Source organism: Samsonia erythrinae, assembly GCF_004342665.1.
GTDB classification, from domain to species: domain Bacteria; phylum Pseudomonadota; class Gammaproteobacteria; order Enterobacterales; family Enterobacteriaceae; genus Samsonia; species Samsonia erythrinae.
Genome location: NZ_SMBY01000007.1, coordinates 1 through 230686, shown reverse-complemented (window position 1 = coordinate 230686; position 230686 = coordinate 1). Strand labels below are relative to the sequence as shown.

200 protein-coding genes, 6 tRNA genes, 2 rRNA genes and 2 pseudogenes (1 of these 210 cut by a window edge) are annotated in these 230686 nt (G+C 54.2%); 71 read left to right on the top strand and 139 right to left on the bottom strand.

Features of this window, described 5'->3' with window-relative positions; genetic code table 11:
* From rpsL to fkpA, 6 genes are all read right to left on the bottom strand, one after another.
* Positions 1-165 carry the 5' portion of a 30S ribosomal protein S12 gene (gene rpsL, locus EDC54_RS12850; protein WP_132456854.1) on the bottom strand. It extends 210 nt beyond the left edge of the window, so the window shows 165 of its 375 coding nt (coding positions 1-165); its start codon is at positions 163-165; its stop codon lies beyond the left edge, outside the window.
* Between the two features lie 131 nt (positions 166-296).
* Positions 297-584, bottom strand: a complete 288-nt coding sequence (gene tusB, locus EDC54_RS12845; RefSeq protein ID WP_132456851.1) for a sulfurtransferase complex subunit TusB — start codon at positions 582-584, stop codon at positions 297-299.
* Positions 585-604: 20 nt separating this feature from the next.
* Entirely contained in the window at positions 605-964 is a 360-nt protein-coding gene (gene tusC, locus EDC54_RS12840; protein ID WP_132456848.1) for a sulfurtransferase complex subunit TusC, read from the bottom strand.
* A 9-nt stretch (positions 965-973) separates the two neighbouring features.
* Positions 974-1363, bottom strand: a complete 390-nt coding sequence (gene tusD / locus EDC54_RS12835; protein WP_132456845.1) for a sulfurtransferase complex subunit TusD — start codon at positions 1361-1363, stop codon at positions 974-976.
* Positions 1363-2085 carry a helix-turn-helix transcriptional regulator gene (locus tag EDC54_RS12830; RefSeq protein WP_165904306.1) on the bottom strand — a complete coding sequence of 241 codons (723 nt, stop codon included), beginning with the start codon at positions 2083-2085 and terminating at the stop codon, positions 1363-1365. The genes tusD and EDC54_RS12830 overlap by 1 nt, the downstream gene beginning before the upstream one ends.
* 500 nt (positions 2086-2585) lie before the next feature.
* A complete protein-coding gene (gene fkpA / locus EDC54_RS12825) occupies positions 2586-3404 on the bottom strand; it encodes an FKBP-type peptidyl-prolyl cis-trans isomerase (protein ID WP_132456884.1) in 819 nt (272 codons plus the stop codon).
* 278 nt (positions 3405-3682) lie between these two features.
* Here fkpA and EDC54_RS12820 point away from each other — a divergent pair, with 278 nt between their 5' ends.
* On the top strand, positions 3683-3901 hold the full coding sequence (locus EDC54_RS12820) for a SlyX family protein (protein ID WP_132456842.1): 219 nt from the start codon (positions 3683-3685) through the stop codon (positions 3899-3901).
* Positions 3902-3995: 94 nt separating this feature from the next.
* On the opposite strand, the gene slyD is transcribed toward EDC54_RS12820, so the two are convergent.
* The 4 genes from slyD to kefG form a co-directional block, all read right to left on the bottom strand.
* The gene (slyD, locus tag EDC54_RS12815; RefSeq protein WP_132456839.1) at positions 3996-4574 is read right to left on the bottom strand and encodes a peptidylprolyl isomerase; all 579 of its coding nucleotides are present in this window, start codon (positions 4572-4574) and stop codon (positions 3996-3998) included.
* Between the two features lie 118 nt (positions 4575-4692).
* The gene (locus EDC54_RS12810) at positions 4693-4887 is read right to left on the bottom strand and encodes a YheV family putative zinc ribbon protein (protein WP_132456836.1); all 195 of its coding nucleotides are present in this window, start codon (positions 4885-4887) and stop codon (positions 4693-4695) included.
* A gap of 102 nt (positions 4888-4989) precedes the next feature.
* Positions 4990-6795: a glutathione-regulated potassium-efflux system protein KefB gene (gene kefB, locus EDC54_RS12805; RefSeq protein WP_132456833.1), complete on the bottom strand. Its 1806-nt coding sequence runs from the start codon at positions 6793-6795 to the stop codon at positions 4990-4992.
* Positions 6796-6808: 13 nt separating this feature from the next.
* On the bottom strand, positions 6809-7348 hold the full coding sequence (gene kefG, locus EDC54_RS12800) for a glutathione-regulated potassium-efflux system ancillary protein KefG (protein ID WP_165904310.1): 540 nt from the start codon (positions 7346-7348) through the stop codon (positions 6809-6811).
* A gap of 126 nt (positions 7349-7474) precedes the next feature.
* Between kefG and EDC54_RS12795 the strand changes: the two genes are divergently transcribed.
* Positions 7475-9388 (top strand): ABC transporter ATP-binding protein, encoded by a 1914-nt coding sequence (locus EDC54_RS12795; protein ID WP_132456827.1) that lies wholly within the window; start codon positions 7475-7477, stop codon positions 9386-9388.
* Between the two features lie 55 nt (positions 9389-9443).
* Here EDC54_RS12795 and EDC54_RS12790 read toward each other — a convergent pair whose 3' ends face one another.
* Positions 9444-10046: a LysE family translocator gene (locus tag EDC54_RS12790; RefSeq protein WP_132456824.1), complete on the bottom strand. Its 603-nt coding sequence runs from the start codon at positions 10044-10046 to the stop codon at positions 9444-9446.
* A gap of 107 nt (positions 10047-10153) precedes the next feature.
* Between EDC54_RS12790 and EDC54_RS12785 the strand changes: the two genes are divergently transcribed.
* The 3 genes from EDC54_RS12785 to EDC54_RS12775 all read left to right on the top strand — a co-directional run bounded on the left by EDC54_RS12785 (position 10154) and on the right by EDC54_RS12775 (position 12388).
* A complete protein-coding gene (locus tag EDC54_RS12785; protein WP_132456821.1) occupies positions 10154-11161 on the top strand; it encodes a hydrolase in 1008 nt (335 codons plus the stop codon).
* Positions 11158-11379: a YheU family protein gene (locus tag EDC54_RS12780; RefSeq protein WP_132456818.1), complete on the top strand. Its 222-nt coding sequence runs from the start codon at positions 11158-11160 to the stop codon at positions 11377-11379. The genes EDC54_RS12785 and EDC54_RS12780 overlap by 4 nt, the downstream gene beginning before the upstream one ends.
* Positions 11380-11518: 139 nt before the next feature.
* Positions 11519-12388, top strand: coding sequence for a phosphoribulokinase (locus tag EDC54_RS12775; protein ID WP_132456815.1), 870 nt, complete (start codon positions 11519-11521; stop codon positions 12386-12388).
* Between the two features lie 40 nt (positions 12389-12428).
* Here EDC54_RS12775 and EDC54_RS12770 read toward each other — a convergent pair whose 3' ends face one another.
* Entirely contained in the window at positions 12429-12836 is a 408-nt protein-coding gene (locus EDC54_RS12770) for an OsmC family protein (protein WP_132456812.1), read from the bottom strand.
* A 375-nt stretch (positions 12837-13211) separates the two neighbouring features.
* Here EDC54_RS12770 and crp point away from each other — a divergent pair, with 375 nt between their 5' ends.
* Positions 13212-13844, top strand: a complete 633-nt coding sequence (gene crp, locus EDC54_RS12765; protein WP_004090925.1) for a cAMP-activated global transcriptional regulator CRP — start codon at positions 13212-13214, stop codon at positions 13842-13844.
* Between the two features lie 99 nt (positions 13845-13943).
* Here crp and argD read toward each other — a convergent pair whose 3' ends face one another.
* The gene (gene argD / locus EDC54_RS12760; protein ID WP_132456809.1) at positions 13944-15170 is read right to left on the bottom strand and encodes a bifunctional acetylornithine/succinyldiaminopimelate transaminase; all 1227 of its coding nucleotides are present in this window, start codon (positions 15168-15170) and stop codon (positions 13944-13946) included.
* A gap of 120 nt (positions 15171-15290) precedes the next feature.
* Positions 15291-15866 carry an aminodeoxychorismate synthase component II gene (locus tag EDC54_RS12755; RefSeq protein ID WP_132456806.1) on the bottom strand — a complete coding sequence of 192 codons (576 nt, stop codon included), beginning with the start codon at positions 15864-15866 and terminating at the stop codon, positions 15291-15293.
* Between the two features lie 284 nt (positions 15867-16150).
* Here EDC54_RS12755 and EDC54_RS12750 point away from each other — a divergent pair.
* Together EDC54_RS12750 and EDC54_RS12745 are read left to right on the top strand one after the other, a co-directional pair.
* Positions 16151-16511 (top strand): annotated as a pseudogene (locus tag EDC54_RS12750) (type II toxin-antitoxin system RelE/ParE family toxin).
* On the top strand, positions 16495-16818 hold the full coding sequence (locus tag EDC54_RS12745; RefSeq protein WP_132456803.1) for a helix-turn-helix domain-containing protein: 324 nt from the start codon (positions 16495-16497) through the stop codon (positions 16816-16818). The pseudogene EDC54_RS12750 and the gene EDC54_RS12745 overlap by 17 nt, the downstream one beginning before the upstream one ends.
* Before the next feature lie 99 nt (positions 16819-16917).
* Here EDC54_RS12745 and EDC54_RS12740 read toward each other — a convergent pair whose 3' ends face one another.
* A complete protein-coding gene (locus EDC54_RS12740) occupies positions 16918-17817 on the bottom strand; it encodes a LysR family transcriptional regulator (RefSeq protein WP_132456800.1) in 900 nt (299 codons plus the stop codon).
* A gap of 92 nt (positions 17818-17909) precedes the next feature.
* Here EDC54_RS12740 and EDC54_RS12735 point away from each other — a divergent pair, with 92 nt between their 5' ends.
* From EDC54_RS12735 to EDC54_RS12695, 9 genes and pseudogenes are all read left to right on the top strand, one after another.
* Positions 17910-18398, top strand: coding sequence for a cyclophilin-like fold protein (locus tag EDC54_RS12735; protein WP_165904305.1), 489 nt, complete (start codon positions 17910-17912; stop codon positions 18396-18398).
* A 119-nt stretch (positions 18399-18517) separates the two neighbouring features.
* Positions 18518-19735 carry an MFS transporter gene (locus EDC54_RS12730; RefSeq protein WP_132456797.1) on the top strand — a complete coding sequence of 406 codons (1218 nt, stop codon included), beginning with the start codon at positions 18518-18520 and terminating at the stop codon, positions 19733-19735.
* Between the two features lie 16 nt (positions 19736-19751).
* Positions 19752-20801, top strand: coding sequence for an NAD(P)-dependent alcohol dehydrogenase (locus EDC54_RS12725; RefSeq protein WP_132456794.1), 1050 nt, complete (start codon positions 19752-19754; stop codon positions 20799-20801).
* Positions 20800-21009: pseudogene (locus EDC54_RS12720) on the top strand (alpha/beta hydrolase); the annotation flags it as partial. The gene EDC54_RS12725 and the pseudogene EDC54_RS12720, both read left to right, overlap by 2 nt.
* Before the next feature lie 25 nt (positions 21010-21034).
* Complete coding sequence (locus tag EDC54_RS12715) at positions 21035-22021, top strand: aldo/keto reductase (protein WP_132456791.1); 987 nt, start codon at positions 21035-21037, stop codon at positions 22019-22021.
* An 861-nt stretch (positions 22022-22882) separates the two neighbouring features.
* Positions 22883-24007, top strand: a complete 1125-nt coding sequence (locus EDC54_RS12710) for a polysaccharide lyase (protein WP_132456788.1) — start codon at positions 22883-22885, stop codon at positions 24005-24007.
* A gap of 613 nt (positions 24008-24620) precedes the next feature.
* Positions 24621-25748: a polysaccharide lyase gene (locus tag EDC54_RS12705; protein WP_132456785.1), complete on the top strand. Its 1128-nt coding sequence runs from the start codon at positions 24621-24623 to the stop codon at positions 25746-25748.
* A 259-nt stretch (positions 25749-26007) separates the two neighbouring features.
* A complete protein-coding gene (pelZ, locus tag EDC54_RS12700) occupies positions 26008-27276 on the top strand; it encodes a pectate lyase PelZ (protein WP_132456782.1) in 1269 nt (422 codons plus the stop codon).
* A gap of 402 nt (positions 27277-27678) precedes the next feature.
* The gene (locus tag EDC54_RS12695) at positions 27679-29346 is read left to right on the top strand and encodes a methyl-accepting chemotaxis protein (RefSeq protein ID WP_132456779.1); all 1668 of its coding nucleotides are present in this window, start codon (positions 27679-27681) and stop codon (positions 29344-29346) included.
* Between the two features lie 81 nt (positions 29347-29427).
* On the opposite strand, the gene ppiA is transcribed toward EDC54_RS12695, so the two are convergent.
* The 7 genes from ppiA to EDC54_RS12660 all read right to left on the bottom strand — a co-directional run bounded on the left by ppiA (position 29428) and on the right by EDC54_RS12660 (position 37060).
* Positions 29428-29997, bottom strand: a complete 570-nt coding sequence (gene ppiA / locus EDC54_RS12690; RefSeq protein ID WP_132456776.1) for a peptidylprolyl isomerase A — start codon at positions 29995-29997, stop codon at positions 29428-29430.
* A 448-nt stretch (positions 29998-30445) separates the two neighbouring features.
* On the bottom strand, positions 30446-31222 hold the full coding sequence (locus tag EDC54_RS12685; protein ID WP_196238457.1) for an ABC transporter ATP-binding protein: 777 nt from the start codon (positions 31220-31222) through the stop codon (positions 30446-30448).
* A 44-nt stretch (positions 31223-31266) separates the two neighbouring features.
* Entirely contained in the window at positions 31267-32151 is an 885-nt protein-coding gene (locus EDC54_RS12680) for an ABC transporter ATP-binding protein (RefSeq protein ID WP_380895495.1), read from the bottom strand.
* On the bottom strand, positions 32123-33004 hold the full coding sequence (locus tag EDC54_RS12675; RefSeq protein ID WP_132456875.1) for an ABC transporter permease: 882 nt from the start codon (positions 33002-33004) through the stop codon (positions 32123-32125). Before EDC54_RS12675 ends, EDC54_RS12680 begins: the two co-directional genes overlap by 29 nt.
* A gap of 38 nt (positions 33005-33042) precedes the next feature.
* Complete coding sequence (locus tag EDC54_RS12670; RefSeq protein WP_132456770.1) at positions 33043-34083, bottom strand: ABC transporter permease; 1041 nt, start codon at positions 34081-34083, stop codon at positions 33043-33045.
* A gap of 129 nt (positions 34084-34212) precedes the next feature.
* A complete protein-coding gene (locus tag EDC54_RS12665; RefSeq protein ID WP_132456767.1) occupies positions 34213-35823 on the bottom strand; it encodes an ABC transporter substrate-binding protein in 1611 nt (536 codons plus the stop codon).
* A gap of 82 nt (positions 35824-35905) precedes the next feature.
* Positions 35906-37060 carry a mandelate racemase family protein gene (locus EDC54_RS12660; RefSeq protein ID WP_132456764.1) on the bottom strand — a complete coding sequence of 385 codons (1155 nt, stop codon included), beginning with the start codon at positions 37058-37060 and terminating at the stop codon, positions 35906-35908.
* Positions 37061-37693: 633 nt separating this feature from the next.
* On the opposite strand from EDC54_RS12660, the gene nirB reads away from it, so the two are divergent.
* The 3 genes from nirB to cysG are packed head-to-tail and all read left to right on the top strand — an operon-like array spanning position 37694 to position 42048.
* A complete protein-coding gene (gene nirB, locus EDC54_RS12655) occupies positions 37694-40246 on the top strand; it encodes a nitrite reductase large subunit NirB (RefSeq protein ID WP_132456761.1) in 2553 nt (850 codons plus the stop codon).
* Positions 40243-40611, top strand: a complete 369-nt coding sequence (gene nirD, locus EDC54_RS12650) for a nitrite reductase small subunit NirD (protein ID WP_132456758.1) — start codon at positions 40243-40245, stop codon at positions 40609-40611. The genes nirB and nirD overlap by 4 nt, the downstream gene beginning before the upstream one ends.
* A 57-nt stretch (positions 40612-40668) precedes the next feature.
* Entirely contained in the window at positions 40669-42048 is a 1380-nt protein-coding gene (gene cysG, locus EDC54_RS12645) for a siroheme synthase CysG (RefSeq protein WP_132456755.1), read from the top strand.
* 58 nt (positions 42049-42106) lie between these two features.
* On the opposite strand, the gene trpS is transcribed toward cysG, so the two are convergent.
* The 12 genes from trpS to pilM all read right to left on the bottom strand — a co-directional run bounded on the left by trpS (position 42107) and on the right by pilM (position 52413).
* Positions 42107-43111: a tryptophan--tRNA ligase gene (trpS, locus tag EDC54_RS12640; RefSeq protein WP_132456752.1), complete on the bottom strand. Its 1005-nt coding sequence runs from the start codon at positions 43109-43111 to the stop codon at positions 42107-42109.
* 11 nt (positions 43112-43122) lie between these two features.
* On the bottom strand, positions 43123-43812 hold the full coding sequence (locus tag EDC54_RS12635; protein WP_132456749.1) for a phosphoglycolate phosphatase: 690 nt from the start codon (positions 43810-43812) through the stop codon (positions 43123-43125).
* Entirely contained in the window at positions 43805-44482 is a 678-nt protein-coding gene (gene rpe / locus EDC54_RS12630) for a ribulose-phosphate 3-epimerase (protein WP_132456746.1), read from the bottom strand. The genes EDC54_RS12635 and rpe overlap by 8 nt, the downstream gene beginning before the upstream one ends.
* Positions 44483-44601: 119 nt before the next feature.
* On the bottom strand, positions 44602-45414 hold the full coding sequence (dam, locus tag EDC54_RS12625; protein WP_132456743.1) for an adenine-specific DNA-methyltransferase: 813 nt from the start codon (positions 45412-45414) through the stop codon (positions 44602-44604).
* A 79-nt stretch (positions 45415-45493) separates the two neighbouring features.
* Positions 45494-46507: an SPOR domain-containing protein gene (locus EDC54_RS12620; RefSeq protein ID WP_132456740.1), complete on the bottom strand. Its 1014-nt coding sequence runs from the start codon at positions 46505-46507 to the stop codon at positions 45494-45496.
* A gap of 150 nt (positions 46508-46657) precedes the next feature.
* Positions 46658-47743 (bottom strand): 3-dehydroquinate synthase, encoded by a 1086-nt coding sequence (gene aroB, locus EDC54_RS12615; protein WP_132456737.1) that lies wholly within the window; start codon positions 47741-47743, stop codon positions 46658-46660.
* A gap of 53 nt (positions 47744-47796) precedes the next feature.
* Positions 47797-48318 carry a shikimate kinase AroK gene (gene aroK, locus EDC54_RS12610; RefSeq protein ID WP_005969451.1) on the bottom strand — a complete coding sequence of 174 codons (522 nt, stop codon included), beginning with the start codon at positions 48316-48318 and terminating at the stop codon, positions 47797-47799.
* A 349-nt stretch (positions 48319-48667) separates the two neighbouring features.
* Positions 48668-49918, bottom strand: a complete 1251-nt coding sequence (hofQ, locus tag EDC54_RS12605; protein ID WP_380895504.1) for a DNA uptake porin HofQ — start codon at positions 49916-49918, stop codon at positions 48668-48670.
* A gap of 114 nt (positions 49919-50032) precedes the next feature.
* The gene (locus tag EDC54_RS12600; RefSeq protein WP_132456731.1) at positions 50033-50407 is read right to left on the bottom strand and encodes a DNA utilization family protein; all 375 of its coding nucleotides are present in this window, start codon (positions 50405-50407) and stop codon (positions 50033-50035) included.
* Positions 50404-51000: a GspMb/PilO family protein gene (locus tag EDC54_RS12595; protein ID WP_132456728.1), complete on the bottom strand. Its 597-nt coding sequence runs from the start codon at positions 50998-51000 to the stop codon at positions 50404-50406. Before EDC54_RS12595 ends, EDC54_RS12600 begins: the two co-directional genes overlap by 4 nt.
* Positions 50993-51562: a PilN domain-containing protein gene (locus EDC54_RS12590; protein ID WP_132456725.1), complete on the bottom strand. Its 570-nt coding sequence runs from the start codon at positions 51560-51562 to the stop codon at positions 50993-50995. The genes EDC54_RS12595 and EDC54_RS12590 overlap by 8 nt, the downstream gene beginning before the upstream one ends.
* Before the next feature lie 2 nt (positions 51563-51564).
* Positions 51565-52413 carry a type IV pilus biogenesis protein PilM gene (gene pilM, locus EDC54_RS12585; RefSeq protein ID WP_132456722.1) on the bottom strand — a complete coding sequence of 283 codons (849 nt, stop codon included), beginning with the start codon at positions 52411-52413 and terminating at the stop codon, positions 51565-51567.
* Between the two features lie 108 nt (positions 52414-52521).
* On the opposite strand from pilM, the gene mrcA reads away from it, so the two are divergent.
* Positions 52522-55077, top strand: coding sequence for a peptidoglycan glycosyltransferase/peptidoglycan DD-transpeptidase MrcA (mrcA, locus tag EDC54_RS12580; RefSeq protein ID WP_132456718.1), 2556 nt, complete (start codon positions 52522-52524; stop codon positions 55075-55077).
* 76 nt (positions 55078-55153) lie between these two features.
* Here the strand turns inward: mrcA and nudE are convergent, their stop codons facing one another.
* A complete protein-coding gene (gene nudE / locus EDC54_RS12575) occupies positions 55154-55711 on the bottom strand; it encodes an ADP compounds hydrolase NudE (RefSeq protein ID WP_132456715.1) in 558 nt (185 codons plus the stop codon).
* A gap of 435 nt (positions 55712-56146) precedes the next feature.
* On the opposite strand from nudE, the gene EDC54_RS12565 reads away from it, so the two are divergent.
* The 5 genes from EDC54_RS12565 to pckA all read left to right on the top strand — a co-directional run bounded on the left by EDC54_RS12565 (position 56147) and on the right by pckA (position 62301).
* Positions 56147-58294, top strand: coding sequence for an intracellular growth attenuator family protein (locus EDC54_RS12565; RefSeq protein WP_132456712.1), 2148 nt, complete (start codon positions 56147-56149; stop codon positions 58292-58294).
* A gap of 108 nt (positions 58295-58402) precedes the next feature.
* Positions 58403-59089: a GMP/IMP nucleotidase gene (gene yrfG / locus EDC54_RS12560; RefSeq protein ID WP_132456709.1), complete on the top strand. Its 687-nt coding sequence runs from the start codon at positions 58403-58405 to the stop codon at positions 59087-59089.
* 33 nt (positions 59090-59122) lie between these two features.
* Positions 59123-59533, top strand: a complete 411-nt coding sequence (hslR, locus tag EDC54_RS12555) for a ribosome-associated heat shock protein Hsp15 (protein WP_132456706.1) — start codon at positions 59123-59125, stop codon at positions 59531-59533.
* Positions 59534-59614: 81 nt separating this feature from the next.
* Positions 59615-60484 carry an Hsp33 family molecular chaperone HslO gene (gene hslO, locus EDC54_RS12550; RefSeq protein ID WP_132456703.1) on the top strand — a complete coding sequence of 290 codons (870 nt, stop codon included), beginning with the start codon at positions 59615-59617 and terminating at the stop codon, positions 60482-60484.
* A gap of 197 nt (positions 60485-60681) precedes the next feature.
* Positions 60682-62301, top strand: a complete 1620-nt coding sequence (gene pckA / locus EDC54_RS12545; RefSeq protein ID WP_132456700.1) for a phosphoenolpyruvate carboxykinase (ATP) — start codon at positions 60682-60684, stop codon at positions 62299-62301.
* Positions 62302-62498: 197 nt separating this feature from the next.
* Here the strand turns inward: pckA and envZ are convergent, their stop codons facing one another.
* The 10 genes from envZ to EDC54_RS12495 form a co-directional block, all read right to left on the bottom strand.
* Positions 62499-63857, bottom strand: coding sequence for a two-component system sensor histidine kinase EnvZ (gene envZ, locus EDC54_RS12540; RefSeq protein WP_132456697.1), 1359 nt, complete (start codon positions 63855-63857; stop codon positions 62499-62501).
* Positions 63854-64573, bottom strand: a complete 720-nt coding sequence (gene ompR / locus EDC54_RS12535) for an osmolarity response regulator transcription factor OmpR (RefSeq protein WP_005969424.1) — start codon at positions 64571-64573, stop codon at positions 63854-63856. The genes envZ and ompR overlap by 4 nt, the downstream gene beginning before the upstream one ends.
* 285 nt (positions 64574-64858) lie before the next feature.
* Entirely contained in the window at positions 64859-65269 is a 411-nt protein-coding gene (locus tag EDC54_RS12530) for a ParB N-terminal domain-containing protein (protein ID WP_132456694.1), read from the bottom strand.
* A 64-nt stretch (positions 65270-65333) separates the two neighbouring features.
* Positions 65334-66485, bottom strand: a complete 1152-nt coding sequence (locus EDC54_RS12525; protein WP_132456691.1) for an ABC transporter substrate-binding protein — start codon at positions 66483-66485, stop codon at positions 65334-65336.
* Positions 66478-67725: an MFS transporter gene (locus EDC54_RS12520; protein ID WP_132456688.1), complete on the bottom strand. Its 1248-nt coding sequence runs from the start codon at positions 67723-67725 to the stop codon at positions 66478-66480. Before EDC54_RS12520 ends, EDC54_RS12525 begins: the two co-directional genes overlap by 8 nt.
* Before the next feature lie 73 nt (positions 67726-67798).
* Entirely contained in the window at positions 67799-68941 is a 1143-nt protein-coding gene (locus EDC54_RS12515; protein WP_132456685.1) for an NAD/NADP octopine/nopaline dehydrogenase family protein, read from the bottom strand.
* Positions 68942-68951: 10 nt separating this feature from the next.
* Positions 68952-69968, bottom strand: a complete 1017-nt coding sequence (locus tag EDC54_RS12510) for a PLP-dependent cysteine synthase family protein (RefSeq protein ID WP_132456682.1) — start codon at positions 69966-69968, stop codon at positions 68952-68954.
* Positions 69969-69982: 14 nt separating this feature from the next.
* Entirely contained in the window at positions 69983-71386 is a 1404-nt protein-coding gene (locus EDC54_RS12505; protein ID WP_132456679.1) for a Y4yA family PLP-dependent enzyme, read from the bottom strand.
* 40 nt (positions 71387-71426) lie between these two features.
* Positions 71427-73622: a TonB-dependent receptor gene (locus tag EDC54_RS12500; protein WP_132456676.1), complete on the bottom strand. Its 2196-nt coding sequence runs from the start codon at positions 73620-73622 to the stop codon at positions 71427-71429.
* Between the two features lie 82 nt (positions 73623-73704).
* Positions 73705-75606, bottom strand: coding sequence for an IucA/IucC family protein (locus EDC54_RS12495; RefSeq protein WP_132456673.1), 1902 nt, complete (start codon positions 75604-75606; stop codon positions 73705-73707).
* Between the two features lie 250 nt (positions 75607-75856).
* Here EDC54_RS12495 and EDC54_RS12490 point away from each other — a divergent pair, with 250 nt between their 5' ends.
* Positions 75857-76744, top strand: a complete 888-nt coding sequence (locus EDC54_RS12490; protein ID WP_132456670.1) for an HpcH/HpaI aldolase/citrate lyase family protein — start codon at positions 75857-75859, stop codon at positions 76742-76744.
* 111 nt (positions 76745-76855) lie between these two features.
* Here the strand turns inward: EDC54_RS12490 and greB are convergent, their stop codons facing one another.
* Entirely contained in the window at positions 76856-77332 is a 477-nt protein-coding gene (gene greB / locus EDC54_RS12485; RefSeq protein ID WP_132456667.1) for a transcription elongation factor GreB, read from the bottom strand.
* Between the two features lie 166 nt (positions 77333-77498).
* Here greB and EDC54_RS12480 point away from each other — a divergent pair, with 166 nt between their 5' ends.
* The gene (locus EDC54_RS12480) at positions 77499-79232 is read left to right on the top strand and encodes a lysophospholipid acyltransferase family protein (protein ID WP_132456664.1); all 1734 of its coding nucleotides are present in this window, start codon (positions 77499-77501) and stop codon (positions 79230-79232) included.
* 138 nt (positions 79233-79370) lie between these two features.
* Here EDC54_RS12480 and EDC54_RS12475 read toward each other — a convergent pair whose 3' ends face one another.
* A complete protein-coding gene (locus EDC54_RS12475; protein ID WP_132456661.1) occupies positions 79371-80666 on the bottom strand; it encodes a citrate synthase in 1296 nt (431 codons plus the stop codon).
* A gap of 334 nt (positions 80667-81000) precedes the next feature.
* On the opposite strand from EDC54_RS12475, the gene EDC54_RS12470 reads away from it, so the two are divergent.
* Positions 81001-83328 (top strand): Tex family protein, encoded by a 2328-nt coding sequence (locus EDC54_RS12470; protein WP_132456658.1) that lies wholly within the window; start codon positions 81001-81003, stop codon positions 83326-83328.
* A 67-nt stretch (positions 83329-83395) separates the two neighbouring features.
* Here EDC54_RS12470 and EDC54_RS12465 read toward each other — a convergent pair whose 3' ends face one another.
* Together EDC54_RS12465 and EDC54_RS12460 are read right to left on the bottom strand one after the other, a co-directional pair.
* Positions 83396-83950 carry a carbapenem biosynthesis protein CpmH gene (locus EDC54_RS12465; protein ID WP_132456655.1) on the bottom strand — a complete coding sequence of 185 codons (555 nt, stop codon included), beginning with the start codon at positions 83948-83950 and terminating at the stop codon, positions 83396-83398.
* Positions 83947-84480, bottom strand: a complete 534-nt coding sequence (locus EDC54_RS12460; protein ID WP_132456652.1) for a carbapenem self-resistance protein CarG family protein — start codon at positions 84478-84480, stop codon at positions 83947-83949. The genes EDC54_RS12465 and EDC54_RS12460 overlap by 4 nt, the downstream gene beginning before the upstream one ends.
* Positions 84481-84707: 227 nt before the next feature.
* Between EDC54_RS12460 and EDC54_RS12455 the strand changes: the two genes are divergently transcribed.
* Positions 84708-85760: an asparaginase gene (locus EDC54_RS12455; RefSeq protein ID WP_132456649.1), complete on the top strand. Its 1053-nt coding sequence runs from the start codon at positions 84708-84710 to the stop codon at positions 85758-85760.
* Positions 85761-85863: 103 nt separating this feature from the next.
* Here EDC54_RS12455 and EDC54_RS12450 read toward each other — a convergent pair whose 3' ends face one another.
* The 9 genes from EDC54_RS12450 to bioH all read right to left on the bottom strand — a co-directional run bounded on the left by EDC54_RS12450 (position 85864) and on the right by bioH (position 95690).
* Positions 85864-87261, bottom strand: coding sequence for an FtsX-like permease family protein (locus tag EDC54_RS12450; protein WP_132456646.1), 1398 nt, complete (start codon positions 87259-87261; stop codon positions 85864-85866).
* A complete protein-coding gene (locus EDC54_RS12445) occupies positions 87258-87950 on the bottom strand; it encodes an ABC transporter ATP-binding protein (protein ID WP_132456643.1) in 693 nt (230 codons plus the stop codon). Before EDC54_RS12445 ends, EDC54_RS12450 begins: the two co-directional genes overlap by 4 nt.
* An 8-nt stretch (positions 87951-87958) precedes the next feature.
* Complete coding sequence (locus EDC54_RS12440) at positions 87959-88438, bottom strand: hypothetical protein (RefSeq protein WP_132456640.1); 480 nt, start codon at positions 88436-88438, stop codon at positions 87959-87961.
* Between the two features lie 12 nt (positions 88439-88450).
* Positions 88451-90196 carry an alkaline phosphatase gene (locus EDC54_RS12435; protein WP_132456637.1) on the bottom strand — a complete coding sequence of 582 codons (1746 nt, stop codon included), beginning with the start codon at positions 90194-90196 and terminating at the stop codon, positions 88451-88453.
* A 186-nt stretch (positions 90197-90382) separates the two neighbouring features.
* A complete protein-coding gene (locus EDC54_RS12430; RefSeq protein WP_132456634.1) occupies positions 90383-91699 on the bottom strand; it encodes an anaerobic C4-dicarboxylate transporter family protein in 1317 nt (438 codons plus the stop codon).
* Positions 91700-91778: 79 nt separating this feature from the next.
* A complete protein-coding gene (locus EDC54_RS12425) occupies positions 91779-92633 on the bottom strand; it encodes a fructoselysine 6-kinase (protein ID WP_132456632.1) in 855 nt (284 codons plus the stop codon).
* Positions 92634-92818: 185 nt separating this feature from the next.
* A complete protein-coding gene (locus tag EDC54_RS12420; RefSeq protein ID WP_132456872.1) occupies positions 92819-93796 on the bottom strand; it encodes an SIS domain-containing protein in 978 nt (325 codons plus the stop codon).
* Positions 93797-94050: 254 nt separating this feature from the next.
* The gene (locus EDC54_RS12415) at positions 94051-94764 is read right to left on the bottom strand and encodes a GntR family transcriptional regulator (RefSeq protein ID WP_132456869.1); all 714 of its coding nucleotides are present in this window, start codon (positions 94762-94764) and stop codon (positions 94051-94053) included.
* Positions 94765-94922: 158 nt separating this feature from the next.
* Positions 94923-95690: a pimeloyl-ACP methyl ester esterase BioH gene (bioH, locus tag EDC54_RS12410; protein ID WP_132456630.1), complete on the bottom strand. Its 768-nt coding sequence runs from the start codon at positions 95688-95690 to the stop codon at positions 94923-94925.
* 94 nt (positions 95691-95784) lie between these two features.
* On the opposite strand from bioH, the gene gntX reads away from it, so the two are divergent.
* Positions 95785-96486: a DNA utilization protein GntX gene (gene gntX / locus EDC54_RS12405; protein WP_132456628.1), complete on the top strand. Its 702-nt coding sequence runs from the start codon at positions 95785-95787 to the stop codon at positions 96484-96486.
* Between the two features lie 61 nt (positions 96487-96547).
* Positions 96548-97123: a Fe-S biogenesis protein NfuA gene (nfuA, locus tag EDC54_RS12400; protein ID WP_132456626.1), complete on the top strand. Its 576-nt coding sequence runs from the start codon at positions 96548-96550 to the stop codon at positions 97121-97123.
* Between the two features lie 61 nt (positions 97124-97184).
* On the opposite strand, the gene malQ is transcribed toward nfuA, so the two are convergent.
* The 7 genes from malQ to ulaG all read right to left on the bottom strand — a co-directional run bounded on the left by malQ (position 97185) and on the right by ulaG (position 106323).
* Positions 97185-99260: a 4-alpha-glucanotransferase gene (malQ, locus tag EDC54_RS12395; protein WP_132456624.1), complete on the bottom strand. Its 2076-nt coding sequence runs from the start codon at positions 99258-99260 to the stop codon at positions 97185-97187.
* 12 nt (positions 99261-99272) lie between these two features.
* The gene (gene malP / locus EDC54_RS12390; protein WP_132456622.1) at positions 99273-101801 is read right to left on the bottom strand and encodes a maltodextrin phosphorylase; all 2529 of its coding nucleotides are present in this window, start codon (positions 101799-101801) and stop codon (positions 99273-99275) included.
* 42 nt (positions 101802-101843) lie between these two features.
* Positions 101844-102602: a DeoR/GlpR family transcriptional regulator gene (locus EDC54_RS12385; RefSeq protein WP_132456620.1), complete on the bottom strand. Its 759-nt coding sequence runs from the start codon at positions 102600-102602 to the stop codon at positions 101844-101846.
* A gap of 24 nt (positions 102603-102626) precedes the next feature.
* Positions 102627-103460, bottom strand: coding sequence for a rhomboid family intramembrane serine protease GlpG (gene glpG / locus EDC54_RS12380; protein WP_132456618.1), 834 nt, complete (start codon positions 103458-103460; stop codon positions 102627-102629).
* A 438-nt stretch (positions 103461-103898) separates the two neighbouring features.
* Positions 103899-104222: a thiosulfate sulfurtransferase GlpE gene (glpE, locus tag EDC54_RS12375; protein ID WP_132456616.1), complete on the bottom strand. Its 324-nt coding sequence runs from the start codon at positions 104220-104222 to the stop codon at positions 103899-103901.
* A gap of 114 nt (positions 104223-104336) precedes the next feature.
* Positions 104337-105092 (bottom strand): HTH-type transcriptional regulator UlaR, encoded by a 756-nt coding sequence (gene ulaR / locus EDC54_RS12370; RefSeq protein WP_132456614.1) that lies wholly within the window; start codon positions 105090-105092, stop codon positions 104337-104339.
* A 166-nt stretch (positions 105093-105258) separates the two neighbouring features.
* Complete coding sequence (gene ulaG, locus EDC54_RS12365) at positions 105259-106323, bottom strand: L-ascorbate 6-phosphate lactonase (protein ID WP_132456612.1); 1065 nt, start codon at positions 106321-106323, stop codon at positions 105259-105261.
* 436 nt (positions 106324-106759) lie between these two features.
* Between ulaG and ulaA the strand changes: the two genes are divergently transcribed.
* The 7 genes from ulaA to glpD all read left to right on the top strand — a co-directional run bounded on the left by ulaA (position 106760) and on the right by glpD (position 112932).
* Positions 106760-108157 carry a PTS ascorbate transporter subunit IIC gene (gene ulaA / locus EDC54_RS12360; RefSeq protein WP_132456610.1) on the top strand — a complete coding sequence of 466 codons (1398 nt, stop codon included), beginning with the start codon at positions 106760-106762 and terminating at the stop codon, positions 108155-108157.
* A 16-nt stretch (positions 108158-108173) separates the two neighbouring features.
* A complete protein-coding gene (ulaB, locus tag EDC54_RS12355; RefSeq protein WP_132456608.1) occupies positions 108174-108485 on the top strand; it encodes a PTS ascorbate transporter subunit IIB in 312 nt (103 codons plus the stop codon).
* Positions 108486-108516: 31 nt separating this feature from the next.
* Entirely contained in the window at positions 108517-108987 is a 471-nt protein-coding gene (gene ulaC, locus EDC54_RS12350) for a PTS ascorbate transporter subunit IIA (protein WP_132456606.1), read from the top strand.
* An 11-nt stretch (positions 108988-108998) separates the two neighbouring features.
* Entirely contained in the window at positions 108999-109652 is a 654-nt protein-coding gene (locus EDC54_RS12345; RefSeq protein WP_132456604.1) for a 3-keto-L-gulonate-6-phosphate decarboxylase UlaD, read from the top strand.
* Positions 109653-109662: 10 nt separating this feature from the next.
* On the top strand, positions 109663-110523 hold the full coding sequence (locus EDC54_RS12340; protein WP_132456602.1) for an L-ribulose-5-phosphate 3-epimerase: 861 nt from the start codon (positions 109663-109665) through the stop codon (positions 110521-110523).
* 8 nt (positions 110524-110531) lie between these two features.
* Complete coding sequence (locus tag EDC54_RS12335) at positions 110532-111218, top strand: L-ribulose-5-phosphate 4-epimerase (RefSeq protein WP_132456866.1); 687 nt, start codon at positions 110532-110534, stop codon at positions 111216-111218.
* Between the two features lie 211 nt (positions 111219-111429).
* Entirely contained in the window at positions 111430-112932 is a 1503-nt protein-coding gene (gene glpD, locus EDC54_RS12330) for a glycerol-3-phosphate dehydrogenase (RefSeq protein ID WP_132456600.1), read from the top strand.
* A gap of 212 nt (positions 112933-113144) precedes the next feature.
* Here the strand turns inward: glpD and glgP are convergent, their stop codons facing one another.
* The 5 genes from glgP to glgB all read right to left on the bottom strand — a co-directional run bounded on the left by glgP (position 113145) and on the right by glgB (position 122600).
* Positions 113145-115592 (bottom strand): glycogen phosphorylase, encoded by a 2448-nt coding sequence (glgP, locus tag EDC54_RS12325; RefSeq protein WP_132456598.1) that lies wholly within the window; start codon positions 115590-115592, stop codon positions 113145-113147.
* A 75-nt stretch (positions 115593-115667) separates the two neighbouring features.
* Positions 115668-117107 carry a glycogen synthase GlgA gene (gene glgA / locus EDC54_RS12320; RefSeq protein WP_132456596.1) on the bottom strand — a complete coding sequence of 480 codons (1440 nt, stop codon included), beginning with the start codon at positions 117105-117107 and terminating at the stop codon, positions 115668-115670.
* 28 nt (positions 117108-117135) lie between these two features.
* Positions 117136-118413, bottom strand: coding sequence for a glucose-1-phosphate adenylyltransferase (gene glgC / locus EDC54_RS12315; protein WP_132456594.1), 1278 nt, complete (start codon positions 118411-118413; stop codon positions 117136-117138).
* Positions 118414-118445: 32 nt separating this feature from the next.
* Positions 118446-120422 (bottom strand): glycogen debranching protein GlgX, encoded by a 1977-nt coding sequence (glgX, locus tag EDC54_RS12310; RefSeq protein WP_132456592.1) that lies wholly within the window; start codon positions 120420-120422, stop codon positions 118446-118448.
* On the bottom strand, positions 120423-122600 hold the full coding sequence (gene glgB / locus EDC54_RS12305; RefSeq protein WP_132456590.1) for a 1,4-alpha-glucan branching enzyme: 2178 nt from the start codon (positions 122598-122600) through the stop codon (positions 120423-120425).
* A gap of 868 nt (positions 122601-123468) precedes the next feature.
* On the opposite strand from glgB, the gene EDC54_RS12300 reads away from it, so the two are divergent.
* Positions 123469-125190 (top strand): sensor histidine kinase, encoded by a 1722-nt coding sequence (locus EDC54_RS12300; protein ID WP_132456588.1) that lies wholly within the window; start codon positions 123469-123471, stop codon positions 125188-125190.
* 50 nt (positions 125191-125240) lie between these two features.
* Here EDC54_RS12300 and EDC54_RS12295 read toward each other — a convergent pair whose 3' ends face one another.
* The 3 genes from EDC54_RS12295 to asd all read right to left on the bottom strand — a co-directional run bounded on the left by EDC54_RS12295 (position 125241) and on the right by asd (position 128159).
* Entirely contained in the window at positions 125241-126509 is a 1269-nt protein-coding gene (locus EDC54_RS12295) for a type II toxin-antitoxin system HipA family toxin (RefSeq protein ID WP_132456586.1), read from the bottom strand.
* Positions 126499-126819, bottom strand: coding sequence for a helix-turn-helix domain-containing protein (locus EDC54_RS12290; protein ID WP_230514512.1), 321 nt, complete (start codon positions 126817-126819; stop codon positions 126499-126501). The genes EDC54_RS12295 and EDC54_RS12290 overlap by 11 nt, the downstream gene beginning before the upstream one ends.
* A gap of 236 nt (positions 126820-127055) precedes the next feature.
* Positions 127056-128159 carry an aspartate-semialdehyde dehydrogenase gene (gene asd / locus EDC54_RS12285; RefSeq protein ID WP_132456584.1) on the bottom strand — a complete coding sequence of 368 codons (1104 nt, stop codon included), beginning with the start codon at positions 128157-128159 and terminating at the stop codon, positions 127056-127058.
* A 234-nt stretch (positions 128160-128393) separates the two neighbouring features.
* Here asd and EDC54_RS12280 point away from each other — a divergent pair, with 234 nt between their 5' ends.
* Entirely contained in the window at positions 128394-128987 is a 594-nt protein-coding gene (locus tag EDC54_RS12280) for a YhgN family NAAT transporter (RefSeq protein WP_132456582.1), read from the top strand.
* Between the two features lie 286 nt (positions 128988-129273).
* Here EDC54_RS12280 and EDC54_RS12275 read toward each other — a convergent pair whose 3' ends face one another.
* A complete protein-coding gene (locus tag EDC54_RS12275) occupies positions 129274-130650 on the bottom strand; it encodes a GntP family permease (RefSeq protein WP_132456580.1) in 1377 nt (458 codons plus the stop codon).
* Between the two features lie 159 nt (positions 130651-130809).
* On the opposite strand from EDC54_RS12275, the gene EDC54_RS12270 reads away from it, so the two are divergent.
* Positions 130810-131322 (top strand): gluconokinase, encoded by a 513-nt coding sequence (locus EDC54_RS12270; protein WP_132456578.1) that lies wholly within the window; start codon positions 130810-130812, stop codon positions 131320-131322.
* A gap of 9 nt (positions 131323-131331) precedes the next feature.
* On the opposite strand, the gene gntR is transcribed toward EDC54_RS12270, so the two are convergent.
* The 5 genes from gntR to glpA form a co-directional block, all read right to left on the bottom strand.
* Positions 131332-132327, bottom strand: coding sequence for a gluconate operon transcriptional repressor GntR (gene gntR, locus EDC54_RS12265; protein ID WP_132456576.1), 996 nt, complete (start codon positions 132325-132327; stop codon positions 131332-131334).
* 170 nt (positions 132328-132497) lie between these two features.
* Positions 132498-133193 (bottom strand): pirin family protein, encoded by a 696-nt coding sequence (locus tag EDC54_RS12260; protein WP_132456574.1) that lies wholly within the window; start codon positions 133191-133193, stop codon positions 132498-132500.
* Between the two features lie 516 nt (positions 133194-133709).
* Positions 133710-134921 (bottom strand): anaerobic glycerol-3-phosphate dehydrogenase subunit GlpC, encoded by a 1212-nt coding sequence (gene glpC, locus EDC54_RS12255; RefSeq protein ID WP_132456572.1) that lies wholly within the window; start codon positions 134919-134921, stop codon positions 133710-133712.
* Positions 134918-136180 (bottom strand): glycerol-3-phosphate dehydrogenase subunit GlpB, encoded by a 1263-nt coding sequence (gene glpB / locus EDC54_RS12250; protein WP_132456570.1) that lies wholly within the window; start codon positions 136178-136180, stop codon positions 134918-134920. Before glpB ends, glpC begins: the two co-directional genes overlap by 4 nt.
* Entirely contained in the window at positions 136170-137840 is a 1671-nt protein-coding gene (glpA, locus tag EDC54_RS12245) for an anaerobic glycerol-3-phosphate dehydrogenase subunit A (RefSeq protein ID WP_165904304.1), read from the bottom strand. Before glpA ends, glpB begins: the two co-directional genes overlap by 11 nt.
* A gap of 311 nt (positions 137841-138151) precedes the next feature.
* Here glpA and glpT point away from each other — a divergent pair, with 311 nt between their 5' ends.
* From glpT to EDC54_RS18150, 3 genes are all read left to right on the top strand, one after another.
* A complete protein-coding gene (gene glpT / locus EDC54_RS12240; protein WP_132456568.1) occupies positions 138152-139501 on the top strand; it encodes a glycerol-3-phosphate transporter in 1350 nt (449 codons plus the stop codon).
* A 74-nt stretch (positions 139502-139575) separates the two neighbouring features.
* A complete protein-coding gene (gene glpQ / locus EDC54_RS12235; RefSeq protein WP_132456566.1) occupies positions 139576-140661 on the top strand; it encodes a glycerophosphodiester phosphodiesterase in 1086 nt (361 codons plus the stop codon).
* A 45-nt stretch (positions 140662-140706) separates the two neighbouring features.
* Positions 140707-140829 carry a hypothetical protein gene (locus EDC54_RS18150; RefSeq protein ID WP_268991107.1) on the top strand — a complete coding sequence of 41 codons (123 nt, stop codon included), beginning with the start codon at positions 140707-140709 and terminating at the stop codon, positions 140827-140829.
* An 8-nt stretch (positions 140830-140837) separates the two neighbouring features.
* Here EDC54_RS18150 and yigL read toward each other — a convergent pair whose 3' ends face one another.
* Together yigL and pldB are read right to left on the bottom strand one after the other, a co-directional pair.
* The gene (gene yigL, locus EDC54_RS12230; protein ID WP_132456564.1) at positions 140838-141638 is read right to left on the bottom strand and encodes a sugar/pyridoxal phosphate phosphatase YigL; all 801 of its coding nucleotides are present in this window, start codon (positions 141636-141638) and stop codon (positions 140838-140840) included.
* 48 nt (positions 141639-141686) lie between these two features.
* Positions 141687-142724 carry a lysophospholipase L2 gene (pldB, locus tag EDC54_RS12225; protein WP_132456562.1) on the bottom strand — a complete coding sequence of 346 codons (1038 nt, stop codon included), beginning with the start codon at positions 142722-142724 and terminating at the stop codon, positions 141687-141689.
* 131 nt (positions 142725-142855) lie between these two features.
* Here pldB and rhtB point away from each other — a divergent pair, with 131 nt between their 5' ends.
* On the top strand, positions 142856-143476 hold the full coding sequence (gene rhtB / locus EDC54_RS12220) for a homoserine/homoserine lactone efflux protein (RefSeq protein ID WP_132456560.1): 621 nt from the start codon (positions 142856-142858) through the stop codon (positions 143474-143476).
* Positions 143477-143510: 34 nt separating this feature from the next.
* Here the strand turns inward: rhtB and rhtC are convergent, their stop codons facing one another.
* The 3 genes from rhtC to pldA form a co-directional block, all read right to left on the bottom strand.
* Positions 143511-144134 (bottom strand): threonine export protein RhtC, encoded by a 624-nt coding sequence (gene rhtC, locus EDC54_RS12215; protein WP_132456558.1) that lies wholly within the window; start codon positions 144132-144134, stop codon positions 143511-143513.
* A 91-nt stretch (positions 144135-144225) separates the two neighbouring features.
* Positions 144226-146052 carry an ATP-dependent DNA helicase RecQ gene (gene recQ / locus EDC54_RS12210; RefSeq protein WP_132456556.1) on the bottom strand — a complete coding sequence of 609 codons (1827 nt, stop codon included), beginning with the start codon at positions 146050-146052 and terminating at the stop codon, positions 144226-144228.
* A 120-nt stretch (positions 146053-146172) separates the two neighbouring features.
* A complete protein-coding gene (pldA, locus tag EDC54_RS12205) occupies positions 146173-147039 on the bottom strand; it encodes a phospholipase A (RefSeq protein ID WP_132456554.1) in 867 nt (288 codons plus the stop codon).
* Between the two features lie 257 nt (positions 147040-147296).
* On the opposite strand from pldA, the gene EDC54_RS12200 reads away from it, so the two are divergent.
* Both EDC54_RS12200 and rarD read left to right on the top strand, forming a co-directional pair.
* Positions 147297-147767, top strand: coding sequence for a thioesterase family protein (locus EDC54_RS12200; protein WP_165904307.1), 471 nt, complete (start codon positions 147297-147299; stop codon positions 147765-147767).
* Between the two features lie 82 nt (positions 147768-147849).
* The gene (rarD, locus tag EDC54_RS12195) at positions 147850-148779 is read left to right on the top strand and encodes an EamA family transporter RarD (protein WP_132456550.1); all 930 of its coding nucleotides are present in this window, start codon (positions 147850-147852) and stop codon (positions 148777-148779) included.
* Here rarD and EDC54_RS12190 read toward each other — a convergent pair.
* The 3 genes from EDC54_RS12190 to ysgD form a co-directional block, all read right to left on the bottom strand.
* Complete coding sequence (locus tag EDC54_RS12190; RefSeq protein ID WP_132456548.1) at positions 148745-149803, bottom strand: AbrB family transcriptional regulator; 1059 nt, start codon at positions 149801-149803, stop codon at positions 148745-148747. The genes rarD and EDC54_RS12190 overlap by 35 nt on opposite strands.
* 171 nt (positions 149804-149974) lie before the next feature.
* Positions 149975-150925, bottom strand: a complete 951-nt coding sequence (gene corA / locus EDC54_RS12185) for a magnesium/cobalt transporter CorA (protein ID WP_132456546.1) — start codon at positions 150923-150925, stop codon at positions 149975-149977.
* Between the two features lie 167 nt (positions 150926-151092).
* Complete coding sequence (gene ysgD / locus EDC54_RS18260; protein ID WP_380895501.1) at positions 151093-151149, bottom strand: YsgD/CorL family protein; 57 nt, start codon at positions 151147-151149, stop codon at positions 151093-151095.
* A gap of 515 nt (positions 151150-151664) precedes the next feature.
* Here ysgD and EDC54_RS12180 point away from each other — a divergent pair.
* From EDC54_RS12180 to EDC54_RS12170, 3 genes are read left to right on the top strand one after another with little or no spacing between them, the layout of a single operon-like run.
* Complete coding sequence (locus EDC54_RS12180) at positions 151665-152144, top strand: Hcp family type VI secretion system effector (protein WP_132456544.1); 480 nt, start codon at positions 151665-151667, stop codon at positions 152142-152144.
* Positions 152145-152169: 25 nt separating this feature from the next.
* Positions 152170-152883, top strand: a complete 714-nt coding sequence (locus EDC54_RS12175) for a hypothetical protein (protein ID WP_230514511.1) — start codon at positions 152170-152172, stop codon at positions 152881-152883.
* Positions 152884-152923: 40 nt separating this feature from the next.
* Positions 152924-153220: a DUF2645 family protein gene (locus EDC54_RS12170; RefSeq protein WP_132456540.1), complete on the top strand. Its 297-nt coding sequence runs from the start codon at positions 152924-152926 to the stop codon at positions 153218-153220.
* Between the two features lie 319 nt (positions 153221-153539).
* On the opposite strand, the gene EDC54_RS12165 is transcribed toward EDC54_RS12170, so the two are convergent.
* From EDC54_RS12165 to lptM, 7 genes are all read right to left on the bottom strand, one after another.
* Entirely contained in the window at positions 153540-153989 is a 450-nt protein-coding gene (locus EDC54_RS12165) for a cyclase family protein (protein ID WP_230514510.1), read from the bottom strand.
* A 102-nt stretch (positions 153990-154091) separates the two neighbouring features.
* Positions 154092-156254 carry a DNA helicase II gene (uvrD, locus tag EDC54_RS12160; RefSeq protein WP_132456538.1) on the bottom strand — a complete coding sequence of 721 codons (2163 nt, stop codon included), beginning with the start codon at positions 156252-156254 and terminating at the stop codon, positions 154092-154094.
* A gap of 81 nt (positions 156255-156335) precedes the next feature.
* Positions 156336-157052, bottom strand: a complete 717-nt coding sequence (yigB, locus tag EDC54_RS12155; RefSeq protein ID WP_132456536.1) for a 5-amino-6-(5-phospho-D-ribitylamino)uracil phosphatase YigB — start codon at positions 157050-157052, stop codon at positions 156336-156338.
* Positions 157052-157981, bottom strand: a complete 930-nt coding sequence (gene xerC, locus EDC54_RS12150; protein ID WP_132456534.1) for a tyrosine recombinase XerC — start codon at positions 157979-157981, stop codon at positions 157052-157054. Before xerC ends, yigB begins: the two co-directional genes overlap by 1 nt.
* Positions 157978-158682, bottom strand: coding sequence for a DUF484 domain-containing protein (locus tag EDC54_RS12145; protein WP_132456532.1), 705 nt, complete (start codon positions 158680-158682; stop codon positions 157978-157980). The genes xerC and EDC54_RS12145 overlap by 4 nt, the downstream gene beginning before the upstream one ends.
* Positions 158679-159503 carry a diaminopimelate epimerase gene (gene dapF / locus EDC54_RS12140; RefSeq protein ID WP_132456530.1) on the bottom strand — a complete coding sequence of 275 codons (825 nt, stop codon included), beginning with the start codon at positions 159501-159503 and terminating at the stop codon, positions 158679-158681. Before dapF ends, EDC54_RS12145 begins: the two co-directional genes overlap by 4 nt.
* Before the next feature lie 76 nt (positions 159504-159579).
* Entirely contained in the window at positions 159580-159747 is a 168-nt protein-coding gene (gene lptM, locus EDC54_RS12135; protein WP_380895498.1) for an LPS translocon maturation chaperone LptM, read from the bottom strand.
* 77 nt (positions 159748-159824) lie between these two features.
* Between lptM and cyaY the strand changes: the two genes are divergently transcribed.
* Complete coding sequence (gene cyaY / locus EDC54_RS12130) at positions 159825-160145, top strand: iron donor protein CyaY (protein ID WP_132456526.1); 321 nt, start codon at positions 159825-159827, stop codon at positions 160143-160145.
* Here the strand turns inward: cyaY and EDC54_RS12125 are convergent.
* Positions 160142-161329, bottom strand: a complete 1188-nt coding sequence (locus tag EDC54_RS12125) for an MFS transporter (protein ID WP_132456524.1) — start codon at positions 161327-161329, stop codon at positions 160142-160144. The genes cyaY and EDC54_RS12125 overlap by 4 nt on opposite strands.
* A gap of 44 nt (positions 161330-161373) precedes the next feature.
* Positions 161374-163932 carry a class I adenylate cyclase gene (locus EDC54_RS12120; RefSeq protein ID WP_132456522.1) on the bottom strand — a complete coding sequence of 853 codons (2559 nt, stop codon included), beginning with the start codon at positions 163930-163932 and terminating at the stop codon, positions 161374-161376.
* Positions 163933-164242: 310 nt separating this feature from the next.
* Between EDC54_RS12120 and hemC the strand changes: the two genes are divergently transcribed.
* The 4 genes from hemC to hemY are packed head-to-tail and all read left to right on the top strand — an operon-like array spanning position 164243 to position 168268.
* Positions 164243-165184: a hydroxymethylbilane synthase gene (gene hemC / locus EDC54_RS12115; RefSeq protein ID WP_132456520.1), complete on the top strand. Its 942-nt coding sequence runs from the start codon at positions 164243-164245 to the stop codon at positions 165182-165184.
* A complete protein-coding gene (gene hemD, locus EDC54_RS12110; RefSeq protein ID WP_132456518.1) occupies positions 165181-165921 on the top strand; it encodes a uroporphyrinogen-III synthase in 741 nt (246 codons plus the stop codon). Before hemC ends, hemD begins: the two co-directional genes overlap by 4 nt.
* 23 nt (positions 165922-165944) lie before the next feature.
* A complete protein-coding gene (gene hemX, locus EDC54_RS12105; RefSeq protein WP_132456516.1) occupies positions 165945-167072 on the top strand; it encodes a uroporphyrinogen-III C-methyltransferase in 1128 nt (375 codons plus the stop codon).
* A 2-nt stretch (positions 167073-167074) separates the two neighbouring features.
* On the top strand, positions 167075-168268 hold the full coding sequence (gene hemY, locus EDC54_RS12100) for a protoheme IX biogenesis protein HemY (protein ID WP_132456514.1): 1194 nt from the start codon (positions 167075-167077) through the stop codon (positions 168266-168268).
* 687 nt (positions 168269-168955) lie between these two features.
* Here the strand turns inward: hemY and EDC54_RS12095 are convergent.
* Positions 168956-169606: a GntR family transcriptional regulator gene (locus tag EDC54_RS12095; protein ID WP_132456512.1), complete on the bottom strand. Its 651-nt coding sequence runs from the start codon at positions 169604-169606 to the stop codon at positions 168956-168958.
* 306 nt (positions 169607-169912) lie between these two features.
* Here EDC54_RS12095 and EDC54_RS12090 point away from each other — a divergent pair, with 306 nt between their 5' ends.
* The 7 genes from EDC54_RS12090 (at position 169913) to EDC54_RS12060 (ending at position 178058) form a co-directional block, all read left to right on the top strand.
* The gene (locus EDC54_RS12090; protein ID WP_132456510.1) at positions 169913-171265 is read left to right on the top strand and encodes an MmgE/PrpD family protein; all 1353 of its coding nucleotides are present in this window, start codon (positions 169913-169915) and stop codon (positions 171263-171265) included.
* A 62-nt stretch (positions 171266-171327) separates the two neighbouring features.
* Complete coding sequence (locus EDC54_RS12085; RefSeq protein ID WP_132456508.1) at positions 171328-172653, top strand: MmgE/PrpD family protein; 1326 nt, start codon at positions 171328-171330, stop codon at positions 172651-172653.
* A gap of 96 nt (positions 172654-172749) precedes the next feature.
* Positions 172750-173511, top strand: a complete 762-nt coding sequence (locus EDC54_RS12080; RefSeq protein ID WP_132456506.1) for a sulfite exporter TauE/SafE family protein — start codon at positions 172750-172752, stop codon at positions 173509-173511.
* Between the two features lie 221 nt (positions 173512-173732).
* Positions 173733-174785: an amino acid ABC transporter substrate-binding protein gene (locus tag EDC54_RS12075; protein ID WP_132456504.1), complete on the top strand. Its 1053-nt coding sequence runs from the start codon at positions 173733-173735 to the stop codon at positions 174783-174785.
* A 119-nt stretch (positions 174786-174904) separates the two neighbouring features.
* Positions 174905-176125: an amino acid ABC transporter permease gene (locus tag EDC54_RS12070; RefSeq protein ID WP_132456502.1), complete on the top strand. Its 1221-nt coding sequence runs from the start codon at positions 174905-174907 to the stop codon at positions 176123-176125.
* 10 nt (positions 176126-176135) lie between these two features.
* Positions 176136-177245 carry an amino acid ABC transporter permease gene (locus tag EDC54_RS12065; RefSeq protein WP_132456500.1) on the top strand — a complete coding sequence of 370 codons (1110 nt, stop codon included), beginning with the start codon at positions 176136-176138 and terminating at the stop codon, positions 177243-177245.
* 42 nt (positions 177246-177287) lie between these two features.
* A complete protein-coding gene (locus EDC54_RS12060) occupies positions 177288-178058 on the top strand; it encodes an amino acid ABC transporter ATP-binding protein (RefSeq protein WP_132456498.1) in 771 nt (256 codons plus the stop codon).
* A 59-nt stretch (positions 178059-178117) separates the two neighbouring features.
* Here the strand turns inward: EDC54_RS12060 and EDC54_RS12055 are convergent, their stop codons facing one another.
* The 24 genes from EDC54_RS12055 to trxA form a co-directional block, all read right to left on the bottom strand.
* A complete protein-coding gene (locus EDC54_RS12055; protein WP_132456496.1) occupies positions 178118-179275 on the bottom strand; it encodes a M20 peptidase aminoacylase family protein in 1158 nt (385 codons plus the stop codon).
* Positions 179276-179350: 75 nt separating this feature from the next.
* A complete protein-coding gene (locus tag EDC54_RS12050) occupies positions 179351-180112 on the bottom strand; it encodes an amino acid ABC transporter ATP-binding protein (RefSeq protein WP_132456494.1) in 762 nt (253 codons plus the stop codon).
* Between the two features lie 9 nt (positions 180113-180121).
* A complete protein-coding gene (locus EDC54_RS12045) occupies positions 180122-180793 on the bottom strand; it encodes an amino acid ABC transporter permease (protein ID WP_132456492.1) in 672 nt (223 codons plus the stop codon).
* Positions 180794-180910: 117 nt separating this feature from the next.
* Positions 180911-181702 (bottom strand): amino acid ABC transporter substrate-binding protein, encoded by a 792-nt coding sequence (locus EDC54_RS12040; RefSeq protein WP_132456490.1) that lies wholly within the window; start codon positions 181700-181702, stop codon positions 180911-180913.
* A complete protein-coding gene (locus EDC54_RS12035; RefSeq protein WP_132456488.1) occupies positions 181699-182241 on the bottom strand; it encodes a GNAT family N-acetyltransferase in 543 nt (180 codons plus the stop codon). Before EDC54_RS12035 ends, EDC54_RS12040 begins: the two co-directional genes overlap by 4 nt.
* Positions 182242-182250: 9 nt before the next feature.
* Positions 182251-183615, bottom strand: coding sequence for an adenylosuccinate lyase (purB, locus tag EDC54_RS12030; RefSeq protein WP_132456486.1), 1365 nt, complete (start codon positions 183613-183615; stop codon positions 182251-182253).
* A gap of 374 nt (positions 183616-183989) precedes the next feature.
* Positions 183990-184066 (bottom strand) — tRNA-Pro (locus EDC54_RS12025).
* A 42-nt stretch (positions 184067-184108) separates the two neighbouring features.
* A tRNA-Leu gene (locus EDC54_RS12020) sits at positions 184109-184195 on the bottom strand.
* Between the two features lie 22 nt (positions 184196-184217).
* Positions 184218-184293 (bottom strand) — tRNA-His (locus EDC54_RS12015).
* 108 nt (positions 184294-184401) lie between these two features.
* Positions 184402-184478: transfer RNA gene (locus EDC54_RS12010), tRNA-Arg, on the bottom strand.
* 139 nt (positions 184479-184617) lie between these two features.
* Positions 184618-186009: a bifunctional threonine/serine APC transporter ThrP gene (gene thrP, locus EDC54_RS12005; RefSeq protein ID WP_132456484.1), complete on the bottom strand. Its 1392-nt coding sequence runs from the start codon at positions 186007-186009 to the stop codon at positions 184618-184620.
* 329 nt (positions 186010-186338) lie between these two features.
* Complete coding sequence (gene wecG / locus EDC54_RS12000) at positions 186339-187088, bottom strand: lipopolysaccharide N-acetylmannosaminouronosyltransferase (RefSeq protein ID WP_132456482.1); 750 nt, start codon at positions 187086-187088, stop codon at positions 186339-186341.
* A complete protein-coding gene (gene wzyE, locus EDC54_RS11995) occupies positions 187085-188470 on the bottom strand; it encodes an ECA oligosaccharide polymerase (protein ID WP_132456480.1) in 1386 nt (461 codons plus the stop codon). The genes wecG and wzyE overlap by 4 nt, the downstream gene beginning before the upstream one ends.
* Positions 188467-189552, bottom strand: coding sequence for a TDP-N-acetylfucosamine:lipid II N-acetylfucosaminyltransferase (locus EDC54_RS11990; RefSeq protein WP_132456478.1), 1086 nt, complete (start codon positions 189550-189552; stop codon positions 188467-188469). Before EDC54_RS11990 ends, wzyE begins: the two co-directional genes overlap by 4 nt.
* Positions 189549-190799, bottom strand: coding sequence for a lipid III flippase WzxE (gene wzxE, locus EDC54_RS11985; RefSeq protein WP_132456476.1), 1251 nt, complete (start codon positions 190797-190799; stop codon positions 189549-189551). Before wzxE ends, EDC54_RS11990 begins: the two co-directional genes overlap by 4 nt.
* A 1-nt stretch (position 190800) precedes the next feature.
* A complete protein-coding gene (gene rffA / locus EDC54_RS11980; RefSeq protein WP_132456474.1) occupies positions 190801-191931 on the bottom strand; it encodes a dTDP-4-amino-4,6-dideoxygalactose transaminase in 1131 nt (376 codons plus the stop codon).
* 4 nt (positions 191932-191935) lie between these two features.
* Positions 191936-192667, bottom strand: coding sequence for a dTDP-4-amino-4,6-dideoxy-D-galactose acyltransferase (wecD, locus tag EDC54_RS11975; RefSeq protein ID WP_132456472.1), 732 nt, complete (start codon positions 192665-192667; stop codon positions 191936-191938).
* A gap of 37 nt (positions 192668-192704) precedes the next feature.
* The gene (gene rffG / locus EDC54_RS11970; RefSeq protein WP_196238456.1) at positions 192705-193778 is read right to left on the bottom strand and encodes a dTDP-glucose 4,6-dehydratase; all 1074 of its coding nucleotides are present in this window, start codon (positions 193776-193778) and stop codon (positions 192705-192707) included.
* The gene (gene wecC, locus EDC54_RS11965) at positions 193769-195031 is read right to left on the bottom strand and encodes a UDP-N-acetyl-D-mannosamine dehydrogenase (RefSeq protein ID WP_132456468.1); all 1263 of its coding nucleotides are present in this window, start codon (positions 195029-195031) and stop codon (positions 193769-193771) included. Before wecC ends, rffG begins: the two co-directional genes overlap by 10 nt.
* A gap of 123 nt (positions 195032-195154) precedes the next feature.
* Complete coding sequence (gene wecB / locus EDC54_RS11960; protein ID WP_132456466.1) at positions 195155-196279, bottom strand: non-hydrolyzing UDP-N-acetylglucosamine 2-epimerase; 1125 nt, start codon at positions 196277-196279, stop codon at positions 195155-195157.
* Between the two features lie 67 nt (positions 196280-196346).
* Positions 196347-197393: an ECA polysaccharide chain length modulation protein gene (gene wzzE, locus EDC54_RS11955; RefSeq protein ID WP_132456464.1), complete on the bottom strand. Its 1047-nt coding sequence runs from the start codon at positions 197391-197393 to the stop codon at positions 196347-196349.
* A 21-nt stretch (positions 197394-197414) separates the two neighbouring features.
* Positions 197415-198497, bottom strand: coding sequence for a UDP-N-acetylglucosamine--undecaprenyl-phosphate N-acetylglucosaminephosphotransferase (wecA, locus tag EDC54_RS11950; protein ID WP_165904303.1), 1083 nt, complete (start codon positions 198495-198497; stop codon positions 197415-197417).
* A gap of 359 nt (positions 198498-198856) precedes the next feature.
* Positions 198857-200116, bottom strand: a complete 1260-nt coding sequence (gene rho / locus EDC54_RS11945; protein ID WP_113866068.1) for a transcription termination factor Rho — start codon at positions 200114-200116, stop codon at positions 198857-198859.
* A 464-nt stretch (positions 200117-200580) separates the two neighbouring features.
* Complete coding sequence (gene trxA, locus EDC54_RS11940; protein ID WP_132456460.1) at positions 200581-200907, bottom strand: thioredoxin TrxA; 327 nt, start codon at positions 200905-200907, stop codon at positions 200581-200583.
* A 229-nt stretch (positions 200908-201136) separates the two neighbouring features.
* Between trxA and rhlB the strand changes: the two genes are divergently transcribed.
* Together rhlB and ppx are read left to right on the top strand one after the other, a co-directional pair.
* Positions 201137-202426: an ATP-dependent RNA helicase RhlB gene (gene rhlB / locus EDC54_RS11930; protein WP_132456458.1), complete on the top strand. Its 1290-nt coding sequence runs from the start codon at positions 201137-201139 to the stop codon at positions 202424-202426.
* Between the two features lie 6 nt (positions 202427-202432).
* Positions 202433-203929: an exopolyphosphatase gene (ppx, locus tag EDC54_RS11925; RefSeq protein WP_132456456.1), complete on the top strand. Its 1497-nt coding sequence runs from the start codon at positions 202433-202435 to the stop codon at positions 203927-203929.
* A 7-nt stretch (positions 203930-203936) separates the two neighbouring features.
* On the opposite strand, the gene rep is transcribed toward ppx, so the two are convergent.
* Positions 203937-205958: a DNA helicase Rep gene (rep, locus tag EDC54_RS11920; protein WP_132456454.1), complete on the bottom strand. Its 2022-nt coding sequence runs from the start codon at positions 205956-205958 to the stop codon at positions 203937-203939.
* Positions 205959-206117: 159 nt separating this feature from the next.
* Between rep and ppiC the strand changes: the two genes are divergently transcribed.
* Positions 206118-206399: a peptidylprolyl isomerase PpiC gene (ppiC, locus tag EDC54_RS11915; protein WP_132456452.1), complete on the top strand. Its 282-nt coding sequence runs from the start codon at positions 206118-206120 to the stop codon at positions 206397-206399.
* Positions 206400-206477: 78 nt separating this feature from the next.
* On the opposite strand, the gene putA is transcribed toward ppiC, so the two are convergent.
* Positions 206478-210440, bottom strand: coding sequence for a trifunctional transcriptional regulator/proline dehydrogenase/L-glutamate gamma-semialdehyde dehydrogenase (gene putA, locus EDC54_RS11910; RefSeq protein ID WP_132456450.1), 3963 nt, complete (start codon positions 210438-210440; stop codon positions 206478-206480).
* 196 nt (positions 210441-210636) lie between these two features.
* On the opposite strand from putA, the gene putP reads away from it, so the two are divergent.
* Complete coding sequence (gene putP / locus EDC54_RS11905; RefSeq protein ID WP_132456448.1) at positions 210637-212121, top strand: sodium/proline symporter PutP; 1485 nt, start codon at positions 210637-210639, stop codon at positions 212119-212121.
* A gap of 112 nt (positions 212122-212233) precedes the next feature.
* Here the strand turns inward: putP and ilvC are convergent, their stop codons facing one another.
* Entirely contained in the window at positions 212234-213712 is a 1479-nt protein-coding gene (gene ilvC / locus EDC54_RS11900; protein ID WP_132456446.1) for a ketol-acid reductoisomerase, read from the bottom strand.
* Positions 213713-213897: 185 nt separating this feature from the next.
* Between ilvC and ilvY the strand changes: the two genes are divergently transcribed.
* Positions 213898-214788: an HTH-type transcriptional activator IlvY gene (ilvY, locus tag EDC54_RS11895; RefSeq protein ID WP_132456444.1), complete on the top strand. Its 891-nt coding sequence runs from the start codon at positions 213898-213900 to the stop codon at positions 214786-214788.
* Positions 214785-215585: a lysozyme inhibitor LprI family protein gene (locus tag EDC54_RS11890; protein WP_132456442.1), complete on the top strand. Its 801-nt coding sequence runs from the start codon at positions 214785-214787 to the stop codon at positions 215583-215585. Before ilvY ends, EDC54_RS11890 begins: the two co-directional genes overlap by 4 nt.
* 12 nt (positions 215586-215597) lie before the next feature.
* Here EDC54_RS11890 and EDC54_RS11885 read toward each other — a convergent pair whose 3' ends face one another.
* From EDC54_RS11885 to ilvL, 10 genes are all read right to left on the bottom strand, one after another.
* A complete protein-coding gene (locus EDC54_RS11885) occupies positions 215598-216341 on the bottom strand; it encodes a DUF2461 domain-containing protein (protein WP_132456440.1) in 744 nt (247 codons plus the stop codon).
* Between the two features lie 223 nt (positions 216342-216564).
* Complete coding sequence (locus EDC54_RS11880) at positions 216565-217044, bottom strand: Hcp family type VI secretion system effector (protein WP_132456438.1); 480 nt, start codon at positions 217042-217044, stop codon at positions 216565-216567.
* 340 nt (positions 217045-217384) lie between these two features.
* A complete protein-coding gene (locus tag EDC54_RS11875; protein WP_132456436.1) occupies positions 217385-217825 on the bottom strand; it encodes a lysozyme inhibitor LprI family protein in 441 nt (146 codons plus the stop codon).
* Between the two features lie 188 nt (positions 217826-218013).
* Positions 218014-218412, bottom strand: coding sequence for a lysozyme family protein (locus tag EDC54_RS11870; RefSeq protein ID WP_230514509.1), 399 nt, complete (start codon positions 218410-218412; stop codon positions 218014-218016).
* A 157-nt stretch (positions 218413-218569) separates the two neighbouring features.
* Entirely contained in the window at positions 218570-220114 is a 1545-nt protein-coding gene (gene ilvA, locus EDC54_RS11865) for a threonine ammonia-lyase, biosynthetic (RefSeq protein ID WP_132456434.1), read from the bottom strand.
* A gap of 5 nt (positions 220115-220119) precedes the next feature.
* The gene (ilvD, locus tag EDC54_RS11860; RefSeq protein ID WP_132456433.1) at positions 220120-221970 is read right to left on the bottom strand and encodes a dihydroxy-acid dehydratase; all 1851 of its coding nucleotides are present in this window, start codon (positions 221968-221970) and stop codon (positions 220120-220122) included.
* 77 nt (positions 221971-222047) lie between these two features.
* Positions 222048-222971, bottom strand: a complete 924-nt coding sequence (locus tag EDC54_RS11855; RefSeq protein WP_132456431.1) for a branched-chain amino acid transaminase — start codon at positions 222969-222971, stop codon at positions 222048-222050.
* 25 nt (positions 222972-222996) lie between these two features.
* Entirely contained in the window at positions 222997-223257 is a 261-nt protein-coding gene (gene ilvM, locus EDC54_RS11850; protein ID WP_132456429.1) for an acetolactate synthase 2 small subunit, read from the bottom strand.
* 57 nt (positions 223258-223314) lie between these two features.
* The gene (gene ilvG / locus EDC54_RS11845; protein ID WP_132456427.1) at positions 223315-224961 is read right to left on the bottom strand and encodes an acetolactate synthase 2 catalytic subunit; all 1647 of its coding nucleotides are present in this window, start codon (positions 224959-224961) and stop codon (positions 223315-223317) included.
* Between the two features lie 139 nt (positions 224962-225100).
* The gene (gene ilvL / locus EDC54_RS11840) at positions 225101-225199 is read right to left on the bottom strand and encodes an ilv operon leader peptide (RefSeq protein WP_071531109.1); all 99 of its coding nucleotides are present in this window, start codon (positions 225197-225199) and stop codon (positions 225101-225103) included.
* Positions 225200-225603: 404 nt separating this feature from the next.
* Here ilvL and EDC54_RS11835 point away from each other — a divergent pair, with 404 nt between their 5' ends.
* Positions 225604-227130, top strand: coding sequence for a YifB family Mg chelatase-like AAA ATPase (locus tag EDC54_RS11835; protein ID WP_132456425.1), 1527 nt, complete (start codon positions 225604-225606; stop codon positions 227128-227130).
* Positions 227131-227189: 59 nt separating this feature from the next.
* Here the strand turns inward: EDC54_RS11835 and EDC54_RS11830 are convergent, their stop codons facing one another.
* On the bottom strand, positions 227190-227528 hold the full coding sequence (locus tag EDC54_RS11830) for a DUF413 domain-containing protein (RefSeq protein ID WP_132456423.1): 339 nt from the start codon (positions 227526-227528) through the stop codon (positions 227190-227192).
* Positions 227529-227647: 119 nt separating this feature from the next.
* On the opposite strand from EDC54_RS11830, the gene hdfR reads away from it, so the two are divergent.
* Positions 227648-228475, top strand: a complete 828-nt coding sequence (hdfR, locus tag EDC54_RS11825; RefSeq protein WP_132456421.1) for an HTH-type transcriptional regulator HdfR — start codon at positions 227648-227650, stop codon at positions 228473-228475.
* Between the two features lie 1469 nt (positions 228476-229944).
* Here the strand turns inward: hdfR and EDC54_RS11820 are convergent.
* The 4 genes from EDC54_RS11820 to EDC54_RS11805 all read right to left on the bottom strand — a co-directional run.
* Positions 229945-230020: transfer RNA gene (locus EDC54_RS11820), tRNA-Trp, on the bottom strand.
* A gap of 8 nt (positions 230021-230028) precedes the next feature.
* A tRNA-Asp gene (locus EDC54_RS11815) sits at positions 230029-230105 on the bottom strand.
* Positions 230106-230157: 52 nt separating this feature from the next.
* Positions 230158-230273 (bottom strand): 5S ribosomal RNA (gene rrf, locus EDC54_RS11810).
* 210 nt (positions 230274-230483) lie between these two features.
* Positions 230484-230686: ribosomal RNA gene (locus EDC54_RS11805) — 23S ribosomal RNA — on the bottom strand; the annotation flags it as partial.

Here is a 230686-nt window from a genome sequence, read left to right as displayed (position 1 = left end):
AACACGACATACTTTACGCAGTGCGGAGTTCGGTTTCTTAGGAGTGGTGGTATATACACGGGTACATACGCCACGTTTCTGCGGGCAGGCTTCCAGCGCCGGAACGTTGCTCTTCGCAACCTTCAGGGCACGTGGTTTGCGTACCAACTGGTTAATTGTTGCCATTCAAAAAGCTCCTGGTTTTTGCTTCGTAAACACGTAATAAATCACCTCGTATTTGCGCAAGGCAAAATACGAGGACGCAGAATTTTAGGACTGGCAGTGAAAGGAGTCAAGAAATATACAAAAATTCAGCGTTACCAGGCCAGTTGCTGTGCGTGTACCACCGTTAACTGAACAAATTCATTATAGTCAATGAGCGACACACTGGTCGAAATTTGTTCAGTCCCCCCCCTTGCGTCCGTATCGGGCCGGAGCGCGTAGAGAGGTAGCGCAGCATCAATAAGACGGTTGATAATATCGCCGCCTGCCAACGCCGCGATAACGCCATCCTGTAATAAAACTAACGCATCCCCGTCCCCCAAACTGCGTAACAACGCGTCGAGATCGGCGTGATAAGGCGAAGAGGAGAGTGTGTGCAACATATACTAAGAGAGTCCCATCGCTAGAATGAAAGGATAGAATGATAGCTGGCCAATTTGCTGCGCCAAACTTCCGGCACTAACAGCTCCACATCCAAAACCCAGTTCGTATCGATGTTCAATCCGCGCTGACGCACGGATGTTTCGCACAGATAGCAACAGTCGATATCGTACAGCGGCAACACGCCAAACGTTGAGATGTAATTACGCATCAAAATCTGGTCCGGCTGTTGCTGAGGCAGCAATTGAAGTACGCCATCGCCAACAAAAAATACGCCGATCTCTTCCGTCAGGGCTGACATGGCAAGCAGGGCATCCAGCCCCTCTCGTCCGGAAGCGCTCCCATGGGGAGAGTGCGTAAAAACAAATGCGACTCGCTTCATAACGCTACCTTAGAACTGAATCACTCGATCGCAGGTCAATACCGATTGCGCCAGCTCACCCAAGCCGTTCAAAACAAACCCGGGTTGCAGATTGGCGCCCACAAGATGGAGCTGGGCCGCTTGTTGCTCGTCAGTTATCCCACGACGCAGCGCGGCGGCAACGCAGACATTCAAGGCAACGCCGTGCATTTCACCCAGTTGCTGCCAAGCGCGCACAAGGTCAAATTCATCACTGGCGGGGGAAGTCAGCTGATTCGCATTCAGCACCCCCTCGCGGTAGAAGAACACGCTTTGCAGCTTATGCCCTTCAGACAACAACGCTTGTGCAAACAGCAACGCGCTGCTTGCTTGCTGTGTGCCATACGCCGGACCGGTCACTAACAGGCAGTAACTCAACATTAACGCTCATGCCCGCTGAAATCGCCGCTTTTAAACTGACGAATGTAAAGATAGACAGTGTGCTTGGAGATATTGAGGCGTTCTGCGACCTGATTGATCGCATCTTTAATATCAAAAATGCCTTTTTCGTACAAACTCAAGACGATTTGGCGATTTTTCGCATTATTGGATACGTTGCGATCCGCGTTGACTTCCTCAATCGAAAATTCAAGCGTCTGCGCCACAAGATCGTCCACTGATGACGCGAAGTTAACGGAAGAGGCGACATCATGCGTTTCAGGGGGGATAAAAGTCTGCACAATCTGTGAAAAAGGCACATCCAGATTCATATTGATACACAGCAGTCCGATCACTCGCTGATCGCGATTACGGATCGCAATCGTCACTGATTTCATCAATACGCCGCTCTTCGTGCGGGTAAAATAGGCCTTAGACACGCTGCTGTCTTCACCTGCCATGTCATGCAGCATACGCAATGCGAGATCGGTAATCGGTGAACCAATCTTCCGGCCGGTGTGTTCGCCATTCGCGATACGCACGGCGGAACATTTAAGATCTTCAAGCGAGTGCAATACAATCTCGCAGTGTTCGCCAATCAACATGGCCAGGCCATCGACCACGGCTTCATACGATTTCAGGATCTCATAATCCGTTTGACTGAACGGACGTTCATCCAGCAAATCCAGTTCATAAGATTCGCCAGACACAAGCGAATTAGACATGGCAGACACCACCCTCAGCATCATTTATCCCCTAAATAATTCGAGTTGCTTGGAAAAACATCAGCGTTTTGAACAACGCTATGTGTTGACCCTTTAGGGCAAGGCCCATTTATGACCTTGTAACGCGGCCAACGCACAAGCAGCTTGAAGTATGGCGGGTATCTTTATTTTGTATTGACAAGAGACATAGTCTAGCAAATGTCCACTCTCTCGTCCTTGAATTTCATGGGGCGCCTCTGAAGGCAGCCTGAATTTACTTACGCTGGCGTCAGCGTTTACCTTGTCTGTCTTAGTGAGGATCGCAAGAGAAGCACGTTGAAAAAAACCGATTCAGATGAGCCTGCGTAGCGTTCAGCATCCCAGCGGGAGCCCCGGATACAGCCTGAGTCGCGACGCTTGCAGGCGAACGTCATAAAAAGGCGGGGATCGATCGTGAAGGTCACGAAGAAAACATAAAAAACCGCAGACATCAAGCCTGCGGTCGCATCTTGTCACACGGGTTATTTCGCGCTCTTCTCCGCGGCGGCAGGCGCTGCCGCTTTGGCACCATCCGCTGCTTTCACATCCGCTTCAGATTTAATGTCCAACAGTTCAACGTCAAACACCAGCGTAGAATTGGCCGGAATACCCGGTACGCCATTCTCGCCATACGCCAGCGCAGGCGGGATCACCAGCTTGATTTTACCGCCTTTCTTAACGTGCTTCAGGCCTTCAGTCCAGCCGGGGATGACACCATCGAGGCGGAAAGAAAGCGGCTCGCCGCGTTTGTATGAGTTGTCGAATTCGTTACCGTCAACCAGCGTCCCTTTGTAGTTAACCACGACGGTGTCGCTGTCTTTCGGCGCGTTACCGCTGCCTTCTTTCTCAACCTGATACAGAAGGCCGGACGCGGTTTTCTTCACGCCTTTTTCTTTGGCGAAAGCGTCACGGTACTTGTCGCCTTTATCGGCATTGTCCTTCGCATCCTGCTTCATTTTGGCTTCAGCCGCGGCTTTCACTTTGCCCTCAAAGCCTTGCAGCGTTTTCTCAATTTCTTCGTCAGTCAGTTTGCTCTTATCCGCAAAGGCATCTTGTACGCCGGCAATCAGTTGGTCTTTATCCAGCTTGATACCTAATTTTTCTTGCTCTTTCAGAGAGTTATCCATGTAACGCCCTAAAGAGGCGCCTAACGCATAAGCCGCTGCCTGTTCATCGTTCTTGAATTTGGCTGCCGCAGTATTGTCCGAGGCCTGCGCCTTGTCTGCCGCCAGAGCCTGGCCTGCGTTCAGAGCCAGAGCCATCGTTGTTGCTAACAGCGTTACTTTAAACAGTGATTTCATCCATTTCTCCAGCATCTGGAGCGAGGTGCTCCAGCCATCATTAAAATACATTCGCGCCTACTATAACTGTGCGGACGAAGACAACACAACGACGCACTCGACAATCCGTTGATAAAAAACGTCAGGCGCCGTTTCAGGCCCCCTTACGTCGTTCCACGGTCATCCCGCAACGATAGGCTACTCAGATAACACATTGCGCCCTACTGCGACCGTTTTTACTACCAGAAGTTTCCGCTTTCTGACAAACTCGCGGGTAACAAGATGTAGGAGGAATACCGATGTCACCATCAACGCTTGAAGAACGACTCGAACAGTTGGAAAGTCGACAAGCTTTTCAGGAACTAACGATAGAACAGCTTAACCAAACGGTTATTCAACACGAGCGGGAAATCAGCCGGCTACGCGATAGCTTGCGTCTCCTTACCGACAGGCTGCGCAGCCAGCAGACATCGCTCGTCGCGCCACAGTCGGAAGAAACGCCGCCGCCGCATTACTAAAAGTTGTGCCCCGTATACCGCAGCGCACCAGAAATAAAAAAACCTCAGGCGACATTTATCAACCTGAGGTTTTTTTAGAGTGTATGACAGCCGATTAGTGGCAGCCGCATCCACCGTGGCCGCCGCAGCCGCCTTTACCGTGCTGGTGATCATGGTCGTGGTCATGGCCGTGACCGCCGCAGCAACCGTCGCCGTGTTCATGATCGTGTTCACCGTGCACATGACCGTGCGCCAGCTCTTCTTCCGTCGCTTCACGGATCGCAACCACTTCAACATTGAAGCTCAGGTTTTGGCCCGCCAGCATGTGGTTGCCGTCAACCACAACGTGGTCGTCTTCCACCTCGGTGATTTCAACCGGCACCGGTCCCTGATCGGTCTCAGCCAGGAAGCGCATGCCAACCTGCAACTCGTCAACGCCCATGAAAACATCTTTCGGTACGCGCTGAACCAGATTTTCATCATAGTTGCCGTAAGCGTCGTTAGACGCGATGTTGACATCAAATTTCTCGCCCGTTTCACGGCCTTCCAACGCCTTTTCCAGACCAGAAATCAGGGAACCGTGACCATGCAGATAGTCCAACGGCGCACTCACCGGAGACTCATCAACCAACACACCGTCTTCTGTACGTACCTGATAGGCCAGACTGACCACCAGATCTTTTGTTACTTTCATGATATCTCCTACCGTTGGAAATCAAACTGGCGCAAATTGTAGCTGAAAAATGTCCCTATGTACCGTCCGGAATCAAAAAACCGTCAGGCACATTTTTCAGCCGCGTCCTCTGCGTTCATTATTCCGGTCGAAAGATCCCGATAATGCCATCTGTCTGTTGGGCCGGCTCCGCCACGGCGCCCTCCTCGCGGCTCTGCCGGTATCCGCACTTCACACAAACGACAACCTCAACATCATGCTCACGCCCTACCGCCAGCGTATCCTGAGCCTGACAAGTCGGGCACACTGCCCCTGCAATAAATCGTTTACGCATGATCGCTCCTTCTGTCCCGACATAGAACCTAGCATAATAAGCGCTATCAGCGCAGCCGGTTTGCTTACTGGCCGCACGTAAAATAGCCGATGTCGTAACGATTTAATCCTCGTCCCAGACGTTGGGCCGACGACGCTCGCGCTGCATTTCGCGTTGGAAAATATCCTCCAGCTCTCGTCGCGCCTCCTTTACACGGGAGATCTGTGCGGCATCGCCGGTAAGCTGTGGCATCAGTTCACGTAACATGCGCATATCCAAACGGCGGAAATGCTGCTGTGCACGCGTCGCCTGATGCGGGTGCATCCCCAAAGTCATCAGCGTCTTGCGCCCTAAATCCAGCGCACTGGCGAAAGTTTCACGCGAGAAGTGTCTTACGCCGGCCTGCAATAATTCATGGGCTTCAACACGTCCCCGCGCCCGTGCCAGAATCTCCAGATGGGGAAAGTGCTGCTGACACAGCTGTACGATTTCCATCGTGTCTTCCGGCGCATTACAGGTAATCACGATCGATTGCGCTTTATCCGCCCCCGCCGAACGCAGCAACTCCAGATCCGTGGCATCGCCGTAGTAGACTTTATAGCCATAGCGACGCATCAGGCTAACGGCGCTGATATCGCGTTCCAGAACCGTAATCCGCATATTGTTCGCCATTAATAAGCGGCCAACCACCTGGCCGAAACGGCCGAACCCCACCACAATGACCTGCGGTTCATTATCCTCGACATACGGCTTCTCGTCCGGCACATCCTGCACGTTATAGCGACGAGTGAGGATATGGTCGATCACCAACATCAGCAACGGCGTCGTCATCATCGATAGCGTCACCGTCACCAATAACAGCGGCAGTTGTTCGCCTTTCAGTACATTGAACGACGAGGCGGCGGAAAAAAGGACGAAGGCAAACTCACCGCCCTGACTCAATACCCCGGCAAACTGCAACCGTTCCGAGCGGCGCATCCGGTTAATTCGCGCCAGGAAGTATAAAACGGCGCCCTTTACCGCCACCAGCACCAGTACCGCAATGATCACTTTCACGATGTGGTCGTAGAGAATCCCGAGATTCAGCGCCATCCCCACTGAGATAAAGAACAGGCCTAACAGCAAACCTTTGAACGGCTCAATCGCGATTTCCAGCTCATGCCGATACTCGCTTTCCGCCAGTAAAATACCGGCGATAAACGTCCCTAACGCCATAGAAAGCCCCAGCGTTTCCATAAACAGCGCAGAGCCAAGCACCAGCAACAACGCAGCGGCGGTGAACACTTCGCGCACGCCGGATGCCGCAATAAAACGGAATAGCGGACGCACCAGATAACGCCCGCCGATCAGCATGCCGAGAAACGCGGCGACCTTCAGCCCGATCCGTTCCCAGTCACCGAAATCCCCCTGAACCCCGGCCAGAATCGGAATCAACGCCAACGCGGGGATCACCGCAAGATCCTGAAACAGCAGGACAGAGAAGCCCAACTGCCCTGACTCGCTGCGATTCATGCCCTTTTCGCGCATCAGTTGCAGCGCCATGGCCGTCGACGACATCGCCAGCCCTACCCCGCCGATCAACGCCGATTGCCATGAAAAATCCGTCAGATACAAGGCGCCGCCTAAAATCAGCGTACTCAGGCCAACCTGTGCCGCCCCGACGCCAAAGATCGAGCGGCGCAGCATCCACAGCTTCGCCGGATTCAGTTCCAGTCCGATAATGAACATCAGGAAAACGACGCCCAGCTCCGAGAAATGCAGGATGGCCTCGACATCCCGGATAAAACCCAGTCCCCAGGGGCCAATGGCGATCCCGGCGATCAGATAACCTAATACGGCGCCAATCCCCAGTCGGGCTGCGATCGGTACGGCGACGACCGCCACAAACAAAAACAAGACACCGGCGGTCAGTAGCGCGGAACTCTCCATCTCTGCGTTCCTTTTAGGTAAAGGGGGAAGACAGCCAGTCGCCGTAAGCTTTGGCCTGACTTGATAACGCGTTGGGTTCTAAACGGCGAGCCCAGTAAACAATCAGGGGGCGCATCCAGTGCATGCGACACATCGCCGCCGTCAGCTCAAACGGGCGTAATAAATCGTCCATAGGGTAACGGTTGCTCCCATCAGGACGGTAGGTAGCTTCCGGCTCACCGGTCGTAATCACCGAGCGCCAGTATTTCCCCGCCAGCGCGTTGCCGCCAATCCCATTGGCAAAACCGCGTGATAACACCCTGTCGCACCACTCTTTGAGCAGCGCCGGGCAACTGTAGGTATAAAACGGATGTTGAAAAACAATGACCTGATGTTCACGCAGCAGTTGTTGCTCATGATAGACATCGATAAAAAAATCAGGATAGTGCGCGTAAAGATCGTGCACGGTTACATTCGCTAACTGCTGAGCCGGTTGTAGTAAAACCCGGTTTGCCACCGAGTCTTGTGGATCCGGATGGGCATATAGCAGCAAAATCTTCGGTGGCTGCGGCATCATTCCCCTCCAATAGCGTCGTCATAATAATCGTTTTCCGCTACCATGCTGCGCAACGACGATAAACAGGACGCGAGATGTCCTGATATATCCATAATTTAACATACTCTGAATAGACGGCGCTTTATGATTGTTTTCTCTTCGCTGCAAATCCGACGTGGTGTACGCGTCCTGATCGATAACGCGACGGCAACCGTTAACCCCGGTCAGAAAGTCGGTCTGGTTGGTAAAAACGGCTGTGGCAAGTCTACGCTACTGTCATTACTGAAGGGGGAAATCAGCGCCGATAGCGGTAGCGCGACATTCCCACAGAACTGGTCACTGGCCTGGGTCAATCAGGAAACGCCAGCGCTGGAAAAACCGGCTCTGGCCTACGTCATTGACGGCGACCGCGAGTTTCGCCAGTTAGAAGCGGCATTACAGACGGCCAACGAAGAAAACGACGGCAACGCCATTGCCACGCTGCACGGTAAACTGGATGCGATTCAAGCCTGGACCATTGAGGCCAGAGCATCAAGCCTGCTCAACGGGTTAGGATTTTCCCAGTCACAGTTACAGCAACCCGTCAGCGCGTTTTCCGGCGGCTGGCGGATGCGCCTGAACCTAGCGCAGGCGTTGATCTGCCGTTCAGACTTACTGCTGCTGGATGAACCCACCAACCACCTCGATCTGGATGCGGTCATCTGGTTGGAAAAATGGCTGAAAAGCTACCCCGGCACGCTGGTGTTGATTTCGCATGACCGCGATTTTCTCGATCCGGTGGTGACCAAGATCCTGCATATCGAACAGCAAACGCTGAACGAATACACCGGCAACTACTCGTCGTTTGAACGTCAGCGCGCTACCCGTCTGGCGCAACAACAGTCGATGTATGAGCACCAGCAGGAACGTGTGGCGCATCTGCAACACTATATCGACCGCTTCCGCGCGAAGGCGACAAAGGCCAAGCAGGCACAGAGCCGGATAAAAATGCTGGAACGCATGGAGTTGATTGCGCCGGCGCATGTTGATAACCCTTTCCGCTTTAGCTTCCGCGCGCCGGAATCGCTGCCTAACCCATTAATGAAGATGGAAAAGGTCAGTGCGGGCTATGGCGACAAGCTGATTCTGGAATCGATTAAACTCAATTTAGTGCCGGGTTCCCGCATTGGATTGCTCGGCCATAACGGTGCCGGCAAATCCACGCTGATCAAGCTGCTTGCCGGCACGCTCGCGCCGCTGCAAGGAGAAATCGGGCTGGCGAAAGGCGTGAAACTCGGTTATTTCGCCCAGCATCAGTTGGAATTTCTGCGTGCAGATGAATCGCCGTTGCAACATTTGACGCGTCTGGCCGAACGGGAAACCGAGCAGCAGCTACGTGACTATCTGGGCGGCTTCGGCTTTCAGGGGGATAAGGTCACGGAGATCACCGCGCGCTTCTCCGGCGGCGAAAAAGCCCGTCTGGTGCTGGCGTTGATTGTCTGGCAGCGTCCGAATCTCCTGCTGCTCGACGAACCCACCAACCACCTCGATCTGGATATGCGTCAGGCGTTGACCGAAGCGTTAATCGATTTTGAAGGCGCGCTGGTTGTCGTCTCGCACGATCGACACCTGATCCGCTCGACGACCGACGATCTCTATCTGGTACACGATCGGAAAGTGGAGCCGTTTGACGGCGATTTGGAAGACTACCAACAGTGGCTGGTCGGCCTGCAACGTCAGGATAACGCCAGCGATGAAGCGACCAAAGAGAATGCCGCCAACAGCGCGCAAGGCAGAAAAGATCAGAAACGCCGCGAAGCCGAACTGAGAGCGCAAACTCAGCCGCTGCGTAAACAGATCGCCAAATTTGAGCAGCAGATGGAAAAACTGGGAGAAACACTGGCGGCTCTCGAAGCCCGGCTGGCCGACAGCGCCATCTACGACATCAGCCGCAAAGCGGAACTCACCGACTGCCTGCAACAACAAAGCAAAGTCAAAACCGAACTGGAAGAAACAGAGCTGTCCTGGCTGGACGCGCAGGAGCAATTAGAGCAGATGATGCAGAGCGATTCGCCTTGACCCTGCTTGCCTGAAACAGATAGCGAGCGTTAAGACGCTCGCTATTTCATCCGCATTAATGCCAGATCAGCAGCACACAGGCGGCGGTCAACAACCCCATAGAGACATTAAAGATAATCCACGCTTTCTTACTACGCAGCAGCCGACCAATTATCGTGCCAAATCCAAGCCAGATCACGCCGGACACCAGATTCACCAGCACAATCCCGATGCTTATCGCCATTACGGAATGATTATATTCTTCCCCCGCCAGACTGAAACTGGCGACGGCGCCCAGCGCCATGAGCCACGCTTTCGGGTTCAGGAATTGCAGCAGCCACCCCTGATAAAGCCGAATCGGCTGTGGCGGAGCCACCGAGGTTTCCAGCCGTTCATAAGCCGCCGTGGCGATTTTCCACGCCAGCCAAAGCAGATAGGCGCTACCGAGGATCTTCAGGATAACATGCAGCGAAGGGTAAATCAGAATCAGCCCCCCCACGCCGAATGCCACCAGCAGCAAAATGCTCTGCATACCCAGCATGATGCCGATCATCAGCCACAGCGAGCGCATAAAGCCAAAATTCGCGCCCGACGTGGTCAACAGCATATTATTCGGCCCCGGCGTAATGGCCGCCACCCACAAAAAACCCAACATCGAGAGAAATAAACTCAGTTCCATTATTTGTAGGCGCTCCTAACCTAAATATCGAACCAACTGGCAGCATTGAAGCTAACAGTGTGATATTGATCGTACAAGGTCCGACAACAAGATTTTCATATCCTTTTATGCATGACCATTTTCGTCCGCTAAGCGGCGCCCAGAATCCACACCTGCAAACGATACTACCGCGCCTGATTCGCCGTCATGCGCAATTCTCGCCCGTCTGGCAGTCGCTTGAATTACCGGACGGCGATTTCGTCGATCTGGCGTGGAGCGACGCGCCTGAACAGACGCGGCACAAACCGCGCGTGGTGTTGTTCCACGGACTGGAAGGCAGCTTTCACAGCCCCTACGCCCACGGCCTGCTGCATGCCTGTAAACAGCGCGGCTGGCTGGCCGTCATCATGCATTTTCGCGGATGCAGCGGTAAGCCCAACCGGATGAAGCGTATTTATCATTCCGGTGAAACCAGCGATGCCCGCTATTTTCTGCACTGGATGCGCGAGACGCTGGGCGAGGCTCCAACCGCCGCCATCGGCGTTTCGCTTGGAGGCAACATGCTCGCCTATCTGCTCGCGCAGCAGGGCGAAGCCTGTTCACTGTCCGCCGCCGTCATCGTCTCGGCGCCATTGATGCTCGAACCCTGTAGCCGCCGGATGGAACAAGGCTTCTCCCGCGTCTATCAGCACTATCTGCTGCGATTGTTGAAACAAAACGCCGGCCGTAAGCTGGCCGCCTATCCCGACACACTACCGATTCAATTGCCGCAGTTGAAGCGAATCCGCCAGCTACGCGAATTTGATGACGTCATTACTTCACGTCTCCACGGCTTCCGCGATGCCGCCGATTACTATCGACGCTGTAGCGCTCTGCCGCTGTTGCCCCAGATCCGCAAACCGCTTCTCATCATCCATGCGAAAGACGATCCGTTCATGACGGAGGAAGTGATTCCCGACCTGTCACAGTTACCGTCTAATATTGAATATCAGCTAACAGAACATGGCGGACATGTCGGCTTCGTCGGCGGAACGCTGCTGAAGCCGAAAATGTGGCTGGAGCAGCGTATTCCTCACTGGCTCAGTCCATTTCTGGACCGCGCCGCCCCGTCTCTTTATTCAGGAAAAACAGCGTGATTATTCCCTGGCAACAGCTCGATCCAGAAACGCTGGATAACATCATCGAATCTTTCGTCCTGCGGGAAGGCACCGATTACGGCGAGCAGGAACGTTCGCTGGCGCAGAAAGTCGAAGACATCCGCCGGCAGCTCACGTCCGGCGAAGTGGTATTGGTGTGGTCAGAGCTACATGAAACGCTCAATATTATGCCGCGTGGCCAGTTCAATGCCGGATAAGTAGCCCCGTATCAATCATGCCGAAAGGCGTGAAAGAATGCGCCAAACATGCTAACAATAATAAAAACTGACGTCATTTTTGAGGATGCGCGCAGGCTCTCAGTCGATGCAGCATCGCAATCACGGAGTTAAGCGCCATATGTCACACCAGCATCCGATTATTGCGGTTACCGGTTCCAGCGGGGCGGGAACCACGACGACCAGTCTGGCTTTCCGTAAAATTTTCCAGCAGCTCAACCTGCGTGCGGCTCAGTTGGAAGGCGACAGCTTTCATCGCTATACCCGCCCGGAAATGGACATGGCTATTCGAAAAGCGCGTGATTTAGGGCGTCACATCAGCTACTTCGGCCCGGAAGCGAATGACTTCAGCCTGCTGGAGCAGTCGTTTATCGAGTATGGCCAGCACGGGCGCGGTCAGACGCGTAAATACCTTCACACCTACGATGAAGCCATTCCTTATAATCAGGTTCCCGGTACGTTCACGCCGTGGGAACCGATGCCGGAACCCACTGATGTGCTGTTTTACGAGGGCCTGCACGGCGGCGTGGTCACCGAACAGAACAACGTAGCGCGCCATGTGGATTTGCTCGTCGGCGTAGTGCCGATCGTTAACCTGGAATGGATCCAGAAGCTGATTCGCGATGTCAACGAACGCGGCCATTCCCGTGAGGCGGTGATGGATTCCGTCGTCCGTTCGATGGAAGATTACATTACCTACATCACGCCGCAGTTTTCTCGCACCCACATCAACTTCCAGCGCGTCCCGACCGTGGATACCTCCAACCCGTTCGCGGCCAAATCGATTCCCTCACTGGATGAAAGCTTCGTCGTCATCCACTTTCAGGGGCTGGATAATATTGATTATCCCTATCTGCTCGCCATGTTGCAGGGGTCGTTTATCTCCCACATCAACACGTTAGTCGTCCCCGGCGGAAAAATGGGGCTGGCGATGGAATTAATCATGGCACCGCTGGTGCAACGGCTGATAGAAGGGAAAACCCTCGAATAGCCAAAACCGGGCGCGGAAACGCCGTGCCCGGGAAGCGGGATTATGCCAACGCCCGGATTTCGTAGCTGTGCGTCACCTCAACGGTTTTACCCAGCATCAGCGCGACGGAGCAGTATTTTTCCGCAGACAGTGCGACGGCGCGCTCGACGGTCTTATCGGTCAGCCCTTTTCCCGTCACGATAAAATGCAGGTTAATATGGGTAAATAAACGCGGCGCTTCCAAGCGGCGTTCCGATGTGAGTTTCACTTCACAATCCGCCACATCATTACGGCCTTTTTGCAAAATCGAAACGACATCAATCGCACTGCATCCCCCGACGGACATCAACACCATCTCCATCGGGCTGGGCGCTTTATCGCCTGCATTGCCGTCCATCAAGACCTGATGTCCTGATGCGGATTCACCCAGAAACGTTAAACCCTCAACCCATTTCACCCGAGCATGCATAGTGCCTCTCCACTAAAAAATTTTTGAAAATTTATACCGTTACTGTACAAAAACCATCGAGAATCAGCGCCTTGTCATGCTGAAGCGAGACAACACGAGACACATCCTTAAACCTGTGTTAAAAACAAAGAGGAATCGACCTTTTCTGGCTAATCCCAGAGGCAAGGAAGATGATGACGTTGCCAGACATACCCCAATTACGTTCACGGTGCGGACAAGCAGCGCTCGAAAAATCACGGGTACAGAGGTTCCAGTATATTCCCTGACGTCATTCTGCCTAGACTGAATTTTGTTTTTTTAGCAGCTAAACACGCCGTACAGGGAACTCTGACCCCTGTAATTTGCGCAGTGAATTACAACAGAGGATGATAGCAAATGGTTCTCGGCAAACCGCAAACAGACCCAACTCTCGAATGGTTCCTTTCTCATTGCCATATTCACAAGTACCCATCGAAGAGCACGCTGATTCACCAAGGTGAAAAAGCAGAAACGCTTTACTACATCGTGAAAGGCTCTGTCGCAGTGCTAATCAAAGATGAAGAAGGCAAGGAGATGATCCTTTCTTACCTCAATCAGGGCGATTTTATCGGCGAGCTCGGCCTGTTTGAAGAGGGTCAGGAACGCAGTGCCTGGGTGCGGGCAAAAACCGCCTGCGAAGTCGCTGAAATTTCCTATAAAAAATTCCGCCAGCTTATCCAGGTCAACCCAGATATTCTTATGCGCCTGTCTGCGCAAATGGCAAGCAGGCTTCAGGTAACCTCTGAGAAGGTGGGTAACCTCGCCTTCCTTGATGTTACTGGCCGTATCGCTCAAACATTACTTAACCTGGCCAAACAGCCTGATGCCATGACGCATCCCGATGGCATGCAAATAAAAATTACCCGTCAGGAGATTGGGCAAATCGTTGGCTGCTCGCGCGAAACCGTGGGCCGTATTCTGAAAATGCTAGAAGACCAGAATTTGATCTCTGCGCATGGTAAAACGATCGTCGTTTACGGCACCCGTTAAATCCCTGTCGCGGTACTCTACCTACCCTACCAGCAAAAAAGCGTGAGGCGGCGGCCTCACGCTTTTTTATGATTCAGACGCCTATCATGCCATGCTCATTCAGTTCACCGCGTTAACCACCTGCGCGACCGCTTTGGCAAATCTCCCCATCCCATCCGCAATATCTTCTTCATCGATAATCAAAGAAGGCACAAAACGGATCACGTTCGGACCAGCCATCAACACCATCAGCCCTTGAGCGGCTGCGGCAGCCAGAAACTCGCCCGCGCGGCCATGCCATTGCGGCTTCAGCGCAGCGCCCAGCAACAACCCCATACCGCGAACCTGCTCAAATACGTCGTACTGCTGGTTAATTTTCTCAAGCTCGCTGACAAACCGATCGTGACGGGCAGCCACGCCTGACAGCACTTCCGGCGTGTTGATGATATCCAGCGCCGCTTCCGCCACCGCACAGGCCAGCGGGTTGCCGCCATAAGTGGTGCCATGTACACCCACCGTCATAACGGATGCGATCTCTTCCGTCGTCAGCATCGCGCTAATCGGGAAACCACCGCCCAGCGCTTTCGCCGTAGTGAGAATATCTGGCGTAATGCCGTAGTGCATATAGCTGAAGAGCTTACCGGTGCGCCCCATCCCGCTTTGCACTTCATCAAACACCAGCAGCGCCTCGTGCCGATCGCACAGCTCGCGCACGCCTTGTAAAAATTCAGGCGTGGCAGGCGTAATACCGCCCTCGCCCTGAATCGGCTCCAGTACGACCGCACAGGTGTGATCGTCCATCACCGCTTTAACCGCGGCCAGATCGTTGAAGGGAACGTGGACAATATCCGCAGGCTTAGGCCCGAAGCCGTCGGCATACTTCGGCTGCCCGCCCACCGACACGGTAAACAGCGTCCGGCCATGGAACGCATGATAAAAAGCGACGATCTTAGTTTTGTATGGGCTATGGCGTTTAACCGCATAGTGACGCGCCAGCTTAAACGCCGCTTCATTAGCCTCCGCGCCGGAATTAACAAAAAACACGCGATCAGCAAAGGTCGCATCAATCAGTTTACTGGCGAGGCGTAGCGCCGGCTCATTGGTAAAAATATTGCTGGTGTGCCACAGCTTCTCACCCTGCTGCTGCAACGCATTAACCAATGCAGGATGGCAATGGCCGAGCGCCGTCACCGCAATACCACCGGAGAAATCGATATATTCACGGCCATCCTGATCCCAGACCCGGCTCCCCTTCCCCTTTACGGGGACAAACTGTGCTGGTGCATAAACCGGCAAAATCACCTTGTCGTGAGTATCCCGTGTTACCGTTTTCTGCTCTGCTGCCATTTGCTGCCTCACTCTGCTGTCCATTACGCCAGAAATGAAAATATAGTCATTAAATATGCATAAAAAATCAATTCAGAGCAATATTAAATCCGTCTCTGAAGAAAATAACTTTCCAGACGATTAAATTTTAAGGAAATTCCCCAAAAGCTGATGCCCCTGCTGACTGAGAATGCTCTCCGGGTGAAACTGTACTCCTTCCAGCGGCAGCGAACGGTGGCGGATCCCCATAATCTCGTCAGGCTTTCCCTCACGCTCACTCCATGCCGTGATATCAAAACAATCAGGCAGTGATGACGGTTCAATGACAAGGGAATGGTAGCGGGTTACCGTTAAAGGCTGGGCCAGGCCGGCAAAAACGCCGGTATCGCTGTGCGCAATGACCGAGGTTTTCCCATGCATCACCTGTCTTGCCCGCACCACGCGCGCGCCGAACGCCTGCCCCATCGCCTGATGACCAAGACACACGCCCAGAATCGGCAGTTTATCGGCAAAATGACGCAGGGCGGCCAGCGAAATACCGGCCTCATCCGGCGTGCAGGGCCCCGGCGAAATCACCAATCTTTCAGGCGCAAGTCGCTCAATCTCATGCAACGTCAGTTCATCATTGCGCTTCACCACGACGTGAGCGCCAAGCTCACAAAAGTATTGGTAAAGGTTGTAAGTAAAGGAGTCGTAGTTATCGATAATTAGCAGCATAAATTAGTTAACTTATTGATAAATAATAAAAATGTTAATTGACTTGTCTTTCAATACCCGCATTAATACCCGCAATTTTTTTTGATACATTCTTATGGGCTAAAGCGATAAAGGCCATTGTACCCGTCTCCGGCATGAAAGGGATGACAAGAAATTGACGTTCACGGAACGTTAAAGATCTATATGGCTCGACAGCTTTGGCCGTCCGTGGGCGAATACCCTGCCAGAAAAAAAGAATGATCTAGCACCAGGTGCTATAGTTAGGGTTACAGGATGTCGGCCTGATGCGTGTATTCAAAACCAAATGGTTCACTAAGGCAGCTAAATCCCACGCCATCAAGGATAGCGAGTTATATGAAGCTATGGAGGCGGTAATGCAAGGGAAAGCCGACAATCTCGGCGGCGGCGTTTATAAGAAAGCGGCTGAATCAGAATTGAGATCGCGCCATCGTATTGGCGAAAGGTGGACAGCACTGGTTTTACACGTTCCCGTATGCCAAGCAGGATATGGCGAATATCGATCATCGTGAACTGGCCGGATTCCGCGAGTTGGCGAAGCACCATTCCGCCCTTGCCGATGAAAAAATTACGGCTTTGATTAAGAGTAAAGAACGGGTGGAAATTTGCCATGACCGCAAAAAGTAAATTCAAGAGTCCTGCATTTAAGGCTATCCATAGCGCGGCTTCTGGATTATTCAGCGTAGACGCTGTTCCACAGGAAACGATGCGCAACTTTGACAAAGCATGCCTCAGCAGCGTGGAGGATCTTCAACCCCTTGAGATTAAGGCTCTGCGTGAAAAGCTGAACGTCAGCCAACCCATTTTCGCTAGCTACCTGAACACCAGTGTCTCAACGGTGCAGAAATGGGAAAGCGGCGTAAAACGCCCTAGCGGGTTATCGCTGAAACTGCTTACCGTGGTGCAGAAGCATGGATTAAAGGTGTTGGTTTGAGTTATCGGACAGCTATTTTGGAAGATAGATTGACGGTCTGCTATTGCCAGAAGTGGACGTTCATATCCATTCTGAAAATATTGGCCCGATAATTCAGTGTTAAATTTTCCGGTTAATGCGCAACGCATCCACAACGAGTGAAAAGGCCGGGGAGGGTTGTTTACGGCTGGGGTAATAAAGATAGTAGCCCGGAAATGGCAGGCACCAGGGTTCAAGTATGCGAATCAGACGGCCTTCGCTGATATGCGAACCAAATTCCTCTTCAGGTAAAAATGCAATCCCGAGTCCGGCCAGTGCCGCGTCCACAACATGCTCAGAGGTGTTGAAAGTCAGTTGACCGTTCACCCTGACGTTCAGCTCCCCTTCTTCCTGCTCGAACTCCCAGACGTAGATCCTGCCGGACCGGATCATGCGCAGGTTGATGCACTGGTGCTGTGTCAGGTCATGCGGTGTCTGCGGCTCCGGATAACGGGCAAAATATTCAGGGGTGGCCGCCGCCGCCATGCGCAGTTTCGGGCCGATGGGCACGGCTATCATGTCCTTGTCGATGGTGTCTCCGAGCCTCACGCCGGCATCAAAACGATCCGCCACGATGTCCCGGAACCCGTGGTTGGCGTCAAACTCAATATGAATATCAGGATATTCGCGTAACAGCGGCGTCAGCTTTGGCAGCAGCGTGGTCTTCAGGACATTGGGTCCACAGGTAATACGGACGGTCCCCGCAGGCTTATCACGCAGTGCCGTCAGCATGTCCAGTTCGGCTTCAATCTCATCAATGCGATGGCCCACCGACTGCAGCAGGCGCTCCCCGGCGGCCGTCATCGACACGCTGCGCGTGGTCCGCGTCAGCAGGCGGATTTGCATCCGTTCTTCCAGTCCGGAAATCGCCTGGCTCAGTGCGGGCTGGGTCACCCCAAGCTGTGCGGCTGCGCGCGTAAAGTTGCCTTCCCGCGCCACGGTGACGAAAGAGAGTAAATCGTTGAGATTGCGTCTGGCCATGATTGTTTCCGGTTTATTTATAAATTTTACTTATAAGGTCATTAAGGATTCATTAGCTAGTTAACCCACCGCATATTGGTAACAATAATGTGATGAAAAAGTCAACGTTAACCCTTATGCAAAACGCTTACCGCAGAACGTCACTGCTGCACCTCTTAGCCAGTCTGCTTTTCATCACGCAGTCTGCTATGGCGGGTGACAACAACCGGGGAGTAGCGCAGGAGAATCTTATGAAAATTGAGATCATTGTGGACGGAGAGACTGCCACCGCCACCCTCTATGACACGCCGACAGGACGGGACTTTGCGTCAATACTTCCCCTCAGCCTGACGCTGGAAGACTATGCCGATATTGAGCGCATCAGCAACCTGCCCCGCGGGCTTTCCACGGCACAGGCACCGGACGGCATGACGCCGGAAGCTGGCGACATCACTTTCTATGCGCCCTGGGGCAACCTGGCGATTTTTGCCCGAGGCAGACCGTACGCCCGTTCACTGATCCCGGTAGGGAAAATCGATTCCGGACTGCCGGCCCTGCAGCGCCACGGACCGCTGGCTGTGCAGATCCGTGCCGCCAACTGACCTGCAACATTTTCCACTTTATATTACCGTCCCGTCCCCGTATGCCGTTCCAGTCTTCCTGCAGAGCTGGAGACTCCGGGGAGCAGATTTCATGTCACCCACTGAAAAGAAAGCCGTAAATGAGTAACAAGACAGACGGGAACAGAAAAAAAACCACCGGAAGCGGGAAACACCCCGCGCACTGGAGTGGTGTCTTTGCCATGACGCTGTGCGTCTTCGCCCTGATCGCCTCCGAATTTATGCCGGTCAGCCTCCTGACGCCGATGGCGCAGACCCTGCATGTCACCGAAGGCATGGCCGGTCAGGGCATCGCCATTTCCGGGGCATTTGCGGTAGTGACCAGCCTGTTTATTTCCGTGCTGGCAGGTACGCTTGACCGCAAAACCCTGCTGCTCGGCCTGACCTGCATTATGGCGGCTTCCGGTGTCGTCATTGCCATGGCCCCCAATTACCTGACCTATATGGTGGGCCGGGCGCTGATTGGCATCGTGGTCGGCGGTTTCTGGTCGATGTCGGCCGCGACGGCAATGCGTCTGGTACCGGTACACCGTGTTCCGCTGGCGCTGGCTATTTTCAACAGCGGTAATGCACTGGCCAACGTTGTGGCCGCGCCTCTGGGCAGTTGGCTCGGGTCGGTGATTGGCTGGCGGGGGGCCTTCTTCTGCCTGGTGCCGGTCGCCATCGTCGCGTTTGTCTGGCAGTTACTCAGTCTGCCTTACATGCCGGTTACCCGTCAGGGTGCGGGTAACCGCAACGTTTTCACGCTGTTTCGTCGCCGGGTGGTCACGCTGGGCATGCTGGGCGTCGGGATCTTCTTTATGGGGCAGTTCACCCTCTTTACCTACATCCGGCCTTTCCTTGAGACGGTGACGCGGGTGGATGCCTCAGCGGTGACCCTGGTCCTGCTGGTTATCGGTGTCGCGGGTTTCATCGGCACCACCCTGATTGGCCGGGTGCTGAAACATGGGTTCTACCCGACTCTGATGGCTATCCCGGTGCTGATGGCGATCACCGCGCTGACACTAATCATCTTCGGCAGTCAGGTGGCTATCGTGACGGCGTTGCTCGGGCTGTGGGGACTGGTTTCCACCGCCGCGCCGGTGGGGTGGTGGGCGTGGGTTCCGCGCACCTTCCCGCAGAATGCCGAAGCGGGCGGCGGGCTGATGGTGGCGATGGTGCAGTTGTCCATTGCCCTCGGTTCGACGGTGGGCGGCCTGCTTTTCGACCATCACGGCTACCAGAGCACCTTCCTGGCCAGCGCCGTGATGCTGATTATCGCAACCGTACTGATTTTCCTGACCTCACGCGCAGACACCTCTGCCGGAGACCCTTCATAAACCCAGGAGTTATGCCATGACAATTAAAGCTTACGGTGCCCATGCGGGCACACTGCCGCTGGAGCCGATGGATATCACCCGTCGCGCCCCCGGCGCCCATGATGTGCAGATTGATATCGCGTACTGCGGCGTCTGCCATTCGGATATCCACCAGGTACGCGCCGAATGGGCCGGGACGCTCTATCCCTGCGTGCCGGGACATGAAATTGTCGGCCGCGTGGTGGCCGTCGGCGATCACGTCTCCGGTTTTCGTGCCGGGGATCTGGTGGGCGTCGGCTGTATTGTCGACAGTTGCCGGCACTGCGGTGACTGTGACGACGGACTGGAGAACTACTGCGACCATATGACGGGGACATACAATTTTCCGACGCCGGATGCACCGGGCCACACGCTGGGCGGTTATTCGCAACAGATTGTGGTGCACGAACGTTATGTCCTGCGTGTCACTCATCCGGAAGCGCAGCTGGCCGCCGTGGCACCGCTGCTGTGCGCGGGGATCACAACGTACTCACCGCTGCGTCACTGGCAGGCGGGACCCGGCAAAAAGGTCGGGGTGGTCGGTATCGGTGGACTGGGTCACATGGGGATCAAGCTGGCGCACGCCATGGGCGCGCATGTTGTGGCTTTCACCACGTCCGAATCCAAACGTGACGCCGCCAGGGCGCTCGGTGCGGATGAGGTGGTGGTCTCCCGTCATGCCGATGAAATGGATGCCCATGCAAAGAGCTTCGATTTCATCCTCAACACCGTTGCTGCGCCGCATAACCTTGACGTGTTCACCGCGCTGCTGAAACGCGACGGCACGATGACCCTGGTGGGCGCGCCGGCCACGCCGCATGACTCGCCGGAAGTGTTCAGCCTCATAATGAAGCGCCGATCGATTGCCGGGTCGATGATTGGCGGCATTCCTGAAACGCAGGAGATGCTCGATTTCTGCGCTGAACACGGTATTGTCGCCGACATTGAGCTTATCCGCGCCGATCAGATTAATGACGCCTATGAGCGCATGCTCAGGGGCGATGTGCATTACCGGTTTGTCATTGATAACGCCACGCTGACGTCCTGATAGTGAAATACTTTCACTGCGCCCGATGCTGTTAAACACTTGCGATCGGGCTCACTCAAAAGAATCCAGTGAAGATGCTTATAAACGCGCCGGGCAGCCTAAAGATCTGTATGTCGTACCGGGCGCAGGGCATGTCGATCTGTATGACCGTACCGGCGTGATCCCTTTTGACAAACTAACCGACTTTTTCCATAAGAACCTGCAATAACACGTTCAGCTAAGGAGTATCAGAAATGAACTATAAACATCTTGGCCGTACCGGCCTGCGGGTGAGCCGCATCGGTCTCGGGACCATGAATTTCGGTGAGCTGACGGATGAGCCGGGCAGCTTCAGGATCATGGATGAAGCCGTGGATGCGGGTATCAACTTTTTCGATACCGCTGACGTCTATGGCGGGCCGCAGTCGCCGGATATGGCAAAGGGGTACGGGACATCCGAAGAAATCATCGGTAACTGGCTGGCGCGCAGCGGCCAGCGCGACCGGATAGTGCTGGCCACGAAAGTTTACCAGCCGATGGACACGGGCCCGAACGATAAATACCTGTCCGCCTACCATGTTCGCCGGGCATGTGAGGCCAGCCTGAAAAGACTGAAAACGGACCATATTGATCTCTACCAGATGCACCATATCGACCGGAGCACTCCCTGGGAGGAGATCTGGCAGGCCATGGAACAGCTGATCCGCGAGGGTAAAATCAGCTACGTGGGCAGCAGTAACTTTGCCGGTTGGGATATTGCCACTGCACAATGCACGGCTGGCGTACGCAATCTGCTGGGGCTGGCATCGGAACAGAGCCTTTACAACCTGACGCAGCGCACGGTTGAACTGGAAGTCATTCCGGCGCTGCGTCATTACGGCATTGGCCTGATCCCCTGGAGCCCGATCGGGATGGGGATGCTGGGTGGCGTGCTGAAGAAAATTGCCGGTGGTCGCCGGGCAACACCTCAGCTGCAGGCACAAATCAACCGCCTGCGGCCGCAACTGGAGGCCTGGGAAACACTGTGCGATGAGCTGGGGGAAACACCATCAGACGTCGCGCTAGCCTGGCTGCTGCAGAACCCGGTGGTTACCGCCGTGCTCAGTGGCCCGCGCACATCTGAACAGCTCCGGCAGAATCTCAATACCCTGACGTTGTCCCTTTCCGACGATACGCTTAAAAGGCTGGATACCATCTGGCCGGGGCCGGGCGGGGAAGCACCTGAAGCCTACGCATGGTAAAACGTTTATCTGAGTTAACAATACCCGACCTTCGGGTCGGTATATGTTATTTCAATCAAATTTATTCATTACCTGAAGATGTTGTTCTTTGCCTTAATAATTTGAGGTCCGTTTTTCGCTCATAGCAGTCGTGTTATGCATGGGCCTGTCCTCTCCGTGCCGAAACAGACGTGGCGTATAGTGCTTCTAGAAAAGCTCTCATGTAGTGGCAAATTTTTGTCGCCCACTACCCTCCACTAACATACATGAAATCCGCGTCGGGCATCCTATCCCTGTGACCATCAGAGACGCTACGCGTTAACCGGCAACGGAGCGGCCGATATAAATCATGTACTCCTTACACAGACACCTTGATTCATCGGCATAATACTTCGTCATACAATGAAGAATGACGATTTTCAATCCTTTTCAAAAAAACCAAAACCACGCACACATGAATAAACGACTATCAATAAAGGTGAGTCAGGGAGTGACCCATTTAATTAAGGTGAAGTTTCATTTTTGACCAAGATCACAACTATTCAAAATCAGAAAAAAAATGACATCAATAATAAAAGGAAAAATAAAGAAATAATTTTGGTTATGTTGAGGAAAATAAAAAACAACCACATGAATAAAAACAAATTTAAACAGAAATCAGTTTCTACCGCTGGCGGTCAATATCGAATTACATAAATAAATCAACATTATTTAATTAATCTATCGGCGTTTCCACCTTGAACTGTCCATTTTTTATGTTAACACTTATTCCGGCACCTCGACAAACTCACGTTTCATTTTTGTTGAAATAGCCGTTTTTATTACACAGGGTGTGTAGTGACAAATACCCCAATAAAGGTAAGATTCCAAGGAGAGTCCCCAATGAAATACTTACTGCCTTCTGCAGCCGCCGGGCTGTTACTACTTGCAGCAAACCCCGCGCTAGCCGCCAATACGGGGGGCTACGCCACCACCGAGGGGGGTGATGTTTCCGGAGCGGTAAAAAAAACCGCACATTCTCTGCAAGATATCATTGATATCATTGAAGAAGCGAAAAAGGATTCCAGCGGTAAGACGGTCCAGGGTGGGGCCTATCCGCTCGTCATCACTTACAACGGTAATGAAGACGCGCTGATTAAAGAGGCCGAAAACAACATCTGCGGTCAATGGAGCAAAGACGCCCGCGGTGTAAAAATCAAAAACTTCACCAAGGGGATCACGATCCTCGGCACCAACGGCTCATCGGCCAATTTTGGCATCTGGATAATCAACTCCTCTGACGTCGTGGTACGCAACATGCGCTTTGGCTATATGCCGGGCGGCGCACAGGACGGCGACGCCATCCGCATTGATAATTCCCCCAACGTCTGGATTGACCACAACGAGATCTTCGCTAAAAACATTGAATGCACCGGTACGCCAGACGGCGACACCACTTTTGAGTCCGCCATTGATATCAAAAAAGCCTCAACCAACGTCACGGTGTCATACAATTACATTCATGGCGTCAAAAAGGTGGGATTGAGCGGTTCAAGCAACTCGGATACGGGCCGCAATCTGACTTACCATCACAACATCTACAGCGACGTTAACTCTCGCCTGCCACTACAGCGGGGCGGTCAGGTACATGCATACAACAACCTGTATAGCGGCATCACCAGCTCTGGCCTGAATGTGCGCCAGAAAGGGATCGCATTAATCGAAAGCAACTGGTTTGAGAATGCGAAAAACCCGGTGACGGCACGTAATGACAGCGACAACTTTGGTACCTGGGAGTTGCGTAACAACAACATTACCAGTCCATCTAACTTCGCCAAATACAATATCACCTGGAGCACGCCTTCCTCTCCGCACATCAATGCGGATGACTGGAAAAGCACCGGCACATTCCCATCCGTGCCATACAGTTACTCCCCGGTTTCCGCACAGTGTGTGAAAGATAAACTGGCGGACTATGCCGGTGTGGGTAAAAATCTGGCCGTCCTGACGCAGGACAGCTGCGAATAACGCACACGACGGTGATGTAACAGGAAATCGGCGCAGCCCCTTTTCGCTCTGCATCTCACGCCGATCGGTCGCTTCATGAGCGAGCGCTAAAAGCTCGCTCATTTTTATCGTCACGTCTCCCCACCCACTGCATTTTTCATAGGAAGTATAAGTGGCAGAACATGAGAAAAGGAATCAGGGTATTATCACCCCGACACAGGCATACAATTAATTAACAATTAAGCGACCAAACGCTTTTACGTCATTATTTAATACCGACCTCGCCATTTATTTACTGACATCGATCACAATTAGCCTCCTCACATAAAAATGTGAAACAGGAAGGAAAATAGAAAACACTGTTAACAAACATAAAAAACAATAACACACTGGTATTATTTTATATAAAAAAGAAAAACACTATTTTTCGCACCTCTCTTTCTAATTAACAACATCGTTTATGTTACCTACATTATATATTTAATACCTGTACTTTGATTTATTCATCTTCTGTGGTAACACTTACCTCGACCTTCAACAAACCGTGATTTCATTTTTATTGAAACAGTATACATAATGAAAGACACGATTGGATGAACGCCAAACAAAAATTTATTCCAAGGAGAGTACCCAAATGAAATACCTACTGCCTTCTGCCGCCGCGGGACTATTATTGTTCGCTGTTAATCCTGCTATTGCGGCAAATACGGGGGGTTATTCCACGACTGATGGCGGCGATGTTGCCGGTGCCGTGAAAAAAACAGCACGCTCCATGCAAGATATCGTCGATATCATCAACGCCGCGAAAAAGGACGCCAACGGTAAAAAAGTCAAAGGCGGGGCTTATCCACTCGTTATTACCTATAACGGTAATGAAGATGCGCTAATCAAAGACGCTGAAAACAACCTTTGTGAGCAATGGAAAAAGCCCGCGCGTGGTGTGGAAATCAAAGAGTTTACCAAAGGTATTACCATCATCGGCACGAATGGCTCTTCCGCAAATTTCGGGATCTGGCTGACAAAATCCTCCGATGTCGTCATACGTAATATGCGTTTTGGCTATATGCCGGGCGGCGCGCAGGACGGCGACGCGATTCGCATCGACAACACGCCAAACGTCTGGATTGACCATAACGAGATTTTCGCCAAAAACGTTGAGTGTCAGGGCACCAAAGACGGCGATACCACGTTCGAATCGGCGATTGATATCAAGAAGGCCTCAACCAACGTCACGGTGTCGTACAACTACATTCATGGCATCAAGAAAGTGGGGCTAAGCGGGTTCAGCAGCAGCGATACCGGTCGCAACCTGACTTATCATCACAACATATACAGCGACGTGAACGCGCGTCTCCCGCTGCAACGTGGCGGCCAGGTTCACGCGTATAACAACCTGTATACCGGCATCACCAGCTCCGGCTTGAACGTGCGTCAGAAAGGGATTGCGTTGATCGAACGCAACTGGTTTGAGAATGCGAAGAATCCGGTGACCTCACGTTACGACGGTTCTAACTTCGGCACCTGGGATCTGCGCAATAACAACGTCATGAGCCCGTCCGACTTCGCCAAATACAACATCACCTGGGATAAGGATTCCAAACCCTACGTGAACGCCGAAGACTGGAAAAGCACAGGCACGTTCCCCTCAGTCCCGTACAGCTACTCCCCGGTTTCCGCACAGTGCGTGAAGGATAAGCTGGCGAATTATGCCGGTGCGGGTAAAAACCTCGCCGTGCTGACGGCCGCAGAGTGTAACGGGTAATGAGGTCATCACGGTCGCCGGCAAGCGAGACTAACGCCCGTTTCTTTTTCTCACGGAGTACAGCTCGCTGAGGTTGCTGACAAAGACCGCCAAACGGGATAACGGATAGATCGTCAAGGCGCGGTAAATACATCCCTGACGCAAACGCTTTACTCTTCTATTCCGTTACTCCCGTTTTCATTCGCAAAATCGGTTTATCAATGGTCTGAGCGAGCCTGATGGCTCGCTCATTTTTATCGTTAATATTCAAGGAAAGGAAATGAAACGTCATCTTCTGTTCGCCGCGCTCTTCAGCGCCAGTCTGGGGCTCGCCCCCGTAGTGACTGCCGCCACACCGGCTGCGCCGGAATTGAAAGGATTCGGAACCGATACCGTCGCTGGCAGTGGCGGTCGCATTATCCGCGTCACAACACTGGCTTCTTCCGGGAAAGGCTCACTCAGGGAAGCCCTCGCCACCAAAGGGCCACGCATTATCATTTTTGACGTTGGCGGTATTATCGACCTGAATAAAAGCGACCTCCGGTTAGCGGAACCATTCGTCACCATCGCCGGACAGACGGCACCTTCTCCCGGCATCACCCTCATTCGCGGCGGCATGAGCATCACCACGCATGACGTACTTATGCAACATATCCGTTTCCGTATCGGCGACGCTGGCATGGGCAAAAAAAGCGGCTTCGAACGCGATGTCTCGATTACCGGCCCAAATGCGTACAATGTCGTCATCGATCACGCCAGCTTTGCCTGGGGCACAGACGAGAATCTGTCCATTTCCGGTCCCCGTGATAATGGGCCGCAGGGCACCGCACACCGTATCACTCTCTCGAACAATATCATTGCAGAAGGGTTGTACGACTCGGCCCATACCAAAGGTATTCATTCGATGGGAACATTGGTGCACGACAACGTGACCAACGTGGCGATCGTTGGCAACCTGTATGCGCACAATAACGAGCGTAACGCCTGGTTCAAAGGCGGTTCAACCGGCGTTATGGTCAATAACCTGATCTACAACCCCGGTATTTGGGGGATCCGTGTCGGTCTGGTCGAAAGAGAGTGGGAAGGGAAGACCCGGCCTCTCAGCCCACAAATCTCCGTCGTCGGTAACGTGATGCATTACGGTGCCAACACCAAAACCGGTCTGGGGCTGGTAGGAAGTAACAGCAATGGTGACGTCTGGATGTCAGATAACCTTGCTTACGACATCAAGGGAAAAACCGCACCGCAAACCTCCGGAAAAGGCATTCACCTGCTGAAAGTGTCGCCTATCTGGCCTTCAGGATTAACGGCATCCCCCGCCAGCACGGTGACTCATCAGGTACTGCAACATGCAGGCGCTCGCCCCAACGATCGCGATGCCGTCGATAAACGTATCGTGGATCAGTTTAACCAACGTAAGGGTGGCTTCGTAAATAGCCAGGAAGACGTCGGCGGTTACCCTACAGCAACAGCAACCTATCGTCAGTTGAGCGTCCCCTCTACGGGCGTGGACGCCTGGCTACAGCAGTTGGCGAAGTCGCTGGAGTAACGTCGCGTCGTGTTCGTTAAGCGCGTGAAAGGCGGGAAATTTCAGTGCCGTATCGGAACAAAAACGTTAAAGCCTGAGCCGCGTTTTTGTTGACCCAAAGGGCGATTTTCGTTTATGGGGCACCGAGTTGCGGCACTGGCGATCCAAACCGCGTGCACCTAGCCCTACCCCGCACGACGACATAAAAGAAAACTTTTTGGAAACCAGACGCTTTATCCCGCCGGCTAAAATATATAAATAATTAAAAACAATTCAAGCCAATTTATAACACGCCGATAACACAGTCAGAAACACCAGTGACATTCCCGGACAGCCTGTTTTTTTCAGGTTAACAGCAAGGAGGCAAAAAACACCCCTCTAAAAAGGGAACTTAAAAATCATAACCTTACCAGGGTTTACACCATGAATTTTATTCGCAACACCAAAATCAGAACGATGATGATTCTGATCCTCGTCCTGTTTTCACTCCTTTGGGGCGGCGTTTCCACCTTCGCGCTCTATTCATTAAATCAGCTAACCTCTGAAATTGACCTCACTAACGTTCAGCAAAATAACGGCGACATTATTAACGGCGCCAGTGGACAATACTATCGCGCCAAAATCGCGTTGGATCGCGCGGTGGAGGTCGGGGAGCAAAACAATGCCGCCGCTTTTGCGCAGGAGCTACAAGCCGCAGCCATTGAAATCGACAGCCTCAGAGCCGGTTTGAAGGCGTTTCAGGCCGTCGATCACGGCAACATCGATCCAGCGACAATCGACAGTATCTACAACAGTTCTTATCAACTGTTCAGTCAGGCTGTCGTCCCCATGTATGATGCCGTAAAAGCGGAGCGTTTCGACGCGTTCCAGCAACTTTCCAGCGTACAATATCGCGAGCTGCGCCGGAATTTCACCACTGCGATAAATCAATACAATGGGGTGATCAGCCGGCTGAAAGAAGAGGCGCAATCCCGTATCGCCGCCTGGGTGAGCGGATGCCAGAAAATGCTGATTGCCGCGCTCGTCGCCGGATTGATCATCGTGCTGCTGACAGATCGCTATCTGGCGAAATTCGTCGTCCGCCCGCTCGATTTGATCAAACAACATCTTCAGGTGCTGTCTATCGGGCAATTGCACACCCATATTGAACAAAGTGGGAAAAACTGCGTGGGTAAACTGATCCCGTTTGTCCAGCAGATGCAGGAAAACTGGGTGAAAACCGTCTCCGACATTCGTTCAAGCGCCGAACAGATCTACCGTAGTGCGGGCGAGATCGCATCCGGCAATACGGACCTCTCCTCGCGAACCGAAGAGCAGGCTTCCGCGCTGGAACAAACCGCCGCCAGCATGGAAGAACTGAGCGCCGTGGTAAAACAGAATGCGGAAAACGCCGGTCAAGCCAGTACGCTAGCCCAAAATGCCTCTAAAACCGCTAACGAAGGGGGCGATATCGTTGAAAGCGTCATCAAGACGATGAACACCATTGCCAATAGTTCGCAGAAAATCTCCGACATCACCACCGTCATCAATAGCATCGCTTTCCAGACCAATATTCTGGCGTTAAACGCCGCGGTGGAAGCCGCCCGCGCCGGCGAACAAGGCAGAGGATTCGCCGTCGTGGCAAGTGAAGTGCGCAATCTGGCACAGCGTAGCGCACAGGCAGCAAAAGAGATCGAAGGGCTCATCGCCGAGTCGGCGAATAACGTCACAATTGGGTCTCAGCAGGTCTCGCTGGCGGGGAACTCGATGAACAACATCATGAAGGCGATCACCAACGTTACGGATATTATGGGTGAAATCGCGTCAGCCTCAAGCGAACAGAGCAAAGGGATTACACAGGTTGGCGCTGCCGTGGTCGAAATGGATAATGTCACGCAGCAGAACGCCGCGCTGGTCGAACAGTCTGCGGCCGCCTCTTCGTCTCTGGAAGAACAGGCGCGCCACCTGACGGAGGTCGTATCAATATTTAAGCTTTCCGCCGCAAGCGAGGCCTCAAGCCTGAAAACCGCCCCTCCCGCCAAGGCAGCGGCGGTTATTGCACCGCCAAAAGCTCTCGCTGACCAAAACGAGAAAAACTGGGAAACCTTTTAACTTCGCTGATAACTCACCGTTAATGCGATTTCAGCCGTCTCATGGCGGCTGAAATAGGCTGGTTTCCCTCTTGATTGAGCTTCAGGGCAACACTTTCGCGGATTGGATCACGACAGGCGTCGTCGGCACGTTCTGATAAGGCCCGACGTTTTTCGTTTGCACCTGCGAGATCTTATCGACGACTTCCATGCCCTTCACCACTTTGCCGAACACGGCATAGCCAAAATCACGCTGGCCGTGGTCGAGAAAAGCATTATCCGCGACGTTGATGAAAAACTGACTGGTCGCACTGTCTTTTTCCGCAGTACGCGCCATGGCGATGGTGCCGCGCTGGTTGCGCAGACCGTTGTCCGCCTCGTTTTTGATCGGCGCGTGCGTCGCTTTCTGGCTCATATCGCCGGAAAAGCCGCCGCCCTGTACCATAAAACCGGGGATCACACGGTGAAACGTCGTGTCGTTATAAAAGCCGCTGTTAACGTACTCGACGAAATTTTTTACCGAAACGGGTGCCTTTTGATCATCTAAAGACAGTTCGATATCGCCCGCAGAGGTCGTCAGCAGCACATGAGTCGATCCGGAAGCCGCAAACGTCGGAGAAAACGCCGCCAGTGAAATAAGGGCTGCCGCAGCAACCAGAGTACGCTTGAACATGAGAATTCCTTTTTGAAGAGGCCAACTACACAAAGCGTAGTGATTGTAAGTATCCCTACTCCTCAACGCTACCCATTTACCTTTTTTTACGTAGAAACGTCTATTCGTAACCAACTGTGAGCGAAAACCTGCATAAACGATAAAAAAAGGCCGATTACTCGGCCAGAGTTTGCTGACAAAGTCCGATATGCGGCGATAATGGATGGATCGTAAAGACGCTGCAAGTACGTCCCTGTAAGCTCGAACCGCGCAGATATGAATCTCATCCCTGAGATTCACCCTTTCAGGGCCGCCGCATGCGACGTTCAAAAGCGTTCCTGACGCTTTTGTCCCTGGCGCGGACGCTTTACTCTTCCATTCCATTCTCACCGTTCGATAAAAGGTGATGGGTTTGTCAACGGTCTGAGGACGATTACTCGGCCATCATGATGATTGTCTCGTAACCTATCTAGCCCATACGCTCCGAACGCACCGCCAGATCGCGACTGTACTGGCGGCTGGCCTCCACCAGCATGGCGGTGTACGCATCCTTCGGCACATCGCTGGTCAGGTCGTCGGTTTCCAGCGTTTCCAGTATCTTGCCGTACTGCATCACCGCCACCCGATGGCAGAGATGGGAAATGACGCCCAAATCGTGCGTCACCATCAGGTAGGTCAGCTGTTCCTGCTGCTGCAACTCCATGAGCAGATTGAGAATTTCCGCCTGCACCGAGACGTCCAGCGCCGACGTCGGCTCATCGAGCAACAGCACCCTCGGCTCAAGGATCAGCGCCCGGGCGATCGCCACGCGCTGACGCTGCCCGCCCGAAAGCTGGTGCGGATAGCGGCGACGAAAGTGCGTTCCCAGACCGACTTTCTCCAGCAGGCTATCGATACGATCGTCCCGATCGTCAAAGCGGTGAATCGACAGCGGCTCTTCCAGAATCGACTCCACCGTATGCCGGGGGTGCAGCGACCCATAAGGATCCTGAAACACCATCTGCACCTGACGACAGCGCGCCTGATCGATCCGATGCGCCAGCGTTTTTCCATCAATCACCAGCGTCCCTTCCCAATGATTAAACAGCCCGGCCAGACATTTCAGCACCGTGGTCTTACCGGAACCTGACTCCCCCACCAGCCCGAAGATCTCGCCATCGTTGACGGTCAGGTTCACATCGTACAACACCTGATTCTTCACACTGCCCTGACCAAAAGAGAGATTCAGGTTACGCACTTCGATCATCGGCTGACGCTGACGCATTGCTTCAGTTGCCATGATTATCTCCTCTATCCCTTGATCCAGGCCGGATCGCGATTCATTACCGGCAAACGGGGACGCCGATGGTCGATATCCGGCAGTGAATTCAGCAGCCCGCGCGTATACGGGTGCTGCGCGTTGTCCAGATCGGCCGCCGCAATGGATTCCACGATACGCCCGGCGTACATCACCAGCACGCGATCGCAGAAGCTGCGCACCAGATTGATGTCATGGCTGATAAAAATCAGCCCCAGCCCGCGCTCGCTCACCAGATCGTCCAGCATCGCCAGCACCTGCAAACGCACGGAGACATCCAGCGCCGAGGTCGGTTCATCGGCAATCACGATTTCTGGCTCGGTGATCAGCATCATCGCAATCATAATGCGCTGCCCCTGCCCGCCGGAAATTTCATGCGGGTACAGATGGTATACCCGCTCCGGCTGGCGAATACGCACCACGTCCAACATCGCCATGACTTTTTCCTTCGCCTCCCGGTGAGACACTTTATGGTGCGCCAGATAGGCTTCGGCGATCTGATCGCCCACGCAAACCACCGGATTCAGCGAATATTTGGGATCCTGCATAATCATGGATATACGCTTGCCGCGAATCTGGCGCATCCGCGCCTCGTCCGCTTTCAGCAGATCGGTATCGCCGAAGCGTAGTTTGTCCGCCGTAATCCGCGCACTGTGCGGGTGTAACTGTAACAGCGCCCGACCAACCGTTGACTTACCGGAACCGGATTCGCCGACAATCGCCAGCTTTTCACAGCCAAGGCGGAAAGACACGCCGCGCACGGCGTCCGTCACCGCATCGCGGTTTACGAAGCTCACCCGCAGGTTTTCCACCTCCATCAGGGGCAAACCTCCCGTCGCGGAAGAAACCTTATTCAGTTCTGGGATCGAGGATGTCACGTAGGCCATCTCCTAGGAAGTTGAACGCCAGGCTGTTAATTAAAATCGCCAGCCCCGGAAGAGTGACTAACCACCAGCACTCCATCATGTAACGACGACCCGCAGAGATCATCGCGCCCCATTCAGGATCGGGCGGCTGCGCGCCTAACCCCAGAAAGCCCAGTCCCGCCGCCGTCAGAATGATGCCCGCCATATTCATGGTGATACGGATAATCACCGACGGCAGACACAGCGGCACGATGTGGTGCAGCAGGATGCGGATAGACGACGCGCCTTGCAGCTTCACGGCGGAAACAAAATCCGCGTGGCGCAGCGACAGCGTCTCCGCCCTGGCCAGACGCGCAATGGGCGGCCAGGCCGTCAGCGTAATCGCGATCACCACATGTTCCAGACCGGGACCGAGCGCGGCAACGAACGCCAGCGCCAAAACCAGACTGGGGAAGGAGATGAAAATATCGGTGATACGCATCAGGATAGTGTCGACGATGCCGCCGAAATACCCCGCCACCACGCCCAGAAGAAGCCCGATAGGCCCCACGGTCACCGACACCAGCGCGACGATATACAGCGTGATGCGTGAGCCATAAACCAGCCGGCTAAATACATCGCGCCCGAATTCATCGGTGCCAAAATAGTGTGCGGCACTCGGCGCCTGTAACGCGTTGGCCAAATCCTGCGCCAACGGATCGTGCGTCGCGATCCACGGCGCGAAAATGGCGACCAGCATTAACATCAGTACAATCCCAGCCCCTATCGCGGTCAGCGGATTGCGCAGCATCATCAACAGGAATCCGCCGATACGCGCCCCGAGCTGTCGCAGGCGGCTCACGCGTTTTTCCGGCGAAGTCCGCATTACCGGTTGACGAATGACCGGCGGCTCAGAGGAAATATTCATGCGTTCGTCCTCGGATCAAAGATTTGATACAACATGTCCGACAGCAGGTTAAGCGTCACGAAGATCAACCCGACCAGCAGCACGCATCCCATCACCGCGTTCATATCCCCCAACAGCAGGCTCCCGGTCAGATAAGAACCAAATCCCGGCCATGAGAAAACCGTTTCGATCAGCACCGCCCCTTCCAGCAGCGAGCCATACGCCAGCGCGACCACCGTCAGCAGTTGAACCAGAATATTGCGAAACGCGTGCGCCCAGACAACACGGAACTCGGACAGCCCTTTCACCCGCGCGGTAATGATGTACTCCTGTGATAGCTGTGCCAGCATAAAGCTGCGCGTCATGCGGCTGATATAGGCCAGCGAGTGAAAGCCAAGGATCGTGGCCGGCAGCACCAGATGATTCAGCGCGCTGCGGAATACGTCCCACTCCCCCGCCAGCATGGAATCCAGTAACAGCAAACCGGTACGGCTTTCCACCAGACCGTCATAGGCCATGTCGACCCGTCCGGCCCCCCCGACCCAGTTCAGCCAGGCGTAGAACACCAGCAGTCCCATCATCCCCACCCAGAATATCGGCGTGGAATAACCGGCCAGACTGATAAACCGCACGACATAGTCCGCCCACTTACCGCGCCGCGCCGCCGCCAGCACGCCAAGCGGCACGCCAAGACCGGCGCCGACGATAATCGCCATCGTCGCCAGTTCGACGGTTGCCGGGAAAACGCGAATAATGTCATCCATAACCGGTCGCCCGGTCAAAAGCGCATTGCCCAAATCGCCATTCATGAGCGAGCTGAAATAAATGAAGAACTGTACATACAACGGCTTATCCAACCCCAACTGTTGGTAAACCTGCTGATAGGTACTTTGGTCAGCATCCTGTCCGACGATAGCCAGAACCGGATCGATTGGCATCACGCGGCCAATCACGAAGGTCAGGATTAATAACCCGAACAGTGTGACGACCACCTGCAACAGACGTTTTGCCAACCGACGCAGTACACCACCCGGCATAATCCAATCAGAGAAAACCATGTTCTTTCTCCCGATGTCCGGCTAACGGCGACAGCAAAACGCCACTCACGCGGTCATCTCTTTTTGACATTCCGATCGGGATAACGCACCGGTAGCAAGCCGGCGCATCATCCGGTTAAACGTGGAAAACTAGCGCTGCTTATACACCTCGCGCAGATGCGTCGTAGAGGACGGATGTGGCACATAGCCTTTGACGTCCTTACGCAACACCACAGAATCGATCATCTGCGACACCGGAATAATGGCCGGGAACAGCGCGTCATAACGATCCTGTACGTCGATATACATCTGCTTCTGTTTCTGAGGGTCTTTTTCCAACAGCGCCCGATCGATCATGTCGTTGAGCGGCTTATCGTAGAAAGACGTGCGCCAGCCCTGAAAGTTGGTCAGTCTGGCTTCGTCGCTGTTATCCGGGTTATAGGCAACAGAACGCAGGCTGGAGTGAGGATGCGGGTCGACGCCGCCGCCGCCGCGGCCAACCAGCATATCGAATTTACGATCGCGCATGGCGCCATAAACCTGATTACCGGTGCCGGAGATGATTTTGGCTTTGATGCCCGCCTGTGCCAGTGTGGACTGTACCGATGTCGCCAGATTCAGGAACGGCTGGTCGGACAGCACGCGCAGCGTGGTTTCAAAGCCATTCGGGTAGCCCGCTTCGGCCAGCAGCGCCTTGGCGCGCGGCACGTCCAGCGCGTAGCCGGGATTGGGCAGCGTCGCGTCCATCCCTGCCTGAATCGGACGCTGATGATAAAAGCCATAGCCCGGCATCACCGTCTTGTTGATGCCGTCGTAATCAATCAGGTAGCGAACCGCCTCGCGCACTTTCGGTTTGGCGAAAAACTCATTTTTCAGGCTCATCGCCACGTAGTACAGCGTGCCTTTTTTCACCTCATCAACCACAACGTTGTTGTCTTTTTTCAGCGCATTGATATCCGGCACCGACATCCCGGATGCCACATCAATATCGCCTTTTTCAATCATCAACCGCAGCGCCTGTGATTCGGTCATGTGGCGGAAAATCACGCGCCGCATTTTCGCCTCACCCTGCCAATAGTTCTCCACCTTGCTGATGCGCAGCACATCTTTCGCCTGCCACACGTCCAGCTTGAACGGGCCGGAACCGGCTTCATTGGTGGTCAGCCAGCCGTTACCCCAGTCGCCGTTTTTCTCGTGCTTCATCACCGTTTTGCTATCCAGCACCGAGCCGCTGCCCAGCGTGGCCAGCGAGTAGATCACCAGTTTGGGATCGTTCGGTTTCGGCAGTTCGATTTCCACGGTGTGGGCGTCTTTGGCGCGGATCATTTTCTCCACGTTTTCCGCGGTAAAGCCGTAGGATTTCCACGTGGTGGCCTGTGCCATGTTGAGATTAAGAAGACGCTTCATCGACCAGGCGAAATCCTGCGCCGTCACGGGGTTGCCGGAATGGAATCTGGCGTTGTCCACCAGATTGAACGTGATGATTTTCCCGTCATCGCTGACGCTCCAGCTTTTCGCCACAGAGGGCAGAATGTTGCTCAGGTTCGCCGGATCCAGTACCACCAGCGAGTCATAGAGGTTGACGATAATGCCCACCACTTCATTACCGGTCATGGCGGCCGGATCGAGTGAGAGCATATTGTTCATGTTCATCCCGACGATCAGCTGATCGTCAGGCGTTTTTGCCGATAGAATGGCCGGCGTTGCGGCCATGCAGAGTGAACCTAACAGCAGGGTACGAAGTATTGCTCGTGCTTTCATTATTCTTCTCCAGGTGTGGAAGCATGGAAGACGACAACTTTTTATTTTTTAGGTAAGGCTATCTGTCAGATCGAACAAACGGTTATTCTTTACTCAGGGTATGCTCCTCAATCCAGTCAAAATTGATATCTTCTCCCAGTCCCGGACGTTGCGGCAGATGCACAAAGCCCTCGTCATCCATCGGATCGACAATCGAATTCAGGTAGGCGGCAGGTTCGTCATAATTGAGGAACGGATGCAGCAGACCACGTTCATACCAGCGGCAGTTTTTGATCGCCCCAACGACGTTGAGGTTCGGCGCACCGTTGCCATGAATTTCGCAATCCATACCGAAGGATTCCGCCAGACTGGCGACCTTCAGACACGGCCAGAGACCGCCTACGCCCTGCACGCCCGCGCGTAAAATGTCGCATGCGCCTTCTTTAACCCAGTCGGCGCGGCTGAAATATTTCCCAGACAAGCTCTCCGGCCCGATGACATCGATATCCAGGCTCTTGGTCAGCCAGCTATAGGACGCCATGCTCTGCTCTTCCATCGGCTCTTCAAACCAGGTGAAATCAAGCTTTTGCAATTCACGACCGATGTATAACGCGTCGCTGCGGCTGTACCAGTGGTAACCATCCAGCATCAGACAGATATCCGGGCCGACCGCTTCACGCACCGCCGCGCAGGCTTTCACGTCCATCTTCGGGCTGGGCGCGAACGACACCGGGGGCATCCAGGTGTGCAGCTTGATGGCTTTATAGCCGCGCGCGACCAGCTTTTCTGCAAACTGGCCGTACTCTTCCGGCGTCGATAATCCCCCCTCCAGCTCATCGCCGCACATGGTGCTGCCGTAAGCCGGCACTTTTTCACGATAGCCGCCCAGCAGTTTGTGCACCGGCATATTCAGCGCACGGCCTTGCAGATCCCACAGTGCGGATTCCACAATCGACAGCGCACGGTCGGTCAGTTGATTGGCGCTACCACGCTGCCAGTGCACCAAATCCTGCCATAAGCGCTCGCGGTCGAACGGGTTTTGCCCGATCAACACTTTGCGAAAGAAAGCATTAACGATATGAGGACGAATCACTTCCGGCGGAGCGAAAGCGTAACCTTGCTGACCATCATCAGCCGTGATGGTCAGCAGCGCCATCCTGGCCTGATTTTCGGGACCCGGGTGTGAATGACCCGCACTGTCGGAAACCCGACGCGTGGGATAAGTGAAGACGGTGACATCAATTGATTCAATTTTCACGTTGTTACCTGCCTTGATGTTTAACACAACTCATGTACAAGATTTGCGAATATAGGCCACTCTAATTAAAGAATAACGCCACTGATTATGGTGAGAGGGGTCGTTAAAAGCACCGGAATCCTTCTGGTTCGACCCGATAAGGCGATCGTCATCACAAAAAGAAATCATGTGTTAATTTTAGAAAAATACCGTTTTATTTTTAATTATTAAGGTTGTTTCGACGTTAGTCATTAGGCAATTACTTTCATATGAAGAAATTATGTCGTGGATAACTGTGCAACTGCACATAAATCTGTGAGCATTATCACCAGAAAATCCGATATCCTTATTAAATAAAGGGATAATCACTAAGTTTTATTTTTGTCCCTGTTTACGGGCAGAAAATCGCCCGGGAGAATTGTTAGTCTGATAGCCGATTTGCCATGACCTCATCTCAGCGTCTGAACAAAAGCGTGCTATAGGTCTTATTTTTCACATACTCAAAACCTTAACAAAAACCAGCACTTAATAAAAAGTAAGCAAAATCATATATATACTCCCTAATGGGTATATAAAAGACAATTTGATGTACATCAACAAACGCGCTCTGTAGCACGATAAGGTAGCCTCAGAAGATGCAATTTTGAGGCAAAAATGAACAAAGTCAGACTCGCTGTTATCGGTAACGGGATGGTCGGCCACCGTTTTATCGAAGAGCTGTTGGATAAGGCCCCCCCATCCACCTTTGAGATTACCGTTTTTTGTGAAGAGCCCCGCGTCGCCTACGACCGCGTCCACCTCTCCTCTTACTTCTCCCACCACACGGTAGAAGAACTCTCTCTGGTACGAGAAGGCTATTACGAAAAAAATGGCGTCAACGTTCTGTTAGGCGAACGCGCTATCACCATCAACCGCAGTGAAAAAGCCATTTATTCCAATTCCGGTCGTACCCTGTATTACGACAAGCTCATCATGGCAACGGGTTCCTACCCCTGGATCCCCGAAATCAAAGGATCAAACGGGCAGGACTGTTTCGTTTACCGCACCATTGAGGATTTGAATGCCATCGAAAACTGCGCACGTCGTAGCAAGCGCGGTGCGGTCATTGGCGGCGGTCTGTTAGGACTGGAAGCCGCCGGGGCGCTGAAACACCTTGGCGTGGAAACGCACGTCATTGAATTCGCGCCGGTGCTGATGGCCGAACAGCTTGATGCGCAAGGCGGTGCGCTACTGCGGCGTAAGATTGAAAACATGGGTGTGCGTGTGCACACCAGCAAGAACACGCAGGCTATTCAACATGCCGGTCTGGAAAGCCGCAAGACGATGGTGTTCGCCGATGGCAGTACGCTTGAAGTCGATTTTATCGTGTTCTCTACCGGTATCCGCGCGCAGGACAAGCTGGCGCGTCAGTGTGCGCTGGAGATCGGCCCACGCGGCGGTATCGCGATTAATGACTGGTGCCAAACTTCCGACCCCGATGTCTACGCCATTGGCGAATGCGCCGCCTGGCATGGCAGGCCGTTTGGTCTGGTCGCGCCCGGTTATAAGATGGCGCAGGTCGCCGTTGACCACCTGTTGGGGCATGAAAATCGCTTTCAGGGCGCCGACCTGAGCGCCAAACTCAAGCTGATGGGCGTCGATGTTGGCGGCATCGGCGATGCGCACGGCCATACGCCGGGCGCGCGCAGCTATATGTGGCTGGATGAAAACAAAGAAACCTATAAGCGTCTGATCGTCAGCGCCGACAATAAAACGCTGCTCGGCGCCGTTCTGGTCGGTGACACGCGGGATTACGGCAACCTGTTGCAATTCATGCTGAACAAAATCCCGCTGCCGGACGCCCCCGAAGCGATGATTCTTCCCTCGACAGCCGGCAGCGCGAAACCGGGGCTGGGCGTTGATGCCTTGCCGGAAAGCGCGCAAATCTGCTCCTGCTTCGATGTTTCCAAAGGCGACATTATCAAAGCCATTAACGGCGGCTGCCATACCGTTGCCGCCATTAAGGAAACCACCAAAGCCGGAACCGGGTGCGGCGGCTGTATTCCGTTGATTACGCAAGTACTGAATGCGGAACTCAGCAAACAAGGGATTGAAGTCAATCATCATCTGTGCGAGCACTTTGCCTATTCCCGGCAGGAGCTGTACCACCTGATTCAAATCGAAAAAATCAAAACGTTCGATCAACTGCTGGAGAAACATGGTTCAGGTTACGGCTGTGAAATCTGTAAGCCCACCGTGGCTTCCCTGTTAGCCTCCTGCTGGAACGAATACGTCCTCAAACCGCAGCACACGCCGTTGCAGGATTCCAACGATAACTTCCTCGGCAATATCCAGAAAGACGGCACCTACTCCGTGATCCCACGTTCCGCAGGCGGCGAGATCACGCCGGATGGTCTGATCGCGATTGGCCGTATCGCGAAACAATATAATCTGTACACCAAAATGACCGGCTCTCAGCGCATGGCACTGTTTGGCGTGCAGAAAGACGATCTGCCTGACGTCTGGGCCCAGCTCATCGAAGCCGGGTTTGAAACGGGCCATGCTTACGCCAAAGCGCTGCGTATGGCAAAAACCTGCGTCGGCAGCAGCTGGTGCCGCTTTGGCGTTGGCGACAGCGTCGGCTTAGGCGTTGAACTGGAAAACCGCTACAAAGGCATTCGCACCCCGCACAAAATGAAATTCGGCGTCTCCGGCTGTACGCGGGAATGTGCGGAAGCGCAGGGGAAAGACGTGGGGGTTATCGCCACCGAAAAAGGCTGGAACCTCTACGTTTGCGGTAACGGCGGGATGAAGCCGCGCCATGCCGACCTGCTGGAAGCCGACCTCGATCGTGAGACGTTAATCCGCTATCTCGACCGCTTCATGATGTTTTACATCCGCACGGCCGATAAGCTTCAGCGCACGTCGGTCTGGCTGGAGAATCTCGAAGGCGGGATCGATTATCTGCGTAATGTGATTGTGAATGACAAGCTGGGCATTAACGATCAGCTCGAAGCCGATATGGCCCGACTGAGAGAAAGCTATGTTTGTGAATGGCAGGCAACGCTGGACGCCCCGGAAGCGCGGAAGCGCTTTGCTCATTTTGTCAACAGCACGGCGCGTGACCCGAATGTACAAATGGTCGGAGAGCGTCAGCAACACCGTCCGGCTCGCCCTGCCGAGCGCATTCCGGTTAAACACATCGAAACAGAGGGGCAAGACGCATGAGCCAGTGGACAACCGTATGTAAGCTAGACGACATTCTGCCCGGCACCGGTGTCTGTGCGCTGGTCGAGCAACAACAGATCGCGGTATTCCGGCCACGTAACGATGAACAGGTCTACGCCATCAGCAACATCGACCCGTTCGCGCAGGCCAGCGTATTAAGCCGTGGAATATTGGCTGAACATCAGGGGGAGCTTTGGGTAGCAAGCCCGTTGAAAAAACAGCATTTTCGCCTCAGCGATGGCGCCTGTCTGGAGGATAGCGCCAACGCCGTTTCCGCCTATGCGGTTCAGGTTATCAACGGTAATGTGCAAATATCCGTCGCAGACAGCGACACCGCTGTGGATAATAGCCAACTTTTATCTTGATCGTCATGCCCCGTCACCGCGGGGCGCTGACAAACCTGAGCTTGCAAGAGGCATTACATGGATTACCTACCAATATTCTGTCAGCTGCGCGATAAACCCTGTCTATTGGTAGGCGGAGGAGAGATCGCCGAGCGCAAAGCCCGGCTATTGCTGGATGCGGGGGCGTCCCTGACGGTCAATGCGCCCAACTTCAACGCGCAGTTTCTGGCCTGGGAGCAGGCTGCGCAATTGACGCTGATACGCGGAACGTTTGAGCCGACGCTGCTGGACTCGGTATGGCTGGTGATTGCCGCCACAGACGATAGCGACGTCAACAATCACATTTATGCCAGTGCCAATGAACGCCGCATCTTCTGTAACGTCGTCGACTCACCAGAGCGCGCCAGCTTCATCATGCCGTCGATCATCGATCGTTCGCCGCTGATGGTCGCAGTCTCCTCTGGCGGTTCCGCGCCCGTGCTGGCCCGTCTACTGCGGGAAAAACTGGAAAGCATTCTGCCGCAGCATCTCGGCAAACTGGCGGCGCTGGCGGGAACGCTACGCGGTCGGGTTAAAAAGCGTTTTCACTCGATGAGCGCTCGCCGCCGCTTCTGGGAAAAACTCTTCGTACACGATCGGCTGGCGCAGGCGCTGGCGAATGAAGACAGCCCGCGAGTGCAACAACTGACGGAACAGCTATTTTCCGCGCCGCTGGAGGATCGGGGAGAGGTGACGCTGGTCGGCGCCGGGCCGGGCGATGCGGCATTGCTGACGCTGAAAGGCTTACAGCAACTGCAACAGGCCGATATTGTGGTTTACGATCGGCTGGTGTCGGAAGAAATACTCAACCTGTCGCGCCGCGATGCTGAGCGCATCTTCGTCGGCAAAGCGTCTGGCTACCACAGCGTCCCTCAGGAGCAAATCAACCAGCTTCTGGCAGAAAAAGCGCGTGCGGGTCATCGGGTCGTCAGGCTGAAGGGGGGAGATCCTTTCATTTTTGGCCGCGGGGCCGAAGAGCTGGAACACTTGCATCAGGCGGGCGTGCCGTTTTCCGTCGTGCCGGGTATCACTGCGGCTTCCGGCTGTGCGGCCTACAGCGGTATTCCGCTCACGCATCGCGATCATTCGCAGGGCGTCAGACTGATCACCGGACACGTCAAGCACGACACCGACCTGGACTGGTCCAGTCTGGCGGCGGAAAAACAGACGCTGGTGTTCTACATGGGGCTTCAGCAAGCTGAATACATTCAAAGCAAACTGATTGAACAGCGGCTACCGGAGACTGTCCCTGTCGCCATTATCGAAAACGGCACCTCAACCAGTCAACGCGTTCTGAGCGGGCAGCTTTCACAGTTGAGCGAATTGGCGCAGCAGGCCAGCAGCCCCAGTTTGATCATCATCGGCAACGTGGTCGGGCTACGGGAAAAACTGAACTGGTTTGCCCCGTCTTCCGGCTAACCGGCAACGGGCCGGGAACAACATTATCAGGAGGCTACGCCTCCTGAGTTTTTATCCGTTACGGGCGAGCAACGAAGCCGACGGCGTCGTAGACTTTTTTCAGGGTTTCCTGAGCGCGTGCGCTGGCTTTCTCCGCCCCTTCGCGCATCACCTGATGCAGGAACGCCTCATCGTTACGGAAGCGGTGATAGCGCGCTTGCAGCTCGGATAACATGCCGGACACGGCATCCGCGACCGCGCCTTTCAGGTGACCATACATCTGACCGCTGAATTCCTGCTCCAGCTCAGGAATGCTTTTCCCCGTCACGCTAGACAGAATATCCAACAGGTTCGATACCCCGGCTTTGTTCGCCACGTCATAACGCACCACAGGCGGCTCGTCGGAGTCCGTCATCGCGCGTTTAATCTTCTTCACCACCGATTTCGGATCTTCCAGCAGACCGATAACATTGTTGCGGTTATCGTCAGATTTGGACATCTTCCGGGTCGGTTCCTGCAAAGACATGACGCGCGCCCCTGATTTCGGAATAAACGGTTCAGGCACCTTGAAGATATCGCCATACAGACTATTGAAGCGTTGAGCAATATCGCGGCTCAGCTCAAGGTGCTGTTTCTGATCTTCCCCCACGGGTACCTGCGCCGCCTGATACAGCAGGATATCCGCTACCATCAGCACCGGATAATCAAACAGACCGGCGTTGATGTTCTCTCCATAGCGCGCGGATTTATCCTTGAACTGTGTCATTCGGTTCAGCTCACCGAAATACGCGTAGCAGTTCAGTACCCAACTCAGTTGACTGTGTTCAGGCACATGAGACTGAACAAAAATGGTGCTTTTTTTCGGGTCGATGCCGCACGCCAGATAGAGCGCCAGCGTATCCAGCGTCGCTTTTCTCAGCGTCTGCGGATCCTGACGTACCGTGATGGCATGCAGATCCACGATGCAATAGATGCAGTCGTAATCATCCTGCATGGTAACCCACTGACGTAACGCCCCCATGTAATTACCAATGGTCAATTCGCCAGACGGCTGTGCACCGCTAAATACAATGGGCTTGCTCATACTAAGGGTTCCTAATTATGTGAAGAAAAACGCCCGATCAGGGGCAAAATATCGGCAAAACGATCCAGAACAACCTCTGGCTGACTCCGCTCGATCGCTTCACCATAGTTATAGCCATACGTCATACCGACACTGGGGCACCCCGCCGCTTTTGCCGCCAGAATGTCATTGCGGGAATCCCCCACGAATAACAGTTCGCCGGCGCGTAAACCCAGCTTGCCGAGCACCAGATACAACGGCGCGGGATGCGGCTTTTTCATGGTAACGTCATCGCCGCCGATGACCAGAGAAAAATATTCGCCTATCCCTAATCCTGCCAGCAGCGGCGCAACGAACGGCGTCGGTTTATTGGTCACGATCGCCATCGGGAAGCCCTGCTGCGCCAAATTCGCCAGCGTCTCCTTTACCTGCGGGAACAGCGCGCTCCCGCTCTCTACCGTTTGCGCGTAATAGCGATCGAACAACTCACGGGTTTCCCGTATGCGCGCCGCAGTCGGCTCAACGCCAGCCCAGCGGAGCGCTCGCTCAACCAGCACATCGGCGCCGTTACCGATCCAGGTCGCCACTCTCGTTTCACCCGCCGCAGGCAGCGACAGCGCTTTTAATGCCTCGTCAACGGCGGCCGCCAGACCCGGCGCGCTGTTGATCAAAGTGCCGTCCAAATCAAAAGCCAGCCCGCGAATCGCCGTTAATTCAGTCATGCTTCACCTTAGCGATTTCGCTACGCATCTGATCAATAATGGTATGGTAGTCCGGGTGACCAAAAATCGCCGAACCGGCCACAAACATATCCGCTCCCGCCTCGGCAATCGCGCCAATATTCTCCACTTTTACACCGCCATCCACTTCCAGACGGATGTCGTAACCGCTGTCGTCGATTAAACGACGCACCTGACGCAGTTTATCCAACGTGCCGGGAATAAAAGACTGGCCGCCAAACCCAGGGTTAACCGACATCAACAGAATGATGTCCAGCTTATCCATAACGTAATCAAGGTAGCTCAGCGGCGTCGCCGGGTTAAACACCAGCCCCGCTTTGCAGCCGTGGTCTTTGATCAATTGCAGGGAGCGATCGAGATGGTCCGAGGCCTCAGGATGGAAAGTAATAAAACTGGCGCCCGCGCTGGCGAAATCGGGGATAATACGGTCCACCGGCTTCACCATCAGGTGAACGTCAATCGGCGCGGTAATACCGTAATCACGCAGGGATTTCAGCACCAGCGGACCGATCGTCAGGTTGGGCACATAGTGGTTGTCCATGACATCAAAATGGACCACATCGGCTCCGGCAGCCAGTACCTTCGCCGTATCCTCACCAAGCCGGGCAAAATCAGCCGACAAAATGGACGGCGCGATTAAAAACGGTTTCATTGATCTCTCCAAACAATAAAGTCTGAGTGCCTGCAGGTACCGGCTCCCGAGGCATGACGCCTATAGGACGACATCAACCGATTCGCTGCGCGCTGTTTACCCCACGATACCAAACGGCATCACCGATATAGGGCCAATAATTCGTTGACTTTACTACGTCCTAAAATGTTACGGCTAATGGTGCGACGTGCTTTAACAACATACAGCACCGCCTCCTGATACCACTCGCGAGTCAACAACGTGTCGTGATTGGAGATCAGAACCGGGATCTGACTTTCAACCGACAGACGGTGCGCCAACTGAGCCAGACTCTGCTGGTCGGTTCGGCTGAAATTATTGGTGTGGTAGGCCGTAAAATTCGCCGTGGCCGACAGCGGCGCATAAGGCGGATCGCAATAAACAACGGATCCCTTCTCTGCCTTCTCCAGCGTGTCCTGATAGTGCTCACAGACAAAAGTGGCATTCTGCGCTTTAAAAGCGAACCAGCGAATCTCTTCTTCTGGAAAATAGGGCTTCTTATAGCGCCCGAAAGGGACATTGAACTCGCCGCGCATGTTGTAACGGCACAATCCGTTATAGCAATGGCGGTTCAAATAGAGGAACAACAGCGCACGTCGATAAGGATCTTCGCAAAGGTTAAACTCTTCGCGCAAGAGATAAAACATCTCGGATGTATTCATCTCTCCCGTAAAGAGCTTACGGGCATCTGCAACGAACTCATCGGCATTCGACTTGACGATGTTGTACAGGTTAATCAGGTCACTATTAATATCGGCCAGTATGTAGCGATCATATTCCGTATTCAGAAATACGGAACCTGCGCCAACAAAGGGCTCAATAAGACAATCTCCTGCGGGTAAATAGCGACGAATCTCTTCTACCAGCGGATATTTACCACCAGCCCATTTCAAAAAAGCGCGGTTCTTCTTCATGCCGTCGTTAATTACTCATACGTTTCAGAGCCGCGGATTGTACTCTGTGTCAGACAGCACATCAGGGCTAAAATTGGTATTACTTATTCAAGTCCTGCTTCACCTGGCGGATCGGCTTAACCCATGGTTTTTTCGCTTGTACCTCTGCAGGTAATGAGGCTATTGCCCGTTTCGCTTCAGCAGAAGATGCATAGACTCCAGTCACTAACACATACCAGGATTTTCCATCTCGTTTGGTTTCGTACACCCATGAATGGGTAAGATTCTGTTGTTTTGCGAACGCCTTCAGCGTATCCGGGCGTGAAGCGCTGCTCAGTTGCAACGTGAAGTGGTTAGCAGGCGCATTCTGTACCGAGCCGCTTTGCCCGGCGGTAGCCGCGCTTTTTGCGTTAACAGCCGGTTTATTGGTTGCCGGCGCTTTTTGCGTACTGTTCGCTGCGTGCCTGCTACTCCTCTGAGCTGCTGGCGTCGCATTGTGCGCGCTCTTGCCCGGTGCCGCCGCGGGCGTTTTACCGACTGACCCTACCGTTGCGGGCGCCGTCGGCAACGTCGAGTTTCCGGTCGCGCTCTGAGAGAAGTCGCTGACGTTCCCTTGCTGTTGCGACAGCGCATCGGTGATATTGCCCGGCAACTCAATACGCTGCTGGCCCGCCACCGGGGGTTGAACCTGTGCATCCGTCGGCGTACCGGAAATCGGCGGCGCCGTTAAAGTCTGGGGCGACATCGGCGTTTGAGGAGACGTCTGCTCCGGCATTTGACCATGCGCGGCCTCGCTGGAAAGCGGCGTAAGCGTATCCCCGGAAGAGGGAGACGGAGAATTTTGCGTCATGGAAGACGAAGATGAGAGATCAATGCTTCTCTCCCCGCCGGCCTGGCTCTGCGTCTGGGTCGTTTGTGGCTGAGAAGGTGCCTGCAAGGCAGAACCAATACCGATGATCAATAGCACCAGCACAACAATCCCGATACCAATCATCAGGTGCTGTCTGGATAATGCTATCTTCGGTATCGCAAAGCCGCGGCTTTTTTGCTGACGAGTGGGTCGACGGTCACTGGCATCAGGCTTCAGCTCATCTTCCGGCTTAAACTCATCCATTTAACATCTCCCAACTGAAAAGCTTGAATTCGCCGCAATATCGTCAGGACGAATCATTGAATCATAACGCATTATGTTTTATTAACCATAACCCATTGCGGCTTATCTGTCGTCAATACTTCGACTTCATTGCTCGACAGCGTCACCCAATCAGGCTAAACAATCTGCTATCGCTGCCAGTACGACGTCATAGGCGACGCCGCCACGAACTTCCGATTGGCCTATCGCCGTCGGCAACACCAAACGCAGTTCACCCGCCAGCACTTTTTTGTCACGCATCATGTGGGGAAGATAAGCGTCAGGCGCCATTTGCGTCGGACCATTCACCGGCAAACCGGCACGAACCAGCAGAGATGTGATCCGCTCAATGTCTGTAACCGAAAACTGCCCGAGCCGACGTGCGGTATGTGCAGCCATCATCATGCCTGCCGCCACCGCCTCGCCATGAAGCCAGTTGCCGTAGCCCATTTCCGCTTCAATCGCGTGCCCGTAAGTATGGCCCAAATTGAGCAATGCCCGCATACCGCTTTCACGTTCATCTGCCGCAACCACGGCCGCTTTAATTTCACAGCAACGTCGGATGCAGTAAGCCAGCGCATCATGCTGTAACCCGCGCACGGCCTCAATGTTCTCTTCGAGCCAAAGAAAGAAGTCGCGATCCAGAATAATGCCGTACTTAATGACTTCCGCCAGCCCGGATGACAACTCCCGCGCCGGTAACGTTTTCAGGCAGTTCAGATCGATCACAACCGATGCGGGCTGGTAGAACGCCCCGATCATGTTTTTACCCAGCGGGTGGTTGACGGCGGTTTTCCCGCCGACGGAAGAATCTACCTGTGATAATAGCGTCGTGGGCACCTGAATAAACCGAACGCCACGCTGGTAGCTGGCGGCGGCAAAACCGGCTAAATCGCCAATGACGCCGCCGCCCAGAGCGACAATCGTGGTATCACGGCCATGCGGCTTCGCCAGCAGCGCCGTAAACACCTGATCCAGTACCGCCAGCGATTTGTACTGCTCACCATCGGGTAAAATAACCTGATCGACGTGCACGCCGTTTTTTTCCAACACGCCACGCACACGATCAAGATACAGGGGAGCCAGCGTCTGGTTCGTCACCAGCATGGCCTGCTCCCCCGTGTTCAACGGCATAAAAGAAGCCGAATCATCAAATAATCCGGCGGCTATCGTAATGGGATAACTGCGTTCCCCGAGTGTTACGGTAAGTCTTTCCATGCTCGTTAAACAACCCGTTCAGGATCCGCGCAATGCGGGATTAAGGTATGCTCTTAGTTACTTTCCAGCATATTAATAATCTGGTTAGCAACGACCTTGGCGCTTTGTTCGTCAGTTCGGATAGTGACGTCAGCAATTTCTTCATACAGCGGGTTTCGCTCTTTCGCTAACGCCTCCAACACTTCACGCGGAGGGGTTTCAACCTGAAGTAACGGACGTTTTTTGTCACGCTGCGTGCGGGCCAACTGTTTTTCGATTGTCGTTTCCAAATAAACAACGACGCCGCGCGCGGAAAGACGGTTACGCGTCTCGCGTGATTTAACTGAGCCACCGCCCGTTGCCAGCACGATGCCTTGCTTTTCCGTCAATTCATTAATGACTTTCTCTTCACGATCGCGGAAGCCTTCTTCACCTTCCACATCGAATACCCAGCCCACATCAGCCCCGGTACGTCGCTCAATTTCTTGATCGGAGTCGAAAAACTCCATATTGAGTTGTTGAGCTAACTGCCGGCCAATAGTGCTTTTGCCGGCACCCATAGGCCCAACCAGAAAGATATTGCGTTTCTCTGCCATGTTTTTTGGTATTACTAAGACAATTCGTTAATGATAACCCGCCCCGCCAATCAACCCAGCGGCGGGACCTAAACTGAAACCTCATGAGCGATAGTGTGAGAATCAGACAAAAAATTATCTCAATACTCAGGGTAGTTTGGCAACCGAATATAATGTCACACCGACCACGGGGGTCAATGTAGTATGTTTTATCGACATTTTCGGTGGAACAACACTTCAGTGCTCAATTCGCTAACCCTTGTAAGCTAAATCCGCCGCAGCGTCAAACTCATAAGGGTCGAACGCGACAAAATATTGCTCCACACCCGAAAAAATATGGCGGGATAACCTAGGCCGTACCGGTCATCGCTCATGACGATGCAGGTATTAACGTCGGTGTAATGAAAATAACCAATTCTCGCCGCGTATGCTGCTGAGCATGGTTTCTGAACAAAGCGCCAACGAGAGGGACGTCGCCCAGTATCGGTACCTGCCTGCTCCCCTTTTTCTTTTGCTGCTGGAAAATACCGCCTAAGACGATCGTTTCCCCATCGGCTACCGTCACCTGAGTCTGGATTTCCTGTTTATCAATGGCCAACGCCTCACCGTTATCACTCTGTTTGATCGCCTGTCCCGGCATGTTCTGGCTGATTTTCAGGTTCAACGTAATGCGTCCTGCCCGCAAAATATCCGGTGTGACCTCCATACCCAACACCGCTTCTTTAAACTCTATCGACGTCGAACCGCTGGCTCCGCTGGATACCTGATAAGGAATTTCCGTTCCCTGTTTAATACTGGCGGTTTGCTGATGAGCGGTAAATAACCGGGGGCTGGCGATGATTTCGACCTGATTCTCCTGCTCCAACGCCATTAACTCCAAATCCAGCAGCCGCCCATTCAATCGCGCCAAATGAAACCCCATATTGATTGCCGGCGTATCCACCGGCAGGCCAACATTGAAATTATTCAGCCTGAGAGCTTTGCTTGCCGCCTCCCCCTCGCCAAGCCCCCAGTGAACGCCCAATTCCTGCAAATGCTCACTGCTGATAGTGACAATGTGCGCAGCCAGTTGAACCTGCGCCAACGGCAGATCGAGCGCCTTCACCCATGGCTCCAACTGCCTGAGCGCCTCTTGTGTGTCACGGATCAGCAGCGTATTCGTCCGTTTATCCACCGTGACGCTGCCGCGCCCGGAAAGCAGCGTCCCTCGCTGCGCCTGAACGCCGGCGGCCACTTCAGCGGCGTCAGCATATTGCAACGTCACCGAAAGATTGTGCAACGGCAACTGCTGCGCCTGTTGTGCCACTCGCGCATCCTGCTCCTGCTGTAGGGACGCAAGATCAGCCGCAGGGAAGACCAACAGCACGCGACCATTGCGTTCTATGCCGAGTTTTCCTATGCGTAAAACGCTATCCAGCGCCTGCTGCCAGGGAATATCTGCCAGCCTCAGGCTGATGTTTCCCGTCACGCCCGGTGCGATCACCAGATTGAGCTGCTGGTGATCGGCTAATGCCTGTAACACCCGCGACACCGGCGAATCCTCAAATGCCATGGACACCGGGCTCTCCGCATTAACCGGGTGCGGTATGGCGAGAACCAGCAGCCCGCTCCACAGGCTCATCCGACTTAACATCCAAATGTTCATTACTCTCCTTATTATCAAGAAAACGCGGTTGTCAAAAGGTCATGGCCCAAAACATCTGTCAGCAAAGATGCGCCGGTGCAAGAACATCGCTTATTCAGCAAGGCTATTGATAAACGGAGAAGGCAACTGCACCGCCGACAGACCATGACACCCCTCTGCACGCGTAGCTGGCACGAGTCTGGCTCCTGATTTATCCACGTGGTGGACCAGCCAATGCCCCGGCGGGATCGCCGCGCCATTTTTCAGTTGAAGCCAGCCGATCTCCGGCAGCGTCAGCCAACCTGCCCACTGGTCACCGGAGCCGATCACCCCTTTTAGCTGCCACTGCGGCAAAACCTTCGAAAGCGGACAGCGCAATGCCTCCACGGGCTGAAAAGGGTCGATACGCGCGACGGCCTTTTCTGCGTGTGCGCTGTGCGGCGCAAGCAGCAGCATTAACAGGATATGGAACATCGTTTTTTTCATCGCACGTCTTCCGCCGCGCTTAGCGATAACTCAACGCGTAGCCGCTGTGTTTTTGTCTGCTGCTCGTCGGAGGCGTCATCCGATTGCAGGGTCAACGGCCCGATTCGCAGTACATGCAGCACATAAGGCCACCCCGTCAGCTCACGAAGCACTTGCAGTACGCCCGTGTAGCTGGCACTAAAGACCAGTTGCCAACGCGCCTGCGAGAAAGAGTCCGTATGGGGTGGCGCGGGTTGCCAGGACAAGAGCATGGCACCGGCCTGTGAGAGAGGCTCAGCGATGCGCTGCGCCAGCCCGGCAGGCTGAAATGGGTTAGTTGGTGCGGTTTTTTGCGCGAGCTGCATTTGCAGCTCCGCCAGTGGCGGCATTGCGTCTATCTGCTGGCGAATTTGCTGTATATCCAGACGAACCCGGACGGTTTGTTCTTCTATATTCCAAACGGCTCGCCACATGCCGCCTATGAGTAGCCAGCAGGACAGCGTGCCCGCCGCAACGACCACGATCAATTGCATGACGATCTGTTGCCATAGCGGTTTGGCCATCAGCCCCGGCCAGCCCAGCACAATATCAATCATAGCCTGCTGTTTAATCATGGTTTTTTTCCTGCGGCGAAAGGGTCATACCGAACCAGTCCGCCCGAAAGGAAAAACTCAGCCGGGTCCCGGCGTCCCGCTCACGGGAGGTGTGCAGCAAGTGTACGCGTTCGACCGAAGCATGACGCGATAACGCGTGTTGCAACGCTATGATGTCGTCGTAGTTTTCACTCAGGCCTGAAAGCAACAGATGCGAACGTCGATCGACGATTTCCGTCAGCCACAGCCTCGCCGGCAACATGCTGACGAGCTGTTCGAAAAGCTGGAGATTGCGCCGATTGTCGCGCAGGATGATCGCCTCGGTGCGTTCTTTTTCCTGATAGCGCCGCAGTCTGTCTCGGACGCTATAGGTTTGTTGGTAATGTGACGTTAGCTGACGCTGTTCGGCCTCTGCGGCATTAAGCATCTCCTGCGCGCGCTGTTGTCTATGCTGCCAAAGAAAATAAAGCACGACGACCAGACACAGCATCAGCACCAACTGTAGCCACAACAGCCCTAACCAACGGCGAGCCTGCTGGCGCATCCGGTTTTTACGCCACGGTAACAGGTTAATCAGCAACATCGTCAGGAATCCTCAGGGCGTAATGCCAGGCCACAGGCAATGACAAAAGCGGGAGGAAATACCGGTAGCGGTGGTTGCATCTGGTTAAATACCGTGAAAGGCGACCACGATAGCAGATCGGTTTGCTGTAGGCAGGTGGCGTCGTCAACACCGGAGTAATAGGCGACACTCCCGACATCATGATGATAGCGAGTACTCACAATCGATAAAATATCCGCGCCCTCGTCAATCTCATCAAGGGGTATGACGCCCGACTGAAAAGCCTGGTTCAGCGGCGAAACCCACAGCCAGCCGTCCGGCAGGCGATGCAAGAACAAGCGGTCAGACGCCAGCCTCGCCAACTGTGCCATCGTGCGCAGCGCACACGTTGAAACCTCAAGAACATCCGGGCGCAGCCCTGCATTATTCAGGCACGCCAGCCAGACGTCGATTTCCTGCCGACGTGCCGCCGTTACCAGTAACGCCCCGGGCGAATGGGGATCTTCCCGATAGTCTATCGCTAGCGAACCACGGCTGACGGGCAGATTGCGCGCTGCCATCGTTTCGAGATACATGCTGTGCTCCGGCTCTTGCAAACGGCGATCGGGGAGCGGTAGTCGCTGCTGTAAAATCAACTGAGCGGGAAACCCTACCCGCAGTGAAATATGGCCGGGCAGTTGGCGGCGCCATTTGCGCAAGGCCTCACAAAGCGCGTCGGTATGGTGTAGACTACCCGCGCGTAACGTATCGTCCGGCAGTGGATATTGCCACCACTGACGAAGTTGCCAGCCATAACGACGGTGCTGAACCGCCAGCGCGCGCATACAGCCGTTTTGTATATCTAACCCAACCCGCCAGATGTGATAAGCCATGTTCAACCCGATTTCCTTATCTAAACGTATCCACAGTGCTGGCTTACCTTTATACTAGCGCTCAATTGTTTATAAACTATCCAAACGCTACTGAATGGAAAATCTCAGGTGAAGTTCGTAAAGTATTTACTCATCCTTGCAGTCTGTTGCATTCTGTTGGGAACCGCCTCGATATATGGTTTGTACCGCTATGTCGAACCCCAACTGCCCGACGTCGCCACGCTGAAAGACGTCCGTCTGCAAACACCAATGCAGGTTTACAGCGCCGACGGCGAACTGATCGCCCAGTTTGGCGAAAAACGCCGTATCCCGCTCAAGCTGAACCAGATGCCTCCTGAACTGGTACATGCGTTTATCGCGACAGAAGACAGCCGCTTCTACGATCACCACGGTGTCGACCCCGTTGGGATTATCCGCGCCGCCTCTATCGCGCTCACTTCCGGTCACGCTTCTCAGGGAGCCAGTACCATTACGCAGCAGCTCGCCAGGAATTTCTTCCTGAGCCCGGAGCGCACCCTGATCCGCAAAATCAAAGAGGTGTTTCTGGCTATCCGTATCGAGCAAATGCTGACTAAAGATGAAATCCTTGAGCTCTATCTGAACAAGATCTATCTCGGCTATCGCGCCTATGGCGTAGGCGCAGCGGCACATGTCTACTTCGGCCGCCCGGTTGATCAATTGACGCTGAGCGAAATGGCGATGATCGCGGGTTTGCCGAAAGCGCCATCAACATTCAATCCGCTCTATTCTTACGATCGCGCCGTTGCCCGCCGCAACGTGGTGCTTGCCCGCATGAAGGATGAAAACTACATCACGCAGGCGCAATACAATGAAGCGCGCAATGAAAAGCTGGTCGCAAATTATCACGCGCCCAAAATTTCCTTTTCCGCGCCCTATGTCGCGGAAATGGTGCGGCAGGAGATGGTGAAGCGCTACGGCGAAGATGCGTATAACGACGGTTATAAAGTCTACACAACCATCACCCAAAAACGGCAAATGGCCGCGCAAGAAGCGTTGCGCAATAACGTTCTCGCCTATGACATGCGCCACGGTTATCGCGGCCCAGGCAAAGTGTTGTGGAAAGTCGGAGAAAGCGTCTGGGATCAGGCAAAGATGATCGCCACGCTGAAAGCGCTGCCCGTCTATGGACCGCTCTACCCGGCCATCATCACCAGCACCACGTCTGAAAACGCGATTGCGCTCCTGTCCGACGGCAGCAATATTGCCCTGCCGATGTCAGGCATGCGCTGGGCGCGCCCCTATCGTTCCGACACTCAGCAAGGGCCAACGCCGAAACGGGTCACAGACGTGGTACAGGCAGGGCAGCAAGTCTGGGTGCGCAAAGTCAACGATGACTGGTGGCTGGCACAGGTGCCGGACGTCAATTCGGCCATCGTTTCGCTCAACCCTAAAGACGGGGCGATAGAAGCGCTGGTCGGCGGTTTCGATTTCAACCACAGTAAGTTCAACCGCGCGACGCAGGCGCTACGCCAGATTGGCTCCAACATCAAACCGTTTTTGTATACCGCGGCGATGGACAAAGGGCTGACGCTGGCAACGATTCTGAACGACGTGCCGATTACCCGCTGGGATGCCGGCGCAGGCTCTGACTGGCGTCCCAAAAACTCACCGGCGAGCTATGATGGCCCAATCCGTTTGCGGCAAGGGCTTGGACAATCCAAAAACGTCGTAATGGTCCGCGCCATGCGCGCCATGGGCGTCGATTACGCGGCGGAATACCTGCAACGTTTCGGCTTCCCTGCGCAGAATATCGTCCATACGGAATCGCTGGCGCTTGGGGCACCGTCGTTTACGCCGCTACAGGTGGTGCGTGGTTATGCTGTCATGGCGAACGGCGGCTATCTGGTCGATCCCTACCTGATTACCCGAATTGAAGATGAAACGGGCAATGCGGTTTTCTCTGCTACGCCGAAAGTCGTCTGCGATACCTGTAATCTGCCGCTGGTATATGGTGAAACACCGCGTTCTCCGGTGCTGGCAACCACGAATGTTGAAGATGTTGCTACTTCAAATGAAGCGCCGCCGCAAGGGCTGCCTCAGCCAGAGTTAGAGCCCGTCACGCCTGAGGCTGCGCAAAAAAACGTGGCGCAGCCTTACGCGCCTCACGTGATCAGCACGCCGCTGGCCTTTCTGATTAAAGATGCGTTAAACAGTAATATCTTCGGCGAGCCGGGTTGGATGGGAACAGGCTGGCGTGCAGGTCGTGATTTGAAACGCCGCGATATCGGCGGCAAAACGGGGACGACCAACAGCGCCAAAGATGCCTGGTTCTCCGGTTATGGCCCGGATTTGGTGACCTCAGTCTGGATTGGCTTTGACGATCACCGCCGTAATCTGGGCGCCAGCAGCGCATCCGGCGTCATTAAAGATCAGATCTCCGGCTATGAAGGCGGGGCGAAATCGGCCCAACCGGCCTGGGATGACTTTATGAAAGCCGCGCTGGACGGCGTGCCGGAACAACCGCTGTCGCCGCCGCCCGGTATCGTCAGCGTGGTGATCGATCGCAGCAGCGGCAAACTCTCCAGCGGAGGGGGAAACAGCCGTAGCGAATACTTCATTGAAGGCACCGAGCCGAAAGAGTATGAAGTGCACGAGGTCGGCACGACGTTGATGGATAACGGACAAAGCGAAGAGTTGTTCTGATTTCAGGAAGCGATTCGGTCATGCAAATAGGGCGCGGGAAACCGCGCCCTATGCGTAACGTGCGATAAAATCACCGTTAGCGGGTTTGGCGATGTAACCAGTCCTGGGCCAGAAACAGCGCGCTAACGTTGCGCGCTTCATTGAAATCAGGCTCCTGCAACAGCGACATCATGTTTTCTACCGGCCAGCGAACCTGCGGCATCGGTTCTGGCTCATCGCCTTCACGGTGCTGCGGGTACAATCCACGTGCAATCACAATGTTCATCTGGCTGGAAAAATAGGAGGGCGCCATGGTTAGCGTCGCCAGCAATTCCAGTCGTTCCGCGCCAAAGCCGACCTCTTCCATCAGTTCGCGGTTAGCCGCTTCAAAAACGGTTTCACCCGGGTCGATCAACCCCTTGGGGAACCCCAACTCGTATTCTTCAATGCCGACGGCATATTCGCGGATCAACAACAGCGAATCGTCAATGATCGGCACCACCATCACCGCCTGCCGGCCGCTTGATCGCATCCGTTCATACACCCGACGGACCCCGTTGCTGAATTCAAGATCGACTGACTCAACGTTGAACAGGCGCGAACGCGCGATCGTTTCCACCTTGAGGATTTTAGGTTTTTGCAGGTTATGACTCATTGTGGCCTCCCAGAGAATTACGACCAGAACAGCACCTTAGCCCAACCCACACGAGAAGTGACGTTTACCGATACCTGAATACGGCATGCCGTTGATGAGAAGAAATCGTAAAGAGTCTTGTGAATCCTGTCCGCATTGTGCGTTAACAGTCACCTTCGCTGCAACTGTCGTGACGATAAATTTACCTGTAAGCAACATACAGGATACACTCTGACTCTGTATGAAAAGCCGCCGCCCAAAGTCAACCATTTAAAAAAAATAGGATTATCCTCATTCAAGCCGTGTTTTTTACACGTTACAATCATCGCCTTGTGCGATTGATTTCAGTATCAATTTAAAAAACAACGTCATGCGGGTTATCATCAGCGATATAATTTTGTTAAACTCCGACAAAGACAAGGAGGATTAGCATCGCGTTTTGGAATTGGAGATAAGATGAGCACAATATCCACTATATTGGCCATATTGTTTGCCTGTCTAATCATTGCCGGGGGGGTTGTCGTCTATCGCATGCGCCGCCGTTTTCTATCCATTCCTCCTCTGCCTGTTTCGCAATCGTTACCGCGACGGCTAACCGAAGAAGAACGCTATGCCGTTGAGCGCTATCTGGCGCAGGAAAACAGCCAGCGAACCACGCCGCTTGATACCCCTAACGCACAGCCAAAACTGCCGCGCTCCCTGCAAAGCAATCGGGTTTATCCCATTACGCATACCATCACGCGCTATGGTCTGAGTACCGATGTTCAAAATAAATGGCGTTACTATATTGATCGGCAGGAAATCCACCTGCCTCCCTGTTGGGAACAATATATTACCGAAAATAATACGATAGAACTGATCAAAACACGTTCAATCCCGCTGGTTATCTCCCTGAATGGGCACTCATTGATCGAGTGCCTTGACGATCGTCCGCTAGCCCCGTTGCCGTCCGAAATGCCGGCGCTGAACGCGTCTATCCGTCAGGAGGACAGTGAACACGCGGAACTGGTCACTATCCGCAAAGAAACGCGTGAAGAGCACGCGATTCACCATTCCAGAGGGCTAAAGGAAACGGCGGTGCTCAGTCTGTCCTTTCTGCTTCTGTTCATCAGTCTCAATAGCCCTATCGTTCTGCTCCCCTGGCTGATTGGCACCGCGGCGCTGCTGGCAGTCTGGAGCCTGTGGCAACTTTTTCGTTCGCCGTCTAAGCAAGAATTGCGCGATGTGCACTGCCTTCACGGTACACCGCGGGGGTTGGGGCTGTTTGGTGAATCCCATCAGGGGCCGCTCGGTAATATTTCTCTCGGAAACATCGACCTGATCTATCCCCCGCACTGGCAACCCTATATTACGCAGAGTCTGGGGGAGAAAACGGACGTAGATATTTATCTCAACCGGCAGGTTATCCGCCAGGGAGAACACCTTTCCCTGCATGACGAAGTCAAGAATTTTCCGCTACAGCATTGGGGAAAAAATCTGCTGTTGGCCGCAGGTTCATTATTCTGCCTGATTATTCTTGTCATCAACGTGCCGCTTGAGCTGCCGTTAAAACTGAGTATGGCCTGGCTTCAGGGAGCACAGAATATCGAAGTGAAAAAGGTAAGCGATCTGGAAAAAATGTCTCTCAGGATTGGCGATACGCTGTCTGTGCGTGGTAACGGCATGTGCTACGTCCCTGCCGGTATTCATCCCGTTGCAACGCCGTCACCCTATGCGTTTAGCCCTTTCGACTGTTCCGCGATTTACTGGAACATAGCCGCACCGTTGCCGCTGCCGGAATCCGAGACGATTGAAAAAGCGTCCGCGCTGCTTAACGCAGTAAACAGCCAGCTCCATCCGCAAGCGAATCAAGAAGATCAGGTCAGTTCGCCCCTGGCCTCCACAATCCAGAAATCCGGGCTGATCCTGCTGAAAAATTTCGCAGAAGTCGTTCTGAAAACACAGGATTTGTGCGCACAGGAAAACGAGTGTTCCCGCCTCAAGAACGCGCTGGTCAACCTGAGTGACGTTAAAAACTGGAACACGCTGGTAAAAGATGCCAATTCCGGCAAGCTGAAAGGCATGAATGTGGTGCTGCCCCCCGTTAGCGCAGAAACGCTGGAAGCGCTGGTCAATAGCTCCACCGAGCTGTTTTTCTATCAGGAAATCAATAACGCGGCGGATTCGCTAAACAGTCCCCCGCCCGGCGGCTTCCTGATCCGCAGCGAGGAAGGCCGGCAGTTTGTTAACCATCCACTGCCCCCCATGCCGCTCAATGAGTATCGCCCATCCGAGCAGTGGCAGGAACTCCAGCGGCTTTCCGCGATGTTGTTACACACCCCATTTAATGCCACAGGCGTTATCACTCAGCTCAGCACCGACGCCAATGGGACACAGCACATCAGCCTGCATAGCGAACCGGATGTCATCACCGTGTGGCGCTACTTCGGCAGTTGCCTGCTGCTGCTGCTTTTCTCCACGGTTTTTATCGTCAATATGGTTCTGGTCAGCATTAAAATGCGCAAAAGCCAGCGGCGGGTTGCCAACATTCAGCGCTATTACGCTTCAAGATTCAATATGATGACAGATTCGCCACCGGAGAGTCGCCCGCTGTTGCCCCGTTAGCGCCATCGTGCCGCGCCCGCGGTTATGCTAACCTGCTCGTCGGGTTTCCCGTCATGACAGCGCGTTCGCTGCGTCACTCAATGCCAGCGCGCAACATCTGGAGTCGTTATGAATTCCCACATCAACTGGCGCAATATCGACACCGTCATACTGGATATGGATGGCACGCTGCTCGATCTGGCGTTTGACAACTATTTCTGGCTTCACTGGGTGCCGCAATCGCTCAGCGAAAAACGTCGCATCAGTCTTGAGCAGGCCCGGCAGCTTATCAAGCGGGAATATCAGGCCGTTCAACACACGCTAAACTGGTACTGTTTCGATTACTGGACAGCGTGTCTGGATCTGGATATCTATCAAATGACGACGGATATCGGCGCGCGCGCGCGTCTGCGTGATGACACCACGCCTTTTTTAGCCGCGCTGCGCGAGTGCGGCAAAGAGACCATCCTGCTGACCAATGCCCATCCTCATGGTCTGGCGGTGAAAATCGAACATACCGGGCTTGATCAGTACCTTGATTTATTACTTTCCACCCATACTTATGGGTATCCGAAAGAAAACCAGCGTTTATGGCAGGCCGTGCAGCAACAAACCGGCTTTGACCCGGCCAGAACGCTGTTTGTGGATGACAGCGAGCCGATTCTGGACGCCGCGAAAACCTTCGGCATCCGTTACTGTCTGGGCGTTCGCAATCCAGACTCCGGCCAGCAGGAAAAGACCTTTCTGCAACATCCGTCAATGAACGACTACCTTGCGCTGCTACCAGCCCTGCGTCATTCCGTTAACGCCGGATAATGCAGGTGGCCTGAGGGGGAATCAGGGGGATTTATGGTGAAATCAACCGAGCATAGCGACGACGCCGTTCGTCTGGACAAATGGCTGTGGGCGGCCCGTTTCTATAAAACCCGGGCGATTGCCCGGGAGATGATCGAAGGCGGCAAAGTCCACTACAACGGACAGCGTGGTAAGCCAGGCAAACAGGTCGAACGGAATGCCGAGATTCAGCTGCGTCAGGGAAATGATGAACGCACCGTGATCATTTTGGCCATCAGCGGTCAGCGCAGGAGCGCAACTGAGGCGCAGTCACTGTATCAGGAAACAGCTGAAAGCATTGAGAAACGCGAAAAGCTGGCGCGGGCGCGAAAAATGAATGCGCTGACGATGCCACACCCGGATCGGCGCCCTGATAAAAAAGAGCGGCGCGATCTGATTAAATTTAAATACAGCGATCGGGAATAACGCTTCGTCCTTCATGTGTTGGTCAGCAGACTGCTGGCCTATGTCACGTTGGCGATCGCTGCACCACAACGAGAAAACATTATGGCCCATGACCAATTACATCGTTACCTGTTTGAAAATTATGCCGTTCGCGGCGAGCTGGTGACGGTTAACGACACCTATCAACGTATTCTGACCAACCACGACTATCCGGCTGCCGTGCAGACGCTGCTGGGCGAAATGCTGGTCGCCACCAGCCTGCTGACCGCAACGCTGAAATTCAGCGGCGACATTACCGTGCAGCTTCAGGGCGATGGCCCGCTGAAACTGGCGGTCATTAATGGCAACCACCGGCAGCAGATGCGCGGCGTTGCCCGCCTGCAAGGGGATATCCCGTCGGGAAGTTCGCTGAAAGAGATGGTCGGCAACGGTTATCTGGTGATTACCATTACGCCGACGGAAGGCGAGCGCTATCAAGGCGTCGTCGGTTTAGACGGTGACACCGTTGCCGAATGTCTGGAGAGCTATTTCCAACAGTCCGAGCAGTTGCCGACGCGGTTATTTATCCGTACCGGGGAACACGACGGCGAGCTGAAGGCCGCAGGCATGCTGCTTCAGGTATTGCCTGCTCAGGATGCCGATCGTCATGATTTCGAGCATCTGACGCAGTTAACCACCACGGTCAAAGCCGAGGAGCTATTTACCCTGCCAGCCACCGAGGTGCTGTACCGCCTTTACCATCAGGAAGAGGTGACGGTTTACGAACCGCAGGACGTCGAATTCCACTGTCACTGTTCACGCGATCGCTGCGCGAATGCATTAATGACGCTGTCCGATCAGGAAGTGAATGAGATGATCGAACAGGATGGTGAAATCGATATGCACTGTGACTACTGCGGCACACACTACTCGTTTAACTCACTGGACATTCGCGCGATCCGGCAAGAATCATCAAGAAATCTATTGCATTAATGTTCTCTCGGGTACGCAAGTACCCGCTTTTATCGTGTTTACTCCCCCCTGCGTAGACCATATCGATCACTTTTTCAACGCTATGAATAAGCAAAGTTATTAATGAATTTATTTAATTTTATGATTGCTATCGCGGTTAAAATAAGCTCACTCCCTACAATGTTTATTAGTACGACTATCACTTGAGGAGTTGCAATATGCAGAGCACAGGTGTCACCTCACAAGCCTTAGCCGCTTATGGAATCCAGAATATCCGCGATATTGTCTACAACCCCAGCTATGAACAGCTTTTCGAAGAAGAACGCTCCCCAACCCTGCAAGGCTATGAACGTGGTATTGAGACGCAATTGGGCGCCATCGCCGTCGATACCGGCATCTTTACGGGGCGCTCCCCGAAAGACAAATACATCGTGCGCGACGACGTCACCCGCGATACCGTGTGGTGGTCCGATCAGGGGAAAGGTAAGAACGATAACCACCCATTAAGCCAGGAAACCTGGACGCACCTTAAGCAGCTAGTTACGACGCAGCTGTCGGGCAAACGATTGTTCATCATTGACGCCTTTTGCGGCGCTAACCCGGACAGCCGGCTCAGCGTGCGTTTCATCACCGAGGTCGCCTGGCAGGCGCATTTTGTTAAAAACATGTTTATCCGCCCGAGCGAGGAAGAGCTGGAAGGCTTCGAGCCGGATTTCGTTGTGATGAACGGCGCAAAATGCACTAACCCGAACTGGCAGGAACAGGGGCTGAACTCTGAGAATTTTGTCGCCTTCAATCTGACAGAACGAATCCAGTTGATCGGCGGGACCTGGTACGGCGGCGAAATGAAGAAAGGGATGTTCTCGATCATGAACTACCTGTTGCCGCTAAAAGGCATCGCTTCTATGCACTGCTCGGCAAACGTCGGCGAGCAGGGCGATGTCGCGATCTTCTTCGGTCTGTCCGGCACCGGCAAAACCACCCTCTCCACCGATCCGAAACGTCAACTGATTGGTGATGACGAGCACGGCTGGGATGACGATGGCGTCTTCAACTTTGAAGGAGGCTGCTATGCCAAAACCATCAAGTTGTCCAAAGAGGCGGAGCCGGATATCTTTGGCGCCATCAAACGCGATGCGTTACTGGAGAACGTCACCGCACTGGCAGACGGCAGCGTAGACTTCAATGACGGCTCCAAAACTGAAAACACGCGCGTCTCTTACCCGATCTACCACATTCAGAACATCGTCAAACCGGTTTCCAAAGCGGGCCATGCCACCAAAGTGATTTTTCTGACGGCTGATGCCTTCGGGGTGTTGCCGCCGGTATCCCGCCTGACGTCCGATCAGACGCAGTACCATTTTCTGTCTGGTTTTACCGCCAAACTGGCGGGAACCGAACGCGGCGTAACGGAACCGACGCCGACGTTTTCCGCCTGCTTCGGCGCAGCGTTCCTGATGCTGCACCCAACGCAGTATGCCGAAGTGCTGGTGAAACGTATGAAGGCCGTCGGCGCACAGGCGTATCTGGTTAATACGGGCTGGAACGGAACCGGGAAGCGTATATCAATCAAGGATACGCGCGGGATTATTGACGCCATTCTGAACGGCAGCATTGATGACGCGGAAATGCAGACGCTGCCGATCTTCGATTTGGCCATCCCAACGTCTCTGCCCGGCGTCAACCCTGACATTCTCGACCCGCGTGACACCTATGCGGACATCGCGCAGTGGCAGGAAAAGGCAGAAGATTTGGCGCAGCGTTTTATCACTAACTTTGAAAAATACACCGATGCGCCAGCAGGCGCGGCGCTGGTGAAAGCAGGGCCGAAGCGCTAAGCATTAACGAGAACCACAAAGAGAAAAGGCGCGGAATCCGCGCCTTTTCGTATTTTAGGACTTAATAAAGATGCTGATAACTCATGCTGGTAGCCTAAGTCTCATTTTAGGAGAAACACGGGGATGAAGTTCCCGCAGGGACACCTCACCCCGTGGTTGCTCCCTGTATCTCGGTTCTTAAACGATCGTCATTAATCCTATGACTCTTCCGCGACGCCGTTATCCGTCGGGGTGTCCGTCAACAGCGGCAAATAGGCACGGACACAAAGCCCGCCGCGCTCGCTGGCGCTGACATCCAGAATGCCGTTGTGGGCATCGATAATACGCTGAACAATCGCCAGCCCCAGCCCGGTGCCGCTGGTGGTTCTCGCGCTATCGCCGCGCACAAAGGGCTGGAACAGGTGCTTGAGCTGATCGGGGGCGATACCCTCCCCGTCATCTTCAACCTGAAACCAGGCTCGCTGTAACTCACGCCCGGTGCTGACTTTTATCCAGCCATCACCGTAACGCGCCGCATTCACCACCAGATTCAACGCCGCGCGCTTTATCGAAAGCGGGCTGACGCGCACCAGCAAATCGCCCGTGGCAAACTCGCTGTCAATCTGGCGTTCATAACCACTTTCCGATGCCACCACTTCACCCATAATCGCGTTCAGGTCAGTCACTTCCGTCTGCATTTCCTGTCCGGTACGCAGGTAATCAAGGAACTGCTCAATAATCGCATTACACTCTTCAATGTCCTTATTGATCGACTCCGCCAGATAGTCGTCTTCCTTGCCCATCATTTCGGTCGCCAGACGAATTCGCGTCAGCGGTGTGCGCAGATCGTGACTGACGCCCGCCATCAGCAGCGTGCGGTCATCGGCCAGTAATTTCACGCCGGAGGCCATCTGATTAAAGGCCCGGGTCACCGAACGGACCTCCGATGCGCCATACTCTCGCAGCGGCGGCGGAATAATGCCCTTACCGACCTGCAACGCGGCATGTTCCAGTTCCACCAATGGCCGGTTCTGCACCCGGATAAACAGCCACGCGCCGCCAATCACCAACAGCATAATCGCCAGCGTATAGCGAAAGAGCGGAGAGAAGTCGCCCTGATGAATTTCAGTAAGGGGAACGCGTACCCAGATATCCGGCGATAGCCAGGTTTTCAGCCACACCACCGGGGTGTTCTTGCTGACTTCAACGCGCACTTCCGTCGGGCCGCCAAGTTGCTGCGCCATCTGGTCGCTCAGAAACCGATAATGCTGCGCCCAACGCAGGCCACTTTCTTCCGCCGCGGCATTGGTATAGAGCGATATCCCCAATTCGCGGTAAATTTCACGCCGGAACGCGGGTGGCACCTCAAGCGTGGAACCATCCTCCAATTGCAGGCTGTCCGTCATCAGCATTCTTACTTCGTATGCCAGTACCTTATTGAACTGCTGTAAACTGGGTAAAATGGCAAAGTTGAGCACCACCAGATAAGTGGTGACCAGACTGACGAACAATAGCGTGACAATCAGTAGCAACGTCCGGGCAAAGGAACTGCGCGGAGAAAAACGCCATCGCATCATGCCTTACTGCCGTCCGGGACAAACACGTAGCCAAGGCCCCACACCGTCTGGATGTAGCGCGGGTGGGCCGGATCCTCTTCCACCATGCGGCGCAGACGGGAAATTTGTACGTCGATGGAACGCTCCATCGCACTGTATTCGCGGCCGCGCGCCAGATTCATCAGCTTATCGCGGGACAGCGGCTCACGCGGGTGGCTCACCAGCGCCTTAAGCACGGCGAACTCACCGCTGGTTAACGGCATAGGCTCATCATCGCGGAACATTTCGCGCGTGCCAAGATTCAGCTTGAATTTACCGAACGCGATAATCGCTTCTTCCTGCGATGGCGCTCCCGGCAGTTCGTTCGCCTGACGACGCAGCACCGCACGGATGCGGGCCAGCAGCTCGCGCGGGTTAAACGGTTTGGGAATATAGTCGTCCGCACCGATTTCCAGCCCGACGATACGATCCACCTCTTCCCCTTTCGCCGTCACCATAATGATCGGCATGGGGTTGCTCTGGCTGCGTAAACGGCGGCAGATGGACAACCCGTCCTCTCCCGGCAGCATCAGATCCAGCACCATGAGGTGAAAGGATTCACGCGTTAGTAAGCGGTCCATCTGTTCAGCATTCGCTACGCTACGTACCTGAAAACCCTGCTCGGTCAGATAACGCTCTAACAGCGCACGTAAACGCATGTCGTCATCGACAACCAGAATTTTGTAGTTCTCTTGCATTTTCTTTCTCCAAAGGCGTAATAGCGCCGATGCCACTATTGTTCAGAAACCGGTACATTACTGACAGCCATTTCTGGTATATATTCTAGGCAAAATTGTTACAAAGCATATTAAAATTCGTGGAATCAATCAGTTCCTGCGCTGTCGCACCATAAAAGCGGCAGGCAATACGTGAAGATTATAGTTGCGCCACCGTCAATAAAAAGACGGCGGCGCGGCAAAAACAGGAGAAAAACAAAGCGGGCGGATAGCGTCGTCCACACTCAGGGCGACGGCGTGAAGTGATTAACGCATGAGCGCGTCGAGCACAACGCTTACCGAAGGCAACGCTGGCTGGAAACAATGACGGGTCGTCTTGTAGGGAAACAGACTTTTCTCCGCCATAATCGTCTGCATAATCAGGCCCCTGCAAAAAGGCTGTCCGGTTTTCCAGTGAAAAACGGACACGCGCGGGTCGTCATAATCGAGCAGCGCACAGGGGATGCGCTTTAATCCCAACGCCGTTGCGGCGCGCAGCCGATGATTGCCGTCCATGATAATACCGGTTTCTTTCTCTATGGGTACGGGCGTTGTCCAGCAACCGCAGCGACAAATGTCCTCCATCAGGCATTCCACGTTCAACATATCAACGTTTTCAGAGGGACGTAGAAACTGCACGGGCGTAAGGGCAATGTGGTAAGTCATATCGTCAAACATTCTCCACCTCCTGACGTAACAATTGCGCGTCGTCCGGCGCGCTGCGCCGGCGTCGCTTCATCATTTACTGCGTAAGACTGACGAAATAGCCCGGTTGATAGTCAACCGGTAAAAACTGCTGATGAAGCTGACGGAAGGTCTTATCCGCATTCAGATCGTGAAACAGTGTCGGGTGGAACCACTCGGCCAGTTGCTGAATCGCGATAAAATCATAGGGACTGTTGTAAAACTGGTGCCAAATGGCATGGAACGCGCGTTTCTGTTTCGCGAGGGTGTTGGTATAGGCGGGTCGTCCCAGAAACCACTCAAGCCGCTGACGCCCTTCCGTCATATCCTGCCCCGGCCCCAGCCCGATCCAGCGGCCACCGGGAACAAAAGCGTCAAAGTTCCCGCTGGTGATCACCACGACCTCCGGGTTTTCCACAATCACCTGTTCGGGGTGCATCTGCATAAACGTACCCGGCGCGTTTTTCGCGGCCACGTTATCCCCCCCGGCCAGCTGCACGAATTTACCGAAGTTATCCGGGCCGAACGTCAGGCAACACTCGTCGGTATAGCCCCCCAGCCGCTCAATGAACACGCGCGGCGGACGCGGGTGCTTCGCGGCAAGCACGTCGGAAACGCGTTTCAGCTGCGCCTCGCGAAACGCGAGAAACGCTTCGGCACGCGCTTCCTGATGAAACAGCTTGCCGAACAGACGCAGGGTCGGCGCGGTATTTTCCAGCGGGTGATAACGGAAATCGACATACACGATCGGGATGCCGACGCTGTTCAATATCCGGTCATAGCCCGCATCGACAATCGCCCGCTGCGCCTCAATGTTCATAATGATCACATCCGGCTTCAGCGACACCGCCTGTTCCACGTCGAATGTGCCTTTCTCCGTGCCGTCGAACGTGGGGATCTGCGCCAGTTGAGGAAAACGATCGCGGTATTGATGCCATGTCGCCGGATCGGACTGGATCAGGTCGCGCCGCCAGGCGACAATCCGTTTGGCCGGATCGTCTCTGTCGAGCATCGCGACCAGATAGAGCTGACGCCCCTCCCCCAGCATGACGCGCTGTACCGGCGTGTTGACCTTGACCTCTCGCCCCAAAACATCCCTGATGACGGTTGGCGTTTGTTGCGCCTGCCCCGCCAACGGCGACAGGCAGACCATCAATAGCGCACTCAGTAATAACCAACGGCAAGGCTGCCGCGTCCAACAATTACACATTTTCGGTATTTCCCTTCGTCGAGAGAGAGTCATGTTTTTCCGCCGGTATCCGCAGCCGTCGCAGCAGCATCAGCGAAATCATAAATGTCACCAGATACGCCGCACTGACACAGAAGAACAGCGAACGGAGTCCGGGGGAGTAGAGAACGAGTCCGCCCAAAGAAATGCCCAGAATCGACGCAAACTGGCTGACGCTTTGCGCCACGCCGAGAATGTACCCCTGCTGCCCGGCGCCCGCCGCGCGGGAGATCAGCGCCATCAGAACGGGCGTCGTCGCCCCCAGCAATACCCCCCACAGGAAATAGAGCGGAATGAAAATCGCGATATTCAGCATCGTGGCGGCGATCAATGTCACCAGGGCGCAGGCCAGCATCACGAGGCACAGACGGCCCAGCGTCTGCGGCAACGTCAGGTTTTCAAAATAGCGCGCCCACAGTGACGCGGAAACAATCACGCCGGTCGCCTGCAAGCCATAGCACAGGCCGATAATCCACTTATCCACCTGAAAGACGCCGTCCATATACAGGGAAAACGGCGTTTGCGGGATCATGCGGCTGGTCAGCAGCAGGCCGGAAATCAGCAAAAGACCGGAGATCGGCGACAGCGCCCAGAGCCGTTTGCGGGGGGCGTCTTGCTCTTTCTTCTGCGCGTCCGCTGGCGGTGCCGCCGGTGCGACATAGGGCAGGAACAGCGCCACGGTAATGCCGCACAGGGCGCACAGGATCGCGGCACTCAGGTTAATCCAGAAGAAATTCAGGTAATCGAGAATCAACCCGCCGACAATCGCCCCCAGCAGCGATCCCACGTTGGTGGAAACCTGAAGCCAGGCAAACAGCCGCGTGCGCTGCAACGGGCTGACGACGGCGACACCGTAGGCCTGCGCCGGCGCGATATAGCCCGCACAGGCGCCCTGAATAAAACGCAGGGCGACGATCGTCCAGATATCATTTGCCCAAGCCAGCCCGAGCTGGGTCAACGCCAACCCGAACAGCGCGCGGATCATCATGGCTTTATTGCCCAGCCGGTCGCCCATGCGCCCCCAGAAGGCGCTGGTCAGCATAATACCCAACATCGGGCCGACGTACACGGCAATCCCCGCGATGCTCAGTTCAGCGCCGGACGACATGCTTTCCAGATGCAGCGGCCAGAACGGCCCGCTCATCTCCATCGCCCCCATCGCCACCAGCTGTACGACAAACATAAAGTGGATAATGAACGCGACCTGCCCACTCAAGCGCATGCGTCAATTCCTTCCGCTTTCACGGCGTTCCCCTGCCTCATTCCGGCCACGGTCATCATTGCAATCATTCTCATCACGTCAGCCAGTGTTGCGGGAAGTAGTCAGGGCGCGCCTGTGTGGACATGCCCATATAATCACTGCACCACCGGTAAACTTCTTCAATATACGGCACGCTAACGGCCAGGTTCTCCGCAATCGTCACCAGCAGACTCAGCCCGTAGGCGATATCTTCCTGAAACACCCGATGCTGCGTATCAAACTCGTACCCGCCTGCCTCCCGCTTTCGCAGCGGCAGACCAATACCGTGATAGGCTTGATTGGTGCGCAGCACGGAGAGCATCGTATGCGCATCGGCAATCTGATCGCCATAGGCATCGATAATCTCCTGCTTGAGCGGCAGCACCGACTCCAGCCGCACGCCAAGCCGCGACGCCAGCGCCGCACACAGCCGCTGGTTCTCTTCATCCATGCGTTCCAGATAATAGGCGCCGAGTTCCGGGCAATCATTCCACCAGCACAGCGGCTGCGAGAGCGGTCGGGCATACCACTGGCCATAGGGACCGATCAGACCGTAAATCACCGCACTGTGCATAATCGGGTTGCCCGGCGTCAGCGTGATCTCTAAATAGTCCGGCAATAACACCACCGGCGCGGCGTAGAGCCGCTGCAACCTAGCCACCAGCGCCTGTTGGCTCGCCGCATTTTCGCGTCGGTGCGTAGCGACATACAGCGTGGCCTTTTCGCCGCCCATTTTGACCGACTGGCCCGGCAGCAAATCGAACGCAATGTGCGCGACGTCCTTCATTCCCCAAATCACCGCGTTTGGGCGCGTGGCCAGTTCCCGCTCAGCCAGCCAGTCAAAACCGCAAAAACCGGGGATCGCCCCGACATAGACCGGCTTATCCGTAGGGAGATGCGCGGCGATGCGCGCCAGCAAGCCGGCGCGGAAATTGGCGGGAACGGTGATAATCACAACATCCGCATCGCGACAGGCTTCAGCCGGGTCGTGGGTGACGCAGTCCGGCGTCGCCGTCAGCGTTTTGCCATTGGGCAGTTGCGCGTATAGCCGTTTGCCGTGCTGCTGATAGATTTCCGGCAAACGGGGATCGCCGCCCAGTAACGTCACCTTGACGTCTGGTCGTTGCTTAAACAGTACCGTGGTGAGATGGCCGGTCTTCCCGGCCCCGCAAATCACCACGTTAAGCGTTCTAGTCATCCTTGACTCCTTAACTCGCCTGCTCCAGAGAAATCGCGTTGCCCAGCCAGCGATCCAGATCGTGCCATACGCCGCTATCCGTCAGATTACGCGCCGCCAGCCACTCTTCGTTAAACACCGTGTGCAGGTATTTTTCACCCCCGTCGGCGATCGCCAGCACCACATTGCCACCAATGCGATCCTGATAGATCAGCTCCAACGCTTTATAAATGACGCCGCCCGTCGAGCCGCCGACCAGCAGACCGTAGTGCCGTGCGACATAGCGCGCGGTTTCAAACGCCTGCGTATCCGACACCTGTTCGCCATAGTCAATGCAGCTGTAATCCAACACCAGCCCTACGGTGTCCCCCGCGGGCGTTCCCGTGCCGGACTGATAGTAGGGCTTGCCGGGATGGCCGAAGACAATGGAGCCGACCGGCTCGACGGCAATCGTCGTGATATCCGGGTTATGGACTTTCAGACCGTGCGAAATACCGGTCATCGATCCGCCGGTGCCCACGCAGCCGACAAAGGCGTCAATTTTGCCAATCTGGCTGAATAGCTCGCGCACAAAATCGGCATAGCCGCCAGCATTCGCCGCGTTGTCCGACTGGTTCATAAACACCGCGCCGGGGATCTCCTGCGCCAGCTGCGCCGCCGTACGCTGACGCTCCACGACCGCCACTTCATCTTCGCCGTAATCCCCGGAGACATAGCGAATCTCAGCGCCGAGCGCGCGCATGATGGCGATCTTGTCCTGTGCCGCGTGATGATCGACGACGGCGATAAAACGCAGGCCGAACTCAATTGACGCCAGCGCCAGACCGATGCCGGTATTGCCCGACGACGATTCGACAATGGTGCCGCCGGGACGGATTTTACCTGACTTTAATCCCGCGACGATCATGTTGCGCGCCATGCGATCTTTCATACTGCCGCCGGGATTATTCTTCTCCACCTTGAGTAACAAACGCGTATCCCCATAAGGAACCGGAATTTGTATAACGGGTGTATTTCCAATCAAGTCAGTTACTTTATTCAGGATCATGGGTTCTGCTCCATTCAGTTATCACTGGAAAAAATCAGCTCACCTTTCTTACCTTTGAAAGCACACAGGCGCACAGGCAGCGGATGCCGATGAAACGCGTTTTCCAGCAGGTCCATCTGGTATCCCGCCGTGTTTGCGTAAATCAGTAAATCGCCGGGCTGCGGCACGGTTCGAAAATGAATCAATCGGTTCGTAATGACATCGTCGTCCAGACAGCTGTGTCCGGCGATCCAGGCTTTGCCCGGCGTCGGACGCGCGCCTTTTTTGACAGAAAAAATATGCAGAGGATCGATCAGGAACTCAGAGTTAAACCAGGTTTCGCACGCGCTGAAGCTGCTGCCTTCGACAAACACCACGTGGTGACCATCAGGCTGACGGCGCGTGCGCGTCACGCGAAACACCGTAATCGCACTTTGATCGGCCAGACTGCGCCCCGGCTCCATCGCCAGAATCAGGCCGTGCTGCTTTAGCACATCCGCCACGCTGCCCTGCCCGATCGGGGCTGACAGAAATGCCTCAAGATAGTCGGCTGCCGAGCGCCAGCCGCCATACGGGTAAAACGAGGCCGGCACCTGACCGTGGCGGTAATCCGCGGCATTCTGTTTCGCCAGATAGTCCTGATAGCAAGAAGCGGAAAGATATTGGATCGGCAGCCCGCCGCCGATATCTATGACGACAGGCTGCAAACCCTGTTCCCGCGCACGCGCCAGTAACGGCAGAATCTCAGTGAATGCCGCCACGCGCGTGTCGGGTTCATAACCCCCCAGATGGAAATGGAACCCCTCCAGACGCAGCACATCCGATCTGGCGTCCAGCGTCGCCAGACAGCGCGCGATCTCATCGGCCAGCAGACCAAACCGGCTGGCCTGCGCGAACGAGGGGCGATAACGCAGCAGCACCCGCACCGGCTCAGTGACGCGTAACAACTGCGAAAGCGTCAGGAGTTCGTCGAACTCTTCCGGCGAGTCCAGCACAATAAGGGCGCGATGGCGTACCAGCTCCGTCAGAAACTCACGCGTTTTCGCCGGGCCGGTGGCGCACAGTCGCGCGCCATCACAGCCGGCGCGCAGAGCGTCCCGCAGTTCCTGCAAGCTGGAGACATCCACGCCGATGCCCGTATTGACAGCCGCTTGCACCAATCCCGGCGATTTGTTCACCTTCGCGCCGTAATACAGGCGGCAATCGACGTCATGACGTCGCAACACCGTTCGCAATGCAGCGACATTGTTGGCTACAGTGTGCGGCCAGACAATATTCAGCGGCGACCCATACTGTTCAACCAGCCATGACAGCCTTTGCGGCGAGTTGAAAAGAAACCGCTCAATCTCGCCATCCAGATAAGGCGTCAGTCTCTCAGGCCAATGGGCCTGCATAACAGTGGGGGAAGATACTGCTGCAAAGCGAAACAGGTTGCTCATCGCCATCTCCTTAACCTCTGGTTTCTTAAAACCCGGTTCCTTAGAAATCAACCGCCACGGAAAGCATCAGCGTGCGCGGCGTTCCTTGCGAGACCGTGCTGAATGACGTCACGCCAGACCAGTAATCGCGGTCGAAAGCGTTGAGAACATCCGCCCGGAACGTGGTGGGCGCGTTATAGATGCGTGTCTTGTAACGCGCCCCGAAATCAACGGTGGTCCAGGAAGGAATGGATTGCGTATTGGTGGTGTTGACATGCTGTTTCCCGTTATGGGTAACGCTGGCGTTTAACGTCAGATCGCGCAGGAACGGCACATCGTATTCCACCCCGGCGTTGGCCTGAAAACGGGCGGTGCCCGGCGCACGCTTGCCCTGCGCGCCCGGCGTCACGCTTTTGGTCAACTCGGCATCCAGCAACATGACGCCGCCGGTCAGGCGCAAATCTTCCCGCGGCGACCCGACCACATCCAGCTCGATCCCACGGTTGCGCTGTTCGTTGGCTTCCACAAAGGTGTTGTCAACCAGCGCGCCGCTGGGTTTGGTGATCTGGAAGACGCTCAGCGTAGAGATTGTCCCCAGCGCCTCCACCTTCACCCCAGCCTCATACTGTTTGCTCTTATAAGGCGTCAGTACCTGTCCGGCATTATTCGCCGTGGTGGGCGCGACATCCCCTTTACTCAGCCCTTCGATATAGTTGGCGTAGAGCGAGACGTTCCGCCAGGGTTTTACAATCACCCCAAGCATTGGGGTGATTGCGCTCTTGTCGTAGGAAGAGCGCGTTCCGCCATCCGGCGCGGCGAAATTATCTGAGCTGATCTGCTGATAGCGCAGCCCGCCCGTGACTTGCAGCGTGTCGTCCCAGAAGCCGAGCGTATCCGCCAGCGCGATACCCGATAACGCGGTGGAAGAACGCTTGTATGCGCTTTTCGGGGCGGCGATATCCTGCTCCGGGGAAAACACCGGGCGGTAAATATTCGAATCAATCGCCGTTCCGCTGACGACGCCGCTGGCCTGACGATCGCGGTAATAGCTGGTTTGCGCCGACAGCTTGTGTGTCACCGAGCCCGTTTCCACATCTGCACGAATGCCGGTCGCCAAATTGTAACGGCTGGTCGTAAAACGATAATTCCCGACGTTGGAACGAATATCGCCGTTGTTATTGATCACCTGCGGCACCTGTTCCGACAGGCGGCTGACGTGTGCGCTGGAACCGCCCAGATCGGTAAACCAGGTAACGTTATCCGCCAGATCGTATTCCGTGTGCAGCAGCACCGACTGATCTTTGGAATGCCAGTATCCCCACGGTTGGGAGATATTGTTATTGCCATCCGGCGCGTCGGGCACGGTCACATCAGCCGCAAACGAATAAGGCCGCGACGGCGCGCGCGTTTTCAGGTGTTGAGTAATGAGATCCAGCGTGGCGCGAAAACGCTCCGACGAAAAATCCAGCCCCAACGAACCGACCTGCGTGCGCTTGTCGCTGCCGTCCCACACCGTGTCGCCATAGCCATAGTTACCGTTAAAACGGATACCCAGCAGATTGTTATTTTCCAGCGCATAGACACGGGAAATATCCGCATGCTGTGTGATCTGGGAATCGGACTGCCAACGGGTGGTGAAGCGGGTCAGATTACCGACGGTGGTCGGACGTTTGGTGACGGCGTTAATCACGCCACCCACGCTGCTGTTCGGCGACAGTCCGTACAACAGCGCCGACGGCCCTTTCAATACCTCAACCCGTTCGATGTAGTCCGTCATTAACTGATAGTTGGGAGCAACGCCGTAAACGCCGTTCATGGCGATATCGCTCAGGTTCCCTTCATTCAACGGGAAACCGCGGATATAGTAAGAGTCCAGCAGCCCCCCTTGCGAGCTGCTCACCCGTACCGACGCATCATGCGCGACCACCTGTCCCAGCGTCTGCGCCTGTTTATTTTCAATAAATTCGGCGGTCACATTACTGACGTTAAACGGCGTGTCCATGACGTCCTTTTTCCCCAACAGCCCGGTACTGGAGGCGCGCGCCGACATGCCGCCGGGCACCATATCCTGCGCGTTCCCACTGCTGCGGGCTTCAACCACTATAGTGGCATCATCGTGCGTGCGCGTGTCGGCCTGCGCCGCCATGACGACATCGCTCGGTACGACCAGCGCAGCCGCCACGGCCATTGCCAACGTGGAAGGAGCAGGGAAATACGCTTTCCTGATAGACAAAATGAAGTTTTTCCTGGCGTTCATCAAAAAATTTATCCATCTCAACATGAGAACTGAAAAAAGATGCTTCCGTCACTCAGCCGTGAACAGGAGGCATCGCCAAACATCATGGCCCGACGCGGTGCCTTTCCTCTTCAATGAGGAAAGGGTTGCTCAGGCCATGCTGAATCCGATAGTCGCGGTATTCTTGGATATGCATGCGCAACAGCGAGCGCGTATACCAGGGCTGGGTCAAAAACATGTCGCGTTCGGTCTGCCACAGCTCGCTATCGACGCGTGATTTCACCGCGTCAAAAGCGGCGTCAGTTTCTTCTTTCATCACCTGCCATAACCGGGCATCGGCAACGCCGTATGCCGCGCTGAGCGCCAGCGCCAGCTCATGCAAGTGGCTGACAAAACAGGCATCGACAACAAACATCCGTACCGGCTCGATATCCTCTTCAAACACCGTAGGCAGAATGCCGGGCCAGATGTAGGGTTGCAGGTGATAACCACGCTGGCGCAGCAGCGGCGCGTAGGTACGCCCATCGCCGAAATCGCGGATTAACACCCCCTGTGCCACGCCTTCCGGCGAAAAGAGGATCTGGCTGTTCTGTTGATGCGCTTCCAACCCAATGCCATACAGCAGATAGATGGCGATAACCGGGCGGGTAACGGCACGCACGTATTGGCGGAACCAGTCTTCAACACCCAGTCCGGACAGCGTCACCAGCTCGGTAAACAACGGGCTATCGCAATGGGGCAACGCCGTAAACAACGTGGCGACGGTCACCGGCAACGCGCCGTTGGTGCGCTCATAGGCCTGGGCATCACGGAACACCACGGAGAGATGTTTACCCGGCGCATCATCCTGATGAACCGCGTGTTTATAGTGGAACGCCGCCTCTTCACGGAAAAAGGCCAGCCGCTGCTCAAACCCGCCCTCTTTTTCCAGAATCGCTTCGATAAGGGTGCTAATGCGTGGCCCCATATGAATCGATTTCGCCTGTAGGCTACGCATTTCACTGGTCATCCAGATGGCGACAGGCAGTTTAATAAAGGGGGAGGTCGGTGGCTCAACGGGTAACACGGTACGGAACGACATCCCCGGCAGAGTAAGGAGATCGGGGCCGTCGGTGAGCAAAATCCCTTCGGCGATCTCATCCGCGTAATGGGATTTCACCCAGTTTTCCAGATGCCAGCGATGAATAGGCAGCGGGAGCCACTGCGTCTCATCCAGCCCCTGTTGATTCAAGCGCTGCTTCCAATCCAGCCAGAGCGCAGGAAATGCCTGAGCAAACCACGGATGGAATTCCTCAACGTGCGGCATACACTCCATATAGGCCATATCACGGCGCAGCGCGGCGATACGCAGCGGCACGCGGGCGTTGAATTCCGGCGAGAACTGCCGAACGTCTTCATCACTCAGCCCCGGGCGAGATTTCCAGGTCGGATAGTAGGGGTGGCCTTCCAGCGAGCCCCATTGATCGAGAAACATGGCCGCATCGCGAATGCTTAACCGCCGGCGCAACCAGTATGTGAAATATTTTTGCCCTTCCTGCTGCATGGCATCAGCCACTTCGGCACGCCAATGACGCCGATGGCGCCGGGCGTTCGCATCATGATGCACACTGTTGCCGACATCTTTCTTCAGGCCGCGAATGCCGCTCTCTTCCGGCTGAAAGTCGAAACTCGCGCGAAGCACATCAATTAACTGGTCAGGCTGGGTAATCGGGGAGGACGTGCCATTTGAATGAATGAGATAAATATTTCCATTATTAATATATGTGTTTGCTGGTGCCGGGGAAATATCATCAAACTGCAATACATCCTTACTGCCGCGTAAAGTAAAGGTCGCCGACCGGGTATTAACCCCAATAAACTTCAGGTCATCTTTATTCAAAATACCTTCAGCAAAAAAGCAGCGGATCAATCGCCTAAATGCATTTTTATTTGAATAATCATAAAGAAAATCATCATTATCCTGTTGTATATCCCTGTGTATAACCGCGTCAACCTTGATATTCATAACCACTCCTCATACTGGCAAGAAACGTAAGAAATTATTGCAGTAACGTATAAAAAGTTGTCGCTAAGGCTCGGGTTAACACCGCCCGAAACTTAATAAAATGTCGTGATAGAGAGATTGAAAAATAATTGACGGAAAGCTAGCATATCACGAACGCCAATGTAAATAGATATCATTCTTGTTTGCGATAATTTAGTGAGTTTTTTATAAAGACATTGTTAATCAATTAAATAATCAACAGGAGAACAGCATGGAACACGCTAAGACCTATCTCTTTGTGCCTGGAAATGCGCCCCATCGCTTTCAACATGCCATGAGCTCTGGCGCGGACGCTGTCATATTCGATCTGGAAGATGCCGTTCATCCTGACGAGAAAAATCAGGCCAGAGAGAATATTCTCCAATGGTATGAAAATGATACGTTCGTCTCCAAAGTAAATTGCAAAAAATATATACGTGTGAATAAAATTAATTCACCAGCCTTCCATGAAGACATCGAATTCCTAAATAAACTCAGCAGTAAAGAAAAATTAAGAAATAAAACAACGGCAGAAGAGAGAATAATCACGCATGACATTGTTCTGCCAAAAGTAGAATCCGCGAAAATGCTGAATGAAGCGCGAGAAATGATAAATTGTCATAGATATAGATTAAGAAACGCCAACATTATCGCGATTATTGAAACGGCGCGCGGGTTACACAATGCGGAAGAAATTTGTGCCGCTGACGTAGAAAGGGTGGCGTTCGGCTCGCTGGATTTCTCACTCGATATCGATTGCGATCAATCTCTGCATGCCTTGCTGTATGCCAGAAGTCGCATCGTGCTGGCTTCCCGGCTGGCCGGGTTACCCCCACCCATTGATTGCGTTAATCCTGACTTCACCCATCACGAGCGGGTTTTGGCGGATGCGCTGCACGCCCGCTCTCTGGGCTTTTCGGCCAAGCTCTGCATTCATCCCTCCCAGCTCAACGCCATTCAACAAGCATTCGCGGCAGATCGCAGCAAAATAGACTGGGCAAAACAGGTGCTGAAAGCCGCCGAGCACAGCTACGCTTTCCAGATAAACGGCGAAATGGTGGATTTGCCCGTCATTGAACAGGCAAAACGGCTGCTGCGCGCGCAAAATTCAGGTGGCTGAACCGCGTCTACCGCAGCGTGCCGAGCTCGCTCTCACCGGTGAACATGATGAACGCCCAAAACGCCACAGCGCGACGGGCGTGCTACGGATTAATTACACACCACGCGGCTATCACTTAACATAGTCGATCGCGTTGACATACCACTCACGCGGACCGTCCGGCGTATTGACGATAAATTCCTCATCGACACTTTTTTTCAGCAATGCGCGCGCCATGGGGGAATCAATCGAGATGTAGTCTTTGTTGTCACCGTAAATTTCATCCGGCCCGACAATACGGAAACGCTTCACATCACCGTCACTATTTTCGATTTCCACCCAGGCGCCAAAAAACACTTTGCCATCCTGCTGTGGAGAGTAGTCAACGATCTTCAATTCCGTCAGGCACTTTCGAAGATAGCGCAGGCGTCTGTCGATCTGGCGCAACAGCCGTTTGTTATAGGTGTAGTCCGCATTTTCGGAACGATCCCCCAGACTCGCCGCCCAGGAGACAATCTTGGTAATTTCCGGGCGTTTTACATGCCAAAGATGGTCATGTTCTGCCCGCAGTTTATCGTACCCCTCACGGGTAATCAGGTTTGTTTTCAAGTAAATAACCCCGTCAGGCCCCAATGCGCGACGCAACGCGTTAATCTGCCCATATTAAAATATCTCATTACACAAACTTATTTATAGGAATAACAATTTACCAATAGACATAAATATGTCATTTCAATACCGTACTTTAGCCTCCGAGAGCTACGGAGGACGATTTATGTTTAGCTTAGACGCCATTCTGCAAGATCTTGCCCCGCACCGCCATACGCCGCCCTGGCAGAAAACCGTATTGCGCTCCCTGCTATTTGAAACTGAAATGCAGCAATTTGCGCGACGCTATCCCCATTTGAAAGGGCTGGATCTGGTTGAGCAGATTCTCGATCATTTCCACTTCAATTGTGAAATGTTCGAAGGCGATTTAGAAAATATTCCCAGTCAGGGACCGGTGGTGCTGGTGGCTAATCACCCGATTGGCTCGCTGGACGGTCTGGCATTACTGCGTACCGTTGCCAGCGTCAGACCTGACGTGCGCATCCTCGCTAACCAGTTACTCTCTTATGTCGCCCCGCTCAAAAATCTGTTTTTCTCCGTTGATAACTTCAATAACCGTACCAAACGCCAGCAAATCAACGCCATCCAGCAACATCTGAACGATGACGGCGCCATCATCGTCTTCCCGGCGGGAGAAGTTTCACGCATCAGCCTGCAAGGTATTCGTGACGGTCACTGGCACAGCGGATTTATCCGCATGGCAAGCAAAGCCCGCGCGCCCGTCGTGCCCATCCATATCAGCGGGCGCAACAGCATGTTGTTCTATCTTTTTTCTATGGTTTATCGTCCGCTGTCCACCCTGCTGCTGGTCAGAGAAATGTTCAGCCAGCACGGACATACGCTCAAACTGCGTATCGGCGCCAGAATTCCCTATGCGTCATGGAGCCAGGGGGAATGGAACGCCAACGATCTGGCGGCGCGTTTCCGACGTCATGTTTATCGACTGGGGCAAGGCAAGCCCGGTTGCTTCTGTGGTGAAAAGCCCATCGCCTTATCCGAAGATCGCGTGCTGCTGAAACGCGCGCTCTCAACGTGCGAAACGCTGGGCACCACGCCAGATGGCAAAACCGTTTATCTGTACCGTCGCGGCGCAGAAGATTATGCCCCGCTGTTACGCGAACTCGGACGCCTGCGCGAGATTGCGTTCCGAGCCGTCGGCGAAGGCTCCGGCCAACGTCGCGATCTGGACAGCTACGACGACGACTATCTGCACCTGATTCTGTGGGACGAATGTGAGTTGGAAATTGCGGGCGCTTACCGCTTTATACCTACCGCTCGTCAAATCGCGGAAAAAGGCAAAAACGGACTATACAGCCATAGTCTGTTTCAATATGGCGACGAGATGGCCCCGATACTGGCATCGGGCATTGAGCTGGGACGCAGCTTTATTCAGCCTAAATACTGGGGCAAACGCGGGCTGGATTACCTCTGGTTGGGCATTGGCGCCTATCTGGCGCGCTACCCGGAATACCGCTACCTGTTCGGCCCGGTCTCCTTGTCCAGTACGTTACCGCCTAACGCCCGTGATTTGCTGGTCGCGTTTTATCGGCTGCATTTCGCCCCCGTTAGGCCATTAGCGACCTCGCGCCGACCTTATCCGGCCTCGTTGCCCGACGTGTTAAAGCAGTTTGAAGGAACGGACTATCAGCAGGATCTCACGCGGCTCAAGAGTATGCTCAGCAACATGGGGTGTGCCATCCCAACGCTTTACAAACAGTACTCAGAGCTGTGCGAACCGGGCGGCGTTCAGTTTATCGACTTCGGTATCGATCCCGATTTCAATCACTGTATCGACGGTCTGGTACTGGTCGATCTGCAACAGCTAAAAAAATCACGTTATCAGCGCTATATCTCCCCTTTTGTCGATGATAACGCGTCGACAAGCGCCGTTTTCCCCTGATTCTCCGGTGCGTTGGCTCGCCCGCTAACGCACCGCATCCATGCTCAGCGGGCGACGCCAAGGGCGGCATACCTTTGTTTTATGCCCCCGAAAATGCACGATTTCCACCTGCGGGGAGCGCCGTCAGCCTGACCGCCTTTACGCTGGGGTGACATTGCGCCGGGAAACATAGTCCCGACGCGGCTGCCCGGTATAAACCTGCCGCGGGCGATAGATGCTGATTTCCTGCTGTTTGTGCATTTCATCCCAATGGGCAATCCAACCGATCGTCCGGCCCACGGTGGAGATCACCGTAAACATCGACGGCGGTAGCCCCATCGCTTTCAGGATGACGGAGGTATAAAAATCAACGCTCGGATAAAGCTTATTCTCAAGAAAGTAAGCATCGGTCATGGCGATATGTTCCAGCTCCATCGCCACCTGCAACAGACTGTCCTCCATGCCTAATTCATTAAGCACCTCGTGACAGGTTTTGCGCAGGATCGCCGCGCGCGGATCGAAATACTGGTAGATAGCGTTGCCAAACCCCATCAGGCGGAATGAATCACGCCGGTCTTTCGCGCGCCGTACAAACTCAGGAACGCGTTCAACGGTTTTTATCTCTTCCAGCATATGCATACAGGCTTCGTTCGCGCCGCCGTGCAGCGGCCCCCACATCGACGCCAGCCCGGCGGCGATACAGGCAAATGGGTTTGCCCCGGAAGAACCTGAAGCTCTGACCGCCATGGTGGACGGACATTGACCGTGGTCGGCATGCAGGATCAGGATCCGGTTCATCGCCCGCTCCAGCACCGGATTCACCTCATACTTTTCCGCCGGAATCGAAAACAACATATGCAGAAAGTTGCCGGTATAAGAAAGGGAATTACGCGGATAGACGGAGGGCTGCTCAATAGAATATTTGTAACACATGGCCGCCAGCGTCGGCATTTTTGACAGCAGCCTGACAGCCGCCAGCTCGCGGTGCGCCGCATTATGAATATCCAACACATCGTGATAGAACGCGGCCAGCGCCCCCACCACCGCACACATCAGCGCCATTGGGTGAGCGTCGCGCCGAAAGCCGCTGAACATCCGGGTAATTTGTTCATGAACCAGCGTATGGCGGGTAATATTATCGGCAAACTGCGCGTAGGCTTCCGGTGACGGCACATCGCCATGCAGCAGGATGTAACAAACCTCAGTAAAGTCACACTGCTCGGCAAGTTGCTCGACAGGGAAGCCCCGGTGCAGCAACTCGCCCTTCACCGCATCAATATAGGTAATCGCCGACGCGCACCCCGCCGTATTGGCAAAACCGGGATCGTAACTACACAGCCCATGCTGGCCGAACGGACGAATATCCACGGCGTCCTTTCCCAGCACGCTGGAACGTATGTCCAGCTTGATACTCTCCTGCCCTTCTGCCGTCAACGTAGACGTTCTGACTGTCATGAATCGTTCTCCTGCCCGAATGATAATCTGGTTCTCGCTGGCTGTCCGCCGTGCGTGCTTATGCCGTATCGTGCTGCGCTTGTTCATTTCACAGACACAAAACCAATCTATTTCATACGCTAAAATCGTGAGTGGGTTGCAAGAATCTGAAGGAATGTTGATTTAGGTAAATTTTGCTCCGTTCCTTTTCTTCTCTCCGACCCGCATTCGGCGAACAACGCAGCGATTGTCGCCGTATTCCAGAGGGTGACGGCTGGCATTTTTCACGTTCAATCCGTATAACTGTCCCTCTGTTTATTTAACCTCTTAATTGATGACGATTGATATCAGACCCATGAATGATTCATTAAGCCAGATTATCGCCGGCGAATTGCAGGCGCGCACGGAGCAGGTCGATGCCGCAATACGCCTGCTGGACGAAGGAAATACCGTCCCTTTTATCGCCCGTTACCGTAAAGAAGTGACCGGTGGTCTGGATGACACGCAGTTGCGCCAGCTCGGAACGCGCCTCGGTTACCTGCGTGAACTGGAAGACCGACGCCAGACTATTCTGAAATCCATCGACGAGCAGGGAAAATTAACCGCACCGCTCGCCACCGCCATTAACAGCACGCTGAGCAAAACCGAGCTGGAAGATCTCTACCTGCCGTATAAACCCAAACGCCGCACGCGCGGGCAGATAGCGATTGAGGCAGGGCTGGAGCCGCTGGCCGACAGCCTGTGGCAAGACCCAAGCCAGACGCCGGAGCTGGCGGCGCAGGCTTATGTCGATGCCGAAAAAGGCGTGGCGGACGTGAAAGCCGCGCTGGACGGCGCCCGTTACATCCTGATGGAACGTTTCGCCGAAGACGCCACGCTGCTGGCAAAAGTGCGTAACTACCTGTGGAAAAACGCCCATCTGGTTTCCCGCGTGGTGGAAGGGAAAGAGGAAGAGGGCGCGAAGTTCCGCGACTATTTCGATCATCACGAACCGATTGCTCAAGTCCCTTCGCACCGCGCGCTGGCCATGTTCCGTGGACGGAACGAAGGCGTACTGCAACTGTCGCTGAATGCCGATCCGCAGTACGAAGAAGCGCCGCGCGAAAGCGACTGCGAACAGATGATTATTGACCATCTTAATCTGCGTTTAGGCGATGCCCCGGCGGACAGCTGGCGTCGCGCGGTGATTAACTGGACCTGGCGCATCAAGGTGTTGTTGCACCTGGAAACCGAACTGATGGGCAGCGTGCGGGAAAAAGCGGAAGATGAAGCGATCAACGTCTTCGCGCGTAATATGCACGATCTGCTCATGGCGGCGCCTGCGGGCATGCGCGCCACGATGGGGCTCGATCCGGGCCTGCGCACCGGCGTAAAAGTCGCGGTGGTGGATGCCACCGGGAAGTTAGTCGCGACCGACACTATCTACCCCCATACCGGTCAGGCCGCGAAAGCGGCCGCCAGTGTCGCAGCGCTCTGCATCAAACATCAGGTTGAGCTGGTGGCGATAGGCAACGGCACCGCCTCGCGTGAAACCGAGCGTTTCTTCCTGGAGACACAAAAACAGTTCCCGGCGATCAACGCACAGAAAGTGATCGTCAGCGAAGCTGGCGCATCGGTGTACTCCGCCTCCGAACTGGCGGCGCAGGAGTTCCCCGATCTGGACGTGTCGCTGCGCGGGGCGGTGTCTATCGCCCGTCGTTTGCAGGACCCGCTGGCAGAACTGGTCAAAATCGACCCGAAATCGATCGGCGTTGGTCAGTATCAGCATGATGTGAGCCAGAGTCTGCTGGCGAAGAAACTGGATGCGGTCGTCGAAGACTGTGTCAATGCCGTCGGCGTTGACCTGAATACCGCGTCCGTCGCGCTGCTCACGCGGGTCGCAGGGCTGACGCGCATGATGGCGCAAAACATTGTCGCCTGGCGTGATGAAAATGGCCGTTTCCACAACCGTGAACAATTGCTGAAAGTCAGCCGTCTTGGACCAAAAGCCTTTGAACAGTGCGCCGGCTTCCTGCGCATCAACCACGGCGACAACCCATTGGACGCCTCCACCGTTCACCCGGAAGCCTACCCCGTCGTTGAGCGTATTCTGGCGGCGACCGAGCAGGCGTTACAGGAACTGATGGGGAATTCAAACGCGCTGCGTAACCTGAAACCGACGGATTTCACCGATGAACGTTTCGGGGTGCCAACGGTGACAGACATCATCAAAGAGCTGGAAAAACCGGGCCGCGATCCGCGTCCTGAGTTCAAAACCGCCAGCTTCGCCGACGGCGTGGAAACCTTAAACGATCTGCTGCCGGGCATGATTCTGGAAGGTTCGGTTACGAACGTCACCAACTTTGGCGCCTTTGTGGATATCGGCGTACATCAGGACGGTTTGGTGCACATCTCGTCACTGGCCGACCATTTCGTCGACGACCCGCACAAGGTGGTAAAAGCTGGCGATATCGTGAAGGTGAAGGTGCTGGACGTGGATCTGCAACGTAAGCGTATCGCTCTGACCATGCGGCTTGATGAGCAACCGGGCGACACGGCCTCTCGTCGCAGTGGCGGCACACGCGACGCGGCCCCTTCTGCGCGTTCGAGTGCGAAGCCGCGCCCCGCTCGCCCCGCCAACACATCATCAATAGGCAACAGCGCCATGAGCGATGCGCTGGCCGCCGCGTTTAAAAAACGCTGATCGCAACGGTCATAAGCGTAAAAATGCAACAGGGTGAACCATGTTCACCCTGTTGCTTTCGCCATCTTCAGTAATCCAGTTCAACCGGCACAGGGTAGTCCTGCAATTTCGCCGCGCCGCCCAGCGTTTCACGGATCGTCGCCGAATAACGCGTAGTTCCCATCCCGCCGACCAGATTATCCAACTCGCTGAAGGCAAAGCGTAACGAACGGTTATGCGCCCAGTTCTCCAGCGGCGCGAGGCGATAAGTAAAATACACGACCGTCAGTTCCTGATTCACGCGGTCTATTTTTTCCACCGCTGCCACCTGCATCCTGCCGTAACACAGATCACCATACTGGCGCCGGTTCTTCTCCCCGATGGGCGATAAACGATATACCGTCGCGGCGCCTTCCTGCGTCGCGTATGCCAGCCCTGCATCGACCAACGCGTGCAAACGCCCGCTATTCCAGGGAGCGTCACCTTTAGGGCTATGCACCGGCCACTGCTTCTCGCCAAGACATAACGGCGGCTCGGCATCAAAAAAATCTTGCACCCGCTGCCGGTAATCCTGCTCGCTAAGCTGAGCCAGCGCGCCGAGGGGCGACAATAGCCCTAATGCGATCAATAAGCGTATTTTCATTTTGCCAGCATTGCCTCATCCACTTCCTTGTAGGCCTCATCGACCGACTGATAGTTGTTCTGCGTCACGACGCTTTTCAGCGCTGACCATTCATAGAGCGGCACCCCCGGATCGTCCCGCGAGGTTTTAAACGCGTAAATCGTTAAAAGCACTTTTGTAGGATCAAAGACGTTTTCACCTTGCTTCCTTGCCGTCACCAAAAAATAATGCGCTCCAGACTGAAAGAGCCGATTATCCTGCACCAAAAAATCCGCAGCGGCGGAGAGCCGATAGTCAAACCAGGTAAACGTATTGCTGTTGGCCACTGGCATAATGCTATGACCGCCGTCCGGACGGCTTACAAAGAAGGTCATCCCAAGATTGGGATGCGAAGTATTGTTGTCAAATGCAGCCACAACAACATAGTCCTTCCCACCGTTCTGGTTAAGGTCGAGCCGGTTAATACCGTCTTTCAACGCCACGGGCGTCAGAGCGGCGACGCAATGACTGATGACGCAAAGCACTATCCCGCCGACGAATTTATTTATCATCAAGTGTCCTTACCAGTCGAAAACCGATATCCGGCATGAAAAAACCGGGCGTATGCAGATCGCCGTTCACCATTACGGTGCAGTATCGCTGCCCTCTGCCAAGGTCATGCACCAACAAAAAACAAAATCGCCTTTAATCGGCTGATAAACAAAGAAAAAAACCATAAAATATTGGTATGGGAATTGCTAGGGTTCTTGCTTTCCCATGCCAAAATAAGGACCTGCCAATGCAACTCTCATTCATCGCTCGCACCATCACCGTCGCTTGCCTGGTGCTGTCGTCTCATGCGCTGCTGGCCAATGATGCCAAACCTGGCGTCACTATCTATGCGACCGGCGGCACCATTGCCGGAAAGGCTGAATCCAATACGGCCACGACGGGTTATCAGGCGGGTGCTATCGGCATTCAAGAGCTGTTAAATGCCGTACCGGCGATTGGCGATGTCGCTACGGTGACAGGCGAGCAAATCGCCAATACCGCCAGCGGAAATATCGATCAAGCCATTTTGCTAAAACTCGCCAATGCGATTAACAAACAGTTGAGCGATTCCAATACTCACGGCGTCGTCATTACTCACGGCACCGACACGTTGGAAGAGACCGCATTCTTTTTAGATCTGACGGTAAAAAGCGAGAAACCGGTGGTTGTCGTCGGCGCAATGCGCCCCGCCACCGCCATCAGCGCGGACGGTTCCATGAACCTGCTGGAAGCCGTTACGTTGGCGACCAGCAAGAATGCGGAAAAACGCGGCGCAATGGTGTTGCTGAACGATCGCATCGGCTCCGCATTCTACACGACCAAAACCAATACCACTTCGTTGGACACGTTCAAAGCCAATGAACAAGGCTATTTGGGCGCATTCTACGGCGGCGTGCCGCGCTTCTTTTATCAGCCCGCCGCCCCCGAAAACAAACCGTTCTTTGACGTAAGTAATAAGGACACGCTGGCGAAAGTCGACATCCTCTACGGCTATCAGGATCAGGACAGCGGCCTGCTGAATGCCGCCATTGAACAAGGCGCAAAAGGCATCGTTATCGCGGCCAGCGGTAACGGCTCTACGCCTAAGCGTATCAAAGAAGACATCAAGAAAGCGGTGGCTAAAGGCATTCCGGTGGTGATCAGTACGCGCACCGGAAACGGCTATGTGACAGAGAAGAAGAAAGATGGCGCGATCGGCAGCGGATTCTACAACCCGCAAAAAGCACGCATTCTGCTTTCTCTGGCCTTGTCTAACGGCGACGATATCGAGAAAATCCGCACCTATTTCGAGCAGGAATAATGAGGTATCCCGCAGTGTTAATCTGTCGGGATACCTGTCAAATCTAACGTATTATTTTCACTATGAATGCAGGCGTGCCCGTCATTTCCGACGGTGCACGCCGTTAGTCGCCGCGCAGTGCCGCAGCGGGAGACTGACGGTAGGACAGCATCGCCGGAATAGTCAATACGACGGCGGCGACCAGCAGTAACAGCAGGACAAACCGGATGTCTTCCCACTCCAGCGTGACCGGCAGGACAAATCCGCTTTTTTCGCTCATCACGACGGCAATGGCGCGCGCCGCAACGTAGCCAATGCCCACGCCAAGCAGCACCCCGACGCCCACCAGCGACATCAACCCGCTCCAAATCAGCGTGAAGATGCCATAACGCGGCGCACCAAATGCACGCAGCGCGCCGATCTGTTTCTGCCGCTGCCGCAGGTGGATCACCGCCACCATCGCCACCGCGACGCCCACTAATCCCTGCGTCCCCAGAGAGATGTAAGTCAGCAGCTCACGGATATCGCCGAGCAGCGAATAGAGCTTGACCAACACTTCCCCGGGAAACACCGCCTGCGTCGTATTGCTACGGTACAACGAGCGCAGTTGATAGGCCCCGGCAATCGTTTTCGGTTTCACCACAATCGCGGGCAACCCCGCCTGATGTGCGTGTTCGTGTGCTTCTTCCTCACCGTGCTCGTCGGCGTGTGAAGCCGTTACCGGTTGAGCGGCATCCGCATGATGGTCATCACTTTCAGTGCGTTCCGCTGGATGAACGTCATGATGATGTTCATCGGCATGCTGTTCGCCTTCCCCATGTGCGGTTTCATCATGCTCATGGTCATGCTCATGGTCGTGGTCGTGGTCGTGGTCATCATGATGCTCGCCGTCCTCATCGTGCGGCGGATGAATGCCATGCACCCGCCATACTGCGTTCACCGGCACCAGAATCGCTTTATCCCATGCGCTGCCGTCAGCAGGCAACACGCCGACAACGGTGTAGGTGACATCATCATGTGCGTGCGCCCCCTCGGTGCCGACCTGACCATGCACCGGACTGAACGTGTCGCCCACCGCCAGCCCCGTTTGCGCACCCACCACAGCTTCAAAGCCGTCGTTAAACAGGCGTCCGGCGGTGAGTTGCCGCTTCCCATTATCCGTCACCAGCGGCGGCGTGGTGCCGACTATCGGCATTCCCTGATAGAAATCACCGAATGCGACCGGCGCGGCCCAGGCAACCAGCGGATTCTTTTCCAGATCGGCCAGTACCTGCGCGGGGATCAACGTCAGCGCGGACGGTTGCAGGAACACGGACGACAGCACCAGTTGGGTTTCGCTCCCCGGCGCGCCGACCACCAGATCGAAACGGTCAGCCGCTTTGGCACTGCCCATGCGTAATGCCCTTTCCTGCAAACTCACCGAAATACTTAACGCCGTCGCCATCGCGATCAGCAACACCACGACCAGCACACCCGGCCAGAGCCGACGCCAGTCGACCCAGATAAGACGCCAAGGAATCATGTCCGATCCTCCTGATACCACGAGTCCGCCACGAGGCGTCCTTTTTCCAGTTGAATACAGCGCGACAGTTGCGATGCCAGACGGGCGTCGTGTGTGATCGCCACCAGCGTCGCGTGGCGGTCACGCGCCAGCGTCACCAGCAGATCGGCGATTTGCTCGCCGCTTTGCGCATCCAGACTGGCCGTAGGTTCATCGGCGACGATAATATCCGGTTCGCCGAGCAAGGCTCGCGCGACGGCAACCCGCTGCTTCTCGCCGCGCGATAGCACTTCAATCGGACGATTCGCGGTATCCAGCCCCACCTGTGCCAGCAAGTCCGCCGCCCGCTGTCTGAGCGACGCCGGTATCCGCCAGTGGTGAAAATGTGCGGGCAATAAGACGTTTTCTATTGCATTCAGGCCGGGGAACAGGTGGAAATCCTGCATCACCAGCCCGATGTGCCGCGCCCGCCAGCGGTCGCGATCCGCCTCCTTTAACTGCCAGATATCCTGATTTTCCCACTGAACACGGCCAGTTCCGCTGTGATCCATCCCGGTGATCGCATTCACCAGCGTGGTTTTACCAGAGCCGGAGGGCCCCATCACCGCCACCAGCGCGCCGGAAGCAATCGACAAAGAGGGGATATCCAGCACCGCATGAGGCGTATCGGGAAAGGTGACATTCAGGTTTTGAATCAATAGCTCTGCCATCGGTGCTCCTAAAAAGTATCGAACGTGGCCTCACGCAGCCGCAGCAGGCTGACAAACCCCGTTTCGGGATCGGTCCACGATCCGTGCTCCAGTACGCCTTCAACTTCAATCATGGTGTTGTTCTGCACGAAAGTCTGACGTTTGGCGAGGTACACGACGACGATATCTTCCGGCCAGTCCGCATCGGACGAGCAGAAAGGGCACAGCGCCATCGGCATTTTGGTTAACACAAAGAATTGTGATTCAGCCTTAAGCGGCGGCGCCATAAAACCGCGCATTTTTACCCGTTTACCGGAGAGCGTTTTAACATCGTCGGAAAACGTCAACCCCAACACGCCGTAGGAGGCGTAAAGCTTATCGAAGGAGAGCTCAGGCGGAGCAGCCTTAACCGAGGGGATCGCGACAAGGAGGAAGAGTGCCAGTAACGCACGCGACCAGCAGTATAAAAGCGGGATCGCCCCCGCTTTGTTGCATTTCACAGTATTCATCACGTCGTAGAATTACTTGTTGTCCTGCGGTTTAACCGCTAAAGCGTCCACAATCACCCGGAACAGGTCGGTATTTTCCATGTAGCCGCGGATACGCTCGGCACCGGGGCCGCTGGCCTGAATCACCATATCGTCAACGGCATGAACGCCCGTATCGGAAGAGCGTGGCAAAATACCTTCGCGGAAGACGGCGCCGGGCACTTTCTCGAAGGCTTTGTTGGCGACGTATTCATCTTTTTCGTTCTTGATGGCAGGAACGAACTGACCATCCAGCTTCGGACGGAAGGTTTCGTAATAATCCGGGTAGTTGTTGAAGAACACGGCCAGACGTTTGGAGACATTTAAATCATCCGGATAGCCGTCTTTATTCGCATCCTGATAGTTCGGGTAGCCCGCGTCTTCATAGACGCCGACCTTCTCACGCATCTCGGTGCCCGGCTTGCTGTCATCCACCGTACCGATGATAGACAGGCCGTGTGTATGGTCGCCGGTGACGATGATCAGCGTATCGGGATTTTTCTCGGCAAATTTCTTCGCGATGGCGACAGACTGATCCAGCATGATGGTGTTGGTGAAGGCGCGCTCCCAATCCAACGGATGAGACGCTTTGTCGATCAGCGCGGATTCCACCATCAGGAAGAAGCCGTCTTTGTTTTTAGACAGCACATCCAGCGCGGCCTGCGTCATATCCGTCAGGTCAGGCTGGTTGGGGAATTTTTTAGTGACATCGTTTTTCAGGAAACGACGATCCATCACGCCGTCCATATTACCGGTGTGGAACAACCCCAGCAGTTTGGTGGCTTGCGCGGCATTTTTCTTCAGCGAATCCGCATCGGTAACCAGCGAGTAACCGGCCTGCTGGAATTTCTCAACGTAGTTGGTGTCATCCTTACGCTTCGAACCCGGCGTGCTCTTCGGCAGGAAATAGGCAGAACCGCCGCCCAGCATCACGGTAGGCTGCACGTTGTAGAACATCTCGACGATTTCGGCTTTATCCGCGCGACGGCGCGTATGGGAAACCACCGCCGCCGGCGTGGCGTCCTCAAGTTCCGCGTCGCTGACGACGCCGACAGACATCTTGGTGGAACGGGTCAGCAGCTCACCCAGCGTTTCCTGCTTCGGGTGGTCCAGTGAATTTTTGCTACGGCTGACGTACACGCCCAGCGCATTGACGCCGGACTTATGGCCTGTCATATAGGCGCTCATGGTGTTGGCGCTGTCGGCCGCGATGGAATCGGTACTGGAGGTACCGGCAAACGCCATATATTGCAGGTCGTCAATCGCCAGACGACCGTCCGCTTTCCCTTCCGTCACCCCTTGAGACAGGATGCGCGCGCCCGTGCGGTGCGCAACGGACAGGCCATCGCCGATGAACAGAATCACGTTTTTCGCTTTACGCGTGCCGGAAGCCTGATAAACCTCCCAGTTCACCTGCGTTTTTTTGCCTTTGGCTTCCGCTTCTACCACATACTTGCCCGCTTCCGGCAGGTTGACATCCCGCAGCCAGACCGTGGAGGCGTTACCGCCGTCTTCTCGCTCAACAAACGAAGCGGTTTTACCCAATACCTGCTGGTAATCCTTACCGTTGATCAGAATGCGGATATCTTCCGGCTTGAGCACTTCATCAAACTCGACTTTAAAATCGAATTTCCCGCCGGCCAGCATGGTGGCGCGATCAATGGGATAAATGGCCTGAGCTTGCACCATTCCCGGCAATGCGGCAGAAATCAATAGGGGCAGTAACCAGCGAGCTTTCATTGTTATGTCCTTGGTTGCGGAGTTTAGTAGCACATAACGTAGTTACCTTTTTTTACAGTTTGATGAATTTCGCCATGAATCATTTCATCCCCCCCTCTTTCCGGCGCCTTGTCCTTTGTTAAAGCGGCGGCTTCATGCCGCCGCCCGCACCGGATAACCCAGGGCCAGAAAAAACCCGCCAGTCAGCTACAGCACAACCTTCGCAATCATCAGGCCGACGATTACCGACACCACCACGCTCACCAGCCCGGGGCGCATAAAGCTATGATTAAGCACATACTTGCCGATGCGCGTCGTCCCTGTGGTATCAAATGCCAGCGCCGCCAGACACTGACCGGCGACAGGAATAAAGAAATACCCGTTGACCGCGGGCCAGGCGCCAATCAGCGCATAAGCGGGAAGGCCAAGGGCGATGCCTAGCGGGAGCAGGATCATGGTGGTTGCGGCCTGACTGCTGACCATCGCCGAAACAAAAAACATCATCACGGCAATCAGCCAGATATGCTCCTGTAGGATGGACTGCACGCCCGCTTTGATGAACGGCAGGTGTCCGCTGACAAACGTATCGCTCATCCAGGCCAGACCAAACGCGCAGACAATCGCCAGTGCGCCGGCTTTAAATACCGTTCCCCCCAGAATCCGCTCAATGGGCGGACGGCATAACAGCACAATCAGGCACGCAAAGGAGAGCATGGTGATCTGGATCGTATAAGACATCGACAGCGGCTGAATGCCCTTCGCCGTTTCAACCAGCGGACGCAGAGAAGGAAATACGCCAAGCAGCACAATCACGATAGAACCGAGCAAAAAGAGCAGGACAGACAGCTTTACGCGCCAGTCCGCTGCGGTACGCGCTTTTCTCTGTTCTTCTCCCCGGATCAGCCCTTCTTGCACACGACGCTGATACTCGGGATCGTCGGCCAGCTCTTTCCCCATGGAAAACGCCGATAACGCCCCCGCTGCGACGCCAATCAGCGTGGCGGGAACACAAACCAGCATAATGGAGGAGATGCCGATATCCAGCGGCATCATAAAACCAATCATGGCCGCCATCGCCGCGGAAATCGGACAGGCGGTGATAGCCTGCTGAGACGCAATCACCGAAATCGACAGGGGCCGTTCGGGACGAATGCCTGAATCACGCGCCACTTCGGAAATCACCGGCAGCAGGCTATACACGACATGTCCGGTGCCGGACATAAACGTAAACAGATAAGAGACAAAAGGCGCTACGATCGTAATGTATTTCGGGTGCCGTCTGAGTAAACGTTCGGCGACGGACACCAGAAAGTCCAATCCGCCGGCGGCCTGAAGTGAAGATGCCGCCAGCACCACGGCAAGAATAATCAGCATCACATCCACGGGCGGGGAAGAAGGTGATAAGCCAAAGAGAAAAATAAGAACGCCGACGCCCAGACCGCCGATCATTCCCAAAAAAACGCCGCCGATTCTGGCGCCATACATCAGAGCTAATATTATGAAACATAATTCTGTCCAAAACATATCTCACCCCAACTGTTATTTTAATAATGTTATAATGAATCCCTGATGTGTTATTGCATTTGAACAACCATTCATTGGACTAACAGAATGGTTTTCCATATCCAAACGCGCCATAATATTGCAGCGTTTTTCCGGCCAGTTTATTTCCCGCTTCCATCGCCGTCATAATTCGTGACGACTTATTCAAATGTGCATTATGACTGTCGGATGAGAGTAACCAGGACATTAAAAAACCGGAAAGAAAAGCGTCTCCTGCGCCTAATGTATCGACGGGTTTAATGTAGTCAGGATGATAAAAAAGCGATATTTCGCCATCATAGTAAAAAACGCCATCATGCCCTCGTGTGGCAATCACGTTTTTACAGCCATATTCATACAGCGCGGTTAATTTATTTTTCGTTTCTTCTTCCGATAAATGACTGCATGAAACAAAGCCAAAATCAACAAAAGGACAGACCTGTCTGAAATAGCTTTCGGTACCACGCACGGAAAAATCGAATGACAGCGGAATACCCAGCGTCTTGAGCGTGGCCAACTGGCTTTCCAGATAGCTGTTCAGACTGCTATGCACCCAATCAAAACCAGCAATGTATCGCAGATCGTCCGGCGCCAGCACCAGCGGGTTCTCCCGCAATGCCCCGCCCTTATTGCTTGTAACGAAGGTTCGCTCACCATCGACCAGATTAATGCACGCGTAGCCATTCTCTCCGTGATAATGACGGCAGTGAGATGTATCCACGCCAATCTGGCGCAGCGCATCCTGTACGTGGTGAGCGGCGTCATCGTCACCGAATACGCCCATGAATGCGCTTTCCATTCCCAGGCCGTGCGTATAAACGGAAAAATTCAATGCATTTCCCCCCGGATACATCAACCCGGTATGCATATATTTATCAACCACGTTATCGCCAATACCAATAACTTTGTATTTCATTTATTATTCCTGCCATGTTATTTAAAATAAACGATGACCTTTCTATTTCACCAGAACGATAACAGAAGATATTATTGATAAATCAGCGTCCCTGCCGATACTACAATTTACTTATAGATATACTCTGAAAATTCGAGTCACAAAACTAACGCACACACCGTTTGAAGAATGACAGGTATAAATAATTAATAGCTCACTTTCCACATATAACGTCTTGTCGTTAGCGGATGTTGGCGAATATCCGCCAGCGCGCGATTATAGACAGGGTAAACGTTATTAAACAAAGAGTGGTTAAAATAGTCGACGACCGATGCATCAATGGTAGAAATACCGAGTTCTTTCGCATCGATAACCTCAACGCGTTTACCGTATTTCTTAATAAAGGTTAACGCACGCTCATCCAGCGCCCGCGTTTTCCCTTCGGCGATTTGGATAAAGAAAGGCGTATTCGCGTCCGTAATCTCAAAGGGACCATGGAAAAACTCCCCGCTGTGGATACAGGCGGAATGAATCCACTGCATTTCCATGAAAATACAAATGCTTTGCAGATAGGCAGAACCGTAACTCGCCCCGCTGCCCATCGTGTAAATGACCGGATCGTTTTGGTACTCGCGCGCAAAATCCTGCGCCCGTTTTTCGACATGCACACAGGCATCTTTGACAATTTTATCGATTTTCGACACCCCATCCTGAAACGCCGCGTAATGCGCATAGCCTTCCGTCTGGTGAAGAATTTCCACCCCGGTGAACAACGCCTGCATCGTTTTTTCTTCGGCAATGTCCTTACCGTCACCAAAGCTGTAAGTCACGACATAATCGCAGAACTTCACCAGAGGCGAATCCGTTAGCCAGGTTAAGCCGATGACCGGAACGCCTCGGCTCTGCGCCAGTTCCGCCGCCCTGATGGTTTCCGGGGTGTTCCCTTTGTGAGAAGCGACCACCAGCACCGCGTTTTCACCTAATGCCGCCGGCGGGTTGTTGACAAATTCACTGCTGTTGTACAGCGCAACGGAAATCGCTTTGCTCTCCGTCTCCAGAAAACTTTTGACCGGATAAAAAGCGGCATAAGATCCGCCGCAGGCCGCGTAATACACGTGCTTAATTCCCCCGACGTCAGCCTTGTCGGTCATGATGCTGCCTACAATCTCTTTAATATTCATGATGTCCCTCATTAGCGTATGCCCGGATAATCGGCGACTTAAATGTAACTAAATGACACGTTAATTACGTATAACATTGCAATACATTTAACTCAATTGATCTTCGCTGACATAGCAAAAAACTATGGAAGGGATCACTTTTTATCGATACGGGGAGAGTGGAGAGACAAGAATTTGTGATCCGCAAGACACATCGTCAGCGTCCGGCGGTCATAGCCACAAAAGGCGGGGAGCAGGTGAAAAGAGAGGCAGGAGGATCAAACGAAAAAGCGAATTTTATCCCCGACAATCAATTGGGTAGAAGAACAAGACGTCTTGCCGTGATTATCGACGATCCGGCTGGCGATCGAGATCAGCGGATACCCGGTCGGCACGGCCAGATAGTGCGCGACATCGTAACTGGCATACACCAGTTCGATGATCTTGGCCGAGCGCGTGAAATAGATACCGTATTTTTCCTTCAATACCTGATAGAGCGATTGCTGATTCAGGTCTTCCGTCAGCAGAAAATCAAACGCAATAGGAAAGCGGGAAATTTCCAGCGAAACCGGAATATCATCAGCGTATCGAATACGTTCCAGCACAATCACCCGCTCTTCTTCAGCCAACGCCAGTGCGTCACGCACCTCCGGCGTGGGCATCTCGATAACGGATTTTATCGTTCTGGCGCCGGGCTTACGTCCCTGAGAGCGACACAGCTCGGAGAAACTGACGATACCGGACATATCGCGTTGAAATTTTTCGGCGGAAACAAAGGTTCCCTTACCGGAAATGCGCGTCAACAGATTATCGCGCGTCAGCGCTTCCAGCGCCTTTCGCACCGTAATGCGGCTGACCTGGTAATTCCGGCTTAGCTCCAGCTCGGTCGGGATCTTCTGTCCCGGTTTAAACTCGCCATTCAAAATGGCTGATTTAATGGTTTTTTCCAGCTGTCTATAGAGCGGCAATACGCTATCGCCATCCAATTTCATCACGCTACTCATCTCCTTTGTCTGACGACAGGCCGTCGCGAACGTTCTGCGCGGGCCGCTGTCCGGCGCGACCGAAGCTTGCATGACGGCAGACGATGTCTTATTACAGGAATAACATTATATAACAATAGTACGGCGTATCCGACCGGTATGACAGATTACGAACGGCAAAAGTCGAACACCTGTGCGGCAAACGCCTCAGGATGCGAGATAAACGGCGCATGCGCCGCCTTTGGTATCACCACCGAGGATGAGTTCGGCCATCGCTGATCCAACAGTCCGGCCACCTTACGCGGCACCAGCCCATCCAGTGCGCCATATATCCGCAAAAAGGGAACAGACAATGCGGCCATCGGCTGGCGTAAATCCGCTTCGCGCAGAATCGCCAACCCACCGTTTAGTACCTCAACCGACGGCATCGGCTGTTCCAGCACCACGCTTTTTAACTGTCGCGCATCCTGTCGCGCGCTCTCGGTGCCCAGCGTTTGCAGCGCCAGAAAACGCTCAACCGTGCGCTGAAAATCTTCGCTGAGCTGCTGCTGAAATCCCTGTAAAACATCCGGCCTGATGCCCGGCCAGTCGCCCTGCGCGCAAAAACACGGCGAGGACGCCACGGTAATCAGCTTCTCGACGCGCTGCGGCGCGTTCAAGGCAATCTGGCTGGTCACTAACCCTCCCAACGACCACCCCAACCAGATGGCGCGTTCCGGCGCCTGCGCCAGCACAATGTCGGCCATCTCGCACAGCGACAGCGCGCCAAATCCCTGACTTCTGCCATAGCCGGGGAGATCGACCCGGTGCAGGCGAAAATGCGGGGCGAGCCGCACTGAAATGTTTTGCCAGACCTGCGCATTCAATCCCCACCCGTGCAGCAACACAAGATCCGTCATTCCTGCGCCTTCACGCTGCCAATACAACGCCACCATCAGTTATCTTCCTTCTCAGGGATCGGTGATTTCAGGGAACACATCCTGTTCAGAGCCCTTCCATTTAAGGACACGCTATTGTTAAGGAAAGCCTATGTTAACCATCGCCGCCCACTGCTGGCTATGCTTATTGCCGCTTCATCATAGCCGACACGGCATCTGCTCATCTTGCCAGCGTCATTTACCACCGCAGCCCACCTGCTGCCCGCGCTGCGGTTTGCCCGCCAGTGACCCTCTGCGCCCCTGCGGGCGCTGCCTGCAACATCCGCCGCCCTGGCAATCCATGATCTTCGTCAGCGGTTACACCCCGCCTTTCAGTACCTTGTTGAAACGCTTTAAATTTCACGGTCACACCGAGTTGGCGGTAATTCTGGCAAGACAAGTGTTATTACGCTGGCTGGCGGCTTACCGCGAGCGCAAACTCGCCGGCCAGCCCCCGCTATTGCGCCCCGACCGCCTGTTCACCGTTCCTCTCCACCGACACCGCCACTGGCGACGCGGCTTCAATCAGACCGAGCTGCTTGCCCGTCCTCTGGCTCACTGGCTGAATTGCGCCTACGACGCCCGCGCCTTGCAGCGCACCCGCCGCACGCCGTTGCAACAAACGCTCAGCGCCAGCGCGCGGCGCAGGAATTTACGCGGCGCATTCTCCTGTGATTTATCGCTCTCCGGACAACAGGTGGCATTACTGGATGACGTGGTCACAACGGGCAGCACCGCCGCCGAAATCAGCAGGCTACTGCTGGCTCAGGGGGCGGCGGCCGTTCAGGTCTGGTGTTTATGCCGCACCTTGTAGTTCAGGGGGGGATGGGCGTATTATAACCGATAAGTGCAGTCAACTATTGAGCTTACTATTTATGATCCGTATTACCGATGCTGCTCAGGAGCATTTCCTGAAATTGCTGGCAAAACAGGAAGAAGGCACGCAGATTCGCGTATTTGTCATCAACCCGGGGACGCCAAACGCTGAATGCGGCGTCTCCTATTGCCCGCCGGATGCGGTCGAAGCCAGCGATACTGAACTGAAGTTCGAAAAAATTTCCGCCTACGTGGACGAGCTCAGCGCGCCCTATCTTGAAGAGGCGGAAATTGACTTCGTGACTGACCAGTTAGGTTCTCAGCTCACGTTGAAAGCCCCGAACGCCAAAATGCGCAAAGTGGACGACGACGCCCCGCTGATGGAGCGCGTTGAGTACGTCCTGCAATCGCAGATCAACCCTCAACTGGCCAGTCACGGCGGTCGCGTCACGCTGATGGAAATCACCGATGACGGTCTGGCGATCCTACAGTTTGGCGGCGGTTGCAACGGCTGCTCCATGGTCGACGTCACGCTGAAAGAAGGGATCGAAAAAGAGCTGCTGCAAATGTTCCCTGAACTGAAAGGCGTAAGGGACCTGACCGAACACCAGCGCGGCGATCACTCTTACTATTAATCCGTTACGTTGACTACGTGCGTTTTCCTCCCCCTCATCCGGGGAGGAAAACAGCCGCTTTTTACTCACTCATCGGCGCGCCGCGGCGTAGATCCATATCCCGAATCAGCCGTTCAAGACAGCGATCGGTAAAGATTGACTCCAGCGAACGCGTAAGTTTGCGCCGCCAGTTGGGGTATTCGCGGTTGGTGCCCGGTACATTGACCGGCGTCGCCATATCAAGCCAGTCTTCCAGTTGAAACCCGACCAACGCGCTTGCCGTGTCTGCGACATAGCGGTGAACGCCGCGGCTCAACGGTGCCCCCATTGTCGTCAGCGACGAATTACGCCCGACACGCTGCGGCAATAGCCCGTACTGGTGCAGTGCGTTAAGCAGCCCCTGTTTCGCCTTTTCACGCTGCTGCATCTGTTCCTGCAATTGCGCAGCCACAGGGTACAGCCCCAGATCCCGCCCAAGAGAAAGATCGACGGTTTGCCAGTAACCGCGCAGCGTCGGTAGGTCATGAGTGGTAATGGTGGTCATCGCCTGACGCGGATAATCTTCCGGCGCGCGGAAGCGGTTCTCTTCATCCTTTTCAAAGAACAGCACTTTATAAGAATAAACGCCATAGTCATGCAGTTTACTGACGATTTCCGGCGGCACCGTGCCCAGATCCTCACCGATAATCAAACAGCGATGGCGCTGGCTTTCCAACGCCAGCACCGCCAGCAAATCGTCAACCGGGTAATAGACATAAGCCCCTCCCTCAGCCGACTCCGCCTTGGGTATCCACCACAGTCGCAACAGCGACATCACATGATCGATACGCAACGCGCCGCAGTGCGCCATATTGCTGCGCAGTACATCGATAAAAGGCTGATAGCCGCGCAGCCGCATCATGATGGGATTCATCGGCGCAAGCTGCCAGTTCTGTCCCTGCGGCCCCAATGGATCCGGCGGCGCGCCGATAGCGGCGTCAAGACAATAGAGTTGCCGTTCATCCCAGGTTTCCGCGCCGCCCTGCGCCACGCCCACGGCTAAATCACGATAAATCCCGAGCGGCAACCCCAGTTGTTTACTGTGCGCGTGGCAGTCTGCCAACTGCTCATACGCCACCCATTGCATCCAGCTATAGAAGGTAATCTCATCGGCATGTTCACGACGGAATGCCTTCACCGCGTCGCTGTGTACATCATGATAGCGAGCGGGCCACTGGTGCCAGTCGGCGTAGTTCTCCCCCTGCCGCTTCAGATAAGATTGCAAGGCATCGAACGTGGCCTGAAGCTGTAAACTTTGCCCCCCGCTGACCACGAATTGTCGGAACGCGCTGGTACGCGGATCCAGTGAACTGCGCGTAGTAAAGTAGCGAAAAGCCAGTCGCAGAGCGGTCAACTTAAGCGCCGTCACCCGCTCGTAATCAACCCAGCGCCCGGCACGCAGCGCAGTGACAGCGCTTTGCGTTTCTTCATGATGCCACCATTGCTGCGCTTCTGCGCTCTGCTGAAAATCATCGATGCGATTCACATCGATATACACGATGTTCAGCCAGTGGCGCGAAGACGGGCTGTAAGGGCTGGCATCCTCCGGCGATGCCGGGTAAAGCGAATGCAGCGGATTCAGCCCGACAAATGCGCCGCCACGGCGCGCGATCTGCTCTACCAACTGGCGCAAGTCACCGAAATCCCCCACGCCCCAGTTATGCTGTGAACGCAGGGTATAAAGCTGTACGTTAACGCCCCACCAGCGTTTCCCCTGCTGTAAGGCTTCGGGTTCATAGCAGCGGTGCGGCGCCACAATAACACGGCAACTCCAGCGCTGGTCGGCCTGCGTCAACGTCAGGTAGTGATAACCCAGCGGCAGTATGCCCGGCAGAGCCAGCGTTGAGCCTCCGGTGATCTGTCCTTGAATTTGGCCGCCATTTTCATACATTAGCGTCCAGAGGAATTCACCATGACCAGCAAGCTCAATGAGCGCATCCCGGCCTTGCAAAAAGACGCTAACAGGCGGCAAAGGCGCATTACCGCAGTCAGAAACATCCATCATCGCCTGAATCCGGTTTATGATGTTGGCCGCAACCCTGTGCTCTTTGCCATAAGCATCGGTATAGCTTTCCGCGATGCCTGTCTGCTGGCTTGCCCGTTTATCCACCTTGAACACCCTCTCCTTTTCCTAACGATGCGCCTGCCAAATGCGCGCCCGATAATCATGAATCGCCCTGTCTGAGCTGAACATCCCCATTCTGGCCGTGTTCAGCACACAGCGTCGCGTCCATTCATCCGGCTCACGATACAGTGCATCGATGCGCTGATGCACCTGACAATACGGTGCAAAATCCGCCATTAACATATAGGGATCGCCTTGCTTCAGCAGGCTATCCAACAGCGGGGCAAACGCGTTTTTATCCCCCTGGCTGAACGCGCCGCTGGCTAATTCATTGAGGATTTCACGCAGCAACGGCGTCGCAGCAAGGTAGTCAGACGGCGCATAACCCCGGGCCTGTAATGCTTTTACCTGCTCCACGGTATGGCCAAAAATAAACAGGTTTTCCTCACCCACCTGCTGCGCCATTTCCACATTCGCCCCATCCAACGTGCCGACGGTCAACGCGCCGTTCAGCGCCAGCTTCATATTACCGGTGCCAGACGCTTCTTTACCTGCCGTCGAAATCTGTTCAGACACATCGGCGGCCGGGATCACCCGTTCAGCCAACGACACGCGATAATCCGGCAGGAAGATCACCTTCAGGCGATCGCTAACGCGACGGTCCTGATGAATGACCGCAGCAACCCGGTTAATGGCATAAATAATATTTTTCGCTAATACATAACCCGGCGCCGCTTTGGCACCGAATAAAAAGACGTGCGGCACTATATCCAGATGCGGATTGTCACGCAATTGACGATACAGCGCGAGAATATGCAACAAATTCAAATGCTGACGCTTATATTCATGTAATCGCTTGATTTGCACATCAAATAGCGCCTGCGGATCGACGACAACGCCATACTGCTGGCGGAGCGAAATCGCCAGTTGTGCTTTATTGTCGGCTTTGATTTGTCGATAGCGTTCGCGAAATCCGGCATCGTCAGCATAAGGCTCCAACCCGCGCAACGCAGGCAAATCAGTTACCCACGCAGTGTTTAGCGTCGTGTCGATCAATGCAGACAGCGCCGGGTTACACTGCTGTAGCCAACGGCGCGGCGTAATGCCGTTAGTCACGTTGTGGAATTTGCCCGGCCAAAGTCGATGGTATTCAGGGAAAAGATCGTTCACCACCAGTTGCGAGTGCAGCGCCGCCACGCCATTGACCGCAAAACAGCTGACAACACACAGGTTCGCCATGCGGATCTGGCGCTGATGGCGAATAGCGAGCTTCGCCCATATCTGCCGATCGCCGGGCCATTCGCGTTCGACCAACGCCTTAAACTGCGTGTCAATTTGCCGGATGATGGACAGATGGCGAGGAAGCAGGCGACTAAACAGTCGCTCATCCCAACGTTCAAGCGCTTCCGGCATCAGCGTATGATTGGTATAGGCAAAAGTACGCCCGGTTATCGACCAGGCCTCATCCCAGGGCAGCTGGTGCTCATCCATCAACAGGCGCATCAGCTCCGGGATAGCCAACGTCGGGTGCGTGTCATTAAGCTGAATGACTTCATAGTCCGGCAGCGCGGACAGCGCGCGCCCGGCATTGAGGTGACGACGCAGAATATCAGCGACCGAGCAAGCACAATGGAAATATTGCTGCATCAAGCGCAAGCGTTTACCTGCCGCGTGATTGTCATTCGGGTACAGTACGCTGGTCAGACTGGCGGCTGAAATCCCCGCCTGCGCCGCCCGCAGATAGTGCCCTTCATTGAATAACGCCAAATCAAACGGATCGCGATGCGTCGCACGCCATAGCCGCAGCGGTTGCGTCACGCCATTGCGATAGCCGATTACCGGCAAGTCACAGGCCTCACCTCTGAAAACGCTATCCGGCAGCCAGCGCAGGCGGCCATCCGCCTGAGTCTGCAAACGCCCCCCAAACCCCACATCCACCGCCAGCGCCGTTCGCGGTAATAGCCACGGGTAGGCGTCACGCTGCCAGTCATCGGCCATCTCCTGTTGCCGATCCTGCGCAAAATACTGACGAAACAGGCCATACTGATAGTTAAGGCCGTACCCCATCGCAGGTTGCCCAACCGTCGCCATCGAATCCAGAAAACAGGACGCCAGCCGCCCTAATCCGCCGTTGCCCAACCCCGGATCGGTTTCCTGTTCCAGAATATCGCTCAGGTTTAGATCCTGTTCCGCCAGCGCCGCAGCAACATCGTCATACCATCCCAGATTTAATAAATTATTGCCCGTCAGACGGCCCGGCAAAAACTCCATCGACAGGTAATTCACATGCCGTTGAGGCGCGTCGGAGTCAGAAGGCGTGGGGGATACGGGGGGAGCGGAATAAGCCTGCAACTGTTCAGCCAGCGCGAGGCTGACGGCACGCCAACGCTGCACTGGCGTCATGGCCTTTAGAGAAGCGACGCCGCAGAACTGCTGTTGGCGCAGTAGCGCGGCGGCAAACTGCGTAGAATCAAAAGCCCTGGTCGGATATCCGAAAGCGGCAAGCGCCGAAGAAGCGGCCTCTTTTACCGCATTTGAACGCGGCGAGGACGCTGAACTTTTTGAAGAATCTGGCTTTTTTGGCGAGTCTGACATCGTGCCTCCTCCTTTGTCCATGATGGAAAAGGCACATCGGGATCAACACAGCTCCAACTGTACCTTATATTGTTCAATAATTTTCAGTACGCTGGGCGGTGGTGGCTGATCGGTAAAAAGATAATCGATCAGGTCCATATTGCCCAGGTTTACCATCGCATTACGACCAAATTTGGAATGGTCAGTGACCAGCATGACACAGCGAGAATTTTCAATAATCGCGCGCTTTGTACGCACTTCATGATAATCAAACTCCAGTAATGACCCATCCATGTCAATACCGCTAATGCCCAAAATACCGAAATCCAGACGGAACTGAGAGATAAAATCCAGCGTCGCCTCGCCCATAATACCGCCATCGCGGGTACGCACTTCACCACCGGCCAGAATCAGACGGAAATCCTCTTTTGCCGTCAGCAGCGTCGCCACGTTCAGGTTGTTCGTGACCACGCGCAAATCTTTATGCTGCATCAGCGCATAGGCGACCGCTTCCGGCGTAGTGCCGATGTCGATAAACAAGGTTGCGCCATCCGGGATCTGGCTCGCCACCCGACGGGCAATGCGCGCTTTTTCATCCGACCACATCATTTTACGATCGTGGTAAGCGGTGTTGACCGAACTGGACGGCAACGCCGCACCGCCGTGGTGACGATGGATTTTATTCTTCTCCGCCAAATCGTTCAGATCGCGGCGAATGGTCTGTGGGCTCACCGCGAAATGTTCTACCAGTTCTTCGGTACTGACATATCCCTGCTGACGCACCAGTTCGATAATGGCGTCATGCCGTTGTGTCTGCTTCACATTTATCCCCTAAGACAACCCGATTTATCGGGGGGTGGTTTTATTATACGTGTCACAAAAGGCCATCAGTAGCCCGACAATCAGCCCTGCCACATGCGCCGCGTTTGCTATCGACATGCCTAAAATATCGAAATATCCGGCTATCAGCCACAGTAAGGCGAAGGCCATCAGACTACGCGGCATCGTCAGGTAGCCATCGGGCTCTCTTTCCCCCCGCAGCCAAACATAGCCCATCAGAGCGTAAACCACGCCGGACATGCCGCCGAAATAAACGCCGCTGAACCAGGACTGCGCCCAGCCGCTGACCAGTGCGGAAACCAGCGTGATGACCAGCAGCTTGCCCGTTCCCAGCACTTTTTCGACCGGCCCACCCAGATACCACCACCACATCATGTTGAATAAAATGTGCAGCAGCGAAAAGTGCAACAAAGCATGGCTGAACCAGCGCCACAGCTGTATCTGCTGCCCTTCATCCGGGAACGACAGCCAGGCCATCACACGTTCATCGCCAGAAACCTGCATCAGAATAAAGACCGCAATGGTCACAACCATCACGGATAACGTCAGCGGCCCGGCCTTTTGTTTCAGCGTTTGCAGGTAAGAGTACCGCTGGTATTGAATACCGGCATTCACCGATCCGGTTTGCCAGCTGGCGGCCAGATAGCGCGGATTCGTCGGGTCGCGCAAAAAAATCGCCAGTTCTTCCTGAACCGTTCTCAACTGTGTTTCTTCCTCCAGCCACAGCTCAACTTCGTGTCCCCGGGGCCGCATTTCCACATGGATCTGCTGCGTACGCATGTAATCGACAAATGCCTGGGCCAGACGCGGGTTGGAGAGCGCGATAACGTGGATTGCCATAAGAATGATTCACCGTGTCGTGGGCAGATTGCGCGTAAAAATAACACATATCAAGGTCAAGCTGGCAAACGAATCGCGATTCACCGCCGGATATCCCCCGTATTGACGTCCAAATCGCGTGCCGCAAACGGTAGTCATCCACATACAGGTAACCTTAAGCCGTCACGCGCCACAGCGCTAAGATGAACGGTAAGGTATGCATATTGGGATGGTGAAATATTGCGATTGTCGCCAAAGCCTCTCGCCTTCCGAAAGGCGGAAAATCACTCAGAACGCAGGGCCGCGCATCAGGCTACAGCGGAAAAAGCGCCAATAAAACGCCAATGGAAATGAAGTGGCGGCGATCGCATCGGAACGGGCTCGCGCGCAGCACATCACGTCAAAACGGCGGCGCGTTCGACGATTCGGGCACGCCGTTTTGACCGTTTTTTCCGTTTTTTAATTGGCCGACGCCGTATCTTGCGGATAGCGGTTTTGCCAGGCCTCAAAGCCGCCATCGATACTATAAACTGAATCGAACCCCAGGCTAATCAGGTACTGTGCGGCATTACGACTGCTAATGCCGTGATAGCAAATCACCATAACCGGCGCGTCAAAGTCGGCCTCACGCACAAAGTCCGACAGCGTTTCATTCGTCAGGTGCACCGCACCGGTCACATGCGCGGTCGTGAAACTTTGCGGATCGCGAATATCCACGACAATACCGCCTTGTTGCCAGCGGGCATGGGCTTGCTCAACAGTAATAGCTTCAAATTGTTCCATCGGAAGTGACAACCTTGTTAATAATGGTAGGGATTTTCGGTTAAATCCGTGCCATTGTAACGTGTGGCGAGAGATAAAAAACCCGATGAACAGTAAGAGTAAAAGGCCAACGCCTCACACCAAAATAACCTCAACCCCCAACTCTCGCAGTTGGTTAACAATCGCCGCATTCGCCTCTTTACCCGTAATCACGACATCAATCTGTTCCGCCCGGCTAAACAACATGCCGGCTCTTTCCCCGACCTTGCTGCTATCCACCACCACCGCCAACTTGCCGACGTAGCTGAGCATGTTCTGCTCCGCCATTGCCGTCAGCATATCGGTTTTATACAACCCTTCCAGCGTCAACCCTTTACCACTGGTAAACATCCAGTGCCCGGCATACAGACTGGCATCGCCCTCTTGCGGAGCCAGCGTGATCGACTGACTTTTGTTGTACTGCCCCCCCATGATGACCACGCTGTCATGCTCCTGCTCAATCAGATAATTCGCAAGCGGCAGATAGTTGGTGATCACCTGAATATCTTTGCCGCAGATCTCCTGCCCCAGCAGAAACGCCGTCGAACCGCAGTTAATCACCACACTTTCACCAGGCTGGCACAACCGCGCGGCCGCTTTAGCGATGCGCATTTTCTCATCAAGATGTTGCGTCTGATAAATCGTGAGCGGCGTCCACACCGGTCTGGGCATCATCACAGCTTCAGCGCCGTTACGCACCTTCCGTAACTTCCCAAGTTCATCCAGTTTGTTAATATCGCGGCGCGCCGTAGCCGGAGAAACATCGAAGTGTTCGATGAGGTCAGCCACCGTAAGCTGCCCTTGTCGTTGCAGGAAATCGATGATGGCGTTATGGCGTTGAGATTCAGTCATGCTTGCCTCGTTTCGTTAACTCTGAACGCCAATTATAGTGAGCACTCCCTAACTTTTGAATCATAACTTGTCAAAAGTACGCACAGGCGCGTATTCCTAAGTCATTGATATTTTATAACCTGTATGCAGGCCTTATCGGGCACGCTGACGTGCCCTCGCCAGCACGTCAGAGGAAGGATTTGAACGGTAAATCCGGCTCTATCGTAAAGCAATCATCAAACCCGCGCGGGTAATGATATTCCAGGTCGTCCTTATCCTGTGGCCAGATAAACTTACCGCCGACCTGCCAGATATACGGCTTGAAACCATATTTAAGACGATCTTTTTTCATTTCCCAAAGTACGCGAATCTCCTGCGGATCGGCCTGAAAGTTTGACCAGATATCATGGTGGAACGGAATCACGACGCGGGTTTTCAGCGCCTCCGCCATCCGTAAGATGTCAGAGCTGGTCATTTTATCAGTGATACCACGCGGGTTCTCACCATAGGAACCCAGCGCAACATCAATCTGGTGCTCATTGCCGTGTTTGGCGTAGTAATTCGAATAATGTGAATCACCGCTGTGATACAGATTGCCGCCCGGCGTTTTAAAGAGGTAGTTGACGGCACGCTTGTCCATGCCATCCGGCAGGACACCCGCCGCTTTTTCCTCTACCGGCAGAGTGATGAGCGCGGTGCGATCAAAGGCATCAAGCGCGTGGATTTCCACATCGTTGATGGTCAACACATCTCCCGGCTTGACGATAACGCAACGCTCGCGCGGCACTCCCCAACCAATCCACAGATTGACGCAGCTTTCCGGGCCGATGAACGGGACATGACTATCACAGTTCTTCATGACGGCGGCGGCCACGTTCACGTCGATATGGTCATTGTGATCGTGCGTAGCCAGAACGGCATCAATCTGTCGAATCGCGAAGGGATCGAGTACAAACGGCGTCGTGCGTAAATTGGGCTGTAGTTGCCTCACCCCCGCCATGCGCTGCATCTGGTGCCCTGCTTTCATCAGCGGATTGGCATGGCTTTGCTTGCCGGTGCCGCACCAAAAATCGACGCACAGGTTCGCCCCTCCTTCTGACTTTAGCCAAATGCCGGTGCACCCCAACCACCACATGGCAAACGAGCCGGGTACCACTTGCTCCTGTTCGATTTCTTCATTCAGCCAGGTTCCCCACTCCGGGAACGTATTCAGGATCCATGACTCACGGGTAATGCTCTCAATTTTACTCATCGTGTAAACCTCATTCGTCAGTCGAGTCGTTCATTAGATGAATGCATCACAAAACATCAAAATATGACAATTTCATGATTAATTAAATTGAAAATACCATGTGATAATCATGCTATCAATTGTCGTTTTGACAAAAAAGCTTTTTTATTTTCACCTATCGATAGCATAAAAAAACAAAAACATTCGAACAAAAACAATTAATATATTGATTTTAATGACAAAAATAAAATAACGTTTCACATTCTTACCGAAAGGAGGAATGAAAAAGAGAATTGCGAAGGCTCTCACAAATAATCAATAAAAATCTTTTTATGATAATTTGTGATTGATAGAGTGATGGGGATTCGTAAAAATGTCTGCTCGCAAGAGTGTGACAGCCACTCATCGTCATCGCATTGCCGTGTAACAGCGTGACCTAAAGCAGAACGGAGTGCTTATGGAAATTTTCTATACCCTCTTCACGATATTCTTTAATCAGGTAATGACCAATGCTCCGCTGCTACTGGGGCTTGTCACCATGATTGGCTACCTGCTGCTGCGTAAAAGTGCCACGGTGATCATTAAAGGCACCATCAAAACAATCATCGGTTTTATGCTACTCCAGGCGGGGTCGGGCATCCTGACTGGCACGTTTAAACCCGTTGTCGCCAAAATGTCGTCCGTTTACGGCATTAACGGTGCAATATCGGATACCTATGCCTCAATGATGGCGACGATAGAGCGCATGGGCGATGCCTATAGCTGGGTGGGATATGCCGTCCTGCTGGCACTGGCGCTGAATATCCTTTATGTCCTGCTACGACGTTTCACCGGTATCCGCACCATTATGCTCACCGGGCACATCATGTTTCAGCAGGCTGGGTTGCTCGCCGTGTTCCTGTACCTGCTCGGCTACCCAATGTGGACGACCATCATCTGCTCCGCCGTACTGGTTTCTCTCTATTGGGGCATTACATCCAACATGATGTATAAACCCACTCAGGCCGTCACCGATGGCTGTGGTTTTTCCATCGGTCACCAACAGCAGTTCGCTTCCTGGCTCGCCTACAAGCTCGCCCCCTATCTAGGCAAAAAGGAAGAGAGCGTGGAAGATCTGAAACTACCCGGCTGGCTGAACATCTTTCATGACAATATTGTCTCAACCGCCATCGTCATGACCGTCTTCTTTGGCGCCATCCTACTGTCTTTCGGGCTGGATACCGTGCAGCAAATGGCCGGTAAGACACACTGGTCGGTCTACATTCTCCAGACGGGTTTCCAATTCGCCGTTGCGATTTTCATCATCGTTCAGGGCGTAAGGATGTTCGTTGCTGAGCTTTCCGAAGCCTTTAACGGGATATCTTTGCGCCTCATTCCCGGTGCGGTGTTAGCAATCGATTGTGCGGCAATTTATAGCTTTGCCCCTAATGCCGTGGTTTGGGGATTTATGTGGGGCACTATCGGGCAACTCATCGCCGTCGGTATCCTGCTGGCTATCGGTTCCCCCATCATGATCATCCCCGGCTTCATCCCCATGTTTTTCTCGAATGCCACCATCGGCGTTTTTGCCAACCACTTCGGCGGCTGGCGCGCAGCCATGAAGATTTGTCTGGTAATGGGCATGATCGAAATATTCGGCTGCGTCTGGGCCGTCAAGCTGACCGGGCTGAGTGCGTGGATGGGCATGGCCGACTGGTCCATTCTCGCTCCCCCGCTGATGCAGGGGTTGACGCTCGGGCTGTGGTTCATGGGCGTCGTGTTCATCATCGCCCTGACGTATATGGTCTTTGCCAGCCGGGCGTTGCGCGCTGAAGAAGACGCCGAAAAGAAACTCGCAGAAACCCCCATAAACTAACTCTGGAGGCATCATCATGACGGTACGAATTCTGGCGGTATGCGGCTGCGGACAAGGCAGCTCCATGATTATGAAAATGAAAGTCGGTCAATTTCTAACCGAGCAGGGAATCGATCATAGCCTGAATAGCTGCGCGGTGGGTGAATACAAGGCTGAGCTAAACAGCGCGGACATCATTATCGCCTCAACACACGTTGCCGATGAGATTACCGTCAGCGGCAATAAATATGTCGTCGGCGTGCGCAATATGCTCTCCGCCGCGGACTTCGGCCCCAAACTGCTGGCGGTGATCAAAACGCACTTTCCCGCAGATTTGAAACCGTCTTAACCCTTCTCCGTCACCGTGTAAGGAAGGCGATATGAAACTACGTGATTCACTGGCGGAAAACCATTCCATCCTTTTACAGGCCGAAGCCGATAGCTGGCAGGCGGCGGTAAAAATCGGCGTTGACCTACTGGTTGCCGCCGATGTCGTCGAGCCGCGTTACTACCAGGCGATTCTGGAGGGCGTGGAAAAATTCGGCCCCTACTTCGTTATCGCTCCCGGTTTGGCGATGCCGCATGGCCGCCCGGAGGAGGGGGTAAAACGCACCGGCTTTTCACTGGTCACGCTGAAAACGCCACTCGCTTTCAACCATGAAGACAACGACCCGGTAGACATCCTGATCACGATGGCAGCCGTCGACGCCACGACACATCAGGAGGTCGGCATTATGCAGATCGTGAATCTCTTCGAAGACGAGGACAATTTTGACCATTTGCGCGCCTGCCGCACCGAGCAGGATGTGTTGGATTTAATTGACCGCTCAACCACGGCAACCGCCGATTAAGGAGTTAATTAATGTCTCATTTACCCATGTTGCAGGTCGCGCTGGATAACCAGACGTTAGCCGACGCGTTCCAGACCACCCGCTTGATTGCCGAAGAAGTCGATATTATCGAGGTCGGCACCATCCTGTGTGTGGGAGAAGGCGTGCGCGCCGTGCGCGAGCTAAAAACGCTCTACCCGCATAAGATTGTGCTGGCTGATGCCAAAATTGCCGATGCGGGGAAAATTTTATCGCGGATGTGTTTTGCTGCGAGAGCGGATTGGGTCACGGTGATTTGCTGCGCGGATATTAATACCGCCGCTGGCGCGCTGGATGTTGCCCGTGAATTCAACGGCGATGTGCAAATCGAACTCACCGGTTTCTGGACGTGGGAACAGGCGCAGGCGTGGCGTGATATCGGTATTAAGCAAGTTGTTTATCATCGCAGCCGCGATGCGCAAGCGGCAGGTATTGCCTGGAGCGAGGCGGATATTAACGCTATCAAGCGCCTTGCCGAGATGGGGTTCAACGTCACCGTGACTGGGGGGCTGGCTCTGGAAGACCTTCCTTTATTCGCCGGTATTCCGATCCATGTTTTTATCGCGGGACGCAGCATTCGCGACGCATCCGACCCGGTAGAGGCCGCGCGCGAATTTAAACGTCGGATAGCGCAACTCTGGGGATAAGGGGAAGTTCATGCTCACGAAAGCCGTACCACTCGGTATTTACGAAAAAGCCTTGCCGCCGGGAGAAGACTGGCTGGCACGCCTGCAACAGACAAAAGCCCTGGGTTTTGACTTTGTCGAAATGTCGATAGATGAAACCGATAGCCGGCTGGCGCGGCTGGCGTGGAGCCGTGAACAGCGTCTGGAACTGGTCAACGCCATCGCTGTCAGCGGTGTTCGCGTGCCATCAATGTGCCTCAGCGCACACCGACGCTTTCCGCTAGGGTCGGAGGAGGATGACATTCGAAATCAGGGACTGTCGATCATGCAGAAAGCCATCCGATTGGCGCAGGATGTGGGCATCCGTGTGATCCAACTTGCCGGCTATGACGTCTACTACCAACAGGCAAATGAAACAACGCGCGCACGTTTTCGTCTCGGCTTACAGCAGGCGGTAGAGATGGCGAGCCGGGCACAGGTCACACTCGCGATGGAGATCATGGACTACCCGTTGATGAACTCCATCAGCAAAGCGCTCGGTTATGCCAGCTACCTGAATAACCCGTGGTTTCAACTCTATCCCGATATCGGCAACCTGTCCGCGTGGGATAACGACGTGCAAATGGAATTACGGGCGGGGAAAGGCCACATTGTGGCAGTACACGTCAAAGACACCAAACCGGGGGTATTTAAAAACGTGCCGTTCGGTACAGGCGTGGTCGATTTCACGCAATGTTTCACCACGCTCAGGGAGAGCGGCTATTGCGGCCCGTACCTGATTGAGATGTGGAGTGAAAGCGCAGAAGATCCTATTAAGGAAGTCACCGCCGCGCGCGACTGGGTCAGAACAAGAATGGCGCAGGCAGGGTTGCCCGTGGAGGAGACCGTATGAACGCATCGCTGAAATCGCTAAAACAGCAGGTGTTTACCGCCAACATGGCGCTGCCGCGACATGGTCTGGTGACCTACACGTGGGGCAACGTCAGCGCTATCGATCGCGAGCGCCAGTTAATCGTCATTAAACCCAGCGGCGTCGCCTATGACGAGATGCAGGCAGATGATATGGTCGTCGTGGACATGCTGGGGAATGCTGTCGAAGGACGATACCGTCCTTCATCAGATACTGCGACCCACCTTGCGCTTTACCAACGTTACCCGAAAATCGGCGGTATTGCGCATACCCATTCGACACATGCAACCGCGTGGGCTCAGGCGGGGCTATCCATTCCTGCGCTGGGAACGACGCACGCAGACTATTTCGCTGGCGACATCCTTTGTACTCGCCCACTCACGCCACAAGAAGTTGAACACGCCTATGAAGACAATACCGGTGTCGTGATCGCAGAAACAATTGCTGAAAATAATCCCTTACATACACCTGGGATCCTTGTGTATCAGCACGGTCCTTTTTGCTGGGGCAGGAACGCAACAGAAGCCGTACACAACGCTGTCGTTATGGAAGAAGTCGCAAAAATGGCGTGGATCGCCTGTTCCATCAACCCGCGTCTGCGCCTTATTGATCGCCATTTGATGGATAAACATTTCAGCCGAAAACATGGCCCTGACGCCTATTACGGCCAACGCTGACCCCTTTGGTAATGCGATATTCCTCCTCGCTGGAGGAATATCGCTTCCTCCACAATACCCCTTCTTTTAATGTGACAACTATCACCATATTGTTACCTCCATCACGCATAAATGTTTTTATTTGGTTAACCATTGGCTGATTTGTTTGTTTTCGATTATTATAATGCTCGAAAACGAACATTTTGCTTTATTCGAGGGTGGAGGAAGAAACGTGGAAACCAAAGATCTCATCGTTATCGGCGGCGGAATTAACGGTGCAGGCATCGCCGCAGATGCGGCTGGGCGAGGGCTATCAGTCCTGTTGTTGGAAGCGCAGGATCTTGCCTGTGCCACGTCCTCCGCCAGCTCCAAGCTGATTCATGGCGGCCTGCGTTACCTTGAGCACTACGAATTTCGCTTAGTCAGCGAGGCGCTGTCCGAGCGAGAAACGCTGCTGAAAATGGCGCCGCACATTATTTTCCCGATGCGCTTTCGTTTACCCCATCAGCCGCACCTGCGTCCGGCCTGGATGATCCGTATCGGCCTGTTCATGTACGACAACATTGGCAAACGTGTCAGCCTGCCCGCCAGTAAGGGACTGAAATTCGGCGCCGACTCCGTGCTTAAACCTGAACTGAAGCAGGGCTTTGAATATTCGGACTGCTGGGTAGACGATGCGCGTCTGGTGGTGTTAAACGCGCAGGAAGTGACAAAGCGCGGCGGCGACGTCCGTACTCGCACCAAAGTCACCCGCGCTCGTCGCGAACAAGGCGTGTGGATTGTGGATGCGGTGGACTCACTGACCGGCGAAACCTTCACCTGGCGCGCCAAAGGTCTGGTGAACGCCACTGGCCCGTGGGTGAAAGAATTCTTTGATGACGGTCTGCAACTGAAATCCCCTTACGGCATCCGTTTGATCAAAGGCAGCCACATCGTGGTGCCAAAAGTTCATAACCAGCCGCAGGCGTATATTCTGCAAAACAAAGATCACCGTATTGTGTTCGTGATCCCGTGGCAGGATGACTATTCGATCATCGGCACGACGGACGTGGAATACAAAGGCAACCCGCACGATGTGCAGATCGACGACAACGAAATCAGCTACCTGTTGGATGTGTATAACGACCACTTTAAACAGCAGCTAACACGTGACGACATCGTCTGGACCTACTCCGGCGTGCGTCCGCTGTGTGATGACGAGTCCGATTCTCCGCAGGCGATTACCCGTGATTACACGCTGTCGGTAGATGATGATAACGGTCAGGCTCCCCTGCTTTCCGTATTTGGCGGCAAGCTGACGACCTATCGGAAGCTGGCCGAGCACGCGCTGGATAAACTGCACAAATACTATCCGCAGGCGGGTAAAGCCTGGACCAAAGACGCGGTACTGCCGGGCGGTGATATCGCCGGCACGCGTGATGACTACGCCGCCGCGCTGCGTCGCCGCTTCAATCTGCCTGAATCACTGGCACGCCGCTACAGCCGCACCTACGGTTCAAACAGCGAACTAATCCTGACAAATGTGAATGGTATCAGCGATCTGGGTGAAGAATTTGGTCATGACCTGTATGAAGCGGAACTGCGCTATCTGGTTGAGAAAGAGTGGGCTGTCACGCTGGACGACGTCATCTGGCGTCGCACCAAGCTGGGTATGCGTCTCAATGAGGAACAGAAACACCGCATCAGCGACTGGTTAGACAACTACCGCCAACAGAGAATGGCGAACGCGGGTTAAAACAATGGGCGAGCCCCATGAAAGGGGCTCAACGCATCACTGGCGGGACGGTTAATTACACCCTAAGCAACAAGCCTGAGCACTTTGGGCAAACAGTGATAGAGTCGCGCGGAATCGGTGTGGCTCCTGCTACAGAGCCACACCGATTCCCACCACCCACGAAACCATCACCATGCCTCAATCGATATCCGTAATGATGAAGTTATTACCCATCACAACCGTATCGGTTTGATATTCCAGATATCTTCTGCATATTCGCCGATGGTGCGATCAGACGAGAAATAGCCCATGTTGGCGATATTCTGGATAGCGCAGCGCGCCCACTCGTCCTTGTTCAGATACAGCTCATCAACCCGATCCTGCGTATCCACATAGCTACGATAGTCTGCCAGCAACTGGTAGTAATCGCCAAAATTCACCAGTGAATCAAACAGATCGCTATAACGTTGGCTATCATCGGGGCTGAAGGCTCCCGTGGTAATTTGCGTCAGCACCCGGCGCAACTCTTCGTCCTGATCGTAATATTGCCGTGGGTTATACCCGTTCTTCCGCAGCGCGTCGACCTGTTCGGCCGTATTGCCGAAGATGAACATATTCTCTTCGCCAATGTGCTCCAGCATTTCGACATTCGCCCCGTCCAGCGTGCCGATCGTCAACGCGCCATTGAGTGCAAATTTCATATTACTGGTGCCGGAGGCTTCCGTACCCGCCAGAGAGATCTGCTCGGAAAGATCCGCCGCCGGAATGATGAGCTGTGCCAGACTCACGCTATAGTTCGGAATGAAGACCACTTTCAGCCGATCGTGCAATGCCGCATCGTTGTTGATCACTTTCGCGACGTCGTTGATCAAGTTAATGATGTGCTTCGCCATGTAATAGGCCGATGCCGCCTTGCCCGCAAAGATGGCAACGCGCGGCACGCGTTCAATCTCCGGGTCATCTTTAAGCCGATTATAGAGCGTGATGATGTGCAACACATTCAGCAGTTGCCGTTTGTATTCGTGAATACGTTTAATCTGCACATCAAACAGCGATTCCGGATTCACCACGATATTCAAATTTTCCGCGATGTAGTTCGCTAAACGCACTTTGTTCTTTAACTTCACTTTGCGGATTTTCTGCACAAATGTCGGATAGTCGATATGCTGCTTCAGCTCGCTCAACTGGCTCAGGTCGGTACGCCAGGTCTGCCCTATCGTGTCATCCAACAGTTTTGAAAGCGGCGGGTTGGCCAACGCCAGCCAGCGTCGCGGCGTCACGCCGTTGGTTTTGTTGCAGAACCGATTGGGAAAGAGGCGGGCAAAGTCGGCAAACAGGGACTGCACCATCAGATCCGAATGCAGCTCCGAGACGCCGTTGACCTTATGGCTGGCGATAACGGCTAACCATGCCATCCGAACCTTGCGCCCGTTGTTTTCATCAATAATGGAAACACGCGCCAGCAGATCGTTGTCATCAGGCACTTCTTTCTGTACGTACTCCAGAAAATGTTCGTTAATCTCGAAAATTAATTGCAGATGGCGCGGCAGGATTTTGCCGAGCATATCGACGGGCCAGGTTTCCAGCGCTTCCTGCATCAGCGTATGGTTGGTGTAAGAGAAGACTTTTTTCACTACCGTCCACGCATCTATCCACGTGAATTTGTGCTCATCGATCAACAAACGCATCAACTCAGGGATCGCCAGCACCGGGTGGGTGTCGTTCAGGTGGATGGCAAATTTCTCCGCCAGATTATCGTATGTCTTATGCATCATCCAGTGGCGGTTCAGAATATCCTGTACCGTGGCGGACACCAGAAAATACTCCTGACGCAGACGCAGTTCACGCCCGGAATAGGTGGAATCATCAGGATACAGAACTCGCGACACGTTTTCCGAGTGGTTCTTATCCTCTACCGCCGCAAAATAGTCGCCCTGATTGAATTTACCCAGATTGATTTCGTTACTGGCCTGCGCGCCCCATAGACGTAGCGTATTGGTGGCGTCCGTGTCAAAACCGGGGATAATTTGGTCATAGGCGCACGCAATAACCTCTTCCGTTTCCAGCCAGCGGACTTTGCTGCCTTCCTGCTGGATACGCCCGCCAAAGCGCACTTTATAGCGCGTACTGTGACGCGGGAATTCCCATGCATTACCGTATTCCAACCAGTAGTCCGGTGATTCCGCCTGCTTGCCGTTCACAATGTTCTGTTTGAACATGCCATATTCATAGCGGATCCCGTAGCCGCGTCCCGGCAACCCCATCGTCGCCAGTGAATCCAGGAAGCAGGCTGCCAGCCGTCCAAGCCCACCGTTACCCAGACCAGGGTCGTTTTCTTCCTGTAACAGATCGTCCAGCTCCAACCCCATGTCGTCCAGCGCGGCCTTCAGGTCTTCATACAACCCCAGCGCCAGCAGCGCGTTAGACAACGTCCGCCCCAGCAGGAATTCCATAGACAGGTAATATACCTGTCGTACATCCTGCGAAAGCTGGGCCCGGTTCGAACGCAGCCAGCGTTCTACCATCCGGTCGCGCACGGCCAGCAGGGTGGCGTTCAACCAATCATGCTTACTCGCAATCGAGGGATCTTTCCCCACGGCAAACATCAGCTTGTAAGCAATAGAGTGTTTCAGCGCTTCCACACTGAGCGTTGGCGAAGTATAGATAAACGGCGAGTTCATAATATTCATTCCCAAGTGAGTGTTCTCATACCCTGTCGTTTTCAGATTGCACGCGGATGACGCGCAGCCAGAAAGCTAGGAGGTATACAAGCGTTGATAGAGCGCACCATAAGCCTGAGCAGAGACCTGCCAACCAAAATCCATCGCCATCGCCTGACGCTGTACATAGCGCCATAGCGTTGGCCGGGACCACAACACAAAGGCACGGCGAATAGCCCGGGATAGCGATCCCACGCTACAGTCGTTAAAAACAAATCCACTTGCCAGACCATCCGCCAGATTTTCCAGCGAACAGTCTGCCACCGTATCCGCCAACCCGCCGGTACGACGCACCAGCGGCAACGTGCCGTATTTCAACCCATAGAGTTGCGTCAACCCGCAGGGCTCAAACCGGCTGGGCACCATGATGACATCCGCCCCGCCGATAATGCGGTGTGAAAACGCCTCGTGATAACCAATCTGCACCCCAACCTGCCCATGATATTGCGCCGCGGCCGCCAGAAACCCTTCCTGTAAATCGGCATCTCCCGCGCCCAAGACCACCAGCTGTCCCCCCTGCTCCAACAGATCTGGCACCACGCTTAACGCGATATCGAGCCCTTTCTGGCTGGTCAGGCGGCTGACGATAGCGAAAACCAGCGCCTTGTCGTCCACCTTCAGCCCCATCGCCGTTTGCAGATAACGCTTGTTTTCCGCTTTTTTCGCCAGATCATCACGGCTGTAATGTTGGGTGAGCAAAGGATCGTGTTCAGGACTCCAAATCGCGTCGTCTACGCCATTGAGGATGCCGGACAGCCGTCCTTCCTCTTCACGCGTCTTCAACAAACCTTCCATCCCGTAACCATAGGCGGGCAGCGTAATCTCATGCGCGTAGGTCGGACTTACCGTCGTGATATGGTCAGCATAGTACAAGCCCGCTTTGAGGTAGGAGATTTGGCCGTAAAACTCCAGCCCGTAAACCTGAAAGAAATCCCCCGGCAGTTGGAGATCCGCCATATGACGGGCATTAAACAGCCCTTGATAAGCTAAATTGTGAACGGTGAACACCGACTTTGCCGGACGGTGACGCGCCGCCAGATAGGCACAGGTCAATCCTGCATGCCAATCATGGGCATGAACAATATCGGGCCGCCAGTAGTGATCCAGACCGCACGCCATTTCACACCCCATCCACCCCAGCAGCGCAAACCGCAGGTAGTTATCGGCATAGGCATAACGCGCCGGATCGTGATAAGGGCTACCCGTGCGTTCATATAATTCAGGCACATCGATCAGATAAATACCGATCCCGTTGAAATGCCCGAACAGCAAGGTAACACGCCCGGCGAACGTATCCAGCTCACGCACAACCTGTACGTTGGCAATTCCCTTTTTCAGATCGGGGAAGGCAGGCAAAATGACGCGAACATCCATCCCCGCAGCAGTCTGCGCACCGGGCAACGCGCCAACCACATCCGCAAGCCCTCCGGTTTTCAACAGTGGAAACAGCTCTGAACAAACATGTAAGACCCGCATTATTACTCCCATTGTGTTCCGATGGCGTTTACAGATTTTCCAACATGGCCCGCGTGACCAGCACGATACCGTCTTCTGAACGATAAAAGCGGCGGCTATCCTCTTCTGCGTTTTCACCAATCACCATGCCTTCCGGCAGTTGGCAGGCGCGGTCAATGACGCAACGGCGCAGACGACACGAGCGCCCGACGTTGACATCCGGCAGAATGACCGTCGAATCTATGTTGCAAAACGAATTCACCCGCACGCGCGGGAAGAGCACGGAATGCGTGACAACGGATCCGGAAACGATGCAGCCACCAGAGACCAGCGAATTCATCGTCATACCGTGGCTGCCGGAGCGATCCTGGACAAATTTGGCCGGCGGCAGCGATTCCATTGCGGAACGAATGGGCCAATCCTGATCGTAAACATCCAGTTGTGGTGTGACGGAGGCCAGATCGAGATTGGCGCGCCAGTAGGCTTCCAGCGTGCCGACATCCCGCCAGTAGTGGTGTTCATCTCCGCCTGACGTGACGCACGACAGGTTGAAAGGGTGTGCCCAAGCCTGCCGCTGCGCGACCACATTGGGGATCAAATCCTGACCAAAATCATGGCTGGACGTTGGCGCGTTGCGATCGGCTTCCAGTAACTGATAAAGATAGTCAGCGTTAAAAATGTAAATTCCCATGCTCGCGAGCGCCATATCCGGGCAATCCGGCATGGGCGTCGGGTTCGCCGGCTTTTCGGCGAAATCCAGGATGCGATGCTGTTTGTCCACGCTCATTACGCCAAAGGCGTGGGCCTCCTCCAGCGCCACAGGAAGGCAAGCGACCGTACATTCCGCCCCCTTCTCCACGTGGTCAATGAGCATGCGCGAGTAGTCCATTTTGTAGATGTGATCACCGGCGAGGATCACCACATACTCCGCGCGGTAGCGCCGAATAATATCGAGATTCTGATAGATGGCGTCCGCCGTTCCCCGATACCAGTGATCGGTAACATGCCGCTGCTGTGCGGGAAGTAAATCAACAAACTCGTTCATCTCGGCATTAAGAAACGACCAGCCGCGCTGAATGTGCTGCACCAGCGTATGCGACTGGTACTGCGTGATCACACCAATGCGACGAATGCCGGAGTTCAGACAGTTAGAGAGCGCGAAATCGATAATGCGAAATTTGCCGCCAAAGTGGACTGCGGGCTTAGCGCGCAAAGCCGTCAGCCCTTTCAACCGCGTTCCGCGGCCTCCCGCCAGAATTAACGCAACGGATTTCAAAGGGAGCTGCCGTGCCAACATCAGAGGGTCATGCTTATCGTTATTCACCATAGCTATCTCCTGATTCTTCTTATGGCGTGCGCTTAGGTCGCTTGTTTTACCAAAACGCACGCGGCCTGAGCCTGACCGTGCCACATTCCAGCGTCGGGGCAGTTCATCTCATCAAACGGTGGTGAAACCTGCCAATGGCCCTCTGGCAGCGTGAACACGCCGGTATCCAGGCTGGCGTTAATCAGCAATAGCCAGCGGCCGGAAAGCAGAATCTGTAGCTGATGCGCCCCCTGCTCCCACTGCTGCGGCGTCAGCGGTTGTCCTTCGCGGCTCAGCCACTGCACCGCGCCGTCCCCTTCCTGCCACCACGTTGCCTGCTGAAGTGCCGGGATCGCACGGCGCAGCGCGACCAACCCGGCGACGAACTCGCGCAGTTCCCGGTTGGCTTGCTCCCAGTTCAACCAGGTTAATGCGTTGTCCTGACAGTAGGCGTTGTTGTTACCCTGCTGGCTGTGGCCCAGCTCATCGCCCGCCAGCAGCATCGGCGTTCCCTGCGACAAAATGAGCGTCGTCAGCAGCGCTTTCTGACTGGCAAGCCTGCGCCGGAGGATGGCGTCATCGGCCTCCAGCCCTTCCGTACCGTGGTTATTGCTGAAATTGCTGTTCGTTCCGTCGCGGTTGTCTTCGCCATTGGCGTCGTTATGTTTATGGTTGAAACTGACCAGATCGCGCAGCGTGAAGCCGTCATGCGCCGTCAGCTTATTGACGGAGGCGTAAGGAAAGCGGCCATTCTGCTGAAAAATGTCGCTGGACGCGGCGAAGCGGCGGGCAAACGCGCCAAGAGAAATGTCGCCATGCAGCCAAAAACGGCGCATATCGTCACGATAGCGGTCGCTCCATTCGGCGAACGGCGCGGGGAACTGACCCAGTTGATAACCGCCATACCCGATGTCCCACGGTTCGGCAATCAGCTTGCAACCCTGTAAACGGCTATCGTTTTTCATGGCGGACAGCAGCGGCGCGGAAGCGGTAAAATCCGGGGTACGCCCCAGCACCGTCGCCAAATCGAAGCGGAAACCGTCGACGTGGCAGACCTCGCGCCAGAAGCGCAGGCAGTCCATGACCCAATCAATGACCGCCGGATGGTTCAGGCGCAGCACATTGCCGCAGCCGGTCCAGTTATGGTACTCGCCGTTTTCATTCAGCCAGTAATAGCTGCGGTTATCGATGCCGCGCTGGCACAGCGTGGGGCCCTCGACGTCCAGCTCGGCGCTGTGGTTGAACACCACATCCAGAATGACCTCGATCCCCGCGCGATGCAGCGCTTTCACCGCATCGCGGAATTCATTCAGCGCGTCGTCACTCGTGGCCAAACCGTTATCCACGGCGAACGGCAGCAGCACGTTATATCCCCAGTAGTTACGCAGTCCCCGTTGCTGAAGTCGCGGCTCATCGGCATGCTGCTGTACCGGCAGCAGTTCCAGCGCCGTGATGCCCAGCGAAGTCAAATAGTCAATCATCACCGGGTGCCCCAGCGCCGCGTAGCTCCCGCGAATGTCTTCGGGAATATCGGAGTGCCGTTGCGTCAGCCCACGCACGTGCGCTTCGTAGATCACCGTCTGCTGCCAGGGGGTGTTCGGGTGGCGATCGTCCTGCCAGTCGTAGTCCTCCGCCGTGACGACACACTTCGCCATGATGTCAGCGCTGTCGCGCTCGTCCCGCCGATCGATGCCGCCTTGCAGACAGTCATCATCCACGACCCAGCCATCCAACTGGCGCGCGCAGGGATCGAGCAGCAACTTATGCGGGTTAAAGCGTAAACCTTGCGACGGCTCAAACGGCCCATCGACCCGAAAGCCGTAACGTAGCCCCGGTTGCGCATCGGGAAGATAGCCATGCCAGATATCACCGCTGCGCGCGGTGAGCGCGATCCGTTGTTCCTGCTGGCGCGCATCAAAAATACACAGTTCCACCCGTTCGGCCTCCGCCGAAAACAGGGCGAAATTCACGCCGTTGCCGTCAAAGCTCGCGCCCAGCGGGCTCGGTTTCCCCCTCTTCAATGCCGCCATTTACGCCTCCTTTACCAGATACAGCGTGGCAAGCGGCGGTAGGGTCAGAACAAGTGAATGCTGGCGCTGATGGCTGCCCCATTCCTCGCTGTAAACCGTCCCGATATTGCCCAGATTGCTGCCGTTGTAGTAACCAGAATCCGTGTTGATGATTTCCCGCCAACCGCCGGGCTGGTTGATGCCGAGACGATAGCCATAGCGGGGAACCGGCGTGAAGTTGCTCACCACCAGTAATTCGTTGCCCTGTTCATCGCGGCGCACAAACGCGAAGACCGAATTTTCCCGGTCGTCGACCACCAGCCATTCAAACCCCTGCGGCTGAAAATCCAACTGATACAGCGGCGGCTGCTGTTGGTAACAATGGTTAAGATCGCGCACCAGCGTCTGTACGCCGCGGTGCCAGCCTTCCGGTTCATCCAACAGGTGCCAGTCCAGACTGGCATCGTGGTTCCATTCACGCCCTTGCGCAAACTCACCGCCCATAAACAGCAACTTCTTGCCGGGATAAGCCCACATAAAGCCGTAATACGCGCGTAAATTGGCAAACTTCTGCCAGATATCGCCGGGCATGCGATCCAGCAACGAGCGCTTGCCGTGCACCACTTCATCGTGAGAGAGCGGCAGGACAAAATTCTCGCTATAGGCATACAGCATGCCGAATGTCAGCAGGTCATGATGGTATTTGCGGTGAACCGGATCGTGCTGCATGTAGGCCAGCGTGTCGTGCATCCAGCCCATATTCCACTTGTAGTGAAACCCTAAACCGTTACAGTCGGGCGGCAGCGTAACGCCCGGATAGTCGGTGGACTCTTCCGCCAGCGTGATCGCCCCGGGCGCGGCATGCCCCAGCATCTGGTTGGTGTAACGCAGGAAAGCGATGGCTTCGAGATTCTCTTTACCGCCGTAGTGATTCGGCACCCATTGCCCTTCACTGCGGCTATAGTCGCGATAAATCATGGAGGCCACGGCATCGACCCGCAGCCCGTCAATGCCATAACGTTCCATCCAGAACAGCGCGTTGCCGGCCAGATAGTTGCGCACCTCATGGCGGCCATAGTTATAAATCAGCGTATTCCAGTCCTGATGATAACCTTCACGCGGATCGGCGTACTCATACAGCGCGGTGCCGTCAAACTGCGCCAGACCGTATTCGTCGCTGGGGAAATGTCCCGGCACCCAGTCCAGCAGAACATTGATGCCCGCCTCATGGAACGCATCAACAAATGCCCTGAACTCCGCTGCCGTACCGAAACGGCGCGTTGGCGCATACAGCCCCAACGGCTGATAGCCCCAGCTACCGTCAAACGGGTGTTCGTTAACCGGCATCAGCTCAATGTGCGTGAACCCCATATACTTCACATAATCAATCAGTTGATTCGCCAGTTCCTGATAGCTCAGCCAGAAATTGTTATCCGTATGCCGCCGCCAGGAACCGAGGTGAACTTCATAAATGGCGATCGGCGCACGCAGGTCATTGGCCCCACGCCGGGCGTCGCTGGGCGGGACTTTCCCAGGCAGCGGTGTGATCAGCGATGCGGTATCCGGACGCATCTGCGCCTCAAACGCATAAGGATCGGCCTTCAACCGAATGCTGCCTTGACGGTCAATCATTTCATATTTATAGAGTTGCCCTGCCTGTACGCCGGGTAAAAACAGCTCCCAGATGCCGTTTTCCTTACGCAACCGCATCGGGTGCCGCCGGCCATCCCAGAAATTGAACTGGCCCACCACCGAAACCCGTTGCGCATTCGGCGCCCAAACGGCAAAGCGCGTGCCTTCTATCCCGTCCAGCGTTTCCAGATGCGCGCCCAGCCGTTCATAAGGGCGCAGATGAGTGCCTTCCGCCAGCAGCCAAACATCCATCTCCTGCAAGAGCGGTCCAAAGCGGTAAGGATCTTCAACCACCCCGGAGTCTTCATGCCAGGTCACCGCCAATTGATAACGGAAGGCATTTTTTCGGCGCGGCACTACGCTGTAAAAAAAACCCCGTTCATCAATGCGTTCCAACTCAACCACTCTGCGCCCGTTTCTGGCGTCAAGCACCCATACCGACTGCGCATCCGGCAGCAACGCCCGGACTTCAAGACCGTTGGAAGTGTGATGCATACCTAACAGCGAAAACGGATCGGCAAAATGCCCGGAAATAAGTGAATTAATCGCATCAGATAAGGCAGACATGGTATCCATCCTCTGATTAACCATTTGAATTAAATAAATAAGTTATATAAAAACGCCTGATGCCGTATTTATATTCTTTCATGATTTATTTCCGATAAAGACCAATAAAAATAATCAGTTATTAGTTTGCTAACGAATAGCACTAATAGATAAAAATAATGAATACAATGAAAGAGTTCTTGAACCCGTCGCCTGAATTCCTCTTCAATTTAGCGTAGTCAAAGAACGAAGGAATATCCGAGAATAAGTTCACTTTTTCCGATGATATTTATATGAATAAGTGATGACACGGTATAATCCGCATCTTTTGTTTAAAAAATCGATTCGCCATAATAAAAAGCCGCCGCGTTCTTATCATTTTTATCCCGTTTTCGACAGAGAAACGGCTTACACAAACCGCTCATCCCGTTACGCGTACTCGCCACCAGACAACGGTTAGCCCCGCCTTTCGCCCTGATTCGGCACCACGATAGTTGGTTACGCGAACGGTTAATCAAATAGACGTGGAATATCGTTTTCCACGGATATTCCACAAGGAAAAAAACGGAGATAAAACAATATATTCTGCCGCATCAGACAGGATAAAATTGTATAACAATAATCAATATTTGATGTTCTACGTGTGATAGTGAATTGATATTCTGAAGGTTTGACATATTTTATTGAAAATGAACGAGGTGAATACCACGCCTTCCTACTTAATTCACGCCGGTAATAAAGATTGAGGTAACACCGCATTCACCGCTAGCGCTCCTATGCGTAAATCAACGATGCCAGCCGCTCATAGAAAATAAAATCCTTGCCGGCGTGAAGTCGGTGGGGGAAAAGCAGTACAATTTAGCGGATTTTGTCTGATGAGATTCCGCCCATGATGGTTAGCCAGGTTGATCTGATTCTTTCTCTATTACAGCAGATGTGCGTTTATCTGGTGATCGCCTATCTGCTTAGTAAGACACCGCTGTTTATTCCGCTCATGCAGGTGACCATCCGTCTGCCGCACAAGCTGGTCTGCTATCTGGTCTTTTCCGTATTCTGCATTATGGGAACCTACTTCGGCCTGCACATCGATGACTCCATTGCCAACACCCGCGCGACGGGCGCAGTGTTGGGCGGCATGCTGGGCGGTCCTTCCGTCGGCTTCCTCGTCGGGCTGACGGGCGGACTGCACCGCTATTCGATGGGCGGCATGACGGCGTTAGCCTGTATGCTGTCAACCATTGCCGAAGGCTTGATCGGCGGACTACTGCACCGCTATCTGGCACGTCGTAACCGCATCGACCTGCTGTTCCAGCCCGTTGTCGTCGGCCTGACCGCGCTGGTCGCGGAATGTTTGCAAATGGCGATCATCCTGCTGGTCGCCCGTCCGTTTGATAACGCGGTCGAACTGGTACAAGACATCGCCCTGCCGATGATGATCACGAACACCATCGGCTCCGCCATGTTTATGCGCATTCTGCTCGACCGGCGCGCCATTTTTGAAAAATACACCTCCGCGTTTTCCGCCAAGGCGCTGCAAATCGCCGCCCGCGCTGAAGGGGCGCTGCGTCAGGGGTTTAACCCGCAAAACAGTATGCGCGTTGCCCGTATCCTGTATGAAGAACTGGGCGTAGGCGCGGTAGCGATAACCGATCGCGACAAGCTGCTGGCCTTCATCGGGCTGGGGGATGATCACCACATTGTCGGCGCGCCCATCACCTCATCACATACGCACCGGGCGATTGACAAGAATCAGGTCGTATACGCCGACGGCAACGAAGTGTCTTACACCTGCTCGATTTCATCGCAGTGTAAGCTGGGTTCCACGCTGGTCATTCCACTGCGCGGCGAAGATCAGCGTGTTGTCGGCACCATCAAGCTGTATGAACCCAAGAATAAGCTGTTTTCCAGCATCAACCGCACGCTGGGAGAAGGGATCGCTCACCTGCTTTCGGCACAGATACTGACGGGCCGTTTTGAACAACAGAAGCAGTTGCTGGCACAGTCGGAAATCAAACTGTTACACGCACAGGTCAATCCGCATTTTCTCTTCAACGCGCTGAATACGCTGTCCGCCGTCATACGCCGTAACCCCGACCACGCCCGACAGTTAGTGCTGTCGCTGTCGACGTTTTTCCGTAAAAACCTTAAGCGCAGCAACGATGAAGTGTCGCTCAATGACGAGATGGAACACGTGAACGCCTATCTTGAAATCGAAAAAGCGCGCTTTGCCGACCATCTGACGGTAGAAATCTCGCTACCGGAAGCATTGCGGGAGGCACGGTTACCGGCATTCTCCCTGCAACCGATTGTTGAAAATGCGATTAAACACGGCACCTCGCAAATGATTGAAAACGGACACATCCATATCAGCGGGCGCCTGCATGCCAATACGCTGGAACTAACGGTAGAGGATAATGCCGGCACTTATCAGCCTCGCAGCGGCGGCGATGGACTCGGCATGAACTTGGTCGACCGCCGCATCAAGGCGCGCTACGGTAACCGCTATGGCATCACAGTGGTCAGCGAAGCAGGCCAATTCACCCGCGTCGAAGTCCGCGTCCCGCTGATCTCCCCCCGTCGGGCGCTGGCGCAGTTGGATAGCGTGGCATGATAAAGGCGTCGCAGATGACACACCGCATAAATCTGCGATACGCCGTAAACTTATCGTTTCTGTAAGCCACGAATATTTTCGTTGATCCGCGTCTGGATAATACGGAGCGTATCCCGGGTGATGCAGCCTGGGAACAGATCGACGGCTTTGTTCGTGAAGCCGGCAGCGACCTCGGCGTATTTCTCTATCATGAGATCCACCTGTGACGACGTCAGATCTGCTTCCTGCACGCCAAGCCGATGAAGCTGCTCACGAGAAATGTCTAAAGCTTCTCCCATCACATCCATTTGATGATATCCCCCTGGCCCTTCACAATAGGTGACATCATAGGCTGGCGCCAACCGCCACTTCCCGGACGATGACATGATATAAGCAAAATTCTTCGGATGATCGTCTCGATTATTGAAAATAACGTTGAAGACAACCCGCTCAAATGCCAGAGTTTTTTCCCTTACATCATTGGTACATAGCTGAGTTGCGCGCAGAAAATTAGCGTAGTCCAAGGAACCGGGGCTCTGGTAATTTGCCCCAGTGAAAGCAGCCAGACTTTGCATCGGAATACGCAAATCGTTTTGTCGATCAAATCGCCGACTGGCAAAAGCCGCCTGCCCGTTTGGCAACTCGAAATAGTCGGTGTCTGGCGTGGAGATATGACATTCTCTCAGACATTGCGCATAGACGGCCTCTATAGCACAAACTTCCGGATGTTCGTGTCTGGCTGGAAACTTAAACAACCAGGCATCCAGACCGGAGGTCGCCGCTGTCGTGAAAGTGCGAGAGCCTGGAGCACAGTACAGCAGCGCTTTGGGCCTCGCGCCCTGGGGCGATCCTCCCATCTGCAATAGCCGTTGCAAAAATACGCCCCCTTCACCATCAAGCACTTCCTGAACTTCTGAGGACAATTGGGCGAGCGGAATATCCTCCGTTACCGTGGCGAACTCGGGCTGAGCAGGTTCGAACGACATCGCTCCCATCGCGTTGCTGCCGATATAGGTCAGCCGTTCCAACGGACCGATACGCGCAGCATTAAGGCCACGGAGCCTGAACAGGCGATCCATCAGTAACATGCCCCAACCGTCAGGAAGCGAGTCATAAACAGGCCCCGGCAGGCTCAGTTGATGCGAGGGGAAATCCCGGAACAGTCTGGGGCCACGCAAAGGTAATCTCAGGGATGACAGCTCCAGTCCACGACGAATGGCCTCCTCACTGTACTCGAACATGATCAGCGGACGACCGGTTAACACAGTAGAAGAAACCAATGTTCCCCATTGCCAGCAATCTCCCCAGCCCTCGTAGTAAATATCAACTTTACTCACCATCGCTGGAACTCCTTTTGATGCGCTGGCGGGTGGCGTTTTTTTCGTAACGAAGCAAGTCATCGAGGCTGTCTATCTTAGGCATAAACAGCGCCGCCAATTCACTACCACGCCCAAGAACCATCGCGACTCTAACCAGAGTACCAACCCCAACATTACGCCCAGATTCCAGGTTGGATACGGTGTTAACGCCAATCCCGGAACGAGCCGCAACGTCTGCCTGCGTCATCTGCTGTGACAGCCGCTCCTTGCGCAGTCGCTCACAAAGCAATTTGACAACCTCATCAGGCTTCTTCATGGATAAATCCATCATATTGTGAGTTATCTCATAAAAATGCACTTAATACCCAATATTATAGATTTATTTATTATCGCCAGACAGCGACGGGGCGTTAATTTCATCAAAAAATACGATACCGGATTATCCAGAATCGAGATAGGGCGGAAAGCGTCAATGAGGCGCATTGCCGAAGAGGTCACTCACAGCGGGCGTTCGAACTTAGAAACAGGCGCAACACCCACCGGTGTTGCGCCAGACAAGCAGGAGAATTACAGCAGGATGCGCAGCATACGGCGCAGCGGTTCAGCGGCCCCCCACAGCAGCTGATCGCCGACCGTAAAGGCGGACAGGTATTCCGGCCCCATGTTCAGCTTACGCAAACGCCCCACCGGCGTGGAGAGCGTGCCGGTTACCGCGGCAGGCGTCAGCTCGCGCATGGTGATGTCACGATCGTTCGGCACCACTTTCACCCAGTCGTTGTGGGTCGCCAGCAGTTGTTCGATCTCCGGCAGCGCCACGTCTTTCTTCAGTTTGATCGTGAAGGCCTGACTGTGGCAACGCAGAGCGCCGACGCGCACGCAGAGGCCGTCAACCGGGATCACGCTGCTGGTGCCAAGGATCTTGTTGGTTTCCGCCTGACCTTTCCACTCTTCGCGGCTCTGACCGTTATCCAGCTGTTTGTCGATCCACGGGATCAGGCTGCCCGCCAACGGCACGCCGAAGTTGTCCGTCGGCAGCAAACCGCTACGGGTCAATGCCGTGACTTGACGCTCGATATCCAGAATGGCGGAAGCCGGATTCTGTAGCGCTTGCGCTACTTCACCGTGCAATGCGCCCATTTGGGTCAGCAGTTCACGCATGTGGCGCGCGCCGCCGCCAGAAGCCGCCTGATACGTCGCCACGGAAACCCACTCCACCAGATTGTTAGCGAACAGACCGCCCAACGACATCAACATCAGGCTGACCGTGCAGTTGCCGCCGGCAAAGGTTTTGATGCCGTTATCCAGCCCCTGTTGAATTACCGCGTGGTTAACCGGATCCAGAATAATAATCGCGTCATCTTTCATCCGCAGTGAGGATGCCGCGTCGATCCAATAGCCCTGCCAGCCACTTTCACGCAGCTTTGGGTAGACTTCATTGGTATAATCGCCGCCCTGACAGGTAATGATGATGTCCAGCGCACGCAGGGCTTCAATATTATACGCGTCCTGCAACACGCCCTGATGGCCGCCCAACGTCGGAGCGGCTTCGCCATGCTGAGACGTCGAAAAGAAAACCGGGCGGATGGCATCAAAATCGCGTTCTTCCACCATACGCTGCATAAGAACCGAACCGACCATACCGCGCCAGCCAATAAAACCAACATTTTTCATGGTAACTGTCCTGCTTGGGGGGTAACAAAAAAATTCTGGCTGACGTCGATAGCGCTCAGTTTTCTGCCATAGCGGTTGCGCGTGTCGTGCCGTAAACCTGTAAAGTATCGCGTTGTTCAACCATACAAAATGTACATAAAGTCGCAAGTGAATTTATTCGATAGTACGGCATTTTTCAGCAGTCATTCTAATATCATCCCCCCTGACGCCGGATGACAGGAGTAAAACACCAACATGACAGAAATGATTTCCGCAACGGTGCTGCTGTTGCTCATTATGGACCCGCTCGGCAACCTGCCTATCTTTATGTCCGTGCTCAAACACCTCGATCCGAAGCGCCGGCGCGTGGTGCTGATCCGTGAAATGCTGATCGCGTTAGGGTTGATGCTGATTTTCCTGTTCGCCGGTGAGCGTATTCTGGCGTTCCTGAATCTGCGTACCGAAACCGTGTCCATTTCCGGCGGTATCATACTGTTTCTTATCGCAATTCGGATGATTTTCCCCTCGCAGGAAGGCCACAGCAGCGGTCTGCCGGCCGGCGAAGAACCGTTTCTGGTGCCAATGGCGATCCCACTGGTGGCGGGGCCTTCGCTTCTCGCCGCGCTGATGCTGCTGTCCCATCAGTATCCCGACCAGTTGTCGCACCTGACGCTGGCGCTGTTCATCGCCTGGGGTATCTCCTTCATCATCCTGCTGATGTCCGATGTGTTCTTGCGTTTGCTGGGTGAAAAAGGCGTGAGCGCGCTGGAGAAGTTGATGGGGCTGATTCTGGTCATGCTGTCGACGCAGATGTTCCTGGATGGCGTGCGCGCTTATATGAAGTTATAGCTGCGTCGTTGCCCCTGTTCTTAGTCACATTTTTATGCCGACTAAGAGACGGTTTCGTGCGCGATAATACCGTAATGTCTGTGCTACGCCGTAGCCCTGCGAACCCAGGCTTCCGGCTAAATCATGCCGCTACGCGGTGCCATCGGCGTTCATGACCACTTTTCGAGCCGCCAGTGACGCGTTCCCGATGCGGCACTGGCTTTCGCGGCATCCATGCCGCTCACTCGGTGCTCATGATCACCGCTGCATAATTTTTACGCCGGATTAATGTCAAAACCTTCCCTTGTCAGAGGAAAATACTCCCCACTAACGCAATCAGGAACGCGATGGTGCCGAGTAGCGTTTCCATCACCGTCCAGGTTTTCAGGGTCGTTTTTTCATCCATTTCGAGGAAGCGGCTCACGAGCCAGAAGCCCGAATCGTTCACATGCGATAGCACCGTCGCCCCGCCGGCAATCGCCACGACGATAAAGCAAAGATCGAACTGGCTGAGGCCGGGCGTCACCGCCACCGCAGGCGCCATCAACGCCGCCGTCGTGGTCAGTGCCACCGTGGCGGAGCCCTGTGCGACACGCAGTGCAGTTGATACCACAAACGCCGCGACAATCACCGGCATACCGGTATCCGCCAGCGCGCCCGACAGCGCATCGCCAATGCCGCTGGCGCGCAGAACGCCGCCGAACATCCCGCCCGCCCCCGTCACCAGAATAATCGAGCAGATGGGTCCCAAGGCACCATCACATATCTTCTCCAAATGATCGCGACTTTGCCGACCACTGAAGATCATCAAGGCAAAAAACACGGTGATGAGCAACGCAACCGGCGTTTTTCCTAACATGCGCAGGAACTGCACCAGCCCACTATCACCGCTAACAATTCCCATTACCGTTAACGTGTTCAGTCCGGTATCCAGAAAAATCAGTACCAGCGGTAATAGCAAAATACTCAGTACGACAGTAAAACGAGGCGGTTGCGCTGTCGGGTCGGTATCAACGGAAGACAAGAAACTTGAAGGCAGCTTGACGTCGAATTTTTTCCCTGCGTATAACCCATAGAGGTAACCGCCGAAATACCAGGTAGGTAACGCAATAAGGCCACCGATAATCACTAACAGGCCGATATTGGCACCCAGTAAATCACTGGCTGCAACCGGGCCGGGATGCGGCGGCACCAACGCGTGCATCGCAGCAAAAGCGCCCGCAGCGGGAAAGGCATATTTTAATGTCGAACCGCCAAAGCGTTTTGCTACGCTGAAAATAATCGGCAACATGACAACCAGACCCGCGTCAAAGAAGATCGGGAAGCCAAACAGCAGTGAAGCGATACCGAGCGCAAAGGGAGCTCGCTGCTCACCGAACTTGTTGATCAGCGTGTCAGCCAAAACCTTCGCGCCGCCGGTGACTTCCAGCAAACGGCCAATCATGGCGCCCAGACCAACCAACAGGGCAACAGAGGCTAACGTGCTGCCGAAACCGCTGAGCAACGTCGGCACGAGTTTCTCAAAAGGGGTTTTCGTCGCCAGCGCGGTGATCAGGCTCACCAGCGTCAGCGCAAGAAAGGCATGGACGCGAAAACGCATGATCAGCACCAGTAACAGTGCGACTGCGCCCGCGGCGATGGTTAATAGCACACTGGCGCTATAGGCGGATGTTATTTCTGTCATGGTTAATAATCTCTTTAGGGCATCCGGTTCTGGATTGGCTGATTGTTTGTGAGATGTATCACATCATCATTTGATACCGGTAACATGATACGGGTAACATGTTAAAGTCTGGAACCATTAAGTATCATTTAATTTACAGTTTGGGATAGAGATCAAATTATGTCAGGTCGAAGCATTATTCTGATGGGCGTGTCAGGCAGCGGTAAATCTTCAGTTGGCGCTGAGCTAGGCCGCGCCATTCAGGCAAAATTTATTGACGGCGACGATCTGCATCCGCGCGCCAATATTCAAAAAATGGCCAGCGGCACACCGCTGAACGACGACGATCGCGCCCCATGGCTGGAACGACTTAACGATGCCGCCTACAGCCTGGCGCACAAAAACGAGACCGGCATTATTGTCTGTTCCGCGCTGAAAAAGCGTTATCGCGACCGTCTGCGCGAAGGGAACGAAAAAATGGTATTCCTCTATTTGAAAGGCAGCTTTGAACTGGTTCTGGAACGCCACAGAGCCAGAGCCGGGCACTTTATGCCGACGGAACTGCTGAAAAGCCAGTTCGACGCGCTGGAAGAGCCGGGCAGCGACGAACCCGACGTACTGAAGGTCGATATTGACGGCACCCGGGAAGAGGTCGTTCAGCGCTGCATTGAAGCACTACGCGCGGCAGCCTAATGCAACCGCTTAAAGGCTTTCGCCGTCCAGTACGGTAAAACCGACATCGATCATGTCCTGCTCGACCGGCTCGCCCCGCAAGCGAGCCAACAAACGCTCGGTGCCGATGCGCCCCATGTGTTCACGCGGCGTTAGTACGCTGGCGAGTTTCGGCACCATGGCCTGCCCGATGTCGTGCCCGTGGAAGCCAGCCACGCCGATATCGTCCGGCACACGTAGTCCTTGCCGCTGACATTCGAATATCGCACCAACGGCCAGATCGTCATTGGTGCAAAATACGCTGTCAACCTGTGGGTATTCCGCCTGCGTCTGGCGCAGCAGTTCACCGCCAAGCGAATAGGAAGAGGCGCGCTCGTTCATGACACAATAGCTCTTCAGTCCGCTTTCCCACATCGCCTGTTCATAACCCCGGCAACGCATCAGCGTTCGTTCATCCAGCCGCGCGCCGAGATAAACAATATGACGATTCCCCCGCGCCACCATGCGCAGCGTCATCTGACGCGCCGCTTCAACGTTATCAAATCCCACCGCCATATCCAGACAGGAAGAAACGGAATCCATCAGCTCCACCACCGGAATGCCGGCAACATCCAGCATCTGTCGGGTGCGCGGCGTGTGGGTGCGTTCGGCCAAAATAAGCCCGTCAATGTGATACGACAGCAACGACGTCAGACGTTGTTCTTCTTTTTCAGGATGATAGCCGTAGTGCGCCAGCATGGTCTGATAGCCATGCGCCTCCGCCGTGCGTTCGATGCCGCGCAGCACCTCGGCAAAAACCTGATTGGTCAGCGACGGCAGCAACACGCCGATCGCCCGGCTGGTGGAACTGGCGAGCATATTCGGCGCCAGATTAGGGATATAGCCTAGCTCATCCAGCGCAATGGCGATTTTTTCCTGCAACGCCGCAGAGACCTGCGCGGGGTTGCGCAGATAGCGGCTTACCGTCATTTTGGTAATGCCTACACGGTCGGCAACATCCTGGAGAACGGGTCTTTTTTTCTTCATCGTCGACTAAAAATGCCCTGAAAAACAGTACGCTAAGTCTAGCAAAAAAAGTGTAAAGAAAGAAAAGTAAAGGCAAAAGGCCAGAAACTGAATGATAGCCTCAGGCATTTAGAAATGTAAAAACCCGCGTCATTTCCTCCGCGGGCTTCTTCACTAGCGTTTGACGGCCGTTATACCGGCGGCAAATCAAACAGCAGGATTTCGCTGTCCTCGCTGGCCAGCACGGAAAGCGCCGTTTCATCCCAGATGGCGAAAGCATCGCTGGTTTGCGCTTTCTGACCGTTAATCTCTACCGTACCGCGCACGACCTGAATCCAAACGCGACGATCGGCCTGAATCGAATACATCGACTGCTCCTGCGCGTTCAGCGCCCAACGCCACAGCGTCATATCCTGAAAGACTTTCAACGACCCTTCGCGTGCATCCGGGGACAGCACCAGTTGACGCCCTTGCGGCACATCGAAGCGTTTCTGCTCGTAGCGCGGCGTCAGCCCGGTTTTCTCCGGAATAATCCAGATTTGATACAGGTGCAGCTGTTCGTCCTGACTGGCGTTGTACTCGGAATGACGAATGCCCGTACCCGCGCTCATAATCTGGAATTCACCCGCTGGCACCTGCTCTTTATTCCCCATGCTGTCCTGATGTTCAATCACGCCGGACAACACATAAGTCAGAATTTCCATGTCTTTGTGAGGATGCGTGCCAAAGCCCTGCCCGCCTTCAATATAGTCTTCATTAATGACGCGCAGCGCCGAAAACCCCATAAAGTGAGGATCATAATAATCGGCGAATGAAAACGTGTGCCAGCTGTCGAGCCAGCCGTGATTGGCGTGCCCACGATCTTGCGCTTTACGTAAGTAGAGCATGTTTTTGTCTCCCGCGTTTCTGATAAAGAAAGTCTACCGGGTGGCGGGAAATAAGATAGCGCAAAAAACTCAACGCGCTGTTCGAAAAATCAGAACGGGATGAGGAAGAGAACGGTACGTAAGGCAAAAAAAAAAGCCAGCACCCGAGCTGGCTAAATAATACTGGAAGCAATGTGAGCAATGTCGTGCCTTCACAGGGAAACCGGATTGTCGTACATGGCATTAACCATTCATGATTAAACCCGGCCTCATTAACAGAGGCGCATGACGCCGTTCCCCGGAACGCATAGCAATAATAATCATTATCATTTGCACTTGTAAAGTTCTTTTTGCGATAAATTCTTATTCTCAATACGGAAGGAAGAACGGCCCATTTTGCTTAGTGTTGATCGTTTAAGAACCGGGAGACGCGGAGCGACCACGGGGCGAGGTGTCCCTGCGGGAACCTCATCCCCGTGTTTCTCTAAAATAAGGATTAAGTGGCCAGCATTACCCGTTTTACTCCCCTACTGTTTGTTACTCTGACTGCGCCAATGCCCTAGCCAGCAGGGTGATCGGGTGCTCACACCGTTTGCTGGTCGACATCTCTATCTGCCATTTACAAGTTTCGCAATCCGTGACTACGACATCCGCCCCGCTCTCTTCAATCTGGCGGAACAGCGGCGCGCCAATCCCCTGCGAGATGGCGTAATTCTCGCTTTTAAAACCGTAAGTACCCGCGATGCCGCAACATTGGGAATCCAGCACCACCAGCTCTAAACCGGGAATACGTTGCAACAGCGCCAGGGTATACGCCGTCCAGCCCATGCGCTCCAGATGGCAAGGCGTGTGGTACGCCACCCGCAGCGGCAGTTCGCGCAGCGGCAGCGTTCTCCCTTCCTCTTCCAGCAGGCGGTAGAGCTGGCGCGTCACCAGTTCGATGCCATCGCGCACGTGGCCGTTATCCACGCCCAGCAGGTGCGGGTATTCATCACGTAAGGTAAACGTGCAACTGGATGACGTCGCCACCACCGGTATCGATTTTTGATTGATGGCCTCATCCAGCGAGCGGATATTGACGCGCGCCTGCTTCCTCGCCCTGTCGTGAAAACCATTGGCAATCAGCGGCACACCGCAACACTTCTCTTTACTCAGCAGTTGGACGCCAATCCCCATTGCGTTAAACACCCGAATCAAATCTTTACCCAATTGCGGATGGTTGTAATTCACATAGCAGCCGTGGAAATAAGCCACCTGCTCATCGTAAGTCTGTTGCTTTGCAGCCTGCTGGCGATACCAGCGCCGGAAGGTGCCTAACGAATATTTCGGCAATTGGCGCCGATGGTCGATTTTCAACGCTTTATCCAGCAGTTGACGCACCGGTTTCAGGCTGGTCGCCGTATTCACCAACGGCGCGAACGGCGTGGCAACGGTCCCCATAAAATCGGTATGACTTAAAATCGCATCGCGCAATGTCGGCTTATGAGCGCCGTGCGTCGCTTTCGCGCGCTGGATAATATCGCCGATGTTAACGTCCGACGGACATGCCACTTCACAGCGCTTACAGTTAGTGCAGTACTTTAGCGCGTCATCATACAGCGCCGGATCTTTGCGCCGCAGGCGTTCACCATCCGGCCCCGCCTGTTTCGGACCAGGGTATAGCGGATTGACGCGCGAAACCGGGCAATATGTGGTACAGACCGTACATTTTATACAGTCTTCAAAACGGTCATCGCTAAGCAGGCTCACGCGTTAGCCTCCTTCAGAATCTGTTCGGCGACATAGAGGGCGCTCAGCAAGGAAACGCCGGCCCCACATCCCTGTGCGATGGGATCGAACCCTTCCAAGACCGCACCAATGGCATACAGCGTGTCAACCGTTTCGCCGCCGATACGCGGATGCAGGCGTTCATCGGTCACAACGCCAAATTGCATATAAGGCTGCGGTGCAAAAACATCCTGATGGCTCCAATCTTCACGTCGTTCGGCAAAGCGAACGTCCAGCCCAAAAACCGGCTCGGCCACGCGATCAAACTGTGAGACAAGCCCGTTGCTAAAGAAACTGCCGCTCGCCAGCACAACATGCTGCGCCTGAAGCGGAATATCACGATGATGCTGGCTATAGACTGCAACCTTCTTCGGCAGCAGCGAACCCCGTACCACGCGATCCCCCGGCATGACCATGCCTCCCAACTGGCGGAAACGCGAAGACAGCGCCTGATGCAATCGTAACCCCAATAATGACGGCGGCAGCGTAGGTAATAACCGCACCGGCTTGCCCAGCGCATTGCGTAATGCATCCACAATGTCCGGGCTATCCAGCCCCAGACAGGCGGGCATGATGATAGCGTCGTTGCCGCTGGCCAAGAGTGACAGTTCGGCGATCAATGCGGAGCGGTTTTCCGCGCGATCGAGTACACGAGCGATATTCACCGCCCGGAACTCGCTGGGATTCTGGCGCAGCGCATCAAGCACGGGCAGCTTCAGTTCATCACTGCGTGCCGCAATGCCCTGCTCCTGAAGCAGGCCGCTAACTATGCGCGGTTGAAAATCCAGAAAACCCTCAATACCGACAATCAGCGGATTGGCGCCAAAACCGGAATCCGGCAGACCGCGCGTCACGCCTTCAACCGGGCTGAGCCAACACGGGCGAAACTTGCCTAGCGGCGTCATACGCCAGTGGTTGCGCTGGTAGCTCCCCTGTAGGGAAAGATGGCTGCGCGCCAACAGCGCCTCGGCCTGCGATAACAACGCCGCGACCGTCGCCGCACCCATGCGGGAATAAGGATGATGAGGCGCCTGACGCGCCAGTTCCTCTAGTGCCGCGAGTGGTTGGTCGACGGACTGTCCGTCGGGTAGATAGGAGAGTAAATCCAGCGCGCCGGAGGCAAAATGCAGCGCATTCTGCCCGGCACTGACAATCGCGCAGCGTTTTCCCTGCTCCGCTAAGCGAATGCCGCAGGTTAGTCCCGCCAGCCCTCCGCCGATAATGACAACGTCATAGCGCATGACGATCCTCCTGTCTGTCGTTGTCCGTCAAGCCGCACAGCCCCTGATAAACCCAACGGGTAAATTCACTTTCGCGCAGCGCATTCCCCCAGACAACCGGACGGATACCTTTCCAGCGTTCGTTCAAAAACTGGCTAAGTTGTGTGAACGACTGCTCCGGCGTCGTGGTGCCCAGACGGCACAGTAGCCCCGCCGCGCGGCAGGCGCACAGCTCCCCCTGACAGGTGCCCATGCCAACACGCGTGCGACGACGTAAATCAATCAGGTTATTGACCTGCAATGACGCCACGGCGTAGCGCACTTCACCCGCCGTCACGGCCTCACACTCGCACACCAGGCTGCCATCCAGCCGTTCACCGGAAAGTAATCGCCCGGCGCGTTTGCCGTGGCGATAAATCGCCGAACCGCGCAGCGGCGCAGAGAGCGGTTTGGCCGCAGCATAAGCTGACAGGGCGTGAGGGGGAGTTTTCATCTCCGCCAGCGATTCAGAACCGGGCAGAGGCGTTTGTGCCGTCGAGCAGGCCACATCATGACCCAGCTTTTTGCAGACGGTATCGGTCACCCACTCCGCCATCAGGCGATAGGTCATCAGCTTGCCGCCGGTAATGGTAATAAACCCCTCCAGCCCGTCGCGGCTGGCATGGTCGAGCAGCACAATGCCGCGACTCACGCTGCGCCCACTGGGGTCACTATCGTTGGCCACCAGCGGCCGGACGCCCGCATAAGCGCGGAGAATGCGCGTACTCGCAAGTCCAGGCGCTAGCCGGGACCCTTCCCGCATCAGCGTTTCCACCTCGGCAGGCGTCACCAGCATATTGTCGATTTGATCGTAGTCGATGTGGGTTGAGGTGGTGCCAATCAGCGAAATCGTATCGCCCGGCACCAGAATATCGGCATCCGCCGGTTTCCGGCAGCGGTTGATCACCATATTGTTGATGCGGTGTCCAAGAATCAGCAGCGCGCCTTTCGCCGGAAACATGCGCACACGCAGATCGGCATATTCCGCAATGCGTTGTCCCCAGATCCCCCCGGCATTCACCACGACCTGCGCGTAGATTTCTGTTTCCACGCCGTTTTTATGGTCGAAAACGCGCACGCCGGTAATACGGTCGCCTTGTCGAATCAGCCCGATAACCTCATGATAGGTGAGCACTTCCGCCCCGTGCTCGCAGGCATCGATCATATTGGCGGCCGTCAGCCGAAAAGGATCGACGGAACCATCCGGCACACGTACCGCGCCAATCAGCGCCGGGTTTGCGGCGGGCTCCAAACGCAGCGCTTCCTGCGGATCTATCGCCTGTGCGCGAATCCCCGCCTGCTGGCAGGCGGTAATAAACTGCGCCTGCCAGCCGAGATCGTCTTCCGGCAACGTAATAAACAGGCCATCGGTTGGCTCAATGCAGTGGCGGGCGATGCGCCGCAGAATCCGGTTTTCTTCAATACATTCGCGGGCAGATTCGCCGTCAGTCACCGCATAGCGGGCGCCGCTGTGCAGTAAACCGTGGTTACGTCCGGTCGCCCCGGTCGCAATATCATAACGTTCAAGCAACAGACAGCGCAGTCCGCGCAGGGCGCAATCCCGTGCCGTACCTGCGCCCGTCGCGCCACCGCCGATGACAACCACATCCGTTTCACGCCAGTTCCCCGTGTTTTGCATCATCTTCTCGCTCCAGGCGGACGGCCTACATGTTGCTATTGGGACACAAAAAGACGGGTCAATGTTTGATAAAGAGCAAAAACGAACACAAAACGAAAATAAAGAAGGGTTCAAAAACGATAAATGTGATTCAACTCACTAAAAGCGCACTGTCGAATTTTCCTATTCTGTTAACATGCACACAAAAATCGTCACAGCTTCATAAAACCGTAACATTAGCGTGATGAATCACAGCCATTTCCACGCTAACCCCCTACAATAACGTTCGTAATAGAACAAAAAAGTTATCGTTTTTTTTCGCATTGGAGATATCTATGCTGAGTATTTTCAGGCCCGCAGCCCACCAGCCCCGCGTATCACAGGATCGTGTCGATCCCCTCTACCGTCGCCTGCGCTGGCAGATCTTCATGGGGATCTTTTTCGGCTACGCCGCCTATTATCTGGTCCGTAAAAACTTTGCATTAGCCATGCCTTACCTGATCGAGCAGGGATTCTCCCGCGGCGATCTGGGTTTCGCACTGTCGGGGATTTCTATCGCCTACGGCTTTTCCAAATTCATCATGGGCTCGGTATCTGACCGCTCCAACCCACGCGTATTTCTTCCTGCGGGTCTGATTCTGGCCGCCTCCGTGATGCTGTTCATGGGCTTTGTGCCGTGGGCGACATCCAGCATCGCGATTATGTTCGTCCTGCTGTTCCTGTGCGGCTGGTTTCAGGGGATGGGATGGCCGCCGTGCGGACGCACCATGGTTCACTGGTGGTCACAGAAAGAGCGTGGCGGGATCGTCTCCATCTGGAACTGCGCCCACAACGTCGGGGGCGGTATTCCACCGCTGCTGTTCCTGCTGGGCATGGCGTGGTTCAACGACTGGAAAGCCGCCCTCTATATGCCGGCCTTCGCCGCCATCCTGGTTGCGCTGATTGCGTTTGCCCTGATGCGTGACACACCGCAATCCTGCGGCCTGCCGCCAATCGAAGAGTACAAGAACGATTATCCGGTTGATTACAATGAAAAAGCGGAAGAAGAACTGACGGCGAAACAGATCTTCATGCAGTACGTTTTCCCAAACAAGCTGCTGTGGTATATCGCTATCGCCAACGTCTTCGTTTACCTGCTGCGTTACGGCATCCTCGACTGGTCACCGACCTACCTGAAAGAAGTTAAACATTTCGCGCTGGATAAATCCTCCTGGGCTTACTTCCTGTACGAATACGCCGGCATTCCGGGCACGCTGCTGTGCGGCTGGATGTCCGATAAAGTGTTTAAAGGCAACCGCGGCGCAACGGGCGTGTTCTTTATGACGTTGGTCACCATTGCGACCATCGTGTATTGGATGAACCCGGCCGGTAATCCGGGCGTGGATATGACCTGTATGATCGTTATCGGCTTCCTGATTTACGGCCCGGTGATGCTCATCGGTCTGCACGCGCTGGAGCTGGCGCCGAAGAAAGCGGCAGGGACGGCGGCGGGCTTCACCGGCCTGTTCGGCTACCTCGGCGGCTCCGTTGCGGCCAGCGCCATCGTCGGCTACACCGTGGATTTCTTCGGTTGGGACGGCGGCTTTATGGTGATGATCGGCGGCAGTATTCTGGCGGTACTTCTGCTGGTTATTGTTATGCTGAATGAGAAAAAGCATAAGGCTGAATTAGCCCATCGCGCTTAACCCGCGCTCGTCAGCCTCCCTCTGGCGGCGTCCTGATGACGCCGCCTTCTCTTAACAGAAAGAGGTTTGATCGCATGAACGTTACCGCAACATCCCTGCTCGCCGCCCTCGCGCTCTCTGTATCCTTTAGTGTTTCGAGTCACGCCGGTACCTCGGTTTCCTCAACCGACAAGATTGTGATCGCCCATCGCGGCGCCAGCGGCTATCTGCCTGAACATTCGCTCCCCGCCAAAGCGATGGCCTACGCTCAGGGGGCCGATTATCTGGAACAGGATCTGGTGCTCACTAAAGATAACGCGCTTATCGTCCTGCACGACCACTATCTGGATCGCGTGACGGATGTCGCAGAACGCTTTCCTCAACGGGCCCGGCAAGATGGCCGCTTTTACGCTATCGACTTCACGCTCAAAGAGATTAAATCGCTGAAGTTCACCGAAGGGTTCGACATCAAAGACGGCAAGCAGGTACAGCACTACCCAAACCGTTTCCCGATGTGGAAATCCGACTTCCGTATCCATACCTTTCAGGAAGAGATTGAGCTAATTCAGGGTTTGAATCACTCAACCGGCAAGAACATCGGCCTCTATCCTGAAATCAAAGCGCCGTGGTTTCACCATCAGGAAGGAAAAGACATCGCCCGTGAAACGCTGTCGGTGTTAAAGCAGTATGGCTATACGCAGAAAAGCGATAAGGTTTTCCTGCAATCGTTTGATGTTGCAGAGCTAAAGCGCATCAAAACCGAATTGCTGCCGCAGATGAAGATGGATCTCAACCTGATTCAACTGATTGCCTATACCGACTGGCATGAAACCTACGAGAAGCAGGCCGATGGGACGTGGGTGAATTATAACTATGATTGGATGCAGCAGCCCGGAGCAATGAAACAGATCGCGACCTATGCCGACGGCATCGGCCCGGACTACCACATGCTCATCCAGACAGGTTCGACGCCGGACAACATCATCATTACCGATAGGGTGAAAGAGGCCCACCAGCGTAAACTTCGGGTTCATCCGTTTACGGCAAGAGCCGACAGGCTGCCGCCATACGCGAAAAATATCGATCGGCTCTACGGCATTCTCTACTATCAGGCGGATGTTGACGGACTGTTCACTGATTTTCCCGACAAAGCGGTCGATTTCCTGAAAAAACCACGCTGAAGTTCTCATGCTGGTCACTTAAACATGGATTGAGAGGGAAACACGATGATGAGGCTCCCAGGGATGCCTCGCACCGTGGTCGCCCTCGGTATCTCGATCCTTAAGCGATCGCTGACGTTCGGCTTTGCCACCGGCCACCACGTGCCCGATAATACATCGGCGCAATGATGCTCAGCTTATTTCAGAAAAAGTTCTCGCAGGTAATGCGGCACCGCGTTGTCCGCATTAGAACCAATCACTTCACAATCGGGCAGTAAATCTTTCAGACGCTGATGCGCGTTCTGCATCACGCAGCCTTTACCCGCCATTGACAGCATTTCGTAGTCGTTCATGCCATCGCCAAACGCCACACACTCTTTGAGCGAGAAGCCGATGATCTTCGCCACCTGCTCCAGCGCATGACCTTTAGACACGCCGCCCGCCATCACTTCCAGACAGGTGAGCGTCGAAAAGCTCACGTTGACGCGGTCGCCCCAGCGCGCGTTGATCGCATCTTCCAGCGGCAACAGCTGTTCATGGGAATCACAGGTAAAGAATACTTTGCTGACACCATCAGTTTCCAGCAGCGCGGGCTCAAACAGCTTGTATTTAAAGATCGACTCTTTGAAGAAACGCTCTTCTTCCGCACGCGGGCGGTTCATAAACCACTCATCATCCCGATAAACGTGCGTCAGCATATCGGGGTTATTGTGCACGACGTTGTAAAGATCGCGGGCAATGTCATGATCCAGATTGTGACTGAAAATCAGCTCGCCCTGCGCGTTGTGTACCCGCGCGCCATTCGAAGTAATCATAAACGCGCTGATCCCGAGATTATCTCGGATCTGCGCGACATCCATGTGATGCCGTCCGGTAGCAAACACAAAGTGAATCCCTTTTTCCGTCAGTAGCCTGAGGGTTTCTTTCGCAAACGGGGACAACGCGTGATCGGGTGACAGCAGAGTGCCATCTAAATCGGAAGCAACGACATGGTACATAACGATGAAATCTCACTTCTGGTGTTGTGGCGGCACTCGCCGCAAGAATTAATGATGGCGCGCAAAGTGCGCCAGAATCAGCGCCAACGCCTGAACGCGCAGGTTATCCGTTTCGAACAGAATTTCATGCCGCGCCCCTTTGATCACCTGCAAGACGTCCTGTGAATCGGGATATCCGCGCTGCGCCAACGCCTGACAAAACGCATCCTGACTGCGGTTATCCACCACACGATCGTCTTCCGCCTGAAGCAACAGCAGCGGCGTAGTAAAAGACTCGGCCTGTGTCAGCAATTGCTTCCCTACCAGCATAGCCTCTCTTACCCAATGGTAAGTGGGGCCGCCTACACGCAAATCCGGCGAGTCCGCATAAAAGCGGACGCTGCGCTGGTAACGTTCGCGACTGTGCGTCAGCACATTCATACGGTAAGGCAGAGGACGCCACTGCCCGGTACCGATGGCGTAATAATCACGCATCGCCGGGTGTCGCTCCGCCCAGTTGACAATCCACCCGGCCACACAATGAGGAAGCGGCAACCGGATGCCAAACATCGGCGCGCACAACGCCGCAGCGTCAAACATCCCAGGTCGGCGGATCAGCAATTGTGTTAACACCGCGCCCCCCATTGAATGGGCCAGCGCAAACCGTCGGATATAACGTTGTGGGTCGATATGGTGCCGACAGAGCGTTTCGGCATCATCAACATAATCGCTGAAGCGCAGCACGTGTCCGCGATGGTGATCCTGCAACAACCGTCCTGATCGCCCTTGCCCTCGGTGGTCCATGATGAGCACATCATAACCGCCGTGAAAGAGGTCGTAAGCGACCTCACTGTATTTGACATAACTTTCGATACGGCCGGGGAAGACAACGACGAGGTTGTCGTGCTGAGGCGCCGTGAAGCGCACAAACCGGATCGGCACATCATCAACGCCGAAGAATTCGCCCTCTTCGCGCTGACGCCAGAAATCCAGTAATTCTCCGGTAGCAAAAGCGGCGAACTGCGCTTCTCGCGTTAACAGGTTCGAGATTAACCCTTCAGACGTTATCCCTTCAGACGTAAACAACGTATTGCGGCGTTGAACCATCAAACCTCTCCGGTGACGCAGAAAAACTAAAGCTAGCGGAAGAACATGACAAGCGGTAGAGCACCAGCGTATTGTGACATAAAAAACAGACAGACTCTCGTAATACAAAACGCGATTCAGGGGCATGCTTTATGACATTGGACTGGTGGTTAACTTATCTACTCACAACGCTGATTCTCAGCCTGGCACCCGGCCCGGGCGCCATCAACACCATGAGCACCGGCATCAGCCACGGCTATCGCGGCGCGGCGGCCTCGATCTGTGGTTTGCAAGTTGGGCTGGCGATTCATATCGTGTTGGTCGGTATGGGATTGGGCGCGCTGCTTAACCAGTCGGTGCTGGCTTTCGATCTGCTGAAATGGCTGGGCGCGGCTTACCTGATCTGGCTGGGGATCCAGCAATGGCGTGCCGCCGGCTCGCTCAACCTTCAGGCGCTCGCCAGCGCCATGCCGCGTCGCAAACTGTTTAAACGCGCGGTGCTGGTGAACCTGACCAACCCGAAAAGCATCGTGTTTCTCGCCGCGCTGTTCCCGCAGTTCATTATTCCCCATCAGCCGCAGGCCGCGCAGTATCTGATATTGGGTATCACCACCGTTGTCGTCGATATCATCGTGATGATTGGCTACGCCACGCTGGCGACACGCATCGCCGGCTGGTTGCAAGGGCCACGACAAATGAAGCTGCTCAACCGGATATTTGGCTCGCTGTTTGTGCTGGTCGGCGCGTTACTTGCCACGGCGAAAAAAACCTGATTGAGACAGCGTGCCGGTTTCGCAACGGGAACCGCTAGCGAGAGAAAATCAGGTGCAGGCCGAAGCCGGTAAACAGCACGCCTGCCGCGCCATCCACCCATTTCGCCAGCCGCTGATAGCCGCGACGCATGGCAGGCAGCGCAAACACCAGCGCAACCAGACTAAACCACAGCAGCGTTTCTATCGCAATTAACGCAAACAGTCCCCAGCGTGCGCCGCCGCCCACGCCATCACCGACAAACAGGGAAAACACGCTGCCGAAATAGACCAGCGCCTTGGGGTTTGCCAGATTGGTCAGCAACCCGCGCATAAACGTTTTGCCGCGCCGCGGCAAAACCGCGGCAACCTCCTGCGTGGTCTCCAACTGCGCCTTGCTGCGCGCCGAACGCAGCATCTGCCAGCCCATCCAGCACAGATACAATCCCCCGCCGACGGTAATCACCGTATGCAGCCAGGCCATTTTTTGCAACAACAGATGCAGCCCCAGCAACGCGATCGCCGCCCAGACCATAACCCCCAGAGAAATCCCCAGCACGCCCATCATCGCCTCCCGGCGGGAACGACTCGCCGCCGTTTGGGAAACGAAAAAGAAATCCGGCCCCGGGCTCATCAGCGCAATAAAATGCACCAGCGCCACCGTCAGGAACAGCATCATCATATTGGTTTTCCTGTTACGACATGAATAAAGCGTCAAATAAGCCCATCATGATATGAAAAAAAGATGACGCACATGGGCAAGGCCGCAGGGGTTACTCGTCATCATTATCGACATGATCGCGGATCATATTCATGAAAGGCGTACCGAAACGGTCGAGTTTGCGGTGTCCCACCCCGTTGATGTTCAACAGCTCGCCGGCGGTGATCGGCATCAGTTCCGCCATTTCCAGCAGCGTCGCGTCGCTGAACACCACGTAAGGGGGAATATTGTCTTCATCCGCTATAGATTTACGCAGCTTACGCAACTTGGCAAACAGCTTGCGATCGTAATTCCCGCCGTAGGATTTTTGACTGGCGCGCGGTTTCAGATTAATCACGCGCGGTACCGCCAGTTGCAGCGGCACGTCCCCCCGCAGTACCGGACGTGCGGACTCGGTAAGCTGTAGGGCGGTGTGCATCGCGATATTTTGGGTCAGCAGGCCCAGATGAATCAGCTGACGCAGCACGCTGACCCAATGCTCCTGCGATTTGTCCTTACCAATCCCATACACCGGCAGCTTGTCATGGCCGAAATCGCGAATACGCTGGTTATTCGCGCCGCGCAGCACCTCGACGATATAGCCCAAACCAAAACGCTGACCGACACGATACACACAGGAGAGCGCCTTTTGCGCGTCCACCAGCCCGTCATAGCGCTTTGGCGGATCGAGACAAATATCGCAGTTGCCGCAGGGTTGTTGGCGTCCTTCACCGAAATAGTTCAGCAGCACCAGACGGCGACAGGTCTGCGCTTCGGCAAACGCGCCCATCGCATTGAGTTTATGGCGCTCAATATCCAATTGCTGACCGGCGGGTTTCTCTTCCAGACAGCGGCGCAACCACGCCATATCCGCCGGATCGTAGAACAACGCGGCTTCCGCGGCGAGGCCGTCACGCCCGGCGCGCCCGGTCTCCTGATAGTAGGATTCGATATTACGCGGAATATCAAAGTGCACCACGAACCGCACATTCGGCTTGTTGATCCCCATACCGAACGCGACGGTCGCGACCACGACCTGAAGATCGTCACGCAGAAAGGCTTCCTGCACCTGCGCGCGCCGCTCATTATCCAGCCCGGCATGATACGCCCCTGCGCTCAGTCCGCGCGCCTGCAAACGCGCGCAAATGTCCTCTACGCGCGAGCGGCTATTGCAGTAAATGATGCCGCTTTTTCCCCGCTGTCCCTGCACGAACATCCAGAGCTGATCGAGCGGTTTGAACTTCTCCACCAGCGTATAGCGAATATTCGGGCGGTCAAAGCTGCTGATCTGAATCAGCGGCGAGCGCAGATCCAGCAGGCGAACGATATCGTTACGCGTGGTTTCGTCCGCGGTGGCCGTCAGTGCAATAAAAGGCAGATGAGGAAAACGCTGTTTAATCTGTCCCAGCGTGCGGTACTCAGGGCGGAAATCGTGCCCCCATTGGGAAATGCAGTGCGCTTCATCCACCGCGATCAGTGCGATCTGCCAGTGGGCGAGATGATCGAGGAAGCTGTCCGTCGTCAGGCGCTCCGGCGCAATATACAGCAGCTTGATTTGACCGGTGCGGCAGCCCGCCATCACCTCAAGCTGCTGTTCGCGCGTCTGCGTCGAGTTAAGGCAGGCGGCGGAGACGCCATAAGCCTGAAGCTGGTCAACCTGATCTTTCATCAGCGAAATCAGCGGAGACACAACCAGCGTCAGCCCGTCCATCACCAGTGCGGGGATTTGGTAGCACAGCGACTTGCCGCCGCCTGTCGGCATGATGACCAGACAATCCTGCCCGCTGAGCGTCGCGCTGATGATTTCCTGCTGACCCGGTCGGAATTGCTGGTAGCCGAACGTGTCCCGCAGAACCTGCGCCGCCAGCGCTTCCTTATTCAATACTTCCGCCGTAGACACGCCTTCCCCAATTCAATGAAATCAAACAGGCGCTATTTTCAGCGCCGTTGGGTAAAACTGCAATGGTTAGTTTGGTAAAACGACCATGGTTAAAACGACCATCGCGAAAACACGCACGCGTCAGAACATGTCATTCAGCGTTATCCCAACGCCGACGCGAGTCTGGCGGTGGTTATAGTCAATCAGCGATTCGCCGTAGCCGCTAAAGACCTTGGTGTAGAAACGGACATGGCGCGTCAACGGGTAGCTCCAGCCCAGTTCGCCGCCGCCGTAGCCGCTGTTCCAGTTATAGCGGCCTTCCGCGCTAAATACGCTGTCTCCCCACACATAGCCGACGCGCAAGCGGTAATGCCCCATGTATTTGGTGATATCCGGGTTATCGTCCTGACTGTCGGAGAAACGGATCCACGGTTTTACATCAACCTGCCAGTTGCCGTTCTGCGCCATCAGGCGGGCATACGCGCGGTTCCAACTGCGCGACGTCGGTTCGGAACGGCCATTCGACTGGTGATTAAAACCCACTTCCACATCCCGCAGCGTCCAGCCCGCGAAGGAGGTATTCGTTGCCCAGCCCAAAAAGACCTGTGGCTCATAGTCGGTTTCACGGAACGGAGAAGACTCGCTCTTATTCGACAACTGCCACCATGAGCGCTGCGTATAGGACGCGCCCAGCAACGAACTATCCCCCAGAATGCCGCGCCAGAGGGGGAACCCCAGACTCAGCTGGTAATGCACTTCATCTTTACGGGCGTTTTTGGCCCAGTCATCGCTTTGTATCGCGGTTTTATTGATGTTGCTGGTATAGGTGTACAGTAAATAATTGCTTTCATAAGGATAGAGAACAAACGGGGTATCATGCTCCTGTAACAGGCTGCCGATAATGCTGCCACGTACCGCCGGTTGATTTGGCGCAGGTGCGTTGATTGTTTCTTCAGCATGAGCCTGTGCCATCAGCAATGCTGTCAGTACGAGTACTTTTTTACGCATTCAGTTTCTCCGACATATTTTTCTCCGGCGTTCGTTGATCCCAATAAACAGTGATAACGCGTTCCCCACTCAAACCCGTCATTCTACACCGTTCAACAGCGTTTGAATTGTCACCACCCGTTTCTCAGTCTTTTCTGGAAAAAAAACAAAATAAGCGCACAGAATAAACATCTTAATAACCAAAATGCATCAAACAAACTACATTTAAGGCGTGTTTCTCATTCGGGTGGAAAACGACTATGGCTGACGACCCCTCCATGCAGGGAACGCGATTAACCAGAGATACCGTGCGCCAGCGTGTTGGTGAAATTTTCATTTACAACATGCCATTCAACATCGAGCTCGGCCTTGAGCTACGGCAGTTTGACGCCGATAAAGCCGTCCTGACGTTTGCCCGGCAAGATAAGCTTATCGGCAATGCGGCACAAAAGATTCTGCATGGCGGCGTGATTGCCGCCGGATTGGACGTCGCCGCCGGATTAGTTTGCGTCGGCAATGCGTTGCTGCGCCACGAATCGATAGAGATGCAGGAATTTCATCACCGGCTTGCGCGCATGGGCACCATTGATATGCGGGTCGATTATCTGCGCCCGGGCTATGGCGACCACTTCACGCTCACCAGTACGCTGCTACGCGGCGGCAACAAAATCGCCGTGGCCCGTGCCGAGCTGCATAACGAACGGGGATCGCATCTGGCCAGCGCCACCGCCACCTATATTGTCGGATAATGCTGTCACGAACACTTTATGTGAAAGCGACCGTTGTTTTGGGTAAACTTGGTGTTTTCCCGCCGTCTTTATCGAGTTATCCATGAACGCGCAACAACCCCGTGAGGGGATATTTTTCGCCCTCGGTGCGTATTTTATTTGGGGAATTGCTCCCGTTTACTTCAAGCTGCTTGAGCACGTTCCACCGGATGAAATACTGACGCACCGTATTATCTGGTCTTTTTTCTTTATGCTGATCCTGCTGACGCTCGGCCGGAAATGGCGTCAGGTGAGCTATGCCTGCCGCAACGTCAAGCATTTGTTGCTCTTGGCATTCACCGCGGTGCTGATCGGCGGAAACTGGCTGTTGTTCATCTGGGCGGTTAACAACCATCACATGCTGGAAGCCAGTCTGGGGTATTTTATCAACCCGCTGGTCAACGTCATGCTGGGCATGATCTTTCTGGGAGAACGCTTTCGCCGTTTGCAATGGCTGGCCGTGCTGCTCGCCGTGGCGGGCGTGCTGGTTCAGTTGTGGACATTCGGATCGCTGCCGGTTATCGCGCTGGGACTGGCATTCAGCTTTGCGCTGTACGGCCTGCTGCGTAAGAAGATTGGTATCGACGGGCAAACCGGCATGCTGATCGAAACGCTGTGGCTGCTGCCCGTCGCCGTCGTTTATCTGTTTTTTATCGCCGATACGCCAACCAGTCATCTGACCACCAATCCCTGGTCGCTGAATCTGCTGCTGATCTCGGCGGGTATCGTCACCACGGTGCCGCTGCTGTTTTTCACCGCGGCGGCGATGCGCCTTCGTCTATCGACGCTTGGTTTCTTCCAGTATCTCGGCCCCACAATCATGTTCCTGCTGGCAGTAGTCTTCTACGGCGAGACGTTTAGCAGCGACAAACTGGTGACGTTTGCCTTTATCTGGGGTGCGCTGGGGCTATTCATTCTGGATGCGCTTTACACGCAGCGCAAGCTGCGACGCACGCCGGTTACATCGCCTCATCCTCAACACGACGGGAAATAAAGCGAGAAAACATCGGGCTGAACAACAGCGTTGAAAACAGCCGCAGCGTCTGCATGGCAATCACAAACGCCATATCGACCCGACTGCCTGCGGCAATAATCGCAATCGAATCCAGCCCGCCGGGGCTGGTCGCCAGAAAGGCGGTCAGCATATCCACCGGCATCATTTTCGTCACCATCCACGCCATGCCGCCACACAGCAGCATCAACCCGACAATCGACGCCATCATGTGCGGCAATGTGCGTATCGCCAGCAAAAAGATCGGGCGGGTAAAGCAGAGTCCTACGCTCCAACCGATAAAGGCATAGGCCAGCGCCAGTAGCCACTCCGGGGTTTGCAGGTGCAGGGTGCCGCTGGCATGCAGCATTGAGCCGATCACCATCGGCCCCAGCAGCGCTCCGGAGGGGATCCGCAGGCGTCGCCCCAGCCACGCGCTGCCGAACGCCACGCCGAGCGTCGCCAGAAAACGCCAATCCAGCTCAGGGAACCAGACCAGCATGGCGCTGTTTTCCGCCGCCTCATCGCCCAGGCTCAGACGCGCCACAAACGCCGCCGACGCAGTGACCATCAGCACGCGTAGATATTGCATGAAAGCCACCAGCCGCACATCTGCGCCGAATTCCCCGGCCATCGCGACCATCGCGGACGCGCCGCCCGGTGATGCGCCCCAGGTTCCCGTGGTTCCGGGCAGTTCGCTAAATTTGACCAACAGCCAGCCAGATAGCCCGCTGGCGGCCAGCGTCGCCAGCAAAATAAAGAGCACCAGCGGCCATTCACTTAACAGCGGCTGCAAGATAGAAAATGACAGGCTTTGCGCCACCAGGCAGCCCAGAACGGCATTACTGCCTGCAAAGCAGACGGACGGGATGCGGATCGTCGCGCCATTTAAGCCCATGACGACGCCGACCATCATCGGCCCCAGCAATAACGCGGCGGGAATATGGTAAACCTGTAGCCCGAACCCCAGTATCAACGAGATCGATAACAGCGTTACCCATTGTGCCCACGGCGACATCCCTTTCATGCGCACGACCTGTTTCAAGAAGTGAAAAGCGGTTCACCATTCTAAACAGAATAGGTAGAGAATAAACAGGAATCGTCCGTTCAGACGCGCTTGAACGAAAAGGGATTTGAGTCAGGGGAAGACGCATAATGCGCCTGATGATCAACCACAATCAGGCGCAGCGGTAAAAACTTACAGCCAGTTTTTGCGTTTAAAATAGAGGTAAGGCGCCAGCCCGGCAAGGATCATCAGAATGATCGCCCCCGGATAGCCAAATGACCACTTCAGCTCCGGCATAAACTCAAAGTTCATACCATAGCTGGACGCCACCAGCGTCGGCGGCAGGAACACCACAGACACCACGGAGAAGATCTTGATAATCCGGCTCTGCTCGATGTTGATGAAGCCCATGGCCGCCTGCATCAGAAAGTTCACCTTCTGAAACAGCGATTCGTTGTGCGGCAGCAGAGACTCGATATCGCGCAGGATCTCGCGCGCCTGCTCCAACTGCCCGGACGGCAAGCGGGCCTTGCGCACCAGAAAATTCAGCGCGCGTTGGCTATCCATCAGGCACAGACGAACTTTCCAGCCGACGTCTTCCAACTCCGCCAGTGTGGACAGCGCATCGTCGTACTCTTCACCCTGACGCCCTTCCATAATGACGCGGCTCAACGACTCCAGATCGCTGTAGATGTTCTCGATTTCGTCCGCCAGTTGCTCGATTTTCGTCTCGAAAAGATCGAGCAGCAGTTCATACGCGTTGCCGTCTACCAGCGTTTGGTTGCGAGCGCGCATACGGTACAGACGGAATGCGGGCAGTTCACGCTCGCGCAGGGTGTACAAGCGGCCACCGCGAATGGTAAACGCCACGGTCGCGTTACCGGCGTGATCGTCAGCATCTTCGAAAAAGAAAAAGGAGTGGATGTGCAAGCCGTCTTCATCTTCGAAAAAACGCGCCGACGCTTCAATGTCTTCCAGTTCCGGGCGGGTGGCCAGGCTTTGCCCCAGCTCTGTGTGTACCCTTTCACGCTCACCGTCTTCCGGTTCGATCAAATCGACCCAGACAGAGTTGGTGAGATCATCGGAGTCATCCAATTCCAGACGAGATAAACGGCAATTATCCAGTTTAAATGCGCTCAGCATGGGCCATAGCTCCCCTTTCAGTAGCAGAGATGGACAACGCGATTGAAGCACAGAAACGAGAGGTGAGGTGTCACCAACAGGTTTCAGTCCGTTCGACGGATCTGACTCGTTGCGACAAAAACAGCATCGCTGACAACCACGAAGGCTATCAGCATCGGAAGATAGCCTTAGAAGTTGTACCTAATGAACAGGTTAGTGAGCCAGCATCGACTGGGGGTGTCCAAGGCGTCGGTCCTCCGAGAATAATGATGCGCGCATGTTACGCCGAGATGAAAAAGACTTCAACTTTAAAACCGCTGCTAAAACCGCGGTCGCCGACTGAAAAATTTTTCTGGTTTCATCCCTCATATATGGGTGATGTGGCAGTGGTGAATGGGATGGTAAATCCATGATAGTCAGACCAATCAGCGTTAAGGCGGGACTGCGAATAACATATTCAATCCTACCATTTATTGGTGCGCATACATGCTCATGAATTGAGCGAGGTGCTGTCATTAAACAACTATCAATATATTATACAAACATATTATTATCACAGTAATGAAATAAGCCTATTACTTGATGCCATACAGAGAAACCACGATGGCGTTTAAAAACAATAAGATATAGTTAATAGTGTGTTGTTGGACTAGTTTCGCACTGCGAATTCCCAATTAAAAAGTTAATTAACCTCTTTTATTTAAAATAAAAACAAGTTATAACATAATTATTAAATGATTTGATACAAAGGACTATAACGATGGCCAATTCTATTTTCATGAAAATAAATGGAGAAACACAAGGATCTATATCTGAAGGTTGTCTAAGTATTAACTCTTTAGGAAATAAGCATATATCAGGTCATGAGGATGAGATATTTATTTATGCTACAAACCACGACTTATCAAGAGATAGAAATGTAAATCATCATCCATTTTCAATAACAAAGGCTATTGACAAAGCAACACCTCTATTATTAACCAGCATAGCGAATAACGAACTTCTTGAATGTGAGAAAAATTATTACAGAACGTCCTCCAGTGGTTCGCAAGAAAATTACATGACAATCACTTTAAAAAAAGCATCTATTGTAAACATATCAAATCAAAACCCTAATTCATTGACGCATAATGATGTTCAACCATTTGAAACCATCGCCTTTCGTTACGAAAGTATAACCTGCCAGCATAATATAGCAGGTACATCAGGATATAGCATACTAACTGAATACATGTATTAATATATTAATGACAGGTTTCAATTTCATGAGAGACTACTGCGATTGCGAGCAATCATCTTCGAAAAATTATCCAAAATGGTCTTCAATTGATGTCCTTTGGTGGAAATCTTTTGGTGGCTCCGACTATTTAAATAAATATAAAGATGGATATATCCTGTTTCATAAAGAAAAGATAAAAGAAATAGCTAGCCAATACAAAATACCAGCCATTCTCCTGGCGTTAGTTGCCAGAACTGAAGCTGGTGGAATGCCGGATTACTTTAAATACAATGTGTTAATGGCAAGACAATTTGATTATCTCGGTAATGACTGGATGGACAACAACTTGACAATAACCTCTCGTCCCGAAAAAACTTCAATGGGCGTTATTGCCATGCAAATAAGAATAGTCGCAAAGATTTTTGGAAAAGACCCAAAAAACTTAAGTCACACAGAAATCATATATATATCAAATTGCTTACAAAAAGATAATTTCAATTTAACCATGGTTGCACAACACCTTTATGATTTAATCAAATATGATTATCCAAAAAACAATACTCTCTATCTAACCGATGAACAATTGATTGTGGTAGGTTCTCGCTACAACAGAGGGACTCAACGCAATTTTTCTGATTTCATTAGTTCAATCAACGCAAAAGAGGGTACACTAGAGAGAGAATGGACATCATATGGCAGATCGATGCTAAAATATAAAGAAAGAGTAATGAGGCTGCTTTATGGTAACGTAGCTAAATAAAAACCATCATAAATTATGATAATAATAGGAACTGTTATAGATGTTAAAAATAAAAAAAATCGTCCCTTCTTTTTTATTCTATAGTTATGCAATCATTTGTGTTTTTTTAATACATACATTCTCAACAATAGAATATGAATGGATGCTCGATGATATGACAATCAAAAGCCTTTGCGATGTTCCGAAAGGAGATGGGGATAGGTTTTTCTTCTTCATTATTTTCCTTTTATTTATTCCATTTTTTTTCGTAAAAAAGAATAAAATAAGAACAATAACATTGTTTGTCATAGCTTTATATTATGCATGGCGATTTTTAATACGTTTCCATACTTGTTAATAAACCTGTCATCTAAAAAAAGAATAAATTCACCCTCGGACTATTTAATAGTGTATGTAAGTTCATAAACCTGCCGGAATTATAGAAAAACAGATCACATTGCCGTGTGAGATAAAAAGATTTAGGGCGTATCTACATCAGGGATAAATAGATTTTCTATAATGGTGTTGCCACACCAAAAACATTCACTATTTTATTTAAGAAGAATTTTCATATTAACGTACCCAAGCAAGATTATTATAGCATTAACAACTCTAGTCACTTATTGTTAACTCATTAATTGGATAAAAAATCAAAATAAAACACCCAATGAATGATATCAAATTACAAATTTGGATCGTGATGTGAAAACCTTCTGGTTATTTAAAATTAACACTAAAAAAACCTGATCAAAGCAGCCTGAAGGGATCTCCCCGTGTTCGCGCTCAAATGCGAGAATGTCGTCAACCGACAGACGATAATCGGGATCGCGCGCAACGGCATCCTGCTTGTGGATCACCACCAGAGGCAGCAACAACTCTTTATTATCAATACGGTCCAGATAGCGCTTCCCCGCGACAAAATGCCCCGGCGCATCAATATGCGTCCCCGTCTGCGTCGCAAACGTTACGGCCTGCGCAAAAAAGCCATGCTCTTCGACGTTGAATAAAGTCTTGCGCTGCAACACGCCTTCAAACGCACTAAAAATAGGGATCGATTCCGTCACCGTGTGCGTGAGGTCGACCCATGTTTTCTTCTGTAACTCGGCAATAATTTGGTCTAGCGTCATGGGCATGATCCTTTTTATTGTAATACCACAAGCATTGTCGAAAATGACAATAAGGACCAATACAAGGTGTTTATAAGATATATGCCAGTGAAAGCATGACGATCACACCGTTTCCAATTTGGCATAGGCGGCGACCAGCCATTTAATGCCCTGACCTTGAAACGCGACCTGAAGGCGGGCGTGATCGCCGCTGCCTTCCAGATTCACGATGGTGCCTTCGCCGAATTTTGCGTGGCGAACCCGCTGTCCCAATTTGTAGCCGCTGTCGTTTTGCGCGATCGGCGTGCCGAGGCGTTGATGGCTTACCGGACGCGAAACGCTGGCGCGAAGTCGCACTTCTTCGACGCACTCTTCAGGCAGCTCGCCGACGAAGCGAGAAGGCCGATGATAGGCTTCTTTGCCATATAAACGCCGGGATTCCGCATACGTCAACGTCAGCTTTTCCATCGCGCGCGTGACGCCGACATACGCCAGACGCCGCTCTTCTTCCAGACGCCCGCCTTCATCCAGCGACATCTGGCTGGGGAACATCCCTTCTTCCATACCGACAATAAACACCTGCGGGAACTCCAGCCCTTTCGCCGAGTGCAGCGTCATCAGTTGGACGGCATCCTGATTGGCATCCGCCTGACCTTCCCCCGCTTCCAGCGCAGCATGCGACAGAAAAGCCTGAAGCGGCATCAGATCCAGATCTTCCTCCTGATAGCTGAACTGGCGCGTCGCCGTCACCAATTCCTCCAGGTTCTCTATACGCGCCTGCCCTTTCTCGCCTTTTTCCTGCTCGTACATGCTCCACAAGCCAGAATCTTTAATCACCCGGTCCGTTTGCACATGCAGCGGCAGCTCGGCGGTTTCATAGGACAGCGCGTCGATCAGTTCGATAAAGCGTTGCAGCGCCGCCGCCGCACGCCCCGCCAACGCTTTCTCCTGCAACAACGTCCGCGTAGATTGCCACAGCGTCAGTTGACGATCGCGCGCGGTCTGACGCACGACGTCCAGCGTGCGATCGCCAATGCCGCGCGTCGGCGTATTCACCACGCGTTCAAACGCCGCATCGTCGTTACGGTTGGCGATCAGACGCAGATAAGAGAGCGCGTCTTTAATTTCCTGCCGCTCAAAAAAGCGCATTCCGCCGTAGATACGATACGGCATCCTCTGCTGCAACAGCGCTTCTTCCAGTACGCGCGACTGGGCGTTGCTCCGGTAAAGAATGGCGCTATCGCTCAGCGCGCCGCCATTTTCCTGCCAGGTTTTAATGCGGTTAACGACATATCGCGCCTCATCCAGTTCGTTGAACGCGCAGTAGAGCGAAATCGGTTCCCCTTCGACACCGTCCGTCCACAGGTTCTTGCCAAGCCGCCCGCCGTTGTGGGCAATCAGCGCATTCGCCGCTTTCAGGATATTGCTGGTCGAGCGGTAGTTCTGCTCCAGACGGATCGTTTCTGCGCCGGCGAAATCTTTCAGGAACAGTTGGATATTCTCGACTTGCGCGCCGCGCCAGCCGTAAATCGACTGATCGTCATCCCCGACGATCATCACTTTGGCGCTGTCGCCCGCCAGCATACGGATCCAGGCGTATTGAATGCGGTTGGTATCCTGAAATTCATCCACCAGAATATTGGTGAAACGTTCACGATAGTGGTTCAGCATATGCGGCTTGTTCAACCACAGTTCATGCGCGCGCAACAGCAGCTCGGCGAAATCCACCAGCCCGGCACGATCGCACGCCTCCTGATAGGCCTGATACACCCGCTGCCACGTTTGTTCGATAGGGTTGCCATAGCTTTCAATGTGCTGCGGGCGCAGCCCCTCATCTTTCTTCCCGTTGATGAACCACATCGCCTGACGCGGCGGCCACTGCTTCTCATCCAGATTCAGCGCGCGAATCAGACGCTTCAACAACCGCAGTTGATCTTCGCTGTCCAGAATCTGGAAATCCTGCGGCAAATTGGCATCCATATGGTGCGCGCGCAGCAGGCGATGCGCCAACCCATGAAAGGTGCCGATCCACATACCGCCCTGACTGGTGCCGATCAGATGGTCGATACGATGACGCATCTCCGCCGCCGCCTTGTTGGTAAACGTCACCGCCATGATGGAGTACGGCGAACAGTGTTCGACGGACAATAGCCAGGCAATGCGATGCACCAACACCCGCGTCTTACCGCTGCCTGCCCCCGCCAGCACCAATAAATTGCTGCGCGGCGCGGCTACCGCGTCACGCTGTTTGTCGTTGAGGCCATCGAGCAGATCAGAAACGTCCATAGGTACGGGTTATCCGGTGACGGGAAACGCCCTGCAAACAAGCGCGTTTCCACTGGTGATTTATACAGACTCATGCCTTGATTATAACAATGCCGACAGCGATGCCAACCGCGAAATTTCAATATGCGGCAGCAGCCGGGCGTCGCCAATCTGCATCAGGCTGCCTTCACGCAGGTTAATCCAGCAGGCCTGCATCCCACAGCGGATCGACCCGGCGACATCGGTCGTGAGATCGTCGCCCACATGCAGGATCTCAGATACGGGCAGGTTGAGCTTTTCCGCAGCCAGCCGGTACATATCGTCAAACGGTTTGGCGCGACCATGCGGGCCTGCGCGCAGGATAAAGGAAAAATAGCAATCAAGGCCAAAGCGGTACGGTTCGGCATTACCGTTGGTAATTGCCGCCAGCGGTACTTTCTCGGCTAAAGCTGCCAACGTCTGGTGCGTTTCTTCCGTAATCGTAATCTGGCTACGCCAGTGGGCAAAATTTTCCATTGCCGCTTTTGCCCCCGCCTTCGCCTCGCCAGCGCTCAGTCCACGTTCTAGCATTGCCAGTTCAGCCGCACGGCGGCGCCATTCGGTGACATCGTGATAAATATCCGGTTCACGCTCAAGCAACGTCTGGCGTAAATGCTGAAAGTCATCCGCCTGAAAGTCACGGAGCGCCGGATGGTATTGTTGCAGGAAGCGGATTGACTCCTGCCCGGTGCGCCGAATGACGTCCGCGTTATCATACAGCGTGTCATCCAGATCGAACGTAATGGCGCGGATCGGGCCAAGCGATCGGTAAAAATGCATCAGGGTTTCCCTCGTTTGGCGCGTGGGTGCGCCGCATCGTATACGGAGGCTAAATGCTGAAAATCAAGATGGGTGTAAATTTGCGTGGTGGACAAGTTCGCGTGGCCAAGCAGTTCCTGCACCGCCCGTAAATCCCCGCTGGATTCCAGCATGTGCGTCGCAAAGGAATGGCGTAGCTTATGCGGATGAACATGGCTATTGACGCCCTGCTTAATACCCCATTCGGCAAAACGCTTCTGCACGTTACGCATTGAAATGCGTCGCCCCTGATTCGAGATAAACACGGCATCATCCTGCGGTCCAAACAGTTCACGCAGCGCCAGCCAGCGTTCCAGCCAGGCAACGGCTGTTTTCCCTATCGGTAATTTGCGCTCTTTACTGCCTTTCCCCATCACCCGGACGTCACCACTTGCCAGATCGATATGCTGACAGTCCATGCCAACCAGCTCCGCCAGACGCAGCCCCGCGCCGTACATCACTTCCAGCATCGTGCGGTCACGCACGGCAAGCGGATCGTCCAGATCGATCGCCAGCAGGCGGTTCATCTCATCCACATCCATATTTTTGGGTAACGGACGCCCGGCTCGCGGCGTAGAGATCCCTTTCGCCGGATTCGCGCTCAGCGCGCCGCGTGACACCATCCAGTCGAGAAAACTGCGTAATGCCGACAGTCGCAGCGCCAGGCTCCCGGAGTGCAGCCCATTGCGCTTACTGCGCGACACGACGGCGCGCACGCCAGTCGCGTCCAGCTTGCGCCAGTCAACCACACCCGTAGCGCAAAGTATCGTGATAACCGCGGACAATTGGCGTAGATAGCTGGTCTGCGTCAGCGGACTCAGCTGGCGCTCAACGTTCAGATAACGCAGAAAAGCATCCACATCGGCCTGCAAGGGGGAAGCGGCCGCCGGTGATGCAGGTTGCAGGCTCATACCCGCTCAACCCAGCGCGCCAGCATGGCTGGCAGCATCATCGCCATGTGCTGGAGCAGTACGGTTCCCATACCGTCCTGATAATGGTGGCTGTCACGGCTGCTGAAGATCAGCACGCCCAGATCGTAATGATTGCCCATCAGCGACAGGGCGACCGAACCGATCTGCCGCGCTTCCGGCAGCAGCAACAACAGTTCCGGCCCGTTGAGGCTGCCAAGATAATGATTTTTCTGACCGAAACGCTGAATTCGCAGCGGCTCAAACGCGGAGCGATTCAAACCAAGGTGGGTAAAATCAGAAGGCGCGCCGATGCGCCATTTATCGCTGAACAAACGTACCGTCGCCCCCGCCAGCCCCAGCTGACGCGCCCAGCGCTGCAACCGTCCCAGCATGTCCGTCAGGCTATCCGCCGCCGCCAATTCGGTTTGCAAGCCAAGCAAACGCTTGAACAACACCTCATTCGCGCCGGCCTGCTCCATCAGCAACGTGATTTCTTCCTCAAGCTGCGCGATGTGATGACGCTGACGCGCCAGTTGCCACTCTACCAGCGACACCGTTCCTCTGACCGGATGAGGAATGCGCATCTGTTCGACAGGGCGCGCATTGCGGATAAAAAAATCGGGATTCTGTTGCAGAAAGCGCAAAACCAGTTCGTCACTGAGTCTTACTGCGTGTTCCGTTTGCCCCTCGGTATGCTTCATAAATGAATAAACCCATCGTAGACATGCGTTGCAGGCCCGGTCATGAATAGCGGATGTCCCGGCCCATCCCACTGAATATCCAACTCGCCGCCCGGCAGCGATACGCGAACCTGCGTGGATAATAATCCCTGCTGGATACCCACCGCCACGGCGGCGCAGGCGCCGCTACCACACGCCTTCGTTTCTCCCGCTCCGCGCTCGTACACTCGCAACCGGATGGTCTGCGGGGTCACGACCTGCATAAAGCCGATATTCGCCCGCTCAGGGAAACGTTCATGGCTTTCCAGCAGCGGCCCCAGTGTTTCCACTGGCGCCGTGTCCACATCCTCAACCTGAAGCACGCAGTGCGGGTTGCCCATCGACACCACGCCGCAAAGCACCGTGTGTGCATCGGCACGCATGATGTAGGTTTTCTCCGCCTTGACCGCGCGAAAAGGCACCTGCTGCGGTTCAAAATTCGGTTCACCCATGTTGACGCGCACCATGTCATCATCCGTCACCGTGAGCACCATCCGGCCGGTCTGCGTACTCACGGCGATATCACGCTTATTGGTCAGCCCTTTCAGACGGACAAAACGGGCGAAACAGCGTGCGCCGTTGCCGCACTGCGCCACTTCGCTGCCGTCCGAATTAAAAATTCGATAGTGAAAATCCAGCTCAGGATCGTAGGGCGGCTCGACCACAAGCAGTTGATCGAACCCGACACCACAGTGCCGATCCGATAAGCGGCGGATCAGTTCGGGTGAAAAATAAACGTTTTGCGTAACGGCATCAACGACCATGAAATCGTTGCCTAACCCGTGCATCTTAGCGAACTGCATTATCCTGACTCCCCCGCGTATTTAACCGGGCGCGATAAACATCTCAGTGACCTGTTGTTATTATTGTCGTCACGCATCAAGGGCGCATCGACGGTTTCTTTTGCGGCGGCTGATTCCCATTTTGCTGCGTCGTCGACGCGCCAGGTTTGCCATCGTCAGGCATATAAAGTGGACCTTTCAGACCGCATCCGAATAGACTCAATACTAATAACACCAGAAAAAACTGGCGAAAGACGTTTTTCATCACGTGAAGACCTGTCATTCATACTTGTATGCTCTCTATAATCGCAGGTGGATCATGAAAATCAATAGGAATCGAAAATGAACGATAGCGAGTTTCACCAATTAGCCGATGAGCTTATGCTTCAGTTGGAACAAACGTTGGATCGGTTTGAGGGTGATGCCGACATCGATTACGAAACCAACGGCGGCGTCATGACGCTCAGTTTTGAAAACGGCAGCAAAATCGTGATTAACAGACAGGAGCCGCTGCACCAGATCTGGCTGGCGACCAAAGCGGGCGGCTACCATTTCAATTTTCAGGCGGGACGCTGGGTTTGCGATCGCAGCGGCGATGACTTTATCGCGTTGCTGTCATCAGCCTGCTCAGCTCAGGCCGGAGAAACCGTTCAGTTCGGCTAGGCGCGCCGTACATCAGCGCGCGCCAGCACTATCAGCGCCAGAACCAGCACGAGCAACATGCCGATACCGACGACATTCACCAGCGGCCAGCCGCTGGTCAGCGCCATCATGCTACCGGCGGACAGCGAGGCCAGCGCGTTAGGCACATAAACCACCAGCGAATTAATGCCCTGCAAACGGGATTTATGCACGGAATGAGTGAAGGCGTTCAGCATAAATGTCCCGCCGTTGAACATAAATGCCCACCCCACGCCGAACAGCACCAGCGCAAAGAGGAAGTGCCAGAACGTCAAACCGCTTAGCGCCACCGCGATACCGGCTAAATTACAACCGATTCCGATAGTCACAACCTGAAGCGGCGTCAGCCGTTTCGCCAGCACGACCAACAGCAGCGCAGGCACATACATGGCGACAAAATGCCATTGCAACACCGTCGCGCTATAGCTGACGGAAAAGTGGTGCTGATGCATCGCCAGCGGCGCTGAGTTCATTAATAGCGTCATCACCACAAATCCGACGGAACAACTCGCCGTTCCTAACACAAATGCCCGGCTTTTCAGGATTGACGCCAGCGGCTCGTGGTGCTGAGCACCTGCCGGGGCTACGTTCATCTGGGGCAATTTAAGACCGGCCAGCAGCAGTGCCGTCATCACGCAAATGCACGCCGCGGCGATAAAACTACCGAAGAAAGGATACGACGCCCAAAGCTGAGCAGATTGGCTCGCCGCGAACGGACCGAGGAAGCCCCCCAGAATACCCCCGCCGATCACCCATGAGATGGCACGGTTTTTCTGCTGATTATCGGTAAAAATCTCAGCCGCGGCGAAGCGATAATACTGATTGAAAGCGCAGGACATCCCCAGAATAAACGTCGCAAACACAAAGAGGGAAAAGCTGTTCAGCGCAATCGCCAGCGCCGCTAACAGCGCCCCGACGAACCCGATCATCGCGCCGATGATGAACGCATTGCGCCGGCCATATTTCGTCATCAGAGACGAAACGGAATAGACCATCAGCGCCGCGCCGCACACCGTCGCGGTAATCGGTAGCGTCGTCAACAGAGGAATGGGCGTCATCAACACCCCGACCAGCGTGGAACACAGCGTCATCAGAGAAATAATGCTGCCCGTCAGCCCCTGCCCAAGCGCCAGCAGCAGTAAATTTCGGCGTTGCAACGAATCCATAGAAGTGGCCTTTTACGTACGTTATTTTCTGAATACGTCAGGGATCAGGAAGAAATTTGCAGACGTTGCTTCACCGCCATGGCCTCATCGTCCACGACCGGCGTAATGCACAGATGGGAAAGCGCGCTGCTGCGGAACGGAATCACCTGAGTACGGCCCTCCAACTGCACGATTTGGTAGAACTGCGGCAGGTTGAAATTGACAAAGCTGGAGCCGTAGGTAAAACGGTCATGCGAAGACGAATAGAAACGGCTGACATCACGCACCAACTCCTCTTTACTGCCTTCACAGTGGTGATAAACCTCAACGCGATTCGACTCATCCAGAATATAGATATTAAAACCCTGATTTTCAGTCAGATCTTCAAAGAAAAACTGGATAATCCCCTCACTGGCGACGCCATCGACCACCGGGGGTAAATGCACATGGTTGGTTTCAACCTGAACCGGCTGGCCTTGCAGCTTGTTATTGGAAATTGCGCCATAAAACTCGACCGCATTCTCCAGCTTCTGCACTGACACGCTCAGGCGTTCAAAGAACAGTCCCCAGGTTTGCCCCGCGACTTTCACCGCTTTGAAACGACCCGGCTCCAGACGCGTACTGGTCAGACGCAGTTCAATGCATTCGGAAACCAACTGCTGCACGCGAGTCCGAATCAGCCCGCGCAGGTGCTGACTGTAACAGAACACCTCAAGCGAATCCGGCAACGCGGCGTCCTGATGCATTTTTCCCAGAATGGTTTTCAGCGCATCCAACACCGCCTGTTCGCCGCTGAAGTGCAAGGTGCGCACTTCGTTCCACGAGTTGCGATACAGCAAGTCGATACTGCCGACCAGACACTGCGGCTGCTGACCAAAACTGAACACATCCAGATGGCGGAAATCGAAATGTACCACCTGATTACGGAAGGAGGCGGTAGGATCGTGTTCCAGATTGACGATAATCGCCAGATGGCGAATTTCGCACGGGCTGTACAGCGCTTTCGGCGTCGGCGCTGGCAGGCGCAGCGGGAAATGGCTGGATACGTCATCCACCAGCGCTTGCAGGCGCGTGATATCGCACAGCTCGTTACCCTTGATATACAGGCGCGTGCGCGGCGTCAGCAGGCCGTTAAAATACGCCCAGGCCACCAGTTTGTTGAGATAGCGGTTATATTCCAGCGGCTGATGGCTGATGATCGCATCCATCGATGGTGCCTGATTGTACAAATACCAGCCGGAACGATTCGCGCGGCCCGAAGGAACATAAATGAAGGTTAAATTCGGCTCCGACAAATCAGGCGAGATCTGCGGGTTCAGTAACGTCACTTTCCCCGGCAGCGCTTCAAACGCGGCATACAGCTTACGCGTCAACACGCCGATATCCTGCGGGCTGGCGCTGACGCTCAGGTTATTACGGCGGGCGAAACGGATCAGGTTGCGATAAGTCTGCATCATCGCATCCAGCAGCTCATTATGCGCCTCGCGTACCCGTTCTATTTTCCAGTTGGCGCGATTATCCAGCATGGCCAGATGTTCTTGACTCCAGCCCCACGTCTGCACCAGTTGGCTCAAAATCTGGCGACGCCAGCCGACACAAGCCTTTTCTCTGGAGAGTTTTTCACACACTTTTAAATAGAAACATCGACGCGCCAGATCGAGACGCGTTGAATCGCCGATTGCGGTCAGGTAGTGCGTCACCCGCTCCAGCATCATGCAATAAGGATCCAGGCCAAAAGAGACGATTTCGCCATCATGCAGGCGCTTTTTGATTTCAGTGGAAAGCAGGCTGGTTTCCGGATACTCCCAGGAATACGCTTCCAGCAGCAGCGTTTTCAGCACGGCCTTATAAGGGGAGTCGATACTTTTGTACAACTGCCACAGACTCGCGCCGAAATACTCTTCCGCCGACAGCGTGCTAAGGCCACCTAAGTCCAGCCACTCATTGGGGGCAAGCGCGCCCTGTGAGTACAGCGACAGCACGTATTCATCGTAGTGGGATTCTTCTTCGACCGGCACCATATTCCACAGGATGCGTTTACCGGCCATGCGCACGGCGGTGCGGTAAAATTCGTCGAGTAACAGGATATGTTGCGTGGTGCCGCAATCCTCACCACTCAGGCTGCCACTCTCATTGTGGCGGAAACGGTTTTCATCCATCAGGAAGAAACTGACCTCAGCGCCTTGCGCCGCCGCCCACTGCTCAAGCAGCGTACATTTCTTCTGTAAAAGCTGGCGTTCTTCACTGTCCAGCCAGGATTGGTGGCACACCCAGATATCAAGATCGGAAGTACAGCTTTGCCCGATAGAGGAGGTGCTGCCCATTGAATAGACGCCGGTAATCGGCAATTCACCCTGCGGGTGGGAACGATCGAACATCCCCCAGCGCAATTCAATACCATCAAGGTATTGCTGCTGTTTTTCATCAGGCGTGTAGGTGCAAATGCCGTGTGGCACCTTGCCTTCAAGGTAGCCGGGCATCAGCGGGTGATGATGATGTAATAAAATGGGCAGAAGACTGTAAACCTGCTGATAAGCGGGCTTCATTGCTCCCAGAGCACGATCAACACGCAGTTGGTTGATCGCATCCAGTCTTTGCTTCAAAGTCTCGATGTAGAAGTACAAGACAGTTTCGCCTGATTTATCCCAGTGCCTATAAAAAAACCCGTGTTCCCCATTCGCCGATGAATAAGTTAGAAGAATGTTTAGCGAATAATTGCTGGAAACGTGATCAATCTAACACCTTGCTGATTGGGCGTAAAGAAAGTAAAGAAAGTACGCCTTGCTAACCCTGCGACGTCAGCCCCCCTGACTTTTCCCCACGCGTGACCTGCAACATGCAAACGTCTTTCGACGCGCGTCGCCCATGCCCACAACCTGACACCAACGCACGACAATGATACGATGGTGGAAAATGATAAAAACGGTATCAAGCATGTTAGCCAATATTATTAGAATTGCCACCCGACAAAGCCCTCTGGCCCTATGGCAAGCACAATATGTTAAGCAGCGCCTGAACCAGCTCTACCCGGATTTACAAGTAGAACTGGTGCCCATGGTCACCCGTGGCGACATCATTCTGGATACGCCGCTGGCGAAGGTCGGCGGTAAGGGATTGTTTGTCAAAGAGCTGGAGTTAGCGCTGCTTGAAGGACGGGCGGATATTGCCGTCCACTCCATGAAAGATGTACCGGTCGAATTCCCGGAGGGCCTCGGCCTGACCATCATTTGCGAGCGCGACGACCCGCGTGATGCTTTTGTTTCCAACCGCTATGACAGCCTCGATAACCTGCCGGAAGGCAGTTGCGTCGGCACCTCCAGCCTGCGTCGTCAATGCCAGCTGCGCGCGCGACGCCCCGATCTGGTGATCCGCGATTTGCGCGGCAATGTCGGCACGCGTTTGGCAAAACTGGACAACGGCGAGTATGACGCCATCATTCTTGCGGTCGCAGGCCTGAAACGCCTTGGTCTGGAAGAACGCATCCGCTGCGCGCTCAGCCCGGAGGAGTCTCTGCCCGCAGTCGGACAAGGCGCTATCGGTATCGAGTGCCGTCTGGATGACGATCGTATTCGTCAGATTCTCGCCCCGCTCAACCACACCGCGACCGCTGCACGCGTGCAGGCCGAACGCGCGATGAACCTGCGGCTGGAAGGCGGTTGTCAGGTGCCCATTGGCAGCTACGCCGAACTGCAAGGCGACACGCTGTGGCTACGCGCGCTGGTTGGCGCGCCGGATGGCAGCCGAATGATCGTCGGCGAACGTAAAGGAAACACATCAGACGCCGAACACATCGGCATTGCGCTGGCTGAAGAGCTGTTGGCAAAAGGGGCCGACGCTATCCTTCAGGCTGTTTATCACGGTGAAAGCCCATCATGACGATTCTGGTTACCCGTCCGTCACCCGCTGGCGAACAGCTGGTGACCCGTTTAAGAAAGCTGGGCTATAACGCCTGGCACAGTCCGCTGATCGAGTTTTCGCCGGGACGGGATCTCGCCGGCCTGCCCGCACAATTACAGGCGCTGCGCGCCGACGATTTCGTCTTCGCCCTGTCGCAGCATGCCGTTCGCTACGCCGATCCGGTGTTGGCGCGCTCAGGAACATGCTGGCCGCCGCACCTCACGTATTACGCCATTGGCCGCACCACCGCACTGGCATTGCATCAAGCCAGCGCCCGCCATGTGACGTATCCGCCCGCCCGCGAAACCAGTGAAACGCTCCTGCAACTGCCGGGCCTGCAAAATGTTTCCGGCAAACGCGCCCTGCTATTGCGCGGCAACGGCGGAAGAGAACTGCTCGGGAAGACGCTGACAGAACGCGGCGCACAGGTCACCTACTGTGAGTGCTATCAACGCAGGGAGGTTCACTATGACGGTCTGGAGCAGAGCCGGCATTGGCAGCAGGTTGGCATCGACAAACTGGTGATTACCAGCGGAGAAATGCTACAACGGATCTATACTTTAGTACCTGATTACTATCGAGCCTCCTGGTTGCTCAGTTGTCAGGTCATCGTCGTGAGTGAACGACTGGCAGAGCAGGCCCGTCAGCTCGGCTGGCGCGATATCCGGGTCGCCGATAACGCCGATAACGATGCGCTCGTGCGCGCACTACAATAAACCTGATCATGGGATGTACCATTATGACGGAACACAATACCCCCCCAGCTCCATCCGACGACGAGGTTGCTGAACGGGTTGAACCCGCGCATCAGCAGCAGGATCCCGCACCGCAACCCAAGCGTAGCGGTGCGATATTGGGCACCATCGCCATCGTGATTGCGCTGGCACTCGGTGCGGGATTGTACTACCACGGGCACCAGCAGGCGCAGCAGGAAACTCACGCCATCCAGCGGCTGGAATCACAGTTGACCGCTTTGCAACAGCAGCATCAACAGGAACAACAGCAGTGGCAGGAAGCGCAACAGCAACAAAGTAAAGCGCAGGACATGGCCGCGCAGCGTCTTGAGGCGCTAACGCGTCAGTCAGACGAACTGCGAGACAGGCTGGCGGCGCTTTCCAGCCATGACACCAATACCTGGCAGATCGCTCAGGCGGATTTTTTAGTGAAGCTGGCGGGACGTAAGCTGTGGAGTGACAAAGACGTCACCACCGCAGGCGCACTGCTGAAAAGCGCGGATGCCAGTCTGGCGGAAATGCGCGATCCCAGCCTGATAGAGATTCGCCGCGCGTTAACCCATGATATTTCAGCGCTGTCTGGCGTCAGCCAGATCGATTTCGACGGCATCATCCTGAAAGTAAACCAGCTCACCGACCAGTTGGACAACCTGCAACTCGCGGATAACAATGCCGATGACGCGCCGATGGATACCAACAGCACGGAACTGTCCGCCTCGTTAAACGAATGGCGGCAAAACCTGAGCAAGAGCTGGCACAATTTCATGGCCGATTTCATTACTATTCGCCGCCGCGATAGCGCGGCTGAGCCGCTGCTGGCGCCGAATCAGGATGTGTATCTGCGTGAAAACATTCGCTCACGTCTGCTGGTCGCCGCACAGGCGATCCCCCGCCACCAGAACGAAGTCTACAAGCAGTCGCTGGAAACCGCAGCAACCTGGGTTCGCGCCTATTTCGATACCAGCGACCCCACGACGCAGGCCTTTTTGGATCAGCTTGATGCCTTGATCCAGCAGCCGGTTTCTCTGGATGTGCCAACTGAGCTGCAAAGCCAACCATTGTTGGAAAAGCTGATGCAAACACGAGTTCGTAACCTGCTGGCTCAAACGCCGGCTAGCCCGCAGGAGGACTGAACATGCTGAAAGTCTTGTTGCTGTTCCTGATCCTGATTGCAGGCGTGGTGATCGGCCCCATGGTCGCCGGTCATCAGGGCTATGTCCTGATTCAAACGGACAATTATGATATCCAAACCAGCGTAACCGCGCTGGTCATTATGATCGTGCTGTTTTTCCTCGCTTTTCTGGCGGTGGAATGGGTACTGCGCCGGATCTTTCGTACCGGCGCCCGCACGCGCGGCTGGTTTCTGGGCCGTAAACGCAGCCGAGCCAGAAAGCAGACCAAAGCGGCTTTGCTGAAGCTGGCGGAAGGGGATTATTTGCAGGTAGAAAAGCTGCTGACGCGTAACGCCGACCATGCCGAACAACCGGTGGTGAACTACCTGCTGGCAGCCGAAGCCGCACAACAGCGCGGTGATGATTTCCGTACCAAGCAATATCTGGAACGGGCAGCGGAGATGGCGGATACCGATCAGCTCCCGGTGGATATTACGCGCGTACGTATTCAACTGGCGCGTAATGAAGATCATGCCGCCCGTCACGGCGTGGATCAATTGTTGGAAGCCGCCCCTCGCCACCCTGAGGTACTGCGCCTTGCTGAACAGGCCTTCTTGCGCACCCAGGCCTACAACGCGCTGCTGGATATTCTGCCCGCGATGCGCAAAATCGATCTACATCCTGAAGCCTACATGTTGGATCTGCAACAGCGGGCCTATATCGGCCTGATGAATCAGGCAATGGCGGATGGCGGCAGCGAAGGATTGAAACAGTGGTGGAATAATCAAAGCCGTAAAGTGCGCCATGAGATCCCGCTTCAGGTCGCGATGGCCGAACACCTGATCGAGTGCGACGATCACGACACCGCCCAGAAGATCATTCTCGACGGTCTCAAACGTCAGTATGACGAGCGCCTGATCCTGCTGATGCCGCGTCTCAAAGCGGGCAACCCGGAGCAGTTAGAAAAAATGCTGCGTCAACACAGCAAACAACAGGGCGCGACGCCGCTGTTGAACAGCACGTTAGGGCAGTTGCTGATGAAACACGGCGAGTGGCAGCAGGCCAGCGATGCGTTCCGCGATGCATTGGAACAGCGTCCCGATGCTTACGATTATGCCTGGCGCGCAGATGCGCTCGAACGGCTGCATCTGCCGGATGAAGCCGCGAAAATGCGGCGCGAAGGGCTGCTGCTCACGCTACAGACGCCTGCCAACTAATCATTACTACCGCCATCCTTGCATAAGGCTCCGTTTTCGGAGCCTTATTTTTTTATGCCCTGATGACGTGTTTTTTACATAGCGAGGAACGGTGTGGTATCGCCCTTCTTACACCGCGGCACGTGCGTTGGCGACGATGCCCCGCGTCTTTTATTTAGGGGACAGAAAGCGGTGAGCGAACATTTTCATCAGACGAAAAAAACGCTTACCGATATACGGTAAGCGTTGAAAATATCAGATCTATTAAGACAACAGAATGGTGCCTCACTCAACGTTATGTCCGAAAGGCCCGATGGAGATTGACATCTTCATCTGGAATTGGACGATAGGCACCTCAAAATTGGCTCTGCGTCATTCCCAGGATTATGAAGCCGAAGCAAACATAGAAGGTGGAATGAGCATCTACGCCCTAATTTAAGCACAAATTATGCCAAGATGCATAATTTTATTGTCACCACGCCGGATATACGCAATAACATACTCATATAAAACGTTATTTTTATTTAATCTACGCGAGAAGCGGACGGGCGCGATGAGCAGAAAAAACGGGATCGCGCTCACAAAATCCGTCGCCATTCAGCGACGGATTTATCAGACAATAAATTAAGTATTAATAATCAATGAATTAAACGTCTCCATTATGAGACACCCAATACCCTAAAGTGTCGTGCTTTTCCGACACTGCCATCAAAGCTGCCGGTTCAGCAGATTGAGTCTGGCCCGATAACCGCTGCGAATATGCTGGCTCGCCGCTTCTTGCGCGGCATCCTTATCACGCCGCACCAGCGCTTCCACAATCGCCTGATGCTCGCGTCGTGCTTCCTCAGCGCGCTCCGTCGACGCATAGGTGGTGCCGCGCAGCAGCGACAGATGAATACGTAAGTTATCCAACATATCGTTCAGATACGGATTATGGGTCGCGCGGTAAATCTGCCGGTGAAAAAGGCGGTTGTGATCGTGCAGCTGTTTACTGTCGGTGAGCGTCTTCTCCACCTCGATCATATCCTGCAACAGTTCCAGTTCTTCTGTCGCCGCAGAGGCGACCGCCAGTTCCATCGCCAGTCGTTCCAGCCCTTCACGCACGGCGAAAAGCTGACGCAACCGCTCATAGCTGATCTGCGCGATCATCAACCCACGCTGCGGGCCCGGTTCTACCAGCCCCAGCGCTTCGAGGCGATGCAGCGCCTCACGAATCGGTGTACGGCTCAGGCCAAACTGCTTCGCCAGTCGGGTTTCCTGTAAACGCTCACCGGGCCGCAACTCGCCGCGTTCAATCGCATTGATCAGTATCTCAAACGGCGACAGAGCCATTTCTTTGTCGTTAAGAGTTAAATTCATAATCCCTTGATCTGTCTGGTGACGGTCAGAATGGCGTCACGCGCCGCGGGTAAAACGCCGCGCCGCGAATCGTCATACATTGAGAAAAATTCAAGTTTGCCCGACGCCCTGCCTTTAGCAAGATATCACAGCGCATATTTTGTGCTTAGCTTAGCGAAAAAGTGTCTTTGTCACGGAATGGACGTTTGAATATGCTTTTCGTTACTCACTGTATACAAATGCATTCAACAAGACAAAACGCGAATCCTAAAGCCGCCCGGCTGTACGGGCAATACCATCGCGCTTTCGTTTAAGGAGCCCCCTACGATGTCTGCTATCCCGACGTTTCCTCGCGGCAACGCGCTGAGTCAGTTTATTCACACCGCCCCGACGATGACGATCCCCGATGCCGTCTGGCACGAGGCCAAGCGAGCGCTTATTGACTATCTGGGCGTTGCGATTGGTGCCGTCGGCGATGACGCCGCCAGCGCGACGCAACGTGTCGCACAGCGTTGGCAAGCACAGGGTAACGCGCAAATCATTCTCGGCGCGAAAACCACACCGGCGCTGGCGGCGCTGATCAACGGCACACTTTCACATGCAGCCGATTATGACGATACGCATCCGGCTGGCGCCGGCCATCCCAGCGGCCCTTGCTGGTCTACCGCACTGGCCATGGCGCAACATTACGGCGCGGACGAACGCGCGGTGCTGATCGCGTTCATCACCGGATTCGAAGTGATGGCCAGACTGGGCGGCGGCTGGGTGCCCGGCGTGGGTCGCAGCCTGCAACGACGGGGCTTTCACCCGACAGCCATTGTCGGACGCGCGGGCGCGGCTGCCGCTGCGGCTTCGATTCTGCGCCTTAGCCCCGACGCCATTGCCAACGCGCTGGGCGCCGCGGCAACGATGATGGGAGGATTGCAGAAATCATCCGGTACGCACGGTAAACCGTTTCATGCCGGCAAAGCGGCCATGGACGGCATCACGGCGGCGGAGCTGGCTGACGAGGGCTTTATCGCCGCCCATCATTTTTATGAAACCGACGGCTGGGTGAAGACGTTCGTACAGGACGGCAGCGCCGTTATCCCACCGCTCGATTTCGGCGAAAGTTGGGAACTGCTGGGCAATGGCTACAAGCTGTACGCCAGCTGCCGGGGAACCCATGCCGCCATCGAAACCGCGCTGAAGCTCTACCCACAGCTAAAAGGCCGCGCGATCAGGCGTATTCATGCCAAAGTTCATCCCATGGGGATGGTGAATGCCGGGATCGCCAACCCGCAAACACCGCTGGAGAGCAAATTCAGCATTCCGCACTGTATTGCGCTGGCGCTGAGCGGCTACCGACTCAACGACACGGACTTCACGCAGCAGACCGTCGACAACCCCGCGCCGCGTCAGCTGCTATCACGCTTGCAGATCGCTGCGGTCGAGGGCCAATCGGCCAGCTCTGCGTTTATCGATATCGAACTGGAAGACGGCGAAAAATTGCATGCGGAAACCGATGTGTATCGCGGTCATCCGCAAAATCCGCTGACCGACGCCGAGCTGCGCGCCAAATTTGACGCACTGACCCTCCCCGTATTAGGCGAAGCCCGTCGCGATCGACTCTATCAAGCCGCCGCCCACTTTGAAAAACCGGGTTCGCTCGCCACACTCACCGCGCTCTTGGCGGGCTAACGCGCTTACGTTCGACATAAACCATTCGCCATAAAATTTTATGATAACGACAGGATACTTTCATGACCATTGCCCACCAGTTCGCCCATAATCTGCTGGAATTTTCCCGCCAGACGTTCTCCGCCGACGTCTTGGCGCACGCAAGAACTGCCGTCATTGACACCCTCGGCGTGACACTCGCCGGAGGGATGCAGGACGGAGCGCAAAAACTCAGGGCGGTGATCGTGCCATCCGCCGCCGCGGGGAAAAGCCGGATTTTCGGCACCGATCTCACGCTCAACGCGCTGGACGCCGCGCTCTTAAACGGCACCTCCGCGCACTTACTCGATTTCGACGATTCCAACACCTGGCTGCACGGGCACATTTCCGTCGCCGTTCTGCCGGCGCTGCTGGCATTGGCAGATGAGCAGGAAGCCAGCGGAGAAGCAATCCTGCACGCCTACCTGTGCGGCTATGAAACCGCGGTACGCATGGGAAAAGCCGTCAGTCCCTTTCAGTATCGTAACGGCTGGCATCCAACCACGTCCGTCGGCATTTTTGCAGGCGTGGCCGCCTGCGCGGTGCTGTTGAAGCTTAGCGAAGAGGAAACGGCGACGGCTCTGGCAATGGCAGCCTCGCTGGCTTCCGGCATCAAATCCAACTTTGGCAGCCAGACGAAATCGCTGGCGGTCGGTCATGCCAACCGCAGCGCCGTCATGGCGGTATTACTGGCGCGTCAGGGATACAGCGCCGGTGCCGCCGCGTTTGAACATCACCACGGCTATTTCAACGTCTATAATCGTGCCGCCGAAAACGTCGACACCGCGCCGCTCACCGAGTCCTGGTCCGCCCCATCGCACATTCTCGACCCCGTAAAAGGCAATAATTTTAAATATTTTCCCTGCTGCTATGCCATTCTGGCGCCGCTGGACGGGCTGCTGGCGCTGCGTGAAGAAACCGGACTGGCCCCCGAGTCGCTGGAACGTATTCAGATTGCCATTCACCCGATTCGCTTCCCCCATATCAACATTCCTGCGCCGGAGACACCGCTGGCGGGGAAATTCAGCCTGCATTACTGTATCGCCCGCGCCTGGGTGAAAGGGACGCTGACGCTGGACGATTTTATTGACGATGCGGCACTGCACGACCCCGCCACGCAATCACTGATGGCGCGCGTTGAGTTAATCTGCCATGACGAGAGCACGACGCACACGGCGCACGTTACGCTGGAGACGCAAGACGGAAGATCCTATCATCGTCGCGTGGCGGGCGCGCGCGGTTCCAGTGCGGATAACCCGCTGCCGGACAACCTGATCGCCGAGAAATTTATCGACTGCGCCAGTCAGGCGTTGCCCCGCGCGGAGGCACTGGCGTTATATCAACGTCTGCTGCGCGACAATTATCGTTAACGGCAGAAGAGATGCCTGATACGCCTTGAACGTATCAGGCACGAGCATTTTTGTTTCGTCTGTTTCACGACGTGCACCACAGGGATCGCTTCCACCATGCCAGATTTTGTTCCACCCGATATCTCACCGCTCTTTGCCGGTATCCTGATTTTTTGCAGTTTTTTAACATCGGCGCTCACGGCGGCGCTGGGGCTCGGCGGCGGCGTCACGCTGCTGGCGATCATGGGGTTAGGTATGCCGGTCAGCAGCCTGCTGCCGGTTCACGGCATTGTCCAGTTGGGTTCCAACCTGAGCCGTAGTCTGATCCAGCGCCTGTATATCGTCTGGCCGCTGGCGCTGTGGTTTTTGATCGGCAGCGTCATTGGCATCGCACTGGGCGCGCCCGTTGTCGCGTGGATCCCGGATCACGTGGCAAAAATTACGCTGGCGATCTTCATTCTGTGGTCGGTTTTTCGTAAACGCACCGCGCCCAAACCGGTTAACCGGCTGTTCTTCATACTGGGCGGCGCGCTCACCAGCCTCGGCACGATGATCGTCGGCGCAACAGGCCCGATGGTCGCCGGATTAATCAGTTCTCAGGGGCTAACCAAACAGCCGCTTATCGCCACCCATGCGCTGTGCATGGTGTTACAACATGGCTTAAAGATACTGGCATTCGGGCTGATGGGGTTTGCCTACCACGACTGGCTGCCGATGCTGGCTGCGATGATTGCCAGCGGGGTTCTGGGCACCTGGCTGGGCACGCGCCTGTTGGATAACCTACCCGAAAAATACTTTCGTACCGCCTTTCGCCTCACCATGTTGATTCTCAGCGCCCAGCTCATCTGGCAAGGCGTGCAAGGTCTGCTCGTCCACTAATCCTGCCCCTCTGTACCTTGCTGACAATGCAAGGTACGGCTCACTTTGCCCGTCGCGCCCTCCCGACAAAGTCGATATCCAAAATTCAGCTTTAGATAGAGAAATATGCTATTTGCCATTTGCAGGCAACATTGAGAACATTTGTATACAAAAGAGATCGTCGTAATAAAAACAATCAATTACAACAAATTAATACAACACCGACCATTCTGAGGATATGTATGCTGAGAAAACTACGCGCATTAACATCCGCCACAGCGCTGGCGTTAGGGGGGCTGCTGCTGCCCATCGCACACGCCAATGCCGCTGACGCCGGAAATGGCGAGACGCTCAAAAAGATCAAAGCCCGCGGTGAGTTGGTTTGCGGCGTTCATCCGGCGCGCCACGGCTTTTCCGCCATTGATAGCAAAGGGCAGTGGACCGGGCTCGACGTCGATTATTGCCGCGCGTTAGCCGCCGCGATTTTTGGCGACGCGCGCAAAGTGCGCTTTGCCGCGCTTTCCACCGCGCAGCGTTTCCCGGCGATTCAGTCCGGTGAAGTGGACGTGCTGTCACGCAATATCACGGCCGATTTGTCTCGCGACACCTCACTGGGTCTGAACTTCGCTCCGCCGACCTTCTATACCGGAACGGGCTTTATGGTACGAGCCAGCGCCGATGTGAAGAGGGTGGAAGATCTGGACGGTGCGACCGTCTGCATCACGCCGGGCAGCAGTACCGAACGCAACGTCGCGCAGATTTTCGCGTCACGTAACCTGCATTACACCCCGGTGGTGATCGAGAACAATAAAGAGTATGTCGCCGCCTATCTGTCCGGGCGCTGCGACGTCATTGCCCGCGACAAAGTGGCGCTGCCCGGCGTGCGCACCTTTGATGCGGAAAACCCCGCCGACCACGTGATTCTGCCGGGGATTTACTCAAAAGAACCGCTGGCGATGGCGGTGCGTCAGGGTGACGATCAGTGGTACGACATTGTGAAATGGGTGGTATACGCCACGTTCAACGCGGAAGAAATGGGCATCGGCCAACAGAATGTGGACAGCAAACTCACATCGACAGACCCGGATGTACAGGCGCTGCTGGGCGTCAGCGGTGATTACGGTCAGAAGCTGGGGCTGACGACCCCGTGGGCTTACAACCTGATTAAGCAGGTCGGGAACTACGGCGATATTTATAACCGGCATTTCGGGCCAGACACGTCGGCGCCGCTGGATCGCGACCTGAATAATCTCTGGACGAAAGGTGGCCTGCTCTACGGCCTGCCCATTCGTTAATTCACGAAACCCTCGGCGTCAGCGCGCAAGATTACGCTGGCGCCATGCCGTATACCCGCGCCGCCGTTATCAGGCGGCGTGTGCCAAACGGTAATGACCACAAGAAAAGACTGCCGGTAATGAAATCACCACACAAAATGCTGTCGTCAGACGCCGTACCATCGCCGGGAACGCTATCCCATTCGCGTCGTCTGCTGAACGCGTTTGACAGCAAAACCCTGCGCGCCTGGATTTATCAGTGCCTGCTCGGCCTCCTGATCGTCGCGTTCAGCTACTGGCTGTACGCCAACGTGGTCGACAACCTGCGCTCGCAGAATATCGCGACGGGCTTTGGCTTTCTCGACCACGCCGCGCAATTTGAGATCGGTGAAAAGCGCATCGCCTTTACCCCCCGCGACAGCTACCTGCGTGCGCTTGGCGTCGGTTTACTGAATACCCTGTACGTTACGCTGTGCGGCATCGTACTCGCCACGCTGCTGGGCTTCTCCGTCGGCATCGCCCGCGTCTCCCGTAACTGGCTGCTGGCGCGGCTCGCCGGAGGCTACATCGAGTTGATGCGCAATATTCCGGTGATCTTGCAGGTGATTTTCTGGTCGGTGGCGATCCGCAATCTGCCCTCGCCACGCGACGCCATCGAACTGGGTCATCTGGGCTTTCTGACCAATCGCGGGCTGTCTTTCGCTGTTCCCGCCGCGCATCACGGCTGGCTGTGGACCGGCGTCGCCCTGTTCATCGCGCTGCTGATTAGCCTGATCCTGACCCGCGTCGCGCGCTACGTTCGGGAAAACCGGGGACGCGCGCTGCCGACAGGCCGCCTGACGCTGGGCGTGCTCATCGGGTTACCGCTGCTGGTCTGGTGGCTGTCCGGCGCACCGGCAGAGCTTGACCGCCCGACCCTGCGCGGCTTTAACTTTCGCGGCGGTGTTACCATCAGCCCCGAATTTACCGCGTTGCTGCTGGGTATTGCGCTCTATTCTTCCGCGTTTATCGCGGAAATCGTGCGGGCGGGGATCCAGTCGATCCCCAAAGGTCAGTTGGAAGCGGCACGCGCGCTGTCCTTTTCGCCGTGGCACATGATGCGCCACATCATCATTCCACAGGCCATGCGCGTCATCGTTCCGCCGTTGACCAGTCAGTATGTCAGCCTGTCGAAAAACAGTTCGATCGCGGTCGTGGTCGGCTACCCGGAGCTGGCGAACATCAGCAACACGCTGATGAACCAGACCGGTCAGGCGCTCGAAGTGATTGCCATCATGATGGTGGTTTACCTGACGGTCAGCATTGTGACATCGCTGCTGATGAACCTGTTTAATCGCGTCGTCGCCATCAAAGAGCGCTGAGGAGCACCGTATGTTATTTCCGGCACTGTCACTCTCCGCCGTTCCCGCCCGCCTGCGCACGCCGCTGCTGTGGCTGCGTCGCCACCTGTTCAGCAGCGTGCCGCAAACCGTGCTCACGCTATTGCTGGCGGCGTTGATAGGGAACATCGGCGATAAACTGCTGCACTGGGGCATTCTCAATGCCGTGTGGTACACCACTGACCCGGACGTCTGCCGCGCGGCGGCTGGCGCCTGTTGGGCAGTCATCGTGGAAAAACATCGCCCTATTCTGTTTGGTCTTTATCCTTACGATGAACACTGGCGTCTGGTGCTGGCGATGGGGATCTGGTTTCTGGCTCTCGGCCTGTCGCTGATGCCCCGCTTCTGGCATTCACGCATCCTTTTACCGCTGTGGGGCGTCGCCGTCGTCGGCATCGCCATCCTGATGTCCGGCGGCGTGTTGGGCTTATCTCATGTCCCTTCCAGCGAGTGGGGAGGGTTACCGCTGACGATCCTGCTGTTTAGCGGCACTGTCGTCATCGGTATGCCGGTTTCGGTTCTGCTGGCGCTGGGGCGGCGTTCCCCGCTGCCTTTTCTGCGCGGCTTGTCCGTCATTTTTATCGAAAGTCTGCGCGGCGTACCGCTTATCACGATCCTGTTCGTGGCGGTTAACGTCTTCCCGCTCTTTCTGCCGGCAGGAATGGAAATCAACAAACTGCTGCGCATCATCATCGGTATCGCGCTGTTTTTCGCCTGTTATCAGGCTGAGGTTATTCGCGGCGGTTTACAGTCCGTTCCGCGCGGGCAATACGAAGCGGCGATGGCGCTCAATCTCGGCTATTGGCACACCACGACCAAAATCGTCCTGCCGCAGGCGCTGCGTATCTGCCTGCCCGCCATGACCAACCATATTATCGCCGCCATGAAGAACACCTCGTTCGTCATCATTATCGGGCTGTTCGATATTCTCACCGCCACCAGCTCCGTAATGCAGGACCCGCTATGGCGGCGCTATTACATTGAAACGTACCTCTTTATCTCGGCTATCTATCTGCTGTTTGGCTTTTTGCTCTCACGCTACGCGCTGTGGGTGGAAAAACGCATCGATGCCAGCCGTCACCCAGAAACCTATCACGGTTAAGCGATAGCCGTTGATGAAAACACCGACAGGAGCTTTGTTATCATGAGCTTAGCCGCAGACACTTTAGTTACAGACAACAACGTCATCATTGAGATCGACGCCGTCAGCAAATGGTACGGCGCATTTCAGGCGCTGAATAACGTGACGCTGAACGTGGAGAAAGGCGAACGCGTGGTCATTTGCGGCCCTTCCGGCTCCGGAAAATCCACGCTCATCCGCTGCATTAACCGGCTCGAAGCGCACCACGCCGGGCATATCCGCGTAAATGGCATTGAGGTCAATGACAATATCAAGAACATCAACCGCGTGCGTTCCGGTATTGGTATGCTGTTCCAGCAGTTCAACCTGTTTCCCCACCTGAGCGTGCTAGATAACCTGACGATCGGCCCGACGCTGGTCAAACAGCGTAAGAAGCAGGAAGCCATTGATTTAGCGATGCACTATCTGGAAAAGGTGCATATCGCCAGTCAGGCGCACAAATTCCCGCTCCAACTCTCTGGCGGCCAGCAACAGCGCGTGGCGATAGCCCGGGCGCTGTGCATGCAGCCGGAAATCATGCTGTTTGATGAACCCACTTCGGCGCTGGATCCTGAGATGATTAAAGAAGTGCTGGATGTGATGCTTGATCTGGCGGGATCCGGTATGACGATGATCGTCGTCACCCATGAGATGGGATTTGCCAAAACGGTCGCGGACAAAGTAATTCTGATGGCAGATGGCGGTATCGTTGAATCCGCGCCGCCGCAGGATTTCTTCAACGCGCCATCGCATCCGCGCACGCGCCAGTTTCTGGATCAGATTTTAAGTCATTAACAGACAAAAATGTCCGCGCCGGAGAATCGACGCGGAGACATTAACAAAATCAGAGGAACTTAGCGGGAGGACAGCTTTTCCAGACTCTGCTTCGCCATTTGATACAGATAATGCGCCGTCGGGAACAGCGCGCGATCGTCAACGCGGAATTTCGGGTGGTGCAGCGCATACGGTCCACCGGAGCCGACCATCATAAACGTACCCGGCAGTTTCTGCTGATAGAACGCGAAATCCTCACCAATCGGGCTGGCTTCCACCCGACGGGCTTCAAACCCTTCGTCACTGGCTACATTCAGCGCAAACTCAACCCACTCCGGCGTGTTGACCACCGACGGCGGCCCCGCGTGCCAGATGAACTCGATTTCCGCGCCAAAGGTGCTGGCGATACCCGCTACGATCTGGCGGAAGCGCTGTTCAATCAAGTCACGCGCCTCCTGACTGAAGGTTCTGACCGTCCCTTCAACGTAGGCGGTATCCGGGATGACGTTCCAGGTGCTGCCGCTATGAACCTGAGTAATCGACACCACCGCGTTATTGTCAGACGGCACCGTGCGGCTGATGATGGTCTGTACGGCGGAAATCAACTGGCCCAGAATAATAATCGGGTCGTTGCCTTCATGCGGTTTCGCCGCATGGCAGCCTTTCGCCGCAATCTTAATCTCAAAGCGGTCAACACCCGCCGTCAACGCGCCGTCTTTCCCACCGATGACGCCAACGGGCAGCGTCGGATCGTTATGAATACCGAAAATCGCTACCGCATTGTCCAACGCGCCGACGGCGATGACTTCCGGCGCGCCCAGTCCTGTCTCTTCTGCCGCCTGAAACAAAATCCGCACCGTACCTTTCAGCTCCGGCTCGATTTTCTTCAGCAGGATCGCCGCGCCCAGCGCAGCGGAAGAGTGAAAGTCATGACCGCAGGCGTGCATCACGCCTTTATTGAGCGACGAAAACGCCACGCCGGACTCTTCGTCAATCGGCAGGGCGTCAATATCAGAGCGCACCACGACCAGCGGGCCTTCCTGAAGGCCGCCGACTTCCGCTACCAGACCGGTTTTCAGCGGTAAATCGAGGATACGAATTCCCTCTTTTTCCAATACCGCACGAATCTTCTTCGTGGTTTCGAACTCCTGATTCGACAACTCAGGATTACGGTGTAAATCGTGGCGAAACGCCTGAATAAACTGAGCCAGAGGCTCGTGCTGAGGTGCTGTTCTCATCAATACATGCTCCACATTATCGTGCCCCGTCTCGCAGGGCGGCCTTGTTCAGGCGTGCAGGTGTGTCTACGTGTGTTAAATATCGTACTCAAGCGGCTCAGGCAGCTTGGTCAACTGACGCAGGAAACGCTGGGTTTGCGGGTTGTCCGAGAAGCTAATCACCTGCTCCGCCGGGCCCTCCTCAACGATGTGACCGTCCGCCATGAAGATCACCCGATCGGCCACTTCCTTCGCAAACTGCATTTCGTGCGTGACGATCACCATCGTGGTGTCGTTTTTCGCCAGCTTCTGAATCACCTGAAGGACCTCATGCACCCTCTCCGGATCCAGTGCCGAGGTCGGTTCGTCAAACAGAATCGCTTTAGGATCCACCGCCAGCGCGCGTGCGATACTCACGCGCTGCTGCTGCCCGCCGGACAGCGTTACCGGGTACTGTGCCGCCTGCGGCAGCAGACCGACCTGCTCCAGCAGCGCCAACCCGATTTCATTCGCCTGCTTTTTCGGCATTTTTTTCACGACAATCAGCGCTTCCGTCACATTCTCCAGCGCCGTTTTGTTTTTGAACAGGTTGTAATTCTGAAACACCATCGCCGTCTGACGACGCAGCGCGTAGGCGTCTTTCGTCGTATAACGGCGCGTATCCAAGGTTTGCTCACCAATTTCGATTGTGCCCGATTCCGGCGTTTCCAGCAGGTTCAGACAACGCAGCAGCGTGGATTTACCCGAACCGGAGGGACCGATAATCGCCACGACTTCGCCTTTCGCGATGTCCAGACTGATGTTGTCCAGCACCACCTGATCGCCAAAGCGTTTAGAAAGATTCTTTACACTGATCATGTCAGCCCCTTATCGCTGTAGCGAGTGATTGAGTTTTTTCTCCAGCTGCTTTTGCAACCAGGCGTAAACAATGATCACCAGCCAGTAAATCAAACCGACAACCAGGAAGGTCTCAAAGAAACGCAGAGATTCGGCGGCAATCATCTTGCCTTCCGCAAACAGTTCCGAGACGCCCAACGCAAAAGCCACCGAGGTATCTTTAATCAGGGAGATAAACGTGTTCCCCGTCGCTGGCAGCGCGTTCAGCATGGCCTGAGGCAGCACGATGCGGCGATAAATCTGGGCTTTATTCATGCCGATGGACAACCCGGCTTCCGTCTGGCCGAAATCCACCGAGGCCAGCGCCGCGCGGAAAATCTCCGCCATATAGGCGGACGTTTTCAGGCTGAAGCCGATGATGGCCGCCGTCATGGCGTCCAGATTCGATAAGCCGGGGAACAGCTGCGGCAGGCCGAAATAGATAATAAACAGCTGCACCAGCGACGGAATACCGCGGAACAGCGAGATATAAAGTTCGACGAGTTTTACGACTGCGACGATCTTGCTTTCACGGACTAACGCCAGCACCAGACCGATAACCATAGCAAAAAACATCGAAACCACGGCAAGGAACAGCGTGGTCGGCAAATACATTAATACCTGAGGAAAAACATTTAACAGGTAGGCAAGATCGATATTCATAAGCAATACCATTAATGCTTCCACCGGCCATACTGCGCCGGTGGAACAGGGTGATAACTCTTCGCCATAACGCATCATCTGGCGACGTAATGACGCCGTCAGGATGATGACGTGACGTTATTTAGCCGGTGATACCGTGATATCTTCACCAAAATATTTTTCGGAGAGGGCTTTCAGGCGTCCATCCTCACGCATTTTCGTCAACTGCGCATCGAACTGCTTACGCAGCGCATCCCCTTTTTCGTTCTTATGAAACGGAAAGCTGACTTCCTCAATCACCAGCGGTTCGCCGACCAGTTTGAACGGCAGGTTGCGCTTATTGATTTCCGCCAGCAGGATCGGACGTGAATTCACGTAACCTTCCACACGTTTAGACAGCGCATCGTTCATCGCGCCGTCGCGCGTTTCATAAGTGCGAATGTTGACGCTGCCGTCGGCAAACGCTTTTCTCAGGTTGTTGACGTGGTTAGACCCCAGAACCCCGGCGACCGTCTTTCCTTTCAGGTCCGCCAGCGTGTTGATCGTGGTGTTATCCTTGTGCGTCACAATCTGGCTGCCATAGAAGCTGTACGGCTGGGCGAAATTGTATTTTTCCTGACGCACAGGGGTTATCGCCACCACGTTCGCCACGGTATCCAGCTTGTTCGCTTCCAGTTGTCCCATCAGGCCGCTGAAGTCGGCGGTGACCCACTCGACTTTGTAGTTGAGATCTTTCGCAATGGCTTCCGTCACTTCAACGTCAAACCCGACCAGCTTGTTATCTTGCTTGAAGCCACTTGGGTAACTCTGGCCTGTGGAGCCCACTTTCAATACCTTATCCTGTTCGGCGCCGCTTTTCCCTGAATCACAGCCGGCAACGAGAAAGGCGGTCGTCAGCGCCAGAACGGACAACGTTACTTTTTTCATCATTTTACTGCCTCTCTTTTTGAATTTTTATCTTTCCACTGGTCATACAGTTGGCGATCGAGGATTTTTTCCATCCAGATTGTCAGGTGGCCTTTTCCCAAATCCGTTTGCCCGACTTCCCTGAAACCATAATGTTTATACATCTCAATCAGCCACGGGTGATTTTGCGCGGTGCCAAGCGACACCGCGGGTGCTTTTAGCTGCTTAATCAGAATTTCATCTTCCAGCCAGCCCATCATTTGCTTACCCAGCCCTTGATTTTTATAGTCCGGGTGCGTGGCGAACCAGCCAAAATGGGGTAAACCGAACGGGCCTGGCTCCGGCCCCCACGGATAGCGAATGGTAAATGACGACACCATCTGCCCGTCTTTTTCCATCACATAAACACCGTGTGAAGCGATATGCTTACGCACCATGTCGATGTCGGCATGGGCGGCGGAAAAATTGATGCCCAATTGGCGAATCGGCTCAAACGCCGCCAGCGCCAGCGCCAGATAGGTTTCATCGTCCGCAAGCGTCGCCTGACGAAATAGGATACTCATGATGTCACCTTATGCTGTCAGCAGGCCAGAGCGATCCGCATAGCGGATCACATCATCGACTTTCTGCGGCGCGCTCCCCAGATAGTTGACCGGGTTTAGCCACTCGTCCAGATCAGCGGCGGTGACCTGTTCGGAAAGCACCGGGTGAGCCAGTAGCACCGATTTAAAAGACTGATTCTGCTCAAATGCCTGCATAGAACATTCGTAAACCAGATGGTGTGCGGTCTGCTTGCCGAGACGCTTACCAATCTCGAACATCACTTTTTCGGACAGCAGCAGGCCGTTTTGCAGATCGAGGTTCGCCAGCATCTGCTTCTCGTTGACGGACATCCCACGCAGGATGCCAAGCGCATTCTGAAGTTGAGCGGACAGATAGATATTGATTTCCGGCAGCGCGATCCACTCTGCGCGCCAGCTCATCGCATCGCGCTCATGTTCAACTTTCATCGACTCATGGATCAGCGCCGCGCTCTTAAACAGTGGCGCAGTCAGGCTCGCCAACCCTTCCAGCGCAGCAGGGTTACGTTTATGCGGCATGGTGGTAGAACCTATTTTCCCTTCGGAGAACGGCTCTTCAATCTCATTAATCTCGGTACGCATCAGGTTGTACAGCTCGTTGCCGATTTTACCCAGCGTACCGCTGATCAGCACCGCGACAGAGGCGTATTCGGAGAAACGATCGCGGGCGGACTGCCAGCCGATATTCGGCGTATTCAGCCCCAGTTTATCCAGCGTCAGGCGCTCGATTTCCGGCCCTTGTTCGCCAAAAGAGGCATAGGTGCAAATGGCGCCGTTGATGTTGCCGACCAACACACGTTCTTTGATTTCAGCCAGACGTTCGAGGTGACGAATAAACTCATCCAGCCAGACGGCCAGTTTAAAACCAAACGTGGTGGGCAGCGCCTGCATACCATGGGTCCGACCGACCATCGGCGTGTATTGGTATTGTTTCGCCAGACGTTTCAGCTCAATGGCCAGCAGTCGCGTATCTCTGACGACAATATCAAAAGATTGTTTCAGTTGTAGAACCGTCGCGGTATCGACGATGTCCTGCGTAGTCACGCCATAGTGAATATACTCACCCGCCGCGCCGCATTGTTTCTGAATCGCGGTAATCGTCGGCATCAGGGAGTGCTTCATACGCACCGCGTCTTTTGCAATCTCTTCAACGTTAAGCGCGCTGGCGTCAGCGTTTTCTGCAATGGTTTTTGCCGCATCCAGCGGAATCACGCCCAGTTCACCCTCGGCCAGCGCCAGGGCGACTTCGACATCAACCTGCTTAGTCAGACGGTTATGCTCGGACCAGACATCGCGCATTTCAGGCGTGCCAAAATTATTCCCTATTAGAAGAAAATCAATAAGATGTGATGCCATAATTTACTCGTTAGTGTTGGATTTATCAGGCGGGGTTTTATGTCGTCTTTTTAATTTTTAAAAATATAACATGCGCTAATTACACGACTTATACCTTTCGGATCTATATTAGATCCAAAAGTTTGATTGCAAAGTATGCATTCAGACACATTCGCTAACACAACCCCCTCGCTGAAAAACACGCTTGTCACCACCCGCTTCCTGCAATGGGATTACCTATCCGTATGACCGCTGACACCGATACTCGCCACGCCATAACACGAAATTTAACAGGAAAAATCTGGTCAGGCTGGTGAATCTGCCAAGACGTTGCTACATGAGAGAAATTACAGACGAAAAAAAAGCACATCTTTCGATGTGCTTTTCTTCGTAATTGGTCGGCGAGAGAGGATTCGAACCTCCGACCCACTGGTCCCAAACCAGTTGCGCTACCAAGCTGCGCTACTCGCCGAATGTACTGCTTTTTTGAACATCACTGATGTTCCTGTTTGTGTGGTGCGAAGAGAGGGACTTGAACCCTCACGTCCGTAAGAACACTAACACCTGAAGCTAGCGCGTCTACCAATTCCGCCACCTTCGCATAACTCACAAACATTTAAATCTGGGGTGGCTAATGGGACTCGAACCCACGACAACTGGAATCACAATCCAGGGCTCTACCAACTGAGCTATAGCCACCATATACCACTCGTACTACGTTACTGCATTACCACTTCTGCTGCTATATTGGTGCGATACGACCTTTACGGGGTAACAATACCAACACAGCTCTTGCAAACAGCTTAATGGTACGCCCGACAGGATTCGAACCTGAGACCTCTGCCTCCGGAGGGCAGCGCTCTATCCAGCTGAGCTACGGGCGCATAGCGCCGTTGCGGGAGGGGATACTACGGATTTAACGAGTGCCTGTCTAGTGCTTTTTTATCGAAATGATGCGTTTGCTTATGCTTTGTTCATTTCGCATCAAATAACGTACAAATCCGCCTTCCCCTCCCTGAAACACTACGATTTATCCACGTTCAACGCCGTTTTTTTACCTAATCCCAACCCCGCGTAACACAGGCTGACAAACGCTAAAAACACCATTCCGACCAATAATGACATTCGCGTATCATGATTGATGTACATTCCCACCAGAACACACACGAGAAATGCCATCGTCAGGTAGTTCACCCATGGGAACAATATCGATTTAAACGGATGTGTCGCCAGCGCTGCACGGTGTAATTCACGGAAACGCAGTTGGCTGATCAAGACCACAAACCACGGCACCATCCCCGGCAACACGCTGGCGCTATAAACGTAAACAAACACCTGCTCCGGATTAGGGATAATGTAGTTCAACACCGATCCGGCCATCAGGCAGAGAATCGACACCATGACCCCTGCCGCCGGAACGCCGCTGGCGGTGACTTTCCCCAGCCAGGCGGGAAGCTGACGATTGTTGGCCAACGCATACAGCATACGTCCACAGCTGTACATGCCGCTATTGCAGCCGGACAACGCCGCCGTCAGCACCACAAAGTTAATGATCCCCGCCGCCGCGGTGATACCAATTTTTGCGAAGGTCAATACAAACGGGCTACCGGCCGTACCGATTTCATTCCACGGGAAAATGGTGACGATAACAAAAATGGCGCCCACATAGAAAATCAGGATGCGCCACAGAATATTGTTGATCGCTCGCTTTAGCGTCACCTGCGGATTTTTCGCCTCGCCCGCCGTAATGCCAACCAGTTCCACCCCCTGATAAGATGCCACGACGAGACACAGTGCGAACAGCAGGCCTTTCCATCCCCCGGCCAGGAAGCCGCCGTGCCCGGTCAGGTTGCTGAATCCGGTTGCCTGCCCGTGATAACCAAGACCAAAGAAGATAATGCCCATGCCGACGACGATCATCACGATAATCGTGGTGATTTTAATCATGGCAAACCAGAATTCGATTTCACCATACAGCCTCACCGCCGCCAGATTCGCAGCGGCCACCAGCGCGACAGCCACGATCGCCGGAATCCACTGCGGCAACTCGGGGAACCAAAACTGAACATACACGCCAATGGCGGTGATTTCCGAAATACCGACCGCCATCCACATAAACCAATAACCCCATGCGGTGAGATAACCGAAAAAAGGGTTCATATATTTGTGCGCGTAAACGGCAAACGATCCCGTGACCGGCTCCAGATAGAGCATTTCCCCCATCGAACGCATGATGAAGAAAACAAAGATCCCCGCCGTAATATAGGCCAGCAATACCGAGGGGCCAGCCCATTTCAGCGCGCTCGCCGCGCCCATAAACAGCCCTACGCCGATCGTACCGCCCAGCGCGATCAGCTCAATGTGTCGGGCTTCCAATCCCCGATGGAGTTTTCCCTTCTTTACCGCTTCTGTCATAAATCCTCTGTCTTTATATTGTGTTCCCCCGGCTACTGCCGGTTCTTGTTCTTATCTGCTCTCATGGGGAGAAACGTTCGGCTATCAGGCGGCGTCTTTCCCCCGCGCTGCGCATTTCAGAAACGCGATGCCATCGCCGCAAATCAGCGGCAAGAAAATACCGTAATGTGAGTTTGAATAACACATCCGGGGCGACGAAGACGCCAAAGATAGAATTCTGTATTTTCGATTGGCCGGGAAACAGACAATTAAAGACGAATCGGCATAAAAAATCAGGGCGATATATCGCGGAGAAAAACAGGCGCGTTCAACGCGCCAGTTCAGTGAAGCTACAGACGACCGGTGTAGTGATAGGCGACATATTTCAACAGCTTAAGCTGCCGAAAAATACGGTTCGGCTGGGACAACAAACGATAGAGCCATTCCAGCCCTAAGTTTTGCCACACCAGCGGGGCACGCTTCACATGCCCGGTAAAGACGTCATAGGTGCCGCCGACACCCATATACAACGCATCAGGATGGTGGTGACGACAATCGCGCATCAGGATTTCCTGTCGTGGCGATCCCATCGCGACCGTCACAATCTGCGCCCCGCTGGCGCGGATACGTTCGAACAAAGCATCACGCTGCTCCGGCGCAAAATAACCATCCTGACAGCCAACAATATTGACGTTCCACTGCGCGCGCAGTTTCGCTTCCGTTTGCGCCAGCACATCAGGCTTGCCACCGACCAGAAAAACCGGCGTTCCCACTTTTCCGGCCCGCTGCATTAACGCTTCCCACAGATCAGCGCCCGCAATCCGCGTGACGTCAGCCTGCGGATATTTACGTCGAATGGAACGCACGATGCTGATGCCGTCCGCATACTTATACTCTGCGCGTTCAAGCAGCGTCTGCAATGCCACGTCGTTCTCCGCCGTTAACACCTTCTCAGCGTTAATCGCAACAAGTGTCCCCGTTTCAACCCGCTCCCCTGCAAACAGGTAATCAACGAACTGCGCCATATTGCGGAAACCGTGAATGGGCAAGCCACGGATGGTGTACAGGGGGATGGTCTCTGTGGTTTTTAACGCTGTCATACCTGTTCCTTTATCTCAGGGTTCCGGACCGCGCCGTGCGAGGACAACGGTGAACGCACGCGTATCAGGCGCTGTCGAATGAGTCCGGCGCTTTCCAGCAGCCAATAGAGCAACTTGGCGACAAGCAGACACAGGCCAAATATCAGGCAGAAAAACACCACGCGAGAAACAAAAGCATCCACCCCTTCACGCGTCAGCACGATGATATTGAATACCGCGCCGAAGCAAAACGCCTGCAAAATCGCCGCCTTATAGCGGTTACGCTCATTTTTGCCTAACTCATATACCCAGTCGAACCACTTAATAACCAGCCCGACGGCGACCGCCCCCACCGGGATAAACAGCACGCCGCCCATCACCACCAGCGAGCCCAACAGCGTCGGCGATATCGCCAGCCCGGAGTGATTATTCAACACTTCCCAGGTGAAATAGTTCGCACTGTTTAACACCAGATTCGGACGATCCGGCCATAGCCAGGAGGGAATATAAACGTAGAAATCACGGGCAATCGGCGCCAGCCCCTGAAATGCAATGTTGTCGTAGTGCTGCCATAACAGCGCCAGATTTTCCCAGGGCGAGAAAGTGTCGCGCGTCAAATAGAGGAAAGTATAAAAGGCGTAATCACCGCTGACGTCCAGCCCATAGCGCTTCAGCGCCAGCCAGAACATCCCGACAATCCCGAACATCCCGGCGGCCACCAGCATCCAGAGCGTAATCCAGCCGCGTACAATCCCAATGAACAAAAACAGCGCGAAGGCGATGATCACATTCGCGCGCGTACCGCCAACAATTACATACGTCAGTATCCCGAACGCGACCGTCGCGATGAGGAACATCAGCCACGCTCGCTGCGTCTGGCGCAGAAAGTACACCACCAGCATTGCCGGAATAAAGAAGTAGAAAAAGCGTTTCAACGCGACGCCGGACACTTCGCTGGAGAAAATCTGGCTGTAAGAACGCAGTTTAAACAGCAAGAACCCATTGTTGAGAAAGAAAATACCGACGGTGGCGACCGCAATCAACGCCAGCATCAGCCAGGTCAGGTTGGCCTCAACCCGATTCACCGTCAGGACAGGCGCACGCGGCATGGCGGTTTTCTGGCGTAGCCGCGTCTTATAGCTAACGTAGTAGATCGCATAGAACGCCGTCGCGGACAGCATCGCCTGAAGCAGAAACTGCACGGGAACGACTTCAACGCCGAAACGGAACACCAGCACACAGGTAAACGGAAAACCGAAATAGAACGTCAACAAATAGAGTAGGGAAAACAGCACGTTAAAATTAAAACGCACACGCCGAAACTCCATCCAGGTCAGACTCAGGATAAAGATGACCGAAATCAGGTAGACGACAAGCAGCCCACCAAATTGCCCCAACGTCATATCGGTTCTCCCGCCGCCAGCGCCAGCGCATCCCGCCAGCCTTGCAGATAATTGGGATTAAAGAATGCGATCTGATGCTTATCTACCGATGCCAGTTGGCGCTGCGCCTCACGGACTAAGGCTTCATTCAGTTCGTCACCGTAAAACAGCACGGGCAGACCTTGTTCCGTCAGATCCTGCCAGAACGGATTTTGCCGACTGATCACAAACGGTACGCCAAACTGAATCAGCAGGCAGAGCGTCCCAATCCCCTGCTGGCGATCGAAAATAAAATAGCCCAAATCGCAGGTGCGCAGCATGTTGAGATAATCATCAAACGCCAACTGTTCTTTCAGCAGTTGAAAGTTTTTTACCCCAAACAGCGCCAAACCGTCCTTTTCCACCTGAGCAATATAGGATGCATTATTCGCCGGGTAGCCCATGGGCACAATGACCCGCACATTTTTCCCGAACTGTTGGTGGATTGCCCGCAGCGCTTCCTGATGGCGATTCGTGCGATCGCCGGAATTACCGACCAGAATCGTCATCGGGCCTGCCAACGGTTTATCCACCTGCACCTCGGTTAGCGCCGGATCCATTCGCGTGGGGAAGTACAGCAATGACGTCGGCACACGAGGCGCACGCTGCTGATACCACGCCAGATCGCCACGCGTGGCAAACACATGCCCGACGCGCTGTTGCGCCATACGCCGAAGCCAATAAAACAGACGATATTTCAGGCCGCTCGCCTCTTCATACAGATCCGCGCCCCAAACGTGCCAGTAAACCTGCCGGGGTTTGATTTTTCCACTCAGCAGCGCCAGCCACAGCGTAGGGTTAAACTGGCCATGCAGGAAAAAGCGCGTTTTGCGGTTCGCTTTCGCTCGGGCGATGACGGCTTCTGCCAGCGTCTTCTTATCCACACAGGTTTCGATACGCAGTGCAGGAAAATCGGCCGATGAAATGCCCTCATGCGACGCCACGATGAAATGCCGAACCTGATGATCGGGGAGTTGCGTCGCCAGCACGTCGTTAAAAAAACGTAAAACGGTCTGGTTATGATGCGGGATGTCAGATCCCAATACATGAGTCAGTGTCGTCATGCTCGCCTACGGTAAATAATGAATACGCAACAACAAAGCAAAAAATAGACCAGATAGGTTGCCATATAGGCCTGTGCCGCCCCTTGCGCGCCATACAGCGGGATCAGCCAATGAGAGAAGCCCGTTAACAATAGAAACTGGCTGACTTCCGTGAGCAGATAAAAGCGCAGCGCCGCCTTCGCAATGACCAGATAGCCAAAGACGTAAGCGCCCACTTTCATTACATCCCCGACCAACTGCCAAATAAAGAGCTCTCTCATTGCCATAAACTGACTGGAGAACAACAGCCAGATGGCAAAATCACGCAGCAGCCATACGCAGAAACTGACACCCGCCGCCACGGGCAGCACAAACGTCAGCGAGCGAATGATTTCCTGCGCCAGGGCAGTTTTATCTGTGAGACGCGAGAGCGTCGGCAACAGATAAACGGTAAAAGAGGCGGTGATGAATTGCAGGTAAGCATCGGAAATGCTGCTGACGCCCTGCCAAATCCCCACTTCGTCCCAGCTGTAATGCGCGGCCAGCAGGTTACGCATCATGATGTACGCCACGGGCAGCGTCACCGCGGTCATCAGCGCCATCAGCGTAAACTTGCCCAACTGACTGGCAATGGCGCGATCCCACGCCGGTTTTAACGACGACAGCGACAGCGGCGTGCGCCGCAAGAGCAGCATGCCCGCCGGGATCAGCAGCAGCGCGGGCACCAACGCCAGCCCCGCCAGAGCGCCAGCGTAGCCGCCCAGTCGCAGGCAGAGCCAAAAGGCCGCCAGCCCGATCAGGCTGCCGCTGATGACCGCCAGCGCGTTGCCTGTCGCATCCCGATAGCCTTTAAGGATAGCCAAAAACAGGTTGGCGTAGGCAATCCCCATCTGGATAAACGCCAGCGCACGCACCACGTCGCGATAGTCGTCATGCCCGAACAGCGCAGTCGCGATAGGCGTTGCGGCCACCAGAAATACGATCGCCAGCAGGGTGGAAAACCCTGCGACCAACGCCACAGCGGTGCCTAACAGCGGCCCTAGCCGTTCCGGATGCGTCTGATACTCCGCAACATATTTGGTGACGCCGTTGAAGATCCCCGCGCCGGCTAACACCCCCAGCACCGTAATCAGCTGGCGGAAATTCCCTGCCATCCCCACGCCGCTGGGGCCAAAAGCGACCGCCAGCAGCTTGACGACAACCAGCCCCGCGCCGATTTTGATCAGCGTGGAGCCTGCCGTCCATATCGATGCTTTCGCCAGCGACATATCAGGAGAAGAAGCTCAGGGCAGTATTGATGACCGTCCGCTGATTGACGTCAGACAGGTTATAGAACAACGGCAAACGCACCAGCCGCTCGCTTTCCTGCGTGGTATAGCGATCGTCGCCGGAAAAATGGCCGAAATTCAGGCCGGCAGGGCAGTTGTGTAGCGGAATATAATGAAAGACCGTCATGATTTCGGCTTCTTTCATGTAATTGATAAACGCGCTGCGATCGTCCTGAGAGCTGAGTTTGATATAAAACATGTGCGCGTTGTGAATGCCATTGGCAGGCACGGTCGGCAGCGTAATTCGCCCGGCATCGGCCAGCGATTGGAACGCCGCATAGTAGTTCTGCCACAGCTTCAAACGACGCTCGTTGATGGGTCGCGCCGCCTCCAGCTGCGCCCAGAGGTAGGCCGCCTGAATATCCGCCATCAGGTAGCTTGAGCCGATATCCCGCCAGGTATATTTGTCCACCTGACCGCGGAAAAACTGGCTACGGTTGGTGCCTTTTTCGCGGATGATTTCCGCACGCTCCACCAGTCTGGCGTCGTTAATCAGCGTAGCGCCACCCTCGCCGCCCGAAGTGTAGTTCTTGGTTTCATGAAAACTGAAACAACCAATGTGACCGATGGCCCCCAGAACGCGGCCTTTGTAGCTGGACATCACGCCCTGCGCGGCATCTTCCACAACATATAAATCGTATTTCTTCGCCAGCGCCATTATCGTGTCCATCTCGCAAGCCACTCCAGCGTAGTGAACTGGCACAATGATGCGCGTTTTTTCCGTAATGGCCGCTTCGATTTTCGTCTCATCAATGTTCATGGTATCCGGGCGGATATCGACGAACACGATCTTCGCCCCGCGTAGCACAAAGGCGTTAGCGGTAGAAACGAAGGTATAGCTCGGCATAATCACTTCATCGCCGGGCTTAACGTCCAGCAGAATCGCCGCCATCTCCAGCGACGCGGTGCAGGAAGGCGTAAGCAGAACTTTTTTACTGCCGGAATAATGCTCCAGCCACTGCTGACAGCGGCGGGTAAACCCCCCATCGCCGCACAGTTTGCCGCTGCTCATAGCAGCCTGCATATACTCCAGTTCCGTACCGACAACCGGTGGCGCATTAAATGGAATCATGTGATCACCTGTATAACCAATATGCCGTGCTCTCAATCGTGGCACCACGGCGAAGATAAAGACGAAGCGCCGCGATATTGCCGACCTGCGTCGCGACCCGAAGACGTATCAACCCTTGTTGCCGGCACCACATTTCCGCCAGCACCATCAGCTGTGAACCGATGCCGCGTACCGTCACGCCCGGCCAAACACCCAGCAGACCGATACGGGCATCGGTATCATCGACTCTGCGTAGCGTCACCCACCCTTGCGGATTGCCCGCGGCATCTTCAGCCAGCAAGCAGCCGTGATCGAACGTACCGCGCACGGCATTTTCAACCCATTGGGCGTAGAAACGTCCGCTATCCTCCGGCTGATACCACGGGGAACGAAAACGACTCAGCGCAAAAACACGCGATGCCGCGTTTCTTAACGCAGGTATGTCGTCCGGCGTAGCTTCACGCCAGCGCGGCAGCGGCGTTGTCGCTGTCGCCGGATTCAGCGGCAGGCAAAGGTCAACCTCGCCTTCCACCAAGCGAAAACCGAGATCGGCAAGCGTATCCGCCAGCTCCAGATTGTCCGCCGCGATTTTCGCCTGTGTTAACGCAAATGCGCTCAGCGTATCGGGCGTCAACACCGGTGCAGAGGGTGAAAAATTCAGCTTACCGCTGCGAATCCGGAAGAATTCACTCTCCCAGACCAGCGCGTCAACCGTCGCGCGAACAACGCCCCTTTCTTGAGATATCGGGTCAGTCATCGACGCGCCTCTTATTTCCCGTCACCGAGTAAAAAATTCAGTCACTTAACCCCAGACGCTCACCGGTATACGAGCCATCCTGCACGCTGCGCCACCACTTTTCGTTGTTCAGATACCAGTGGACGGTTTTTCTCATCCCGGTCTCGAACGTTTCCTGCGGACGCCAGCCCAGTTCGCGTTCGATTTTTCCAGCATCGATCGCATAGCGCATGTCGTGGCCCGGACGGTCTTTCACGTAGGTGATCAGATCGCGGTAATGCGCCACGCCAGCCGGCTTATTCGGTGCCAGCTCTTCCAGCAACGCGCAAATGGTTTGCACCACTTCAATGTTTTTGCGTTCGTTGTGGCCGCCGATATTGTACGTCTCGCCGATTTCACCTTCCGTCACGACCTTGTACAGCGCACGGGCATGGTCTTCAACAAACAGCCAGTCGCGAATCTGCGCGCCGTCGCCGTAAACCGGCAACGCTTTGCCAGCAACGGCGTTCAGGATCACCAGCGGAATCAGCTTCTCCGGGAAATGGTATGGGCCGTAGTTATTCGAACAGTTGGTGATAATCGTCGGTAACCCGTAGGTGCGCAGCCAGGCGCGAACCAGATGGTCGCTGGAGGCTTTCGATGCGGAATAGGGGCTGCTCGGGGCATAAGGCGTGGTTTCCGTGAACAGATCGGCTGTTCCATGCAAATCGCCAAACACCTCATCCGTAGAGATATGGTGAAAACGAAACGCACGCTTGTCCGCTTCAGCCAGACTCTGCCAGTAGTGGCGCGCCGCTTCCAGCATCGTATAGGTGCCGACGATATTGGTTTCGATAAATGCCGCCGGACCATCGATCGAGCGGTCGACGTGACTTTCCGCTGCCAAATGCATCACCAGCGCAGGCTGGTAAGCCGTAAAGACACGATCCAGTTCAGCACGGTCGCAGATATCCACCTGCTCGAACGCAAACCGTTCGCTATCGGCAACCGGAGCCAGAGAAGACAGGTTACCCGCATAAGTCAGTTTATCCACGACGACGACGCTGTCCGGTGTTTCCGTCAGAATATATCTGACCAACGCAGAACCAATAAATCCCGCACCACCGGTAATTAAAATACGTTTCAACGCCATACTCCTTTTGTATCGATAACCCACTGTTGTTTCACATCATCCGGGTTTACCGCTTTAAATTGACGGTGGTCGACCAGCATCACCACCACATCGGATTCTTTTAAGGCTGTCGCCGTATCCACCAGTTTCACCTGCCCGGCCAATTCGGACGGCAGCTGTTTGACATTCGGTTCGACGGCTAACGTCACGCCCGCATTCCACCGGGCAATCATGGACGTAATGCCCACCGCCGGACTTTCACGCAGATCGTCGATATCGGGCTTGAACGCCAGCCCAAAGCAGGCCACCGTGACTTCGCTGGCCCGCTTATCCGTCTGTGCCAGATAATCGGCGACGGCCGCTTTTACCCGATCCACCACCCAGAGCGGTTTCCCATCGTTCACCAGTCTGGCGGTATGAATCAGCCGAGCCTGCTGTGGATTTTGCGCCACAATAAACCAGGGATCGACCGCGATACAGTGGCCGCCCACACCGGGACCGGGTTGCAGAATATTGACGCGCGGATGACGGTTTGCCAATCGGATAAGTTCCCATACGTTAATATCTTGCTCGGCGCAAATCAGCGACAGCTCATTAGCGAAAGCGATGTTAACGTCACGGAAGCTGTTCTCCGTCAGCTTGCACATCTCGGCGGTGCGCGCGTTAGTGACCACACACTCACCTTCGAGAAAGATCTTGTACAGTTCGCTGGCTCTGGCCGAACACACGGGCGTCATTCCGCCAATAACGCGATCGTTTTTAATCAGCTCAACGACAACCTGACCGGGCAATACGCGCTCAGGGCAGTAAGCCACATTGATATCCGCCGCGTCACCAACCTGCTGCGGAAATGTCAAATCTGTGCGCGCATCCGCCAGCCACTCGGCCATCTGTTCCGTCGCGCCGACGGGAGAGGTCGATTCCAGAATCACCAAATCGCCTTTCTTCAGCACTGGCGCAATAGACGTCGCCGCCGCCTGAACATAGGTCAGATCGGGTTCGTGATCGCCTTTGAACGGGGTTGGAACGGCAATCAGGAAGGCATCGGCTGGCACAGGCTTCGTCATCGCCTGAAGGTAGCCATTTTCCACGGCCACTTTGACCAATGAATCCAGATCGGGCTCGACAATGTGAATTTCACCGCGGTTAATGGTCTCAACCGCCTGTTTATTAACATCAATACCGATGACGTTTTTCTGGCGCGACGCAAAAGCCGCGGCGGTGGGTAAACCGATGTAGCCCAAACCGATTACGGAAATGGTAGTAAAGCTCATAGTGTCACCATAATTTTTATGTCTATCGCCGCAAAGCGACGTTTAAAATCGCTTCTGGCGATTTTTATGTCGGGCTATCCCTACCCGACACCCTTCGGGTCGCGGCAAAAGCAGCGTTTAAAATCATTTCCTATGATTTTTTAAAGCCTCAACAATACGTTGGCAGGCCTGACCGTCGCCATAGGGATTGTGGGCGCGGCTCATCGCCTGATACGCATCATCATTCGTCAGTAGCGCAGACACCGAATCGACAATGCTGGCGACTTCCGTCCCTACCAGCTTAACCGTGCCGGCCTCCACGGCCTCTGGCCGTTCGGTCATATCACGCATCACCAACACCGGCTTGCCTAGCGACGGCGCTTCTTCCTGAATGCCGCCGGAGTCGGTCAAAATCAGGTAAGCGCGATTCATCAGATACACGAAAGGCAGATAATCCTGTGGCGCAATCAGCATCACATTATCAATCCCGCTCAGAACGCGGGTCACCGGCTCGCTGACGTTAGGGTTCAGGTGTACCGGATACACTATCTGCACTTCAGGGTGCCGCAGGGCAATATCCGCCAGCGCGCGACAGATACGCTCAAAACCGCCGCCAAAACTTTCGCGTCGATGGCCGGTAACCAGAACCAGCTTCTTACTGTCGTCTAAAAAGGCATATTTTTCATCGAGACGACGGCGTAGCGCGGCGTCACCGATAATACGGTCGCGCACCCAAAACAGCGCATCAATCACGGTATTGCCGGTGACAAAAATATGCCGGTCAGACAGGTGCTCACGCAGCAAATTTTGGCGGGCGTTTTCTGTCGGCGCAAAATGGTACATCGCCAGATGCCCCGTCAGCTTGCGGTTAGCCTCTTCCGGCCACGGCGAATACAAATTTCCCGTGCGTAGCCCGGCCTCGACGTGGCCGACGGGAATGCGCTGATAAAACGCCGCCAGACTGGTTGCCAGCGTCGTAGTGGTATCGCCATGCACCAGCACTAAATCCGGTTTGAACTCAGCCATGACGGGCTCAAGCCCAGATAAAATCCGACAGGATATCTCACTCAGTCCTTGTCCAGGCCGCATAATATTCAGATCGTAATCCGGCGTGATATCGAACAAACGCAAGACCTGATCCAGCATCTCCCGATGCTGGGCTGTCACACAAATTCTCGATTCAAAGGCTCCATCCTGAGCCATAGCATGAACCAACGGCGCCATTTTAATCGCTTCCGGCCGGGTGCCGAAAACAGTCAACACTTTCACATTGAATCTCTTTAATCAGGTTAGACGCAGATGCTTGCTGCGCATCAACCGCTAATTAGCCAACGGCTTAGCGTAAACGACGGGTCAGGGCCACACCGGCCCCGACGAGCACACCAATCGCCCCCCACATCACCATCAGGAATGCGCGGCGTGGGCTGTCGCGCTTCACCGGTTCTTCCGGCGTACGTAGATAACGATACGTCTGGAAACTGGCCTCCAGCGTTGGGCCAACGTTCAGCGTCGCCAGCATGGCGCGGTTTTGATCATAATCCAGTTCATAGTGTGGGCCGCTGGTCTGCAAGGTCTCCAGTCGGGCTTGAAGCATCGGCCTGCCAAGCAGGAACATCTCCGATGCCGGGATTTCATCTGCCGGCGTATCCGTCTGGCTACGGCTAATACCTTGCTGCTGCGCAATTTTCAGCGCCAGTTCGACGCTGCGGACTTCACGATCGTAAATCGCTTTTGCCACCGCTTCCTGCCGCTTGATCTGTGACTTCATGAAAATGGTTCTGGCGGCCCATGCGCCCTTGATTTCTTCATTCAGATGGTTTGCGGCGTGCTGACTGGCATAAGCCACATACTGACGGAGCAGCGTATTGGCATCCGCCGCCGTTTCCGCTACCAGCTTCACGGAATCATTGGTCTTTTTCACCTCGTCACGCGGCGTAAACTGAATGCTGTTGACCAGTTCATCCAACAAGGCGGCATCGGCTTTTTCATCGCCTTCCAGACGCTGCTTATAATAATCAGTCTGCAACCAAAAATCGCGACGGGTGTCGTAGGCGGCTAACTGCATGATGAATTCATCATAAGCATCAGCCGAAATCGACGGCTGTTCCGGCTGAGGCGTGGAAAAAGATCGGGCATCAAGATTACGCAGGAACTGCTGCTGCGAATAGTATCCTCCCAGCATGTTGACCGTTGGTTTGTCCGTAATCGCTGTTGCACTCCACTCCTGTTTAACAAGATAGGAATAGCCTAACGCCGTAACGGCAAAAATCAGGCCAATCGCTATCGGCCAGATCTTTCCTCGCCACATCGTGCAAAATAAGCCGCGGATATCCAGTTCGTTATCAATTAACGCATTGCCAGTAGACAGATTCTCTGATTTCATTACTTCCCCAAAGTTATTTGGTCAAGATAACGGCTTTTGCTCACCAGAATGCCGCATACGGCGTTTGATTCGCTTAATAAAACGAGAAACTCGCCATGCTCGTTTCAGGCAGTAGCCATACAGCACAAATACTAGCAAAAATAATGCCAACATAACCCATTCAGGTGTTAAAAAGAGATATTCTCCCAACACGCCGACGGCGGCCAGCAAGGTAGCGGCGAGCGTAATGAGGATGAACGCTTGCCGGGAAGAAAAACCGGCCCGCATCATTAAATGGTGAATATGCTGCCGGTCAGGTGAAAACGGACTCATGCCTTTACGCAAACGTCGGTACATAATGGCGATCATATCAATCAGGGGGATCGCAATGATCCACAATGCCGTGACAGGATTAATAGGGTGCTGCGCCCCCTGAGTCGTCTGAATCAAGAGCCAGATAGCCGTAAAGCCAATCATGGTGCTCCCGGCATCCCCCATGAAAACCTTATAGCGTCTCCCGAATACGCCGAGGTTAAGCAGAATATAAGGCAGCGTCGCCGCGATCATGGCAAAACACCACAGAGCCAGATTCGTATGCCCGCTCAGAGAGAGTAATATTCCCATTGCCCCGAAGGAGACACAGGACAACCCGCCCAATAACCCGTCAATGCCGTCCACCATATTGAACGCATTAATCGCAGCCCAAACGGCAAACAGCGTAACCAGATAACCAAAAGGCCCCAGTTCCATCTGCCACGGGCCGAAAATATTCCCCAGGTTATGTAACGTCAAGCCAGCAAAGGCCATCATCACCGCGGCGACAAACGCCTGCACTACGGCGCGAATTTTCACACTGATATCAAAGCGATCGTCCAGCATGCCGACAAACACCAGCACACCGGCGCACAGCAGGTAAAGACGAAAATTGGGGATATATTGATCGGAAATAAAGTAGGTGAAACAAATTCCCGCGTATACGGAAATACCGCCGACAAGAGGCACCAGCCCCCGGTGACGTTTACGGTAGTTGGGACGGTCGACAAGCCCCACTTTACCCGCCATGCCGCGCGCGAGGAAAAGGAAGCCCAGAGAAAACAAAAAAATAAATAGTAATTCAGTACTCATCGTGAGTAAGTTCACCGTTAACAGCTTCGCTGTAGCTGCTCAGTATAGACTCGGTTTACGCCTTATATCCCATCGGCCACAGTATTTGCCAGTATAAATTGAAACGGCAACCGTGGGTCTCCGACGGGAGACATCATTCACGTCGGACCAACATGAGGGATAAAAAAACGCCACGACCCAGCGTGGCGTTTCCCGAGTTATTCGTATATACCCTTGTCGTCTCTCAGGCCACATAGTGTGGGGATGTTACCTGACCTACTCGTAAGCCCTGCGCTACATGGCCGACACCTGACGTCGGCTCAAATCCGAACGCGTTGTTCCGCAAGGCGGATGACTGAGGGGATAAATGCACATTCGGGTTATGAGCGCTTCATCATATCGAAGAATTCATCGTTGGTTTTTGTCATCGCCAACTTGTTAATCAGGAATTCCATCGCGTCGATCTCGCCCATCGGGTGGATGATCTTGCGTAGAATCCACATCTTCTGCAATTCTTCGGACGTCGTCAGCAATTCTTCTTTACGCGTACCGGAACGGTTGTAATCAATCGCCGGGAACACGCGTTTTTCAGCGATCTTACGAGCAAGGTGCAGTTCCATATTACCCGTACCTTTAAACTCTTCGTAAATCACTTCGTCCATCTTGGAACCGGTATCGACCAGTGCAGTGGCGATAATCGTCAGGCTGCCGCCTTCCTCAACGTTACGCGCCGCGCCGAAGAAACGCTTCGGACGATGCAGGGCATTGGCGTCCACACCCCCCGTCAATACTTTACCCGACGCCGGTACCACGGTGTTGTAGGCGCGCGCCAGACGGGTAATGGAGTCCAGCAAGATGATCACATCTTTTTTATGCTCAACCAGACGCTTCGCTTTTTCAATCACCATTTCGGCAACCTGAACGTGACGGGAAGCCGGTTCGTCAAAGGTTGACGCAACCACTTCGCCTTTCACCAGACGCTGCATCTCGGTCACTTCTTCCGGGCGCTCGTCAATCAGCAGCACCATCAGTACGCAGTCAGGGTGGTTGTAGGCAATGCTCTGCGCGATGTTTTGCAGCAACATGGTCTTGCCCGCTTTCGGCGGTGCAACAATCAAGCCGCGCTGACCACGACCAATCGGCGAGGCCAGATCCAACACGCGCGCAGTCAGGTCTTCCGTCGAACCATTGCCACGCTCCATACGCAAGCGAGAATTCGCATGCAGAGGCGTTAAGTTTTCGAACAGGATCTTATTGCGGGCGTTTTCCGGCTTGTCATAGTTGACTTCGTTGACTTTCAACAGCGCAAAGTAGCGTTCTCCCTCTTTCGGCGGACGAATTTTGCCGGAGATGGTGTCGCCAGTGCGAAGGTTAAAACGGCGGATTTGGCTGGGAGAAACGTAGATATCATCGGGGCCTGCGAGGTAGGAGCTGTCTGCGGAGCGGAGGAAGCCGAAGCCATCCTGCAATATCTCCAGCACGCCATCGCCGAAAATATCCTCGCCGCTTTTGGCATGCTGCTTCAGGATGGCAAAGATAATATCCTGTTTACGCATGCGGGCCAGGTTTTCCAGTCCCATATTTTCGCCAAGAGTAATCAACTCAGAAACGGGCGTATTCTTTAATTCGGTAAGATTCATAGTGGTGGGTTCTTTAACTCGGGGTAAATCTCGAACGATTAATGTGAATGGTATGGCAGGATCATCCGTGCCTCTATAACAGCCTTCAACCACCGGATTCCTGTCTGGTTTCACACCTGAAGCGCATTAATCTGCGCACAACAACATCCGCACAAACGATATCCATATAAATCAACGGCAGGAGATCGAAGGCACACAAAACCAAGTATTGTAAAACTATTAGATTGCCCAAATCAGATAACAAACACGTTGTAAATCAATGACTTTTCGATTTGGACACAGAATAATACTTTAGATTCTAACTTTCAGGCTTAAGCCTAAAGGCTTAAACATAGGCAAGTACGAAATGCAGTATTGAAGAATTTAACACGCTTCCTGACGGGCGGCAAGCGCTCAATATGAGAATTGTCTATTGCCCGATTGCGCCCATCGGCGATACCCCTTTGGCAGGGGTATCAGGCCAATTACAAGTTTGCCGTCAGGAATTCTTTCAGTTGACCTTTGGACAACGCGCCAACTTTTGTTGCGGCAACTTTGCCTTTTTTGAACAGCAATAACGTAGGAATACCACGAATACCGAACTTCGGCGCGGTCGCCGGATTTTCATCAATATTCAGTTTAGCCACAGTCAGTTTGCCGTGAAACTCTTCGGCAACTTCATCCAGAATAGGAGCGATCATTTTACAAGGACCACACCATTCAGCCCAGAAATCAACCAGGATTGCGTCCTCAGCATGCAATACTTTCGTATCGAAACAGTCATCAGTCAGGTGAATTATTTTATCGCTCATATTTTACTCCACAGAATTGTTTCTATACCCAATAGATTGCAAGGTGCAGGAAAAAACGCACAAGAACAAGCCCCAGCGCAGAGCCATACAACTCGGAATAACCAACACACCTACAACGTGAAAGATGAAGGGCATATCTTGTTGGTGTAGCATTAACCACCAACAGGTTGACTTTATTTCACCGGATACGCTTTCGTAAAGCAATAGTTAGCTGATATTCTACCACACTATGAGCAAAACACACTTAACCGAACAGAAGTTTTCCGACTTCGCCCTGCACCCGCGGGTTATTGAGGCCCTTGAAAGCAAAGGGTTTCATAACTGTACGCCTATTCAGGCGTTAGCTCTGCCATTGGCTTTGTCAGGGCGTGATGTTGCGGGTCAGGCGCAAACCGGTACAGGCAAGACGCTGGCTTTTCTCGCGTCTACTTTCCATTATCTACTCTCACATCCTGCGAATGCAGAGCGTCAGACCAACCAGCCGCGCGCTTTAATTATGGCGCCAACCCGTGAACTGGCCGTCCAGATTCACTCTGATGCAGAAGCGCTGTCCCGACTGACCGGGCTCAAACTGGGTCTGGCCTACGGCGGCGACGGCTACGATAAGCAGCTTAAGGTGCTGGAAAACGGCGTTGATGTTCTGATCGGCACCACCGGTCGACTGATCGATTACGCCAAACAAAACCACATTAATCTCGGCGCGATCCAGGTTGTCGTGCTGGATGAAGCGGATCGTATGTACGATCTCGGCTTCATCAAAGATATCCGCTGGCTGTTCCGTCGCATGCCGCCAACCACGCAGCGCCTGAACCTGCTTTTTTCCGCTACGCTCTCCTACCGGGTGCGTGAACTCGCGTTTGAACAGATGAATAACGCCGAGTACGTGGAGGTCGAACCGGAACAGAAAACCGGCCACCGCATTAAAGAAGAACTGTTTTACCCCTCTAACGAAGAGAAAATGCGCCTGCTCCAGACGCTGCTGGAAGAAGAGTGGCCGGATCGCTGCATTATTTTCGCAAATACCAAACACCGTTGTGAAGACATCTGGGGCCATCTGGCTGCCGACGGTCACCGCGTTGGATTGCTGACAGGCGATGTCGCACAGAAAAAACGGCTGCGCATTCTGGAAGAATTTACCCAGGGTAATCTGGATATTCTGGTAGCGACGGACGTCGCGGCTCGCGGCTTACACATTCCTTCAGTGACGCACGTATTTAATTACGATCTGCCGGACGACTGCGAAGACTACGTTCACCGCATTGGCCGTACTGGTCGAGCGGGGCAAAGCGGCTTTTCCATCAGCCTGGCGTGTGAGGAATATGCCCTGAACCTGCCGGCTATCGAAACCTATATCGGCCACAGCATCCCTGTCAGCAAGTATAACAGCGACGCGCTGCTGAACGATTTACCGGCACCGAAACGTTTAACACGACCATCGCGTTCCAATAACGGCCCGCGCCGACACAATGGGCCACGTCGCGGCGGAGCCCCTCGTCATAACCGTAAAAGAGCGGACTAACCGTCGATGCTGAGTTCTTCTTCACTTTATGCCGCTATCGACCTTGGCTCAAACAGCTTCCACATGCTGGTCACCCGCGAAATTGCAGGCAGCATTCAGACGCTGGCAAAAATAAAGCGTAAAGTTCGCCTTGCGGCAGGGTTGGATGAGCAGAACCGGCTCTCGCAGGACGCGATGCAGCGCGGCTGGCAGTGTCTGAAATTGTTTTCAGAACGGTTGCAGGATATCCCGCAGGATCAGGTACGCGTTGTCGCGACCGCGACCTTGCGGCAGGCAATCAATGCGGACGAATTTCTGCAACGGGCCGAGGAAATTCTGGGCTTGCCTGTTCAGGTGATCAGCGGTGAAGAAGAAGCTCGCTTAATTTATCAGGGCGTCGCACATACGACGGGCGGCCCCGATGCGCGCCTGATTGTCGATATCGGTGGCGGCAGCACAGAGCTGGCGACAGGGATTGGCGCGAAAACAACCCAGTTAGTCAGCCTCCCGATGGGCTGTGTAACGTGGCTGGATCGCTACTTTAGCGATCGTCATCTGGAATCCGGGAATTTTGAACGAGCGGAGCAGGCCGCTCGCGATATGCTGCGTCCCGTCGCCGCTTCCCTGCGCGAGAAAGGGTGGCAAATTTGCGTCGGCGCTTCCGGCACCGTACAGGCGCTACAGGAGATCATGGTCGCCCAGGGAATGGACGAATACATCACCCTACCGAAGCTCAGACAGCTCAAAGAGCATGCGATTCAGTGCGACAAGCTGGAAGAGCTGGAAATCGAGGGCCTGACACTGGAGCGCGCGCTGGTTTTCCCCAGCGGGCTGGCGATTTTGCTGGCGATCTTCCAGGAGCTTGATATCAAAACGATGACGCTGGCCGGCGGCGCGCTGCGCGAAGGGCTGGTGTATGGCATGTTGCACCTGCCTGTCGATCAGGATATTCGCCACCGCACACTGACGACGCTGCAACGCCGCTATCTACTGGATGTTGAGCAGGCAAGGCGCGTCAGCGCGCTGGCGGACAATTTTCTGCAACAGGTCGCCCGCGACTGGCAGTTGGATAATCGATGTCGGGAAATACTGAAAAGCGCCTGTCTGGTGCACGAAATCGGTTTAAGCATTGACTTTCGTCAGTCACCGCAGCATGCCGCCTATTTGATCCGTCATAGCGATCTTCCCGGCTTTACGCCAGCGCAGAAAAAGCTGCTGGCTACACTCCTGCAAAACCAGAGCAACCCTGTCGATTTAATGTCGCTCAACCAACAGAACGCGCTGTCGGCCATTCAGGCCCAACGTCTCTGCCGCCTGCTGCGGCTGGCGATTATTTTCGCCAGCCGTCGCCGCGATGACACGCTGCCCGCAGTACGGTTGCGCGTAGACGGCGAAACGCTGCGCTTAATTCTCCCCGTCGGATGGCTTGCTCAGCATCCGTTCCGGGCGGAAATACTGGAGCAGGAAAGCCGCTGGCAAAGCTATGTCCACTGGCCGCTGATGCTGGAAGAAACCCCCGCTTAACGGGAATTTACTCCCCCTTTGCTTTCGCCAACATCGCACGGATGTTGGCGACATTCGCCTGACCTTTTTGCATCCGCTCTTGTGCACTCACCACTTTTCTTTCCGTTTCCCACGCTAAATCATCCTGCGGCAGTTCAAGCAGGAAACGGCTCGGTTCAGGACGAACCAGCTCGCCATACTGACGGCGCTCTTTACACAACGTGAAAGTCAGCTCACGCTGCGCGCGCGTGATGCCTACGTAGGCCAGACGACGCTCTTCGTCAACGTTATCTTCATCAATACTGCTTTGGTGCGGCAGCAAGCCCTCTTCCATCCCGACCAAAAAGACGTAGGGGAATTCCAGGCCTTTGGATGCATGCAGCGTCATTAACTGCACCTGATCCTGCTCTTCTTCACTTTCGCCACGTTCCATCATGTCCCGCAACGTGAAGCGCGTCACCACCTGCGTCAGCGTCATGGGGTCGTCCAGATCGGAGCCTTCCAGCATTTCCGTCATCCAACTGAACAGTTGATTGACGTTCTTCATCCTCATTTCCGCCGCTTTTGGGCTGGGCGAGGTTTCATACAGCCAGCTTTCGTAGTCCAAACCGTGGATCAGGTCACGTACGGAGGCAACCGGCTCGCTTTCCGCCAGACGCGCGATGTTCGCCATCCATTGTGTAAAGCGTTGCAGCGACTCCAGCCCACGCCCGGTCAATAACTGGCTTAGCCCTAAATCAAAACTGGCACTGAACAGGCTCTTATTACGCTGACCGGCCCATTCTCCCAGCTTCTTCAGCGTAGCCGGGCCGATTTCGCGTTTGGGCGTGTTCACAATACGCAAGAACGCGCTATCATCATCCGGGTTGGTCAGCACGCGCAGATAGGCCAGTAAGTCTTTGATTTCAGGACGAGAGAAAAAAGAGGTGCCGCCAGAAATACGGTACGGGATACGGTTTTGCATCAGCACTTTTTCAAACAGGCGCGACTGATGGTTACCGCGATACAGAATCGCATAGTCGCCGTACTGGGTTTTGCGAATAAAGTGATGGGCAATCAGCTCACCCACGACCCGCTCCGCTTCATGCTCTTCGTTATTAGCGGTGACCACCCGGAGCTCATCGCCATACCCCAGCTCCGAAAAAAGCCGTTTTTCAAAGACGTGCGGGTTATTGGCAATCAGGATATTCGCCGCTTTCAGAATCCGCCCGGAAGAGCGGTAGTTCTGCTCCAGTTTGATCACTTCAAGCGCGGGGAAGTCCTGCTGCAATAACACCAGATTCTGTGGGCGCGCGCCGCGCCAGGAGTAAATCGACTGATCGTCGTCGCCGACGACGGTAAAACGCGCGCGGGTGCCGACCAGCAGCTTAACCAGCTCATACTGGCTGGTGTTGGTGTCCTGATATTCATCCACCAGCAGATAGCGTAAGCGGTTCTGCCAGCGTTCGCGCACCTCGGCATTTTGCTTTAACAACAGCGTGGGCAACAAAATCAGATCGTCAAAATCCAGCACGTTACACGCGCGCAGGTGTTCGTGATACAGCGAATAGCAATACGCAAACAGCTTGTCGCGTTCGGAACGCGCTGTCGCAGCCGCACCCGCGGGATCGATCAGATCGTTCTTCCAGTTTGAGATCGTCGAAACAAGCTGTTGCAACAGCGTCTTATCATTTTCCAGCCACTGCTCCGTCAGCTCTTTCAGCAGCGCCATCTGGTCTTGATCGTCAAACAATGAAAAGTTGGATTTCATCCCCAACGCCGCATATTCGCGCTTGATGATTTCCAGCCCCAGCGTATGGAAGGTCGCAATCAGCAACCCGCGCGTTTCTTTGCGCCCCAGCGTCTGCGCCACGCGCTCTTTCATCTCCCGCGCCGCTTTGTTGGTAAAGGTGACGGCGGCGATATGCCGGGCCTGATAGCCGCATTGCCGGATAAGGTGAGCGATTTTATTGGTGATAACGCGGGTCTTGCCTGAACCTGCACCCGCCAGCACCAGACAAGGTCCGGTGACGAATTCGACGGCATGTTGCTGGCTGGAGTTTAAGCGCATAGCGATCCTGCTCACTCATAAAATGGAAGGCGATTGTAGCAGAAAGCATTGCCGATCTTGACCAGAGATTCGCGATTAAGGAAAGCACATCGCGGTCCACATCTTGCGTTGCAAATGGTACATTGCACACTGGAATCTCTTTTGCAAAAAGGTAGCAACATGGCAAACACCGCATCAGCCTTGCATATTCTGGTGGATACCGAACAGCTGGCTAACGATATTCTTGCTCAGTTGGAAAAAGGCGCCGATTTCCAGACGCTGGCACAGAAATATTCGACCTGCCCGTCAAAACGTAACGGGGGGGACTTAGGGGAATTCCGTAAAGGCGATATGGTGCCCTCATTTGATAAGGCTGTCTTTTCCTGCGAATTACTGAAGCCGTTTGGCCCGGTGAAAACCCAGTTTGGCTATCATGTGATCAAGGTGTTGTACCGTCGCTAACATGCTTCATCGACAATGAAGGTAAAGAGCGCGCCAGACCTGAAGGCGGGCGCGCTTTTTTTACTGAACCCGCCACGCTTAACCTATCGTCATCAGGCTAGCGTTACCGCCCGCGGCGGCAGTATTGATGCTCAGCGCGCGTTCCGTCAGCAGCCGTTCCAGATGAATGCGAGTATCGCCATGCGCATAGCCCAACGGCTGAATAATCGCACCGTCGCGTTCGGCAAGCGTTTTACTCAACTGCCGTAACCGGTCGGCATCGCCATGATAAATCACGCCATGAAACTCTCTACGTTGCCAGTCAGGCGTAAACTGAATATGCGACTGCACCTCTGCGGGTAAGCGGTCAAACAGCGCTTTACCCTGCTCGCCTTCCGGCCACAGCAGTTTGCCGCCGACCGCCAGCACTGCGGCCACTTGAATCAGGCGATCTGCATCGTTATCCGCCAGACACAAAATCGGCTCACGCGGTAACAGCGTGTAAGTATTGCTTTCGCCTGTCGGGCCTGACAGCAATTGTGTTATCCCACTGACGCTATGCTCTCTGTAGCGCTGGCACAACATGGCCAGAGCGGGACGTTCGCCAGCGATCGCCCACGCCTCAAGCGCCTGTAACCCCGCCTGCAACGATGTTCGGTCAGCGACATCCGGCGCCTGCCCGCCGTTCAGCTTCGTGAGCGCATCCACAATCGCCTCGTCAGGGCGATGCGCCAGCAACCGATACAGATAAAGCGGCCCCCCGGCTTTCGGCCCGGTTCCCGATAAGCCTTCTCCGCCAAACGGCTGAACGCCGACAACGGCACCCACCATATTGCGATTGACGTATTGGTTCCCCACCTTCGCCCTGCTCGTCACGCGCTGGATGGTTTCATCAATCCGCGTATGGACCCCCAGCGTCAGGCCGTATCCTGCGGCATTGATCTGCGCAATCACGTCATCCAATTGCTGACGCTGATAACGGACAACGTGTAACACAGGGCCAAAGACTTCTTTTTTCAGCTCACCGACAGCGCCCAATTCGATCAGGGTCGGCTTCACAAACGTTCCCCGTCTCCACGCCTCTTCATCCTGCGGATACGCGGCCTGAAACACGGTATGGCCTTTTGCCCGCATCGTCTGAATATGCTGCTCCACGTTCTCTTTCGCCTCGGCGTCAATCAGCGGACCGATGTCGGTCGACAGCCGTTCAGGATTGCCCATCCGATACTCCGCCATCGCGCCGCGCAGCATCTCCAGCGTGCGATCCGCGACCTCCTCTTGCAGGCATAACAGACGCAGCGCCGAACAGCGCTGTCCGGCGCTGTCGAACGCAGAGGCAATAATGTCATTCACCACCTGTTCCGTCAGGGCTGACGAATCCACAATCATCGCATTCAACCCGCCGGTTTCGGCAATCAGCGGTATCGGGCGCCCTTGTGAGTCGAGCCTGTCGGCGATGCAGCGTTGCAGGGTTTTGGCAACCGCCGTTGAGCCGGTAAACACCACGCCGCGAACACGTTGGTCATTCACTAATGCCGCCCCAATGGTGTCCCCCTGTCCCGGCAATAGCTGCAACACGCCGTCAGGCACGCCCGCCTCGCGTAAAATACGCACCGCCTGTGCCGCAATCAGCGGCGTCTGCTCCGCCGGTTTCGCCAGCACGCTGTTTCCTGCCGCCAGCGCCGCGGAAATTTGCCCGGTAAAGATCGCCAGCGGGAAATTCCACGGGCTGATGCAAACCACCGGTCCCAAAGGACGATAGGCATCATGAGTAAACGTGTCCCGCGCCTGCCCCGCATAGTAGCGTAAGAAATCCACCGCTTCGCGCACTTCCGCAATCGCGTTGCTGAATGTCTTCCCCGCTTCCCGCACCAACAGCCCGATCAGGCTTTGCAATTGGTTTTCCATCAGCGAGGCGGCCTGAAGCAATATGGCCGCACGTTCCGCGGGCGGCGTCGCAAACCAGACCGTGCCCGCCTCTGCCGCCGTCTCTGTCGCCAGCGCCACGTCCGCGACAGCGGCATCGCGAACATAGCCCACGATATCGCGCGCATCAGCCGGATTCGCCACGGGTTTGGCGTCGCTTGCGTTGCTCTCCCCCACGATCATCGGCTCGGCATGCCACGGGCGGAACGCACTGCTCAGCAACGTGCTGGATAGCGAAGCCAGCCGGTGCTCGTTGGAGAGATCCAACCCGCTCGAATTCAGTCGCCCCCGGCCATATAACTGACGCGGTAACGGAATACGGGGATGCGGCGCCCCCATGCTCCATTCCACGTTGACCAGCGCCTCTACGCCGCGAATCGGATCGACAATCAACGTTTCCAGCGCCATTGAGGTATCCGCGATACGGTTAACAAACGAGGTATTCGCGCCGTTTTCCAACAGGCGTCGCACCAGATAAGCCAGTAGCGTTTCATGAGTTCCGACCGGGGCATAAATACGGCATGGGCGGTTCAGTTTACCGTTGGCAACGGCGCCAACCACCTGATCGTAAAGCGGTTCCCCCATGCCATGCAGGCACTGGAACTCATACTGACCGGGATAATAATTGTTGCCCGCCATATGGTAGACGGCGCTTAGCGTCTGCGCGTTGTGTGTGGCGAACTGTGGATAAATCAGATTCGGCACGGCCAGCAGCTTACGCGCGCAAGCCAGATAAGACACATCGGTATAAACCTTACGCGTATAAACCGGATAGTCTTCCAGTCCGTCAATCTGCGCCCGTTTAATTTCACTGTCCCAATACGCACCTTTCACCAGACGAATCATTAGCCGCCGATGAGTGCGCTGTGCCAATTCAATCAGCGCATCAATCACAAACGAACAGCGTTTTTGATACGCCTGAATCACAAACCCGATACCATTCCACCCCGCCAGCGTGGGTTCTGTGCAGAGTTTTTCCAGCAAATCGAGCGAGATCTCCAGTCGATCGGCTTCCTCCGCATCAATATTGATGCCAATGTCGTACTGGCGCGCCAGCAGCGTCAGCGATAACAGACGCGGATAAAGTTCTTCCATCACGCGCTCGTAGTGCATGCGGCAGTAGCGCGGGTGCAGCGCCGACAGCTTAATGGAAATCCCCGGTCCCTCATAAATACCACGCCCGTTAGAGGCTTTACCGATAGCATGAATCGCCTGTTGGTACGCCATCAGATACGCATCGGCATCCTGTTGCGTCAGCGCCGCTTCCCCCAGCATATCGTAAGAGTAACGGAAGCCTTTGCTTTCCCGTTCTTGAGCGTTCGCCAGCGCCTCACCGATGCTTTCACCGGTTACAAACTGCTCCCCCATCAGCCGCATGGCCATATCGACACCTTTGCGGATAAGCGGCTCGCCGCGTTTCCCGATGATGCGATTCAGCGAATTCGACAGGTGCGCTTCGTTGTGTGTCGCCACCAGCTTTCCGGTAAACAGTAGCCCCCAGGTGGCGGCATTCACGAAGAGCGACGGACTATGCCCAAGATGTGCCTGCCAGTTTCCCCGGCTGATCTTGTCGCGGATCAGCACGTCGCGCGTGGATTTATCAGGAATACGCAGCAGCGCTTCGGCCAAACACATCAACGCGACCCCTTCCTGAGAAGAAAGTGAAAATTCCTGTAACAGCCCTTGCACGATCCCCGCACGTCCGCTTCCGGCTTTCTGAGCGCGTAAATTCTCTGCCAGCCGATAGGCCAGTTTCTGCGTTAACTGCGACATTTCATCGGAAAGTCTTGCCTGTTCAAGCAAGATCGGTACTAATTCACTCTCGGGGCGTCGGTAAGCGGAAGTGATGGCGGCACGGATAACTGACTGGGGAAGAATCTGCTCGGCGAAATCAAGAAAAGGTTGGTAGGTTTCTTCTTCCCGAGATTGCGGCATAATCTCTTCCGCTTCAATGTGGCTGACGTTCGTCCATTGCGGTGTTTCAGGAGTATCGAGGCCGTTTTCGAGGCGTTCGAGGTAATGGAAAATAGCCTGTTTGATCAGCCAATGGGGTGTACGATCAATACGTTGTGCCGCCGCCTTGATGCGTTCGCGCGTTTCCTCATTGAGTTTTACACCCATCGTGGTAAAGCCCATAGCGTCCACTCCTGTCATTAGAAGATGCACATCGGGAAATTTCAATATCGACCAGGTTGCAACTTTGTGCAACCTGGTTAACAAATGGAGCAATTGCAAATCCTTATCACCTTCAGGCCTCGTTCCGGCCTGAAGTCGTGACGATAAAACACCGCGTCGCGGCGAAAGCGGCACGGAAAATAATGTGGAGAGTTGAATGACAATTAGCACACCCATGTTGGTGACATTTCTGGTGTATATTTTCGGGATGGTTCTCATCGGCCTGTTTGCCTATCGCGCAACAAACAACTTTGGCGATTACATTCTGGGAGGACGCCGGATGGGAAGCGTGGTCACCGCGCTGTCGGCTGGCGCGTCCGATATGAGCGGCTGGCTGCTTATGGGGTTGCCGGGCGCCATTTTCATTTCCGGGATCTCGGAAAGCTGGATCGCCATCGGCCTGACGTTGGGCGCATACCTGAACTGGAAATGGGTCGCCGGACGCCTGCGCGTTCATACCGAAGTCAACCACAACGCGCTCACTCTGCCGGACTATTTCACCCACCGCTTTGAAGATAACAGCAAATTACTGCGCGTGATCTCCGCGTTAGTGATCCTGATTTTCTTCACGATTTATTGTGCATCCGGCGTGGTCGCCGGGGCGCGTCTGTTTGAAAGCACCTTTGGCTTGAGTTACGGCACCGCGTTGTGGGCAGGAGCAGCCGCGACTATCGCCTATACCTTTATCGGCGGTTTTCTCGCGGTGAGCTGGACGGACACCGTTCAGGCCAGCCTGATGATTTTCGCGTTGATCCTGACGCCGGTGATGGCCATTTTGTCGCTGGGAGGCATAGACACCTCACTCATGGTGATTGAAGCGAAAAACCCGGCAAATCTGGATATGTTCAAGGGGCTGAATGTTATCGCCATCATCTCGCTGATGGGCTGGGGGCTGGGCTATTTCGGTCAGCCGCACATTCTGGCGCGCTTTATGGCGGCGGATTCACACCATACGATCCACAGCGCGCGCCGCATCAGTATGACCTGGATGATTCTCTGTCTGGCCGGGGCGGTGACGGTGGGCTTTTTCGGCATCGCCTACTTCCACAATAACCCGGATCAGGCCGGCAACGTGGCGCAAAACAGCGAGCGCGTTTTTATCGAGCTGTCCATGCTGCTGTTCAACCCTTGGATTGCCGGCGTGCTGCTGTCGGCGATTCTGGCTGCCGTGATGAGTACGCTAAGCTGCCAGTTACTGGTCTGTTCCAGCGCCATTACCGAGGATTTATACAAGCCATTCCTGCGCAAAAATGCCAGCCAGAAAGAGCTGGTGTGGGTGGGACGCGCAATGGTGCTGCTCGTGGCTATCATCGCGATTGGGCTGTCTCTTAACCCTGAAAACCGCGTGCTGGGTCTGGTGAGCTATGCCTGGGCTGGGTTCGGCGCCGCATTCGGCCCGGTGATTTTGATTTCTCTGCTGTGGCCGCGCATGACGCGCAATGGCGCGCTGTTCGGCATGATCGTCGGGGCGGCAACCGTGCTGATCTGGAAACAGTACGCCTGGCTGGGTCTGTATGAAATCATCCCCGGCTTTATCTTCAACAGCCTGACCATTTTTATCGTTAGCCTGCTGGGTAAAGCGCCGTCAAAAGCGATTACCGACCGCTTCAATCAGGCGGAAGCGGAATATAAGTCCGTTTGATACAACACACACATTTGCTATTGCTACAAAAGTCCGGCGATAAAAGAGTTCACAGATAAAAAGAGGGCACAGCGAATGCTGTGCCCTCCTCTATTTCGATCCCCTATGGGAATTAACCCGCAACGGCGATACGCTTCATGTCCGTCATGTAGCCACGCAGCGTGCGACCTACGGTTTCGATCGGGTGGTTACGGATGGCTTCGTTCACATCACGCAGCTGCGCGTTGTCCACCTCGGTGCCCGCGACCGCTTTGCCCAGATCGCCCGGTTGCAGCGAAGACATAAACGTCTCTTTCAACAGCGGCACTGCTGCGTTAGCGAACAGGTAGTTACCGTATTCTGCGGTATCAGAGATAACCACGTTCATTTCATACAGACGCTTACGCGCGATGGTGTTGGCGATCAGCGGCAGCTCATGCAGTGATTCGTAATAAGCGGACTCTGCAATAATGCCGGAACTCACCATGGTTTCAAACGCCAGCTCAACGCCCGCTTTCACCATTGCAACCAGCAGCACGCCGTTATCAAAGTATTCCTGCTCAGCGATTTTACCGTCGAACTGCGGGGCGTTTTCGAACGCCGTTTTACCGGTCTCTTCACGCCAGGTCAGCAGTTTCACGTCATCGTTCGCCCAGTCAGCCATCATACCGCTGGAGAATTCACCGGAGATGATGTCGTCCATATGTTTCTGGAACAGCGGCGCCATGATGCCTTTCAGTTGCTCAGACAGTGCGTAAGCGCGCAGTTTCGCCGGGTTAGACAGCCTGTCCATCATCAGCGTAATACCGCCCTGTTTCAGCGCTTCGGTGATGGTTTCCCAACCGAACTGAATCAGTTTTTCGGCATAAGCGGGGTCGGCGCCATCAGCAACCAGCTTGTCGAAGCTCAGCAGAGAACCCGCCTGCAACATACCGCACAGAATAGTCTGTTCACCCATCAGGTCGGATTTCACTTCCGCCACGAAAGAGGATTGCAGCACGCCGGCGCGGTGACCACCAGTGGCCGCAGCCCAGGCTTTGGCGATGGCCATGCCTTCGCCCTTCGGATCGTTTTCCGGATGAACTGCGATCAGCGTTGGTACGCCGAAACCACGTTTGTATTCTTCACGTACTTCCGTCCCCGGGCACTTCGGCGCCACCATCACGACGGTGATGTCTTTACGGATTTGCTCGCCCACTTCAACGATGTTGAAACCATGAGAGTAACCCAGTGCCGCGCCCTGTTTCATCAGCGGTTGTACCGCCTGAACCACGGCGGAGTGCTGTTTGTCCGGCGTCAGGTTAACCACCAGATCGGCCTGCGGGATCAGATCTTCGTAAGTGCCGACGGTAAAACCGTTTTCGGTCGCTTTACGCCATGATGCACGCTTTTCCGCGATAGCTTCCGCACGCAGGGCATAAGCGATATCCAGACCGGAATCACGCATGTTCAGCCCCTGATTCAGCCCCTGAGCACCACAGCCCACGATCACCACTTTTTTCCCTTTCAGATAGCTCGCCTCATCGGCAAATTCATCACGCCCCATAAAGCGGCACTTGCCTAATTGCTCCAGCTGCTGACGCAGGTTTAATGTGTTGAAGTAGTTTGCCATGTCATGCTCCGTATACGGTGTTGTTTGTCTGTTATTCGAGAAAGAATGCCCGCCAGAGGGGAATTCACTATGACCCCATCATATGACAGGAATTGCGTTGCTTAAATTGATATATTAACAACGTCATATTGCACTATCTGCAAGATAAAAAACCGCGGCAAGATAAAAAACGGGGCCTGCATCGCATGGATTTACGTGATCTCAAATTATTCCTGCATCTGGCGGAGAGCCGGCACTTTGGCCGTACCGCCAAGGCGATGCACATCAGTCCGTCTACGCTGTCGCGGCAAATTCAGCGGCTGGAAGAGGATTTAGGGCAGACGCTGTTTCTGCGTGATAACCGTACCGTGCAGCTCACCGACGCCGGCGAGCACCTGAAGCTCTTTGCCCAGCAAACGCTGCTGCAATACCAGCAGCTACGCCATACAATAGATCAGCATGGGCCGTCATTAAGCGGCGAGCTGCGGATCTTCTGTTCCGTCACCGCCGCCTACAGCCACCTGCCGCCGATTCTGGATCGCTTCCGGGCGCGGCACCCGCTGGTGGAAATCAAGCTGACGACCGGCGACGCCGCCGACGCCGTAGAGAAAATTCAGTCGAATGACGGAGATTTAGGGATTGCGGGACGTCCAGAAGCGCTGCCTGTCAGCGTGGATTTCATGCCGCTCGATAAACTACCCCTGGCGTTGATCATCCCGGCGCTTCCCTGCCCCGTGCAGTCGCAGGTACGTCAATCCGACCCGGACTGGTCGCAGATCCCCTTTATCCTGCCGGAACATGGCCCGGTGCGTAAGCGTATCGATCTCTGGTTTCGCCGCAATCACGTCACTAACCCACAGATTTACGCCACCATTTCCGGGCATGAAGCGATGGTCTCGATGGTCGCGCTGGGCTGCGGCATCGCGCTGGTTCCCAATGTGGTGCTGGAAAACAGTCCGGAACCGGTGCGCAACCGAGTCTCTGTCTTTATCGAACAGGTGATGGAGCCGCTTGAGCTGGGCGTCTGCGTACAGAAAAAACGGCTGAGCGAACCGCTGATTGCCGCCTTTTGGGACATATTACAGGACACGCCATGAAGATAGCATTCACGACCATTATCACCACGGCTGTGGCATTGATTACTTTCAGCCACAAGGCGCAAGCCGTCAGTTTTCCCTGCGAAAAAGCCGCCTCAGCGCAGGAAACGATGATTTGCGCCAGCCCGTTGCTCGGGCAGCTAGACGATGAGCTGGCGCAGGCATGGAAAACTGCCCGCGCATTCCTGACGACTTTTGGCAACAGCGCGCCGTGGGAAAAAACGCTCAATCAGTTTCAGCGCAGCTGGCTTGCCACGCGCGATCAATGTAAAGACGAAGAGTGCCTGCGTCAGCGCTATCAACAACAGTTAAATCGGCTACGCTACCTGAATGACATCGCGCAGCACGCGCTACCTTCGCCGATTACCCCCGTGAAAAGCACGTCCTGCTTCCACGGTTCATTCAGCTATGAACATGTGATGTCAGGGCTTTCTGCCAAGGAGTACCGCAATATGGGGGAGTATTTTCGGGAAATGTACGATCAGAAAGCGCCCTACCACGCGGTCAGCCTGACGATGAAAAACCAACGCGGTAAGATTGAAGGTGGCGCGTCCATTGCATTCCGCTACGCGAGCAAGCTGGATGATTCTTCCTTCACCGCCCGTCAGATGAGCAACACGCAGGCCATTGGCAAAGGCGAAAGCAGCTTCGGTAAGCAGGTGAAAATACTGCTCACCTGCATTGACGATGACCGTCTGCAAATCACCACCTTCGGCAACAATCAGGAAGAGGGCTATTTGTTTAACTACTTACTGGAACGAGACAAAAAACGACCGGAACGCGAGAAAATGCCGTAACGCAGGCTGTCTCTACCGTTCAAACCACGTGTCCGCCGAAAAAGCCCGCGTATTGGACTCCGTTTCCTGCGCAGCCTTCTTCATGGTTTCAATATTCATAAGGTAATGATAGAGCGGTTCAAGCTGGGTAAAACCCTGTGACAGACGCGTCACCAGATCGCCGGAAAACAGCGCTTCCATATCCTGCCGGGTGCATATCGCAGCAAATGATTTACGGTTATACCAGTAAGCCAGTTCCGGCGGCTGACCTTTAATCAACGGGCGCTTGTAGCTTTCGCCTTCCAGCGTGAAGGTCTCTCCCAGACAGTTCGCAATCTCAAGAAACTGGGACGGATTACCGCGCAGCGTCTGACGAAACAGATCCATCGTATTGCGCGTTGCGCTGTAATAACCCAGACCGTAGCGCCAGGTATCCGGCGTAATTTCAAAGAAATACACCGGCGCGTCGGTCCAGTCTTTGCGTGTACGTTTAAAGGTCAGCCACATATGGCTGCGATAGCGTGATTTATCGTGAGAAAAGCGCGTATCGCGGTGAAGACGGGAGAGCGTCTTGCCGATAGCCGGGCGCGTTTCAAAATGGTCGTCAATCTGCAACATGGTCAGACTGAGCTCATTCACCAGCATGCGGAACGGCGCAACCAGTTGTTCATCGTAAACCGCGCGATGCTCGTCAAACCACGCTTTATCGTTATTCTGTCGCACCTGCTGAAGAAACGTTAGCCCCGCCTGAGAAAAACCCGTGAACTGTGCTGCCATAACAAAATGCTATCCCTGTTGCTGTCAGATACATAAAGATAACGCCGCCGACGGCGAAACACCATTGGCAACACGACACACTTAACCAATGGAGCCGCACTAAGGTATGTTGAGCTAACTGCCTAGCCTCTCTTTTGTTTGGTGATGGCTCGGTCGATAAATGAAGGAAAATAGCCATAAATAAATAATTATCGATGGCTATATATTTTCTTACTGAATAAAGCTAAAAACCACTATCATTCCAGACGCTATAACCTGATGTTCCAGCTACTTTATGCTCCCATGATATAGAGCCATACTTTAATAAAATTTTCTCATATGGCATGACTTCATTGTCACTAATCGAGTGTGGATAATTACAAGAAATATCGACAATACGAACATCTGTTAATTTTATTTCATAAAACAACTCTAGTTGCCCAGCAGAATTGATCCTATATAAGAAAAAATTTGCACTTAGCTTTTCATTGGAAGAAATAGAAACACCAAGTAACGGGGATGATTTATCGATCAGTTTAATTATCTCAACGGGATGGCATGATAAATTATCATTATAACTCATTGAGTGGTTCAAACTTAACACTTGAATTTGGTCTTCATGACCAATTTGGTTTCTATTACCAATTGACTGTAACGTTGAACAACCAGAAGAAATCAACCCCTGTTTATCACCCGTCAACTGTAAATAAATAACACTCGACATTTTTAACAACCTCTAAGAATAAGCATCATTAATGTACTGACAGTGTACCAAGCCTGATAAAAAAAATTACGTCCATTTGACGTTATCATTTCAACAAGATTACGTTGAATCGACTGTATCAGAGGAGGGCATAGCCTCATCATCAATTCGAGTATTTCTTCAGAGATAACAGATTAATAAGAAGGCCATTTTTAAATTGTTCATTCGGTTGAATAGCATGTTTTTCTTTATTTTTCACATTCGCTCTCCATGTATTATTTCACTTCCTACCAGAATAACTTATAAATAATGAAAAGATAACATCGTCGCTAGTGCGACACGCTTACTTAAAGCATGAGTATTAAGGTATATTGAGTTCACCCTCTAGCGATTCAATCCTTCTGTAGTTTTCTACAGCCTCACAAAGACTTTTATTTGAGAAATACATGGGGCTATCTTTCTCATACGGGTGCCCCTTATACGCACAACGATGGACAACATAATTCTTCCACGCAGTTTGATCTTTTTTGAAAAGCTTAACTGCATCCTCTGAGTCATCAAAAGCCTTTAGTTTGGAGAGATATTTTATTGTTTCTTTATTTCGCTGCTCAAGTTTTTCTGTCGAGTCAGAAAGCATCCGGTAAATACAAATATCCACTTCATGATAGCTTTCACCTTTCATCAGGTCTTTACATAGCGTTTTTTCCATTAAGTCCAGTTTGCTCCAGTAAATCTCACCAAATGCAGGGGGGATACCATTCAGAGCAAATAGCATCGGAATAAAGAAGTAAATATTTTTCATTTTCTCATCCTTAAATAACCCGCTCGATTTCTTCCGGACTCATATTTTAGCAACCCTGGCGTACTCTCTATTTTCCTTATTAACAGCTCGATATCATTCTTAGCTGCTACAGAAATTGTAGTCTCCCCAACAATCCCTTGATAGGCAAGATCCACCAGAATGTCTCTAATCGCGGGATGAAGTTCGGCCTAATTCACCCTACCGGGTACATCCGTGGAATAAAGAGCGTATCTCTTTTTTGCTGTTTCTATATACCCACCATAAACCATATTAAACAATGCCACTTGCTGTTGATGCGTAATTACACCTATCTTCGCTCTGTATTCTTTGACAAAAATGGCTGCCGCCGCTCCTTTTAAGCTGGCCCCCATCGCTATTAAACTCGCTTTTTCACTTCCAATACCAATTCTGAGCATATCCGAATAGACCTCTCCCTTGGTTCTTCCCCCCATGTCATAACCTCGCCCCAGTGTCACACCTGATTTAGGATTTCCTGGCCAGTGAATGACTCGGCTAAAATAAGGACTATTAGGACTATCATCCCCTTCGCCATCAAAGGTTATTTGTCCTTGAGGTACTCTTAGCATTGATAAAATTCCTTTTTATTAATATGCAGTACCCGTCTGCTCCGATTTTTGCTACAGGCAACTAACCCAGTAATAGACACACGGGTAATGTAATACATTATAAACAAAAACACGGTGAAAACTCTGCCGTGTTTTTGTTCTTTCCTGTTTTCAGCGTTTACCCCGCCAAAAAGAAACGGAACGCCGGGTTATGGGTTTCGTCGTGGCACTCATAGCCCAGTGCCTGTAGGTGCTGCTCAAATTCCCGATCACCTGCCTCCAACTCGAACGCGGCCAGCACGCGGCCAAAATCCGTACCGTGGCTACGGTAATGGAACAGCGAAATATTCCAGTGCGTCCCCAGCGTATGCAGGAATTTCAGTAACGCGCCCGGCGATTCCGGAAATTCAAAGCTGTAAAGCCGTTCCTGTAGCGGTTTCGAGGGGCGTCCGCCGACCATGTAGCGAACGTGCAGCTTCGCCATTTCATCATCGGACAAATCCACCACGTCATAACCGTCGGCGGCAAGCTCGGCGATGATCTCCTGCCGTTCCGCATAGCCGCGCGTCAGGCGCACGCCGACAAAAATGCAGGCGTCTTTGGCATCCGCATAGCGATAATTGAACTCGGTAACGGAACGACCGCCCAGCAACTGGCAAAACTTGAGGAAGCTTCCCTGCCGTTCGGGGATCGTCACCGCCAGCAAGGCTTCACGCTGTTCACCCAGCTCGCAGCGTTCAGACACGTAGCGTAACCCGTGGAAATTAACGTTCGCGCCGGACAAAATGTGCGCCAGACGCTCCCCCTGAATCTGATGCTGCTGGATGTACTTTTTCATTCCCGCCAACGCCAGCGCACCGGACGGTTCAGCAATCGCACGGACATCCTCGAACAGATCTTTCACAGCCGCACAGATCGCATCGCTGTCGACGGTAATCACGTCATCCAGATACTCCCGGCACAGGCGGAAAGTTTCATCGCCGATGCGCTTCACCGCGACGCCTTCGGCAAACAGCCCGACACGCGGCAGATCGACCGGTTGCCCGGCATCCAGCGCCGCGCGCAGACAGGCGGAATCTTCCGCTTCCACCCCGATCACCTGAATCTGCGGCATCAGCTGTTTGATCAGGACGGCAACACCTGCCGCCAACCCACCGCCACCAACCGGCACAAACACGCGATCCAGATGCGCGTCCTGCTGTAGCAGTTCCAGCGCCAGCGTGCCCTGGCCGGCAATCACCGCCGGATGATCGAACGGCGGCAGGAACGTCATTTTCTGCTGCTGTGACAACTCAATGGCTTTCGCCTTGGCCTCATCAAAGTTAGCGCCGTAGAGCAGCACTTCGCCGCCAAAACCGCGCACCGCATCCACCTTGATGTCGGCCGTCGCCACGGGCATCACAATCAGCGATTTAATCCCCAGCTTGCTGGAAGAGAGCGCCACCCCCTGTGCGTGGTTACCGGCAGACGCCGTCACCACGCCATGAGATTTTTGCTCGTCACTCAGCCCCGCCATCATCGCGTATGCGCCGCGCAGCTTGAAGCTATGCACCGCGTGCCTGTCTTCACGCTTCACCAGAATGACATTGCCCAACCGCGAGGAAAGCTTGTCCATCTTTTCCAGCGGCGTGGCCTGTGTGATTTCATACACCGGCGAGCGCAAGATCGCCCGCAGGTACTCCGCACCGCCCGGCGCGGCAGGAAGAGGTAGTGATACCGCCATCAGCATTAGCCTCCCAGCTTACTCTTGTCTCGCACCGCGCCTTTATCCGCGCTGGTCGCCAGACTGGCGTATGCACGCAGCGCAAAGGACACCTGACGCTCACGGTTATGCGGCGTCCAGGCCTGTTCGCCACGCGCCTCTTCCGCTTCACGGCGGCTCGCTAACTCGGCATCATCCAGAACCAGCGCAATGCTGCGGTTGGGAATATCAATCGCGATGATGTCGCCGTCCTGAACCAGCGCAATGGTGCCGCCGCTGGCCGCTTCAGGAGACGCATGGCCGATAGACAGACCTGAAGTCCCGCCGGAGAAGCGTCCATCGGTGATCAATGCGCAACTCTTACCCAGCCCCATCGATTTCAGATAGGTCGTCGGATACAGCATTTCCTGCATACCCGGCCCGCCTTTCGGCCCCTCGTAGCGGATCACGACCACGTCGCCCGCTACGACTTTGCCACCCAGAATGGCGTCTACCGCATCATCCTGACTCTCATACACTTTCGCCGGACCGCGGAACACCAGACTGCCTTCATCGACGCCCGCGGTTTTCACAATACAGCCATTCTCAGCCAGATTGCCGTACAGCACAGCCAGACCGCCGTCCTGACTGTAGGCAAATTCGCGGGAACGAATACAGCCCTCCTGACGATCGGTATCCAGCGAATCCCAGCGGCAATCCTGTGAGAAGGCCTTCGTGGTGCGGATACCCGCCGGACCGGCGGAATACATGCTTTTCACGCTCTCATCCTGCGTCAGCATCACGTCGTAGGCTTCCAGCGTTTCCGGCAGCGTTTTGCCCAGCACATTGTTCACATCACGGTTCAGCAGACCCGCTCTGTCCAGCTCGCCCAAAATACCGATCACGCCGCCTGCACGGTGTACGTCTTCCATATGGTATTTCTGCGTACTTGGCGCCACTTTGCACAGGTGCGGAACCTGACGTGACAGCCTGTCGATATCAGTCATAGTGAAGTCCACCTCGCCTTCCTGCGCCGCCGCCAGCAGGTGCAGGACAGTATTGGTGGAGCCGCCCATCGCGATATCCAGAATCATGGCGTTTTCAAATGCGGCTTTATTGGCGATGCTGCGCGGCAGTACACGCTCATCATCCTGCTCGTAATAGCGCTTCGCCAGATCGACAATACGCTTACCTGCGTTCAGAAACAGTTGTTTACGGTCGGCGTGCGTCGCCAACAGCGAGCCGTTGCCCGGCTGAGACAGACCCAGCGCTTCGGTCAGGCAATTCATAGAGTTGGCGGTAAACATACCGGAACAGGAGCCGCAGGTCGGACACGCGGATCGCTCCACCTGTTCGCTCTGTTGATCGGACACCTTCGGGTCCGCGCCCTGAATCATCGCATCCACCAGATCCAGCTTGATAAGCTGATCGGATAGTTTGGTTTTCCCCGCTTCCATCGGGCCGCCGGACACGAAAATCACCGGGATATTCAGACGCAGCGATGCCATCAGCATCCCCGGCGTGATTTTGTCGCAGTTGGAGATACACACCATCGCGTCCGCACAGTGAGCATTCACCATGTATTCTACCGAGTCGGCAATCAGCTCACGGGACGGCAGAGAATAAAGCATACCGCCGTGTCCCATCGCGATACCGTCGTCCACCGCGATGGTGTTGAATTCTTTCGCAACACCGCCGGAAGCTTCAATCTGCTCGGCAACCAGTTTCCCCATATCGCGCAAGTGCACGTGGCCGGGCACGAATTGGGTGAAGGAGTTGACCACGGCGATAATGGGTTTACCAAAATCATTGTCGGTCATTCCCGTTGCGCGCCACAGGGCTCGGGCACCGGCCATATTACGGCCGTGCGTGGTGGTGGCTGAACGATACTTAGGCATGCTCTATTACTCCAAAAATTACGAATGTGGCGATGACGGAACGGGCCACCGCCTGATTGTCTGTCTTGATTAATGGCTTATTTAACCGGATCCAACCAGCCCCATTGATCTTCCGTTTCGCCAGTAAACAGGCCGAAAAACGCCTGCTGTAAGGCTTTGGTGACCGGGCCGCGTTTGCCAATGCCGACCTGAATACCGTCGACGCTGCGCACCGGCGTAATTTCCGCCGCAGTGCCGGACATAAACACTTCATCCGCCAGATACAGCGACTCACGGGACAGCACCTGCTCACGCACTTCGTATCCGGCCACCTTCGCCAGCTTGATGATAGCATCACGCGTAATCCCCGGCAGCGCCGAAGAAGTAAACGGCGGCGTGAAGATAACGCCATCCTTCACTTCAAACAGGTTCTCGCCGGCACCTTCGGAAACATAACCGTGGACATCCAACGCGATCCCTTCCTGATAGCCGTGGCGACGAGCTTCGCTGCCCACCAGCAGAGAGGACAGATAGTTACCGCCCGCTTTAGCCGCGGTCGGAATAGTATTTGCCGCGGCGCGATTCCAGGACGACACCATCGCATCAATGCCCGCTTCCAGCGCTTCTTCACCCAGATATGCGCCCCACGGGAACGCCGCGATGATCACGTCCGTTTTATAACCGGCTGGCGGATTTACACCCATCCCGACATCGCCCACGAACACCAGCGGACGAATATACGCGCTGGTCAGATTATTTTTACGCAGCGTTTCGCGGCAGGCTTCCATCAACTCATCGACGCTCTGTTCAACGGGCATACGGTAAATTTTTGCCGAGTCGTGCAGACGCTGCATGTGCTCACGGTGACGAAAGACCACAGGACCCTTGTGTGAATTGTAACAACGAACGCCTTCAAAGACGGAGGTGCCATAATGCAAGGCATGTGACATAACGTGTACTTTTGCTTCAGCCCATGGAACCATCTCGCCATTGAACCAAATGTAGTCTGCTTTTTTTGTCATTCTTTTTTCCTTACTGTTTAATGCGTTAGGCGCTGATCTGCTGAGATGTCGTCATCGGTTGAATGTCAACGCAGGCAATATCCAACAGCTTACTTAATTGTGTTGACAATAAGTCTACCGGACGATGGCTGGCAACGGTCAGTTCAATATTAATGTGATCGGTCTGGGTGGTCTGCATCATATTCATGGCGCACACCTTGAAACCGCGATGGCGGGTAACGCGCAATATACGCTCCAGAACCTCGGGACGAAAACGTGCCTGAATCGAAAGTTGATGATGTGTCATTCTGTTGCCTCCAGCGCTTATTCTGTGTAAGTCAGCCATTGTTTGGTTTTGTCGGGCTTATTCAGTTTTGTCGAGCATGGTTTCGTTACCCGCCCCCGGCGGAACCAATGGCCAGACGTTTTCATATTCATCAATCGAAACGTGCAGCAAATAGGGGCCTTCGCTGTTAAACAGGGCATCCAGCGCGGCATCAATTTGATCTTTTCGAGTAATGCGCTGGCCGGGGATATCAAACGCGCTTGCCAGCGTCAGGAAGTCAGGGTTATCAGAGAGGTTGGTTTCACTATAGCGTTCATCAAAGAATAACTGTTGCCACTGGCGCACCATGCCTAAGCGCTGGTTATCCAGCAGCACGATTTTTAACGGCAACCGTTTTCGTTTGATGGTGCCCAACTCCTGAATATTCATCATAAAAGAGCCGTCGCCGGAAATGCAGATGACCATGTCATCCGGGCGTGCGACCTGCGCGCCGACCGCTGCGGGTACGCCGAAGCCCATTGTGCCCAGACCGCTGGAAGTGATGAAATTCTCAGGACGGCTGAACGTCATATGCTGCGCCGCCCACATTTGGTGTTGGCCGACATCGGTGGTGACCACGGTATCCGCCTCCATTCTTTCGGAGATCCTTTTCAGCAGCGCAGGAGCATAAATCGCCTGACCGGGATGGTCATAGCGCCACGGATATTCCGCTTTCATCATGGCGGCCTGCTGACGCCACGCGCTGACGTTCAGCGGTTGTTGCAGCGCCGGTAGTATCGCTTTCAGATCGCCTTGCAGCGCCACATTGGCATGACGCAGTTTACTCAGTTCCGCGGGGTCGATATCCATATGGATCACACTGGCATGCGGCGCGAAAGCGCTTAGCTTGCCGGTTACGCGGTCATCAAAGCGCGCCCCAACCGCGATTAACAGATCGCACTCTTGCACGATCAGATTCGCCGCTTTCGTGCCGTGCATACCAATCATACCGAGGTAATAGGGATGATTGGCATTCACGGCACCCAAGCCTTTCAGCGTCGAAACGGAAGGGATATCCGTGACATTCAGGAACTCACGCAAGGCCGGAACCGCAGTCGCCATGCCGACGCCACCACCGACATACAACACTGGTTTTTGTGCTTTAGCCAGCAGAGCATACGCCTGCGCAATATCTTGATCGGGGAAAGCAATATTATTGGCAACCGGCGCAAAATTCGGCGTGACATCCCCCACGGCCAATTGGATATCTTTTGGAATATCAACCAGAACAGGGCCGGGACGACCGCTATTGGCAATCGCGAACGCTTCCGCCATCACGTCCGGTAAGGATTCAAGCGACTCCACCAGAAAACTATGTTTTGTGCAGGCCAGCGACAGCCCTAACACATCAATTTCCTGAAAAGCATCGGTGCCGATCAGCGCCGACCCGACCTGCCCGGTAATCGCGACCACAGGCACGGAATCCAGCAACGCATCGGCCAAACCGGTGATCAGATTGGTCGCCCCCGGGCCAGACGTCGCAATGCAGACGCCCACACTGCCCGTGGCGCGTGCATAGCCAATCGCCGCCATTGCCGCGCCTTGCTCATGGCGACACAGCAGGTGTTTAACGCCACCGTCATAAAGTGCGTCATAGACGGGCATTATCGCGCCCCCCGGATAACCAAAAACGGTTTCCACGCCCTGCGCTCGCAACGCCTGTACCACCCACTGCGCACCATTCATAGTTATTTCCCCGACATCTTACGGGTATAACAGAATTTTATGCTGACATTCATTTTCTGCTCCCTTGCGTTATAGATTACGCCCAACAAAAAACCCCCGACCTTGCGGTGCGGGGGTTTCTTGAATTCGGCTTTGATTTTTAAGCCATTCTTCGTCCAAGTGCAGCCCCGCACGGTGGGATAATAATCACCACCACGCTAATCACGACTAGGCTAATCACTAGAGATAGGGCTTTCATAATAGGTTGTTCATTAATCTTCTGTCGAACGAATGCCTACAGAGTTACCATAGTCAGACATAATGTGACAACTCTTTTTTTCACGTCCTTTCATAAGAAAGGCCGGAAATAAGAAAAAAAACACAACGTAATCATAAGGTAAAATGGCACCCGCTTTTTTCGCCTACCGACTAAAAAACAGTCGTAATCCCGAAAAATAAATTCGAATAGGTCTCACCCTCATCGATCGCCAAACGCGACGGAAACGGTGCGATCGCAATCAGCGCATCTGATCGCATACAACGTCATACGTAATTGCAACGAAAAATTATTTTATCGTGCCGCCGCGCAGATTGGCGACACCAGACTCCACTTCACCTTTTTTGATGTACATCATGCATGCCATCTGCAAAAGGGGAAATCGCATGTCATTGGCAGTTACCTACACTCGGGCAATGATTGGCGTACAAGCGCCGGACGTTTACATCGAAGTTCATATCAGCAGCGGGCTACCGGCGCTAACGCTGGTAGGCTTACCGGAAACCACCGTCAAAGAAGCGCGCGACCGCGTACGTAGCGCACTCATCAATTGCGGGTTTACATTCCCTGCAAAGCGTATCACGGTCAACCTTGCCCCCGCCGACCTGCCGAAAGAAGGGGGGCGCTACGACCTGCCGATTGCGCTGGCGATTCTGGCGGCATCAGAGCAAATCGACGGGGATAAGCTAAGCCGCTACGAGTTTCTTGGCGAGCTCGGCCTGTCTGGTACGTTACGGGGGGTAAACGGGGCCATTCCCGCCGCATTGGAAGCCATCAAGTCTGGTCGCCAGCTGATTCTGCCGGAAGACAATAAACGGGAGATGGCCCTGATACCGCAAGGCGAGGCGCTCATGGCCGGGCATCTGTTACAGGTGTGCGCCTTCCTTAGCGGAGAAGAGGAATTGGCCAGCTGTTGCGACATTCCACCAGATTCTCAATTGGAAGACGATACGCTCGATCTAAAGGACATCATCGGTCAGGAACAAGCCAAACGCGCGCTGGAAATCGCGGCCGCTGGCGGCCACAATCTGCTACTGCTAGGGCCGCCGGGAACAGGAAAAACCATGCTGGCGAGCCGATTAGGCAATCTGATGCCGCCGCTCAGCGATGAAGAAGCGTTGGAAAGCGCCGCCATCAATAGCCTGATTAATATTGATGCCACCATGACGCGCTGGCGAGCCAGGCCATTCAGGGCGCCTCATCACAGTTCGTCCATGGCTGCGCTCGTGGGCGGCGGATCGCTGCCCAAACCCGGAGAAATCTCACTCGCCCACAACGGCGTGCTGTTTCTGGATGAGTTACCGGAGTTCGAGCGACGAGTCCTGGATTCACTACGCGAGCCGCTGGAGTCCGGTGAAATTATCATTTTCCGCACCCGTGCTAAAGTGTGCTATCCAGCGCGAGTTCAGCTCGTTGCCGCGATGAATCCCAGCCCGTCAGGACACTATCAGGGCGTGCATAACCGTTTACCCGCACAACAAATACTGCGCTACCTCAGCAAACTTTCCGGCCCCTTTTTGGATCGCTTTGACCTCTCAATCGAAGTCCCTTTGCTGCCCCCCGGCGTCTTGTCTCAGCAACATCATAAAGGGGAAAGTAGCGCGGCGATTCGGGAACGCGTGCTCGTCGCACGTCAGATACAGCTCAAGCGGGCAAATAAAATCAACGTGCTGTTAACATCACGCGAGATCGAAAAATACTGCCGATTGGAGACGGCAGATGCCGCCTACCTGGAAGACGTCATGAGCAAACTTGGGTTATCTGTACGTGCCTGGCACAGGATACTGAAAGTCGCCCGTACGATCGCCGACCTCGGTGATAGCGTCAGCATTGAGAGAAAACATCTTGCCGAAGCACTAAGCTATCGCTGTATGGATCGACTGCTCATCCAGCTTCACAAGAGCCTTGAGTAAAGGGACGTTACATTGGCCTCGCGCGATAAAAAGAAATGGGGCTTTCGCCCCATTCTTAATTAATCATCACTTTCAGTGTATTCTTCCACCGCATCCATCTGCGGCTTGCCGCCAGATAGCGTATGAAAGCGTTTAGGACGACGGATCCGATCCAAATATTTAGACCAAATTTTTTCCATCTCCGTTTCCGCTTTCCGCTCACCGCGGCACATGGCAACAAACAAGGCCTCTTCTTCCGTTATCGGTTCACGTTTGCCCAAATCCAGTTCGTTAAACGCATTGCCGTGGCGTTCCAACAGTTGTGCTTCTTTAATGGTAAAGTCGCCATGTCGGGAAAAACCACGCGGATAGAACTTGTTATCAAAAAAACGATTCGTCGTAGAGAAGCTTTCTGCCATCTTACACGCTCCTAATTCTTCTATGGTCGTGTTGTTTATGGCGCGGAGTATTAGATAGGCTTGACATTGTGTAAAACAAAACATTTAAATCATTACGACAAAATTTTTTGGAGATTGGCGTGGATACCGAATTACTAAAAACCTTTCTGGAAGTCAGCAGGACAAGACACTTTGGTCGCGCCGCCGAATCCCTGTACCTGACACAGTCAGCGGTAAGTTTTCGAATTCGCCAACTGGAGACACAGCTGGGAGCGAATTTGTTTACTCGCCACCGGAACAACATACGTCTGACGCCCGCAGGCGAACGCCTTTTGCCTTATGCTGAAAATCTTATCGGCACCTGGCAGATTGCCAAAAAAGAAGTCGCACGCTCACAGCAGCACAGTCAGCTTTCTGTCGGCGCTACCGCATCATTATGGGAAGCATACTTGACGCCCTGGCTACAATTGCTCTATCAGCAGAGGCCACTGCTCCAATTGGAAGCACGAATTGCCTTACGCCATTCGTTGGTAAAACAGCTCCATGAACGTCAGTTGGATCTGCTGATTACCACCGAACAACCCAAAATGGAAGAGCTGGCAAGCCAGTTGCTGGGTAACTTCTCGCTTTCTCTGTTTACATCAGCAACACACCCGCCAGGACAGGTACATCCGTATATAAAACTGGAATGGGGCGCAGACTTTCATCAACAGGAAGCACGCCTGCTGAGCAGCGATCAGCTCCCTCTTTTGACAACCACGTCAGCCCATTTAACCCGGCAGCTTCTCGAAACGACCGGCGGATGCGCTTTTTTACCTAACCATTGGCTGCAGGCATACGCCGATTTACGGATAGTCGATGAAATTCAGCCTGTCGTACGCCCTTTTTATGCCGTCTGGCTACAAAACAGCGATCAGCAGGCAATGATTCGTCAGTTGCTGAAAACGCCTATTTTGATCGACTCATGATCCTCTCTTCACCGCGTGTTAAGCACATCAGGATAACCAGAATGTGCTTAACACGTTATGTATTGCTATCACGCCAACAGCAGGAATTTCATTGCACACACAGCGAACTCTTCGAGTTACTGGCGCCGATACATGATAAAACATATAAAGATCAAAACTATTTTTTATTCGCACTATTCTCGATTCAGCAAAAAGCCCCAGCTACAGAAATATTTCGCCACTGTTCCGTGCATTCAGATTAAAACCGTCAATGGAAAGATCGCCTTTTCCTGATGTCTTGGACGAATAATGATTAAGCAAATGGTGAATTCAATAAGCAGCCTGATCCACTCTCTCTATATCGTGTCATTCGTATCTAATCCATGAATTTGTCATAACAGTAACGTTCGGCGGTAAATTGCTTTACCTTAATTAAGGTTAGCTCCCTGCACCGTGATTGCCTAATTGCGCAGCTATTTTTACCCCGCCTGACACCCCGTCAGTAAACGCTTATACCTGAATATCTCATCCCAAAATGTTGCTATCAACACCTGAGCACGTAGCCGTTTCACACAGCAACCTCATACTTTAATAATATTCTCCGCAGAGGGAAATATTCACTACACCTACATTATTTAGAATAGAAAAAACCATGAATTTTTTTACATTAATATTTCTAAAATACGCCATCACGTTATATTAATACTAATAACGAAGCTATTTCCTGTCCTCAAATAACGACTTCATTCATCCGATAACAATAATAATAAATTTTTGAATAAAGGCTAAAATCCACATACGCTTTTCAGCGAAAATAAAGCATCAAAACCAGAATACTCAGGCCAAGAGGTAATTCAACGATAACATTTCTACCAACGTTCATCATGAATTTGAAAATCTCAGTGAGTTTGGCTACCAAAAAAAACTTATAGCAAAGATTTTATAACCGCTATATTCATTACCTAAATAATTATATGGACATATCATCAGAATGAACATACCCACATCATTTATCACTCAGCTCTACCTTAATAAGGTGTCCAGCGTCTATCCTATTGCAGGTAATGCCGACTAACGGTGAGTGGATGTTTTTAAATCAAGAGCCGAGCGCCCCGGAAACGGTGTATCACTATTCCGCCTTCAACCCTACTCCGCGTTATAAGGCTACACGCCTCTCATAACGTCATAGAAAGGCTACTGGGGTAGTTATCAGGGACAGATCCGCAGTCTGTATCAGCTTACTCTTAGCTTTGTCTGGTTTTACCGCTATCGATGTGCTATTGGCGGGTATGACGATGATTATGTTTATCTCTGAAGCAGATATCGGCAACACGTCAACGTATTGACCTTTTTAATAACCACATATTACAACCGCCTTAGACTCAAAAAATAGATGTAACGAAGAAGGTGGGGAAAGTTATACAGGACAGGAGATAACGATAAAATACGAATGAAAAAAAACCCTTCACATCGTAGTGAAGGGTTTTATTTGGCAGGGGCGGAGAGACTCGAACTCCCAACACCCGGTTTTGGAGACCGGTGCTCTACCAATTGAACTACGCCCCTAAATAGGGTGGCGGAACGGACGGGGCTCGAACCCGCGACCCCCTGCGTGACAGGCAGGTATTCTAACCAACTGAACTACCGCTCCACCGAATTTCTCTACAACCACCGGATTACTCCGGCTTACTGCTTAATTTGATGCCTGGCAGTTCCCTACTCTCACATGGGGAGACCCCACACTACCATCGGCGCTACGGCGTTTCACTGCTGAGTTCGGCATGGGGTCAGGTGGGACCACCGCGCTATCGCCGCCAGGCAAATTTCTCGTCTCTTCCTGAGACTCGCCCTTCGGGCCGTCGCCTTGCGACGTACAAAATCGTTCCCGACGATTTTGTCTGTTCCCTTCTCAGGCCAGCGCTCCGCGCTGTTTTATGTTCACGCCACCGCGTAAACATTGAATCTTCAATCTTCGAACAAGCTGAACATCAAAATCTATGAGCCACTCTCAAAACACCTTCGGTGTTGTAAGGTTAAGCCTCCCGGGTCATTAGTACTGGTCAGCTCAACGTATCGCTACGCTTACACACCCAGCCTATCTACGTCGTCGTCTTCAACGGCCCTTCAGGGGCATCTGGTGCCCAGGGAAGACTCATCTCGAGGCAAGTTTCCCGCTTAGATGCTTTCAGCGGTTATCTCTTCCGCACTTAGCTACCGGGCAATGCAATTGGC

Excerpts from the sequence above, each read along its gene's own strand:
- bioH (WP_132456630.1), bottom strand. The coding sequence starts at position 95,690 with ATGGTGGCGTTGTATTGGCAGCGTGAAGGCGCAGGAATGACGGATCTT.
- EDC54_RS12740 (WP_132456800.1), bottom strand. The coding sequence starts at position 17,817 with ATGGCCAGACGCAATCTCAACGATTTACTCTCTTTCGTCACCGTGGCG.
- ilvM (WP_132456429.1), bottom strand. The coding sequence starts at position 223,257 with ATGACACATCATCAACTTTCGATTCAGGCACGTTTTCGTCCCGAGGTT.
- EDC54_RS12490 (WP_132456670.1), top strand. The coding sequence starts at position 75,857 with ATGGAACACGCTAAGACCTATCTCTTTGTGCCTGGAAATGCGCCCCAT.
- ppiA (WP_132456776.1), bottom strand. The coding sequence starts at position 29,997 with ATGTTCAAGCGTACTCTGGTTGCTGCGGCAGCCCTTATTTCACTGGCG.
- dam (WP_132456743.1), bottom strand. The coding sequence starts at position 45,414 with ATGAAGAAGAACCGCGCTTTTTTGAAATGGGCTGGTGGTAAATATCCG.
- EDC54_RS12745 (WP_132456803.1), top strand. The coding sequence starts at position 16,495 with ATGACCGCAAAAAGTAAATTCAAGAGTCCTGCATTTAAGGCTATCCAT.
- EDC54_RS11885 (WP_132456440.1), bottom strand. The coding sequence starts at position 216,341 with ATGGCAGCACAGTTCACGGGTTTTTCTCAGGCGGGGCTAACGTTTCTT.
- cysG (WP_132456755.1), top strand. The coding sequence starts at position 40,669 with ATGGATTACCTACCAATATTCTGTCAGCTGCGCGATAAACCCTGTCTA.
- tusD (WP_132456845.1), bottom strand. The coding sequence starts at position 1,363 with ATGTTGAGTTACTGCCTGTTAGTGACCGGTCCGGCGTATGGCACACAG.
- ilvL (WP_071531109.1), bottom strand. The coding sequence starts at position 225,199 with ATGAAAGCCCTATCTCTAGTGATTAGCCTAGTCGTGATTAGCGTGGTG.
- glgB (WP_132456590.1), bottom strand. The coding sequence starts at position 122,600 with ATGTCTGCCTTATCTGATGCGATTAATTCACTTATTTCCGGGCATTTT.
- EDC54_RS12675 (WP_132456875.1), bottom strand. The coding sequence starts at position 33,004 with ATGCGGACTTCGCCGGAAAAACGCGTGAGCCGCCTGCGACAGCTCGGG.
- EDC54_RS12470 (WP_132456658.1), top strand. The coding sequence starts at position 81,001 with ATGAATGATTCATTAAGCCAGATTATCGCCGGCGAATTGCAGGCGCGC.
- crp (WP_004090925.1), top strand. The coding sequence starts at position 13,212 with ATGGTTCTCGGCAAACCGCAAACAGACCCAACTCTCGAATGGTTCCTT.
- glgC (WP_132456594.1), bottom strand. The coding sequence starts at position 118,413 with ATGGTGAATAACGATAAGCATGACCCTCTGATGTTGGCACGGCAGCTC.
- EDC54_RS12695 (WP_132456779.1), top strand. The coding sequence starts at position 27,679 with ATGAATTTTATTCGCAACACCAAAATCAGAACGATGATGATTCTGATC.
- EDC54_RS12045 (WP_132456492.1), bottom strand. The coding sequence starts at position 180,793 with ATGAATATCGATCTTGCCTACCTGTTAAATGTTTTTCCTCAGGTATTA.
- EDC54_RS12790 (WP_132456824.1), bottom strand. The coding sequence starts at position 10,046 with ATGGAACTGAGTTTATTTCTCTCGATGTTGGGTTTTTTGTGGGTGGCG.
- glgP (WP_132456598.1), bottom strand. The coding sequence starts at position 115,592 with ATGAACTCGCCGTTTATCTATACTTCGCCAACGCTCAGTGTGGAAGCG.
- wecG (WP_132456482.1), bottom strand. The coding sequence starts at position 187,088 with ATGACAGCGTTAAAAACCACAGAGACCATCCCCCTGTACACCATCCGT.
- wzzE (WP_132456464.1), bottom strand. The coding sequence starts at position 197,393 with ATGAAATCAGAGAATCTGTCTACTGGCAATGCGTTAATTGATAACGAA.
- kefB (WP_132456833.1), bottom strand. The coding sequence starts at position 6,795 with ATGGAGAGTTCCGCGCTACTGACCGCCGGTGTCTTGTTTTTGTTTGTG.
- glgX (WP_132456592.1), bottom strand. The coding sequence starts at position 120,422 with ATGGCGGCATTGAAGAGGGGGAAACCGAGCCCGCTGGGCGCGAGCTTT.
- hemD (WP_132456518.1), top strand. The coding sequence starts at position 165,181 with ATGACGATTCTGGTTACCCGTCCGTCACCCGCTGGCGAACAGCTGGTG.
- EDC54_RS11880 (WP_132456438.1), bottom strand. The coding sequence starts at position 217,044 with ATGTCGAGTGTTATTTATTTACAGTTGACGGGTGATAAACAGGGGTTG.
- EDC54_RS12510 (WP_132456682.1), bottom strand. The coding sequence starts at position 69,968 with ATGATCCTGAATAAAGTAACTGACTTGATTGGAAATACACCCGTTATA.
- asd (WP_132456584.1), bottom strand. The coding sequence starts at position 128,159 with ATGAAAAATGTTGGTTTTATTGGCTGGCGCGGTATGGTCGGTTCGGTT.
- cyaY (WP_132456526.1), top strand. The coding sequence starts at position 159,825 with ATGAACGATAGCGAGTTTCACCAATTAGCCGATGAGCTTATGCTTCAG.
- EDC54_RS12070 (WP_132456502.1), top strand. The coding sequence starts at position 174,905 with ATGAAATCACCACACAAAATGCTGTCGTCAGACGCCGTACCATCGCCG.
- trpS (WP_132456752.1), bottom strand. The coding sequence starts at position 43,111 with ATGAGCAAGCCCATTGTATTTAGCGGTGCACAGCCGTCTGGCGAATTG.
- EDC54_RS11990 (WP_132456478.1), bottom strand. The coding sequence starts at position 189,552 with ATGACGACACTGACTCATGTATTGGGATCTGACATCCCGCATCATAAC.
- glpQ (WP_132456566.1), top strand. The coding sequence starts at position 139,576 with ATGAACGTTACCGCAACATCCCTGCTCGCCGCCCTCGCGCTCTCTGTA.
- EDC54_RS12710 (WP_132456788.1), top strand. The coding sequence starts at position 22,883 with ATGAAATACTTACTGCCTTCTGCAGCCGCCGGGCTGTTACTACTTGCA.
- EDC54_RS12715 (WP_132456791.1), top strand. The coding sequence starts at position 21,035 with ATGAACTATAAACATCTTGGCCGTACCGGCCTGCGGGTGAGCCGCATC.
- wecD (WP_132456472.1), bottom strand. The coding sequence starts at position 192,667 with ATGACTGACCCGATATCTCAAGAAAGGGGCGTTGTTCGCGCGACGGTT.
- EDC54_RS12180 (WP_132456544.1), top strand. The coding sequence starts at position 151,665 with ATGGCCAATTCTATTTTCATGAAAATAAATGGAGAAACACAAGGATCT.
- EDC54_RS12345 (WP_132456604.1), top strand. The coding sequence starts at position 108,999 with ATGTCTCATTTACCCATGTTGCAGGTCGCGCTGGATAACCAGACGTTA.
- hslO (WP_132456703.1), top strand. The coding sequence starts at position 59,615 with ATGGCCCATGACCAATTACATCGTTACCTGTTTGAAAATTATGCCGTT.
- EDC54_RS12665 (WP_132456767.1), bottom strand. The coding sequence starts at position 35,823 with ATGAAAGCACGAGCAATACTTCGTACCCTGCTGTTAGGTTCACTCTGC.
- EDC54_RS12670 (WP_132456770.1), bottom strand. The coding sequence starts at position 34,083 with ATGGTTTTCTCTGATTGGATTATGCCGGGTGGTGTACTGCGTCGGTTG.
- uvrD (WP_132456538.1), bottom strand. The coding sequence starts at position 156,254 with ATGGACGTTTCTGATCTGCTCGATGGCCTCAACGACAAACAGCGTGAC.
- EDC54_RS12435 (WP_132456637.1), bottom strand. The coding sequence starts at position 90,196 with ATGAAAGCTCGCTGGTTACTGCCCCTATTGATTTCTGCCGCATTGCCG.
- envZ (WP_132456697.1), bottom strand. The coding sequence starts at position 63,857 with ATGATGCGATGGCGTTTTTCTCCGCGCAGTTCCTTTGCCCGGACGTTG.
- dapF (WP_132456530.1), bottom strand. The coding sequence starts at position 159,503 with ATGCAGTTCGCTAAGATGCACGGGTTAGGCAACGATTTCATGGTCGTT.
- nudE (WP_132456715.1), bottom strand. The coding sequence starts at position 55,711 with ATGAGTCATAACCTGCAAAAACCTAAAATCCTCAAGGTGGAAACGATC.
- EDC54_RS12300 (WP_132456588.1), top strand. The coding sequence starts at position 123,469 with ATGATGGTTAGCCAGGTTGATCTGATTCTTTCTCTATTACAGCAGATG.
- rpe (WP_132456746.1), bottom strand. The coding sequence starts at position 44,482 with ATGAAACCGTTTTTAATCGCGCCGTCCATTTTGTCGGCTGATTTTGCC.
- EDC54_RS12450 (WP_132456646.1), bottom strand. The coding sequence starts at position 87,261 with ATGATTCCTTGGCGTCTTATCTGGGTCGACTGGCGTCGGCTCTGGCCG.
- EDC54_RS12430 (WP_132456634.1), bottom strand. The coding sequence starts at position 91,699 with ATGTTTTGGACAGAATTATGTTTCATAATATTAGCTCTGATGTATGGC.
- EDC54_RS12165 (WP_230514510.1), bottom strand. The coding sequence starts at position 153,989 with ATGACGCTAGACCAAATTATTGCCGAGTTACAGAAGAAAACATGGGTC.
- rho (WP_113866068.1), bottom strand. The coding sequence starts at position 200,116 with ATGAATCTTACCGAATTAAAGAATACGCCCGTTTCTGAGTTGATTACT.
- glpA (WP_165904304.1), bottom strand. The coding sequence starts at position 137,840 with ATGATGCAAAACACGGGGAACTGGCGTGAAACGGATGTGGTTGTCATC.
- EDC54_RS12685 (WP_196238457.1), bottom strand. The coding sequence starts at position 31,222 with ATGATCGAAGTGCGTAACCTGAATCTCTCTTTTGGTCAGGGCAGTGTG.
- ulaB (WP_132456608.1), top strand. The coding sequence starts at position 108,174 with ATGACGGTACGAATTCTGGCGGTATGCGGCTGCGGACAAGGCAGCTCC.
- gntX (WP_132456628.1), top strand. The coding sequence starts at position 95,785 with ATGTTAACCATCGCCGCCCACTGCTGGCTATGCTTATTGCCGCTTCAT.
- pldB (WP_132456562.1), bottom strand. The coding sequence starts at position 142,724 with ATGGTTCAACGCCGCAATACGTTGTTTACGTCTGAAGGGATAACGTCT.
- EDC54_RS12415 (WP_132456869.1), bottom strand. The coding sequence starts at position 94,764 with ATGAAATTGGATGGCGATAGCGTATTGCCGCTCTATAGACAGCTGGAA.
- ilvY (WP_132456444.1), top strand. The coding sequence starts at position 213,898 with ATGGATTTACGTGATCTCAAATTATTCCTGCATCTGGCGGAGAGCCGG.
- EDC54_RS11875 (WP_132456436.1), bottom strand. The coding sequence starts at position 217,825 with ATGAAAAATATTTACTTCTTTATTCCGATGCTATTTGCTCTGAATGGT.
- EDC54_RS12735 (WP_165904305.1), top strand. The coding sequence starts at position 17,910 with ATGAAAAAGTCAACGTTAACCCTTATGCAAAACGCTTACCGCAGAACG.
- EDC54_RS12770 (WP_132456812.1), bottom strand. The coding sequence starts at position 12,836 with ATGCATGCTCGGGTGAAATGGGTTGAGGGTTTAACGTTTCTGGGTGAA.
- fkpA (WP_132456884.1), bottom strand. The coding sequence starts at position 3,404 with ATGAAATCACTGTTTAAAGTAACGCTGTTAGCAACAACGATGGCTCTG.
- EDC54_RS12080 (WP_132456506.1), top strand. The coding sequence starts at position 172,750 with ATGCCAGATTTTGTTCCACCCGATATCTCACCGCTCTTTGCCGGTATC.
- rffG (WP_196238456.1), bottom strand. The coding sequence starts at position 193,778 with ATGGCGTTGAAACGTATTTTAATTACCGGTGGTGCGGGATTTATTGGT.
- EDC54_RS12565 (WP_132456712.1), top strand. The coding sequence starts at position 56,147 with ATGAGCACAATATCCACTATATTGGCCATATTGTTTGCCTGTCTAATC.
- EDC54_RS12035 (WP_132456488.1), bottom strand. The coding sequence starts at position 182,241 with ATGAGTATCCTATTTCGTCAGGCGACGCTTGCGGACGATGAAACCTAT.
- EDC54_RS11835 (WP_132456425.1), top strand. The coding sequence starts at position 225,604 with ATGTCATTGGCAGTTACCTACACTCGGGCAATGATTGGCGTACAAGCG.
- EDC54_RS12190 (WP_132456548.1), bottom strand. The coding sequence starts at position 149,803 with ATGAAAGGGATGTCGCCGTGGGCACAATGGGTAACGCTGTTATCGATC.
- ilvC (WP_132456446.1), bottom strand. The coding sequence starts at position 213,712 with ATGGCAAACTACTTCAACACATTAAACCTGCGTCAGCAGCTGGAGCAA.
- EDC54_RS11855 (WP_132456431.1), bottom strand. The coding sequence starts at position 222,971 with ATGACAAAAAAAGCAGACTACATTTGGTTCAATGGCGAGATGGTTCCA.
- gntR (WP_132456576.1), bottom strand. The coding sequence starts at position 132,327 with ATGAAGAAAAAAAGACCCGTTCTCCAGGATGTTGCCGACCGTGTAGGC.
- EDC54_RS12200 (WP_165904307.1), top strand. The coding sequence starts at position 147,297 with ATGCAGGGAACGCGATTAACCAGAGATACCGTGCGCCAGCGTGTTGGT.
- EDC54_RS12705 (WP_132456785.1), top strand. The coding sequence starts at position 24,621 with ATGAAATACCTACTGCCTTCTGCCGCCGCGGGACTATTATTGTTCGCT.
- slyD (WP_132456839.1), bottom strand. The coding sequence starts at position 4,574 with ATGAAAGTAACAAAAGATCTGGTGGTCAGTCTGGCCTATCAGGTACGT.
- rhtB (WP_132456560.1), top strand. The coding sequence starts at position 142,856 with ATGACATTGGACTGGTGGTTAACTTATCTACTCACAACGCTGATTCTC.
- EDC54_RS12730 (WP_132456797.1), top strand. The coding sequence starts at position 18,518 with ATGAGTAACAAGACAGACGGGAACAGAAAAAAAACCACCGGAAGCGGG.
- hemX (WP_132456516.1), top strand. The coding sequence starts at position 165,945 with ATGACGGAACACAATACCCCCCCAGCTCCATCCGACGACGAGGTTGCT.
- pckA (WP_132456700.1), top strand. The coding sequence starts at position 60,682 with ATGCAGAGCACAGGTGTCACCTCACAAGCCTTAGCCGCTTATGGAATC.
- EDC54_RS12795 (WP_132456827.1), top strand. The coding sequence starts at position 7,475 with ATGATTGTTTTCTCTTCGCTGCAAATCCGACGTGGTGTACGCGTCCTG.
- EDC54_RS12525 (WP_132456691.1), bottom strand. The coding sequence starts at position 66,485 with ATGTGTAATTGTTGGACGCGGCAGCCTTGCCGTTGGTTATTACTGAGT.
- aroK (WP_005969451.1), bottom strand. The coding sequence starts at position 48,318 with ATGGCAGAGAAACGCAATATCTTTCTGGTTGGGCCTATGGGTGCCGGC.
- pldA (WP_132456554.1), bottom strand. The coding sequence starts at position 147,039 with ATGCGTAAAAAAGTACTCGTACTGACAGCATTGCTGATGGCACAGGCT.
- rhtC (WP_132456558.1), bottom strand. The coding sequence starts at position 144,134 with ATGATGATGCTGTTCCTGACGGTGGCGCTGGTGCATTTTATTGCGCTG.
- tusB (WP_132456851.1), bottom strand. The coding sequence starts at position 584 with ATGTTGCACACACTCTCCTCTTCGCCTTATCACGCCGATCTCGACGCG.
- EDC54_RS12145 (WP_132456532.1), bottom strand. The coding sequence starts at position 158,682 with ATGAAGCATACCGAGGGGCAAACGGAACACGCAGTAAGACTCAGTGAC.
- nfuA (WP_132456626.1), top strand. The coding sequence starts at position 96,548 with ATGATCCGTATTACCGATGCTGCTCAGGAGCATTTCCTGAAATTGCTG.
- EDC54_RS12460 (WP_132456652.1), bottom strand. The coding sequence starts at position 84,480 with ATGATAAATAAATTCGTCGGCGGGATAGTGCTTTGCGTCATCAGTCAT.
- glpG (WP_132456618.1), bottom strand. The coding sequence starts at position 103,460 with ATGGCAATCCACGTTATCGCGCTCTCCAACCCGCGTCTGGCCCAGGCA.
- EDC54_RS12340 (WP_132456602.1), top strand. The coding sequence starts at position 109,663 with ATGCTCACGAAAGCCGTACCACTCGGTATTTACGAAAAAGCCTTGCCG.
- EDC54_RS12295 (WP_132456586.1), bottom strand. The coding sequence starts at position 126,509 with ATGGTGAGTAAAGTTGATATTTACTACGAGGGCTGGGGAGATTGCTGG.
- rhlB (WP_132456458.1), top strand. The coding sequence starts at position 201,137 with ATGAGCAAAACACACTTAACCGAACAGAAGTTTTCCGACTTCGCCCTG.
- rffA (WP_132456474.1), bottom strand. The coding sequence starts at position 191,931 with ATGATTCCATTTAATGCGCCACCGGTTGTCGGTACGGAACTGGAGTAT.
- EDC54_RS12520 (WP_132456688.1), bottom strand. The coding sequence starts at position 67,725 with ATGCGCTTGAGTGGGCAGGTCGCGTTCATTATCCACTTTATGTTTGTC.
- EDC54_RS12725 (WP_132456794.1), top strand. The coding sequence starts at position 19,752 with ATGACAATTAAAGCTTACGGTGCCCATGCGGGCACACTGCCGCTGGAG.
- EDC54_RS12480 (WP_132456664.1), top strand. The coding sequence starts at position 77,499 with ATGTTTAGCTTAGACGCCATTCTGCAAGATCTTGCCCCGCACCGCCAT.
- EDC54_RS11830 (WP_132456423.1), bottom strand. The coding sequence starts at position 227,528 with ATGGCAGAAAGCTTCTCTACGACGAATCGTTTTTTTGATAACAAGTTC.
- rarD (WP_132456550.1), top strand. The coding sequence starts at position 147,850 with ATGAACGCGCAACAACCCCGTGAGGGGATATTTTTCGCCCTCGGTGCG.
- EDC54_RS12275 (WP_132456580.1), bottom strand. The coding sequence starts at position 130,650 with ATGACAGAAATAACATCCGCCTATAGCGCCAGTGTGCTATTAACCATC.
- EDC54_RS12280 (WP_132456582.1), top strand. The coding sequence starts at position 128,394 with ATGACAGAAATGATTTCCGCAACGGTGCTGCTGTTGCTCATTATGGAC.
- EDC54_RS12820 (WP_132456842.1), top strand. The coding sequence starts at position 3,683 with ATGTCACCATCAACGCTTGAAGAACGACTCGAACAGTTGGAAAGTCGA.
- nirB (WP_132456761.1), top strand. The coding sequence starts at position 37,694 with ATGAACAAAGTCAGACTCGCTGTTATCGGTAACGGGATGGTCGGCCAC.
- EDC54_RS12600 (WP_132456731.1), bottom strand. The coding sequence starts at position 50,407 with ATGAAAAAAACGATGTTCCATATCCTGTTAATGCTGCTGCTTGCGCCG.
- hofQ (WP_380895504.1), bottom strand. The coding sequence starts at position 49,918 with ATGAGCCTGTGGAGCGGGCTGCTGGTTCTCGCCATACCGCACCCGGTT.
- EDC54_RS12090 (WP_132456510.1), top strand. The coding sequence starts at position 169,913 with ATGTCTGCTATCCCGACGTTTCCTCGCGGCAACGCGCTGAGTCAGTTT.
- EDC54_RS12445 (WP_132456643.1), bottom strand. The coding sequence starts at position 87,950 with ATGGCAGAGCTATTGATTCAAAACCTGAATGTCACCTTTCCCGATACG.
- argD (WP_132456809.1), bottom strand. The coding sequence starts at position 15,170 with ATGGCAGCAGAGCAGAAAACGGTAACACGGGATACTCACGACAAGGTG.
- EDC54_RS12465 (WP_132456655.1), bottom strand. The coding sequence starts at position 83,950 with ATGAAAATACGCTTATTGATCGCATTAGGGCTATTGTCGCCCCTCGGC.
- malP (WP_132456622.1), bottom strand. The coding sequence starts at position 101,801 with ATGTCAGACTCGCCAAAAAAGCCAGATTCTTCAAAAAGTTCAGCGTCC.
- EDC54_RS12050 (WP_132456494.1), bottom strand. The coding sequence starts at position 180,112 with ATGATCAGTGTAAAGAATCTTTCTAAACGCTTTGGCGATCAGGTGGTG.
- EDC54_RS12290 (WP_230514512.1), bottom strand. The coding sequence starts at position 126,819 with ATGATGGATTTATCCATGAAGAAGCCTGATGAGGTTGTCAAATTGCTT.
- EDC54_RS12620 (WP_132456740.1), bottom strand. The coding sequence starts at position 46,507 with ATGGATGAGTTTAAGCCGGAAGATGAGCTGAAGCCTGATGCCAGTGAC.
- ppx (WP_132456456.1), top strand. The coding sequence starts at position 202,433 with ATGCTGAGTTCTTCTTCACTTTATGCCGCTATCGACCTTGGCTCAAAC.
- tusC (WP_132456848.1), bottom strand. The coding sequence starts at position 964 with ATGAAGCGAGTCGCATTTGTTTTTACGCACTCTCCCCATGGGAGCGCT.
- EDC54_RS12515 (WP_132456685.1), bottom strand. The coding sequence starts at position 68,941 with ATGACTAGAACGCTTAACGTGGTGATTTGCGGGGCCGGGAAGACCGGC.
- wzyE (WP_132456480.1), bottom strand. The coding sequence starts at position 188,470 with ATGACGTTGGGGCAATTTGGTGGGCTGCTTGTCGTCTACCTGATTTCG.
- xerC (WP_132456534.1), bottom strand. The coding sequence starts at position 157,981 with ATGAGCCTGCAACCTGCATCACCGGCGGCCGCTTCCCCCTTGCAGGCC.
- EDC54_RS12270 (WP_132456578.1), top strand. The coding sequence starts at position 130,810 with ATGTCAGGTCGAAGCATTATTCTGATGGGCGTGTCAGGCAGCGGTAAA.
- EDC54_RS12260 (WP_132456574.1), bottom strand. The coding sequence starts at position 133,193 with ATGCTCTACTTACGTAAAGCGCAAGATCGTGGGCACGCCAATCACGGC.
- glpT (WP_132456568.1), top strand. The coding sequence starts at position 138,152 with ATGCTGAGTATTTTCAGGCCCGCAGCCCACCAGCCCCGCGTATCACAG.
- ompR (WP_005969424.1), bottom strand. The coding sequence starts at position 64,573 with ATGCAAGAGAACTACAAAATTCTGGTTGTCGATGACGACATGCGTTTA.
- kefG (WP_165904310.1), bottom strand. The coding sequence starts at position 7,348 with ATGCCGCAGCCACCGAAGATTTTGCTGCTATATGCCCATCCGGATCCA.
- EDC54_RS12785 (WP_132456821.1), top strand. The coding sequence starts at position 10,154 with ATGCATGACCATTTTCGTCCGCTAAGCGGCGCCCAGAATCCACACCTG.
- trxA (WP_132456460.1), bottom strand. The coding sequence starts at position 200,907 with ATGAGCGATAAAATAATTCACCTGACTGATGACTGTTTCGATACGAAA.
- pelZ (WP_132456782.1), top strand. The coding sequence starts at position 26,008 with ATGAAACGTCATCTTCTGTTCGCCGCGCTCTTCAGCGCCAGTCTGGGG.
- EDC54_RS11870 (WP_230514509.1), bottom strand. The coding sequence starts at position 218,412 with ATGCTAAGAGTACCTCAAGGACAAATAACCTTTGATGGCGAAGGGGAT.
- EDC54_RS12775 (WP_132456815.1), top strand. The coding sequence starts at position 11,519 with ATGTCACACCAGCATCCGATTATTGCGGTTACCGGTTCCAGCGGGGCG.
- EDC54_RS12810 (WP_132456836.1), bottom strand. The coding sequence starts at position 4,887 with ATGCGTAAACGATTTATTGCAGGGGCAGTGTGCCCGACTTGTCAGGCT.
- hemC (WP_132456520.1), top strand. The coding sequence starts at position 164,243 with ATGTTAGCCAATATTATTAGAATTGCCACCCGACAAAGCCCTCTGGCC.
- lptM (WP_380895498.1), bottom strand. The coding sequence starts at position 159,747 with ATGAAAAACGTCTTTCGCCAGTTTTTTCTGGTGTTATTAGTATTGAGT.
- aroB (WP_132456737.1), bottom strand. The coding sequence starts at position 47,743 with ATGGAAAGACTTACCGTAACACTCGGGGAACGCAGTTATCCCATTACG.
- EDC54_RS12500 (WP_132456676.1), bottom strand. The coding sequence starts at position 73,622 with ATGAACGCCAGGAAAAACTTCATTTTGTCTATCAGGAAAGCGTATTTC.
- ulaG (WP_132456612.1), bottom strand. The coding sequence starts at position 106,323 with ATGAGTAAAATTGAGAGCATTACCCGTGAGTCATGGATCCTGAATACG.
- pilM (WP_132456722.1), bottom strand. The coding sequence starts at position 52,413 with ATGGCTTATCACATCTGGCGGGTTGGGTTAGATATACAAAACGGCTGT.
- EDC54_RS12530 (WP_132456694.1), bottom strand. The coding sequence starts at position 65,269 with ATGTTTGACGATATGACTTACCACATTGCCCTTACGCCCGTGCAGTTT.
- EDC54_RS12125 (WP_132456524.1), bottom strand. The coding sequence starts at position 161,329 with ATGGATTCGTTGCAACGCCGAAATTTACTGCTGCTGGCGCTTGGGCAG.
- EDC54_RS12065 (WP_132456500.1), top strand. The coding sequence starts at position 176,136 with ATGTTATTTCCGGCACTGTCACTCTCCGCCGTTCCCGCCCGCCTGCGC.
- ulaR (WP_132456614.1), bottom strand. The coding sequence starts at position 105,092 with ATGACTGAATCTCAACGCCATAACGCCATCATCGATTTCCTGCAACGA.
- EDC54_RS12475 (WP_132456661.1), bottom strand. The coding sequence starts at position 80,666 with ATGACAGTCAGAACGTCTACGTTGACGGCAGAAGGGCAGGAGAGTATC.
- EDC54_RS12830 (WP_165904306.1), bottom strand. The coding sequence starts at position 2,085 with ATGTCTAATTCGCTTGTGTCTGGCGAATCTTATGAACTGGATTTGCTG.
- glpB (WP_132456570.1), bottom strand. The coding sequence starts at position 136,180 with ATGCGCTATGACGTTGTCATTATCGGCGGAGGGCTGGCGGGACTAACC.
- wzxE (WP_132456476.1), bottom strand. The coding sequence starts at position 190,799 with ATGTCGCTGGCGAAAGCATCGATATGGACGGCAGGCTCCACGCTGATC.
- putA (WP_132456450.1), bottom strand. The coding sequence starts at position 210,440 with ATGGGCTTTACCACGATGGGTGTAAAACTCAATGAGGAAACGCGCGAA.
- EDC54_RS12440 (WP_132456640.1), bottom strand. The coding sequence starts at position 88,438 with ATGAATACTGTGAAATGCAACAAAGCGGGGGCGATCCCGCTTTTATAC.
- EDC54_RS12590 (WP_132456725.1), bottom strand. The coding sequence starts at position 51,562 with ATGTTGCTGATTAACCTGTTACCGTGGCGTAAAAACCGGATGCGCCAG.
- ilvG (WP_132456427.1), bottom strand. The coding sequence starts at position 224,961 with ATGAATGGTGCGCAGTGGGTGGTACAGGCGTTGCGAGCGCAGGGCGTG.
- EDC54_RS12040 (WP_132456490.1), bottom strand. The coding sequence starts at position 181,702 with ATGATGAAAAAAGTAACGTTGTCCGTTCTGGCGCTGACGACCGCCTTT.
- ulaA (WP_132456610.1), top strand. The coding sequence starts at position 106,760 with ATGGAAATTTTCTATACCCTCTTCACGATATTCTTTAATCAGGTAATG.
- ilvA (WP_132456434.1), bottom strand. The coding sequence starts at position 220,114 with ATGGCGGTATCACTACCTCTTCCTGCCGCGCCGGGCGGTGCGGAGTAC.
- purB (WP_132456486.1), bottom strand. The coding sequence starts at position 183,615 with ATGGCATCACATCTTATTGATTTTCTTCTAATAGGGAATAATTTTGGC.
- EDC54_RS12085 (WP_132456508.1), top strand. The coding sequence starts at position 171,328 with ATGACCATTGCCCACCAGTTCGCCCATAATCTGCTGGAATTTTCCCGC.
- EDC54_RS12095 (WP_132456512.1), bottom strand. The coding sequence starts at position 169,606 with ATGAATTTAACTCTTAACGACAAAGAAATGGCTCTGTCGCCGTTTGAG.
- glpE (WP_132456616.1), bottom strand. The coding sequence starts at position 104,222 with ATGGAACAATTTGAAGCTATTACTGTTGAGCAAGCCCATGCCCGCTGG.
- EDC54_RS12060 (WP_132456498.1), top strand. The coding sequence starts at position 177,288 with ATGAGCTTAGCCGCAGACACTTTAGTTACAGACAACAACGTCATCATT.
- EDC54_RS12455 (WP_132456649.1), top strand. The coding sequence starts at position 84,708 with ATGCAACTCTCATTCATCGCTCGCACCATCACCGTCGCTTGCCTGGTG.
- yigB (WP_132456536.1), bottom strand. The coding sequence starts at position 157,052 with ATGCATTTTTACCGATCGCTTGGCCCGATCCGCGCCATTACGTTCGAT.
- EDC54_RS12595 (WP_132456728.1), bottom strand. The coding sequence starts at position 51,000 with ATGATTAAACAGCAGGCTATGATTGATATTGTGCTGGGCTGGCCGGGG.
- nirD (WP_132456758.1), top strand. The coding sequence starts at position 40,243 with ATGAGCCAGTGGACAACCGTATGTAAGCTAGACGACATTCTGCCCGGC.
- EDC54_RS12635 (WP_132456749.1), bottom strand. The coding sequence starts at position 43,812 with ATGACTGAATTAACGGCGATTCGCGGGCTGGCTTTTGATTTGGACGGC.
- EDC54_RS18150 (WP_268991107.1), top strand. The coding sequence starts at position 140,707 with ATGATGAGGCTCCCAGGGATGCCTCGCACCGTGGTCGCCCTCGGTATC.
- EDC54_RS12170 (WP_132456540.1), top strand. The coding sequence starts at position 152,924 with ATGTTAAAAATAAAAAAAATCGTCCCTTCTTTTTTATTCTATAGTTAT.
- yigL (WP_132456564.1), bottom strand. The coding sequence starts at position 141,638 with ATGTACCATGTCGTTGCTTCCGATTTAGATGGCACTCTGCTGTCACCC.
- ilvD (WP_132456433.1), bottom strand. The coding sequence starts at position 221,970 with ATGCCTAAGTATCGTTCAGCCACCACCACGCACGGCCGTAATATGGCC.
- thrP (WP_132456484.1), bottom strand. The coding sequence starts at position 186,009 with ATGACAGAAGCGGTAAAGAAGGGAAAACTCCATCGGGGATTGGAAGCC.
- glgA (WP_132456596.1), bottom strand. The coding sequence starts at position 117,107 with ATGCGGGTCTTACATGTTTGTTCAGAGCTGTTTCCACTGTTGAAAACC.
- EDC54_RS11890 (WP_132456442.1), top strand. The coding sequence starts at position 214,785 with ATGAAGATAGCATTCACGACCATTATCACCACGGCTGTGGCATTGATT.
- EDC54_RS12505 (WP_132456679.1), bottom strand. The coding sequence starts at position 71,386 with ATGAGCAACCTGTTTCGCTTTGCAGCAGTATCTTCCCCCACTGTTATG.
- wecC (WP_132456468.1), bottom strand. The coding sequence starts at position 195,031 with ATGAGCTTTACTACCATTTCCGTAATCGGTTTGGGCTACATCGGTTTA.
- ppiC (WP_132456452.1), top strand. The coding sequence starts at position 206,118 with ATGGCAAACACCGCATCAGCCTTGCATATTCTGGTGGATACCGAACAG.
- EDC54_RS12055 (WP_132456496.1), bottom strand. The coding sequence starts at position 179,275 with ATGAGAACAGCACCTCAGCACGAGCCTCTGGCTCAGTTTATTCAGGCG.
- EDC54_RS12425 (WP_132456632.1), bottom strand. The coding sequence starts at position 92,633 with ATGAAATACAAAGTTATTGGTATTGGCGATAACGTGGTTGATAAATAT.
- corA (WP_132456546.1), bottom strand. The coding sequence starts at position 150,925 with ATGCTGAGCGCATTTAAACTGGATAATTGCCGTTTATCTCGTCTGGAA.
- EDC54_RS12075 (WP_132456504.1), top strand. The coding sequence starts at position 173,733 with ATGCTGAGAAAACTACGCGCATTAACATCCGCCACAGCGCTGGCGTTA.
- wecA (WP_165904303.1), bottom strand. The coding sequence starts at position 198,497 with ATGAGTACTGAATTACTATTTATTTTTTTGTTTTCTCTGGGCTTCCTT.
- putP (WP_132456448.1), top strand. The coding sequence starts at position 210,637 with ATGACAATTAGCACACCCATGTTGGTGACATTTCTGGTGTATATTTTC.
- hemY (WP_132456514.1), top strand. The coding sequence starts at position 167,075 with ATGCTGAAAGTCTTGTTGCTGTTCCTGATCCTGATTGCAGGCGTGGTG.
- EDC54_RS12495 (WP_132456673.1), bottom strand. The coding sequence starts at position 75,606 with ATGAATATCAAGGTTGACGCGGTTATACACAGGGATATACAACAGGAT.
- ulaC (WP_132456606.1), top strand. The coding sequence starts at position 108,517 with ATGAAACTACGTGATTCACTGGCGGAAAACCATTCCATCCTTTTACAG.
- rep (WP_132456454.1), bottom strand. The coding sequence starts at position 205,958 with ATGCGCTTAAACTCCAGCCAGCAACATGCCGTCGAATTCGTCACCGGA.
- EDC54_RS12175 (WP_230514511.1), top strand. The coding sequence starts at position 152,170 with ATGAGAGACTACTGCGATTGCGAGCAATCATCTTCGAAAAATTATCCA.
- EDC54_RS12755 (WP_132456806.1), bottom strand. The coding sequence starts at position 15,866 with ATGCTGCTAATTATCGATAACTACGACTCCTTTACTTACAACCTTTAC.
- yrfG (WP_132456709.1), top strand. The coding sequence starts at position 58,403 with ATGAATTCCCACATCAACTGGCGCAATATCGACACCGTCATACTGGAT.
- hslR (WP_132456706.1), top strand. The coding sequence starts at position 59,123 with ATGGTGAAATCAACCGAGCATAGCGACGACGCCGTTCGTCTGGACAAA.